The sequence below is a fragment of the Arthrobacter bambusae genome (genome assembly GCF_030812595.1).
Lineage (GTDB): Bacteria > Actinomycetota > Actinomycetes > Actinomycetales > Micrococcaceae > Arthrobacter > Arthrobacter bambusae_B.
Genome location: NZ_JAUSSZ010000003.1, coordinates 1 through 227,305 on the forward strand (window position 1 = coordinate 1; position 227,305 = coordinate 227,305).

Genomic DNA, 227,305 nt, shown 5'->3' on the forward strand with positions numbered 1-227,305 from the left:
ACCCTCGGCTGGAAAACACCCGCGCAAGCCCTCGAACAAATACTGGAAGAATCAGCAGCATAAAGGACGCGTTGCAACCACCACTTGAATCCGCCCCAAACGCCCGCTCACCTATCGGGGCGGCATCTTGGACACCGGGAACTGCTTTTGCGAAGATGACAGAGCGTGGTGATTCAACGGACCGCGCCAAGGCCGTGAAAGCGGCGAAGATCGAAAGGATGAGCATGCGCACTGCACACGTTGGCGCTGCCATGGTTGGCGAGGTGGCCGTATCGGCCTGCTTCGCAGCGCCCTTCGCGTCGGCCATCCCGCTCGGCGGTCGGGGAAACTAACCCACCGCCCCTGCACTCGAAGCACGCAGAGGTGCCTTTGCCGTGCCCTCGGATCGTCAGACGCCCGCGTCCTCTCTCTTCGGAGCCCACTCGAACTGAAAGAACTTCGCCATGCAGAAAATCACCGCCCAACAAATCCGTTCCTCATTCATCAATGCGAGCCGCTCGGAGGCCGCCAAACTCAACCTCCCGAAAAACTTCGATTCCCTCGATTGGGACAACCTCGAATTCCTTGGCTGGCGCGACGAGAAGATGCCGCTGCGGGGTTACCTCGTCCTTCCGAACAATGGTTCCCTCACCGGCGTCATGCTCCGCGCGCCTGAGGGAGGCTCCGGCAAGAAGCGCTCAGTCCTTTGCGAACTGTGCCGCGACGTGTTTTCCAAAGACGATGTATATCTTTGGGTCGCGAAGCGCGCAGGCCAATCGGGCCGCGACGGCAACACTGTGGGGACGTTGATCTGCGCCGAATTCGGCTGCTGTAACAACGTCCGCAAGGAGCCGCCGGTAAACGAAATCAATCCTGACCCGGCCGCCGTCGTTGTTCGCCAAATCGCCGGGCTGCAGTCGCGGACCGCCCAGTTTCTTGGGCGGGTCCTGGGAAAGTAGCCCCTCGCGGGAGAACGCCCGCTCACGTCAGGTGAGCGGGCGTTCCCTGGAAACCCGCCAGAGGTGACCGGGCGACCGGGGAAAACCCGCCAGAGGTGACCGGGCGTCCGGGGAAAACCCGCCAGAGGTGACCGGGCGTCAGGGCTAGCGGAGCACGATGTCCACGGGGTTGGCCTCGGAACGCCATTCGCCGGGCACGCCCGGGCCCCCAATGACGGGAGCCGTGAGCACGCCGGAGCGGTTGGTCCGTTTGTCCCGCAGGATTTCCGTGACCGAACCAAGGTGCCGGGAGAGGTCAATGACGTTTTCGGGCGCGGCGAGCAACAACTGGAAACCGAACTCGTGCAGGGCCTTGATGCCTGCACCGGCGAACTCCTCGGAGGCCAGGACGAACGCCTCGTCCATCATCACCGTTCCGTAGGTCGTGAAACCCTGCTCGGCGATGCCCAATTGGTAGCTCAGGGCCGCTGCCATGATGAACGCCGTGAATCGCTGCCGCTCGCCGCCGGACATCGAGCCGGTGTCCGCGTGCATGTAGACCTCGGTCTTCTTGCCACCCCGCGGGCCCTGGACAGAGCGGTGCTCCTTGCACTGGATGAAGAGATGCCCGCGAACGTCCAGCACCTCGGCTCGCCACCGCCGGTCCTCAGGCGTTTGCGAACCGAGCCGCTTGACCAGGGTTTCCAGCGACTTGTAGCGGTTGGTGAGTTCGACGTCGTCGTCCGCCTCGGGCGTGGAACCGGCACCCGAAGCTGTCCCGGTCGCGCGGGACGGCCGCGTGTGACGCGTCTTCAGCGCGTTCTGGATGGCGTCCTTGAACTGCTTCGCCGTTGCCGGCAGGGTCTGCTTGATGTCTAGTTCCAGGAAGCTGCCCTCGTGGAAATTGACCTCGGACAGGATCCCATTGAGGGGAAGGATGCGGCTCGTGATGGCGCGGCGTTCCTCGTCCAGCAAGTGCAGCAAGGTGCTGAACGACTCGTGCGTGCGCTGGTTGAAGAACTGCCGGAATTCGGCTTCCTGCGCGGGCAGGCCTTCGCTGACGATCTGGTGGTAGCGGGATTCGAACTCCCCCGCGGCGCCGATCGAGGTGCCGTGATCCGCGGAAATGGCGGTGCCCCATTCGCGCACGAATCCTTCGAACATGCGCGTCAGCCTTTCGGCCAACGCCTGCCCGCGGGACTCGGCGGCGTGGAGTTCGGCCAGGAGCTTGCTCCGGACTTCGGCAGCCAGTGCGTCGAGTTCGTGGAGCTCGCTCACCTCGCCGAATGCGCTGAAGTACGGTTCGAGGGCCGTAACAGTAGTGCCCGACGGCGGCGCCTGGTCGAGGCGGTTGCGTGCGGCCTCCAGGAGTGCGTCAGCCGTGGTCATCTGCTGGTCGAGCGTCTTATATTCGCTCTGCAACACCGCCGCCGATCCTGTGGAGGACTGGTGCTTTTCGCGCACCGCCTCGATGTTTGCGCGCAGGGGTTCCAGGTCGGCCTGTGCGGCCAAGGCGTCCTTGAGCCGTTGCTCGATCTTGACGAGCTCCTCCGAGGCGACCGCTGCAGAGACCTGTTCCCAGCCGCGTTCGTCTTCGGCGATGCGGCGCAATGCTTCGAGCTGGCGGGTCATGCCTTGGTGCGAATCCTCGCGGCTTTGGGCGAGTTCCGCGGCCTTCAGAAGCTCGTTTTCGAGCTCGCCCACGCGGGCTGCCACGAGCTCCAGCTTGGACGCATTGTCGAACCCCAGGACGTAGTCCTGCCGGCTCGTGAAGCGATCGTCCTTCTCCACTGTGTGCCGGTTGCGCTTGACCACGCCGCCCAGGCTCAGGCCTTTGTCCAGCTTCGCGAGTTCGTCAGGGTCTTCCACGCAGGGGTAGGCGAAATCGAGGGCGATCCGCTCGCGGATCCACTGGCCGGCATCGGCATTGGCACCCACGGTGAGGATGTCCAACTTAGTCAGCAAATCGCCGTCGGACACGTCCTCCACAGCCAAGGCCCCGCCCGGGAGTGGCTTGGAGACATCCACCGCACGCAGGGCGCCTCGGATGGTGTTGTCGTTCAGGTAGCGCGTGACGGCGGCGAAGTGCTCGCCGGGAACCAGCAGCGTCGTGGCGAGGTTCCGCAGGGCGCGCTCGGCCGCGGGCCGCCACTGTTCCGCACCCTCGGCGAGGTCTATGAGCTCGCCTCCAAAGGGCATGCGGTCCTCCGGAACTCCGGTGGCAGCGGCGATCGCGGCGCGGTTTTCAATGCTCGACGGCGGCAGCAGCGACTTTCGCGTCTTCAGCGAGACGAGTTCCTGCTGAGCTGCGGCGAGTTCACGTTTCTTGGTGGCGTGGCCGTCGAAGGCTTCGAAACGGAGTTCCCGGAGCGCTTCGGAATCGTCCTTGAGCTCGGCGGTACGGCTCGCGGCCTGTTCGTGGGCTTGCTCCCAACCTTCAGCCGTCCACTCAAGGTTGAGTCCGGCGTCGGCCAATGCTTGGTGGGCCGCTTCCTCCACCTGCTGGCGGAGTTTGAGGCCGACCCGGGCATTTTCGAGCGACTGCTCGATCGCCGAAATCGCGTTCCCGCCCTGGTTGTTGTAATCCGCTTCGAGCTGGCGAAGCTCCTTGGCGAGCGCGTCCCGGACGCTTCTCTCCGCGCTGAGCTCCTTGGCCTTCGCCTGGGCAAGGTCCTTGAATCGGGCCAGGGTCTTGGCATGCACCGTGACCGAGAGCTGCTGCTTGTACGCGTCGAACTCCTCGCCGCTGAGCTCCCGGAGCCGGTTTGCCTCCAGCAACGACTGGGCATACTCCTTGTTCATCCCGGGAACGGGAGCGAGCTGATCGCGCTGCTGGCGAACGTCCTCGAGCCGCTGCCTGATGGACATGAGGTTGCTGAATTCCTCGACGACGTCGTCAGCGGCAGTGAGCGTCGCGGGCGCGTCGAGCACCTGGTCGCGGAAGAACGTGTTGACGCTGCCGCCCAACCCCTTGCCGGCCTGGATCACGCGCAACAGCGGAAGCGCCTGATCGGAGTTTATGCCGAGAAGCCGGCGGAAACGCTCCGCGAAGGCCTTATGGACATCGAAGACCTGGGCGTCCGGGAAGATGGTCTCCAATGCACCTTTGGTGAACCGCTTCTCCGCGTTGCCTTCGATCGCTCCGAGATCCAGTGGCTTGTTGTCAATCAGGTAGAACCGGCCGACGCTGGACTCCGTGCCGTTCTTCGGCAGGTCGAAGAGTGCCGATATGGTCACCTTGGTGCCGGCCGCGTTGTCGAACGTCAGCGCGACGGCGGACCACGTGGCACCCGGGCGCTGGAAGGCACTCGCCGAACCGTCGCCCACGGCCTTGTCGCCAACCTTTCCGCGCATGTAGGTAAAGGTAGTTCTCTTGTCCTCCACAGCCCCGCCGGCCCGTTGCGCCGCGGCCTCGTTGGAACGCGGACGGGCATCGAACACTCGGAGCATGGCATCGAACAGAGTCGACTTGCCGACGCCCGAATTACCTGTAAGGAGCGTGCCGTTTCGGTCCACGTGCATCGTGTGGGCGCCGTGGAACGTTCCCCAGTTGACCACCTGGACCAGGGCAAGGCGCATCTGGCCCGGGTTGATGAGCTCGCCGATCGGAAGCATGGTTGCGATGGTCACTTGGCTGCCTCCTGCTCGGTTGTGTCAGTTGTGGTTGCGTTCTTTGTGGTCGCCTTTGCCTCCGCAACCGATGCGGCGGAGGTTGCGTCACCTGACCCGTCGACCACGACGGCGGCATCCGCCTCCTCGCCGTCGGCGTCGTCGGGTGACTCGCCTTCGTCGTCGGTTTCCGTGAGTTCGATGAGGGGTTCCGTGCCCGATTCGTCGGTTGCTACTGCGACCAAAGCTTCGATCTGGGCGGGGATGTCGCCGATGTTTTCGAACGGGAGGGCCAGCGGGAGGGCCTTGGAGATGGCGAAGGTGTCCTCGATGCCCGTGGCCAGGAGCAGTTGCCGGGCCAGGAGCTTGGTGATGGTGCGATTGACGACGTCGGCGTCGCGGAGGGCGTCTTGTTGGCCGGATGGCTGGTAGTGCGCCACCAGTTCGGAGATTTCTTCGCGGGTGATCACGGGGTCAGTCTGGGCTGTGACGTGGCGGTCGAGGAGAAGCCTCAGGCGCAGGAGCACGATGGTTTCCACCCGGCTCAACGCCCGTTGCTGGCGAAGGATGCTCGAGCGTGCGCTTCCTCCAATCGCTTCGGGATCGACGGGTCGGAGCACTGCGATCTTGCGTTCGTGGTCCAGCTGGAGGTTCAGGAAGAGCTCGGAAAGCCTGCTGCGGAGAATCACTTGGTTGTCCAAGAGGGTGGTCCAGAGCTTTTCGTCGCGGCCGCCGTCGACGTATGGTCCTTTAAGCAGCCGCACGAGGGCTTGACGAACCTTCATCGGCAGCACTCCAGTGTCGCCCGGGAACAGCGCCGCGCCATCCACGAACGTGTCGCGTGGCGTGACACGGAACGGATCCGAAGGGACATGTCCGTCCGTGGGCACCTCCCGAGGAGCATGTCCGTCTTCACGCCCGGTCCACGAATGCGCATGTCCATCCAAGGAGGCCTCGGAGTGGACATGATGCGTTATGTCCGCTCCTTGCTCCGAAGAGGGGGCATGCTCGGTGGGGTGGGCGTCAGTCATCGGAATCCTTAGCGTCACTGGGAGTCAGGGTCACGAGCGGCAGGTATGCGGTGCGTGTGCTGCCATCGATTTGTTCGAAGTCGATGTCTTCCCAGGCGGCCCGGTCGAACGCCGCACCGCCATGCAGCGCCTCGGACAGGAGCGCCCGGACGCTGTTGATGTGCCGTTCTTCCTCCGGAAGGTTCCGCCAGGCACCCGCAAGCGTCGAGGCGCCCGCCATGGCAGCGCGAACGACGTCGGGCCTTGCCTTCGCAGAGCGCAGCGAACGCACGCGGTCGGAATCGGTGAAGGCGATGGGGTCGGCGAGCTTGGGAGGCGCAGCGAACTCATCCGGATCGAAGAGCTTGACCATGGCGAGTGATTCGAATCCCGCATTGAACAACACCGGGCCGCGGACCAGGCCCGGACGGTCGCGTTCGTAGGGCATGGAGCGGATGGCCTGTTCGGCTTCGCGCAGGACCTGCCGGAGCCGGACGGACTGCCGGATGTCGTCGCTTTGGATGTAGTTGTTGAGGCTTTCCGAAAGCCGTCCATAGATCCGTTGGATCTGGCTGTGCTGGTTACGCAATTCCGCCACGAGGTTCTTGAGGGTTTCCCTGTCCTCGTGGCTGAGATCGTCCGCGAATTGGCGGCTAAGCACGTCACCGATCGCCGAACGGAAACGCAACTGTTGCTGCGGATCCTCAAGGAACGCCGTGAACGAGCGGAAAGTTCGGCCTTCGGGACTTTGCCGCAACCGTTTGTCCGCCTCCAGGACCTGCGCCATGGTGGCACCCTTGCTGAGCGACTCCTCGATGATCTGGTTGCGCAGCTCGCCTACCAGCTCTTCGATGCGGTCGCGCATCTTCTTGTAGTCGGCAGGCAGGCTGGCCGCAAGGTCCAGAATGTTCCCGGCCGCTTCCACGGCTTCCTCATCGTCCAAAAGCCCGTCGAAGTCGCCGGAACTGATGTCCTCGATCAGTTTCTGGCGCTCCTGGATCTCCTCCGAAAGCGATTCCAGACGGGCGCTTTGGTCCGGGTTCGTCTCGTTGGCGAGCTTTTCGACGTCGCCCAACAGCGTCCCGAGCCGGGAACCGTTGAGGGTGGACCGTTCGCTGGACAGGCTGTCCAGGAATGCCAGGACGCGCGCAGCAGCCTCGGTGATTTCGTAGACGATCTGGCCTGACTGGCTGCGTCGGGTCAGGAACTGCTTCCGGGTCCATTCGTCGGCAAACGCCTTACCGCTGCCCTGGCCGCCCAGCCCGGGATCCTGCCTGCGGAGCTGCTCCAGGAAGGCGTCGACGTCGGCATGGAACTCTTCGAGCGGAAGCTGCGGCTTTGTTCGGGTGAACGATGCTTGGAGCACCGCGATCACCCAGGGCGCCGAGCGAGTGAGGGCCCACGCGGGGCCTTTGGTGAGGAGTTCGAGGTCCCTGAGCCGGGCACTGATGGCATCGGCGGAGGACATTGCTGAGCGGGACACTTACTCTCCTTCAGCTACCGCGGAACCTACTGGCAGCGGAAATCCCGAAAACTGCCCCGTACAAGGTTAACGCAGGGTGCGCCGCAACCCTTCCGTGATCTACCTGCCGGTAGGGTTTCGATCGCATATCAACAGGCCCGGCGCCGGTGTCGTTGCTGGCTGAACCGCCAACGCCGGCCCTAGTGTCGACACCAACGACGCCGACACCGACGTCGGCTTTGGCAGCGTTGCGGAGGGGACCCAATGCAGTTCGACTTGACGACCTTAGACACCAGCACTTACGTCTTCCTGGGGACACTGCTCCTTGGCCTGGTTCTGGCAGCCTTCATCGCGGTAGCCGCAATGGCAACGCTTGCGTTGGTCGGTGCCGGAAGCCTCGCCTGGTACACCGTCAAGAACGTGCTGGGCGGGCTGGTCCACGGCATCAATTTTGCGTGGGACCAGCTTGTCCACCAGGCCGGAAAAGTGGAACTGCCGGTGGAATTCCCATCGCAAACCGCCCCTAGCACAGGTACCTACCCGCGGGTAGCATTGAGGGACAGCTGAAGGGTCCCCCACCCGAGGCGGATCCTGGGCTCGAACCGGCCACAACCGGCAAGAGGAGTCCTGCCATGACCTCCGCCACTGACAACAAGAGCGGCGGCGTCACGGCCGCAGAGGCCCGCGCCGTCGCCGAGGCCGCCCGCGACACCGAGTGGAACCGCCCGAGTTTCGCCAAGGGGTTGTATTTGGGAGATTTCGATCTCGGGCTGATCCACCCTTGGCCACGGGCACGAGCCGAAGACGTCGAGCGCGGCGAAGAGTTCATGGCGAAGCTGGCGGAGTTCTGCGGCACGATATCCGGCCGCGTCATCGAACGCGACGCCAAAATTCCGGACGAATACCTCGCGGGCCTCACCAAATTGGGCGTATTCGGCATGAAGATCCCGCGTGAATACGGCGGTTTGGGCTTGTCTTTGGTCTACTACGGGAGGGCGCTGGCGCTTTTGGGATCAGTGCACCCCAGCCTTGGCGCGCTGCTTTCGGCCCACCAGTCCATCGGCGTCCCGGAGCCGGTCAAAGTCTTCGGCACGCCGGAACAAAAGCAGGAGTACCTGCCGCGGTGCGCGGCAGGCGCCGTCACGGCCTTCCTGCTGACGGAGCCCGACGTCGGCAGCGACCCCGCCCGGATGGGCGCCACCGCAGTGCCAAGCGACGACGGCGAGTCTTACCTTTTGGACGGCGTCAAACTTTGGACCACCAACGGCGTGATCGCCGAACTGGTGGTGGTCATGGCGGTTGTTCCCGCCCACACCGCCCCCGACGGCACGGTGCTCAAGGGCGGAATCACGGCGTTCGTCGTCGAAATGGACTCCCCGGGGATCACCGTGGAGAACCGCAACGCCTTCATGGGCCTGCGCGGCATAGAGAACGGCGTGACACGGTTCCACCAAGTCCGCGTGCCGGCAGCCAACCGGCTGGGCCGGGAAGGCCAAGGGCTCAAGATCGCGCTCACGACCCTCAACACCGGCCGTCTCTCCATCCCCGGGCTGTGCGTGGCGGCGGGCAAGTGGTCGTTGAAGATCGCCCGCGAATGGTCCAATGCCCGCACCCAATGGGGCCGGCCGGTCGGAAAACACGAGGCAGTCGGCAAGAAGATCGCATTCATCGCCGCCACAACCTTTGCCCTTGAGGCTGTCTTTGAACTCTCTGCGGAGATGGCGGATGCTGGCCAGAAGGATGTCCGGATCGAAGCAGCCCTGGCCAAGCTATGGTCCACCGAACTGAGTTGCATCGTGGCTGATGAGTTGGTGCAGATCCGGGGCGGACGGGGCTTTGAAACGGCCGATTCCTTGGAGGCGCGGGGAGAACGGGCAGTGGCCGCGGAGCAGTTGTTGAGGGATATGCGCATCAACCGGATCTTCGAAGGCTCGTCCGAGATCATGCGCCTGCTCATTGCCCGCGAAGCCGTTGATGCTCATCTTTCGGCCGCGGGCGAGCTCGCTTCTGTGGACGCAACCCTGCAGGAGAAGGCGCGTGCCGCCGTCGGCGCCTCAGGTTTCTACGCCAAATGGCTTCCCAAGCTTGTGGCCGGTGCCGGCATGGACCCCCGGGCCTACGGTGAGTTCGGGCGCCTCGCGAAGCAACTGCGGTACGTGGAGCGGGCCTCACGCCGGCTCGCACGGCAGACGTTCTACGGGATGGGCCGCTGGCAGGCAAAGCTTGAATACAAACAAGCGTTCCTCGGCAGGATTGTGGACATCGGAGCCGAGTTGTTTGCCATGGCGGCATGCTGCTCACGAGCCGAGATGCTGCTGCAGACCGCACCGGAGCAAGGCGCGGCGGCGTACGAACTCGCCGAGGCCTACTGCGAGCAGGCGCGGATTCGCGTGGACGGGTACTTCGAGCAATTGTGGCGGAACACCGACGACGTCGATCACGAGCTGTCCGCGAACGTCCTTGCAGGCGATTACGCCTGGCTTGAGGCCGGAATCCTTGACCAGTCCGAAGGAACAGGTCCTTGGATCGCCGATGCCACCCCCGGCGCTTCGTCGAAGGAGAGCCTGCGCCGGAAGTACCGCTGAGCCCCTGCCGAGCGGAGGAGCACGGACAGAACTAGCCGACGTCGCCGTCGACGTAATACCAACGCCGGTCGATCCGCAGGAAGCGGCTGTTTTCGCGCTGGACTCCACGTTCGCCGCCGGAACGGTAGCGTGCCGCGAATTCGACCGACCCTTCGGCGTCCAAGGGGCCGCCCCGGTGCGTCGCCAGGATGTCCAGCCGGCGCCATTCAATGTCCGGGTCCAAGTCCAGCGCGGCCGGCCTGGTGTCCGGGTGCCACGTGCGCAGAAGGTAATCGCTGTCGAGGACCACGAAGGCGGCGTAGCGCGAACGCATGAGCTGTTCTGCCGTGGGGGCGTCGGCGTCTCCGCGGTGGAAGCGTCCACAGCACTCGGCATATTGTTCCCCGGACAAACAAGGGCAAACGCCTTGGCGGATGCGGGCCGGATCGAATGGCATTGGGGCCTATCTGGAAGGGAGGTGAGAGCTAGCTAACAAATCTTGTCACAGGAGATAACAGCTTCGAAACAACCTCGGCGAGCCGGACTTTGGCGGATGATTCCTCCAGATTTCGCCCTTAGGCTAGAAGACATGCCCGCAGGCCTTCGGCGGCGGCGACCACCTCACAACTCTGGCTCGGGGAGGCTACGTGCAAGATCCAACAACACTTGGCCTCAATCTGACCTTTTTTGGAACGCTCGGGGTGGCTTTGCTGATGTCCATCATCCTGGGCCTCCTGATGGTGGTCACCTTGGTGCTGGCCGGCGTCGCGAAACTGCTTTGGATCATCCTGCTCGCCATGGTGGGGATCTTCCCGAAACGCGATGCCGGACCGGTTGTCCACCTGCCCCCGCGGCCCCGGCGAGCGCCCTCACCGCCAGCCGAGTCCGAGGAATCGACTCCGACTGATGACAGGTTGACGGGCACTGGGCCATTTGTTCACCGGAAACCGCGCGTTGGAATCGTTGCGACCACCAGGTTGCTGTGGTCGGCGTCGTGGTCCGCGGTCCGGAACTTCCCTTGGAAGCCGCTGGTAAATCCGCGGAGCTGGCCCAAACCCGCCCAGGTCAAGGCAGGAATAGCAGCCACCGCCACCGCCGTAGCCACTACCCAGGCCAAAGAACACCCCTTTGTTGTTGCAGTGAAGCAGGATCCTCCGGTCCTGAACAGCCAGTGGGCCGCCGCGGTGGCCGAGGCTGACGCCCGCGCCGCAGCACGCGACGCTGAACGGGAGACTGCCGCACCGGTCCGCGAACACCGGGGCGCCTCCCATGGCGGCAAGGCTGTCCCTTCCGGCCGCGTGACCGCCTCTGCCGGGGCCCGCCCCCGAGCCTAGCGTCCGGCTGGCGCCACGCCTCGCGCGGACTATACTCGTTCGCAATCATGACTAGCCTTCCGACTTCCCCGAGCAATGTGCGCATCGACGCTTGGCTCTGGGCCATCCGTGCTTACAAGACCCGTTCCGCGGCAACAACCGCTTGCAGGGCGGGGCACGTGCGAATCAACGGGAACCCGGTCAAGGCCTCGCAGTCCGTGATTATCGGCGATACCATCCGTGTCCGGCAACCGGGCTTCGAGCGCATCCTTGAGGTCCGGAGGCTCATTGCAAAAAGGGTAGGGGCCGAAGCAGCATCCCATTGCTTCGCCAACCACACGCCGGAGCGCCCCGCCGCGCCGGCCCTCGGGCTGCCGCAGCGCGATCGCGGGGCCGGACGGCCCACAAAGAAGGACCGGCGCGATATGCAAAAGCTCAAGGGACGATAGCCCAGCCGCCAAACGGGACGCGACGCCCAAAGCGACGGCGTAAAGTGGCAAGGGACGCCGATTCTGGACGCCGCGCTGCCGAAGGAGAGAACGTGACCATTGACTGGGAAGAAAAAAGGGCCTTGCTACAGGAGCCCAACATTGCTGCCGTGACGCAGCTGTGCGACGAACTCATGGCCAAAAGGCCGGGTTCTTCCGTGCCGTACATCGATCCGGTGCATGACGAGGACGAGTGCCGGATCGTCACCCTCCAGACCAGCCCGGGGCGGGCACCCGCCTCAGGATTCGTGTCGCACTTGAACGATGACGACGCCGCCCGGCGTGCGCAGTTGATCTATGACTCAGCCGACTTGGACGTGCGCTATGTCATGCCGTGGAACTGCTACCCGTGGGTCCGCGACCCCGAACTGCCACCGGCGCTGACCGCACAGGAGAAAACCGACGGGCTCCGGCCCTTCCGCCAGTTCCTCAAGATCAACAAGAGAGTCTCCGCGGTGGTCGCCCACGGCGCGGAGGCCGCCGCCTTCCTGGCGCTCTTTGAGAAGACCTACCACTCGCCGCTCCGGCAGCACGGGATCAAGGTCTACAAGGCCAGCGCGCTCGGTGGACGGGCGTTTGCCCTGTCCGAGGCGAAGCAGCAGGAACTTCTGGCCAAAAACATTGAAACTTACCGCGACGCCATGCAGCGGGCGGGCATCCAACACCTATAGGGCACTCTCGGCCAGTGCCATTACTGGGTGTGAAACGCGGGTTTCAAGGCCGTCCACCACCTAATCGAGCTAATTCCACCACTCAATTTGGGCACATTCTCCACTCAGTGGCCGATTTCGGCCATAGCGTTGTGACATGTGTGAGCCCAGCCGCCTTTTGGTGTGCATCTCCCACCGAAACTGGCTAGCCCGCACCCTTCATCGCCACTAAGCAGTGGCGTTTCGTGTCGCGGGAACTCCTCTTGCAATGCCTCGGGGGCGCATGGGATTCAATGTTGGCAACGCTATGAGTTAGGAGTGGTGGAGTGTTCGAAGAGGAAGCCCGCCGTGCACTGGACCACGTGGCTCGCGGCATTAGCGTACGGATCGTGGGCGGCGCAGGAAGTGGGCGGTCTACCGTCCTGGGGTCGATCGTCGCGCACCTTGAAAAGACAGGGGCAGAGGTGTTCGGGCTCTCCGGCTCACGTCTGTTGCAAGACACCCCGTTCGCGGGAATAGGGGCCCTTGGCTTCGACGCCCGCGCCCGCCAAAACGGGCCGAGGGGAGTGGCTGATGCCTTGGCCGAACGGCTGGCGAGGCGGGGAGCCAAAGCGATAGTCGTAGACGATGTCGATCTGCTGGACAAGGAGTCCCTCGCTGTTATCGACATCGTTCACCAGCGTTCACGCCGACCGCTGGTGACGACGGCAGGCGACTCGCCGCTCTATTCGCGGTCTTCAGTGTTTTCGCCGGCGCGGTGGCCGGAGGCGAAAATCCGCCTGAGTCCGCTTCGCTACGGTCAGGTCAACAAACTCCTGGCCCAGACCCTGGGCTCGCCGCCGGACGTAGACCTGACCACCGCTGTCCTCATGAAGTCGGCAGGAAACCCAAGGCTCGTCGTCAGGATTGCCCAAAGCGCAATATTCAGCAAACTGCTCGTCCTTCGCGAAGGACAGTGGAGCATCGCCGGACACACGCTGTGGAACGAGTACCTCCACAGCACCATCGAGGCGCTCCTCCAAGACCTCAATGCCGACGAACTGACGGCGTTGCACACCATGTCGGTCTTGGGCCCCAGTCCGGTGGAGTCGCTGCTTCCGATGGTCGGACAGGAGAACCTCGACGGGCTTGAAAGGCGCAGGCTGCTAACGGTCACGGAAGACGTCAACAACACCATCTGGGTGGATGTGAGTCCCCCTATCGTGGCGGACTACTTCCGCGACCGTCACACCCTTTCTTCGCACAGGTTGCTGACGGACCGCATAGCCCGGGCAATCGACACTCCGTTCCAACCGCCAAACGATCCGTTGTCGGCACCCCTTGCCGAGTTGATAAAGGACCTCCGGAACGAAGCCGGAAGCGGCACGGCCGCGACGCGGCATTTCCAGGAACAGCTGCGTTTGCTTGAAGAAGCGCATTTCGGGCTGTGGGAGTCGGAACCGACTATGTCCAACGCAGCTGCGTTCCTCAAGTTTTACTGGGGCGGCGCCATCGATCCCTCACGCATCGAAAAGGTCTTCAGCGAAACCCAGTTAGCCGGAGCCGGTTCCGCCGACCGTTTCTTTTTTGCCATGACCCAAGCGCTCTGGGCGATTTCCGCGGGCGATGGACTCCTGGAGGCCACCAGCCTACTCAAGGATCTGGGCGACGCCCATCCCGATTGGAAAGCCGAGGCCGAGGCATTCGCGATTTACCTTGCAGCATCATTTGACCGGATGCCCGCAAATTTGGACCAGGTCTTGTACGGGCTGACGAGCCAACATTCCGAAAGCGGCGTCGTGCCGGTTATTCAATGCGTGCTGGAGCTCTACCGCTTCAACACCCAGGCGGCCTTTTCGGCCCTCGATTCGGCGGACGGCTATGAACTCGCCGTGAGTGTTGAACCGTTCGCCCGTGGGCTTGCCCTGCTCATTGCCGGCCGGTGTGATGAAGCGCTCACATTCTCCCTGGCCCAGCGTGCGGCTGCGCAACGCGGCCTGGACCAATTCCGCTTCGTCGCAAGCAGCTATGTAGCGGTGCTGGCCCTCCTCCAACGGGGCTTGAGCCTTGAAGCGGACTATGTGATGACCAGCGTCTTCGCCTTGGGCAGGCACGGCTTCCTGGTGAGTTTCCTCCATGATGCGATGCTCAGAATTGCCGGCCTTCGCGCATTGTCGTCCTCAGCCGCCAACATCCCTTCACTGGGAACCCAGGCTCGCCAGGAGGTCGCGGATATCGGTCCGTTGCCCGGGACCGGGAAGGCGGTGTACGAGCTCGCTTCCACACAGTATGCCGATTTCGAGGAATTCGATGAGAGGGCCGCCGACCTTCTCAAACAGCAGCTCGATCGCGGCTACATCACGGAAGCCATATATTCCGCACTGTTCATGTTGTCCTTGTTCCCTGGGCAGAGGATCCTCGAAGTAGCGAGGCGGCTCTTCAAGGGGAAATGCGGCTCCCTGCATGACCAACTCCTCGCGATTGCTTCAGCCATCTCCGACGAAGACAGCGAACTGCTGACGATCCTGCTGGACCGATACGAACCAGATGCCGACCTTCACTTGATCGGGACGCTCCTCAACGGGACCGCGAAGCGCTATTCCCTCGAACTTGATCCCGATTGCGCCGCGGCATTCCAACAAGTCGTGTCCGCCTTCAACGTCCGCTTCCAGCCGAGGGGGGAAGACATGGTCCTCGATACCGGCGGGGACCGGCCACAGCCCCTGTCAGCACGCGAGATAGAGATAGCGATTCTGGCCGGCCACCATAGCAACATCGAAATCGGCAGCCGCTTGGGAATCAGCACCCGGACCGTCGAAAACCACATCTCGAGGGCCCTCAAGAAGACCGGGACCTCGTCCCGTATCGGCCTGTACGAAGTGGTTCGCAGCTTGCGGAAGTGAGCCGCGGGGAGCTCTATGTCCCTGTGACGGCGCGGAGGACTTCCCGTGCCGTGTCTTCCCATCGCGGCAGCGCACGGCTGGCTGCCTCGGCTGCTACCCGCCAACTCTCCCGCAGCGCGGGGTCGCCGAGCCATCTCCGGAGGACCGTCTCCAATGAGCCGATTCCCGCGGTGAGATCGACGGCCTCGCCGGCCCCGTGGACTCCGAGCGCTTCGACGGCGCCGGTTCCCTTGCGGACCACTACCGGTATGCCGTGAGCCAGGGACTCCTGGACCACCATGCCGAAGGACTCGGAGTGCGATATCAAGAGACTGACATCCGCGCGGAGCCATTGCGCCTCCAAAGCCTGGCCGGAAAGTTCCCCAGTGAGCTCAACCCGCTGCTCAAGTCCATTTTGGAATATACGCTCCCGCACCGCCGCGGCATACAAAGGGTTTGCGGTGGAGGAGCCCACAAGCGCCGCAGTCCAGGCCAGGTCCTTGATCCGTGCCAGCGCGTCGACAAAGGAGATCTGGTCCTTATTGGGGAGCAGGGCGCCCACCATAACGAAATGCGGTGCCCCCGAGGCCGTCCAGTGCCGTGGGCGTGCTTTGGCTGGGAGATCCACACCGGGGCTTGCCAGATGTACGTTGACCAGGCCCAATCTTCTGGCCGCTTCGGCAGTACCGGAACCAGTGCAGAGAAGACCTGTTGCTGCGTGAAGAGCGCTCTTCTCAAGCGGGTTGTCCCCGGTCGGGGGCATGTGGAGCAACACCCAGACACTGCGCCCCGCAGCGGTTGCGGCCTCGATTTCCGCGGGCGCGCCCATGGCGATCAGGCCATCGACAATGTAGGTGGGCAGATCGACCCCGGCAAGTGCATCGGCAAGACGGCTGCGGCCTCCGGCAGTTCCCGAAGGCCACTCGCCGTCGAGCTTGCAGATCGAAACCCCGGCGCCCTGGGCGCGGAGGGCTTCAGCCAACCTCGCATTGTAGATATTTCCCCCGGAACGGTGGCGCACATTTGCGGGCAAAACCATACGGATCTTGACCAAAAGCTATTCCTCCAACGTGCCGCTTGTTTGGACTCCGGGCTCAAGCCATGGTGTCGACCATATAACCGGCGGCGCTTGCGTGGAAGGCGAACCACGTGTCCGGCACTGCGCATCGGCGGTAGATTGTGGGCATGGGACAGACTTCTTCGGGCCGTCGGGATGTGTTCGCTGACCGGATCTTGGATGTCGCGGAGTTCACCCATGCGCACTGGTTTTTCGGCAACCTCTATGAGGCCATCGTCAAGATTCCGGACCGGGTCGCGGCCTCGGAAGCGAGCCGTGAACTCCCTCGAACACCCTTTGGAGCGGGAAGCCCCGGGCGCTACTACGCACCGATCGCGCCGCTCAGTGCCCCAGCCGCCGTCGCTGCCCTTATTACCGGATGGAAGCATTCCGATAGCAGGCCGTGGCTGATGGTGGCCGCCGCAAGCTCCGCCGCGGGCGCCGCCGCTACGGCGTACCTGCTGCGATCCATCAACCCCAAGCTCTTCTTCAGCCCCCAGCCGCTCGAGGAGACGCGCCGCAAGCCCCTGTTGAAACGGTGGTACAGGGTCCATGCCCTCCGGCTCACAGCCAGCGCCGTCGGCCTCGCCGCCATCCACCAGGCCCGGACGGTCCGCCTGAGAAGCCACGGAACGAGGGCATCGGCAAGCCCCCGCCGCTGAAACCACTACGGCAATTGAGGCAAATGCTGGCGGTTCCTGATCCGCGAGCCGCCGAATTCAACGCCGAGCCTCCCAATCTCCCACGGACCGCGGCCCCGGGACTTTGGCCTGCCCACGGCCACATGGGGAATCCAGCGAGGCGAGCGGAATCCAAGGGCAGGAGAGCTGAGGATGAAATCGTCGATGTTGTCGATAAGCAGTTCATCCAGGAGTTCGTGAAGGGCGTGCACGAGGGAGACCTGGTAGTCGCGTACCGGGCCAGGCACGTCCACTTCCAGTCCACACACTCCGCCGCCGCCAAGGACGATCAGCCTCTCGGCGCTCCCAGGGAAGGCCTCCAGCGCGGGAAGGGCCTTGAGCCACGCAACAGTCTTGAGCAGGGCAGACCCGGCGCTGGTGTTGCCTTTGGTCCAATCGGCCACGTCCCGGCAAAAGTCATCCAGCACACCCAGGTGCAACAGGGTCATATGCAATCCCTGCGGCCTTCGCAAGGCAACCACGTAGCGCGCCAGCTCCTCATAGCTCGAGGGCCCGGCCCCGATCCTGAGGACCGGCACCTCCACCGTGATTCGAGGAACCCACTGCATCGGAGCCTCCTTGGTGTCCGCACGTCCGCGCGAGCCGCGCGGTATCCCTCCACATTGACACCACCCTGTGACCCGTGCCATATTCTAAGGGTGAACCTGTCAGACAGCCGGACAGCCGGACAGGCCGCCATTGGACAACCAGCCGTCAGCCAGAAAGCTGCCGCTGGCCAGCGCACCGCCCCAAGCGGCGCCGTTCCCCGGCCGGCCCAAGCGGCCCGGCCATCAAGCCCCGGGCCCCTCGCCCGCTTCAGTGCAGCGGAAGCCGTGTTCAGCGCCATCCGCCGGGATATTGAAGACGGAACCGTGGAAGTGGGGGGCAAACTCAGCTCTGAAGCCACGCTCGCCGCGGAGTACGGGGTGAGTCGCTCGGTCATCCGTGAGGCGCTCCGCTCCTGCACTGCGCTCGGGCTGACGGTCACCAAGACCGGCAAGGGCACGTTCGTCGTCGCGGACCGGGTAGCCAATGACCTCATACTCGGCCAGTATTCAGCGCGGGACCTCAACGAGGCACGCCCGCATATTGAAGTCCCGGCGGCCGGCCTGGCCGCGGAACGCCGCAGTCCGGAAGAACTTGAACACCTCAAGGAGATCGTCAATTCGATGGCCGCCGAGGCCGACCCTGAGACCTGGGTCAGCCTCGACGCCAGTTTCCATTCTGCCATCGCCCGCGCAAGCGGCAACAAGGTCTTCGAAAGCGTTGTCGCAGACATCCGCGAAGCCCTTGCCCATCAATCCGAAACCTTGAACATGGTGGCCGACCGCCAGCATGTTTCAGACGATGAACACCTCCGCATCGTCGAAGCCATCGAAGCCGGCGACGCCCCCGCCGCCGAAGCCGCCATGGCCGACCATCTCAGCGCCGTCAGCGTTGCGTTGGACACCATCCTCAGCAAATGATCCAGCAACTGAAGGAAGTCATGCCCACCCCGCATGCAACGCGCAACGCTATGCCCGTAACCACCCCGCACCACGTCCCCCTCGCGGAACAGACCCGCGACGGCCTGGTCGAGAGCATCCACTACGGCTCCCTCATCGCCGTCGGGCAGGACGGCGAAACGCTCCTCGAAGCGGGCGAGCCCGACGCCGCGTTCTACCCGCGGTCCTCCCTCAAACCGCTCCAGGCGGTCGCCATGGTCCGCGCGGGACTCAAGCTTCCGGAGAACCTCCTCGCCCTCACCGCCGCAAGCCACTCGGGCGCCGCGATGCACCTCGACGGCGCCGCCCGGATCCTCGAAATGCACGGCCTGGATAAAAGCGCGCTGGAAAACAGCAGCGACCTTCCCTACGGCACCTCCGAGCGCGAAGCATGGCTCCGCGCCGGGGGCACACCCACACAGCTCGCGCAGAACTGTTCCGGCAAGCACGCGTCCATGGCCGCCACCTGCGTCATCAACGGCTGGCCCGTCCAGGGTTACCTGCATCCCGAGCATCCCCTCCAGGTGCTCGTGAAGGACACCATCACCGAACTCACTGGCGAAGACGCCGCCGCCGTCAGCACGGACGGGTGCGGCACCCCGCTCTTCGCCCACAGCCTGCACGGCATGGCCCGGGCCTACGGCCGCTTGGCAGCGGCCGACAGCGCGGAAGCGGAGGGCCAAGTAGCCCACGCCATGCGCGCCTTCCCCGAAATGGTGGCCGGCGAGGGTCGCGATGTCACGGCGATCATGCGTACGGTTCCCGGACTGCTCGCAAAGGACGGCTTCGAAGGCCTCCAGCTCATCGGCCTGCGGAACGGCACCGGCGTCGCCGTCAAGATCTCCGACGGCGGCGACCGCGCCCGCATGCCCGTCACTGTCCGCGTTCTTGAAGCACTGGGGCTCGACGGCGGCCAGCTCGCCACGCTCGCCAGCCCGCCGGTGTTGGGCGGCGGCCACCGTGTTGGCGTGCTGCGTGCCGCGAACTTCCTCGCATCCAACTGATGCAGCCAACAAGTACAGAAACCAAAAGGACAGCAATGACATCTGCCGTGCACTCCACGACAATTCCAGGGTTCCGCTCGGAACACGATCTCCTCGGTGACCGCGACGTTCCCGCAGATGCCTACTGGGGCGTGCATACGCTGCGCGCCATCGAGAACTTCCCCATCACGGGGCAGCCCTTGTCGAGCAACGCCAACCTCGTCAAAGGCCTCGCCGCAGTCAAGCTCGCTGCCGCCCGCACCAACCGCGAACTCGGTCTGTTGGACGACGAACGCGCAGACGCCATTGAGCAGGCCTGCCAGGAAATCCTGGACGGCAAGCTCCACGAGCAGTTCATGGTGGACGTCATCCAAGGCGGGGCCGGGACCAGCTCCAACATGAACGCCAACGAGGTCATCGCCAACCGGGCCCTTGAAATCCTTGGCCACCCCAAGGGCGACTACGCCAAGCTGCACCCGAACGACCACGTCAACCTGAGCCAGTCCACCAACGACGTCTACCCCACCGCGGTCAACCTGGCCACCATTTTCTCGGTCCAGGGCCTCCTCGCAGCGCTTCAGGAACTCCAGGTCGCCTTCGCGGAGAAGGGCGGGGAATTCCGCACGGTGGTCAAAATGGGCCGCACGCAGTTGCAGGACGCCGTACCCATGACACTCGGCCAGGAATTCAGCGGCTACGCCGTGACCGTGGGCGAAGACCGGGCGCGACTTGCCGAGTCCCAGCTACTCATCCACGAGATCAACCTTGGCGCCACCGCCATCGGGACCGGCCTGAACGCCCCCGTTGGATACGCCGCGGCAGCCTGCAGGCACCTGGCCGAGATCACCGGCCTGCCGCTGGTCACCTCGGTGGACCTCATCGAGGCCACCCAGGACGTGGGCGCGTTCGTCCACCTCTCGGGCGTGCTCAAGCGGGTCGCCGTCAAGCTTTCCAAGATTTGCAATGACCTCCGCTTGCTGTCCTCCGGACCGCGTGCGGGACTGGGCGAGATCAACCTCCCGGCTGTGCAGTCGGGCTCGTCCATCATGCCAGGCAAGATCAATCCGGTGATCCCGGAAGTGGTCAGCCAAGTGGCCTACGAAGTCATCGGCAACGATGTCACCGTCACCATGGCAGCCGAAGCGGGACAGCTCCAGCTGAACGCCTTCGAGCCGATTATCGTTCACAGCCTCCACAAGAGCATCTCCCACCTGGAAGCCGCGTGCCGTACACTCACGTCGCGCTGCATCCGGGGCATCACCGCGAACACCGAACGCCTGCGCCTCACGGTAGAGCAGTCGATCGGGCTCGTCACGGCACTCAATCCGCACATCGGCTACGCCTCCGCCACTGCCATCGCCCAGGAAGCGCTGGCAAGCGGCAAGGGCGTCGCCGAGCTCGTTCTCGAACACGGCTTACTGACCTCGGAGCAGCTCGACGAGCTCCTCCGCCCCGAACGCCTGGCCAACCTCAGCAACTAAGCTGAGCCGTGCAGAACGTCCGACGGCTACGGCACCCGCCCGCCGCCGTCGGACCTGAATTCCCGGACGAACAAGCCGGACAGACCGACCGGACGGCGAGATCCGGACCCCCCCCAACAGGACACCCCCTAAGGATTCCCATGACCAATGCACCCATCACGGACCACACAGTCCCGCCACAGGCGCACGCCACTGAAAAGCTCCTCCACGCCGAGGACAAGGGCTATCACAAGAGCCTGAAGCCGCGTCAGATCCAGATGATCGCGATCGGTGGCGCCATCGGCACCGGTCTGTTCCTGGGTGCCGGCGGCCGCCTCAACGCCGCGGGCCCCTCCCTCGTCATCGCGTACGCGGTCTGTGGCTTCTTTGCCTTCCTGATCCTGCGCGCCCTCGGCGAACTCGTGCTGCACCGCCCCTCGTCCGGTTCCTTCGTCTCCTATGCCCGCGAGTTCTTCGGCGAGAAGGCTGCGTTTGTCTCGGGCTGGTTCTACTGGATCAACTGGGCCACCACCACCATTGTGGACACCACCGCCGCGGCCCTGTACATGAACTTCTTCGGCAAATACGTCCCGTGGATCGGTGTCGTCCCGCAATGGGCCTGGGCATTGATCGCACTTCTCGTGGTGCTTGGACTGAACCTGGTCTCGGTCAAGGTCTTCGGCGAGATGGAGTTCTACTTCGCGCTCATCAAGGTGGCCGCGCTGGTGGCCTTCCTGTTCGTCGGAACCTACTTCGTCATCTTCGGTACGCCGGTACCGGGCCAGGAAGTCGGATTCAGCCTCCTCACGGACCACGGCGGCATCTTCCCCAACGGCATCCTGCCCATGATCATCCTCATGCAGGGTGTGCTCTTCGCCTACGCTTCGATCGAGCTCGTGGGCACGGCCGCCGGCGAAACGGAGAACCCCGAGAAGATCATGCCCAAGGCCATCAACTCCGTGGTTTTCCGCATCGCGGTGTTCTACGTCGGCTCTGTAATCTTGCTGGCACTGCTGCTCCCGTACACCTCCTATGTCAAGGGTGTCAGCCCGTTCGTCACGTTCTTCGGACACATCGGCATCCAGGGCGTGGACGTGATCATGAACCTCGTGGTCCTCACCGCGGCGCTGTCCTCCCTGAACGCCGGCCTGTACTCGACGGGCCGCATCCTGCGCTCGATGTCCGTGGCCGGCTCCGCCCCGAAGTTCGCCCAGCGCATGAACAAAGCCGGCGTTCCCTACGGCGGCATCGCCATCACGGCCGGAGTGTCCCTGCTCGGCGTCCCGCTGAACTACCTCGTTCCGTCCGATGCGTTCGAGATCGTCCTCAACGTCGCTTCCGTGGGTATCATCGTCACCTGGGCCACGATCGTCCTGTGCCAGATCCAGCTCAAGCGCTGGGCGGACAAGGGCTGGCTGAAGCGCCCGTCCTTCCGGATGTTCGGCGCTCCGTACACGGGTTACCTCTCGTTGCTGTTCCTTGTGGGAGTGCTCGTGATGGTGTTCATCGACTCTCCGCTCACGATGCTCGTCACGGCGATCGCCTGCGCGCTCATCGTGGCCGGTTGGTACGCGTGCCGCAAGCAGATCCACGAGCTCGCCGCAGCCCGCGACGGCTTCACGGGCAGTTCTCCCGTCATCGCCAACCTCCCGGTTGCCGGTTCGGAAGACAGGATCTAAGCCTTCAAGTGCTAAGTGCCCGACGGCGGCACCTGCGGTTCCGTTCGCGCGGAACCTCAGGTGCCGCCGTCGCGCGTTGCGGCGGTTCTGCCCGCCCCACCCCAGACATCCGATCATTCGCCGCTAGGATGTTGCCATGGCTGTCACAGATGAAGCGATCGGCAAGATCAAGGACATGCTGATCCGCGGCGAACTCAAAGCCGGGGACCGCCTCCCGCCCGAGAAGGAACTGAGCGAACGGCTCGGGCTATCCAGAAGCTCCCTGCGTGAAGCCGTCAAAGCCCTCGAGCTGATCCGGGTGCTGGATGTCCGGCGAGGCGACGGCACCTACGTGACGAGCCTCGACGCCAAGCTGCTCAACGAAGCCGTGGCGTTCGTGGTGGACCTGCACCAGGACCGCTCCATCCTGGAACTCTTTGAGGTCCGACGAATCCTGGAGCCAGCCACCGCCTTCATGGCAACGGGCAAGATCACTCCGATGTCCCTGACGGCCTTGCGCGCAACGATGGACGGAATCGACGAAAACACCGACGTCGAGGAGCTCGTTGCCCACGACCTCGAATTCCATGGCATCATCACCCAGGCCGCCGGCAATGACTATCTCGCAGGCCTCCTTGAGGCCCTCTCCAGCAGCACCGTCCGAGCCCGCATCTGGCGCGGCTTGACGCAGGAAAAAGCGGTTGCGCACACCCTCGCCGAACACAAGGCCATCGCCGATGCGCTGGAACGCGGCGACGCCGAGCTGGTCCGGGCACTCGTCACCGTCCACATCAGCGGCGTTGAGAGCTGGTTGCGCCAGGCGCTCTAGGCTTGTCGCGTCAGCGCGAACTGGCAGGTAATTCCCTCAAAATCGAAATTTGGGGGTATTTTCTGCCAGCTCGCGCGAAAGACCGTACGTCCGCGCCGCCGTGTGCTCGAGGAAGTCTTCGCGCTCCGCCGTGCTCAGTTCAGCCACGAGCTCCAGCAGCACCTCCAGGGTACGTCCGTACGGCGCACCCAATGTACTGACGGGCCAATCCCCGCCGATCATGAGCCGTCCCGGACCGAAGGCCTCCAGCGCCTCGTCCCAGAGCGGACGCAGGCCCGCGGCTGTGTACGGAACGCCGGGCAGATGCAGGCCCGATACCTTGGCCACTGTGTTGGGCAGTTCGGCCAAGGCGCGGAATTGGGAACGCCACACATCCATCGCGGCCGCGTCGGCCAATGGAGGCTTCCCGAGGTGGTCCAGGACGACGGTCAGCTCCGGTAGCGCGCGGGCCAGCCTGACGGCATGCCCAAGGTGCCTTGGAAAGGCATCGGGGACATCGAACACCAGGCCGTACCGAGCCACCATCCGCAAGGAATCCCGGACTGCGGGCAACTCGAGGAAGTTGTCCCGGGGATCGTCATGGATCAGGTGGCGGACGCCGACAAACGCGGGGCTCAGGAGGAACCGCTGCAGTTCCTTCTCAGCGTGGGCGGGCTTCTCGAGCGGGATCCAGCCGACGACGCCGAGCGCCCAGGGATCGCGGTCCGCGACAGCGAGCATGGACTCGGTGTCCGCAACGGTGTCGTCGGCTTGGACAAGCACAACCCCTTCGACGCCGGCCGCTTCCAAGGTTTCCCGGGCCTCTTCCTCGCCGTAGCTGCGGAACAGCCCGCCGTGTTGGGGCCCGAGCCACGCGTACGGTCGCGGTCCGCCAGTGAGGTGCCCGACGGCGGCACACGGCCCGCCGCCGTCGGGCCCCATCCCGCCGCCGGCACCCGGCCCGAGGTCCCACAAGTGCAGGTGCGAATCAATCACCCCGGCACTCCCGCCAAGGCCGCCCACAACTCCTCCGGCACAGGCTCCTTCATCCGCGCGGCGTTGTCGGCGATCTGCTCCGGGCTGCTGGCCCCCGCTGTCACGTTCACCACGGCCGGATGCCGCAAGCTGAACTGGAGTGCCGCCGTCGGGAGCTCCACCCCGAAGTCACGGCACACGCCGGCGAGCGCCCGCGCGCGTTCCACGAGCGCCCTCGGCGCGCGGGCATAGTTGTAGTGCGCGTCCTCGGGGACCTCGGGCCGCGCCAGCAGGCCCGAATTGAACACGCCGACATTGACCACGCCGGTGCGGCGGGAGACGCAGCGGTCCAGGAGCGGAACCTCGGGCTGCTCAAGCAGGGTGTAACGCCCGGCGAGCATCACGAGGTCCAGGTCTGCCGCCTCGACGCATTCAAGCGCGGCCTCCGCCGAGTTCGTCCCGACGCCGATGGCATTCACCACGCCCTCCGCACGGAGCTTCTCCAGTGCCGGCAGCGCTTCGCGGATTCCCTTGGCCAGGTCGTGGACATCCGGATCGTGCAGGTAGGCGATGTCCACGTGGTCCAGGCCGAGGCGTTCGAGCGATTCCTCGATGCTTCGGCGGATCCCTGATTCGGAGAAGTCCCATTGGCGCTTGCTCGTTGCCGGCACGTCGAAGCCTTCATCGTCCGTGGCATCGGCCCCGGCAGGATGCGGCACCAAGAGCCTGCCCACCTTGGTGGACACCGTGAACTCATCGCGGGGCTTTTCCCTGAGCACGGCACCCAACCTGCGCTCAGACAATCCGAGGCCGTAGTGCGGAGCGGTGTCGAAGTAGCGGACCCCGGAGTCCCACGCCGCGTTGACGGTGGCGGTGGCTTGGGCGTCCGGCATGGCACGGTACAGATTGCCGATGCCGGCCGCCCCAAAGCCGAGCTTGCCCAGCTGCCCGGCCCCCGGGAAGCCCGCCACCGTGCCGCTCATGCCAGCTCCCACACGAGCGGGATGCCCGAGTCGTTACCCGAATAGTCGTCCTGGACTTCCAGGAGCTCCGCCATGCGGGCCTGCCAGGGGACATTCGCCGGGTGGTCCGCGAGCGCGCGCCGCATGGCCTGGTAGTCCTCCACCTCGACCAGGTGGAAGAGCTCCTGGCCGCTGCGCCAGATCCGCCAATTGGCGACGCCAGCATCGTTCAGGGCCGCGACAAGCTCCGCGGGGATGCTGGCGTGGGCATCCGCGTACTCCTGTTCCGCACCCTGCTTGAGCCGGGTGTGGAGGGCGATGGTTTCGGCCACGCTACACCCCGGGCTTCAGGAAGAGCTCGACGACGGGAACTGCCACGTCCGGGCGCTGCACGGGCAGTTTCAGGGACAGTGTGCCTGCCGGCTGTCCGCCCTGGGCCGTGTTGATCGCTTCGCGGTCCGGCGAAAGCTCCAGCATGGCGACTTCCGAGGCATCGTTGAGGAGTTGGGCGTATTCGACCTTGCCCGCGAGATCGGGCAGGTGGACGTATTCGAACGGCCAAGCAAACAGGTGCAAGTAGAGGCGGTCTCCCCGGCGCGTGTACCGGGCATCTGCGGGCGCGGTCCAGGAAGCCGGCCCCGCACCATAGATGGCCCGGGAGTGCAGTTTCATCCAGTCCCCGATGCCACGCAAGGACTCCACGGCCCGGGGGTCGAAATTGCCGCGGGCCGTGGGGCCCACGTTCAGGAGCAGGTTTCCATCCTTGGACACGCCGTCAACGAGCATCCGCACTAGGAGGTCCACGGACTTGTAGTCGAGGTTGTCCCGGTCATAGCCCCAGCTTCCGTTCAGCGTCTGGCATGCTTCCCAGGGCACTTCGACGCCGTCCACCACCATCGGCCCTGAGGGCTGGTATTGCTCAGGGGTGGCGAAGTCTCCGGAGATGTCCAGGCGGTCGTTGACGATGATGCCCGGCTGCAGTTCCCGGACCATCTTCAGCAGTTCCACCGAGCCCCACGCCTCGCGGCCTTTCCCGCCCCAGATGTCCTTGTGGTCTTGGCTGGTGTAGGAGAAATCGAAGAAGAGGTAGTCGATGGTGCCGTAGTTGCTCAGCAGCTCCCGGACCTGGCCATGCAGGTATTCGCGGTACCGGGCCATGTCGCGGCCCTCGTTGAGCTTCGCGGCGTCGGGGTTCTCGCGTTCGGGGTGGAAACCGTCGATGGTGAAGTCAGGGTGGTGCCAATCAATGAGTGAGTGGTAGAAACCGACTTTCAGGCCGAATTCCCGCAACGCGTCGACGTACTGGGCCACCAGGTCCTGGCCGCACGGCGTCTTGGTGGACTTGTAGTCGGTCAGCGCGGAATCCCACAGGCAGAAACCCTCGTGGTGCTTCGTGGTCAGCACGACGTACTTCATTCCCGCGTCCTTGGCGGCACGGGCCCACTCGCGCGGATCGTAGAGATCCGGATTGAAATGCTGGAAGTACTTCTCATATTCCTCGGCAGGGATGCGTTCCCGGTTCATGACCCATTCGTGCCGTGCCGGCAGGGCGTAAAGTCCCCAGTGGACGAACATGCCGAACCGGGACTCCGTGAACCAAGGTGCTTGCGCGATCATCAGTAGCTGCTCCTTCAAAGTTATTCTGCAGTTTGTTGTTGGTGTCTTTGCGTGGTTGGTACTAGCGTCCGCCGAGGCCGCTCGTGACGATGCCTTTGACGAGGTGCTTCTGCAGCAGGATCAGCAACAGAAGGGTCGGCGCCATCGAAATTACCGAGGCGGCCATGACGAGGTGCCACTGGTTGCCCTGCTGGCCGAAGAACATCTGCAGCCCCAGCGGGATGGTTCCGAGGTTGTTGACGTCGTTGATCACTACCAAGGGCCACAGGAATGAGTTCCAGTAGCTGATGAAACTGAAGACGGCCAGTACCGCCATGGTGGGCCTGGCCAGCGGAAGCATGACCAGGAGGAAGGTCCGCAGGGTTCCTGCGCCGTCGACCCGTGCGGCGTCGTCGAGCTCCTGCGGCACGCCCAGGAAGAACTGCCGCAAGAGAAAGGCACCGAATGCGGTGAAGGCCCAGGGCACGATGAGCGACTGGAAGGTGTTCACCCAGCCGACTTTCTGCATCATCACGAACATCGGGACGATCAGGACCTCCTGGGGAATCATGAGGGTTGCGAGGAACACCATGAATACCAGGTTCCGTCCCCGCCAGCGCTGCCTTGAGAACGCGTAGCCGGAAAATGCCGAAACCGCCAGGGTCAGCGCTGTTCCTGCGGCCGAGACGAGCAAGCCGTTGCCCATGAACTTCAGGAATGGCATGTAATTCAAGGCCTCCTGGTAGTTCTGCCACCGGAATTCCGAGCCGATCAGCTTCGGCGGAACACTGAAGATCTCAGCGGGCGGCTTGAGGGAGGTCGCGAACATGTAGATCAAGGGGGACAGGAAGAGCAGCGCGATAAGGCAAAGGATCACATAGCCGATAGCGGGCCTGATCTTGGCTGGTTTGCGTGTTACAGGACGTGCCCCGGCAACGGGACGTGCCCGGCTCGTCGTCTCAAGCATCGTAGTGGACCCACTTCCTTTGTCCGAGGAACTGGACGGCCGTCACGCCCAGGATGATGACGAACAGGATCCAGGCCGCCGCCGACGCGAGGCCGAGCTGGTGGAATTGGAAGCCCTGGTTGTAGATGTACAGGACGATGGTGGAGGTGGCTGAGCCGGGCCCGCCCTTGGTGAGGATGAACGGCTGCGCGAAAACCTGGAAGGAGGTTATGAGGGTCATCATGGTGCCGAAGAAGATCGACGGCGAAATGAGCTTGAGCTTGATCCGCCAAAAGATGGTCCAGGCGTTGGCGCCGTCGATCGCTGCCGCCTCGGTGAGGTTCTCCGGGACAGCATCCAAGGCTGCCGAGAACACCAGCATGTTGTAGCCGAATCCTTGCCACACGCTCATCACGACGATGGCCATCATTGCCCAGTGTTCGTCTCCGAGGAAGTTCGGCGCAGAGACGCCGGTTGCGCTTTGCAGGGTACCGTCGATAAAGCCCCCGGGTTGGTACAGCATCCGCCAGACCACGACGTTTGCCACCACCGGGGTGATCGACGGAATGAAGAAGATGACCCGGAAGATGTGCCGGCCCTTGATCCGGGGAGTCAGCCACGCGGCGAGCCCCAGTGAGACAACCAGGTTGAGCGGGACGTACAGGATGACGAACAGGACGGTGTTCCGGACCACCTGGCCAAAAATGGGATCGTTGAAAAGCCGCAGGTAATTTTCGAAGCCGAGGAATTTCGGGGTTCCCAGGAGTGGCCAATTGAAGAGGCTGATCACAAGGGAAACAACGATCGGCAACAGCGTGAAGAACGCCAGGCCGAGCCCGTGCGGCAGGGCAAAAGCGGGTCCCCACATGGTCCGTCGGCCGAGTTGGGCGTCCGGTTCGGCTTTTGCCTTCCCGACGGCGGTGCCGGCGCCTGCCGCCGCTTCAGCAAGAGCCGGCTTGGCGGACTTGAGTAATGTCATTTCTCATTCCTTTGCGAAGAGTGCGGGCCTGCCCGGCGGTTGGTCAGGAACTGCCGGGCATGCACCACACTGATCATCGGGGCAGCTGGGCCGCAATGTCTTTCATGACATCGGCTGCGTTCTGCTGTCCGTTGATGGATTTGACGAGGTACTGATTGAAGAGCTGGCCCAACTGGTCGCTGTTGGTGTTGCTTGGCATGGGCACTGCCGTGGCTTCGGCGGTCTTGAGGGTTTCGGCCACTCCCGGTATTCCGGCGTTGTCAATCCACTTGGCCTGCTGTGCCGTACGCGCGGCGAGCGCACGTCCTGCTGACGCGAGCTCCCCCAGGACCTTCTCGCCGGTCATTTCCTTGAGGGCGGCAAAGGCTTTGTCGGGGGTGGCGCATTGCTTGGAGATTCCCCAGCCGGAACCGGCGCTGAAGGTCTTGCCACCGCCCTGGCCCGCGGGGAGGGTAGTCACGCCGACCTTGAACTTGGCTTTGGCCTTCACGTCCAGCAAAGACCACGGGCCGTCGATGCTCATGGCGGTGTTGCCCGCGAGGAATTCGTTGGAGCTGAATGATGCGTCACCTCCCGGCAACTGCGGGGAGACCTTTTCCTTATTCGTCAGGTCGGAGACCCACTGGAGTCCCTGGGCAAAAGTCGAATCGCCGGCGTCGATCGTACCGTCTTCCTTGAGCACGCGTCCGCCGTTGTAGGCGATGATCTGCGATTCAATGAAGAGGTCGGACGTGGTGGGTGCGATGGCGTGCTTGCCGTTGGTGCTCAGCTTCTTCGCGGCGGCCACGAACTCATCGCTTGTCCAGCCCGCCTTCGGTACCGGCACGCCTGCGGCGTCGAACATGTCCTTGTTGTAGAACATCATGACCGGGCCGACGTCGTAGGGAAGCGCATAGAGATTGTTGTCGGCGCTGAGTCCCTTGATCATGGACGGATCGAAGGCGCCCAGGTCCAGGTTGTTCTTCTTGACCAGGTCGTCGAGGGGCAGCATGCCGTCCTTGAGCTGCGCCGTCCGCAGGCTCTGGACGGCCACCAGGCAGGGTGCCGTGTTCGAGCTGAGCTGCGTGCTCATCTTGGTGAAGTAGTCCTGGAAAGTGGAACCCTGCAAGGTGATCTTCACGTCACCCAGGGTGTTGCTGACCTCGTCGGCAACCTTCTCCCAGTTTTTCTGGTCTTCCGTGCCACCGACCCACATGGCCCAGGTCATGGCGGTCTTGCCATCGGAAGTACTGCCGGAAGAGCTGCCCCCGCAGCCGGTGAGTCCAACCAGGCCGAGTGCCAAGGCACCAGCCACCAACGCTTCTTTGCGCATATCTTTCACCACGTGCTTTCAGTAGGGAATTGGGCTAATACGACGAGTTAGTGATGCGGAGCGGACGGATGGGACACCGTGGCCCAGGCAGGGCCACCGGGAAAGCTGTAATCGGCCAGCGTGTTACCAAGCATTTCGTTTCCGGCCCCTGGCGCGGACGGCGGCCAGTAGCAGCCATCGTGGACGTCCACCGGGGTGGCGAAGTGCTCGTGCAGGTGGTCGACGAATTCGATCATCCTGCCATTCTTGTCGCCGGAAACGGCCACGAAATCGAACATCGACAAGTGCTGGACGGCCTCGCACAGGCCAACCCCGCCGGCATGCGGGCAGACCCGGACGCCGAACTTCGCGGCGAGGAGGAGGATGGCGATGTTCTCGTTCACGCCGGCCACCCTCGCGGCGTCCAGTTGCAGGACCTGGAGTGAACCGGCCTGCAGCATCTGCTTGAACATCACCCGGTTTTGGACGTGCTCACCGGTGGCCACGGGAATTGGAGCGACGCCCCGGGCGATCGCGGCGTGGCCCAGGACATCGTCCGGACTGGTGGGTTCCTCGATCCACGCGATGTCGTAGGGAGCCAGGTGCGACATCCAGTCGATGGCCTCCTGCACGTCCCAACGCTGGTTCGCGTCCACGGCGATCTTGATGTCCGGCCCCACGGCATCGCGGGCCGCTCGGACGCGACGGATATCGTCCTCAAGGGAGGCACCCACCTTGAGCTTGATCTGCCCGAAACCGTCCGCGACCGCTTCCTTGGCCAGGCGCACCAGTTTGTCGTCGCTGTAACCGAGCCATCCCGGCGTCGTCGTGTATGCGGGGTAGCCGTCCGCGAGGAGCGCTGCCGTGCGGGCGGCGCGACCGGGTTCGGACGCACGCAATATTCCGAGCGCGTCCTCCGGAGTGAGCGCGTCGCTGAGGTACCGGAAGTCGACGAGCGACACGATCTCTTCCGGGCTCATCCTGGAGAGCAGCTCCCACAAAGGGAGCCCGGCCCGCTTGCTCTTGAGGTCCCAGAGGGCATTGACGACGGCGCCGATCGCCATGTGCATGACGCCCTTTTCAGGGCCAAGCCAGCGGAGTTGTGAATCGTGGGCCAGGACTTTCCAAGTGCCGCCCATGTCGCTAAGGAGCCCTTCGACGTCGCGGCCGAGGATGAAAGGGCGCAAGGCCTTGATCGCAGTGGTCTCCACTTCGTTGCCACGACCGATCGTGAAGACAAAACCGTGGCCCTCGTGGCCGTCGTTGGCATCCGTGCGGATCACCAAGTACGCCGCCGAATAGTCGGGATCCGGATTCATCGCATCCGATCCGTCCAGGTCCTGCGAGGTGGGAAAGCGGATGTCGAAAGTGTCCACCGCGGTGATGACGCTCATTGTGCTCCTTGCGTTACAGCAGCTCGTTTGCTGGGTTGAGCGTAAACATCGGATGTCTGCATTGTCAATGGGTCACATTTCCGTATTATGGAGAGCAGCAGCACACTAGAGCTCGGATGTTAGCCAGAGCACGGAGGAATACATGAACATGAAATTCGCCCGGCTGGGCACTGCCGGACATGAAAAGCCGGTCGTCATCGCCCAAGACGCCAACGGCACCGAAAAATACTTCAGCCTTGAACCGCTGACGAAGGACATCAACGGAGAGTTCCTCGCCACGGACGGCATCGCGCGCGCCCAAGAAGCCCTCAAAGCAGGCAATTTGCCCGAGATTTCAGCCGAGGGGCTCCGGATCGGTTCGCCCATCGCCCGCCCCGGATCGGTGATCTGCATCGGCCTCAACTACGCCGCGCACGCGGCGGAGTCCGGTGCCACGCCACCTGAATCACCGGTGGTGTTCCTGAAGCCGAGCAACACGGTCAGCGGCCCGTTCGACGCCGCACCCATCCCGCCGTCGTCGGAAAAGTACGACTGGGAGGTGGAACTCGGAATCGTCATCGGCCGCGAAGCGTCATACCTTTCCGGCATGGACGAGGCGGCGGAGTGCATCGCGGGCTACGTCGTCGCCAACGATCTCTCTGAGCGCGACTACCAAATACCCGGCGCGGCGGGCCAATGGACCAAGGGCAAGTCCCTGCCGCAGTCCACTCCCCTGGGCCCGTGGCTGGTTCCGGCGGACCAACTCGACGCCGGCAACCTCGGCCTGCGGACTTGGGTGAACGGCGAAATCCGCCAATCTTCCAATACCTCGGACATGATCTTCGACGTCCGCACCATCGTCCACCACGTCAGCCAGTTCATGGTCCTGGAACCCGGCGATGTCATCCTCACGGGTACTCCGGAAGGCGTGGCACTCTCGGGCCGGTTCCCGTATATACAGCCGGGCGACGTGGTTGAGCTAGAAGTGGACGGCCTCGGCCGGCAGCAGCAGGAGTTCCACCGGGCCCGCACGGGTTCGCTCGCCGCGGCAGCCACGGACAAGGCCGTCCGGTGAGCGCGGAGTTCGAGGGGCTCGTCGCCCTCGTCACCGGCGGGGCGTCCGGCATCGGCGCGGCCATCGCAGACCGCCTTGCCGACGGCGGCGCGAAGGTTGCCGTGCTGGACCTCAACCCATCCGGCACGCCACATTTCGGCGTCGAATGCAACGTGGCCGACGACGCCTCGGTGCGTGCCGCCGTCGACGCCGTCGCCCGGAAGTTTGGCCGCCTCGATGTGGTGGTCAACAATGCGGGGATCGGCGCCCAAGGGGACGTCGCGGCGAACGACGACGACGAATGGCACCGCGTGCTGGACATCAACGTTGTGGGCATCGCCCGCGTCAGCCGCGCCGCCCTGCCGTACTTGCGGGAGTCGCCGGCGGCCGCAATCGTCAACACCTGCTCCATCGCCGCGACCGCGGGGCTGCCGCAGCGGGCATTGTATTCGGCGTCGAAAGGCGCGGTGTTGTCCCTGACGCTTGCCATGGCGGCCGATCATGTCCGCGAAGGGATCCGGGTCAATTGCGTCAACCCGGGCACCGTGGACACCCCGTGGGTGGGCAGGCTGCTTGAATCCGCCGCGGACCCGGCTGCAGAACGCGCCGCGCTCAACGCCCGCCAGCCACACGGCCGCTTGGTGGACGCCGCGGAGGTGGCCGGCGCCGTCGCCTACCTCGCGAGCCCGCTGTCCGGTTCGACGTCGGGCACGTCCCTGGCGATCGACGGCGGCATGCAAGGCTTGCGGCTGCGGCCGGTGGGGTAGGCACGTAACGCAACGCCCCTGCAACCCCGCTCCGCCACCGGTTCGCCTATGCTCAACACCAGGCATTCGATGGCGATCCACCTAGGAGCAGGGCATGAGCAACTGGCGTATCAGGGACTTCCATTCGTCCGACATGGACGGGATCCTGCACCTGTGGGAGTCGCTCAAAGCGGACAACGTGGAGCCGGTCTATGCGCTCTCCGAGGTCCTGGCGTCATGCGAGAAGGACCACGCCGTGGTAGCGGTGCAGGGCGAGCAGGTGGTGGGTGCCGCCGTCGGACGTGCTGCCCATGACCAAGGCTGGATCGTCTTCCTGGCCACCCTGCCCGAATTCCGGGGCCGTGGGATCGGCACTTCGCTGCTGGCCGCCGTCGAGAACCGGATGACGCCGCACGGCCTGAACAAGCTCTCGGCGCTCATGCCCGAATCCGAGACCCGGGTCGAAGCATTCCTGGGCCGGGGCTTCCTGCTCAAGCAAAACCTGCACTACTTCGAGCGGACCATCCCGGTGCAGCGCCAGGAGCTTGAGCCGCTGAGCCAGCTCGGAGGGCGCATCCTCGCCCGCGACTTGTGGGAAAACGTTGCCGGCATGCGCCGCGAAAAGGAGCTGCTGGAACGCCGGCTGGTCCTGCCGCTGGCTCAGGCGGACCTCGCCGACGAGTACGGCGTGGTGCCGCCGCGCGCCGTCGTGCTCTTCGGCCCGCCGGGCACCGGGAAGACGACGTTCGCGAAGGCGATCGCTTCCCGGCTTGAGTGGCCGTTCGTGGAGGTCTTCCCTTCACGCCTGGCCGCCGATCCCAAAGGCTTGGCGGGCGCGCTGCGCGAGACGTTCCTGGAAATCGCCGAGTTGGAGCATGCGGTGGTCTTCATCGACGAGGTGGAAGAGATCGCCGCCCAGCGGTCGGGCGAGCCGCCGTCGCCGTTGCAGGGCGTCACGAACGAGCTCCTCAAGATCATCCCCGCGTTCCGTGAACAGCCCGGCCGCCTGCTGGTGTGCGCGACGAACTTCATCCGCGCCCTGGATTCGGCGTTCCTGCGGCACGGCCGCTTCGACTACGTCATCCCGATCGGCCTGCCCGACGTCCACGCCCGCGAGGCCATGTGGCAGCGCTTCATCCCGGCCAGCGTGGTGGACTCCGTGGATGTGGACTTGCTGGTCTCGCGGACGGAGGGCTTCTCACCCGCGGACATTGAATACGCGGCGCGCAGTGCCTCCCAGCGTGCTTTGGAAAAAGCAGTTTATCCAGCGGAAACTGTCGACGCTTCCTTTCCGGGCGCGGCACCGGCGTCGAACGCCCGGAAGGGGCCCGTCACGCAGGACTATCTCGACGCCATCGCCGATACCCGAACGACAGTCAGCGAGGAGGTCCACCAGGACTTCCTCGAGGACATCGACGTGCTGGGCCGGGTGTAGGAAGCCAACGCGGGGAAGAACCTTGAACCTGTTCCTGACAATCCTGAGTGGAGTAGCCTGGACCACCGTCTACGTCTGCGCGATCCTGGTCGGCTTCCGTGACAAGAGCTACGCAATCCCTGCGGCGGCCCTGGGCCTGAACATCGCGTGGGAAGTCATTTACGCTCTCCACTCGCTCAGCACGAGGCTCTCCGTGCAGGGCGTCATCAACATTGCCTGGGCACTGGCGGACATGGTGATCGTGTACACCTTCCTTCGTTTCGGCAGGCGGGAGCTTCCCGGCTTTGTCACGCGCCCGCTGTTCGTTGGATGGTCGGTTCTCCTGCTCATTGCGTCCTTCATCGTGCAATGGCTCTTCATCGCCGAGTTCGATTGGGATCCCGCCTCAAGGTACGCGGCTTTCCTGCAGAATCTCCTCATGTCCGGCCTGTTCATTGCCATGTTCGCGGCCCGGCGCGGACTGCGCGGCCAATCCATGGTGATCGCCGTGGCGAAATGGATCGGTACCCTAGCGCCGACCATCAGCTTCGGGGTTCTCCAAAACTCGCTGTTCATCCTCGGCATCGGCCTCCTGTGCAGCATCTTCGACCTGAGCTACATCGGCCTGCTGTGGTGGGCCAAGCGGAACCCCGCGACTGTCCGCGGCTAGCCGAATTCGTGGGTGTGGCCCCAAATCGGCGTGCCGGAGCGCAGCTAACGGCCCGCACCCACGATGTCGGCCGGGAGTCCACCGGAACGAACGTACCGATATGCTCTGACCGAGCCTTGATTCACCTCCCAGAGAAGCGGAAAATGAAGAAACCGGCACGAACGTACCGGGTAGGTCTGCGTGCTTGCCCACAAAAGACCCGGAAGGATGGACATGTCCCCCAAGGAATTCACCGAGTCGCTGGGCGCCACGGTTCGCGCGCGCCGCGGATCCCTTAGCCTGAGCCAGTCGGACCTCGCCGACCTCGCGGGCGTCTCGGAGCGGTTCGTGCGTTTCGTGGAGCAGGGGAAGACCACGGTCCAATTGGAACCCCTCCTCGCCGTGCTTGGGACGCTGGGTCTTGAGCTCACGGTGCAGGGCGCGGGCAAGGCAAACAGCCGGTCATGACATTCCACCGCATCGCCGACGTGTACAAGCAGGGCATCCTGGCCGCGCGCATCGAGCGCCATGAAGGCGGCACCAAGTTCAGCTACTTGCCGCGGTACCTCGAATCGGGCCGTCCGGCCGTCGCCACGACGCTCCCGCTGACAACCGAAGCGGTGTTCACCCCGAGCGGCGCCGTTCCTCCCTACTTCACGGGCCTCCTCCCGGAAGGCCGCCGCCTGAACTCCCTGCGCCGTGCGGTCAAGGCCAGCGCCGACGACGAACTCGCCCTCCTCATGGGGGCCGGCGGGGACGCCGTGGGCGATGTCCAGACGGTCCCGCACGGCGAGTCGCCCACGGAGGGAGGCTCCGCCGTCGTGCTTGATTCGAAACTGCCGCTCGATTTCGATGCTTTGCTCGGCGATTCGGGCCTCATCGATCCGGTGGCGTTGGCGGGCGTGCAGGACAAATTATCGGCCGGGATGATTTCGCTCCCCGTGGCGCAAGCGGGTAAGCGCTTCATCCTCAAACTCAATGCCCCGGAATTCCCGTTCGTCGTGGAAAACGAATTCCTGATGTTCCGTTATGCTCGCCGGCTCCGGATCCCGGTGAGTACCGTGCAGTTGGTGCACGACGTCGGAGGGCGGGCCGGGCTGCTGGTGGAGCGTTTCGATCGCCTCACCGGGGCCGATGGCACTGCGCTTCGCCTCGCCGTCGAGGACGGAGCCCAAGTGCTGGGACTCTACCCGGCGGACAAGTACAGCGTGCCGTTCGGCGAGGTTTGCGCGGCTTTGGCGGAGCACTGTTCCGCACCCCTGCCGGCGTTGCGGAACCTGGCCATTCAGCTGGCGTTCGCTTGGCTCAGCGGCAACGGCGACCTCCATGCCAAGAACGTGTCCATGGTGCAGTCACCGCAAGGCGAATACACGATAGCCCCGGTCTACGACATCCCCTCCACAGTGGTCTACGGGGACAAGACCCTGGCGCTTGGCATCGGCGGCAAGAAAAGCGGAATCTCCCGGAAACACTTCCTTGCCTGGGCCGCGAAACTCGGGCTGACTGAGCGGGCAGCGGAGGGAGTCGTGGAACTCGCGCTCAAGGCCTCGGGCCCGCTTATCGCAGAGCTCGACGCCGGCGCCTCACCATTTGGACCGCTGCAGACAAGGGACTGGGTCAAGGAGCTCAGGCATCGGCGAAGGCTGATGAGCGGGTAGTGCAACCAGCAAAACGAAATTCAACTATCGCTTATTGAGAAGCCGTTAACAGGAACCCAATAGTGACATAAGGTGAGGGCACCACACGGTATCTGCGCAGGTCGCAGAGCGGCGGGGCGCAGAAACAACAATTCCATCCGCAGACAAAAGGGAGATTCTCATGTTGCTTTGGATAGCCATCATTATTGCGGTTCTCTGGCTTCTCGGGTTTATCGGCAACATCGGTGGCGGGTTCATTCACCTGCTTTTGGTTATTGCCGTAATCGTCCTGATCTTCCACTTCCTTCGTGGAAGATCGCGCGTATAAGCACAAACCGCATTCCGCCACGCGGGCGCCGGGACAGGGCTGCCGACGGACCAACCGTCGCCGGTCAATGTGGCGCCGGCTCGTGGCGGTACCACAATATTCACAATATTGCAGACGATCAAGGTCGCGTCGTGGTCCTGCGCGATATGCAGGACCACGACGTTTCAACCTTGAATCCCGATTCGGTCACTCTTTATCCGCCGGGGCCAGTTCGGTGACTGCCTTCCGCACGGCGGCGCTCAACTCGAGGTTGCGGCATCCGGCACCGCCCGGTTCCGCCTGCTGCGGCACGTACCCGAAGGCGAGTTCATACACAGGGTCGGCGAACCCCAAAGATGCGCTGGCGCCGTCGTGCCCGAACGCACGGTAGCTGCCGTAAGGCGAGCGGGCATGCGATTTCATGAACACTGTCCCAAAGCAGCTGGTTTCGCCAAACACGCGGTCGATGCCGAACACCTGCTCGGCCGTGACGGCCTGGATGGTCTCTTCGCTGAGGAGGGGCGCGACGGAGGGTCGGTCGCCGTCGGCGGCAAGCCCAGTGAGTGCCGCGGCGTAGACGCGGGCCATGCCTTCGGCGCTGGCGACACCGGCGACCGAACTCAGGCCAGCCGCGCGCACCTCGCGGATATTGGGCAGGTCAAGGATGTCCCCCACTCCAGAATTAGCCGAAAGACCGAAATGGCTGGCTGGATCGATCCACGGCTGGGAGGGGTCTGCGGCCCACCGGAGGGTGGCGTAGCGGGGCTCCTCGGACTCAGGCAGGCCCAGGAAAAAGTGGGCGCCCGTGACCGAGCGGATGCGTTGTTCGTAGATTTCCTGGAGCGTGGACCCGGCGATCCGTCGGCAAAGCTCCTCCATGAAGACGCCGATGGTCAGGGCGTGGTACCCGAAGGCAGTCCCGGGCTTCCAGAGCGGCCGCATCTGCGCGAGCTTGGCGGCGGCCAGCTCGGAGTTGTTGTATTCCTCGAGGGTGAGTCCGCCTTCGATTCCCAAAAGCCCGGCTTGGTGGGAGAGCAGCTGGGCCACGGTGACGGTGGCTTTCCCTTCCGCGCCGAATTCGGGCCAGTACTTGACCACTTCCGCATCGAGGTCCAGGAAGCCATCTTGGACCAGCAGAGCGATGACCAGTCCGGAGACTCCCTTGGAGCAGGAGAAGACCCCGGTGACGGAGTCCGGGCGCCGGTGCGGGCCGCCGCTTACATCCAATACCTTGACGCCCCGGTGGTAAGCCGCGAGCTGGGCCGAATATTCCGGATCTTCACTGAGGAAACGGCCAAAGAGTTCAGCGACCGGTTCGAATCCAGGGGCAATCGTCTGTGCATCCACCCGGACAGCCTAGCCGCGGGCGTCCATTGTCACCACGATCTTGCCCTTGGCGCGCCCCTGCTCCAGCGCAGCGAAAGCGTCGCCGATCTTTTCGAGCGGATAGCTGCTGTCCACAACGGCTTTCAGTTTCTCCTCGGAAACCAGGCGCGAGAGGAATTTGAGGTCCTCGCCGCTGGGATGCATGAAAAGATAACGGTATTTGACGTTCGCTTCCCTGGCGCGGCTCCGGATACCGAAGCTTGCAGCCCAGAACAGTGCGGTCATCCAGACCGGAGCGTCAAGGTCCTTCAAGGCCGTCTGCGGTTCAGGCATCCCGGCGATGCTGACCACTTTCGAGCCGGGCTTGAGGATCTTGAACGTCTGGTCCAGCGTCTCGCCGCCCACCAGGTCCAAGGCGGCGTCGAAGCCGCTGAGCACTTCTGTCAGCTTTTCCTTCGTGTAGTCGACGACGGCGTCGGCCCCGAGCCGCCGCACCAGCTCTTCCCCGCGGGGAGACGCGGTGGTGGTCACCTCTGCGCCAAAGTATTTGGCCAACTGGATGGCAAGGGTTCCTACTCCGCCCGCACCTCCGGAGATGAACAACTTGGTCCCCGGCTTGACCTCCAGCTCGTCGCGCAGTGCCTGCAACGCGGTCAGGCCTGCCAAGGGAAGGCTCGCGGCCTCGGTGTAGCTGAGCGACCTTGGCATGAGCGCAACGAGATCCTCGTGGACCGCGGCATGTTCCGCAAAGGCACCCAGCCTGGCCTTGTCTACGCGGGCAAAAACGCGGTCCCCTGTGGCAAAGCGGGTAACACCAGGGCCTACAGCTTCCACGATCCCGGCCAGTTCGCTTCCGGCCACCAATGGCAGCCTTGGCCGGGTGATCACCCGGACCGCGCCTTCACGCTGTTTGTAGTCCACAGGATTGAGTCCCGCCGCAAAAACCCTGACCAAGACCTCGCCAGGACCGGCAATCGGTTTGGGGACGTTTTGCAGTTCCATTGCGTCGGCGCCGCCGTAGCGGGTCAGCACATAGGCGAGCACTTAGGCCCCTTTCCGGAGGGTCGGTTGCTGAATGCCATTCCATATCCATGGCCCGCGTGGCAAGCGGGCCGGATCAAAGCTACCCAAGGCCTCGCCAAGCTCGCCGGCCGGCAAGCCGAGCGATTGCAGGATCACGTCCCGCACCTCTCCGGCGGCCAGCCCGACCGCGGCAAGTTCCCCCAGCGTCACTGCACCGTCGCGCTTGGCCAGGCGGGCGCCGTAGCGATTCAGCACCAAAGGGACATGGGCGTATTCCGGAATGGGCAACCCCAGCAAGGAAGCCAAATAGGCTTGGCGGGGCGTGGAGGACAGGAGATCGTCTCCACGGACCACTTGGTCCACGCCCTGCTCCGCGTCATCCACCACCACGGCCAAGTTATAGGCAGTGACGCCATCGTTCCGTCGGAGCACGAAGTCATCCACGACGCCCGTGTATGAGCCATGAAGCCTGTCCTCCACGGTCCATTCAGCAGTTTCGGAGCGGAGCCGGATGGCGGCCGGTCGGGAAGCCCGGCGGATCTCAAGCTCCGCCGTCGAAAGGTTCCTGCACGTCCCCGGGTACGCGCCTTGCGGCGAGTGCGGGGCAGACGGCGCGTCCTGGATCTCGCGCCGGGTGCAGAAGCATTCATACGTCAGTCCGGCCTTGGTGAGCCGTTCGATCGCGGCGCCGTACAGCGCGGAACGGGCCGTCTGGCGAACGACGGCGCCGTCCCATGTCACGCCGACGGCTTCCAGGTCCCGGAGCTGCACTGCCTCGGCACCGGCGCGGGCGCGGTCGAGGTCCTCGACACGCAGCAGGAACTGTCGTCCCATGGAACGCGCGAAGAGCCAAGCGAGCATGGCAGTGCGCAGGTTGCCCACGTGGAGTTCGCCAGAGGGGCTCGGGGCAAAGCGGCCAGCGGAAGTCATGGCACAAGACTATGCGCCGCCGGGCGTGCCTGCATGACCAGGGCACAGGCCCGGGGCACTGGGTCCCGGTCACGTGGGACTTTAATTATGGAATTACATACGTTTAGTTTCCAAAGAAAGGACCAACGTTGAGCTCAGCCCGAGTCACGGCGACGGTTTCCTTCTGGAAAGCCGAGGAAGGCTGGGGGGAACTTGTTCTTCCTGACGGGAAGAAATGTTTCGGACATTTCTCGGTCATCCAGCAATCGGGCGGCTACCGGTCCCTCGAAGCCGGCGATACGGTGGAGCTCGAATGGACGGCCGTCGTTCAAGATGAGTACGACTATGTCGCCGTGTGGATTCAGCCTCTCTGAGCACAACCCAGGCAGCACAAGAGCCCCTCAGCTACCGCAACGCGTTCGGTGGCTCAGGGGCTCTTATGGTGATGCCGGCCGCCCTCAATGGCGACGCCGGCGGGTGCGGAAAGACAATGCTGTGAACAAGAGTCATTCAGCGGCTGCGTCCTTGCGGGACGGTGTTTCGGGGTGCCGGGTGGTGTGCCGGAGGGTCCCTAGCCTGCGGGTCCGGCGGTAGCCTTTCCCCTTGTTGCCACCATTTCAACAGGAACCCTGCAGTTGGCGCAACGGACGCAATGGTCACTGGTCAATCTGACTAATTTCCCGTCAGAAGATGGACAGCGAATGGTCACTTTGCCGATTGGACCCCGGGAGGAGTCCTTGCTGCGGGCGCAACTCAGCCGGAGCCGGCCCTGGGCGTCACCTGGCGGGCGTTAGAACTCTTGCCGCCAACTGCGCCTTCACACTGATTTCTGCTGCTTTGAGGGCGTGCTCCTGCGTCATGGCGTTTTCCGTGCGGTCCAGGCAGTCGCGGACAAAAGCCCCGAAAAACGGGTAGCCCACGCGGCCGGTTGCATTGATGTGCTGTTCGCCCTCGTGGTTGACCAGGAACACGTGGCCGCCGCCCTCGTCGGTGCCGATGTTGATGTACTTCCGGAGTTCGATGTAGCCGTCCGTGCCGAGAATGATGGTTCGGCCATCGCCCCACGTGCGCAGGCCATCGGGCGTGAACCAGTCGACCCGCACGAACCCGGTGGTGCCGTTGTCCATCACGATTTGAGCATTCCCAAAGTCCTCGAACTCCGGGTGCTCTGGATGCGCATAATTTGCTACGGAGGCGCTGACAACGTCCGCGTGTGAAGCCCCGGTGAAATAGAGCATCTGTTCGAAGTTGTGGCTACCAATGTCGCAGAGAATGCCGCCGAACTTTTCGCGTTCGTAGAACCAGTCCGGACGCGTATCCAAGCCGCCGATGCGGTGTGGTCCGAGGCCGATTACTTCAAGCACCTTGCCGATGGCGCCGCGCTCAATTAATTGTCCGGCCAGAACCGCGGCCTCAACGTGAATCCGTTCAGAGTAATACACCGCATACTTGCGGCCGGTGCGGGCACAAGCCGCACGGACGGCCTCAAGTTGTTCGAGGGTGGTCAGTGGCGTTTTGTCGGTGAAATAGTCTTTGCCGGCGGCCATCACCCGGAGACCCAGATCCGCCCGTTCGGAGGGTACCGCCGCACCGGCCACCAACCGCACCTCGGGATCCGCGAGCACCTCCGCTTCGCTGGAAGCAGCCCTGACTTGGGGAAACTTTTGCCGGAAGGCCTCAACCTTGGATTGATCGGGGTCAAAGACCCATTTGAGCGTGGCCCCGGCGCCGATCAACCCCTCGCTCATTCCGTAGATGTGGCCGTGGTCCAGACACACCGCCGCGAACACGAATTCGCCTGGCCCGACTACCGGCTGCGGCATAGGAGCAGGTGCATAATTCGCGCCTTCTGATGCAGTCATCACTACCCTCTCTTAGTCGTTGAACGTGCCCGCGGATGCGTGACCCGCTTCTCGTAGAAGTGCGGGTCGCGTTGGACAAGCGTTCCAGCGCGATAGTAGCCCTCGCCGGCGGAAAGCGGCAGGGTCACTCAGGCCGCCCGGCAGCAATTGTGCGGAAGAATGGGGACTGGCTGGTCATTTTGACCAGCCGATCTTCGACGACTAGGCAGAAGGCGGGCCGTCATGCAGGAATTGGACTCAACGGACAAGCGGATCCTTGCCGCGCTTGACGACGATCCCCGGGTTCCGATCATGGTTCTCGCCCAGCGCTTGGGCTTGGCACGCGGAACGGTCCAGTCGCGCCTGGAGCGCATGTCGGCGTCGGGCGCTTTGCGTCCGAACAGCAGCCGGGTACTGCCTTCGGCGCTGGGCCGGGGCGTTGCGGCCGCAGTGAGCGCGGAGTTGGATCAAAGTCGGCTGAACGAAGCGATCGCCGCCTTGCGCGACATTCCCGAAGTGCTCGAATGCCACGCACCGGCCGGCGATACCGACCTCATCATCCGCGTGGTCGCCGCGAGCCCGGACGACCTGTACAGGGTGTCCGAAGAGATCCGGCTCTGTCCGGGCATCGTGCGGACCTCCACCAGCATGTTCCTGCGCGAAGTCATTCCGTACAGGACGACGGGGTTGCTGCGGGCCTGATTTTGGCGCGGCACTGATTTTGGCGGGGCACGCGTGCCGAATGCGCCGTAAGGCAGGAACAGCAGACGCGCCTAGGCAGACTCGCGCAAGTCCGGATGGTGCTCCCAGTACTTCCGGTGGCTCCAGTATGTACAGGTCCACGGTTTCCGGTGCCCGTCCGCCGGGCGGGTCTCCGTTCAGGGGTGCGCCTAGTGTTCCTAGTGTTCCGGGTGTTCCGGGTGTTCCGGGTAGGGGTGGGGCTGTGGAGCGGTAGTTGTGTCCGGTGGGGGTGTGGATTTCCAGGACGTTCCGTGTGCCAGTACCGGACTTTGTTGTCCAGCCGGGGAGTTCTTTGGTGTGGTTGCAGGCTTCGCACAGGCCGGCGCCGTTGTCCAGGCTGGTGGTGCCGCCTTGGTGCCAAGGGATGATGTGGTCGTAGTGCCTGATGGGCGCGTCGCAGTACGGGGTGCGGCAGGTATCGTCGCGGGCCTGGATGAAACGCCGCATCCCGGGCGGGAAGAACCGCGCCCTTGAGTCCGCGGCGAGGAGTTCCCCGGTTCCGGGGGCGGTGAAGAGGCGCCGGAGCCAGACCTTGAACTCCTGCTCCTCTGGCTCGGGCTGGCCGGGGTCGGCGGGCCTGTTTCCGGCCAGGAGGTTCCTGGCCCAGGCGGCGGGGACGGTCCCGTACCCGGTAAGCCGGGCCGGTTCGCTGTCTGCCTGGATGAGGGTGCGGTCGGTCATGACGAGTTGGATCTCGACCCCGGTGATTCCTGCCGGGGTGCCGGTGATGCGTTCGACCAGGGCATCGGCCATGACCTGGCCCCGGGACCGGGCGTCCCCGGTGGTGGCGCGGAGGGTGTCGGCGTGCCGGGACAGGGCCGCGTGCACCGCCACCCCCTGCGCGACGGGAAGCAGGGCGGTCAGGTAGGTCATGGTGTCCGGTGCCGGGCGCAGGCTCACGCACCGCTCCGTCGCCGCACGGGCCGCCCGGTCCGCGACCTGGCGCGGGTCCCGCCGGTACGCGGCCGCCCGTGCCGCGGCGGTGATGGTTTTGTCCCCGGCGCCGTCGAAGGTTCCGGTGTCGGCGGCGAGCTCTTCATCCACCGCGCACCGGTCTTCGGCGGACAGGCAGGCTGTTTCCTTCACCAGCAACGTCGCGCGCCATTCGTTGAGCCGGCCGTTGTCGAGGGCGGTAAGGGTGTGCGGCATTTCGGTGACGAGTGCCTTGGCGAGTCCGAGTAGCCTCGATCCGCAGGACGGGGATTCCCGCCGTGCCAAGGCGATCTGCGCCGCCACCCCGCGGCCGCGCTCTTCCGCCGGGACACCCGCCGCCGCGTCCGCGCCGCGCTGGGCTGCGTCGAATGCCACCGCGATCCTCGCCTGCGCAGCCGCGGCCGCGGACTTCAAATCCTCCAAGCCCCTCAACTGGTCGATCAGCTCGGCACCCGATTCAGCATCCGCGAGCGGATCCGCGCCGCCGTCTTTGTTGCCGTCGGTGCCGGGCCGGATCGCGTTCACGGCGGCAATCAGCTCCGACACACGAACGATCCGGCTCCCCGGCCTCCGGCCATCCATGGTCCTGCCGCCCAAGACATCAGCGCCCGGTACTGCAGCACCCCGGACTGCAGCATCCAGGCCAGCGCCGCCCGAAGGCGCGCCCGTCCCGATCCGCTCAGTTCCCTGATTGCCGTCCATAGAGAAACTCTCCCAGGGACCCCCGACAATATAAGCCCAACGAACCCGCACCCACGAAAAAAACCGCCGGACTTTTCCACACCCGCAAGGGTCGCCCTCCGGCCGGACAGCAGAATCAGGCAATGACTTCCAACGCCCCACCCCTCCGAATGACGCCCGAGCCTAGACCGGCGGTCCCGCGTTCGACTTCAGGTTCTTCATCACCAACGTCGAGTTGAGGCGCTCGACGGCGGGAAGCGCTGAGAGCTGGTCGTCATAGAAGCGCTGGTAGGCCGGGAGATCGGCGGCAATCACGCGGAGGAGGTAGTCCGGCGAGCCGAAGAGCCGCTGGGCCTCGACGATGTTCGGAATTGCCGCCACGCGGTCTTCGAACTCCGACATCGTGGCGCGGTCAGCCTGACGCAGCGTCACGAAGACTATCGCCTCGAATCCCAGGCCAATCGCACCCGGATCGATGTCTGCCCTGTACCCCCGAATGACCCCGGAGGCCTCGAGATCCCGCAGTCTTCGATGGCACGGCGCCACGGTCAGTCCCACCTTCGAGGCCAGCGCAGTGGCGGTCATTCGGCCATCCTCTTTGAGGTAGCGCAAAATAGTTCTATCAATACCGTCAATCACGCAAATATTTTACCCGCATCTCGGCAGGTCTGGCTAAAAACGGGAACACTTATGGGTCGATTTTCCTTAAAGTTCATGGTGTAACCGCCAGCCAGGAGCAACCATGAATCCCCAGCTTTTTGTCGCCTTCGTCATTGTCGCTGTCACCTTGGCGTGCACCCCGGGAGTCGATTGGGCGTATTCGATTGCCGCAGGCCTGCGGCAGCGCAGCTTCGTTCCCGCCGTGGCCGGGCTGTGCAGCGGCTATGTACTGCACACGGCCCTCCTGGTGGCCGGACTCGCAGCCCTCTTGACGGGCGTTCCGGGGCTTCTCGGCTGGCTCACGATCGCCGGCGCAGCCTATTTGCTCTGGCTCGGCGTGAGCACCATGCGCTCATGGCGAGGCGCACGCTTCAGTGCGGATGACGCCGTCGGGCAGTCCCGAAACCAATTGCGCACCTTCCTGCAAGGAATGGGCACAAGCGGCATCAACCCCAAAGGGCTGCTGTTCTTCCTCGCGCTCGTGCCGCAATTCGTGAGCCCGGAGGCGTCGTTGCCGGTGCCTGTGCAGTCCGGTGTACTGGGCCTCACGTTCGTTTTGTTCGCGGGCATCATTTACACGGCCGTGGCATTGGCCTCGCGGAAGCTGCTGCAGTCCCGGCCTTCCGCCGCGCGTGCGGTGACCCTTGCAAGCGGCATCATTATGGTGGCACTCGGCGCCGTCCTGCTCGGCGAGCAGTTGCTTCCGCTTCTCCGCTGAAGCGCCCGCGAACTTGCGGCCCTGCCCTGGCCGCCGGGCTCGTTAGTGGTCCGGTTCGCCGAAGTCCTTGTTCCACATCCGGCGCACCTCGACATCCTTGCGGATGCCATCGACGGCCTCAAGCTCAGTTTCCTTGGACTTGCCGGACTTCCGGCGCACGGCCGCCCGGGGAATCGGCGGCCGCGGGGTGCGCCGCCGCCTGACCTCAAGCATCGAGAGTGCCCGGTCCGTGAGCGCGTCGTTGCGCAAGGCGAGGCTGGTCTTCTTCCTCCGAAGCACCTCCGCGATTGCGGCCTGCGCCGCTTCCCGCTCCCCCAACGCCCGGAGCGACTGTGCCCGAATCAGCAACAACGCCGCCGAGAGGTCGTCCGTGTTGCGGAGCCCCTCAGTCCAGGCGACGACGCCGGCGTGCCGCTCGAGCGCTGCCGCAGCGGTGCAGCGCGCCAAGGCAGTGGGCAACGACGGCGGCAAACTGGCCAGGATGTCCAGCGCCTCCGCGGTCTGGCCCGTCTCCCGGAAGCAATGCGAGAGGGCAAGGAACACGGCTTCCTCGCTGAACAGGACGGGAACGTCAATCCGCTCCGCTACCTCGACCCGCGTGACCACCCTCCGAAGGTAACTTGCGGAAAACTGGCTGGCGGCGTCGTCGATTCGTATGGACAAGCCCCGCTGCAGCAGTTCCGCCGCCCGGAGATACCCGCCGTGCTTGTACACAAGCAGTCCGGCAATCACGTAGCAGAGGCCGGCCCAGCCGGGGTAGGTTCGCGCCAGGTTGATGAGCCGGTCCGGTTCCGTGCTGGTGAAGACGGCGTCGTACACCGATTTGGCCGTCTTGCCTGCCAGCCGTCGGATCCTGGGAGGGTCCCCGGCCACGTCGATCCTGCCAGCTGCCCTTCCTTTCAGGACACCCGCAATGGCACCGCTCAAGCCTTCAGCCAGCCCACTCGCGGATGTGCGGACATGTCCGTTCCGGAACGGCGTGATGTCCCTCGTGTCCCCAAAGATCGCTCCGCGCATTCCCGGAGCTGACGGCTCACTCAAGGGTGCCCTGCCGTCGCAGGAAAGGCGTCGCAGAATTGGGCATCACAAGAACCATGCTAGCCGCGCTTGCCCCTGGTTCTCCCCTCTATTTCCCGGGTTTTCGGGAGTAAGATAACCTCGTCGGCAGGGTTCCGACTCCTTGCCGCGATGCGACCCTCCATTTGAAGGGCCGGATGAATATCGTGATCGGGAGGAGCTATGACTACTGCTTCACACCCCGCGCAGCACCACGCGATGGGGCTGACGCTCCACAACACAGCACTCGTTTTGGGCTGGGTTTTCCTTGCTGTTGGCGTCCTGGGATTCATCCCGGGTATCACCAGCAATTACGGCGCCATGGCCTTCGCAGGGCACGACTCGGGCGCAATGCTACTTGGAATTTTCCAGGTATCCATCCTGCATAACATTGTCCATCTGCTTTTCGGCGCGGCAGGCCTGTACTTCGCGAGGACAGGAAGGATGGCGCGCGGTTACCTCATCGGTGGCGGCGCAATCTACCTCGTCCTTTGGATCTACGGTCTCATCACCATGTCGAACATGGGCGCTGACTTTGTGCCCATGAACGCTGCGGACGACTGGCTGCACCTGGTTCTCGGTGTCGTCATGGTTGGCCTTGGCGTGTGGCTTGGACGCGACGCAAGGGAGGAGTCGAAGGGCCGCGCCATGTAGCGCACCCTGACACTTGCAGCACTCTGCAGTTCCACGACGGCGACCGCCCCTTTACGGGCGGCCGCCGCCTTAGCGTCCTTGGGCCTAGCCGAGGAGCCTGCGTTCGTAGGCGAACGCCACCAACTGAAGCCTTGTGCGCAGCCCGAGCTTGCTGAGCACACTGCGCAGGTGGGATTTCACTGTGGCCTCGGAGACAAACAGGCTCTGCGCCATCTCGGCGTTACCCAAGCCTTTGGCCGCCAGCAGGAACACGTCCCGCTCACGTGGAGACAACTCGTCCAACACGGCGAGGTCCGGCCCGGCCACCGGCACCGTCCTAGCCGCGTGCTGGAAGAGTTCGTGAACGGAACCGGGTGCGATCACCGAGTATCCCGAATACACGGTACGGATGGCGGCCAGCAGGAATTCCGGCTCGGCGCTCTTGAGCAGGTAGCCATTGGCGCCCGCCTGCACGGCTTCAACAACCGCTTGGTCCCTGTTGAAGGTGGTGAGGGCAATGATCTTGGGTCGGTCCACGCCGACCGCATCGGCTTCATCTGTTATGCGCCGCGTGGCCTCGACTCCGTCCAACACAGGCATCCGAAGATCCATCAGCATGACGTCCGGCCACTGCTTGGCCGCGAGCGCCACGGCTTGTTCGCCGTCGTCGGCCTCCCAGGCCATGTCCATGTCCGGCTGGCTCTGCACCAGCATGCGGATGCCGGAGCGGAATAAAGGCTGGTCGTCAACGAGGGCAACCGTGATGGGCGTTTCAGCCACGTCCGGCACTTGCCTGCTCAGGGACCGACGACGGCGACGCGCCCTTGAGAGCCAATGCCGGCTCCCGCTCCGCTTCCTTTCCGGGCGGAACGGCCTCCCGCTCCGAGCCGCCTTCCGGCAGGAGTGGTGCCGGGCGTGAGCCATAAGGGATGAAGACCGTCACACGAAACTGCTCGCCATCTGGCCCGGAGCTGAGCCAGCCACCCGCAAGGTGCGCCCGCTCGCGCATTCCGGGAATGCCGCGCCCCACGCGCTCGGCGGCACCGCCGTCGTGCGTGTCCCCAATCGAAACGGATGGCGGCAATTCCGAGGCAACGTGCATGGTCAGCCCTGGCCCGCTCCAGTCGAAGTGAAGACGCACAGCGGTGCCGCGTCCGCCGTGTTTGAGAGCGTTTGTGAGGCATTCCTGGACAATCCGGAATACTGCGAGTTGCTGACCCGCGCCAAGCTCGACCGGGGTTCCGGTTTCGCTCTGCTCGATTTTGAGGCTTCCCTGACGCATCCGCTCGAGCAAAGGCCCGACGTCGGTGAGCCGAGGCTGCGGGGCTACCAGACCGTCGTCGCGGACTCCCTCGATCACGCGCTGAGCGTCCACTAATGCGTGGCGTGCCGATACCGCGATGTTCTGCAACGCGTCGAGCACCGCCTTGGGTTGGTCTTGGCTGAGATAGCGGGTGCCGTCGGCTTGCGCGGCGATCACAGCGAGCGAGTGCGCCAAGACGTCGTGGAGGTCACGGGCGATCCTAGTGCGCTCCTGCTCGACGACCAGCTCGACCTCGGTTTCCTTGAGGTTTGCTTGGACAAGGACCTTGGCCTTGAAGAGGTTTCGGCGTTCTTCATAAAGGCGCAGAGCGATCCCGACGGCAGCGCAGCTTGCAGCGATGAGGAGAAGAAGTGAGAAGAGTTGCCAGCCGTAGTTGGCCAACGCGTACCGGTCCCCCATGAACAACTGTCTAAACCATCCAATGCCGCCTCCGTATCGCCATGAAAGCATGATGAACGTCATCACACCCGCAAAAACGAAGTTGCTCCCGGCGACAACATATGGCAGACGACCTCGCGCAGTCCACATGGAGAACCCCAAGCCAACGAAGGATCCCAAATAGATGGGCCAATCATCGGAATACGGTTGCGGGATAAAGTACACCAACTGCCCCGTCAGCAGGACGGCCGTGAATCCCAGAGACAGGACGGGCCGCCACGCCGAGACAGCAATGGCGAATGTGGTCAAGATTAGTATCGCGAACCTCGGCAGGATAAACGTCCATGTTTCGGACCAATGGGCAATCCACGGAGCCATTCTTCCCGCTTCCGCCACGCACCACAGCGCGAAGAAAATGACGGCCGCCGCTGGGGCGCCCCATTGCCGTGCAACTTTCAGTGTCTGTTCCATGTCAGCCACCCTATCCACGGCCGGGGACACGTCGACGCCGATTCTGCCCTTCAGCGTCCGATCTCCACCCCGAAGCCAGCAGATTCATCCTCGGAGCCAACGCGAGACATGAACGAGCGTCCGCGAAACGCCGACAGACCTGAGCGAGCGTCCGCCGAAACGCCGACAGACCTGAGCGGGCGTCCGCCGAAAGAGTGCCAAAGGTGACCGAGGGTTTGTCGGAACCAACGCTCGCTCACATAGCCCGGCCAAAACCCCAACGCTCGCTCACCATCGCTGGCATTGGTCCTGCCAAGAACGGCGGAACAAAGAACGACGGCGACCCTCCCCAGCACGGGAGCGTCGCCGTCGTCGGCTATTCGGTCTGAACGCGCGGACTACTCGGCCGCAGCGGCAACCGCCGCCGTGACGGCAGGAGCGACTCGGGGATCGAGTGGGCTGGGCACGATGTAATCGGCGGAGAGTTCACCCTCGGCCAGCGCGGCGATGGCGCGGGCCGCGGCGATCTTCATCGCCGGGGTGATGCGGCGCGCACCGGCGTCCAGTGCCCCACGGAAGATCCCGGGAAAGGCGAGGACGTTGTTGATCTGGTTCGGGAAATCGCTCCGGCCGGTGGCCACGACGGCCGCATACTTGACGGCGACCTCGGGCAGGACTTCCGGGTCCGGGTTGGACAGGGCGAACACGATCGAATCCTCGTTCATGAGCTTCAAGTGCTCCTCGGCCAGCTTTGACGAGGAAACGCCGATGAACACGTCTGCGCCTTGCAGCGCCTCTGCGGGGCCGCCGGAAAGGGCGCGGGGGTTGGTGCGCTGGGCGAACCGGGCCTTGACGCTGCCAGAGTCGGCCACCAAGTCGGAGCGTTCGGCGTTGATAATGCCCTTGGAATCCAAAAGGACGACGTCCTTGACCCCCGCAGTCAGCAGGATTTCGGAGACAGCAATGCCTGCGGCACCCGCACCGGAGACCACGACTTTCAGTCCCTCCAGTTCACGGCCGGTCACCTTCGCGGCGTTCGTCAAGGCTGCGAGAACCACGACGGCGGTACCGTGCTGGTCATCGTGCATCACGGGGCAGTCCAGCGCTTCAATGAGACGTTCTTCGAGTTCGAAGCAGCGGGGCGCGGAGATGTCCTCGAGGTTCACTGCTCCGAAGCTCGGACGCAAACGGACAAGGGTCTCGATGATTTCGTCCACGTTGGTCGTGTTGAGGACCAACGGGATGGAATCGAGATCGCCGAACGCCTTGAACAGCGCCGACTTTCCTTCCATGACAGGCAGGGAGGCGCTGGGTCCGATGTCACCCAAGCCAAGGACCGCAGTGCCGTCGCTGACGACCACCACGAGGCGCTCGGCCCACGTGTGCGTGCGTGCAAGCTCAGGGTTGGCGTGGATCGCGCGGCTCACCTCGGCGACCCCGGGGGTGTAAGCGATGGAAAGGTCCCGCTTGTCCACAAGCGGCACGGTGCTGGAAACCGAAAGCTTGCCGCCTTCGTGGGCGGTGAAGATTTCCTCTTCGCTCAGCACCAGGGCAGTCAGGTTCTGTTCAGGGGTGATGGTCTCGACGGACACGTCGTTGTCTCCTCAGGCTAGCCGTGAACCCACGGCACAATTCGGGCAGGTATTGAGGCTTCGGTGCCGGACCAAGGGTGTCTGGTCCGGGCGGTGAGGCTCCTGCGGATATGGGCTGCTAGCCGCTTGGGTCCTGTCTTGTTAGACAGTGGCCTGATAGGAAGACTAGAGACATCCAGCCATAAACTCATACTTTTGCTCGTATTGGTCTAGACCAATTACGTGGACTTTTAAGGAAAGCTACGCGTCCGCAATCAAATTGCAGGCGTTCTTGAGGTCTTTCTCCGCGTCGAAAAGTGAGATCCGGCGGCAGTTGACGGACTGGACCAGACCACTTATGACGTGGAGCAGAATCCGGGCCCTGCCGGAGTCGCCGATCGCCGCGGCCACCATGTCGGCGGAGAGCGCCTCGATGTCGCGCAAGAGTACGGGGATGTCACCATCGCGGGTGTCCCACGTGCGGGACAGGCAGTGTTCGACGGCGGGTTGCATGACCCGCATGTGGAAGATCTCCATCCCGAGACCGGTGAGTTCCTGGTGGCTGCACCGCGAAGATGCCGGCTTGGAGTCGTTGAGTTCCCGGAGTTGCTGCCGGTACACCGCAAGCATCAGGTGGACCGTGGACGGGAAATAGCGGTAGAGCGTCCCAAGGGGAACGTGGGCCCTGGTGGAGACGTCCGAAAGGCTCACGGTATCGAACTGCCGCTGGGCGAATCCCGCGGCAGTCTTCAGTATCCGGGCGTAGCGCAATAGCTGTCTCGGCGTGGTGGGAGCAGCCGCCATTTGGGGCAACCCCGCGGCCAGATCCAGCGAATACGGTTCCAAGGAGTTCGGTTCGGACATTTCCGGCGTTCTGTTGGTTTGGGCTTCGTTCTGGGAGATTGCGCGGCCCCCCCAAAGACCGAGCGCGTCCTGACAATGATACGGCAGCAACTTGTCAGTTCCCTGAGAGCCGATTCCCGGAGGCTACTGGACGCCCTTGATCTTCACCACGAATACCGCTCCCAGCAAGCCAGTGACAGCGGCGGCCACATACAGCGAGACGTAGCCGCCCCAGAACGCCACAAAAGGGTACGCAATAAGGGGCGCGATCACTTGCGGCAAAGAGTTGGCGACGTTGATAACCCCCAGGTCCCTCCCCCGGTCAAGCGCCGTGGGGAGCACTTGGGTAATAAGGGCAAAGTCGACCGCAAGGTACGCGCCGAAGCCGATGCCGAGCACCACCGCGCCCGCGATGCCCCCGGTCCATGTGGGTTCGAACGCGAGGATCAAAGCGGCTATCGAAATGACGACGGAGGAAGCAATGACCAACGGCTTGCGTTTGCCCATGCGGTCGCTGATGGCACCGCCAACCACGCTGGTGACGATGACCATAACGGCATAGAGGCCTGTGAGGATGAGGACCCCGAGCTCAGGCTTGATGCCCTGCGATTCCTCGAGATGCACGGCGTCCTTGAGGAAGAAGAGCAAGTACAACGTGACCATATGGTTGCCGACATTGACCAGGAACCTTGTCAACCAGGCCCACGCGAAGTCCGGGTATTTGACCGGCGAGATCCAGAATCCCTTGACGAATGTCCACAGCTTGAACGATGGTCGGCTCTCCGCGGGGAGGGGCGCATCGTCGTTCTTGAAAAGATAGAGCACGACGCCGGCCAGCAGCGCAGCCGCGCACACAATGTAGCCGAGGCCGAAGTTTCCCGAAACGACGGAAGCTATCACCGCGCCCGTGAGGATACCTACGGTCTGGCCCATGGCCGCAAGGCCGCCGACAGCGCCGCGTTGAGGCACTGGTACCCGATCCGGAACGGCCGCCGTGATGGCCGCATACGCCCCATTACAACCGGCTTGGACAAGGCACCACAGAATCGTCATGGCGGCCACATTGGGGGCTCCTGCCAGGGCAAGCAATGCCGCGGTGGCCAGGATCGCGCCGAAAATCACCCATGGAACGCGTCGTCCAAGGCGGGACGTAGTACGGTCGCTGAACGCGCCGAAGAGGGGATTCGCGACCATCGACACCGCGGCGCCGCACCCGGTAACAAGCGCAAGGATGGCTTCCTTCTGGCCTTCGTCAAAGTGGATGGCCTGCTGTCCCAGCAAAACCTGGATGGGACCGAAGAACGCGGCGTTGATGCCCACATTGACGAGCACCACTCCGGTGACCCAAAGCGCACGGACACGCTCCACGGGCTCGGCGAGCGCCGTCGTCGGGCCGTCTTGTGTTCCTAGGGGAGCCTGCGGCCCGGGAGAATCCGTCACCGGCCTTTCAGGCAATGAGCCGGGCACCTCGGACAGGCTCATGACCGTACTTCCCTCATGAAGGTGCTCCCCTAGCGTCTGGTCGTATGGATTCAGCCTAGCGCCGAGGGAGCCAGCTCGGCTGTCATGAAGGCGCGCATGTGGACAACTGCCCCGTCCGGACCCGCCGAGGCAAGTCCGCACGGGTTAGGGTAGCTCCAACGGACCGAGGAGGATCAACGATGAACAGCCCAGCGAACCCCGTCAACACCGCCGATCTCTACGACGAGCGCGCCGAGGATGTTGAGTCGATATCACTGCAGTTCCAGGATCTTGGCGGCGCCTCGCACTTCAACGGCCCTGTTCGCACCATCAAATGCTTTGAGGACAACGCCTTGGTGAAGGCCATTCTGGCAACACCCGGCGAAGGCGCCGTGCTGGTGGTGGACGGTTACGGCTCGCTGCGCACAGCCCTCATGGGGGACATGATCGCCGAGAGCGCCGTCGCGAACGGCTGGGCCGGCGTCGTGATCAATGGGGCCATTCGCGATCGCGTGGCGATCGCGAAGCTGCCTTTGGGGGTCAAGGCCCTCGGGAGCAATCCCAAGAAAAGCTCCAAAGTAGGCCGCGGCGAAGTGGACATCCCGCTGGTGATTGACGGGGTGCACATCGAACCCGGCAACCTGATCTACTGCGACCCCGACGGGATTCTCGTCGAGCGGTGACATTTTTCTCTTCCATCGGGTAAGACAGGGAATACAGGAGCCAGTAGGATAGTTACTGAAAGCAACTATCCTGCTTAGTCCCCTTTTCATCCACCCTTGGAGAAGCAATGTCCAACGCCACGCCTGCGCGGGCCGCCGGAGAGGTCCTGACACACCGTCAGACGCTCACCGTCATGGTGGGCCTCATGCTCGGCATGTTCCTGTCCTCGCTGGACCAGACCATTGTGTCCACGTCCATTTACACCATCGCCAACGACCTCGACGGCCTGTCCCTGCAGGCATGGGCGACTACCGCCTACCTCATCACCTCCACGGTGAGCACCCCGCTGTACGGCAAGCTCAGCGACATCTTCGGCCGCCGCCCGCTGTACCTGGCCGCGATCCTGATCTTCCTCGCCGGCTCGCTCTACGCCGGCTCGGTGCACTCCATGACCGAGCTCGCCATCGCCCGCGGCATCCAGGGTATGGGCGCCGGCGGACTGCTGGCCCTTGCACTGACCATCATCGGCGACATCGTTGCCCTGAAGGATCGCGCCAAGTACCAGGGCTACTTCATGTCCGTGTTCGGTGTTTCCTCGGTCCTTGGACCCGTGATCGGCGGCGCTTTCGCCGGCTCCCCGAACATCCTTGGCTTCGACGGCTGGCGCTGGGTCTTCTTCATCAACCTGCCCATCGGCCTTGCCGCACTGGCCGTGGTGTTCCTCTACCTGCACCTGCCCGCGAAGCACGTCAAGCAGAAAATCGACTACTGGGGCGCAGGAGCCATCACGCTGGCAATCGTTCCTTTGCTGCTCGTGGCCGAACAAGGCCGCAGCTGGGGTTGGACCTCCGTCAACGCGTGGATCTGCTACGCGCTTGGCTTCATTGGCATCGTCGCGTTCCTGCTGGTTGAGCGGCGTGCCGGCGACTACGCGCTGATCCCCCTGCGGCTCTTCAGGAACATCACCTTCGGCTTGTCCTCCCTGTTGAACTTCATCATCGGTATCGGCATGTTCGGTGCCATCGCGATGCTCCCGATGTACCTGCAGCTCGTCAAGGGCCTGACCCCCACCGAAGCCGGCCTCATGATGATCACTTTCACCGTGGGCATCCTCTTCGGTTCCATTACAGCGGGGCGGACCATCTCGTCGTCGGGCGTTTTCCGGATCTTCCCGATCCTCGGCACGGCCATCCTGACCGCCGCCGCCATCGTCATGGGCCTTTCCCTCGGAGTGGACACCGGACTTTGGGTTCCCGGCCTGATCGCCGTGTTCTTCGGCATGGGCCTGGGCTTCTGCATGCAGCCGCTCACTTTGGCCATGCAGGTCTCGGTCCCGTCGAAGGACATGGGTGTGGGCACGTCCACCGCGGCGTTCTTCCGTTCCATGGGCGGCGCGGTGGGAACCGCGGTGTTCATCTCCATGCTCTTCAGCCTGGCCGCTGACAAGATCGCCTCGGGCATGAAGGACGCCATGGGCAGCGCCGACTACCTCAAGGTGCTCAAGGATCCTGCGGTCGCCGCGGATCCGGCCAACGCCAAGCTGTACGACTTCTTCAAGCACGGCGCCACGAACGATTCGCTGAACGACACGAGCTGGCTGCACCACGCCAACCCGGTGCTCACACGGCCCATCCTTGAAGGCTTCGCTCAGTCGATCGACACCGTGATGCTGACCGCTGCGGCACTCACCGGCCTCGCGTTCCTCATCACCTTCGCTTTGCCGAACAAGAAACTCACGGACCCGAAGGCTGCTGCGAAAGAAGCCGTCTCCGCGCACTAAGCGCACTCATTCGTCGAACCGCGTCACGGCAGGCAGTCTTTTGGACTGCCTGCCGTTCTCGTTTCCGGTATTCGTGCGGCGGAGTGCCCGACGCCGGCGCAAAAGTCTGCGTGGCGTGACGCTTGCGGCGTGGCTGGCGCGCTGATTGGAAGTCACGCTGGCGGCGTGCCACACTGTGTAGCGCGACTGCACCGGCGTCCCCGTCGGAACAAGCTGCCGAAGACGACCGCGCCGCATGATCCACTACATTTCCGCAAGGGAGAGCCATGTCCGATTCCAGCTCCGACACCCGCTCGGGCGTCCCACGCAAAGTAATCGGCCTGGCCGTTGCCGGGGCGGTGGGCGGATTCCTCTTCGGCTTCGACTCCTCCGTGGTCAACGGCGCCGTGGATGCGATGAAGGACGAATTCGTGCTGAGCGAGGCCGTCACGGGCTTCGCGGTGGCGGTCGCGTTGCTCGGCTGCGCGGCAGGGGCCTACCTGGCGGGCAAGGTCGCGGACCGTTACGGCCGCATCCCCGCAATGAAGCTCGGCGCCGCACTGTTCCTGGTCAGCTCCATCGGGACGGGCCTGGCTTTCGGCATCTGGGACCTGGTTTTCTGGCGGCTGGTGGGCGGACTGGGAATCGGCCTCGCATCGGTGATCGCTCCGGCCTACATCTCCGAGATCTCGCCGCGCCAGGTCCGTGGCAGGCTCGCGTCACTCCAGCAATTGGCGATCACCACAGGCATCTTCGCGGCCTTGCTCTCCGACGCCCTCCTCGCGACGTCCGCAGGCGGCGCCCACCACGCGTTGTGGCTCGGAATTGAGGCCTGGCGCTGGATGTTCATCGCGTGCGCCGTCCCCGCCGCGGTATACGGCCTGATCTCCTTCCGCCTCCCCGAATCTCCGCGCTTCCTTGTCCTCAACGGCAAGGAAGACACAGCGCGCACGATCTTCGACACCTTGATGCCCGGCGACGACACCGAACGCCACATCCGCGAAATCCGCGACTCAATCAAGGAAGACGAACTCTCCACCACGAAGGGCTCGCTCCGCGGCAAGGCATTTGGCCTGCAGCCGGTGGTGTGGATCGGCATCATCCTGTCGGTGTTGCAGCAATTCGTGGGCATCAACGTGATCTTCTACTACTCCACCACCCTGTGGAAGGCGGTCGGTTTCCACGAGCAAGACTCCTTGGCCATCTCAGTGGGAACATCGATCACCAACATCCTCGTCACGCTCGTGGCCATCGCCCTCGTGGACCGCATCGGCCGCCGGCCCATCCTGCTGGCCGGTTCCATCGGTATGGCGGTGTCCCTCGGTGCCATGGCCCTGGCGTTTTCTTCCGCGACCGGAACGGGTTCCGCCGTGTCCTTGGCCGGCGCCTGGGGTCCGGTGGCCCTGGTGGCAGCCAACGTTTTTGTGGTCAGCTTCGGCGCTTCGTGGGGACCATTGGTGTGGGTACTCCTGGGCGAGATCTTCCCCTCGCGCATCCGGGCCCGCGCGCTCGGCCTGGCCGCCGCGGCCCAGTGGATCGCCAACTTCGCCATCACCCTGAGCTTCCCGATCATGGCGGCCGGTTCGCTGCCGCTGACTTACGGCATGTACGCACTGTTCGCGGCGGCGTCGTTCTTCTTTGTCATGTTCAAGGTGCCCGAAACCAACGGCATGTCCCTCGAACAGGCCGAGACCTTGTTCGTCCCGAAGGGGCACATTCCCGCGGAGCTCGTGGTTACGGATCCGAAGTAATCCCCGCCGCCACCCTCGCCTCGCAAGTCCCCACCGGCTCCCGGCCTTCGCAAGCTCAGGCCGGGGCCCTCGCCGGGTGGGGCCCCACGGCCAGGGAACCCTGGCGGCGTGGGCCCAGCCTCGCCCTCCTACACGAGGTGCGGTTCGTGCGACTTCAGGTAGCGGCGGCCGCCGGCGGCAACGAGGATCGCCAACCCGAGGGCAACGGCGGCGGCGAAGAACGGAACCTGCGGGCCGAAGTGCTCCCCCAGCTGTGCCGCGGCAAACGGAGCCAGCGCGCCACCCATCCACCGCACGAAGTTGTAGCCGGCCGACGCCACGGGACGCGGCGAATCGGAGACTTCCATTGCCAGTTCGGTGTAGAGCGTGTTGTTGATACCCAGCAGGGCGCCAGCCACAACGACAAGTACGACGACGGTCGCAACCGAGTGCCCCGCGGCAAGTCCCAGCCCCACGAGGTCCAGCAAAAGGGCCGCCAGAGTGCCGACCAGGACGTTAGTGGTGCCGAAGCGACGCTGCAGCACGGGTGCCACGAAGACCGAGAACACGGCCACGGCCACGCCCCAACCGAAAAACACGGAGCCTATACCGTAGGCGTCCATCCCCAGGATGAACGGGGTGAAGGCCAGGACCGTGAAGAAGCCGTAGTTGTAGAACAGGGCGCTGGCGGCAGTAGTGCGAAGGCCCTTGTGGCCCAAGGCCAGGAGCGGGTCGCGCAAACGGTTCTTCGTGGCCGGAGTCGGGGTCTTGGGCAACAGGGCAAGCAACGCGATGAAGGAAACGGCCATGAGGACCGCGGTGCCGAAGAACGGGGCGCGCCACTGCCAGCCGCCGAGGAGCGCGCCGAGCAACGGGCCGAGCGAAATGCCCAGGCCAAGCGCGGCTTCATACAGGATGATCGCTGTTCCGGTTCCGCCGCTCGCGACGCCGACAATCACGGCAAGCGCGGTGGCCACGAAGAGGGCGTTGCCAAGTCCCCAACCAGCGCGGAAACCGACCAGCTCACCCACGCTTCCGGACATGCCTGACAGCGAGGCAAACACGACGATCAGCGCGAGGCCGATCATAAGCGTCTTTTTGCCGCCGATCCGCGAAGAGACGAAGCCGGTCACAAGCATCGCGACGGCGGTAATCAGGAAGTAGCTCGTGAAGAGCAGGGACACCTGGCTGGGGCTCGCTTGGAGGTTCTTGGCGATGGCGGGCAGGATCGGGTCCACCAGACCGATTCCCATGAAGGCGAAGACGGCGGCAATCGCCGTGGCCCACACAGCTTTCGGCTGTTTGAGGAGCGAGGCTTTCTCGGCCTCGAGGGTTTCTTCCGCTGGCTGCAGTTGGTCTGCGAGCTGGCCTTTCATGGACTGCTCTCCTAATTCCTGGCTTGGTTCTGCAATGAGTTGTTGATCTTGTCGAACACCGGAAGCGCGGCCGCCACGGCATCCCGCTCCGCCTGGCTCAGCGTTCCAAGGATCCCGGCAATGTATTCGTTGCGGCGGCGGTCGGCGTTTTCGACGGCGACGCGTCCTTCCGGGGTTGCCACGACGCGAACGGCACGGGAGTCGTCCGGATCGGCTTCGCGCTGGAGGAGGCCCGCGCGTTCGAGTTTGATGATCTGTTCCGTAGCGCTGGGGACCTTGACCCCAAGGTTCCGGGCGATACCTCCGACGCGGGCATCGCCGTCGAGCGCCATCTTGAGCGCCCCAAGCTGTGCCGCGCTGAGCGGCTCCTCGGAATCGAGGCGGCGCATCACATAGACACTCTGGCGCAGGGCTTCCCGGAAGGATTGGGCGAGCGCGAGGAGCGCGTCATCGGCTTGGTTGGTGTTCATATTTAGGTATCCTAACAGTTAGGCAACCTAAATATCAAGCTTGAACGAACGGCGATCTGCTTTTGAGATCCTTCATGAATTCTGGCTGAAACGTTCAATCACAATTTCCTGAATGGTTCGAGTTAGTTTGGACTAGCAGATTTGTTAGCCACGTCACCATGCGGCGAATCACCCGAAGGATGCAAAAATGTCTGACCAGACGATAACGGGGCAACGCACTGCCTCGAGCAAGGACAGCGAGCCGCACCTGGCTCGCTCACTGAGCAACCGCCACATCCAGTTGCTCGCCATCGGCGGCGCCATCGGCACAGGCCTGTTCATGGGCTCCGGAAAAACGATCTCCGTCGCAGGGCCGTCCGTGATCTTCGTTTACATGATCATCGGCTTCATGCTGTTCTTCGTCATGCGGGCCATGGGCCAGCTCCTACTGTCCAACCTGAACTACAAGTCCTTCAGCGACTTCGCCGGCGACCTCCTTGGTCCATGGGCGGGCTTCTTCACCGGTTGGACCTACTGGTTCTGCTGGGTAGTGACCGGGGTGGCCGATGTCATCGCCATCGCAGGCTACGCCACTGAGCTCTGGCCAGGGGTGCCGCTCTGGATTCCGGGCCTGGCGACCATCGCCATCCTCCTTGCGCTGAACCTCCCCACAGTGAAGGCCTTCGGCGAGACCGAGTTCTGGTTCGCCCTCATCAAGATCATCGCAATCGCCGCTTTGATCATCGTGGGCATCGTGATGATCTCCACCGGATTCACGTCGGACGCCGGAGCCGCGAGCTTTACAAACCTCTGGAGCCACGGGGGCTTCTTCCCCAAGGAATTCATGGGCTTCGTTGCCGGCTTCCAGATCGCCGTCTTCGCCTTCGTGGGGATCGAACTGGTGGGCACCGCCGCGGCCGAGACCAAGAACCCGGAGCACAACCTGCCCCGCGCCATCAACGCCATCCCGGTCCGCGTCATGCTGTTCTACGTCGGCGCACTCATCATCCTGATGTCGGTCATTCCCTGGACGGAGTTCAAGGCCGGGCACAGTCCGTTCATCGCCATGTTCTCCCTGGCCGGCCTGGGCATCGCGGCCACCGTGGTGAACCTCGTGGTCCTGACCTCCGCCATGTCCTCGGCCAACTCCGGTATCTACTCGACGTCGCGCATGGTGTTTGGCCTGGCGAACGACGGCGATGCCCCCAAGTTGTTCAGCCGCCTTTCCAGCCGGAAGGTCCCGCAGAACGCGCTGTTCCTCTCCTGCGTGCTGCTACTTGGCGGCGTCGCACTTCTCTACGCAGGCAAGGACATCGGAGCCGCCTTCGACATGGTCACTACCGTGTCCGCGGTCTGCTTCATGTTCGTCTGGTCCATCATTCTGGCCAGCTACCTCGTCTTCCGGAAGCGCCGGCCCCACCTGCACGAAGCGTCGACCTTCAAGATGCCCGGCGGCATTGTGATGGTGTGGGTGGTCTTCGCCTTCTTCGGTTTCCTGGTCTGGGCACTGACCACGCAACCGGACACCCTCACAGCCCTGCTCGTGACGCCCATCTGGTTCGCCGTCCTCGCCGCGGCCTACGCCGTGGTCCGGAAATCACCGTTGCACCAGGCCCGTGTGACCGAGTGGAAAGCCATGGCCGAAACCGAAACGAACGCCGTCGACGTCGCCGCCCGCTAAAACGCCGGCTCACCTATGGGCTATCGCAACGTGACGCTCGCTCAGCTACAGCGGCGAAAACCGAAACCCTTCTTCATGATGTGAAGAAGGGTTTCGGTTTTGGCCGTCAGATCTGCGCGAGGATCGGCTGAAAGTGCCCCAAAAGTGAGCGAGCGTCTGGAGCCGGAGAACTAAACCTCGGCTTGGCGGGCTTCGATCAGCTTCAGCACCTGCGGGAACAAGGGGTGCGACGGCGGCAGGTCCGTGATGCGCTCAACAGCCCCGGCGGCGTCCATCTCGGAGAGTACCCGGGCGAGTTCCACGGCTTCGTCGTCGGCACCGTCATCGAAGCGAAGGGCGGCGGCCATCGCATCGAGCAAGGCAACGGGAGTGACTCCACGCTCGGCCAGTTCTGCGGCGGGGCCGATGAACCGTTCATGCCGGCCTAACTTCCGGAGCGGAGCACGGCCTACCCGGTTCACCGTGTCCGGCAGGTACGGATTGGTGAAGCGGGACAGGATCTTCTGCACGTATGCTTCCTGCTCAGCTTCGTCGAAGTCGTGCTTGGCGACGAGAAGCTGCTTGGTTTCCTCCAGCACCGCGCGCACCCGGGCCGCAACCGAGGGGTCAGCCATCGCATCGGAGATCTTCTCCAAGCCGGCGGCATAGCCGAAATACGCCGCGGAGGCGTGTCCGGTGTTGACCGTGAACAGCTTCCGTTCGATATACGGACCCAGCTCGTCCACGAAGGTCGCGCCCGGGATCACCGGCGCGTTCCCCGCGAACGGCGTGCGGTCGATGACCCACTCGTAAAAGGTCTCCACGGTGACGTCCAGGCCTTGGCCCGGCGCCTGGTTGGGGACAATCCTGTCCACCGCGGTATTCGCAAACACAGCGGCAGAGGAAAGGTCATCCGAGGCACCGTCCCAAGCGGCTTCCACTTCGGATCGCAGGAGGTCCGTGGCGTTGATCGCGTTCTCGCAGGCCATGACCTGGAGCGGAGCCAACGACGGTGAGCGTTCGGCGATGCCTCGCGCGATCACCGGTGCCACGAACTTGAGGATGTGCGGCCCCACCGCCGTGGTGACGAGGTCCGCCGTCGCGATTTCCTCGACGACGGCGGCCTCTTCGGTGCCCGAATTCAGGGCCCGGAAACCGGACACGGTCTTGACCGCCGCGTTTTCGCCGACCTCGTGGACCTCGTAGGAGGACGCTGCGGCGAGCTGGCTGATCAAGGCATCCGCGACATCGGCGAAGACCACCTCATATCCGGCCTCGTGCAGCAGCAGGCCGACGAATCCCCGTCCGATGTTCCCTGCCCCGAAATGGACTGCCTTCACTATGCGTTGACCTTTCCGAACATATCCAACACTTCCTCCACCGAGGTTGCTTGCTCAAGCTTGGCTACCTGCGCCTTGTCCGTGAAGATCTTCGCGATGGAGGACAGGATGTGGAGATGCTCGTTGTTGATGCCGGCGACGCCGACGACGAACTTGACCTGCTTGCCGCCCCAGTCGATGCCCTGGGGGTAGCGGACGATCGATACAGCGGAGTGCCGGATGTGGTCCTTGGCAGCGTTGGTTCCGTGCGGGATGGCCAGGAAGCTGCCCATGTAGGTGGACACGGATTCCTCGCGCTCATGCATGGCGTGGATGTAGCCCATGTCCACGGAACCGCGGTCCAGCAGGAGCTTTCCGGCCTCATCGATGGCGGAGTCGCGGTCGGTTGCCGTGCCGCTGAGGATCACGCTTTCGGGGAGCAGGACTTCCTTGCCCCCGGCGGCGGTAGGCGCGGTGGACTGCCCGACGGCGGAACCCGCTGCGGTACCGGAAGCGGCGGCTGCGGCGGAAGCGTCTACCGCACCGGCCGCCGTCGTGCCTTCACCGGGACCTTCGTTGCTGCTCTTCACGAGGTCGACGATTTCGTCATAGCGCGGGCTGTTCATGAAGTTGTCAACGGAGACGTGCACCGCGCTGGAGGTGACCGGCCGGGCGCGTTCTGTCAGGTCCTGGTGTGTAACCACGACGTCGTACGTGTCGCTCAGGTTGGCGATGGACGCGTTGGTCACCTTCACCTGGGGGAAGCCGGCCGCCTTGATCTTGTTGCGCAAGACCGTGGCGCCCATGGCACTGGAGCCCATTCCGGCGTCGCATGCGAACACGATGTTCTGGATGGGCTTGGTCAGGACGGCAGTGCCGCCTGAGCCCACCAGGGCCGAAGCTACGGAGCTCTTCTTGCCCTTCATTTCCTCCATCTTGGAGGTGGCTTCGCTAAGGTCGACCTCGTCGCTGTGGTGCGTGGTCCGCAGAATCAATGACGAGACGAGGAACGAGACCGTCGCCGCCAGGATGACCGACAGGATAACGCCCACATAGCTGTCGCGGGATGTCTGGGCAATGACGGCGAAGATGGATCCCGGGGCTGCGGGAGCCACGAGGCCGGAGTTGGTGATTGCAAGGGTCGCGATGCCCGTCATGCCACCAGCCATGGTCCCGAGGATCAACAGCGGACGCATGAGGACATACGGGAAGTAGATCTCGTGGATCCCGCCGAGGAACTGGATGATGAAAGCGCCCGGCGCCGACGCCTTCGCCGCCCCGCGTCCGAAGAACATGTAAGCGAGGAGAAGTCCGGCACCCGGACCGGGGTTGGCTTCAAGCAGGAACAGGATCGACTTGCCCTGCTCCAGCGATTGCTGGATGCCGAGCGGGGTCAGTACGCCGTGGTTGATGGCGTTGTTCAGGAACAGAACCTTCGCGGGTTCGATGAAAATGCTGGTGAGCGGAAGGAGCCCGTTGTGCACCAGGAACTGGACGAAGTTGCCTGCAGCCGTGCTGAAGGACTGCACCACTGGCGAAATGCCGAAGAATCCGAACAGGGCCAAAATGGCGCCCCAAATGCCAGCGGAGAAGTTGTTCACCAGCATTTCGAAGCCCGCGCGGATCTTGCCCTCCCAGATGGAGTCGATCTTCTTCATGGTCCAGCCACCGAGGGGGCCCATGATCATGGCGCCGATGAACATCGGAATGCCGGCACCGACAATCACGCCCATGGTACCGATCGCCCCGACGACGCCACCCCGCGCACCATACACGTTCCGGCCACCGGTGTAGGCGATCAGGAGCGGCAGCAGGTAGGTGATCATGGGGCCGACGAGGCCCACGTTAGGCGTGCCCGCAGCGTCGTTGCCGAAGCCCCCGAGCACGGGGACGGGCAGCCAACCGGTCTTGATGAACAGGGCGGTGATGATGCCCCATGCAATAAAGGCCCCGATGTTGGGCATGATCATGCCTGAGAGGAACGTTCCGAACTTTTGGACACCAACGCGCACGCTGGTGCGCTGTTTCGCAACTGACGCTGTTGCCATTGTGTGAATTCCTAACGTGAGTCCCGCATCAGTGCGGGATCAGTCGATATATACCTCAAGCGGTATTTACCCAAGAGGCACAGCTCTAGGAGCTGCTGCTGGAGATTCGGTGAAGCCATTCAAGGAAAAGCTTCAGTTCCGAACTGGATAGCTGGTCTGAATGCGAGGCTTGGAGGGCCGCATTCAGCGCGATTGCCGCAACAACAACCGACGACTTACCGGAGTCGTCTGATGCGGCGCCACGGGTTGCATCCGTGGACACGGCGAAAATCATGGAATCCCGGGTCATGGTCGAAAGCTCGATGTTCCGGTCTTCCAAGGGGTCGGCAATGAGCATGAGCGTAACTCCAACGTTGGCTGCGAGGATGCTCCTCGCAGCCTCACGCGGCGGTACGTTGATCTGCCCGGCAATTGCAGCCTTGCTCAGCATTTCCTCCAAGAGCGACTCGGCATCAGCCACGATGGACGGTCTGCTCTCGGGACGGATGTTGCCGAACATCACGAGATATAGGTGCGGTTGGGTGAGCCCGAACTTCACGTGGTTGTCCCACATCCGACGGACGTCCTCCAGGGGTTCGCCTGAAGGTGCGAAGTCCCGCTCCCCCGCCACGTACTCCTCGAAGCCGGCTGAAACGACGGCGTCGAAAAGCCCCTCCTTGTCCCCAAAGTGGTGGTAGAGCGTGGGTGCCGTTACACCGGCGAGTTTGGTGATTTGGCGCGTAGAGACCGGTGACCCGTCCGAATTCGCCAGCAACTCGGCAGCTGCGCGAAGCAGCCGAGTTTTTGGCGGAAGCTGGTCATCGAAACTCATAGCCGCTACCCTAGCACCTATAGCAACGCTATATGAAGTGAGTCACAGGAGATTTTTTCGGACCTCGAGGCGCCGCAGCCGGTGGGTCCGATCCGAGAGCAGGAACAGAGGATTTCAGTGCAGAATTTCCAAGGAGTAGGCGTCAGCCCGGGCCGAGTCATTGGCACTATCCGTCAGATGCCCAAACCAGTCAGCGAGCCGCCGTCGGGCGAGCAACTTGCCGCTTCCACCACGGCGGAGGAGGCCGTCGCAGGCCTGAAGGCGGCGGCCCAATCGGTCCACGACGAACTCAAAGCCCGTGCGGACAAGGCCAGCGGAGACGGCAAAGCCGTGCTGGAAGCCACCGCGCTCATGGCCAAGGACACCATGCTCCTGAAATCGGCCACCAAGCTCATCAACAACAACGGCAGCTCCGCCGAACGCGCCATCTGGGAAGCCGGCGCCTCCGTGTCCGAAATGCTCCACAACCTGGGCGGATACATGGCCGAGCGCGCAACAGACGTCCTCGACGTCCGCGCGAGGATCGTCGCCGAACTTCGCGGCGTCCCCGCCCCGGGCATCCCGGCGTCGGACTCTCCGTTCATCCTGGTAGCCGAGGACCTCGCTCCCGCCGACACCGCAACGCTAGACCCCGCGATCGTGACGGCACTGGTCACCTCGGGCGGCGGACCGCAGTCCCATACGGCGATCATCGCTCGCTCGCTGGGCCTGCCCGCTGTTGTCGCGGCCCGCGGAGTTGACGAGATTCCTGACGGCACCGAAGTCTTCGTCGATGGCGCTGCCGGCTCACTCTCCCTCGAACCCACCGAAGAACAGCGCGCGGCCGCCCTCGCATGGGTAGAAAATGCCGCGACCCTGTCGGTTTTTGATGGAAACGGCACGACGGCGGATGGCCACTTGGTGCCTCTCCTCGCCAACGTCGGCGGCGCCAAGGACGCCGCAGCAGCCGCTGCCCTGGGCGCTCAGGGCGTGGGCCTTTTCCGCACCGAATTCTGCTTCCTGGAGCGCGACACCGAACCGACCGTCATTGAACAGGCCGCCGCGTACAGGGGCGTGTTCGACGCCTTCCCGGGCAAGAAAGTGGTGCTCCGGACCCTCGACGCCGGCGCTGACAAGCCTCTTCCCTTCCTCACTGACGCCACCGAACCCAACCCGGCCCTCGGTGTGCGCGGCTACCGCACCGACTTCACCACACCAGGAGTTTTGGAACGCCAGCTTGAGGCCATCGCCATAGCCGCCGACGAAACAGAAGCTGAGGTCTGGGTCATGGCACCCATGATTTCGACGGCGGCCGAGGCTGCCCGCTTCGCGTCGATGTGCGATGCCGCCGGAATCAAGACTCCCGGCGTGATGGTGGAAGTTCCCTCGGCGGCCCTGACCTCGGCGTCGGTCCTGCGACACGTGGGCTTCGCTTCCCTCGGAACCAACGACCTCACCCAGTACGCCATGGCCGCCGACCGGCAACTCGGCCCCCTCGCCGAACTCAACACGCCGTGGCAGCCCGCCGTCCTGCGCCTCGTGCAACTGACGGTGGCGGGCTCGGCCGAGGAGGGCAACGGCAAACCCGTTGGCGTCTGCGGTGAGGCTGCCGCGGACCCCGCCCTCGCCGTCGTGCTCGTTGGCCTGGGCGTATCCACGCTGTCCATGACCGCCCGCTCGCTGGCCGCCGTCGGAACCGTGCTCAAGACGGTGACGTTGGAAGAGGCGCAAGAGCTGGCCCGGCTTGCCCTCAGCGCCCCCGACGCGCTTGACGCCAAGGCCTGGGTCCGCGCCAAACTGCCGATCCTCGAGGAACTCGGACTCTGAGCCTGCCGGTAGTCGGCCCCGCAGTACCGAGTTACATGAACACAAGGAGAAACCATGCCCGAACGCACCGCCACCATCGCCAGCCGCTCCGGACTGCACGCCCGCCCGGCGGCGATTTTTGCTGAAGCCGCGGGGGAATCCCCGGTTGAAGTGACCATCGCGATGGCCGGTTCGCCCACCGATGACGCGCTCGACGCCGCCAGCATCCTTTCGCTCATGACACTCGGTGCGGCTAAGGGCGACGTCGTCGTGCTTCGGGCCGAGGGCGACGGCGCCGACGCTGCCCTGGATTCCTTGGTGACGCTGCTGGAAACGGACCTCGACGCCGAGTAAGTGCCGTCTCCAGCCCGAGGCTCGCTCAGGCGAAGGCTGAGACACCCGTAATCGAGCGTCCGATAATCAACGCTTGGACGGTCTCGGTTCCTTCGTACGTATGGATGCCCTCTATGTCGGCGAAGTGCCGGGCCACGCGGTTGGCCAACAAGATTCCGTTGCCCCCGAGCAGGTCGCGTGCATTCGAGGCGATGCTGCGGGCAGTGCGGGTGCACGTGAACTTCGCAAGGGCCGCCTGCGCTGGAGTGAGCACGCCCTCCTCGTCCAGCTTGGTCATCTGCATGACCATGAGTTGCATGGTGGCGAGCTCGGAGTGCATGCGGGCAAGGCGCTCCTGCACAATCTGCGAAGCAGCAAGCGGGCGGCCGAACTGCCGGCGCTGCGCGGCGTACTGGACCGCAGCTTCATAGCAGGCGGTGGCATGCCCGACGGCGGACCAGGCCACTCCCAGCCTGGTCGCCAGGAGCACCCGGGCCGTGTCCTTGAAGCTCCGGGCACCCGGGAGCACGTTTTCGGCCGGGACGAAGACATCCTCGAGGCGGATATGGGCCTGCCAGATGGCCCGGAGTGAAAGCTTGCCTTCGATGGTCGTGGCGGAGTATCCGGGCGAATCCTGCGGGACAAGGTATCCGTGAACCTGCCCGTCGTCGCCGCGAGCCCAGACGACTGTCAGGCCGCCGATCGAGCCGTTGCCGATCCATTTCTTTTCACCGTTGAGCACGTAACCACCCTCGACGGCGGTCGCAGTCGTCTCGAGTCCTACCGAATCGGAGCCGTGCGCCGGCTCGGTCAAGGCGAAGGCGCCGTATTCCTCGGCTCGGGAGAGGGCGGGAAGCCAGCGCGCCTGCTGCTCCGGGGAACCGCATTCGGCCACGGACCGCAACGCCAAACCGCCCTGGACCGCAACCACCGTACCGATGGACCCGTCCCCGCGGCTTAGTTCCATGGTCACAAGTCCCGCAGCGGTTTTGCTCATCGCAGGGAACCCGTCGATGTTGATTCCGTCGCGCAGCAGGTCGAGTTCACCCAGGCGCTTCACCAGCTGCAGCGGATACTCCGCGCGCTCCCAGTACCCCGCGATGACCGGAAGCACTTCGTCCTGGACAAAGGTCCGCGCACGGTTCCAGTAGGCGCGGTCTTCGCCGCTGACGTCCTTGAAAACTGAGGCCGGATCGGGGTCAAGGGCTTTGTCCAGGACGTATTCGGGCTCCACCGTGCCGGTGGGAAAAACCGCGTCCAGTTCTTCGGAGGTGCTGTCGGACGTCGTCGTCATGGGAATCCTCGCTTTGGGTTGTGCGATCTGCGACTCCCAGCATGCGCTGACACTCAGTTTCATGTCAAGGAACTCAATTTCAAAGATACATTCTGCTGGATCATCCCGCCCTGCTCGCGGACCGGCCCCGAAAACAAGCGGCTTTCGAGGTTGGACACGCGAATGATCCAGCAAAATCTGACGCGCCGCGGAGACGGCTAAGCCAGGGCGTCTCGGACCGCCTGAAGAATCTGCTCGGTGCCCGCTGCCGGATCCAGGACGGCAACCACGACGGCGGGACGATTATGTTCCGGACGAGGCGCACCGGCCGCCTCACTACTCGCCGCGGCGGCCGCTGAAACAGTCGCGAAAGCGTTGGCCAGAGCGCCCAATTCACCCCTGAGCCGGGCGGCCAGCTCTTGGGCCTCGGCTTCGCGCGCATCACGCTCGATGCGTTCGGGACCTTCGATGCGTTCGGCCGCCGCGATTGCCCGAAGCCATTGGCGCAGGACGCTGTTGTGCACCGCAACAACCGATGCAGCGAAGGCCACGGCAGTGACCTCCCGGCTTTGGCCCCCGGGCAGCGCGGAAAGGAGATGGTTCCGAAAGGCCCGCTCATATCGGTGTGTCATCACCAGTTCTCGGTCGCGAAGGGCGGGTACCTGGTGCAGAAGTTCGTAGCGGGCCAGCGAAGTTGTCCGGTTGCCCACATGGTGGCCAAAGACCAAAAGCGCCGCATCCACAACCGCACGTAACGGATCCGCCGTCGCGCCTGCAAGGGACTCTTGGACCCGGGTAAGGATACGGTCGTGATCGGCGAAAACAATGTCCTCTTTGGAACCGAATTTGCGGAAAAACGTGCTCCGGCTAATACCGGCGGCATCGGCGAGGTCGTCCACGGACGTTGCATCGTAGCCTTGCCGCACCAGCAGCTCGATTGCAGCAGCCACGGCGGGGCCTGGATCCGCATTGGCGGGGTAGTTGACCATAGGCGTGAATCTACACGACGGCGTAACCGCACAGCCTTGAGCAAGGCTAGGCTTCTGCCATGGCATTGATAGCTCCCCGCGTGACGCCCGGCTTGCCCTCGGACGATGCCCGAAATTTGGCGCGCTCACTTCAGGGCAGCAACGACATCACCGTTTTCGTAGACGGCACGGTCCACCGCCTGCCGGATGAGGCGAGGGACGCCGTCGTCGACCTCCTTGGCAGGCTGGGCCGAGGAGAATCGGTGACCGTGAGCAGCGTCGAGGAAATGCTCACGACGTCGCAGGCGGCCGAACTCGCCGGAATCTCACACACCTACCTGCGGAACATGACCGACCGCGGCGAAATCCCGGTGGAATACCGTGGCACACACCGGCGCATCAGGCTCGCGGACATCATGGCGTGGCTGGAGACACAAAAGCGGACGGGCGAGACAAGCGGTACGGATGAGCCCGCGGCCCCGCCCTTGATCGGGTCCGCGGGCGCGGACTAGGCTGGCCGGACGACCCAATACTAAGTGTGCTTAGAAAGGGAATGCCATGACGAGCTACGACCCTGAAGACGATCCTCGAACGTTCGGAGCGCCCGACACTGACGAACCGGTGGACACACCGGAGGAGGATAAGGCGAAGGATCCCGGAGCATCGGCAAACCCGGACCCGCTGGAGGGCACGATTACCGGCCTCGAGCCCGGCGGCGGGGTGCCCCAGGGCGAAACGCCGCCCGCAGAGGACCAGATGAGCATGGACCAAGGGCACGAGGAATAGTCCCCATTACTCCAGTGGCAGAATCTCCCCAAGGTCGTAATCGGCCGGCTCTTCCAGTTGGGCGTATGTGCAGCTTTCCGGATCCCGGTCCGGCCGCCAACGCCTGAACTGGGTGGTGTGCCGGAACCGATCGCCTTCCATGTAGTCGTAGGCCACCTCGATCACGAGTTCGGGACGCAGCGGCTCAAAAGACAGGTCCTTTCCGCCGCTCCAACGGCTCACTGCGCCCGGCATCCTGGAACCTGCCCCGGCGGGATCGGCCCAACTGCCCCACGGATGCTCGCTCAGCTCGGCGCGGTAGGGCTCAAGTTCAGCCACCAAGCTCTCGCGGCGCGCCATCGGAAACGACGCCACGACGCCCACGTGTTGCAGGCGCCCTGCACCGTCGTACAGCCCGAGCAGCAGCGACCCGATAACCTTGGCGGTTTTGTGCCAGCGGAAACCTGCCACGACGCAGTCTGCGGTGCGTTCGTGCTTGGTCTTGAACATAGTTCGCTTGCCGGGCTGATAAAGGCCATCGAGGGGCTTCGAAACGACGCCATCGAGCCCCGCGCCTTCGAGAAGGGCGAACCAATCCTGCGCCTTGCCGAGGTCCGTCACAGCCGGAGTGATGAAGACCGGATCCGACGCCGCTTCAAGCGCATCCTCGAGCGTTGCGCGCCGTTCCGCGAAGGGCCGGTCCATCAGGTTGTCCTGCCCCAACGCGAGGATGTCGAAAGCGATCAACGATGCCGGACTCTGCTCAGCGAGCATCCGCACCCGGCTGTCAGCGGGGTGTATCCGCTGCTGGAGTCCTTCGAAGTCCAGCCGGTTCTCCGCAATAAGGACGATCTCCCCGTCGATCACGCACTTTTCCGGAAGGTTCTTCCTTAATGCGTCCACGAGTTCGGGAAAATACCGGGTCATGGGCCGTTCGTTGCGGCTGCCGAGGATGATCTCGTCTCCATCTTTGAAAACGATCGTCCTGAACCCGTCCCATTTGGGCTCGAAATGCCCCACATCGGGAATTGTCGGAACAGCTTTGGAGAGCATGGGCGTGATCGGAGGCATCACTGGCAGGTCCATAGGACCGGTTCTACCAACAGATGACACCTCGAAGCTAGCGCCCGTTATTCAAATGTGACTTTAGACGACCGCTGTTGTAACGTCGAGGGGCGACCCAGTCCCCAGCCGGGCCGCTTCCGAGTTGACGCCGAGCTCTGCCGCAACCCGGAATCCGCTAGATCCGCGGCAGAGACGGGGGACCCAGAGTCTCCGGGCCTCCTTTTCCACAGGCCCTTGGGGTGAAGCCGCCTTGTGCGGCCGGACGGCCTCGTCCGAACCCGACAGCTAACCTCGAAGGCGTTGAGAGGCAATCACCATGTCCCCAACCATGGATCGGCCTCGCCGTGCCCAAGTGGCGCGCGAGGGTACCAAACCAACCGGACGTCGTCGCGCCAAAGACGGCGGAACGTTTATCGCTGTACCGGCAACTGAGTCCTTGAGTTCGACGGCGGAGCCCACGACGGCGGCCCCTTCCGCCACGGCAACCCCGGCGACGGCGGCGCCCACCACGCGGGCGGCCGCACGAGCTGCCGAACGCGCTGCCGAACAGAAGCGAGCTTCCCAAGCCAGCGAAACCGCGGCCATTCCGACAGTGGCTCCTGCAACAGAGGCCCCTGCAACAGTGGCTCCCGCGATACCCGCACCTCCCACCGCCGTGGGTCCAGCGTCCTCTGCGGGTTCCTCGTTCAGCCGTGAACCGCACACCGTCCTCAAGAAGGCCGCCAGCATCAAGACGATGAGCAACCGCATGGCCGTGGTTGCAGGAGCCCTAGGCATCTTGTTGACCGCCGGTTCCCTTGGCCACGCGCTTGAGTTGCCCTTCTTTGGCCAGGAATCCCGCGCCCAAGACACCAGCAGCGCGGACAACCAGGGCGCCACGCCGTCCGGCGCTTCCTCCATGACGGCAAGCATTTCCCCCAGCCCCGCAGCTTCGCCCTCGGCAGCTGCCCCCAGCGCGAAGGCCGGACAGACCGGCGCGGACCCGGCGCAGGTTTCGCCGCAAGGACCCGCCGTCCTCCAGCCGTCGAGCGCACCGGCCCCCTCGATCTCCGTCCGGGTTCCGGCCGCAATCCCGTCAGCACTGCCCCCGAGCCTCACTCCGGCGCCTGTTCCTTCCATTCCGGTGCCGGCACAACCTGCTCCGGCTCCCAGCCCTGTTCCGACCGGGCCGGCGACTTCGGACCCGGCTCCGGATCCCACGGGGCCGGCGTCTCCGACGCCCGCGCCCACCGGTTCCTGGAAGCCGCGGACCCCGGCCAACCCCTCCCCTACACCGCAACCCACCCAACCCGGAGTTGATCTGGGATCGGTCTTGGACACAGCAACCAAGGCCTTGCAGTGAGGATGGGAGAGCATCGAACATTCGCGGTCGAGTGGCACGGGCGCTGCTGCCGGCATACCCGGACGCAGACGATTCAACACCGCCCGGACCGGTGGCGCTGCAGTATTCAGCTGAGGCAGTTCAACAGGTAGGCCAGCGTCACCAATCAGGCCCGGGCAGCCTCCGTTGCCTGCGCCGTCAAATCCGCGGGCGTCCGGCCCAGCGGCGGGCTTTGAGGGTTGCATGGAGTTCGAGCCGGGTGGCGCCATTCAGCGGATCTGCCCCGATGAGCTGGCGGACCCTGGCCAGCCGGTTGTAGATGCTGCTCCGGTGCAAGTGGAGCTTCGCAGCCACGTCCTGCACGGAGCCGTCACTGTCGTAGAGCAGCTCAAGCACGGGAAGCAGCTCGCCGTTGCGGTCCGCGTCCTCGATCGCTTGGAAATGCACCGAGCCTGAATCGTCCCAGCCGCCGGGCGCCTGAAGCCGTTCGAACAACTGGTAGATTCCCGCGGAGCGACTGTCTACGAGCTCGCCGAGCGGAGGATCGACGGCAGCGGCCTGGGCGGCGATCTTCGATTGCCGGTACGCCCGGCCAAGTTGGCGGATGACTGAAAACGGCTCGCTGATGCCCAGAATGACGCGGTCCACCTTCCGGCCTGCGCGCTTGGCGAGTTCCAGCTGATAATGGACCAGGACTTGGGCATGTTCTGCCCTGCCGCCGGTTTCCCGGAATAACAGGACCGAGTGGGTCTCGGTGCCGGCGCTGAAAAGCACGGAATCGACCCCGATGGTGGCCTGCAGCGCGGCGGAACGGTGCGTCAGTGTTGCCGCGATCGGATCCGAGACCCCGCCACTGTCCTCTGCGTCGAGCACGGTAACCAGCTGCCAGGGTCCCCGGCCCTGGATCTCCTTCCATCCCGCGACGGCGGCCACGGCGTTGGACTCGCCCTGGCATGCAGCGAGGAACTCCTGCTCGCGGCGGCGCCGGAACTCCGACTCGGCAGTATTGGAATCGAGCAGCAATCCCGCGAGGAGGTCCAGCTCGTCCCGGACGGCCGGCAACTCGGCGAGGATCGCCGTCGCCGTCTGCTCGTCAAGGTCCTGCTGGACCCAGAGGTATCCGACGCGGAATCCGCGCACCAGCAACGGGACGCAGACGCGTCCCACCATCCCGAGTTCCTCGTTGGCGGGCACGACGACGGGACGCACCGCGGTGGCAATCCCGTGCGAGAGCTGCCATGCACTGACATCCACAGGAACCCGTTTGCTCAAGAGGAAATTCACGCGCACACGGTCGGCGTGGGACTGGTTGGAACTGTAGGCGAGCAGCACGCCGTCGAGGTCTTCCAGGGAGAGCCCGCGGCCAAGCTTTAGTGCGACGTCCTCGACGATTTTCTCCACGTCCTGCTGCATGGAGAAAACACTACTTTGCCTCACGAACATCAGGCGACACCTGCCGCCCTCAGTATCGACAAATGTCGAGCGAGGGACGGCAAAAACCCCGGAATTTCGCGGAACCCCATGACGGCCGTGATCGCCTTTCCTGTCGCCTGGCTCACAGCGGATTTATTCTGGAATCACAGTCCACCGCAGAGAAAAAGGCCGCTGAGGCCTTTCGAACATGGAGCCCTAAATGATCATCGGTGTCCCTAAAGAGATCAAGAACAACGAATTCCGCGTCGCCATCACAGCCGCGGGCGTTCACGAGTTCCGCACCCACGGCCACACCGTACTGGTGGAGCGCGGCGCAGGCCTGGGCTCCGGCATCACCGATGAGGAATACGCAGTCGCCGGCGCGGAGATCGTGGCCGAAGCCGACGACGTCTGGGCACGCGCCGACATGGTCATGAAGGTCAAGGAACCCATCAAGGCCGAATACCACCGTTTCCGCCAGGGCCTGATCCTCTTTACCTACCTGCACCTGGCCGCCGAACCCGAGCTGACCCAGGAACTCATCAACTCCGGCGTCACGGCAATCGCCTACGAAACCGTCCAGGATGGCCGCGCCCTGCCCCTCTTGGCCCCGATGTCCGAGGTTGCCGGCCGCCTGTCGGTCGTCGTCGGCGCTTCCTCACTGATGGCTCCTGCCGGCGGCAAGGGCGTGCTGCTGGGCGGCGTCCCGGGTGTCCGCCCCGCGAAGGTAGTTGTCCTCGGCGCCGGTGTTGCCGGCACCAACGCCGCCGCCATGGCCCTGGGCCTGGGCGCCGATGTCACCATCATGGACATCAACATCAACCGCCTCCGCGAACTCGATGCCCTCTACCAGGGCCGCCTGAAGACGGTCGCTTCGAACGCGTACGAGATCGAGAAGTCCGTGGTCGACGCCGACCTCGTCATCGGGTCCGTGCTGATCCCGGGCGCCAAGGCTCCCAAACTGGTCACCAACGAACTCGTGTCCCGCATGAAGCCCGGATCCGTGCTGGTGGACATCGCCGTGGACCAGGGTGGCTGCTTCGAGGACACGCACCCGACCACGCACCAGGAACCCACGTACAAGGTCCACGACACGATCTTCTACTGCGTCGCCAACATGCCGGGCGCCGTTCCGAACACCTCCACCTACGCACTGACCAACGTCACGCTGCGCTACGCGGTTTCGCTGGCCAACCTGGGCGTCAAGGCCGCATTCGACCGCGACCCGGCCCTCGCCGCCGGCCTCAACATCGCGGCAGGCAAGGTCACCCACCGCTCGGTATCCGAGGCGCACAACCTGCCCCTCGTTGCCGACTGGCACAACCTGGTCTCAGCGTAACGGCTTAGACGAGCTCGACGGCGGGGTGCGGCTTCCACAGGAAGCGGCACCCCGCCGTCGTCGTCTCCTCCGACGCCCGGTCACCTATACCGGCGTTCTTGGCGACGCCCGGTCACCTCTTCTCCGCGAGGGCGTCTGATTAAGGCTTGACCGGGCTGCCCGGGAGCAGATCTGACGGGACCGACTGCGGCAAGGTGATTCCGGGGCTTGGGATCGTCGGCGTCGGGATGGTGACAGGCGCAGGCTTGCCTTTGGCGATGTCCGGCAATCCCTTGCTCGGGTCCGCCTGCGAACCGGCACTATCGGGACCAGGAGTCGCCCGCGGCGTGGACGGCTCGCCGTTAACCGCTGCGTCAGGGCTGGTATGGGCCGGCGTCGGTTGTACCGGCAGGCCGGCGTCGTGGCTCGGGAGCCGGTCCGGCGTCGGGAGTGTTCCCTGCTGCTGCGGCGCGTTCCCACCGGATCCGGGGGCAAACTTTGAGACGACGGATCCCACCGCGGCACCCAAGTGCTCGATCGTGCCGGGGATGCCGCCGTTGGACGCTGCTGCTGCTGTGGCCCCGGCGGCAAGTGACGCTGCCACCGCGAGGGTGGCAATGCCTGCACGGCGCTTACGACGACGGCGGGCGGCCAGTTCATCGAAAGGCTCGGCAGGGCTTTCGGCCGTGTCCGTTTCGACCGTGGGCGCCATCGCCACGCGGGCGGGCGCCATCAAGGCCTGCACAGCCGCCGATGGCTGCGGCCGGGTGCCCGCGAGGGCGCGCAGCTCCAGCAGCTCGGCCCGGATCTCGTACGCTTCGTCGAGGCCGGCCTCAGCAAGCAGACGGTCAATGCCCTGCTCTCCGCGGGATGCGGATTTTTCGCTCATGATGTGCCATTCCTTAGTAGTGCACGTTCTCTCAGTGCACTCAATGCCCTGCGCTGCAATTGCTTCACGGCCCCTTGGGACTTGCCCATGATGTCCGCTGTTTCTTCCACTGACAGGTCCGCCACGACCCGTAGTGCCAGGACCTCCCGGTAGTCGGGGTTGAGGTCGGCCAGTAACTCGGTTACGCCCAGGCCTTCCCCATGCCCGAATGCCTGCTCCTCGGCTGAAGGCGTGCGTCGAGAATCCAGGTCGGATTCGTAGGGCGCGGAATCAGGTGTGCGCTCCCGCTTGCGGTAGTGGTCCACCATTCGGGCGTGCGCTATGGAGAAGAGGAGGCTCTTGGCCCCCTGGAGACCTCCGCGGAGGGATTCCAGTTTGGGATAGAGAGCCAGGAACACGTCCTGGGTCACTGCTTCCGGATCGTCTACGCCGCGGGCGCGTAGGTATCCAAATACCGGTCCGGAGAACTCGTTGTAGGCAGCTGTGAAGAGCAGGGCGGGATCCTGCTCTTCCGCCTGCAAATATTCATCAGCCACAGGGTCAAGCACCCGCGACCCCTCCATCCCACGCAGCGCGGTGGTCATTCCTGGCCTGGGAGATGATCACTGCTGCCGTTTGTTGCATCTTGTTGCGGCGCGGGGCTCCTTGTCACTTCGCCAAGGAGCCCCGCCGTTCAAGCCTAGCCGCCTTGTTACGGGGTGACGGAATCGGACGGCACGTGCACAGGTACGGTCGGCACCTGGGAAGGGACGGCCGGAACAGTGGGGACAGCCGGGACGGACGGCACGGCAGGCGTAGCGGGGACAGCCGGCACAGCAGGCGTAGCGGGCAGTGCGGCGGTTCCGTCAGCGTTGGCGTTGGCGTTGGCGGAAGCGGACCCGTCAGCCTTCAGGCCGACGGCCTTGCCTTCGGTCACCACGGTTGCGCAGTGTGCGTTGACGTTGGCTTCGCCGCCAGCGGCAACAACCAGCGAGGAGTAACCGGGCACCTTGGCGTCGCCCTTCAGGCCACCGTTGAGGAGAGCGGTGCAGAGGCCGAACGCCTCAGGCGAGGTGGCCTTGGCAGAAGCGGCTGCTGCGGTGGCCTTCGACTTTGCGTCGTCGACAGCGTCCGTGGCCTTGGACTTCGCGTCGGCCACGGCGTCCGTGGCCTTGGACGTCGCCATCTGGGACGCGCCAGCCGTCTTGGACAGTGCGGACTCGGCTGCTTTGGACGCTACCGGGGCCGGGGCGCCGAGCAGCTCGTGGGCGCTCTTCTGCAAATCATTGGGGAGTGCTCCGTTGAAGGCTGCGACGCCGGTTCCGCCAACCGCTACAGCTCCGGCGGCAAGGGCGCCGGCGGCGATTTTGCTGGTGGCAAGGACAGTGAACAAGGACATGAGACCTCCGACAAACGTTTTCAGGACTACTCCGGCAGCGGTTTTGTCGCTACTGGATGATCAGCGCGGACGTTGTCCACACTCCCCTTACATCGCTGGCGGTCCCGGCGAGGTTACGCCCGATACAAAAAACTTCAGGCCAGCGCCCTGGCCTGCTCAATCAGCTTGAGTACCTCCACCGGTCCGGCCGGATCCACGGGGAGCGGCAGGGCGGAGGCCACCCCGCCGTCGGCGATCTTCTCCGCAAGGATCCGGTAGAACTCCTGGTAGGCGCCGCGCTCAGTGGGTACCGTGGTCCGCGCGCCATCGACTTCCAGGATGCCGTAGTGCTGCGGATCGTCGACGCCGTAACCGCCATCTGTGGGTAGGCCGCCTGCCAGGATGAACGGCTCCTGGGGATCGATTCCGTACTTCACGAAGCCGCCTTTGCTGCCGAGGATGCGAAAGCGTGGTGCGTGAAGCTGGCTGCTGACGTTCATGGCGATGTGGCTGATCACACCGGTAGCGTGCTTTAGGACCAGGAAGTCGTCGTCATCGGCCAATTCTTGTGGCCGTCGCGCCAGGATTTCTGCATGGATGACTTCGGCGGCCCCGAACATCTGCACAGCCAGGTCCAGCAGGTGGGTTCCCAGGTCGAAAAGCAGCCCACCGCCGTCGTCGGCTGTGGCGCTTGCCTTCCACGCCTTGCTTATTTGGGGCGCCCACCGCTCCATCGAGGCTTCGCAGCGCATGACCTCGCCCAGCTTCCCGTCGTCGAGGAGCTTCTTCACCGTGAGGGCGTCACCGTCCCAGCGGCGGTTCTGGTAGACCGTGAGAACGCGGCCCAGCCTCGCGGCCAGCTCGATCAGCTCCTGCCCCTGCGCGCTAGTCACCGCGAATGGCTTGTCCACGACGACGTCGAGTCCGGCTTCCAGCGCGGCCTTCGCGAACGGGTGATGAGTGGCGGGCGGCGTGCCGAGCACCACGAGGTCCAGCTCGCCTGCGAGCGCCAGGACGTCGTCCGGGCTGTCCACGATCCTCGTGCCCGGATACCGTTCCTGGGCTTTGGCCCTACGGCCCGCGTCCGAAGTAGCGATCACGTCGAGCGAGTACGCGGGGTCGGCCGCGATGAACGGCGCGTGAAAGACGCTGCCGGAAAGGCCAAAGCCGACGACGGCCGTGCGGATCGGTGTGAGGTTCATGCCGCTACGCTACCGGGCCAAGGTATCCCGGTGATGGTTTGTCAGCAGTCTTTCAGGAGGCGCGTGACGAGCTCGCGCCATGATGCCGCGACGCGCGCCGGCGCGACTCCGTGAGCGCGAAGGAAATGGAGAATGCGCTCGGGATCCAAGGTGGCACCGAGGGAAAGAGCAAGAAGCCAAGGATCGCGGTCCAGTCCCGCTTCCCGCAGCAGCATTTCGATATGCCGGTGCCACAACACTACCGGCGGGGCGTCGTGGCGGTTTTGCGGGGAATGTTCCGCGGCGGCACGCGCCAGCTCGCCGTATTCTTCGACATACTTGATGCGCGCTTCGCCGAAGGCAATGAGGCGCTCAAGCGGGGGCGCCCCTGGGCCCAACGGCGGCGGACCGAAAATGAACTCTCGCTGGAATTCCGCTTCGGCGTCGCTCAGGAGGGTCATCATGAGTCCTGCCCGGCTGCCGAATCGGCGGAAAACCGTTCCCTTCCCGACATCGGCCCGGCACGCCAGCATGTCCATGGTGACGGCGTCCACTCCGTGTTCGGCCACGAGATCCCTGGCAGCTTGAAGGAGCCGTTCGCGGTTACGCGCGGCGTCGCTGCGCTCCGGCTGCGTCCCGAAAGGCTGCCCGGGCCGGATGGGGATGAGGCTCACAAAAACATTCTAGCCTCGGGAATATTAAGCGGACCGCAGTCCGTTTAGAATCTACGAAGGCGGTAAAAGCCTCTAAGAACGAACGCCTGCGGCACCGTCCGCGGCCAGACCCAAGGAGTTCCCATGTCCAAGAACACCGTTCTCGCCCTGGTTGGCAGCCTCCGCGCCGATTCCCACAACCGCAAGCTCGCCGAAGCCATCCAGCTCAACGCCCCGGAAGATGTCGACGTACAGATTTACGGCTCCCTCGGCGACATCCCGTTCTACAACGAAGACATCGATGTGGAAGGCCAGGTTCCTGCCGCAGCCGCAGCCTTGCGTGCGGCAGCAGCCGAAGCTGACACTCTCCTGTTTGTCACGCCCGAGCACAACGGCACCCTGACCGCTTCCCTCAAGAACGCCATCGACTGGCTGTCCCGCCCCTACGGCGCCGGCGCCCTCGCAGGCAAGCCGACCGCCGTCGTCGGAACCGCGTTTGGCCAGTTCGGTGGAGTCTGGGCACAGGACGAGGCCCGCAAAGCTGCCGGCATCGCCGGCGCCAAGGTTCTCGAGGACGTCAAGCTTGCCGTTCCGGGTTCCATGATCCGCTTTGCCGAACTTCACCCGAAGGACGACGCCGAGGTTGTTGAGCAGATCAAGGGCATCTTCGAGCCGCTGACCGCCGTCCAGGAAGAAGAAGTAGCAGCCTAGTTCCCAGGCTTGCCCCGCATTGAGAGAATGCTCCCGTCCTGCCGTAAGGCGGGGACGGGAGCATTCTTTGTCGGCAAGCAGCGGGTCACCGCACCGCTACCATTCCGTGACTGAGCTGAGGCCGAACCGTCATGGGCTGGGCGCCCCACACCCGGACGGCCGGCCGTAACGTTGAGGTACAGGCACCAGAGGTGAGCGGGGCTGTCATGGGGGTCAGGCACGGAGTGGAAGGCACGACGACGGCGGTCGCTGCCCTCTGCCTATCGCTCGCGCTCTGCCTGGCTGCCTGCGCTTCCCCGGACGGCGGCAATCCGGCAGGGTCACGCTCGGCGCAAGCGGCCCCACCGGGCACTTTCCAGGCTACCCAGAAGCCCGTAGCAGGGCCGGTCCCGGCACCCCGTCCGGCCGCTCCCCCGTATTTCAACCCACCGACGGCGGCAATTCCGCGGGCGCCAGTGCCCCTCCCAACCACAGCGACTCCGCGCGCACCGGCGCCCCTCCCCACCGCCGGCGGATCGACTGGGACCACTGTGTATTTCGTAGCAATGGGCGACGGCGGCAGCCGGGGTGTCCGGTTCGGCTGCGACGACAGCCTGGTGCCCGTGCAAATCACGGCTCCTTCGGGCAGCGACCCGCTGGCCACGGCAATGGGTCGGCTGCTGGCGTCCGACGACACTGCGTCCCGGGCAGGCTTGTACAACGCGATCTCCGGCTCCGCGCTTCGCTACGTTTCGGGCTATCTCGACGGCACCACCGCCGTCGTAAACCTCAGCGGATCACTTCGCTCCGGAGGCGCATGCGAGCAAACGCGGATCGAAGCCCAGCTGGCGCAGACCGCGGTGGCGGCTACGGGAGCATCCCAGGCCGCAATCTACCTTGACGGGGATACCTTGGCGGACGCCTTGATTTTGCGCCCGGGCGGCCAGTCACTCGAATAGCGCATCCATGTCTGCATAGCTCCGCGTGCCGGCCAGGCCTGACCAGTTTCCGTCCCCAAGGACTTCCTTCGCCAACCTGGAGACCTTTGCGTACGCGGCCCTGGCGGTACTGCCTCCAATGCTGATTCGCCGCACACCGACGTCGTGCAATTCTCCGGGCGACGGCGAGCCCAAGCCCGCCAGCGCATTGAGCGGCACGCTAATCCGCCGGGAAAGTTCGTGCAGGACATGGAGATCCGCCAACCCCGGCACGAATATTCCGTCCGCCCCGGCCAGGCAATAGGCATCCGCACGGCGCAGCGTTTCCTCGTATGCGGTATCGGGGAACTTTCCAGACCAGTACGTGTCCGTGCGCGCATTGATGAAGAGCCTGACGCCTGCGTCCTCGGCCGTCTGCCTGATCAGTGCGATGCGACTGGACTGTTCGGCGATCTCGCTCAGCGGTTGGTCCGCTGAGTCCTCGATATTGATCCCGACGGCGCCCGCGTCCAGCACCGCTCGAATCGTGGCCCGGAGTTCCTCGTCGGTACGCCCGTACCCAGTCTCGATATCCGCCGTCACGGGCAGGCGAGTGGCCTTTGCCATGCGCGACAGGGCGGCCATCGCGAGTTCGCGGGGAAGGTGGTCCCCGTCCCGGTACCCCAGGCTCCAGGAGACCGCCGAGCTGGAGGTTGCTACTGCCGTCGCTCCCGCCTCCTCGACCATCCGCGCCGATGCCGCATCCCACGCGTTCACCAGTACCAGGGGCGCATGCGGTGCGGCATGGAGCTCGTGGAAGCGGAAAGCCTTGGACTCGAGTTCAGGATGCGTCATCATGGCTCTATTCCAGCCTTCCCGTGTCAGGACGTAAAGCGCTTCGCACCGGGAATTCCGAATTTGGGATGAAACATCCGTTGCTCAGTTGGCAACTCCGGGGAGTATCCTGTCACTGTGACCCACGAAACATTGGATGCCGGGCCCGAGTTGCCCGCGGAAGCAATCGACGCAATAGAGCGGGCAGCAACTGCCGCCCACCGCCACGAGGAACTTTTCTCGGAGCGCGCCGCCAACATCAAGCAGTCCGCCGTGCGTGACGTCTTCGACATATCGATGCGGCCAGGCCTCGTGTCCCTGGCCGGCGGGAACCCCTACCTGCAGTCCCTGCCCCTTGAGAAGCTCGGCCAAACCGCCGCCCGCATCATCGCGGAAGAAGGCATGACGGCGCTGCAGTATGGCGGCGGCCAGGGCACCGAGGAGCTACGCACCCAGATTTGCGAGATCATGGCCGCCGAAGGCATCAAGGACGCCCGGCCGGAGAACGTGATTATCACCGCGGGTTCCCAGTCGGCCCAGGACGTGGCCACAAAGGTCTTCTGCAATCCGGGCGATGTCGTCCTCGTCGAGAACCCCACGTACGTGGGCGCACTGAACACCTTCGAGGCTTACCAGGTCCAGGTTGAAACGGTGGACATGGACGAGGACGGACTGGTCCCCGAGCTTCTCGAAGCCAAGATCGCGGAGCTTCACGCCCAGGGGAAGGCCATCAAATTCCTCTACACGATCCCCAACTTCAATAACCCCTCCGGCATCACACTCGCTCCAGCGAGGCGTCAGCGCATCGTCGATATATGCCGCAGCGCGAATATCCTGGTGCTGGAGGACAACCCCTACGGACTCTTGCGCTTTGACGGCCACCCGCTGGAACCCATGCGGGCCGCCAACGAGCACGACGTCATATACATGGGTTCCTTTTCCAAGATCTTTGCCCCGGGATTGCGAATCGGGTGGGCCCTCGTCCCCGATCACTTGCAGCGGCGCTTCTATCTGGCCTCGGAAGCCGTGACCTTGTGCCCTCCCACCCTGAACCAGATGATCATCTCGGCGTATCTTCGGGACTACGACTGGCGCGGGCAGATCGACACCTACCGGGCCCTCTACGAGGAACGCTGCAACGCCCTGCTGGTGGCGTTGCAAGAGCACATGCCGTCCGGCCTCAGCTGGACCAGGCCCGAGGGCGGCTTCTTCGTCTGGGTCACCCTGCCTGAGGGGGTCGACACTTATCCGCTGCTCAAGAAGGCGATCGAGGCCGGGGTCGTGTTCATCCCCGGCGCGGCGTTCACGCACTCCGACGAACCATCCAACAAACTGAGGTTGGCTTTCAGCGCAGTGCCACCGGAGTCCATCGCCGAAGGCGTCCGCCGATTGGCACCGGTTTTGCAAGAAGCCATCGACGTCATCAGCAAAGGAGCAGATATATGAGCGGAATAGTCCTCGTCGGAGTCGACGGCAGCGCAACAGCGCGACGGGCCGCCGATTCGGCAAAGAATTTGGCGACCGCACTGGGAGCGGAACTTCGGGTCATCACAGCTTTTGAAGGCGCCCACGTGGAGGTCGTCGAAAGCGGAGGGGACAAGTGGGTTCTCTCCGACGCCGACGCCGCGGAGAAGGTGGCCGGCAAAGTGGCCGCCGAACTCGCTTCCGACCAGTTGACCACAAGCTATGCGGCCGTCTTCGGCAAGCCCGGTGAGGCCTTGGTCAAGGAAGCCGAACGAGTGGGTGCCGAAGTGATCGTCGTCGGGAACCGTCGTATGCAAGGACTGGCCAGGGTCCTGGGCAGCGTTGCCAACACGGTGGCACACAGCGCGCCGTGCGACGTCTACATCGCCAAGACGGACGAACGCTAGGCCCCCGGAAGACGTTACCGCCCGGGCTGGGCCTTCTCGGTCCGGTGGACCGGGCCGCGTGATCCCCGCCCGGGAACTTTGACGGGGATCACGCGTTGTGGTGGGCGGTCTCACCCCGATTTTGGCCGTTTAGGGCCTTGAGGCCAGGGCGCCTCCGATAAAATTGAGGTGGCCCCCGAGGGCGCGAGCCGCCCATCACCACAACCCGTAGGGGATCCCCTTTGCTTAGTCTTCAGCCGCGCCAACGCGTCGGACACGACATTCTGCTCGCCCGCCACGGCAACCACATCACCTCCATGCGCTTCGACCGGGCAAATGACCGCATCGTGGCACTTCTCGACGACGGCTCAGTAGACAGCGCGCCGAACATGATCTCCCCGCTGCTCCAGATGCCCGAGACGTTCCGCAGCATCCTTCGCTCCGACTGGAAATTGCTGCTTGTAGTTTCTTCCGCCATGCTCGCCGTCGGAGCCCTCGCCCTGGTGCTGTCCTTTGGAATGATCGGCAGCTTGAGCGAGCAGCAACTGCGCGACCTTGCGCTGAGCTACACGTCCTACTAGCCCAGCCAGCCGCTCAGGATCCACCAAAGTCCCGCGATGACCACCCCGCCGAACAACGATCCGGCAATGACCTGGCTCCGGGTGTGGTCCCTCAGGACGACGCGGGACCAGCCGACCGCCGGCACCAGAAGCAGCAGCGGCAGCCACACCGGCCCGAACATGAGGGCAACTATGACTGCGGCCGCGGAAATTGCCGAAGCATGACCGCTGATCTTCCACACGAGGCTGACCGCGGCTAGCACCGCGATGCCGCCAATCAGGGCAAGGATCATCGCGGAGACGCTCGTCGGGGCATGGATGAGGTTGAGAACCACCAGCCCCACCACCACTGACACGAGCGCGAGCATCAGCACGGCCGTACGCTCCCTGCGATCGCTCACGTGGTGGTCGCTGAGCCTTCCGAGCCTCACCATGAGCAGGATGTAGGCCAGCGGCAGCATGCACACAAAGAACGCCGCCAGGACACCGAACCATATCGTCCCCGGGAATCCCGGCTGCACCGCAGGGCTGATGAGCAGCAAGACGGACACGACGACGGGCGGCTGGAAGACTTCAGTCAGGATCCGGGCCACCCGGCGCTCAGTCAAGCAGCAGCGCCGGCTCTTCGAGAATGGCTGCCACATCGGCCATGAAGCGGGCGGAAAGGTCCCCGTCCACCACCCGGTGATCGAATGAACCGCCGAGCGTTGTGATCCAGCGGGGAATGACCTCACCGTCGAGCACCCACGGCTTTTGCTTGATCGTGCCGAACGCGACGATTGCCACCTCGCCGGGGTTGATGATGGGCGTTCCGGTGTCGATGCCCAAGGCGCCGACGTTCGTGATGGTCAGCGAGCCGCCCTGCATCTGCGAAGGCTGGGTCTTGCCCGCGCGTGCCGTACTGGCTAGCTCGTTGAGCGCGAGGGCCAATTCCTTGAGGGAAAGGTCCTGGGCATCCTTGATGTTCGGGACCATGAGCCCTCGCGGCGTTGCCGCAGCGATACCCAGGTTCATGTAGTGCTTGACGTGGATCTCCGCTCCGCCCTTGCCGTCGGCGTTCTCCACCCAGGTCGCGTTAACGCTCGGGTTGCGTGCCGCCGCCCAAATCACGGCCTTCGACAGAATCAACAGGGGCGATATCTTGATCCCCTCAAAGTCCCTGGAGGCCTTGAGCCGCTTGACGAATTCCATCGTGCGGCTGGCATCGACATCAACAAAGATGCTCACATGCGGCGCCGTGAAGGCCGATTCCACCATGGCCTTCGCGGTGGCCTTGCGGACCCCCTTGACCGGGATCCGTTCCACCCGCTGATCCTGTGGTTTCTTGGAGGCGCCCCAGAACTTATCTGCTTGGTCCACCTCGGCGTCGCGCTGGGACTGGTAGCTGACCAGGTCCTCGCGGGTTACCTCGCCGCGGGATCCCGTGGGAACGACGTCGGCAAGGTCAATCCCAAGGTCGCGGGCGATCTTGCGCACGGGAGGCTTGGCCAACACCCGGTTGACGAGGCCGCTGACCGTCGCACCCAGGCCCGTGAGGCCCGGCGCCTGGTTTGCAGCTGCCTGGTTTGCTGCGGCCTGGCTTGCTGACGTGGGCTGGTTTGCGGACGTGGGCTGCTGTGCCGCGCTCGGGGCGGCCGCGGGTGCCGCGCTCGTGGGCTGCTGTGCCGCGCTCGGGGCGGCCGCGAGGACAGCGGTAACGCCTCCCGGACGCTTGCGCGGGCGGCGCTTGACGGCGTCGGCCTTTGGACCTGAGCCGACCAGCGGACCGCCGGCGGGGCCGCCGTCGGGCGTTCCGGCGTCGTCGGGCAACTTGCCGTACATCAGGGTCTCTTCGAGCTGCTCCGCGGCAGGCTCAGCGGACGCTGGCGGCACCCCCGCAGGCGAAGCCGGCGCCGGGGTGGGCCGTTGTTCTTCCGACGCGCTGTCCGAAATGCCGATAATCGGGGTTCCTACTTCAACCGTGATGCCCTCGGCAACGAGCAATTCCGCCACGGTACCGGCGTACGGCGAGGGCAATTCCACGAGGGACTTGGCGGTCTCGATCTCGCAGATGACGTCGTTGATGGCAACGGTGTCGCCCGGCTTGACCTTCCACGAGACGATTTCGGCCTCGGTCAGGCCTTCGCCGACATCCGGCAGGTTGAATTTCTTAACAGTCACTTAGGTCCTCGATCTCGGCTGGCCCGGCCGCTTGGCGGCGGGTGCAATCAGGGGCGGCTAGTAGGCCAGGGAACGGTCCAGGGCTTCGAGCAGCTTGTCGATGTCCGGCAAGTAGTCCTCTTCCACCTTCGCCACGGGATACGGCATGTGGAAACCGCCCACGCGGATCACCGGAGCCTCGAGGTGCAGGAACGCACGCTCGCTGATCCGCGCGGAGATCTCGCCGCCGATCCCGCCGAACGTCGGGGCTTCGTGCGCAACGATCAAGCGGCCGGTTTTCTTGGCCGAAGCGGTGACGGTGTCGAAGTCGATGGGTGAAATCGAGCGAAGGTCGATCACCTCGATGCTGCGCCCGTCCTCTTCCGCCGCCGCTGCGGCGGCCAGGGCGACCGGTACAAGCGGCCCGTAGGCCACGATGGTGGCGTCGGAGCCTTCCCGCAGGACGTGCGCCTGGAACGGGTCCGACGCCGGCCCTGGGGCGTCGGTGTCCACCTCGCCCTTCAGCCAGTAGCGGCGCTTGGGTTCGAAGAAGATGACCGGGTCCGTGCAGTCAACAGCCTGCTGGATCATCCAGTAGGCGTCGTGGGCGTTGGAGGGCGTAATGATCCGCAGCCCGGCGGTGTGCGCAAACAGCGCTTCCGGCGATTCCGAGTGATGTTCGATCGAGCCGATCCCGCCGCCATAGGGAATGCGGATGACCACGGGAACGGTCAGCTTGCCGCCGCTGCGCGAATGCATCTTTGCCAGTTGGGTGGTGATCTGGTTGAACCCAGGGAACACAAAGCCATCGAACTGGATTTCGCAGATAGGACGGTAGCCGCGCAAGGCCAGGCCGATGGCGGTGCCGACGATGCCGGACTCAGCCAGCGGGGTATCCACTACCCGGTCTACGCCGAACTCCCTGACAAGTCCGTCGGTCACGCGATAGACGCCACCCAACGGCCCGATGTCTTCCCCCATGAGCAAGGACTTCGGGTTGTTGGTGAGCGAGGCCCGCAGGCCTTCGTTGATGGCCTTGGCAATCGTCATGGTGGACATCAGTTGCTCGTCCCCTCTTCCTCGTCGCCTTCGAATCCGGCGGAGTATTCCTCGAACCAAGCAAGCTCCTCGGCCACCAGCGGGTGCGGCTCGGCATAGACCCCCGCGAATGACTCGCGGAAGTCCGGGCCCTGCAGACTTTGGGTGGTGCTGCGGACGTGGGCTGCGAGTTTGTCGCCGTCAACCTTGACTTGCTCAAAGAACGCATCGTCGGCCAAGCCCTCGTTGCGGAGATATTTCTCCAGGCGATCCAAGGGATCCTTGCCACGCCACGCCGTTTCCTCAGCCGTTTCGCGGTACTTGGTGGGGTCGTCCGCCGTGGTGTGGGCACCGACGCGATACGTATACGCCTCAATGAGCACCGGCCCGCGGCCCTCGCGCGCATGCTCAAGCGCCCACTCGGTGACCGCATGGACGGCGATGACGTCGTTGCCGTCCACCCGGATGCCCGGGAAGCCGTATCCCTTGGCCCGGTTGAACAAGGGAACCTTGGTTTGGACCTCGGTGGGGACCGAGATGGCCCAGTGGTTGTTCTGGCAGAAGAACACCACGGGAGCGTTGTAGGACGCGGCGAAGACCATGGACTCGTGAACGTCGCCTTCGGAGCTGGCACCGTCGCCGAAGTAGGCCACAACGGCAGCCTTCGGGTCATTGGAACCATTGGCTTCCGCGAGCTTCTGGTCGCGCTGGATTCCCATGGCGTACCCAACGGAATGCAGCGTCTGCGCCGCAAGCACGAGCGTGTAGAGATGGAAGTTGTTTTCGGTGGGATCCCATCCACCATTCGAAATTCCGCGGAAAAGCTTCAGGAGTTCCGCCAGATCCACATCACGAGTCAGCGCAACACCGTGTTCCCGGTATGTGGGGAAGATGTAATCCTGCCGCTGGGTGGCACGGCCGGAGCCGATCTGGGCGGCTTCCTGGCCGGTGAGGGGAACCCAAAGAGCGAGTTCGCCTTGGCGCTGAAGGGCCGTGGCCTCCTGGTCGAAACGGCGCACCTTGGCCATATCGGCGTAGAAGCCCCGGAGCTGCTCAGGATCAAGGCGCTTGGCGTAGTCCGAGAAGACGGGATCTGTCCCTAGCTTGCCGTCCGGCCCCAGCAGCTGGATCATCTCGGCAGCGGGATCGCTTGAAGAGCCTCCCGCGGGAGACTGCTGATCCAGTCCCGTTCCGTTGATCCCGGGGGTGGGCAATTGAGTTGAGCCCATTCCGTCTCCTTGCCTGCCGCAGCCAGATGCTGGAGCAATATTCGCTGATATATGCCGATTCCGGAATGCATTCCGGAATCGGCATATCTTGGCTTTCGTCCCTTACTTTATCCGCAGTAAGGGACACAGGGGCATTTGTTAACCGCTAGGAAGCCTGCGGCGCTTTTGTATAGGACGCACAGAGCTCCAGGAATCGGGTATTGGCCTCGACCTCTCCGATGCTGACCCGCACGCCTTCGTTGCCGAAGGCCCGCACGGACAGCGCCCGTTCGCCTGCCAGTCCGGCAAATTCGGCGCTGCTCTCTCCAAGATTCAGCCACACGAAGTTGCCCTGCGCCTCAGGCACGAACCATCCCAGCTCCCGGAGTCCTGCGGTAACGCGGTCCCGTTCATCGACGAGGCTTTGTACCCTTTCAACAACTTGGTCGAAATTCTCCAAGGAAGTAATGGCAGCGCGTTCGGCAATCTGCGAAACGGCAAACGGCGTTGCAGTGACGCGCAGGTGCTGCGTGAGTTCCGGACCGGAAACGCTGTATCCGACGCGCAGTCCCGCAAGGCCGTGGGCCTTGGAAAAGGTGCGCAGGACCACGACGTTGGGGTACTTGCGGTACAACTTGATACCGTCCACGGCGTTCTCGCTCCTGACGAACTCCTGGTAGGCCTCGTCGATAACAACGACGACGCCCGCCGGAACTGACTGGATGAACCGTTCGGTCTCCTCGGCGGTGAGGATGGGACCCGTGGGATTGTTTGGAGTGCAGAGCAAAATCACCTTGGTGCGGACGGTGACAGCGGCCGCCATGGCCTCGAGATCGTGGCGTCCATCGGAAAGCAATGGAACCTGGACGCTTTCGGCCCCGGCCAGCCCCACGCTGATCGGATAAGCCTCGAACGAGCGCCAGGCATAGATGACCTCGTCAGCCTTGCCGTCGTGGTTCTGTCCGGCAAAGGTGCAAAGGATCTGGTTCAGGGCCCCGAGGCTTCCGGCACCGGTGACGACGTCGTCAGCGGGGATGCCCAGGAAGTCAGCGAGCGCAGTGCGCAGCTTGGTGGACAGCGGGTCCGGGTACCGGTTGATGTCCGACTGATCAGCAATCGCCTCAAGCACAGCGGGAATCGGGGGTAGCGGGTTTTCATTGGACGACAGTTTGTAACTGGTCAGGCCCGCTATCGCTGCAGGCGGCTTGCCTGCAGCATATTTTGGGAGCCTGTCCACAACCGGGCGGGGACGCACGCCCTCCGGTGCGTTGTCAGAAGAATTCATGGCACCAGCCTACTGGCAGGGCTTTGGGCCATGCTGGCGAGCCCTCCGGCTAGCTCCTGCGAAAGCAAGCGCATATGAAAGCATGGGCGTATGGGTTCATTCATTGTGCGTGTCCTGATCAACGGGCTGGCCCTTTGGGTTGCCAGCTGGATTCTGCCCGGCATGGATATTTCCACTTCGGCTACCACCAAGGCAGTAAGCAACGCGGGGGTCACACAAGGCGACGAAACCTTGGGCGTGATTCTTGCCTATCTCTTCATAGGGCTCATTTTCGGCATCGTCAACGCCTTAGTCCGGCCTTTGGTCAAGCTTCTCTCCCTTCCGATCACGATCCTTACCCTCGGCCTGTTCACCATTGTCATCAACGCGGCCATGTTGTCCCTGACGGCGTGGCTCAGCAGCTACACGCCGGTACACCTCACCATCGACCGCTTCTTCTGGACCGCAGTCCTCGCCGCGATCATCATCAGCCTGATCTCCATGGTGGCCAGTTGGATTCCGGGTGGGAGGCGGTAGGGAGCCTTACGCCGGCATCTTCGTCCGCTTTTCTCACCGCCCTCCCCGCGGGGCACGGTGTGCCTCGCGGGTCAGCTTGAACCGGCTGGCCTTGGCTACTCCGCCAACGCCCAGCATTCCGGCCAGCGTGGCTGTCGAGGCGGCCAGTGAAGGATCGGAACTGCGCTGCACCAGCTTTGCCCCTTCCTCGTAGCCCGAGAGCTTGTGCGCCAGCCCGATGCCCGGGTTTTCGCCGGGTTCCAGGATCACCGGGTTCGTCATGGTCACCGTAACCCTGTCCTTGGTGTCCGGATTCGCTTTGCCTTCCGCACCGGGAACCCAGTCATGTTCGTGCTCGAGATGCAGGCTCCCGATGCCCGTTTGCGGCGTGATCCCGCCCACCGGTGATCCGGCCGTCACCACAAAACGGAGGTTATATTCGGCGAGGAACGCTTTGTCCTGTGCCAGGTTCATGGCATGGATACCGCCTTGGCTGTGGCCGACTGCCACCACCGTTTCGCCGGCCGCCGCGCCTGCCTGATGCAATGCCTGACGGATGGCCTTGCTGGTTTCGGTCGAGTTGTATCCCAGCGCTTCGGCGATACCGGCTTCGTCCAAAGGATTTCTGCCTCCCGGCGGATTGCCGGGCTGGGTTCCCGGAATCAACACCACCCACGCCCGTTCTCCCTCCTTATCTACCTGGACCACTTCAATTTCGCCCTCTGAAGCGGCAGCGACGTGACCCAATTCCCGGAGCATTCCTGCGGCCGAAAGGTCCACGCTCTTGGTGGCTGTTTCTCCCTTGCTCACCGAAATAGGGCGCGGCCTGAGGAAGGCGAATGCGGGAATCGCCACGATGGCCCTGACCATGGCACCGGCGTCGCTTGGTCCGGCGATGGCACCTGCGAGGTTGGCCGCTGCCGGCGGCAACCCCATCATCGATGCCAGAATCCGGGAGAGGTCCTGGACGATTCCTTCTGTGACTCCCCGGGCCCCAAGATCCAAACGATTCGGGCCGTTCCCGAGGTCCGGCATTCCCAGGCCCATTCGTAGCCTGATCGCCATGTGTGATTCAGCAAACTCGTATTCACGGTGGCTTGCCCTGACGCCATCACTAATTCGCTGGAGCTGTTCGCGGACCCGTCCAATCTCCCGGCCGCTCTCACCGACCGCGATAATCGCCCTGCTTCCACTCGCGTAGGAGGAGGCCTGATGTGGGAAGAGTGCCACCCTCACCGCTTCAGCCTCCACCTCAATGGCCTGCAGTTGGAGCGCCAGCCCGTCCAGCGCGGCAGCGCCTGCATGGAGTTCTTCGAATTGGAAGTGGATTCCTCCGACGCCACCGCGTATCCGCAGTGTGCCATCCGGCTCGGGTGCCCGGGGGCGGGGAGGTCCGCCCCCGCCGATCGGAGCGACCTCAGCCATCAGAAGCCCGGCAGGGGTTTCAATGCAACATTCCGGGCATGGCGGAGGGTCGCCGCAGCGGCCTCGCGCAAGGCATCGCGCCCTCTGCGAAGGGAGGCAGCCTGCAAAGCCAGCGTGGTCCGGTAGGCGCGGCCGGCGGGCGACTCCCATTGCTCAAGTTGCAACTGCGCCAGTTTGGCAAGAACTGCGTCTGCTTGCTCGGCGCAGGCGCTCATCCTCGATCCGAGCTTCTGGATCTCCCCGGCTCGAGAAATACATTGCTGCGAATCCAGATCCGTTCCCCCGGCCGCCACAAGAATGCTGCTCAAGACCGTGCCTCCTCTGTGTCATCGGATGTTGTGGCACCGACGCTACGTTGAGCTCCGAAGGTGCGGAACCGAGGTGCCCGGCTATGTGGATAACCTGCCGGAAACGTCACTTCGAAGGGGAAGCCGAGGTCTTGTCCACATAGAGAAGGCCGGCTTAATGGCACGAGCCGAGTTCATGAAAGAATTGCCTCATGCCTGAAACCGTCGCCGCCGCTGTAACCCGTACGCCCTCTGGACGCCTGGCTCTCGCCGAGTCGCCGGAGCCGATCGCCTTGGGCCCGCTGGACGGCCGCTATCAGTCCGCCGTCGCTCCCCTGGTCGACTACCTGTCCGAGGCCGCGCTCAACCGGGACCGCGTGGCCGTCGAAGTCGAATGGCTCATCCACCTGACCAGCAACAACGTACTTCCCGGCGCCGCGCCCCTCACCAGCGAACAGCAGGAGAAGCTGCGCGCCATTGTCACCGAGTTCGACGCCGCTTCAGTCGCGGAACTCGCTGAAATCGAAGCCGTCACAGTCCACGACGTCAAGGCGGTTGAGTACTACATCGGCCGCCGCCTCCCGGCGATCGGTATCGAGAACCTGACCGCAATGGTGCACTTCGGCTGCACATCGGAAGACATCAACAACCTTTCCTACGCCTTGGGCGTCAAGGGTGCCGTGGAAGATGTCTGGCTCCCTGCTGCCAGTGCCTTGGTGAAGCAGATCGAGGCGATGGCAGAGGAGAACCGAGCCGTCCCCATGCTTTCCCGCACGCACGGCCAGCCGGCAACTCCCACAACCCTTGGCAAGGAACTGGCAGTCATCGCGCACCGCCTCAGCCGCCAGCTGGACCGCGTTTCCAAGACCCAGTACCTGGGCAAGATCAACGGCGCTACCGGCACTTATGCAGCGCATGTCGCTTCCGTTCCCGGCGCCGATTGGGAGGCCGTAGCCCGGTCCTTCGTTGAGGGCCTGGGACTGACGTGGAATCCGCTGACAACGCAGATCGAAAGCCACGACTGGCAGGCCGAGCTCTATGCCGATGTCGCCCGCTTCAACCGCATTCTGCACAACGTCTGCACGGACATCTGGAGCTACATCTCGATTGGCTACTTCCGGCAGATCCCGGTTGCCGGCGCCACCGGCTCCTCCACTATGCCGCACAAGGTCAACCCGATCCGCTTCGAAAATGCCGAGGCCAACCTGGAAATTTCCAACGGACTGTTGGACACTCTCGGCGCCACACTGGTCACTTCCCGCTGGCAGCGGGACCTCACCGATTCTTCCTCGCAACGCAACATCGGCGTCGCATTCGGGCACTCGCTCCTGGCAATCTCGAATGTTGCCAAGGGGTTGAAAGCACTTGACGTTGCCGAGGAGGTACTGGCAGCCGATCTCGACACCAACTGGGAAGTCCTCGGCGAGGCGATCCAGATGGTCATGCGCGCTGAGGCAATCGCCGGCGTCGAGGGCATGGAGAACCCGTACGAGCGTCTCAAGGACCTCACCCGTGGTCAGCGCGTCGATGCCGTCCGCATGCAGGAGTTCGTCTCGAGCCTGGGCTTGTCGCCCGAAGCCGAAGCACGCCTCCTGGCACTCACTCCGGGCAAGTACACCGGTATCGCGGACCAGTTGGTGGACCACCTGAAGTAAAACGCTGCCCGGCGGAAAGCGCAGGAATCGATCGTCCGGCCGTGCTGCGGAATGAGCGGCGTGTCGGCCCGGCACTTGGGTGCCGGGCCTGATTGGCTGAAATCATGAGGCTCTTGCTTATCCGCCACGGGCAGACCCCGGGAAACGTCTTGGGGCAATTGGACACAGCGTTCCCCGGTCCGGGACTGACTGACCTTGGCGAACGCCAGGCCGCCGCACTCCCGGGGTCTCTCGCCAACGAGGACATAACGGCCATCTATGCATCCACGCTGGTCCGCACCCAGCTGACGGCCGCGCCGCTCGCAAAAGCCCTCGGGCTCGAGGCCACCGTTTTGCACGGCTTGCAGGAGATCGAGGCCGGGGACTTGGAGAAGCGCACCGACCACGAATCGCACCACCGGTACATGAGCACCGTTTTCGCATGGACCGACGGTGAGCTGGACCTTCGCATGCCGGGAGCCGGTGACGGCCACGGGTTCTTCGCCCGCTATGACGCTGCCATTGCCAAGGTCGCAGCGGCGGGCGACGAAACCGCCGTCGTGGTCAGCCATGGTGCCGCTATCCGTTGCTGGGCAGGCCGCCGCGCCATGGATGTTGGCCGCGATTTCGCTGCCGAGCACCAGCTGCAAAACACCGGAATCGTGGTGCTCGAGGGCGAACCGGAGATGGGCTGGCGCCTCCTCCACTGGGACCAAAGCCCCGTAGGCGGACTCGCTCTGGCCGACCGGGCGGCCGAAGATCCCACCGGCGACGCCATCGAATGACGGCTGCTTGGGGCCAACCCCACCACGCCGGTATTTCTCCGGACGCTTACGCGAAGGAAACACTGCGGTAACCCCCGCTTCCTAGGCTTGATTTGCATAACCCCTCCGGCGAAAAGAGGTTCCGATGCAGACCAATCCGCGGCTCAACATCAGGCAGGTCACTTGGGCCAACCCGGTGGGTGCAGACCTCCGCGCTGCGCAGCAAGCGGAACTGGACACCCGCTTCGGCAACTCAGACCACGAGCCCGGACCCGCACCATCGGAAGCCGACACTGCCGTTTTCGTCGTGGCCTACGAAAAGTGTTCCGGCCAGCCCCTGGGCTGTGGAGGGCTGAGGATCCTGGATGCCGAAACCGCGGAAATCAAGCGGCTATATGTTGTCCCGTATGCGAGGGGCTCCGGAGTTGCCAGCTCCATCCTTGCCGCACTGGAAGCTCAGGCACACGCCCACGGTTTCAGCGTGATCACCGCGGAAGCGGGGTCGGCCCAATCGGACGGCCGCAGCTTCTACGAGAGCGCCGGTTTCGCCGCGGTGCCCAACTTCGGCCCCTACGTCGGGGTCAGCCACTCGCGGTGCTACGCCAAGCCGATCGATTCGCGCAGCGCCTCGCACACGGCGATGGCTTAGAGGACACTGCGCTTAGGGACAATGCGCTTCCCGGATCAATCCAGGCTGCGGCCGCCCTGCCCAAGGTGTGCCCGGTTCAGGGATTCGATTTCTTCATCGCTCAGGTCATCGAAGCTCCTGGCCTCGTGTTTATCGCTCCGGGAGAACCGGACGAACATGAGGATGATGAGGGGAAGATCCACGGTCTCAGCGAGGAACCACATCAGGTCTCCCGCGAGTTGCTGGTCGCGCAACGGCGAGGGGAACCAGCCCGGCTGATTGCCCGTGACCGTGGTGGCGCCATCGAGGACTCCCGGACTGAGCCGCATCAAGACTCCCGGCACGGCGTCGGCGAGGAGCTCGATAAATACAAAGATGAATTCGACCACAATGAGCGATCCGGTTCGTCCTGCGCCGTCTTCCATGATCGGCACCGTCATGAGGAGTCCCATGGCCGGCACCAGCAGGGTCAGGATGACATCGGCTGCGGGGTTGGTCCGGAGCACGTAGAAAAACGGTGTCAGGAAGAGTGTGAACATGGCGAGTCCCAGAAGCGCCGCCACGAGCGTGTTGCTGAGCATGCGGACGAGGCGGTGCTGCAGGATCGCTTCCACCCTCGCCGCTCCCACGGGGCCGAGGGTCTTCCTTGCGAGTGTGAGCGGCTTGCCCAAGCCAATCAACAGCGGGACCACAAACAGATAGGACGTCACTTTGAGGGTGAAAGCCCACCGCAGATCGTGGCTGTAGGTTCCCGGGAAGCCAAAGCTCAGTGCCGCGAAACTGCCCAGGCCAAGGACGAAGAAGGCGAACGAATTCCACAAGGGCCAGCGGATACCGCGGCGCTTGGCGGCAATCAACCCCTTGGAATACAGGGCGACTGCGCCAATGAGAATGACCAGGGCGGGCCAATTCATTGACCACGCATCCAACACGGCCTCCAACGGTGGCATGGTCAGTGCTCCACGTCGGAAGGCCGGGCGTTCAACGCCGCTCTACGGTGGGTTTTGTCGATCTTCATCACCGTATCCATGTTACGGAGTCGCGCCAAGCATGGCACGCCGCAGGAGACGCGGGCGCCCGGCCTCAGCTAATCTCGCATTATGGAAAAGGCTGACATCACGTTCCGCACCCGCAAGTGGATACGTCCGGAAGACCTCAACGCCAACGGCACGCTGTTCGGTGGAAGCCTGCTGAAGTGGATCGACGAGGAAGCGGCTATCTACGCCATCCTCCAACTGGGAAACGGCCGCGCCGTGACCAAGTACATCTCCGAAATCAACTTCGTCAGCTCTGCCGTCCAGGGCGACCTGGTGGAGATGGGCCTGACAGCAGTCCGCTTCGGCCGGACGTCACTGACCATGCGCGCGGAGGTACGCAACATGATCACCCGTGACAGCATCCTGACCATCGAGGAAATCGTGTTCGTCAACCTCGGGCACGACGGACGGCCGGAACCGCACGGCTACACGGAAATCACCTATGACCGCGACCGCATCCCCACGCACCACTTGACGCAAACGCTCCAAGAGGACTGAGCGCCCGGCGTCGGGCCCTCCCGACGGAACGGTTCCTGTCGTCCATTGGGCGGCCTGGACTGGCTTCACCTAGGCGTGGCGGATTGCCGGAATTCCCCGGGCGGAACTGGTCAGTGCCGCCACTGATGCCGTGCCGGCGACTGCAAGCACGACGATGACGGGAACGACGCTGCCGAACAAAGCTGCGTCGCCGGCAAGGATCACTGCCGCAATGTCGCACACGCTCATTGTTGCCAGGACCAGTGCGAGCGGCACGGCGAGCAACGCCGGTAGCTGCAGCGTCGAAGCTCCGATCTCCAGACGTTGGAGGCTCACCGCAGCCCCTATGCCCAGGCACCCCAAGAAGGCTGCCAGGCCGACGAGCCACCCGATCAAGACAGCGGACGCGATCGTTGGAGTCTCCGCGACGGCGTTCGACTGGCTCATCAGGACCAGTGCGAGCATGACGGCTGCCTCGATGACCCCCAGGACCACGGCTGGAAGCAGGGGCTTCAGGGCAAACCAGGCCCGTGACCGGGTTACCGGCAGGACCGCCCGGATGAGCAGGAAGATCGCGGCGGCCAGCGCAAGCAGCCAACCGACCGTGAACAGCCCCAGGCCGCAGTACAGCAGAATGCGAACGGTCATGCCCGCACCGGCACCGGGCGGGTCAAGCAGCGCCTTGTTCGCTGCGGGTGCGACCAGAAAACCGGCGCACCACGCGATCCATGTGGTCGAAACACTGGCTAGCAACCTTCGACGGAGTCCGTCCGCTCCGGGGAAGACCGGCCGGACCCATGCCCGGACAGCACCCCACAAAAGATCAGCCGTGGTCCGCGCTGAGCCAGGGAGGCTGTCCACCAACTCGTCGAGCTCATCGCCGTAACGGGCGCGGAACGACGGCGGATACCACCGCAGCACCCGCCGGGCAAAGCGCCTCACGGCTGGGCCGTCCGAAGCCGTGCAAGCCCTTCGCTGGCCAAGTTCCGCATCGCCTTCAGGCGCTCCGCCAAAACGGCCGAACCGCTGGCCGTCAGTTCATAAGGACGTCGGCGGTCCTCACCGGGCAGTGCGCGGATATGGCCCCGTTCTTCCAACCGCGCCAGCGCTCCGTAGAGCGTCCCGGGCCCGAGCGTTACGCCGGCTTGTTCTTCCGTGTCCTGGATGATCGCGTAGCCGTGTTTTGGCCCGCCCGCGAGGCTTGTGAGGATCAGCAGCGCCGGATCGGCCCAGGCCACTTCCGTCTTGTTTCGTGCCATTGCCTACTCCGTTTCATGTACTACGTGAAACGATACAGCGAACGGCGTTTGGAAGCTACCCTCAAGGCCCTTGAAGATGGGCTCACTCCACGGGCGTCCGCTGGAATTCCCCGCTTTTCACGCCCGACGACGGCGCCGCCCGCTGCGTGGCGCGGGTCGCCGTCGTCATTTGGATCCAAAGGTGGGAAGCTTCAGCGGTCGGTGCCCCGAACCCTAGATGGTTGCCTCTTTCTTCGCCGGAGGCGTCCGGCAGCTGAAGAGTTCCTGTAGTCCTGTCTTCCTGGCGATGAGGACCGTCAATGCGCGGGCCGAGGTCGAAATCGGGTCGAAATGTTGGATCGATCGCGCGCCGACGTTCCAGATGCGCTTCACCCCCAGCACCCGGTCATGCTCATCCGTAGCAACCAAGGGCGGAGTTCCCTGTCCTGCCGAGGGCCTGCGTTTCCAGCACAGGCTGACTACCGTCGCGTGCTCCCAGAACTCCACGGCAGTCACGAAGAATTCGCGCCCCTCATCATCCAGGAACAGTCCGGACTGCGGGACGTAAACCGCCCGGAGATCGTATTCCACGGGGCCTGAACGGCGTGCAGCAGGCAGTTGGGTAGTGGCTGCAGCTTGTTGAGGATTGAGATCTGGTTGCGCGACCACGGCATACTCCATTGACATTGCGAACGGCCCCCTTCCCGGCCGCCCCCGAGCGGCCTCGGGATATCCAATGTAGCCCCGTCCGGGGACCTCCGAAAGAGTACCGACTACCTACCTCACTCAGTAGCTCAACGGAGTGCCACTTGGCTCGCCGAGGGGCCCTCCGACGTCGGGACTTGCCGGAATGAACTTCTCCGCGAGGGCTTCGGTGCCTCGGGCGAGGAGCGCGACGTCGGCGCCCACCAGGACGAACGACGCACCGGCGTCCATATAGCTATGGGCCGTGCCTTCGTTGAAAGCGTTGACCCCAGCCGGTTTGCCCGCGGTCTTCGCCGCACTAAGGCAGTGTTCGACGGCGGCGCGCACCCGCGGATGTTCCTGCTGTCCCAGCAGGCCCATGGATGCCGCGAGGTCGGAGGGCCCGAGGAAGATGGCGTCGACGCCGTCGACCGCCAGGATCTCCTCCACGGCGGCGACGGCGGCCTCGGTTTCGATCTGGACCGTGAGGCTGATGGTTTCAGCGGCCCGGGCGAGGTAGTCCGGGATGCGATTCCAGCGTGAGGCGCGCGCCAATGCCGATCCCACGCCCCGAACCCCATGCGGCGGGTAACGGACGGCCGCGACGGCGGCTTTGGCTTCCACGGCGGAGTTGACCATGGGGATGAGCAGGTCCTGGACGCCCAGGTCCAGGTATTGCTTGAGGAGCACCGTGTCGTTGACCGGCGGGCGGACCACGGCCTGGACGGGGTATCCGCGGACGGCCTGCAGCTGGGCGAGGATGGATTCGAGGCCGTTGGGGCTGTGTTCGGCGTCGATCAGGAGCCAGTCCAGCCCGGCCCCGGCGCACAGTTCGGCGATGAGCGGACTGCCGGAACATACCCACATCCCGGCGAGGGGCCGGTCCATGGCGGCCAAGGCTTCGCGGAACGTGCGGTCTGGTTCTACTCGAACCGGCATGTGACAACTCCCAAGGGCCCGTAGTCGGCGTGGACGGTATCGCCTTTGTACACCCACATGGGGCGGGTGAAGGAGCCGGCGAGGATGATTTCCCCGGCCTTCAGCCCGTCACCATGCGGTGCGATCTTGTTAACGAGCCAATGCACTCCGTTGGCCGGGTGGTCCAGGACGCCTGCGGCGACGCCGGTTTCCTCAACGGTCTGGTTCTTGTACAGGATCGCCGATACCCAGCGGAGGTCGACGGCGTCCGGACGGACCGGGCGTCCGCCCACCACCATGGCACCCATGGCCGCGTTGTCCGAGATGGTATCGACGATGGTCCGGCCCTCCATCTCGATCCTGGAATCCAGGATCTCCAAGGCCGGAACCACGTAATCGGTTGCGTTCAGGACATCGAAGATGGTGCAGCCCGGGCCGGACAGGTCCTTCTTGAGCACGAACGCCAGCTCCACCTCCACCCTTGGGTGGGTGTACTGGTCCCACGCAACGGAGCAGCCCGTCTCCAGGACCATGTCGTCGAAGATGGCCCCGTAGTCCGGTTCGGTAATACCGGTGGCGGCCTGCATGGCCTTGGAGGTCAGCCCGATCTTACGGCCCACCATCGTTCGCCCGGCGTCCTCGTTCCGGCGCCGCCACAACTGCTGCACGGCATAGGAGTCCTCCACCGTCATGTCCGGATACCGGGCAGTCAGGCGCGGAACCGGGGTCCGGCTCCGGCCTGCTTCCAGTAATTCATCCGCGATGGTTTCTATCGTCTTCTGGTCAAGCATCTACACACACCCATCTCCACGCACCCATCTCCACACTTCCATCTCCACACTCCGTTCGGGTGTCCTGCGGTCAGCATACGTTGAGGCTGCGCGCCTAGAGCTGTGAGCCGACCTTGAAGCCTTTCATTTCCCCGGCGGGGCCGTCCTCGGGCTGGCGGGTGTAGGAGAAGCCGTCGGCGCCGACGGTGACGGCCATCTCGGACTTTTCCTCGCGTTCGACCACCGGTTGCGGATTGCCGTCCAGGTCCAGGACGAGGGAGGCTTCGGTGTACCAGGACGGGACCACGGGGTTGCCCCACCAGTCGCGGCGCTGGTTGTCGTGCACGTCCCAGGTGACGGTGGGGTTGTCCGGGTCCCCGGTGTAGTAGTCCTGGGTGTAGATCTCGATGCGGTGGCCGTCCGGGTCCAGGATGTACAGGTAGAAGGCGTTGGACACACCATGCCGGCCGGGGCCGCGTTCGATCCGGTCGCTGATGCGCAGGGCGCCCATCTTGTCGCAGATCTGGATGATGTTGTGTTTCTCGTGGGTGGAGAACGCGATGTGGTGCAGGCGGGGTCCGTTGCCGCCGGTCAGCGCGGTGTCGTGCACGGTCTGCTTGCGGTGCATCCACGCGGCGTACGTGACGCCGTCGGAATCCTTGATGTCCTCCGAGACTCGGAAGCCGAGGTCCTCGAGGTACTTCCGGCCGCGGGGAACATCAGGGGTGACCTGGTTGAAGTGGTCGAGGCGGACCAGTTCCCCGGCCGAGTAGAGGTCGTAGCGCTGGGTGAGGCGTTCGACGTGCTCCACGTCGTAGAAGAATTCATAGGGGAAACCCAGCGGATCCTCGACCCGGACGGAGTCGCCCACGCCCTTGGTGAAGCCGTCCTTGCGGCGCTCAACCCGGCAGCCCAACTCGCGGTAGTACGCCTCGGCGGCGTCCACCTCGGCGGGGGACTTGACCCGGTATGCGAACGCGGCGGCCGCGGCGACCGGCCCCTTCCGCAGGACCAGATTGTGGTGGATGAACTCCTCGAAGGAGCGCAGGTAGATGGTGTCCTCGTCCTCCTCGGTCACGTGCAGGCCCAGGAGGTCAACGTAGAACTCACGGGACTTGGCAAGGTCCGTGACCACGAGTTCAAGGTAGGCGCAGCGCACGATGTCCGGGGCCGGGACGGTGGGGGTAGGGACGAAGTTGGTCATGGCGTTCTCTCTTCTTTGAAAGGGCTCTGGCTGGTTCTTAAGCGCCGAACTGTGTCTTATGCACCGAATTTGGGGGTGTGGACGGTGCCGAGGGTGATGTGCACTGCCTGTTGGTCAGTGTAGAAATCGATGGAGCGGTAGCCGCCTTCGTGGCCCAGGCCGGACGCCTTGACGCCGCCGAACGGGGTCCGCAGGTCCCTGACATTGTGGCTGTTCAGCCAGACCATGCCTGCCTCGACGTTTTGTGCGAAGTTGTGGGCCCGGGTCAGGTTCTGGGTCCAGATATAGGCCGCCAGGCCGTATTTGGTGTTGTTCGCCAAGGCGAGGGCTTCGTCGTCGTTCTCGAACGGGGTGATCGCCACCACGGGACCGAAGATTTCCTCCTGGAAGATCCGCGCTTCGGGCGCGACGTCGGCGAACACCGTCGGCGCGATGTAGTTGCTGTTGTTGATCCCTTCAGGGAGGTTTTCAGGCCGGCCGCCCCCGGCGAGCAGGCGGCCTTCGGACTTGCCGATCTCCACATAGGAGGCCACCTTCGCGTAGTGCTCGGGATGGACGAGGGCACCCACTTGGGTCTTGGGATCGTGCGGATCCCCGACGACGATCTTCTTCGCGCGGGCGGCATACTTTTCGCAGAACTCGTCGTAGATCGCGCGCTCGACCAGGATCCGGGAGCCGGCGGTGCAGCGTTCCCCGTTGAGGGAGAAGACCCCGAACAGGGCCGAATCGATCGCGGCGTCCAGGTCGGCGTCGGCGAACACCACGCAGGGCGACTTGCCGCCGAGTTCCATGGACAGGCCCTTGAGGTTGGCCGCCGCATTGCGGAAGATCGTCTGCCCCGTGGTGGTCTCGCCGGTGAAGGAGATCAGGGGCACGTCCGGGTGCGTCACGAGGGCGTCGCCGGCTTCCTCGCCGAGGCCGTTGACCAGGTTGAACACGCCGTCGGGCAGGCCGGCATCCTTGAAGATCTGCGCCCAGAGCGAGGCCGAGAGCGGGGTGAATTCAGCCGGCTTCAGCACCACAGTGTTGCCGGTAGCCAGGGCCGGGGCGAGCTTCCAGGACTCGAGCATGAACGGGGTGTTCCACGGCGTGATCAAACCGGCGACGCCGATCGGCTTGCGGTTCACGTAGTTGATCTGCGAACCCGGGACCTTCATGGCGTCGTCGAACTGGGCCACGATCAGGTCCGCGAAGAAGCGGAAGTTCTCGGCCGCCCGCAGCGCCTGGCCCTTGGCCTGGGTGATCGGCAGGCCGGTGTCGAAGGTTTCGAGCTCCGCTAGGCGCTCCTCCTGGGCTTCGACGGCGTCGGCGATCCTGTTCAGGACGCGGGCACGCTCGCGGGGCTTCATCTTCGGCCACGGACCGTTGACGAAGGCTTCGCGGGCCGCGCCGACGGCGAGGTCGATGTCTTCCTTCTGCCCGGCTGCGGCGGTGGCGTAGTTGCCGTTGGATACCGGGTCCAGGACGTCGAAGGTCTTTCCGCTGACGGAGTCAACGGACTGGCCGTTGATGAAGTGCTGGATGTGGGTGGGAAGGTCCTTCGGGACGTAATGGGCGGTGGTTTCTGGAGCGGTGAACGTCATTGTTTCTCTTCCTTTGCTTTTTGCAACGCGGGGTCACTTACGGCCCATGCGGGGGCGCTTAATGGGCGCTAACTGACTCCGCGTTGCTTTGAGGTAGCGCCAGGTAGGCGTCAAGCGTGGCGCTGCGGTGGCGGCGGGCGGCTTGTTCGATGGTGTCGGCGTCGGCGTTGCTTTCAATGAGCTGAAGCAGCGCCTCGTGCTCCTTGACGGATTCCTGTGCACGCCCGGGAACGAAGCGGAACGTCGAGGCCCTGATGGAGGCGAGCCGGTTCCATCCCCGGTGCACGAGGTCCAGGATGTGCGGATTGGGGCAGTGTTCAAAGAGCACGCTGTGGAAATCCTGGTTCAGCGCGGTGAAGCGGACCGGATCGAAGTGCTCCAGGCAATCACGCATCTCCGCGTTCACTGCGCGGGCCCGGGCGATGGCCACGGAATCGATCAGGGGTGCTGACAACGCCGTGGCCGCTCCCTCGACGATGCTCAGGGTCTGCATCGTGTACAGGTATTCCGTGGGGTCGATCCCGGAGACCGTGGCGCCGACGTTGCGCTCGAATTTCACGAGTCCTTCGGCCTCCAGGCGGCGGATCGCCTCCCGGACCGGAACCACGCTCACACCAAGGTCCTCGGCGATCTTCGCCAGCACCAAACGGTAACCCGGCGTGTAGGTGCCCTCGACGATGCGTGCCTTCACGGCCGCGTACGCCTGCTCGGACTTGCTCCCTACGGCGGCCTCAGTCACTGTGCGATCCTTCCCACTCTGCGTAGCGGGCACGCCATTGAGCGTTCATCGGATACAGGCCGTCCACGCTGTTGCCCTGCTTGACCATTTCGAAGATGAAGGATTCTTCCTTCTCCTGCTCGATGCACTCGTCCACGAGCTCCCCGGCAATGGCCGGCGGGATCACCAGGATGCCGTCCGAGTCGGCCACGATGATGTCCCCGGGCTGGACCGTGGCACCGCCGCAGGCGATGGTGATGTCCGTGTCCCACGGGATGTGCCGGCGGCCCAGGACGGCGGGGTGCGGGTTGGCGAAGTAGGTGGGCATGTCCAGTCCTGCCACAGCGGAATAGTCGCGTACGCCGCCGTCGGTGATGATGGCCGCGGCGCCGCGCATCTGGGCACGCAGCGCCAGGATGTCGCCCACCGTTCCGGTGCCCTTTTCGCCGCGGGCCTCCATGACCAGGATTTCGCCTTCGTTGACGGAGTCGATGGCCCGTTTCTGCGCGTTGAAGCCGCCGCCGTGGGTCGTGAACAGATCCTCGCGATTGGGAACATAGCGCAGGGTCCGGGCCAGGCCCACGACGCGGCGCTCAGGGCGGGTGGACTGCAGTCCGTCGATGCTCACGTTGTTCAGTCCGCGCTTGCGCAACTGGCTGGACAGGGTGGCTGTGGCGACAGACTCAAGCTTCTTCTTCAGTTCCGGCGTAAGGACGGGAACGACGGCGGCGAGGCCGGCCGCTTCGCGTGAACCGTACGCTTCCTCCCGCTGCGCGTCATCGGCCTTGGGCCGGGCACCGAAGTCTGCGAGCGCCGTCGTACCCTCCGTCACCGTGGTGGTGAGACGACCCGAGCTGAAGCCGCCGGCGGTGACTTCAACCTCGATGACGTCGCCGGGCTGGGCGACTGAGGCGCCGGCCGGGGTGCCGCTCAGGATGATGTCGCCGGTTTCCAGGGTGAGGAGTTGGGACAGATCGGCAACGAGCCGCGCGAACGGAAACAGGAGTTCTTCGGTGGTGTCGTCCTGGACGAGTTCACCGTTGTGCCAGGTGCGGATGCGCAGCCCGGAGGGGTCGACGTCGGCGGCGGGGATGAGCGCGGGGCCCACCGGAGTGAAGCCATCGCCGCCCTTGGACCGGAGGTTCGAACCCTTGTCCGCGTACCGGAGGTCGTAGACACCGAGGTCGTTGCTCGCGGTGACCCACTGGACGTGCCCCCAGGCATCCTCGAGGCTCACACGGCGGGCAGGCTTGCCGATCACCAACGCGATCTCGCCCTCGTAACCGAGCAGTTCACAGCCCGCCGGACGCTCCACCGTTGAGCCGCTGAGCGCAAGGGAAGACGAAGGCTTCAGGAAGTACGACGGCTGCTCCGGCGTACGGCCGCGCTGGGCCGCCCGGCTGGGGTAGTTGATGTGCACGGCGATGACCTTGCGGGCCGCGGCCAGGATGTGGTCGGTGACCTGTTCCAAGATTCACTCCTCATCGAGTACGAAATCGTATACGAAAACTATGACCCGGGAATTTCGGGACGTCAACCCCTCTTTCGGCGCCGCCCTTGTGGCCCATGTCACGCCTGCCGTACAGTTGGAATCCAGTTCGAGGTTCAAATAAAGAATATCCAGTTCTATAATTGAACACCCACACAATGAAGTGAGGATAGTCCATGCAGTTCCACCACCACGGATATGTCTCCGGCGACCCGCGAATTCAACCGGCAGCCGGCGTCGGCATCGACCGGCCGGACGAGCTTCCCGACGAGGTCGACGTGCTCATTGTGGGCAGCGGACCTGCCGGCATGCTCGCCGCCGCGCAGTTGTCACAGTTCCCCGGAGTCACAACCCGGATCGTGGAACGCCGCGCCGGGAGGCTCGCGATCGGCCAGGCCGACGGCATCCAGGCCCGGAGCGTCGAGACCTTCCAGGCCTTCGGATTCGCCGAGCGGATCATTGCCGAGGCGTACCGGATCACCGAGATGGCATTCTGGAAGCCCGACCCCTCGGACCCTTCGCGCATCATCCGCACCGCGCGCGCCCTCGACGATCCGACGGGAGAAATCAGCGAATTCCCGCACCTCATCGTCAACCAGGCGCGCGTGCTGGACTACTTCGCGGAGTTCATGGCGAACTCACCTACCCGCATGTCCCCCGACTACGGTTACGAGTTCCGTCGCCTCGAGGTCACCGACCAGGGCGACTACCCCGTCACCGTCACCCTTCTCCACACCGCCGGACCCCACGAAGGCCAGGAGCGCATTGTCCGGGCCAAGTACGTCGTGGGGGCCGATGGCGCCCGGAGCAAAGTCCGGGAGTCGATCGGCTGCACGCTGGCCGGCGACCAAGCCAACCACGCCTGGGGTGTCATGGACGTCCTCGCCGTCACGGACTTCCCGGACATCCGCACGAAGTGCGCCATCCAGTCCGGCACCGGCGGCAGCATCCTCCTGATTCCGCGCGAAGGCGGCCACCTCTTCCGCATGTACGTCGACCTCGGCGAGGTGGACCGGAATGACAACCGTTCCGTGCGCAACACCACCATCGAAGAGATCATCGCCAAAGCCAACGAAATCCTGCATCCGTATACCCTCGATGTGCGCAACGTCGCCTGGCACAGCGTGTACGAAGTAGGCCACCGCCTCACGGACAGGTTCGACGACGTCCTGCCGGAGGAGCGCGGCACCCGCACACCGCGCGTGTTCATTGCCGGCGACGCATGCCACACCCACAGCGCCAAAGCCGGACAGGGAATGAACGTCTCCATGCAGGACGGCTTCAACCTGGCATGGAAGCTCGGACACGTGCTCGAAGGCCGCAGCCCGGAGAGCCTGCTGTCCACGTATTCGGCCGAGCGCCAGGTCATTGCCAAGAACCTCATCGACTTCGACGAAGAGTGGTCCACGCTCATGGCGAAGAAGCCCGAGGACTTTGCTGACCCCACGGAGCTGGAGAACTTCTACGTGAGCACCGCGGAATTCCCCGCCGGCTTCATGACCCAATACGCCCCGTCCGCGCTCATCGCCGAGCCCGCACACCAAAGCCTGGCCACCGGGTTCACGATCGGCAAGCGTTTCAAGTCCGCGCCGGTGGTACGCGTGTGCGATACCAACCCGCTGCAACTCGGCCACCAGGCGAAGGCGGACGGACGGTGGCGCATCTACGTCTTCGCGGACGCAAGCCAGCCCCGGACGGGACAGCAAGCCGCACCGTCGCCCCTCGTCGACTTTGCCGAGTGGATCACGAACTCGCCGGACTCGCCGCTGGCCGCAACGCCGTCGGGCGCTGACCGGGACGCGTGGTTCGACGTGAAGGTGATCTACCAGCAAGAGCACACGAGCGTCGACATCGGGGCGGTGCCGGAGGCTTTCAAGCCGCAAGTGGGACCGTTCAAGCTCACGTACCTTGAAAACGTCTACGGCACCGATCCTTCGGCGGACATCTTCGAACTGCGCGGCCTCGACCGCAACGGCGTCGTGGTGGTGGTGCGTCCGGACCAGTACGTGGCGAACGTCTTGCCCTTGACCGCGACGGCGGAACTCGCCGCATTCTTCGCGCCCCTCCTTCGGTCCGGACGGACCGCGGCAGTGTGAGCTGACCGGAGGGCCTGAGGTGTCCGGGCAACCGGAAGGGTTCATTGTGTCGGTGGCCCGTCGTAGGGTACCGGCATGGACATCATCATGGTTCCCGGATTCTGGTTGGACGCTTCTTCGTGGTCGGAGGTCACGCCGCCGCTCGTTGCTGCGGGACACACGGTCCACCCTCTTACGCTGCCTGGGCTGGAGGCCGTTGACGCCCCGAGGTCCGGGATCGGCCTCAGGGATCACATTGACGCAGTGGTGGCGGCTGTCGACGCCGTCGGCAATCCCGTTGTCCTGGTCGGCCACTCCGGCGGAGGGGCCATCATCCACGGCGCTGTCGACGCCCGCCCGGATCGCGTGGTCCGGGCGGTCTACGTTGACAGCGGGCCGCTTGGCGAGGGCGGCGTGATCAACGACGAATTGCCGGTTGAAGGCGATTCCGTGCCTTTGCCGCCATGGGAGCTTTTCGAAGATGAGGACCTCGTGGACCTCAATGACGAATTGCGGGCCGCCTTCCGCGCACGTGCCATCCCGGAACCAAAGAACGTGGCCACCGACAAACAGCGCTTGCACGATGTCCGGCGGTACGACGTCCCGGCCACCATCATCGCGTGCGAGTTCCCGTCCAGCCTGCTCGGCGAATGGATCGAGTCCGGCCATCCGTTCGTGGCCGAGCTCGCACGCATCAACGACGTCGAATTCATGGATGTGCCCACCGGACACTGGCCCCAGTTCACCAAGCCGTTCGAACTCGGGCAAGCCATTCTCGCTGCGGTTGAGGGGCGGGATAGCCCACTTACCCGTCACCCTTGACAAGTTCCGGGGGTGGAATGAATGATACGAGCCTCACCTGCTTTGTCCCCTTCCCGCGGTCAATAGCTAACTGGTGTCCGGCGTTGTCGAAAGAGCACAGTGACAATAATCGTGTGGGCGTGTTTTTCAGTCGGGTTGCTTGGCTTGCTCATGAACTGGATGAGCGTGATCGGAACGCTGATTGTGCCGCGGCCGCTGCACAGCAACCTCTCACGGGCGACCCATCTGGTCACCGCGAAAATATTCACGATCATTACGAAGCCCGTGGCCACGTACGAAGTGCGCGACCGGATCCTTGCCTGGCAGTCTCCCATGGCGCTGTTCGTCCGCCTGCTGGTTTGGGTGATCGTCTTCGACTTGTCGTTCAGTCTCATGCTTCTTCCATTCGTCGACGGTGACTTCTGGCAAGCCGCAAGCGAGGCCGGCTCCGCAATGTTCACACTCGGCTACGCTGCCCCCTCGAATGTCGGCAACACGGTGTTGGTTTACATAGCCGCGTACACCGGATTGATTGTCATCGCTTTGCAGATCGGCTACCTGCCAACGCTCTATGCGGCTTTCAACAGGCGTGAAGCGGAGGTGACGCTCCTGGTATCGAGGGCGGGCTCGCCCTCCTGGGGACCGGAGCTTCTGGTGCGGACGCGGTTCGGCATGGCCGCTCAAACCAGCACCACGGAACTGAGCGAGCTGTATCGTACGTGGGAGCGGTGGGCGGCGGATGTAGCCGAATCGCACAGCACCTACCTCACGTTGGTATGGTTCCGTTCACCCTCGCCGCAATCGAACTGGCTCAACTCCCTCCTCAGCGTCATGGATGCCGCGGCGCTGCAGCTTTCCTTGAGTCCGGGGTCAGCCCCGAGCACCAGGGCGCGGCTTGTCCTCCGGATGGGTTTCACCTGCATGAATCAAGTGGCGCGGGCAATTGGCATCCCGGTCGAGGAAGACCCCGATCCCGATTCCGAACTCGACGTGAAATTCGAAGACTTTCAAGCGGCTGTGGAACTCATGCGGACCGTCGACTACCCGGTTGAGGTGACAGCGGAACAAGCGTGGCCCCATTTCAGGGGCTGGCGCGTCAACTACGAAAAGGTCGCCTACGCACTTGCCTACGCAATCGACGCGCCGCCATCAATGTGGAGCGGCCCACGACGCTTCGCGTCCGAACCGATCATGCCGTACCGCCCAAAGAACCGCACCTCCAAGGACGTCAAACCGGACGACCCGCAAATACTCGCCCAGAGGAAGACCCAGTAACAGCGAGGTGTGCCAGCGGCAAAGCACGCTCAGGTGGCGAAGCATCAGAGCGAGGTATACCGCGTGAGTCCCACCACTCCGCCGGCGGCAATCAGGGTTCCGCCGAAGGCCATCAAAATTCCAGCCACTGAGACCGTAGGAGCGAGTGCGTGGTCGTCCTGGGCGGGGGTATCGGAGCCAACCCTGGTGGCGGCCGCCGCCGAGGCCCGATTTTGCATCGAGGGGCTCGGGCTGGAAACGGCCGGCGGCGGCACTGCTGCCACGGTTGTGGCGGGTGGAGCGACTTGGGTGGGCGCCGGCTCCCCGATCACCTCCGGCGAAGGTATTGAGGCTGGCACGGAAGGAACCGCGACGCCGGGATTCGGCTGGGGTTGCGGTTGTACCGGCGGGTTGGCCGTCGCGGACGGAGTGGGTTTCCCCGCCGGCCGGGGAGATGGGGAGCTGCCGGGAGAGCACATGCCCACCACCCCAAGGAGGCCTTGAGAACTGCAGTTTGCGGCCAGTGCAGCCTGTGCGGGGGCAAGCGCGATCAGGCACAACGCGAAAGGGAGTGCGACGAGGGCAACTGGAACCTTCCGGCGAGTCATGGCTTCGACTCTACCTACTCCGCGGCAACTTGGGAGGGAGGCGGAGGCATCAAGGTACATTGGACGGAGTCTTCACGGAGATCGGAGAACGGTGGAATCCGCCGTTGGCTCAATCGCCCAGTTGCCCCAGAATCCGGGCCAGCTCGGCTCGGTCCCCTGCGCTGAGCCGGGCAAAGTACTCAGAGGACTTGCCCCGCCGTTCGGCACTGATTTTCGCAAAGAGCTGCTGTCCGGCTGGAGTGGCGGCGACGAGGGTCGCCCGGCGGTCGGTGGGGTCCGGATCACGACGGACGAGGCCTTTGACCTCGAGCTGGTCCACCACTTCCGTGGCCGAACGCGGCGCGATGCGCAGCCGTTCCGCCAGGTCCTTCAGTCGCATAGGCTCCCCCGCCGCCGGGGCATCGCGCCCGGGCTGTTCCGCAGTCGGTGCAGAACCGGTCGATGCAGAACCGGTCGCCACGGAACCGGACGGATGCCGTCGCATGAGCGTCACGAGGGCCCGCCATTGGTGCGGCGTGAGCTCCCAAGGCGACAGTTGCTCGGCCCAGGTCCGGCGCAGCCCTCGGAAAGCAGCATGGAAGAGATCGCCAAGGTCGGCAGGATCAGAGGGCTGTGAATGCATGCCGCCAGTCTAGCAATTTGACCCATAACCACATAGTGAGGTAACCTCTGCATTAGTGGGTGCGATTCCCGCACCCCGCTCGCCACTGGAGGTGGTGCTTATGACGGAGAACATCCTCAGCCGAAATCCCCATCTACCGGGCGCCGGCGCCCGGAATCCCGGCCGCGGTCCAGCCCGCCTCAATCCCGCGGACCGAACCCAGCTGAAACAACATCCCGTCGGTCTCAAGCGGATTGCCGCGCTGTTCACACCGCACAAGATGACCATTGCCGCCGTCGTGCTTCTCATCAGCGCTTCCAGCATCATCGGCCTGGCCCAGCCGTTCCTGGTCCGCCACATCATCGACGTGGCGCTGCCCGGCAGAGATCTGCCACTTCTCGCGTGGCTTGCTGCAGGATTGATCGCCGTGGCAGCCGCAACCGCGCTCATCGGCGTGCTGCAAACCTGGATGACCACGGGCATGGGCCAGAAGATCATGCACACGCTGCGCACGCGCTTGTTCACCCACCTCCAGCAGCAATCACTGGGATTCTTCACCCGGACCCGCAGCGGCGAGGTGCAGTCGCGGTTGAACAACGACATTTCCGGCCTGCAGCAGGTCATCACCTCCACCGCGACCGGCGTTGCCTCAAACCTGACCACGGCCATTGCCACCGCCATCGCCATGGTGGCCATTTCACCCGGGCTCTCGCTCCTGTCCCTGATAGTGATCCCACCGGCCGTCTGGTTCACCCGCCGGGTGGCCCTGCTTCGACGCAACATCACGTCCACGCTGCAGAGCGAGTTGGCCACCATGAACACGCAGGTCGAGGAAGGGCTGTCGGTCTCCGGCGTTCGGCTCTCGAAGACCCTCGGAACCACCAAGCGCGACGCCCACCGCTACATGGAAAGCTCCAAACGGCTGATCGGCCTGGAGATGCGTTCCCAGTTGGCCGGCCGCTGGCGGATGTCGACCATGGGCATCATTTTCTCGGCCATTCCGGCGCTTATTTACCTGGCCGCTGGGCTGCCCGTCGCCAGCGGAGGAATGACCATCGGCACGCTCGTGGCGTTCACCGCGCTGCAATCCGCCATCTTCCGCCCCGTGATGAGCCTGCTGGACCTCGGCGTCCAATGGGTCACCGCGATGGCCTTGTTCAGCCGCATCTTTGAATACCTGGACTTAACTCCCGAGATCACGGCACCGTCCCGGCCCGTCGCCCTGGACCCGTCCGCAATACGCGGCGAGGTCCGCTTCGAGGGCGTCAGTTTCGCGTACGACGGCGGCGCTGACGTTCTGCGCGGCATCGACCTGACGCTTCCTGCCGGCACCAACACCGCAATCGTCGGCCCCACCGGTTCGGGGAAATCGACGCTGGGCTCGCTGGTCCCGCGCCTGCATGACGCCACGGCCGGCCGGATCACCATTGACGGAGTGGACGTCCGCGACATCGTCCCTGAGGAGCTGACGAAGATCGTGGGTGTGGTGTCCCAGGAGACATATTTGATTCACGACACCATCCGGGAAAACCTCCTGCTGGCAGCGCCCGGGGCGGGCGACGCCGTCCTGTGGAACGCGCTGGCCTCGGCGCAAATCGCCGACTTGATCGCAAGCTTGCCCGACGGCCTGGACACCATGGTCGGGGCCCGGGGCCACCGCTTCTCCGGAGGAGAACAGCAGCGCCTGGCGATCGCCCGAACCATCCTGCGCAATCCCAAAGTGCTGGTCCTCGACGAGGCCACGTCCGCCTTGGATAACGCTACCGAAGCGCAGGTCCAGGCCGCGCTCGACCGGCTATCCGTGGGCCGGACGACATTGACCATCGCCCACAGGCTTTCGACAGTGGAAAAAGCGGATCAGCTGGCCGTCCTTGCCGGCGGTGCGATCGTGGAGTTCGGAATACCCGGTGAGCTTCGCGATGGCGGGGGAGCCTTTGCGCGGCTCGTCGAGGCCGGAGGGACTGTGGACTTCGAAGATCCCGCTACGGAAGCCTTGGCCCGGCTCACGGCATGAAACGGTACCCTATCCCCACCTCGGTGATCAGGTGGCGCGGGTTCCCAGGCTCCGGTTCCAGTTTCCGCCGAAGCTGCGCCATGTACACGCGGACGTAATTGGCTTCCTTGGCATACGCCGGACCCCAAACCTCGCTGAGGAGCTGCTGCTGGGTGATCAGCTTCTCGGGGTTCCGTACGAAAAGATCCAGGATTCTCCACTCGGTCGGCGTCAGCCGGACGTCCTTGCCTTCACGCGTCACTCGCCTCATGGCAAGGTCCACTGTGAACGCTTCTGTGACCAGCATGGGCGCTTCTTCGCCTGGATCCGTGGTGCGCCGCAGGATCGCCCGGAGTCGCGCCAAGAGCTCGTCGAGTCCGAACGGCTTGGTGATGTAGTCGTCCGCGCCCGCGTCCAGCGCTTCAACCTTGTCCTCGGAGCCGTGCCGTGCGGAGAGGACCAGGATGGGCACGCTGCTCCACTCACGCAAGCGGGCGATGACGGTGGTTCCGTCGATGTCCGGCAAGCCCAGGTCGAGGATCAAGACGCCCACCGGGTGCTGGGCTGCGGAGCGCAAGGCTGATTCGCCGTCGGACGCGGTGGCCACGGTGTAACCGTGGGCCTGGAGCGTGATCCGCAGGGCCTTGACGATATGGGGATCGTCGTCCACAACCAAGACGTTGCTCATCCCGCCTCCTTGGAGGCGCTGTCCGGGATGCCCGACGGCGGCGTATGGCGGCGCTCCAAAAGAACCGATTGCGCTTCCATGGGAGCTTGCGGCGCCCCGTACGGGAACGCGACGCCCGTGGACAGCGGAAGCCGAATGACCATGGTCAGGCCTCCGCCGGGAGTCTCTTCCGCGGTGAGTGTGCCTCCCATCGCTTCCGTGAATCCCTTGGCCACGGCTAGCCCGAGGCCAACGCCGGTGGTGGAAGGGACGTCGTTGAGCCGCTGGAAGGGCTGGAACATCCTGACCACGCTTTCGGCGGGGACTCCCTGGCCGTGGTCGATGATGCGCAGTTCCCCGGAAGGCCGCCCGTCCAGGGTGGACGAACTGAAGCCTCCCGCGGCTCCCACCAGCACAACATCTGAATCCGGAGCGTACTTGATGGCGTTCTCCACGATGTTTGCGATGACGCGTTCCAGCATCCCGGCGTCGGCGTCGATCTCGGGCATGTTTCCCGGCAGGTCGACCCGCACCCGCCCCGGCGGCACTCCATGAAGTGCCGCCGGAATCACTTCATACCAGCGCACCGGGCGAATAAGGGCGTTCACCGAGTCCGAGGTAATACGGGACATGTCCAGGAGGTTCCCCACGAGGACGTCGAGCCTGTCAGAGCATTCCTCGATGGTTGCCAGCAGTTCCTGTTCCTCCTCGGGCGTGTAATGAACGTCGCTTTGCCGCAAACCGCCCACCGCCAATTTGATTCCGGCCAGAGGAGTCCGCAGGTCGTGGGAGACCGCACGCAGGATGGAAGTGCGCATGGTGTTGCTTTCGGCCAAGCGCGCGATTTCACGCCGGCTCGCCGCCAATTGGCGCCGCTCAAGCTGGGCTGAGAGATGCGCGCCGAAAGCGCTGAGAAGCCTACGGTCGCTGGCTGGGAGGATGCGGCCGGACAGGACCAGCCGGGTTCCTGCGTCGATCTGTTCGGTGTTTTCGCCGCCCTCAGGAGAGAGGTCTGCGACTTCTCCGGCCTTGGCGACGAGGCGCCAGCGGTCGGTTGGTCCGCCAGTGGAAACCGCGCCGGCGGCTTTGAACAATGCCGCCCCGCGCATCTGGAACACGTCCAGTGCCTGCTTCAAGAGCCCTTCCACGGTGTCCTCGGCGCTGGATGCCCCGCGCGTGAGGTCACCGAGGGTCGTAGCCTCGGCGCGGGCACGCGCGGCCTCCTTGGAACGCCTCGCCGAGACGTCCACCACGGCGGCGACAGCGGCCGAGACACCCACGAAAACCAGCAAGGCCAGAATATTTTCGGGGTCACTGATGGTCAGGGTGCCCACGGGCGGAATGGAGAAGAAATTCACCAACAGGCTGCTCCACAGGGCACCGAGCAGGGCTGGCCACAAACCACCCACCAAAGCCACAGCAACCGAACCCGTGAGCTGGACGAGCACGGCCGTCGCAATGCTGTGCGAAGGGCTCGCGGCAAGCAGGAGCTGCAAAATAACCGGAACAACCACCGCCATCGCAAATCCGACGATCACCCTGCTCCGCCCAAGGTCCCGCTGCCGCGGACGGTCGACCCCCCGGCCACCCAAAGGATGGGAAACCATGTGCACGTCGATATCGCCGGAATCACGCACCACCCGGTTGCCGATCCCCCGGCCGGTCAGCCTGGCGACCAGAGACCGACGCCGGGAAATCCCGACGACGATCTGCGTCGCGTTCACGCTCCGGGCGAAGTCCAACAAGGCCTTGGCCGGGTCCTCCCCTGCCACCGTGTGGTAGCTACCGCCCAAATCCCGGACCAACAGGCGCTGGGCTTCCAAGGCTTGCGGAGATTCCGAGGCCACGCCATCGGCCGCACGGACGTGCACGGCGAGCAAGTCGCCACCGTTGACGCGTTTGAGGATCCGGGCGGCCCTGCGGACGAGGACCTCCCCTTCCGGGCCGCCGGTGAGGCCGATGACAATTCGTTCCCGGGCTGGCCAACTCGCATCGATCCCCTGTTCCGAGCGGTACTTTGCCAGTCCCTCGTCCACGCGGTCGGCCAGCCACAGCAATGCCAGTTCACGCAACGCAGTCAGGTTGCCCATCCGGAAATAGTTGGACAACGCGGCGTCGATCTTGTCCGCCGCATAGATCTTGCCGTCGCCCAGCCGTTGCCGAAGCAGCTCCGGTGAGATGTCCACAAGGTGGATCTGGTCGGCCCGCCGCACCACGTCGTCGGGCACTGTTTCCGCCTGGCGGACATCTGTGATGGCACTCACGACGTCACCGAGGGAAGCCAGGTGCTGCACGTTCACGGTGGAGAGGACGTTGATGCCGGCGTCGAGCAGTTCCTCCACGTCCTGCCAGCGCTTCGGGTTGCGGCTTCCGGGGATGTTCGAGTGGGCATATTCATCGACGACGGCGGTGTGCGGCCTGCGCGCCAGAACCGCGTCGATGTCCATCTCCTCGAACGCCGTGTCCCGATACGCGATGCTGCGCGGCGGAATCACTTCCAATCCGTCCATCAAGGCACGGGTGTCGCTGCGTCCATGGTCCATGGCGAAAGCCACCACCACGTCTTCACCACGCCCGCGCAGCCGGTGGGCCTCTGCAAGCATGGCGTAGGTCTTCCCTACTCCCGGGGCTGCCCCGAGGAAAATGCGCAGCGTCGCCCGTGCCATGTGGTCATTCTTTCACTTGTTGAACGCGGCGGTTGCCCGCCGAGCCGGCCGCCCTCATTTAGACGGGATAGCTGTGGACGGCGCCGCTGCGGCGACGTCCAGGTTCAGCTCCGTGACGTTGACGGACGGCTGCCCCAGGAAGGCCTCGAGCCCCGTGACGGTGCGGCGGTCCACCATGGCCTGCACCGCCTCCGGACTCAGCCCGTGAGCCTTGGCCACCCTGGGCACCTGAAGGCGGGCATAGGCTACCGAGATCTGCGGGTCCAGCCCGGAGCCGCTTGCCGTCACGGCGTCGGCGGGGACATCGGATTCCTTAACTCCCTCTTCAGCGGCGATGGCAGCACGGTTGGCTTTGACGGCGTCGAGCAGCTTGGGATCGTTGGGGCCCAGGTTGCTCGCGGTGGACGCGCCCGGGTCCCACTTGGCTGCCGAGGGGCGGGCGTGGAACCACAGGGGGCTCTGGGTGCCGGCACTATCCGCGGAGACCTGGGCAATCAGCGCAGAAGCCGCGGGCCTTCCGGCCGCGTCTTTCACGATGGAGCCATTGGCTTGGAAGGGCACAACCGCCTGGCCGATACCGAAAATCACCAGCGGGTAGATCAACCCGAGGACAACAGTGGCCAGAAGCAGGAACCGCAGGGCCGTTCCAGCTTGACGAAGATAGCCGGGAATGGTGTTCAAGGTGGACTCCTAGCCGATGCCGGGGATGAGGGAAATGAGGAGGTCGATGAGCTTGATCCCGATGAAAGGCGCTATCAGACCGCCCAGGCCGTAGATCGCCAGGTTCCTTGCCAGCGCCTGGTTCGCCGAGACGGCCCGGTACTTGACGCCGCGCAGGGCGAGCGGAACCAGCGCGATGATGATCAAGGCGTTGAAGATGACCGCGGACAGGATGGCCGAGGAAGGCGAAGCGAGGCCCATGATGTTCAAAAGCCCCAGCCCGGGAAAAGCGCCCGTGAAGAGGGCCGGGACGATCGCGAAGTACTTTGCGACGTCGTTCGCCACCGAGAACGTGGTCAGGGCGCCGCGGGTGATGAGCAGCTGTTTGCCGATGCCCACAATGTTGATGAGTTTGGTGGGATCCGAGTCCAGGTCCACCATGTTGGCCGCTTCCTTCGCAGCCGGAGTGCCCGAGTTCATGGCGACACCGACATCCGCCGCAGCGAGTGCGGGGGCATCGTTGGTGCCGTCCCCGGTCATGGCCACCAACCGGCCGTGCGCCTGTTCGTCCTTGATGACAGCGAGTTTGTCTTCCGGAGTTGCCTCGGCGACAAAGTCGTCGACGCCGGACTCCGCAGCGATTGCCTTGGCCGTGATGGGGTTGTCGCCCGTGATCATCACTGTCCGGATGCCCATTCGGCGCAATTCGGCGAAGCGGGCATGCATGCCCGGCTTGACCACATCGGCGAGGTGGATAGTGCCGAGAACGCGGGCACCGCCGTCGTTCGCGACTGCGGCAACCAGCAACGGGGTGCCGCCCTGGGCGGAAATTTCCCGCACCTTGAGTTCCACTTCAGCCGGGGTGTGTCCTCCAGCTTCCGCTACAAAGTTGGCGACGGCGGTTGCGGCGCCCTTGCGGATCTTCCGGCCGTCAAGGTCCAAGCCGCTCATGCGCGTGCTCGCGCTGAACTCGACAACAGCAAAGCCTTCCGAGCCTTTCAAGAGGGCCGCAAGGTCCGGGCCGCCGACGCCCTTTTCCGCCGCGAGATCCACGATCGACCGCCCTTCCGGCGTCTCGTCGGCCAAGCTGGAGAGCCGGGCCGCGTCGATGAGTTCGGTCCGCTCGACGTCGTGGGCCGGGAAGAACTTGACTGCACGGCGATTGCCGTAGGTGATGGTGCCGGTCTTGTCGAGCAGGAGCGTGGTGATGTCTCCCGCGGTCTCCACGGCGCGTCCGGAAGTGGCCAGGACATTGTGTTGCACCAAACGGTCCATGCCTGCGATCCCGATGGCAGGCACGAGCGCCCCGATGGTGGTGGGGATCAGGCAGACCAGCAGCGCCACCAGCACGATCGGCGATGGCGTTGCACCCGGCAGGGAAGCGAACGGTGCCAAACTCATGGTGACTGCAAGGAAGACAATCGTCAGGGAGACAAGGAGGACGTGGAGGGCGATTTCGTTGGGCGTCTTTTGCCGAACAGCGCCTTCGACGAGCTTGATCATCCGGTCGATGAACGTTTCACCCGCCTCAGCCGTAATGCGGACGGCGATGTGGTCCGAAAGGACCTTGGTGCCGCCGGTCACCGAGGAGCGGTCGCCGCCGGATTCGCGAATGACAGGTGCCGACTCGCCGGTGATGGTGGATTCGTCCACGCTCGCCAGGCCTTCGATGATCTCTCCATCGGAGGGGATGACGTCCCCGGCTTCGCAAATCACGACGTCGTTCTTCCGCAGTTCCGTTCCAGGCACCTCTTTGAGGGTGCCATCCTCAAGCCGAAGCCGGGCAACAACACCTTTCCTGCTGGCCCGGAGGCTATCTGCCTGGGCCTTGCCGCGGCCCTCCGCGATGGCTTCCGACAACGTCCCGAAGAGCACCGTCAGCCAAAGCCAGACTGTCACCGAGATGCCGAAAACGGCTGGTTTGAGAATGCAGATGGCCGTGCAGAGAGCCGCCCCCACCAACACTGTGAACATCACCGGAGAGTGGACCATCTGCCGGGGCCCCAGCTTCCTTATCGCGACCGGCAGCGCGGTCCGGATACCGGCAAGGTCAAGCTTGGCCGGCGCCTTGGTGTGGTGTTTATGCTCCCCCGGCGTGCCCAGGGGATTGCCGTCGGCGTAGGTTTGGGCCTCGGTGTCCGCGGCCAGGGCACGGCTGGACTTGGTAGTTGCCATGACAGACTTGGTCATTTCAGGAGTCCTTCTGCGAGGGGGCCCAAGGAAAGGGCCGGGAAGTAGCTCAAGGCGGTCATGATCACCGTCACGCCGAGCAAGAGGGAACCGAAGAGCCAGCCGTGGGTGGGGACGGTTCCGGATGACGCCGGGATCCGGGGTTGTTTTGCGAGGGAACCCGCCAAGGCGAGCACCAGCACGATGGGCAGATAGCGGCCAAGGAGCATGGCGAGGCTCATCATGATGGACAAATATGGACCGGACGTGGTGATACCGCCGAACGCCGAGCCGTTGTTGTTGGCTCCGGAGGTGAAGGCGTAGAGCACTTCGCTGAATTGGTGCGGGCCGGACGCTGGTGCGTTAGCCATGGCGTCCGGCAGCAGGACTGTGATTCCAGCCGTGGCAAGCACCACCACCGGCGTCACCAGGATGTACATCGCGGTGAGCTTCATCTCCCGGGGTCCGATCTTCTTTCCCAGGAACTCAGGAGTGCGGCCCACCATGAGCCCGGCGATGAACACGGAGACAATCGCGAGGATCAGCAGGCCATAGAGCCCTGATCCCGTGCCTCCCGGGGCCACTTCTCCGAGCATCATGTTCACCATGGCGACACCGCCGGCCAGGGGCGGCAGGGAATCGTGGGCGACGTTAATGGCACCCGTGGAAGTCAGCGTGGTGGCAGTGGCAAAAATCGAGCTTTGGGCCGCGCCAAAGCGTTGCTCGAAGCCCTCACCAAGACCTCCCGCAGCGGCGGTCGCTGTTCCTTCGGCGGAGGCAACAGCCCAGCCCATCAGCATGGTGGATGTCAGCCAGAGCGTGCCCATGACACCCACTACCGTGTAACCCTGCCGCTGATCCCCCACCATGCGGCCATAGGCGTACGGCAACGCGGAAGGAATGAGCAGGATCAGGAAGACCTGGAACAGGCTGATGAAGACGTTCGGGTTCTCGAACGGGTGCGCGGAATTGGCGTTGAAATAGCCGCCGCCGTTCGTGCCCAGGATTTTGATTGCTTCCTGGGAGGCTACGGGCCCACCCGGGATGGTCTGGGTGACGCCGGTTGCCTGGTTGAGGACCTCGGTCGACCAAAAATTCTGCACTACCCCGCCGATGACCATGACGATCGCCGCGAGCGCAGCCATGGGCAGCAGTACGCGGAACGAGGTGCGGGCAAGGTCCACCCAGAAGTTCCCCAGCCTGTCCGTCTTGGTTCGCGCGATGCCACGGATCAGGGCGACCACCACCACGATTCCGACGGCGGCGGAGAGGAAGTTCTGCACGGCCAGTAAGCACATCTGCGCGAAAACGCCCATGGTGGCCTCGGGCGTGTACGTTTGCCAGTTGGTGTTCGTGGCAAAGGAAATGGCCGTGTTCATGGCCGTCCAAGGGTCCACGCCGGGGAGGGAATTGTTCCCCGGCAGGACGCCTTGAAGCCGCTGCAGGAGGAACACCACCAGGATGGAGACAGCGGAGAACACCAAGACGCTGCGCAAATAGATGGACCAGCTCTGCTCGGTGCCCGGATCCACCCCGGCCAGGCGGTAAAACCATCGTTCCACGCGGGTGGACTTCTTGCCCTCAAAGACCCGGGCGAGGTACACGCCCAGCGGCTTGTGAACCAAGACCAGCAGCAAGAGCAGGATCGCCACCTGGGTGACGAAAGAGGCAATACTGAAAACCATCCCGGATCACCACTTTTCCGGGTGGATCAAGACGAGCAACAGGTAGCCGAACAAGCACAGGCCCGCAATAAACAAGACCAACCACATCACGGCATCCGCGCTCACCGCCCGTTCACCGGCCCATCGCCATCGACGATTTTGCCCAGAAGACGGGCAATCCACATCACGATCCCCATTGACACCACGAAGATCCCCACAACAGCCACGTCGGCCACTGGAACGTCCTTTCATCCTTGCCCCGTTTGCGGGGCTGATGCCAGTCAACTCCTCGCCCCGCGGCGAAAAGCGGTTCCTGATGGTTCCTTAACACGGCGGGGCCGAATCTTGACGCCTTCTTAACAAGCGCGACTCCCGGAGGGTGGGCTGTGGCTTCCGATCCGTGGACGTTAAGGATTCGTCAAGATCGGCTTCCACCAGCGAAAAGACTTCTTGCCGGTGCTATGTTCAGCAATGATCGCGGAGCTCCGCGTTGCGCGGAAAGGACACCATGACTACCTTGAGCAGGCCGCCGGCCGATCCTTCGGCACCACGGCCAGGAGGCATGTCTTCCTTACGGACATGGCTGCTTTTCGGACTGCAAGACAGCAAGGGGACCCATCAGGGCCCCGGTGCCGTGAGCGATTCACATCTGAAGAAGCACTCGTGGTGGCAGGTCATGTGCCTGACCGGCGTGGACTACTTCTCCAGCCTGGGATACGCGCCTGCCATCGCGGCACTGGCCGCCGGGGTGATTTCCCCGCTGGCCACCCTGGTGCTGGTGGGACTCACCCTGCTCGGTGCCTTACCGGTCTACCGGCGGGTAGCGGGCGAAAGCCACCGCGGCGAGGGATCCATCGCCATGCTGGAGCGGCTGATGCCTCGGTGGAGCGGCAAACTCTTCGTCCTGGTGCTGCTGGGTTTCGCCGCGACTGACTTCATGATCACCATGACCCTGTCCGCCGCCGATGCCACCGCCCACCTGATCCAGAACCCGATCACGCCCGGCTGGCTGCAGGGACAGAACGTCACCGTCACACTGTTCCTCCTCGCATTGCTCGCCGCGGTATTCCTGAGGGGATTCAAAGAAGCCATCGGAGTAGCCGTTGCCCTCGTCATCCTGTACCTGGGCCTGAACGCAGTGCTGGTCGTGGTGACGTTGGCAGAGGTCATCACGCATCCCGTGGCAGTCGGCGATTGGTGGACGGCATTGTCCACCTCGCATGGCAGTCCGCTTGTTGTGGTCGGCATTTCGTTGGTGGTTTTCCCCAAACTGGCGCTGGGCATGTCTGGCTTCGAGACCGGCGTCGCCGTCATGCCGCAGATCAAGGGAGGCCCCGGCGACACCGAGGAAAACCCCGTCACCCGCATCAAAGGCGCCCGGCGCCTGCTCACCTCAGCGGCGGTCATCATGAGTTCTTTCCTGCTTGCCACTAGCTTCATCACAGTGGTGCTGATCCCCGAGCAGGAATTCCAGACCGGCGGACAAGCCAACGGCCGCGCATTGGCCTTCCTCGCACACCAGTACCTGGGTGTGGGGTTCGGTTCCGTCTATGACTTGAGCACCATCACTATCCTTTGGTTCGCCGGCGCTTCTGCCATGGCTGGTCTGCTGAACCTCGTGCCCCGCTACCTGCCCCGCTATGGCATGGCTCCGGAGTGGGCCAAGGCAGTGCGTCCGCTGGTCCTGGTGTTCACCCTGATCGGGTTCCTGATCACTTTTCTCTTCGATGCCGACGTCGATGCCCAGGGCGGCGCCTACGCAACCGGGGTGCTGGTCCTGATGACCTCCGCCGCAGTCGCAGTAACGCTCTCGGCCCGGCGGGCGAGGCAGAGAAAACGCATGGCGGGCTTCGGGATCATCGCAGTCGTGTTCATTTACACGACGATCGCCAACATGTTCGAACGTCCGGAAGGCATCCGCATCGCCGCGATCTTCATCGCGGGCATCATCGTCATCTCCCTCCTGTCGCGCATCATGCGCTCCTTTGAGCTGCACGCCAGCCATGTCCGGCTGGACCGGCAGGCCTTGGAATTCCTCTCCGATGTCCAAGACGGGCCCCTCGCGGTCATTTCCCACGAGCCGCTGCGCATCAGCAGGGAGGCCTACCGGGACAAGCTCAATTCCGCGATCGAAGTCAGCCACCTGCCCTTGGACCAGGAGGCGCTGTTCCTGGAGGTGATCGTCGACGATTCCTCCGACTTCGAAACGGAACTTGAAGTGCGCGGCGTGAACAGGCACGGCTACCGGGTCCTGGAGGTCCACGGGCCCGTAGTGCCGAACACGATCGCTTCGGTGCTCCTTCACATCCGGGACGCGACCGGCCTGATGCCGCACATCTACTTCCGCTGGACCGAGGGAAACCCGGTCATCAACCTCCTCAAGTTCCTCTTCCTCGGCGAAGGGGAGATCGCCCCCGTCACCAGGGAAGTGTTGCGAGAAGCCGAACCCGACGTCACCCGGCGCCCCTGGGTCCACGTCGGCTGAGCACCACGGTAAGGTGCCCAGATCGCTGTCAGGGCACTCCGGGTGCTTCGCCGTTCGCTACCGCTTCGATCCAGTCGACCGTTTCGTCTGAGAAATAGAACCCCGAAGGCCCGCTTTGACCGACATCGGAAGCGATCGGGCCGCCAGCTCGGGTGATCTCGTCGATCATTTCGGGGGGAATTGCATCGCCATTGTTCTCGATCAACCATTTTCGTGTTGACGGCTTCAGCTTCGGCCACCAGTGCTCGATACTCATGGCCGAAGTCTGCCACGCCTGCCGCCAGCACTCGAGCCCTGCCCGTTAAGGGAGTGCTAAATCTGTACCTGCAGGCATATGGAACCCATTAAGATCCGGGGGGACGGCCTGTCGGGTGGTGTGATGAAAGAGAGGAATCCAAGACCAGCGGGGCCTTGGATCGGTCCTCCACAGGAGATGAATCCACTATGAAGCGCACTGCGCTGATCAAGGGAACGGCACCCGACGCCACGGCCCCGCGCACGCGTCCGAAAGACTACGTCGTGGTCGATGACATCGGAGAGTTCACCTACTACCGGTCCGAGGCGGCGATGCTGGAAGACCTTGAGTACCTGGACGAAGCAGCTTGCGTCCTTGACCGGGAAGGCAACGATTGCCGACTCACCCTGGATAAAGACAGGAACCTCTGCCTCGGCCCCTCGTTGGGCCCGGTGGAATTCAGCTGGCTGCGCCAGGCATGGATGAACAACCGGCACCGGAATCTTCCGGCGCATCGTTTGCAGCGCTTCTTCCCGGCAACCCGCGAGGCCCTCGTGGCCGAACTGTTTGAAATCCTCACCCTCGAACGCGCGCGGAATGCCAACGGCACACCATGGGTGCTGCATGTAGGTGAAGAGGAAACGCACCCGGCGACGCTGAGGGACATAGACGGGCTCCTAGCGGGGCTGGATCACCTTGAACAGGCCACGGTGCGCGACCCTTTCGGCCATGAATACCGGCCAGTCCGCCACCAGACCCACCGGCACCTCGCTCCGGGCTCGGGTTCGGTCTACTATGTGGAGGTCAAACCCACGGAGGCACTGAGCTGTTAAGAGAGTGCTGAATCTCCGCCCTGCCGCGGGGTCGGCCTACTCCCCCGTCGGCCACCCCGTGTAGGACTCCGCGAGGTATGCCCGTGCGTGCCGGGACGAAACAACGGAGCGGAGTTCGCCGAGCTGGCGGGCCCGGCTGAAGTCGTCAGCCCCGGGGACGGTGTGCAACATCGACGTCATCCAGTACGAGAAGTGCTGGGCCTTCCAGACCCTCTCCAGGGCGCGGTCGCTGTAGGACTCAAGCAGGCCGCTGGAACCGTTCGAGTAGAAGGACTCAAGGCCTTCGAAAAGCACCTTGACGTCGTGCAGGGCTAAATTGAGTCCCTTGGCACCCGTCGGCGGGACAGTATGGGCGGCGTCGCCGGCGAGGAAGAGGTTCCCATGGCGCATGGGTGTGTGGACGAAGCTGCGGAACGGCAGGACCACCTTTTCCAGGACCGGGCCTTCTTTGAGCTCGAAGCCGTTTCCGTTGACGCGCTTGCGGAATTCGGACCAGATGCGTTCATCGTCCCAATCGGCGACGTTTTCCTTGGGATCGCACTGGAAGTACATCCGCTGGACATGCTCCGTGCGCTGGCTGATGAGGGCGAAGCCGTTCTCCGAGTTGGCGTAGATGAGTTCGTCCGAGCTGCGCGGAGCCTGCGCGAGGATGCCGAACCAGGCAAAGGGGTATTCGTGGAAGTACCACTTGCGGGTGGCCTCCGGGATCTGGATACGGCAGTGGCTGCGGGAACCGTCCGCGCCCACGAGGAAATCGGCCTGGATCTCGAATTCCTGGCCATCGGCGTCGGTGAACCAGACTTTGGGCTTGCCTTCGAGGTCGTGGATGCTGGTGTCCGTGACGCTGTAGCGGACGTCACCGCCGTCGTCCTCTCGCCGCGCGGCGAGATCCAGGAAGACGTCCGTTTGCGGGTAGAGCCACACCGATTCCCCGACGAGTTCCTTGAAATCGATCCGGTGGCTTTCGCCGTTGAACCGCAGTTCGATGCCGTCGTGCCGGTCGCCGTCGCGCAGGACGCGATCCGAGACGCCGCTGTCCACTAGCAGGTTCACGGACCCGTGCTCCAGGATGCCTGCGCGGACGGTTTCGGCGATCTGCTGGCGGCTGCGGACCTCGATCACGGTGGATTCGAGCCCGGACTTGGCCAGCAAGTGGGAGAGCATGAGGCCAGCAGGGCCAGCGCCCATGATGGCCACTTGGGTGGTGATGGTTTTTCGTGCCACTGGTGTCCTCGCTTCATTGCGGAGTTTTGCGGAGATTTGCTGAGCTTCCTTGCGGGACCGCGGCGGGAGCCGCGGGTTCTGCAAACAGTGTGGGCCCCGCCCCATGGCTGAAGTTAGCCGAATTCCGTTGAACGGAAATTAGTCTCGCTGGGTCCCAAGTTGGCGCCCGATACCCCGGGCCGCGGTCTGCAGCGCCGGCACGAGGGCCTGCAGGCGCATTTCCGCCAGCGGAACGACGACGCCGAGCGCGGCGATGGTGCGCCGCTTGCCGTCCATGACCGGCACCGCAATCCCCCATGTATCGGGGTCGACCACACCGGCGAGCTGCGCGAAACCCTGTTGGGCGGTTTCGGCCAACAGATGGCGCACGATGTCGGCCGTCACCTTCCTGTCAGGGTCGCTGAACTGCCTGAGGTACTGCGCCTGTTGCTCGCGGGACTGGTTGGCCATGAGGGCCAGGCCGGCCGAGGAGATGTGGATGGGCATGCGCCCCGCAACCCGGGCCCGGTTGGCCACGGATCCGCGGCGGGAAAGACGCTCGACGAACAACGCCTCCCAGCCGTCGAGCACGGCGAGGTTGACGTTCTGGTTCAGGACCTGCTGGATGTCTTCCATGAACGGACTTGCCGCCTGCCTGAGGGCCAGCGTCGGCGAATTCCGGTTGACGAGTTCCCACAGCCTGATGCCCAGGCGGACGTTGCCCCTGGCACCAAGTTCCAGGAGTCCGTATTCGGCGAGCTGCCGGACCAGGCGGTGGGCGCTGGTGAGGGGCAAGCCGGCGGTTTCCGCGAGTTCGGAAAGTTGTAAGGACGTGGAGCCTTCGGGGAAAGCCTCTATGATCCGGGCGATGCGGTCCACCACGGAATCGCCGGATGCCGAGTTGGCCACTGTGTCTTCACCGCTTCCACAAATTCCATTGAATGGCGGACTTCAGTTTACAGCGACAACGTGGGATCCGCTGTGCCAGCCCTGGTTTCGCGCCGAGCGATCTCCAAGCCGATCGCGTCGTAGTGCGCCAGCACTACCGGAGAGGCAGATGTGCTGGGCTGGTCCAGCAGGCCGAAAGCGAAATCACTGGCAGCTAAAAGTTCTTCATCGGAGCACTTGTCCAGCGGTTGGACTCCCGCCGCGTCGATCGACGCTGCGAATTCACCGCTGATCTCGATGGCTTTCGATCCCACCGGGGGCCCGAGGGGGAGGCTCGCTGGCTTGTCCGTGAATTCCAGTGAGACCACGGATCCGGTGGCGAGGCCAACTTCCGTGGTTCCGCCGTCGATCGCGTTGAGGTCGTTGCGGAGTCCAGCCAAGGCCTGCGATTCGACAATCGCGGCGTGGGAAAAGCCCACTCTGATGTGGGAGGTGACGCCCATTCGCCGAATCCGGCGAACGATGTGAACAAGCGCGGGCCTCGAATCTTGGTTCAGGCTTCCCCGCACGTCGATTTCGACCGAGTCAGTGGAAACATCGAATCTTACGAGGGCGTGCAATCTGCGGTCCATAGGTACTCCAAAAGAGGTGTCTATGGCCGTTAGCTCAACCTTGGGAAGCCTATCCCGTAGAACCCTCGTTGTACACCCTGGCGTTTACCATCAGAGGGCCGGACTCATCCCACCCGGGAGCGGCCCGGCTCCTGGGCCGGCTCTTCGAAGTGGGTGAGGGTGCCCGCTGAGTCAATGGAATCCACCAAGGACTTGGCGATATCGCGCAATTTCACGTTGCGGTTGCTCGAGGTCTCCGTCAGGATCCGGACTGCATCCTCCTGGCTGCAGCGGTTCTGTGCCATGACGATTCCCACGGCGATATCGATGATGGTGCGGGACTCCATCGCCGCCCGGAGGTTCTTTGCACTGTCCGCATGGAGGGCGAACCGGATGGCAAGACGCAATGCCTGCGATACCTCACGGGTGTACCCGCGGGCCCGGTCTGCGGCCCTTTCGTCGAACTTGCGGGGGGCCTCGGAGTACAGGTTGAGTGCCGCCTTGGCCTCTCCTTCGAGGTTGAACGGCAACGACAACACCGATCGCAGGCCGTGCGAGGCGACAGCATTCGCATAGTCAGGACCCCAACGATCCTCCTCGAGGAGATCCGGGACGTGGACTTCCCTTTCCTCTTCGGCTGCCGTCAAGCATGGTCCCTGTGCCAAGGAGTATTGGATCTCATCCACTTTGCGGGCCTCATCACTGCTCCACCCAATCGTGAGGGCCTTCCGCTCGCGCAGGAGCGTGATCCCACAGAGCGCGTCATCGCCGTCGCCTGCCATTTGGTGGGCAGAAAACCGCGCCAGCTCATTGAGGAACTCCTCGAAGTCGGCACTCTCCAGGATCAGGTTCTGGATGCGGTCGATGGTAGTCCAAGTGGAATCTTCAGGAAGCATGGTGCGTTCTCCCGGTAAACATGCTGAATGGGGTATATGGAAATCATAAGTCCCTTAACATAAGGTGCCACAAGGTTGGCGATTGAGAAACGCCTGTCCGAAAACTAGTTCTTCTCTTAAGACACTTCATCCCACAGCGGCCCGGAGCCGGGTCCACGCCGCGGGCGCCACTACCACTGCGACGCCGACGGCGGCCCCGATCACGGTCTCCACGACGCGGTCCCGCAACAAGAGCCCGGGCGGGACGTTGGCCACCAGGAGAGTGGAAATGAGCGCCAGCGGCGTCACGACTATCTGTGCCACAAGATATTGGCGCGCGATGAAGAGCTCAGCCCCGAACTGGCATGCGGCAATCACCAACACCATCTGCCATGGCGCCGGGCCGAGCCACAGGATTCCGGCCAGTACCAGCAAACCGAGCAGGGTCCCGACGATCCTCTGGATTCCCCGTTGCACCCGATGCCGGGTACTGCGCCCCACCAAGGGAACCACTGCCGCCACCATGGCCCAATAGCCGTGTCCGAACCCGAGCCATTGCCCAGCCAAGGTAGCAAGCGTTCCCGCCAGCCCCGCGGCCACGAAGTAGCCCAAGCCTTCCAGCCACGCCGCCCGGATTTCCTGCGGCAACAGCCTTTGCGCCAACGGTCGTTTCCAGGGCGTCCGGTGGCTCGGCACCAGCCGCGCCGACATTCCGATCAGCAACGCCAACACCGCGGTCAAAACGGCGGCGAGCATCCCTTCCCACAGCGGCGGCTGCTGAGGTACCGAGGCGATCGCGGCGAAAGCGAAAATGTGGAACAGGGAACCTGCCGGACGGAGCCGCCATAGTGCCGTCGCCACGGAGCAAAACGCAGCAACCAGCGTAGTACCAAGCGTGAGTATCCACACGTATACGTCCGAGCCCTGTCCAGCCCTGGCGGTCAGGGTGGCCAGCAGGATGATGCCGAGCAGCAACGAACCGGCGCGGAGTTGGCTTCGAAAACGGTGGCTGTGGGGCTCGTTGCGGCCATAGATGTTGGTGAACGCAGCAAAGCTGGCGAAGACCACAAGGTCCAGCCGCCGGAACAACACGAGTGTGATCAAGGGCAGGAAGACGCCCACCGCGCAACGTATAGCCGGGTGATGGTCCTTGTTGCCTGGACCGATCCTGAACATCTCCGCCAGGGCGCTCAATGGGTTGCCTGCCTTTATTTGCTTCTCTTGGGCGCTGTACCGCGCACCTTCTAGTGTCCGACGGCGGCACTGGCATCCGGCCCGATATTACGCCGGGCGCATTCGGGAAGCCCGATCGCCTTCCGTTGAATGACAAAAAGCTGGCCGGGAGTACGACGCTTGCGTGGTTTCGGTTGATAGTCTCATTTCGGTTGTTACCAGCTGGGCCGGGGCTCATTCCGGCCACGTCGCCCGCACCCATTCACCGGAGGAAATTCCATGCTCAAAGGTTTCAAGGACTTCGTTCTTCGTGGAAATATCGTCGAGCTGTCCATCGCCGTCGTCATCGGCACCGCATTCACAGCGCTGGTCACAGCGTTCACCACTAACATCATCAACCCCGTGATCGCCGCCGCGGGCGGAGTCAATGCCCAGGGACTGGGCTTCGCCATTTGGCCCGACAACGCGAAGACGTTCGTCAACATCGGCGCCGTCATCACCGCGTTCGTAACCTTCCTGATCACGGCCGCCGTGGTGTACTTCATCTTCGTGGCGCCCATGAACAAGTTCAACGAACTGACCAAGCGCCGTGCCTCCATCGAAGAGCCCGAGGACAAACCGCTTCCGGCTGACACCGCCCTGCTTGTTGAAATCCGCGACCTCCTGTCCGAGCTCACCGCCGCCAACAAGAGCGACGAGCGCACCCGCTAAGTCCGGACCCTACGGCCGGTTCGGCACGTACGGTCGGTGCTGAGCCGGCCCATCCTGGGTCGCCCAAGATCGTGACGCAGGCGCAATCCACCTGAAACAGGGCTCGGGGACGATAGTGCCATGAAGCCGAACAAGAGGACCGCCGTTACAGTCGAGCTCTCCTGCGAAGTGTGCGGCCAGATGCCCGAGGCTCCGAAGACCCGGGTCACTGCTGCACAAATCGCCGTGATGTTGCCCATCGAACTTCTTGTCCACGCCGCCGTCGTTGAAACGCAATTGCCGTATCCGGCCAAGGTACTGCTCCTGACCGTGACCGCAACGGTCCTCGTCATTTGGGTCGCGGAGCCTTCGGCGGCCAGGATCCTGCGGCGTTGGATCCACGCGCCCGCCCTCCGGCACCGCAGGAAGCTACATTCGGCCCCGGCGCTTTGGCGGGCGAGGACCGTGCTCCGCGACCAGCCGGGTTCCCTTCAACGCATCACCCAATCGCTCGCGCGAACGGACATCAACATCCTCAGCATCCATGTGCACCCCATGGATGGTGCCGTCATGGACGAATTCGTGTTGGCCGCCCCGGGCCACCTCCGCGAGCAAGAACTACTAACAGCGCTCGACGACGGCGGGGGCCGGGACTCCCGCGTGTGGCCTACCACTGCACTCGCCATGGCGGACGGCCAGACCAAGGCCCTCAGCCTGGCTGCGCGGATCGTCGAAAACCCGGACGAACTGCCGCTGGCGGTCGCGGAACTCCTCGCGGCGAAAATCGTCACATCCCAACCTGAGGGTCAGGCCGTCGGGGCGGGCGCCGCCGTCGGGCCTTCCACGACGTTCCTCAAGATCCCCACCGCCTGGCACGGACCGCTCCTGTTCGCCCGTCCGGGCGAGCCGTTCACACCGGCTGAATCAGCACGCGCACACCGGCTTGCCGAGCTTGCGGAAATCCTGGCGCACACGCGCATGAGTGCCCGATCCCGGCCGGCACGGCATGGAGATTTCACGTGAACCCGACACCAATAACCGCGATCCCCGCGGAACTATCTAGGAACAGAGCCCTCGCTTCACAGTGGCTGGATGTTCTCCGCCTGCGGGCCTTTCGGGCCTTGCACGACGTCGAACTGGACCCGCTGATTCTCGTCCAGTGATCGGTACCCACTCGTGGCGATCGCCGAGTAGTGGGCAAAGACGTCCGCCGAACCGTCGTCGGGGGCAATGAAGCCGAAACCCTTTTCGGCGTTGAACCACTTGACAATACCTGTTGCCACGGCCATGTTCCTTCTCTGAATCTGACTGGCCACCGGCTTCAAACCCGATGCCCCCGGACGCATACGTCCGCTTCCTCAAAGCTACGTGGCAGGGTTCAGGGGCGCAAGGATCTCCGGAGCTCGCGTAGCTGCTTTCTTTCCAGGTGCCCGAATCTTGAGGATTTCTTGTCCCTCTGCAGTGCGGGATCTTGAAATTGGGAGGGAAGAGTGGTTGACGAATAGCGTCGTCGGCCGAAAAGGAGCACACCAAGTGGGGTTGTTCCGGCGCCGGTTCGAGGCGGCAGCGCCAAAGATCCAGGTGGACATCCTCGAAGACCACGCACTGCTGCGGGAGAGTCTGGCTTCTTGGCTCGAGGCCAACGCCGCAACGGTGCAGGTGGTGGGCAAGTTCAGCTCCTGGGCCGAGCTCGTCGCCTCGATGGGGCAGTTGTCCGACGTTGTCCTGCTGGACATCCTCCTCGGTGACCGAATCCCGTTCCGCTCCAAAATCCAGGCCATTCTCTCGACCGGATCACAAGTAGTGGTCTGCAGTTCCCTGGCGACCCCACTGGTGATCCGGCAAGCGTTCGACGCCGGCGCCCTGGCCTACATACCCAAGACGGCGGGGGCCGAAGTGCTCGTCACAGCCGTCCTCGCCGCCGCCCGCGGCGAGAAGTTCGTGCTGCCCGAGCTTGCCGGCGTCTTTGACGTCCCCGGCCCGCGGATCCGCCTCACCCCACGCGAACACGAAGCCGTCACGCTGTACCTGGGCGGCTCCGGCGGGACGATGGCCGATGTCGGCGCGAGCCTGGGCATCAGCGCCGACGGCGTGAAGAAGCTCCTCGTCTCCGTTCGCCGCAAGGCCCACGACGGCCCGGAACCCCTCAGCCGGCCTGCCCTCCGGGAACTGCTGATCGCCGACGGCTGGCTGCTACCAGATCAGTGACGGGCAACGCAACGCTGTCGTGGGGGCATGGGAGCGTCTGACCAAAGATCCTTTGAGCAACGACCAGACCTGTCATGGCATAAAAGGCGATCTGGAGTTCGTCACCCACAAAGGGGCAACCCACCGCCGCCGACAGTATGAGCTGTCCCATCGTGCGAGGATCTGGTTCTACGTCCGTGACGGATCCGTGCTCCTCATCGACGTCCGCACCCACCACCCGAACGCCACCAAGTAGCCCACCCCGTGGGCGGACCGGACGGGGAGTCTTATCGTGCTTTCGGTGTCAGTTCCCTTTCCGGGAGGCGCGTGGTGGCGTTCAGCCAGGTCGTGATACGGTCCGGGGGCAGTGGTTTGCTCCAGAAGTAGCCTTGGGCGAGGCGCACGCCCAGGCGGCGCAGTTCGGCGAGTTGATCGCTGGTTTCCACGCCTTCTGCGATGACCTCCAGCTTGAGGCTGTCGGCCATGCCGAGGACGAGCTCTATGATCGTCGCTCCATGGGGGTCGCTTCCGAGTTCCTCAACGAAGGTCCTGTCGATTTTCAGTGTCCGGGCAGAGAGCCATTTGAGATAGCTCAGTGAGGAGTAGCCGGTCCCGAAGTCGTCGATGGACAACCCGACGCCGATGGCGGAGAGCCGCTGCAGGGTTTCCTTGGGCAGATCAGGCTGATCCATCAGTATGGTTTCGGTGATTTCCAGGTTCACCGCCGATGGGTCGATGCCGGAACCGGTGATGGCCGCCTCAACAACCCGGGGGAAATCCCCCGCTACCAGTTGACGTCCTGAAATGTTCACCGCCGCGAAGACCTCCGCGGCGCCCGGGAGCTGCTGCCGCCATTGCTGCACTTGCCGCAGTGACTCCTGGAGCACCCAGGTGCCGATTGGGACGATCAGCCCGGTCTCTTCGGCAATCGGAATGAACGTGTCAGGCATGATCAGGCCGAGTTCGCTATGGTGCCAGCGCAGCAATGCTTCGAAACCGACGGTGGCTTCGGTGGTGAGGTCGATGATCGGCTGGTAGTTCAGGCCTAGCTCCCCGCGGTCCAGGGCAAGCCTCAGATCCGATTCCAGGTCCAGTCGCCCGGTGGCCCGCCCGGTCATTCGCGCGTCGTAAACGGCCGAGGAGTCCCCGCCAGCAGCCTTGGCCCGATACATGGCCGCATCCGCCCCGCGCAGCATTGATTCGGCGGTATCGTCGAGCCTTGCAAAGGCAATGCCGACGCTAAGGTTGAGGTAAATTCGCCGCCCTTCGACTTCGAACGGGTCCTTGGTGCATCCCCTGATCCGTTCGGCCAAGGTCCTCGCTCCGCGCATCAGCAGGTTCGCACACACGACGACGAACTCATCTCCCCCGAACCTGCCCACCGTGTCCCCGTCACGGACCGCCCGGCCGAGCCGTTCCCCGAGGATCGTCAGAATCGTATCGCCGGCTCCATGTCCGATGCCGTCATTGATCAGCTTGAACCGGTCAATGTCCACGAACATCACCACAGGGCTCCCCTGCTGGTCAAGGAGGCCTTGGAGGACGTCGGTGATCAGATACCTGTTCGGCAGGCCGGTCAGCGCATCGTAGCGTGCCTGGTGCTCCAGTATTTGCGCCGCGTTCTTGCGTTCGGTGATGTCCAGGACCGTGTCCAGGAACCGGCGCGATTGCCCGTCCGGACTGTCCAGGCTCCGGATCCGCGAATGCAGCCATCGCTGTTGCCCGTCAGGCCGGATGATCCGATACTCGAAATCCGCCGATTCCAGCCCGTCCTCAAGACTCTTCCACACCTGACGGACTACATCGCGGTCCTCAGGATGCGTCAGCTCGGACAGTGAGCCAAGGGTGGCCCGGTAGCCGGCCGGCAGCCCGAAAATCCTGGCATATTCTTCGGAGTGCCAGATCTCCCCGGTAGCGATGGTATGTTCGATGCTCCCGACGTGCGCCATCTCCTGCGCGGCGAGGAGTCGCTCCCGCTCGGCTGCTGCCTCGCCTTTCAACTGCTGGATCACGGTAACGTCCCGCGCGATGGCAGAGGCTCCGACCTGCGCGCCGTCCTGGTCATACACCGGGGACACCGTCAGTTCAACATCGATCACGGACCCGTCCTTGCACCGCCAACGCGTCTGGAGCCCGGTCACAAATGAACCTTGCCCTATGCGCGTGGCGACTTCATCACCAAAGCCTCCCGCATCACGGATGGCCAGAAAGCGATAACTTTGCCCGACCGCTTCCACGGAACTCCAACCGAGCATCCTAAAAGCGCCCGCGTTCCAGCTGGTGATCTTCCCGGTAAGGTCAGCGCCAATGATGGCATCCCCAGAGGACTCCACCATTGCCGACAGCCGGCGCAGGATCGCCTCGGTGTGCTTCCTGTCAGTGATGTCCTTCGAGATCGCCACGACGGACACGGGCACCGTATGCCGGCCGCGGATCGGGCTGACCGTGGCATGTACCGGGAACTCACGACCCGAACGGTCACGCATCCACAACTCCCCGGACCAGTCCCCGCCATTGGCCACCCGGTGCGCTATCTCACGCCCCGCCGCCCCCCGCTCCCGCATCTCCGGACCCCCGAAAACCCCCAGATCCGTCACCTTCGCACCCAGCACCTCGGCCGAGCCAAACCCATACAAACGCTCAGACGCCCGGTTCCAGTACGTAATCCGCCACTGACCATCCATACCGATCACGGACTGACCAATCTCATCCAGCAGCAACGACTGCATGACCAGATCATCATGAAATTCCCCAGCCAACTGACCCCCGACCCGACGACCGTCCAACACTGTGTCCGAAGTCAATCAGCGAGCTGACCCATCCTGCAAGGGGATCCACCGGACATCAGCGAGAAAAGAAACCGGAAAACGGCTGGGAACGCGGCCTACCCTCCGCATCGACGCGAAAGACACAGCAGCGACGCCTTCCCGACTCTGATTTCCCGCCCATCCCGGTATAGGCGTTCTCCATGCAGGCCATTCTTTCAGGCCACGCATTCATGACTGGAGACCGATGCCTCTCCCCTGCCATCGAACTCCAGCTTTACGGAATCTCCATCATCGGCGTTAAGTGCTAGTTATCTAGCACTTATGTCACCGCGCCGTTCTGTGTGTCGAATCCCGACCAGGCCCACGTCGACTTCGTCAAACCCCACTCAAGCACCCGATGCGACTGAGCTGCCGGGTCACCCGTCGGCCATATCCGCCCGTTTTTCGGCGGATACTACGGATAATGAGGCTCATGCCCCGCCAGGTTGATCATCAACAGCGTCGCGAGGAAATCTCCGCCGCGGTGTGGCAGGTCGTTGCCGCTTCAGGGCTGGAAGGCTTGACCTTGCGCGCCGTCGCGGCCGCGGCGCATTGCACGACCGGTATGGTCGCGCACTATTTCCGGGACAAAAGGGCACTGCTGGCCCACGCCCGGTCACTGATGCACGTCCGCATGGCCGAACGGATCGACGCGATGCCTTCACGAAGCGATGCCCGCGACACCTTGTATGACGTAGCCGAGCAGGCATTGCCGCTGGACGATGAGCGCACCCTGGAAGCAGTCGTCTGGTCCTATTTCCAGCTATCGAACCGCCACGATCCGGAACTACTGCGGGAACACACCCTCAGCCACGCGTCCTGGATCGAACGCCTCACCGCTCTTGCACGAACCACGTACGGGCCCGGCCCCGCAGCCGGGGAGCTGAAACAGCGGATCCGGGCCCTTGTCGTGTGCCTGGACGGGCTCGCCCTGAATGCCATCACGGACCCTGACGCCTACCCGCCGGAGCTCCAACGGAGCATCCTGCACACCCAGCTCGACCTCATCCTGGAAAGGAAACCACACCAGTGACCGTACCCGTCATCACCGCCACCAACGCCCAAGACCCGCGGATCCAGGGCCTTGTCGCCGAACTCGACGCCGACCTTAGCGCCAGATACCCCGACGAACCCTGCACCGGTGGACTGCACGTTCACCCCGGCATCCGCTTCCTCCTCGCTGAAATCGACGGATCGCCGATCGGCTGCTGCGCCATCCAGCCATTGCCCGACGGAGCCGCCGAACTCAAACGCATGTACGTCGCACTACAGGCACGCGGCCGCGGCGTCGCTGCCACCCTGCTCGAGCACGCCGAAAAAACCGCCACGGCCCTCGGCCACGCCGAGATCAGGCTCGAAACAGGGATCCACCAACCCGAAGCGATCGCCCTCTACACCCGCGCCAGCTACACCCCGATCCCGAACTACCCGCCATACCAGGACAAACAACTCAGCCGCTGCTACACCAAACACCTCAACACGACCCCACATCGCTGACACCGAGCCGTATGGCCGCTCAAAACCCGTGACTACCCTCCGCGGTCCAAGAGCCAGGACGAATCCGTGTCCGCGTCCTGGCGCCGTCGCAGTGTCCTCACCAGCAGGATGAATGGCAGCAATATCAGCTGAAGTACTCCGGCAGCGATCAGTAGGGCGACGAGCAAAACGAGGTCCGGAAGGTAAAGGAGGAAAACGCCTGCCATGGAGGCCAGATACCCGAGGATGAACCCGAAGATCGTGGAGGTATCCATGATTGCTCCCAAGAATCGGTCACCCGGTTGTTGGTGACAGATGCATTATTGCCACTCAGTTTCGTGCCCGACTTTTCGTACGGACCCTATGGGGTGGTTTTAGTGACGGGCTCGCCTAGGTCTCAACCTCCGCCGCGACGCAGGGCTCTGATCTCGGACGGAACGGGCCCGCCACCACCTGTGAAGTCGCCACGACCTGTGAGACCGGGCGTTGGTGGGGTCCGGGGCAGATGGCGCGGAAGCGTCCAGAGACGAGGCCGCCTTCGGCGGCCCAGCTCCAGAAGGACGACGACAGTGCTTCCGATGCCCGCCAAAGCACCGCCAAGTATGCGGGAGACCGCCTGAGCCGTGTTCATGGCGGAAATGTCTGGGAACGTGCGGGGCACACCACGGGTACTTTCCCTCGCGCCGTGCTGGTCAGCATTGGTGGACATGATGCCCTGGCTCTTGATCGCTAGCGTTGGTGACTGCATAACTCAGTGGATAAATTTTCCGTCTATCAGCGCAGGGAGGCAAGGGAGAGCTCCCCAATCTAAACTGACACGCTTCCATCCCGTTTTGTCCCAATTTCCTGGCCCTTCCCACATCTCGCTGGCCAACAGGATTGCGACCGGACGGCGTGTCGTCTCTGTCACCTGACCGAAGTACGAAGCGCTGCGCGTTCCGGTGGACTTCAGAACACATTCTGATTAGTGTTGAAGAATGAGCCAAGCGGTAAGTCCCCGAACGACGTTCCAGTCTTCTGAGCTGAGTCGCGCTTCTGCCGATGTCTTCGCCGCGGCCGCCGATCATCCTGTCCAGGTCACCCGTCGCGATGGCGAATCCTTGGTTCTGATGTCCGAGAGCGCGGACAAGGCCCGAGCCTCGCTGCTGGAACTCGCCGCACAGCTGATCGCGGTGACCAGCAGCACGGACGGAAGCCTTGCCAGCCGCATGGGCGACCGCTTTCCATGGATGCTGGCGTTGAGCCCGGACGATCAGGAGCGCTGCGCCGCCGATATTGTCAGGGCGGCACGAGCATCGTTCGCGACCAACCAGCCGCACCTGGCCATCATGGAAGTCAATGCCTGGCGTGAAACTGCAGCCGCGATAGCCGCTGGCCTCGGCAGGGAACCTCTGGAGTGGCTTGATGACGCCGAGACCGTCGAGCGTCCGTAGGGTATGGCCAAAAACGAAAAAGTCGAGCGGCCGACAAAGAAAAGCGATTACGAACTCCGTTTCGCGTCAGCCCAAGCGAAGCGCGGCTGGATCGATCTGAAAGCGACGATCAGGAACCCGTTGGTGGACTCCTGGGAATTTTTGACTCGGACTCCGCTGCTCGAGACGACCACAAATTACCGTTTGCGCGGTGAGCTGGGCGTGGTGTCCAGGGACGGAGCGACTCATGAGCGGTGGCAGCACAAGCCGACCCTCAAAGGTGATGCCCGCATCTGGTTCTATGTTGTGGACCAGGTGGTTTTCCTGAAACAGGTCCATACCAGCCATCCCCATCAGACCAAGACGTAACAGCGCAGCCGGGCGGTCGGAAAGCGTGCCCCCTTGGCCGAATGCTTGCCACTTTAAGGAGTTCGACGGCGGACCTTGTTCCGGAGTATCTGAGCTATGACTACCGCTGCACGTTCCGTGGCGTGCCGGGGGGTTCGCCATGACCCGGACGATTACCCGATGTTCTGGACCGTAAAGGTCAAGGGCCGAGTCTGGGACGGGGAGGATGACGGCGGCGACGGCACGGAGGTGTCCGTCGGGGAGGCCGAGCTGTACATCGTGCCCGACGCCGGGACCATTGACCTGTTCCTGACCCTGGACGCGGTGAACCAGGAGGTGGCAAACGTCGGTGAAATGCTGACGATCAATCGCCCGGACCTGATCGATGACATGAGTCTCGGTGGGGACCTGATGATCCTGTCGTGGCTGAAAGTGGCGCCGAAATTCCGCGGAAACAAACTCGGCCACGTGATCCTGAATGCGATCCTCAGCACGATCGGCAGGTCATCGGTCAAAGTCATTCTGGAAGCCACTCCCGCCCTCACCGACAATGGCCCCATGGAAGGCAGCCCGGAGCACGTTGCCGGGAAGGCCGCACTGCGACGGTACTGGGAAAGGTTCGGCTTCCAGCCCGCCCACGGCGACTACCTGGTCTTCGACGGCCTCGCCGACGACTTGGACTGACCGGGGTGCCCCACTACCCCGCACGGGAGGGGCCTTGATGTTCCGCTGCGACGCCCTGACACTCGATCTCACACATCAAGGGTTGGAGGCAGCCATGGCAGGTCAGCGCATCGGCTACGTGCGCGTCAGGACCTTGGATCAGAACGAGCGGCGCCAGCTCGAAGACCAGGTACTGGACCGGGTGTTCACCGACAAAGCCTCCGGCCGGGATACCGTCCGGCCTCAGCTTGCTGAGCTGCTGCGCTTTGCCCGCGACGGAGACACGGTCGTCGTGCACAGCATGGACCGGCTCGCACGGAACCTCGATGACCTGCGGGCCCTGGTCCAGGGTCTGACCCGGCGAGGGGTGAGGGTGGAGTTCGTTAAAGAGAGCCTGGTATCACCGGCAAGGATTCGTCGATGGTCAACCTGATGCTCTCCGTCATGGGCGCCTTCGCCGAGTTCGAACGAGCCCTGATTCGGGAACGCCAACGCGAAGGCATCGCCGTGGCCAAGCAACGCGGAGCGTACAAGGGACGGAAAAAGACCCTGACCCCGGAACGGGCAGCCGAACTGGTCCAGCGCGCCGGCTTCGGTGTTCCGAAAGTCATCCTTGCCGGCGACTACGGCATCAGCAGGGAAACGGTCTACCAGTACCTGCGCCAAGCCAGCCCGGAGTGATTCCCGTTCCCCGCCCCCCGGCCGTTCTTGGCTGAGTCCCTGGGCAGACCCGGCAAATAGCCGCATCCGCAGGCTCACCCACAGCGCGACGGAACATCCGTTATCGGCTCATGGAAATAAGCTTTGGGGGAGGGGCTCCGGGCCAGCCACGGACTCAAGGCGACCTGTAGTAGAGAGCCGGTGCCGTTCCGCCGCTGCTGCCGCGGCACTGCCCGCCCTGCAGCCCAACGGCCGGACACGTCGGCCAATCAGCTCTCATCGTCCATTGAACCTATGGTGGGGATCGGCCGCGTGACCGGGCGTCCCTCCTGGATCAGCTTCCGCCTGCATAGCTGCCAAGCGACCGCGAGAATCAACAGCCAAACGGCGACGGCGAAAACGGCCGGGCGGGTGTCCTCGGCAACCAGTAGCGCGCTGATCACGAATATGTCGAAGACGATGAGTACCCGCGGCATCGCCACAGAGAACGGCATCTTGAATCGGGAGCGCGCGTGCCACTCCGGACGTATTCGGCGGTAGCGGATGTAGCTGACAGTCACAGTGGAGCGAATCAGGATGCCGAATACTGCACATGCTGTCGCGACGAGTGTGAAAACCCAGATGATGCTGTCACCCGCGTACAACATTGGGATCGCAAGGAGCATGACTGCAAAGTTTACGAGTACCGCGCCTCGCAGGACACCCTTTTGTGCCGGTCGGGCCAGGAAAGCAGGCGCATGTCCATCATGCGCCATGTTGAATAGCATGCGCGCGTTTGAGTAGAGGCCTGAATTTGCGCTCGATGCTGACGAGGTGATCACAACGAGATTGATGATGATCGCGGCGAGGCCGAGCCCGGCGTACAAGAATGTCGTCACGAATGGTGAGACGTCGGGACGGATCTGGTCCCAGGGTGTGACCGACATGATGATCGCAAGCGCGCCTACATAGAAAATGAGGATGCGGGCGACGATCGAATTTATCGCTTTTGGCACGTTCTTGCAGGGATCCTTGGTTTCGGCGGCCGCCATGCCGACCAGTTCGATGCCGTTGAATGCAAAAATGCCCATTTGGAAGCCGGAGATGAAGCCCATGATTCCCATCGGAAACATCCCTCCGTGCTCCCAAAGGTTCGAAAACGACGCGGCCGTGTTTGATTCGGGGTTCCGAAAGCCAGTCAGTATGAGCACGAGGCCCGTGCTGATGAGTGCGAGGATTGCAACGACCTTGATGATCGAAAACCAGAACTCCGTTTCCCCGAAGAATTTGACGGGCTGCAAGTTGAGCGCAGTGAGGACGACTATCGTCACGAGCGCAGGAAGCCACCGGGGGATGTCTGCATTGAAGAAGGACACGTAGCCGACAATGCCGATGATGTCCGCGATGCACGCGACGATCCAAGCGAGCCAGTGCGTCCAGGAGAGCATGAATCCGGCCCAGGGGCCGATCAAGTCCTTTGCGATATCACCATAAGTCTTGTAATTGAGGTTCGACAGAAGGAGTTCGCCCATCGCACGCATCATGAAGAACAGCATGAAGCCGATGATGAGAAAGACGAAGATGACAGCGGGGCCTGACACGCTGATCATCTTTCCGGAGCCCATGAACAGCCCAGTGCCGATTGCGCCGCCGATCGCAATGAGTTGAAGATGGCGGTTGCTAAGGCCACGTTCTAGATGTGGTCCCGCTTGGGTCTTGGCCGAAAATGTGGTGACGTTCTGCATTGCTATTTCCCAACCGTTCGAGCTGATACAGCGTCAACCAGCCACCTGAACGGCGCAGCTTGAAGCGCGGGATCGAGGCCTGCAGCCTCGGGGTGCCATTGGACTCCGAGCAGACGCCGGCCCCTGTCCTCGATCGCCTCGACGAGGCCATCATTGGCGGTCGCAACCGCGTCCAATCCTTCACCGAGGCGACGTATTCCCTGATGGTGTCCCGACGAGACGATGAACGACGTGCTGCCCGAGCACTCGGCGAGCAAAGAGTCGGCCTTGACCTCGACCTGATGCCAAGCCCACGTATCCGTATCGTGAGGGGACGCCAGTTTTCGGTGCTCGACGTCACTCGGAGCGAGATCTTCGTAAAGGGTTCCGCCCCGGACGACGTTGAGTACCTGAGCTCCTCGACAGATGCCTAAGAGGGGCAACCCGCTGTCAACGGCCCGTTCCGCGCATCCGAAGTCGAGCGCGTCTTGTTCGGCATTCAGGTCGTAGACGGAATCGACGTCGGTGCCGCCGTATCGGGCCGGGTCCACATCGCCGCCGCCCGGGAGGACGATTCCGTCGACGGAAGCGGTATCAAAGTCCAGGTCTCGAACTATCAAGACCTTCAACCCTGCTGCTTCGACCAAGCTGACGACGTCATGGAAGACGCGGTTCGCAATTGCGACGCGGTCATCGGTCGACTTAATCGAAAGCCTGGCGGGCATTGCTATAACTCCGCGGATACCAGTCATTATCTTCCTTTTTCGCAGTCCGTCGTTTCTGAAAAGGGGCGGCTCGTCGACATGCCGCAGCGTGTTGCACGTCATTTCACGCCCACTACGCGGGCTTGTCAGCTCATGTACGTGAGGCGCCAGCACGGCCACAACCCGGCCGAACGCGCCGAGTCGCCTCTTTGCGTCCCCCAGCACGCCTCCCGATCCCGCGAACAACGCCCGAGGGGTTGTTCTTCTGGTTATCAGATCGGCTCTCTCACAACCGCCACTATGGGCCCTCACGTTGAGGGCGTGGTTGACTGGCAGTGGACCAGTCGCGTGTGTTGGCTTGGCCGTAGGTACATATAAACTCTAGAGTATAGAAGTCATGACGCACAACACTTGGACTCAATTTCTCGATCAGATCGGCCCTGCCGGTATTTCTGAAGCGATCGTTCGACGCCTAACCGAGCTCATAGCCTCCGGAGAGATTCCCTCCGGCGCACGATTGCCATCAGAACAGGAGCTGGCCGCTCGCTTCGATGTTGCACCCATGACGGTGCGAGCGGCCCTGCAGTCGCTACGGTCGAATGGCCTCGTCGAGACGCGCCGGGGACGACATGCCGGTACCTATGTCCAGTCGGACGTGGTTGCGGCAATATCTGCTGGCGCGGAGCCGAAGCCCACGGCCTACGAATTCGCGGACTTTATCACTTGGCGCATAGCAGTCTCGGGCGAAGCGGTCGCGCGAGCAGCTAAGCGGATTACGTCCGAGCAGATTCCTCGCCTGCACCATCTCCAGGAGATCGCCGACGGCGGGAACCTTACAGATCATGAGTATCGTCTCGCAGATGCGCGGCTCCACCTAGCCCTTGCCGAACTTTCCGATTCCCGGAGACTGCTTGATGCGGAACGGCAGATACAAGCGAGCATGACGGAATGGCTTGGCAATTTAGGCGCCCCCGACTTGGAGTCCTTTCCCGGGGCCGGCCACTCCCAGCTGATTCAAGCCGTCTGCGCTGGTGACAGTGTCCTGGCGCGGGAGCGCTTGCGGGAGCACGCCGTTGTTACCTTGGAGGGCACCAGCAAGCTTGGCTGGTTCAGCATTCGCCACGAAGGTGAAGCGGGCACCAACCGGAGCGCGGCACCAACCCCGTGAGCAACCAAATGCTCCGGGCGGCTCACCGGGAACCCGCACAAGTTGGATCAAAGCTTTGCTCGACGTATTCAGGCGCCCAAGCAGGGGTCCATGCAACGCTCAACCCGGAATCATGCAGGCGACCATAGGGGGAGGGCCTTTTCCGCCCCCTCCCAGCATGGTCGCCGACTAGCGCACTCCTGTCAGTTCCGAAGCACTAGCAGTCCATCAGCGCCGACAGGAGAAGAGACATCTGCGTAAAGTTCTGGACGTCGCTGCTCCAGCAGGGGGAACTGTTTGCGTGTTGCATCGATGAGGTCGAGGTCCAGTGATGCTGCCAGTATCCCTTCTCGGTCAGATGCTGTAGCGATGACAAGGCCCCAGGGGTCTACGACCATTGACCTTCCGACAAACCTTGTCCCGCTTGCTGGTTCTTCGCCGAATTGGCCGGATGCAACGACGAACGCCTGGTTCTCCACGGCCCGGGCACGCAGGAGGAACTCCCAGTGATCCGCTCGTGGCGCGAGGAAGGCTGAACAATTAATCAGGATTATGGCGCCTTTGAGCGCAAGAACCCTGTATGGCTCCGGGAATCGCAAATCAGCGCATATGGTTACTCCGAGTAGCCCGAATGGCGTATCAAAGACAGGCAGTTCTGATCCGGCAGCTACCTTGTCCGACTCGTTTGACGGGTTGGTGATGTCCGTTCTGTTCCCCGCGTCAAAGAGATGGGTTTTGGTGTAGCTGCCAACCGGACCTTTCGGTCCTACCAGGACGGCCGTGTTGGTTGTGAGGCCGTCGACCTCGCGGTAGGTCGAGCCGACGATGTAGCAATCGCTGTCCCTTGCAATGGCTTCGAGTGCATTGTCGACGTATTCGTTGAGCTGGCTGATTTCCTCGGGTTTCTTGTGCTGGCTCAGACCGAGTCCGGTCCAGAGTTCGGGAAGGACGATGAGGTCGGCTTTCGTAGCTGCTTGTTGCACCAGCGACAGTCCGGCGTCAATTGTCTTCTTCGGGTCGAGATCAGACGAAGTTGTCTGGATGACGGCTACTTCAAGGAAGGTCATATGAATCCTTATTTTCCGGTGGTTCCAATGGAGCGCTCCTTTTTCTGAAAAACCAGAAGCACAAGGGCAACGACGGCGGCAAGCCCAGAGGTGTAGATGGCCGGGGACAGCAAGTTTCCGGTGGTGGCAACCAGCCATGTGGCGACCAGGGGTGCGGTGCCGCCGAAAACGATGTAGGCCAGGTTGTAGCCCAGCGCCGAGCCGCTGAACCGCACGTGGGCTGGGAACCGCTCGAGGTACGCTATGCCCACAGGCCCAAAAAAGATGCCCAAAGCGGCTGCCAGCAGCGCTTGCCCCACGATGGCGCCGCCGAGGGTGCCGGTACCGGCAAGCATGTAAGCGGGAATTGCTACCACAGCCGACAAGATTGCGCCAAAAATGAGCACAAGTCCCCGGCCTAACTTGTCTGACCATGCGCCGGCAATCGGCGTTGCAACCGCGGCGATGAGGACGGCGATCGAATTCGAAAGCAGAGCGTCATTGCTTGAAAGCTTCACGGTTGTGGTCAGGAAGGTCACGAAGTAGCCCGTGAGCGTGTAGAAGCCGAGTCCTGCCAGGGCGGCGACGACAAACGTGAACAGCAAGGCCTTACGGTGATGCCGCATGACGGAAACCGCAGGCGCCTTCAGAATTTCGTCCCGGCTTGATGCTTGTTCAAATTCTGGTGATTCATCGACTCGGCGGCGGATGTAAAGGCCGAAGAAGCTGATCAACCCGCCGATCAGGAACGGGATCCTCCAACCCCAATCGCCGTAGGCTGGGGACCCAAGAGTGTTGGTTAGCCCGAGTATGAGCAGAGCGGCAAAGATCGCGGGCAGATTGGCGAAGGTATAACTCAGCCCGACGAAGAATCCCCTGCGCGTTGCGGGAGCGTGCTCGGCAACGAGAGCGTTTGAGCCCATCGCTTCTGCGCCAGCGGAAAGGCCCTGAACGAGCCTGCAGGTCACCAGGAGGATCGGAGCTGCCAAGCCAATGACGGAATATGCCGGCAGCAAGCCAATGCCCACGGTGGCGAGTCCCATGATGAGGATAACCGCCGAAAGCACATTCCGTCGTCCCTTCTTGTCCCCGTGATGGCCGAACAGAATTCCGCCGACCGGTCGCATCACGAAGCCGACGGCGTACACCGCGAAGGTGGAGAGAAGACCTGCCACGGGGTCCTGTGTCGGAAAGAAGAGCTTGGCCAAGACTGTGGCGGTGTACGCGTAAACCACGAAGTCGTACCACTCCACAAACTGACCGACAGCCGCTGAGGAAACGACTCGGCGAAGGCTCCCCGCCTTAGTCGAGTCTTTTTGGTTGCTCGTTGTTGTTGTCATTTTGCCTCCATCGTCAAAACGTTTTGACGATCGTAGGGCTATCTCAAGCGATCGGTCAATAGGTGGCGGGCAGACCAGTTGATGCACAATGGGTGTGTGCCAGAGGAGACCCGACGACAGCCGACCATCAAAGACGTAGCTGCGGCGGCGGGCGTATCGATCAGTACGGTTTCACATGTCTATAGCCGCGCCCGCCCCATATCCGAGCCGACCGCAGCTCGCGTAACCGCGGCTGCGGAGGCGCTGGGCTATATCCCGAACCCTTCTGCGGCATCTCTGCGGGGCGGGCAGGTGGGAATTTTTGGGCTCGTCCTACGCCCGAGAAACGCCGTCCACGGTTCACTCAGCGGCACGGAAACCTTCACACGGTTCTCAGGTGCTGCGGCTGCTGCAACTTTGGCAACGGGGAGGGGCCTCCTGCACGTCCCCAATGTTTTAGCGGAGAAAGCCCGCCGTGTGGCTATGGACGGATGCATCGTCATGGGACCCTACGAGCGTGATGATGTCGTGGCCGCGTTAAAAAAGAGACACGTCCCAGTGGTATGTGCGGATGTTGATCCATCTAATCCGGATGACCCTTGGGCCGTTCACGTGGACTATCGACCTGCCGTGGAACAACTTCTTTCGGCAGCTGCCTCGGGGGGCGCCCAGCGTTTGGCCCTCATCGCTGGAAGCGAGGCGAACAATTGGACGATGTCGACACGGGGGACTATCCAGGAGTGGTGCAGCGCTGCGGGGCTCAGTCTGACGGCACATGACCTTTTCGAGGGTGTTGGAAGCACTGGAGCGGAGGGACTGGCATTCGACCTCTTAGGATCATCGACTCCTCCGGACACCATAGTTGTTTCCTCCACAAGATTCGCCGGAGGTGTGCTCGCCGCGGCCAAACGTCTCAGTATCCGGATTCCGGAGGACCTGCGAGTTTGTGCCTTGACGGATAGTGCATTGACCAGGGACGCGGAACCCTCGATCACGTCTCTGGACCTGTTGCTCGAAGATCAGGCCAAGGCATGTGTGGATCTCCTGATCCGGGCGCTTTCTGAGGGCTCACCACCCCTTCAGCCTGTGATCGTCACTCCACAGGTACGGTGGCGTGCTTCCCTGGGGAGCCCCGGAGAAGGCGCCCCCTAGGGGAGACAAACCACCGGATCCGGCGCCACCGCAGGCTTGAACGACAGGCACGGCAGCCGCTGACCGGGCCAAGTAGACGTCAGATGTCAAATCTCAACGTGCTGGCCTGAGCAGACCTCCTCGCAATCAGGAGCTGGCTGGTTTCCCCGGTTGGAAGACCCGGCCGGTTTGTACGTGGTAGGCGACAGCCGTGCGGGTCTCTTCAATATGCTCCCGCATAATGCGTTCGGCCGCATCAGCGTCCTTCTCCTCAATGGCGTGAACAATCAGGCGGTGTGGGTCATTCATGTACGGCTCGAGCTTGTCGAAGACCGCATTGATCGGCTGGTAAATCTCGGCATGGGCCCTGACCATCGCCTCCTCCAACAAGATGTTCCGGGCCGCTTTTGCTATTCCTACGTGAAACCTGTGGTCTGCAGCCTTGAATTTCGGGATGACCATTCTGCCCGTAGTGCGCTCGTCGACGAGTTCATCCATCTCGGCCAGGCAGCGCTGAAGATTCCTGAGATCCACTGTGGTGCGGCTGCCCGCCGCCAGCCTAACCGTCGCCGCCTCAACTGCAATACGGAAGTCAAAGACCATATTGATATAGGCCATGCGCTCCCCTAAAAGCCTGCGCGCCTCCCGGGACGAGAGCTGGCGATCTTGGATGACCAGACCGCCAGAGCGCCCGTGCTTGGCTTTGACCAAGCCCTCGGCCTCGAGTATCCGCCCGGCCTCCCGCAGAGTCGTCCGGGAGACCGCGAGCTGCTCAGAAAGCTCCCGCTCAGGTGGAAACCGGTCTCCCGGCAGATAATGTCCCAACTGGATAGCCACACGCAGCTGGTCCGCGACCAGCTCACTCGCAGCTGGGGGCTTGGGGATGGCAGGAAGGCGTTCCATGCGTGTGATCTTATCGCCAGTCGCAAGCGTCTGAGGACAGTGGCCAGTTCAAAACACATTGCTGCCCTTGACGATTGGAAGATCCGGATCTACATTTGGGTTACTCAGTGGCCCAAAAGTCGGATAACGAGGTCAACGCGACGAGATGGGCGCCACGCCCTTGGCGGGGCCAATACCCAAAGTTCTCCATCCGTGCTGCGGCGCGAGCTTTACCCAGACTGAGCCGCACCTCGCATAATCCTTTCTGCCGTTGACAGCGGACTCATGCCGCTGCCTTGAACCCCCTTTCTGATTGAGGAATCGATGAAGAAGTTCTACTCTGCTGCCGTCACCGTCGCCGTCGCAGCGCTTGCTCTCACCGCCTGCGGAGGGCCCGCCAGTTCCACAGCCCAGTCCAGCGGCGGCTCGCCCACCTTTGGAGATTGCAAGGTCACTGGCCAGCCGGGCAGCCTTAAACTCAAAACCCAGACACCTGATACCCTCACGGTTGCCACAGTGCTGCCCAACCCCGGGTGGTGGAACGGTACAAACCCGTCCAGCGTCAAAGACGGATTTGAATACTGCATGGCGGCGGACATCGCCTACCGGGCCGGCCTGAAGTCAGTTCAGGTGAAGAACCTCGCCTGGGATCAATACATCTCCGGAACAGCGACAGGTTACGACATCGGATTGGCGGCGACGACCATCACCGACAAGCGTAAGCAGATCCTCGACTTCTCCAAGCCCTACTTCTCGTCCAACCTTGGGGTCGCTACCAAGGCGAACTCGACCCTCTCGGCTGACGACCTCCGTGACGCAAAGATTGGTGTCCTCCAAGGCAACATCGGGGCGCAGTGGGTGGCTGACACCCTTAAACCCTCCAAAACGACCGCCACGTTCCAAAGCCAAGCCGATATGTTCACCGCGTTGAGCGCGGGCCAGGTCGACGCCGCCATCACTGACACCACGCTCGCCCTGACCAGTGTCAAAGCCACCAACGGAGCCCTGACAGTCAAGGGCCAATACAAGCTCGACCAAGGCTATGGCGTGGTGCTGCCTCATGGATCCGAGAACACGTCTGCGGTCGACAAGGTTGTCGGTGAAATGGACAGCGACGGGACCTTGAAGGACCTCTCCGCACAATACCTTAAGCCGATGTTCGGCATCGATCCGAACGAGGTTCCGATCTGGAGCGCCAAGTGACTTCTCTGCTCGCATCAGCCTCTACGACATCACCTAGGTTGAGCCCGCCCCCGAAGAGCGGACCCCTTGCGGTCGCGGCGGTGATCTTCGCCGGGGTGCTCCTCCTGCTTATGGCAGGACTTGGGGCAGCAAGCATGGGGAATTCCACCCCAGGGAGCACGACGTCAGTTATCGGATGGTTGATAAGCACGGTCGGCGTCGTATCTGCAGGCATAGTGTTGTGGATCGCCGCCCGCTCCGTTCGCCGCTCACTGCATGCGGCACGGGACGTTAGGGCGGGCCGTATTCTCGAAGCCCGGACGCCCGCGGCAATGTCCATACAGGACAGCCTGCTCACGTTCGGAATCGGCCTCGCAATCCTCATTGTGCTCGCCGCCGCAATCGCCCTGACGGTCAATGATGGCGTCATACAGAAGACCTTTCTCCGCTGGGACCTGATCGGTGAAAGCGCAAGAGACGTTGTGTCCGCTTTCGGGCTGAACGTCATGATTGCCGTCATCTCCGAAGTCTTCATCCTGGTCTTCGGGCTTATTCTCGCCATCGCCCGGATGATGCCTGGGCGAGCCGGGCGCCCCATACGCGCGATCGCAATCGCCTACATCGACGGGATGAGAGCCGTACCAGCCATCATCATTATCTATCTTGTCGGGTTCGGCTTGCCTCTGCTCAAAATCCCTGTGCTCTCCGACCTTCCACCGGAATGGTTCGCGATCACGGCATTGACATTGTCCTATAGCGCGTATGTGGCGGAAACCTACCGCGCCGGCATTGAGGTGATTCACCCGTCCCAGTGGTCGGCTTCGCGTTCGCTTGGGTTCTCTTATGGGCGGACGCTGCGCTACGTGATCCTTCCCCAGGCAATCCGTGGAGTGATCCCGCCGCTGCTGAGCATGTTCATCGCGCTGCAGAAAGACACCTCGCTGGTAAACGTGATCGGTACCCTGGATGCCTTCAACCAGGCCAAGTTCTACTCCTCGGCCAGCTTCAACCTCTCCTCGGTAACGCTTGTAGCGGTCCTGTTCATCATCATCACCATTCCGCAGACCCGTGTGGTCGACTGGCTACTCAGCCGCAGCGGGTCACATCGGCGCCCGAAGGGCGGAAAATAATGTCGTTTATTGAGCTTTCAAACTTGCATAAAAGCTATGGCGATTTTGCCGTGCTCCAAGGAATAGATCTTTCGGTAGAACGCCACCAGGTGGTAACACTCATTGGCGCTTCGGGTTCGGGAAAGTCCACCCTGCTGCGCTGCATAAATGCCCTTGAGGCAATCGACGGTGGCGAGATCCGTATAGAAGGGGACGTCGTCAGCGGGCCGGGCGTCGATGTAAACCGGCTCCGCCGCACGGTTGGAATGGTCTTCCAGTCCTTTAACCTGTTTCCCCATATGACCGTTTTGGACAACATCGCGCTTGGGCCCATCAAGCTGAGGGGAATACCCGTGTCAGAAGCCCGTGACAGGGCCCGATCACTTCTCGAGAGGGTCAACCTCGGCCATCGGGCAAACTATTACCCCGATCAGCTCTCGGGCGGACAGCAACAAAGGGTCGCCATTGTGCGCACTCTCGCCATGGACCCGAAAGCTGTCCTCTTGGATGAGATAACTTCCGCGCTCGACCCCGAGCTCGTCGCCGAGGTGCTGAACATCGTTCGCGAACTCGCCGCCGATGGAATGACAATGATGCTCGCCACCCATGAAATGCACTTTGCCCGTGAAGTTTCTGATCTCGTGGTCTTTCTAGAGAAGGGCAAACTCCTGGAGCAAGGCCCACCCGACCAGGTTTTCGGTGATCCGACCGAGCCGCGGACGCGAGAATTTCTGCATCAGATCATTGAAGCGGGACGCCTTTAGGCGTTGTCAAGCGCTAACGAGGGACTGGCGGGTTGGTCTGTGGCCCCATCAAGACCATGGACCAACCCGCGGCTTCTTGCCCGCGACACATATGCCACCAAAACGAGACTGCGAAATACCCAAGCCGGGTGAAATCGTTGAATCGTACTTATCGAGTGCGAAGCCTGATGGCTTCAGCAGCGCCAGATCGGGTATTCGTCATCGGTGCCGCATCCCCGAAAGTCATGGCATCTAATGAGATCCGGAATGGACTTGGCTGTGAGACTCCCGCTCAGCGACGAGTTCTAATATTGATGCCCGTTGCCGGGTCGATACCCGTCCTGGGTCCAGGCCAAAAGCGAACCCGGGACCCAGCCTCGGCAACGGTTTTACGGGCTCTTTATTCTGGGCGGCACAGGCTAGTGAAACCGGATCATCCAGGTGTTGCCCAGGCTTCCAGACTGCGTTCGGTATCGAGGACCCGCACTTAGTCAAGCCAGCCGTCAGCAGCGGGGGTGAGTGCAGAAGCCGGCAGGTGGTGCTCCGGACCCGCTAGAGGCTCCATACGCAGGCGGGAGAGTCTCAGATGCGAAATCCGCCATCCTTGACCTGCGCGCACATACTCCTCTTCGTAGTGCCCGAAGCCCCTAAACCCCCACGAGCCTTGTAATCCGAAGTCCTCGTGTTCACGCGAACCCGGCTCCCAGGTTAATTGGTCAAACATGCTCCAGATCCCACGGATTGAGTTATCGGACGTGGCTTCAAGCTCCGGCATAAAACCCTGATGAATTGAAACTACGCCTGCCATGTAGGCCGACACGGCATCCACAAAGGTGTCAACGTCAGCAGGAGAGAAGCTAAAGCCCAAAATTCGGGCATCGCGTGAGAAGAGGGAGCGAAGTCTTTCCCAGCGTTTCAAGTCGATGTATCGAAAATATCGAGCCTTTAACCGACGCACGTCTTCGTAGTCATCGGCCGTTATTCCTGCCCATTTCACTGCCATGGAAGGACTCTATCGATGGGAGCAAGGGTGACGTTTAGGCGATCAGCACAACCGAACTCCGATACCTTGACGAACTGTACCGTGACTGGGCTGTCAGCCGTCTCTACGCTCATATAGCACCCTGATTTTTTCAAGAAATATTCGTTTTCAGGCAAACGCCGCTCCACTACGCGGCGGAAGGAGGGGCCTCCAGATGACGCGCTCGAACAACAGCTCCACCTCCATCTGCAGAACGGGACACCACGCCCCCTGCACTGGGTGGTGGCGACCCCAAGGTCATCCTTTGCCGGTCCGGTATTTGCAGCAAGGTGACATGATGCCGGCCTTTGAAGGATCGCAAACGGTATGGACTCTAGTCGGCGCCGATCTTCCATCCGCCAAAGCTAAAATCCGAGGCTCACGCTCCTGAGCATTTAATGAAGGCATTTTCCTTCGGACTTAGAAAGAAGAAACGGCTATGAAAAGCAGGGTCCTCGTTCAGACAAGGAACGCTTCCCGCAGCCCCGGGGTATCTGGGGAGACGACAGCGTCGGCCTCGTCTAGCGCTGATCGTCAGCAGTAGCGAAGTCGTGCGTTGCTGTGCCACGGTTGCAAGATCATGGCCGTTCCAGGAGCAAAGCATCGCCTTGGCCCCCGCCTCCGCACAGGCTTACTGCGGACCGCCCGGTATTGCGTCGAATGAGTTCGTACACCGCCGAGACGGTGAGCCTGGCCCCTGACGCCCCGATAGGATGCCCGATGGCGATCGCTCCGCCATGAATGTTGATCCGGTTTTCGGGGATGCCGAGCAGCTCACCGGAATGTACCACCACCGAAGCAAAAGCCTCGTTGATCTCGACTACATCCAGTTCCGCAGCCGTCCAGCCCTCGCGCTCCAAAGCAGCGCTGATCGCCTGCGCGGGTTTATCCGGCAGAGACGTATCGGGTCCGGCAATTTGGCCGTGGGACCGCAAGACGGCGAGTGGAAGCCAGCCGTGCCTCTCAGCCACGGCGCGGGTTGTGAGCACAACGGCGGCAGCCCCATCAGACAGTTGTGAGCACAACGGCGGCAGCCCCATCAGACAGTGGAGAAGCGTTGCCTGCTGTAACAGTGCCGTCAGGCGAAAATGCAGACCGCAGCCCGGCAAGCGAAGCTGGTTGCGAATTCGGTCGGACGCCTTCGTCCTGGGCTATCTCTAAGGGTCCCCCTCGGGTGAGTACCTTTACCGGCACGATTTCCTGGTTCCAAATTCCTGACTCCTGGGCTGCGGCGGCGCGCAAATGGGAGCCTGCTGCCGCAGCGTCCTGGGATATGCGCATAATGCCCAGTGCCGAGTTCGCGCGATCAGTCCCAAGCCCCATGGACTGATAGTCGAAAGCGTCTGTTAGACCGTCAAACTCAACTGCGTCCACAAGACTCAGGGCTCCGTAAGCGTGTCCTGCCCGAGTGCCTTGAACGAGGCGGGGTGCTTGGCTCATCGACTCTTGCCCACCGGCAACGACTACGGCAGCTTCGCCAAGTCGAAGCATGCGGGCAGCTTCGATGATCGCTGCGAGTCCCGAGAGGCACACCTTGTTCACGGTCACTGCAGGCGTCCTCAGCGAAATTCCTGCCGCGACGGCGCTCTGACGGGCCGGGTTCTGTCCCGTTCCGGCCTGAAGAACCTGACCCATGATGACGGCATCAACAGTCTCTGGCCTAACGTTTGCCCGCTCGAGGGCGACGGTGATGGCGGCTGCGCCAAGGTCGACTGCTGACAGGAGTGCCAGTTGGCCCAATATGCGGCCCTGAGGTGTGCGGGCGGCACCCACGATCAACTTCTTCTTCCGCACGCACAGGGAGGTCAGAGTTTGTTCTCATTGAAATTGCTCCGGTTTTGGTAATCGAGATGGCTCGGTTACTGCTGTTCGAACCTGGGTATTTGCTCGTCAGATCCGCAGGAGCCGCGTCAGGCCGCCCGGTGGAAAATTGGCGCCAAGAATCATGCAACGATCGATGTCGTCCCAGCTTGCGACCACTCCCCCATCCAGGATCAGCTGAGCTTCCTGTGCCAGTGCACCGCGCAGGCGCAACTGGATCCGGTTCTGGTCAACCTCATGCGGTTCGGGTGGCGGGATCAGGGCTGCCGGCAGAACCTTGCCGTCCTCGTCAAAAAATCCGTGTAGTCCGGCTGCGGCAACCGCCCCCAGTGAGGCCGACCGTGCGAATCGGTCAGGATATGCGCGGTGCAGGGTTTCGCTTATGTGCCGCTGCACAGTGGGTCCGATGTACCCGATAAGCTGCAGTGGCGTCATTGGAAGGCCCCAAGACTCAAGAGAGCGGTCCACAGCGACAGGGTCACCGCCCTTATCAATTTCAGCCAGTATTTCGCTGAAGAGGCGGGTAAGGAGCCGGTTGACGACGAAGCCGGGAGCGTCCGCAACAGGTATGGCGGTCTTGCCCAAGTCCTGGGCAAGATTGCATGCACTGGTGAACGCTGCGTCGGAGGAGAACGCGGTCCGGACCAATTCGACGAGCGGGAGCACGGCAACCGGGTTGAAAAAATGGAAACCAAGCACTCTTTCAGGTTGTTTCAGCCCTCGGGCCATTCCAGTCACCGAAAGCGAGGATGTGTTGGTGAGTAGGAGGGCGTCCGGTGCCACATACTCTTCCAGCTGTTTGAATACACTGCGCTTGACTGCGTGGTCCTCGAAGACAGCCTCTATGACAGCGTCGCAGTTGCGGAAACCAGACAGATCCGTCGTTCCCCGGATCAAACCGGCAATCTCCGCGGCCTCACCCTTTTGAATCCTGCCTCGCCGTTCCTGCGTGTCGAGATGGGCATGGATCCGGTGCATGGCTGCGGAGATGCGTTCGCTGGAAAGATCGCTGAGTAGCACCGGTATGCGTAGCTTGTCCGCGAACAGAAGCCCCAGCTGGGATGCCATAAGGCCCGCGCCAACCACCCCGAAGGTTTCGATGGTGGGGGGTGTCTTCAGAGCAGCCGCTGCGGCCATACGCCCCGCCGTTGGTGAAAAGAAGTTAGACATCTGATCCTGTTTCCGTTCCTACCCGCGGAGGTAGACCGTGGTCGTGCGTGTGAAAAAATCCTTGGCAGCGCCGCCCTGTTCTTTTGGTCCGATGCCGCTCTTCTTTGATCCGCCGAAGGGCACGTGGGGATCTGAACCGGCAGATTCCGAATTGAGGTGCAGGATGCCCACATCTAGGGTTTCGACTGCTTCCAGCGCTGTCGCGAGATCACGGGTGAACAATGCCGCGGATAAGCCGAGCTCGGACTCTTCTGCCAGACGGAATGCCTCCTCAGTGGTCGCGGCCCGGCGGACCGCCAGGACGGGGCCGAAAAGCTCATCTCGCCAGGCGAGGTTGGTGGATCCGGTTTGGCCCGCTGGGAGTTCAAGCACAGTGGGGGCGATGAAGGCGCCCGGAGTGCCGGCAAGAGGATTCTTCGCAGATGTCCCGGCGACGGCGACGGCACCGGCGTCTACCGCTGCGTCGATAGCGCTCGTGATGGACCTGCGCGCCGCTTCGTTGATCACGGGCCCCATCTGTACTTTCGGGTCAACGGGCTCCCCGGTTTGCCAGGTGCCGAGCCGAAGCGTGAGGCGCTCCAAGAATTCGTCGGCGATGGAGTCCGCGAGAATGAGCCGTGAGGTTGCGGTACATTTCTGTCCAGTGGAGCGGAACGCGCCGAAAAGCACCTGCTCCGAGGCTAGATCCAGATCAGCATCGTCCAGGACCACCGCCGCGTTCTTGCCACCCATTTCTCCTTGCATGGGAATTCCCCGGACTGCAGCTTGGGCTGCCAATGCACGTCCTACCCCTGATGAGCCGGTAAAGGACATGGCATCCACGCCTGGGCTTTGGACAAGGGCTGTCCCGAGAGGGCCGGGGCCAATGATCAAATTGAGTACCCCCGCGGGCAGCCCGGCGGCGATGAGGGCTTCGGCAAAGCGCATGGCGAGAAGTGGGACTGTGGAGGCGGGTTTCCACACCACTGCGTTACCGTGCACCAGCGCGGGAGCGATCTTCCATGCCGGGATGGCGATCGGAAAATTAAACGGGGTGACGATGCCGACGACGCCTAGCGGTTTACGCGTTACGAGGATACGTTCCCCTGGCCGGGGCGAAGCGAAATGTTCCCCCGCGGCGCGGTCACCCTCGGCTGCGAAGTAGCGCAGGATCTGAACTGCACGAAGCACCTCTGCCCTTCCCTCGGTCAGGGTCTTGCCTTCTTCACGGGAAAGCTCCAGGCCGAGTAGGTCAGCTTGCGACTCCAGGATTGCGGCCGCCCGAGACAGGACCGCGCCCCGTTCGTGGATCGGCGTGCGGCTCCAGGCCCGCTGTGAGCCGCGCGCCGCCAGAACGGCTTTGTCGAGATCCTCAAGGACGGCAACGCTGCCTTCGGCAACTACCTCCTCCGGGCGGCTGGGATTGACGGAGGTAAGGTGGCCGCCGTTGCCTGGTACCCAGTTTCCGTCGATGAGGAACCTGAGCTGTGCCGTCCCCGCAGCACCGGGGGCGGTGCCTGACGTGTCGGGTGCAACAACGCCGGCACTCACCGAAAGGCTCCTATACCTGTTAGCTTCTGTCCGAGGATGAGGGTGTGAACCTCGTCGGTACCCTCGTACGTACGAACGGATTCCAGGTTGTTCGCGTGGCGAAGGGGCGAGTGTTCGAGGGTTACCCCGTTGCCGCCCAGGATCGTGCGTGCTTCACGGCAGATTTCGATAGCTTCCCGGCAGTTGTTGAGCTTGCCCACGCTGATCTGATGGTTCTGCAGCTGGCCGGCGTCTTTTAGCCGTCCTAGGTGCAGAGCGAGAAGGAAGCCCTTGTTGATCTCCAGCGCCATGTTCACGAGCTTCTGCTGGGTCAACTGGTAACCGGCCAGGGGCCGTTCGAACTGTAGCCGATTCTTGGCGTAGTCCAGGGCATCTTCGAAGGCGTCGCGCGCGGCGCCCATGGTGCCCCAGGCAATGCCGTAACGTGCTTCATTCAGGCAGGTAAAGGGGCCGCGGAGGCCAGTGACATTTGGCAGCACCGCCTCGGCAGGCAGCCGTACGTCGTCCAGGGTGATTTCACATTGGACAGAAGCACGCATTGATAGCTTCGGCTGGATTGGGGTCGCGGTAAAGCCGCGAGTCTGGGTTGGTACGACGAATCCGCGCACGCCGGTCTCTGTCTGGGCCCATATGACTGCCACCTGGGCTACGTTGGCGAGTCCGATCCACCGCTTGGAGCCGGTCAATATCCAGTCCTCGCCGTCGCGGCGGGCAAAAGTGGCCATGGCAGACGGGTCCGATCCGGCAGTGGGTTCCGTGAGGCCAAAGCATCCGATGGCGGTGCCGGCGGCCATCCGGGGAAGCCATTCCTCTTTCTGCTCCTCAGAACCGTGCTTCGAGATTGCCGACATGGCCAGAGAGCCTTGGACGGAAACGAAAGTGCGTATGCCTGAATCACCGGCCTCGAGTTCGGCAGCGGCCAACCCGTAGTCCACTGCGCTTCTGCCGGCGCAGCCGTATCCTTTCAAGTGCATTCCGAGCAGGCCGAGTTTGGCCAGATCAGGAACGATTTCCAGCGGGAACCGGGCCTCTTCATACCAGCTGGCGATGTTCGGTTTGATTTCCTCCCGAACGTAAGTTCGGACCCGCTCGCGCAGGGCGATTTCCTCGTCCGTTAGAAGGGTATCGAAGGAGATCAGGTCCGAGGCCTCGGGCGCGGCAGCGGCCTCGACGTCGGCAGAGCTAGGGGCGAGAGTCATGATGTGGTCCCTCCTGGGCGTAAACGACTTCTGAATGGGCGGCACTTTGAGGGGTGTAGGTAAACGTTTTGCTTTGGGGGTGGCTCCGTAGCCAGTCCAGCACCTCTGCGGTGTGCTCACCGATGGCGGGTGGGGCTTGGGTCCGGGGCGGCAGTCCTGGCGTCCAGGTGATCGGATGGCGGATCTGGCGGCCGGTAACGTTCCCGTCGGCGTCATGGACCTGTATGGTCGGCTCCAGGCCTAATGATTCGGCGTAAGCGATGCCTTCACCTATGCCGGCCACGCGGCCGGCCGGTACTCCCACAGAAACCAGCCGGTCCTGCCATTCCTTCGCTCCGGCATCTGCGAGCCCGGCTTCCAACAGTGTGACAAGCTCCCGCCTATGCCTGACCCGCGCAGAGTTGGTGACAAACCGGGGATCAGCGGCAAGCTCCGGACTGTCGATGGCGCGGCAGAGCCTGGCGAACTGCGAGTCGTTACCAACGGCAACGGCCAGCGGGTCATCACCCGTGGCAAGAAGTTGATAAGGGACGATGGAAGGGTGGTCATTGCCCAGTCGCGTAGGAGTGACACCGGCGCCGAGGTACGCCTGGCCCTGGTTGGCAAGTGCGCCCTGAAGGCTCGATAGAAGATTGACCTCGATCCGCCTGCCGCGACCCGTGGAATTACGCTCGGAAAGGGCCGCGAGGATACCGATCGTGGCGTCTTTCGCGGTCAGTACGTCGACCAAGGCAACGCCCACTTTATAGGCGTCGCCCTGCGGGTCACCGGTAATACTCATCAGTCCGCCGACAGCCTGCACGATGAAGTCGTATCCGGGCAGATCACGACCGCCTTCCGAGCCGAAACCCGAAATTGATGCGTACACCAGCCCACGGTTCTCCTCGGCGAGTGATTCATATCCGAGGCCCAGCTTGGCGAGCCCTCCAGGTTTGAAGTTCTCCACCAGGACATCGGCGCGGCGGGCCAGTTCCCGGGCAAGCTCCAGGTCTTCCGGGTCGGTCAGGTCAAGGGTGACGGATTCCTTATTCCGGTTGACGCTTTCGAAGTACGTCGCACCTGTCTTTGAGGAAGGTGGCGCCCACTGACGGGTGTCATCCCCGGTTCCGGGACGCTCAACCTTGATGACCCTTGCGCCGAGATCAGCCAGGGTCATGGTCGCGAGCGGACCGGCGAGCACGCGGGAGAAATCGGCGACGACTATCCCCTCCAGCGGTGCGCCGGAGTCCGCTCCCGACCTCATAGCTGACCCCGCCAGGTCCGCCTTCCCCGGAAAATCATGACAATACCGACCGAATGGATGCCTCCAGCACCGCAAGGCCCTCCTCAAGGACGTCCGCTTCTATCCCAAGCGGAGGCAGCAGCCGGATGATGTTTCCGTTGGTCCCGCAGGTAAGAGTCAGGACACCATGAGCGTTGGCTGTCTTCGCGGCCGTGGTGGCAAGGTCTTTACGAGGCCCGGCAGCATCGCTGAATTCGATCGCCATCATTGCACCCCTGCCGCGAACGTCTGCGACGCCGTCAAGTTCAACGAGCGGCTCCAAGCGGCGCCTGACTGCGGCTTCGATGGCAGTGGCGTTCTCCAGAAGCTTGCCGTCTTCGAGGAGTTCGAAGACAGCCAGAGCGGCCTCACAGGCTACAGGGTTACCGGCGTAGGTCCCGCCGAGACCACCGGGGTGGACAGCGTTCATCAGTTCGGCGCGGCCGGTAGCGGCCGAAAGCGGCAGTCCGCCGCCAAGAGCTTTCGCGGACAGTGTGATGTCGCCGGCAATACCTTCGTGCTCGGAAGCGAACAGCGTGCCGGTGCGGCCCATTCCGGCCTGGATCTCATCGATAACAAGTACGATGCCGTGACGGGTCGCAATTTCACGGAGGCCCTTCAGGAACCCGGGGGCTTGGACAATGAAGCCGCCCTCGCCCTGAATCGGCTCGATGACCATAGCTGCGAACGTCTCCGCGTCGTGTTCTGCCAGAAGCGCCTCGATCTGTTCCAGTGCCTTCCCCGGTCCGTCAGGAGAGGTGTGTGCGGGCGCCGTCGGTCCGCGGAAAACTGAGCCCGGCAGAGGTCCGAAGTTGAGCCGGTACGGGTTCTCTTTTGCCGTCATCGCCATCGTGAGCTGGGTACGGCCGTGGTATGCCTCGTCGAAAACGAGAATATTCGGACGGCGCGTAGCCGACCGGGCAACCTTAATGGCATTTTCTACAGCCTCCGCGCCGGTGGTGAACAATGCGGTCCGCTTCTCGAAGTCACCGGGGATGTGCTCGTTGAGCCACCGGCAGACGTCAACGAAGGACTCATATTCGGTCACCATGAAGCAGGTGTGTGTGAAGCGCTCAAGCTGGGCGGCGGCACGCTTGGCCACCTTCGGGTTTGCAGCACCAACGCTGGTCACGGCGATGCCTGAGGCGAAATCAATCAGATGGTTTCCGTCCACATCGACGAGCAGCGCATCCTGCGCGTGGTCAATGAACACGGGCAGAGTGATACCAAAAGCGTCGGTGACGTGCTGGCGGCGCTCCACCTCCAGTTCCAGGGAACGCGGGCCCGGAAGCTCGGTGAGCAGACGGCGCGCCGTGGCCTTAACGGCGGCCGGATCGTTGGCCTGGTTTGCGGTGAGTTCTGATGTGACAGTCATTGGTCCTCCTCGTGTGGTGAAGTCCACCATAGGGACAGTTCGATGACGTGTCGTTGTACGATTCGTCCAAGGATTATCTAGGATCAGTCCTAACGTACAAAGGGTGGTCCCTTATGATTTATTTATGATCACCCTCGCAAGGCTTGTTGAGGCTGCAAGGCGGGACTTGGCGCCCTACTGGCCCATTCCACTGCCCCGCGTTGAACTGACGGGCGTGCACGTCTCCGAGTTGGAGGATCCCACAATGTTCCTCTACGGCGGCGAGCTTCTTCTCACTGTCGGGCTGCAGCTCACCGGCCTTGATGGAGATGCGCGCCAAGAGGCGGCTAAAAACTATGTGCAACGCTTGGTGGAGGGCGGCGTAGCTGCTCTGGGTCTAGGGTTGGGCTCAGGACATGCCATGGTGCCGGACGAACTGCGGGCGGCATGCGTGGATGCTGGCCTTCCTCTTCTGACTATTCCCCGCGAGTCCCCGTTCCTGGCAGTGTCGCGTGCATACTGGGAGCTTGTCAGGCAGGGCGGCGAGGCCGAACTCACCGCCCTGTTAGGGCTTCAGGTGGCACTGACGCGGGCCGCCGCGCAGGATGACGCGGAACCGGAGATCGTCCGGGAATTGTCCCGCGCTCTTGGGACTTGGGTCGCATACCTGCCTGAAGGCGACGGCGCCCCGTCATCGGCTGCCAACGGTGCTGAACTCCCGCCGGGACTGCTGGTCGAACTCACACGGGAATCTGCTATTTTACGTAACGCGCGCCGGGGGGCCACCGGCACTATACAACTGGCCTCTGGTGTTGCTTCTCTCTACCCGGTATCTGATGGTCCGGCCGCCTCGGGCTACCTTGCGCTAGGCAGAAGCGGGCAGCTGGCTGCTGCAGAGCGGCACTTGTTCCTTACCGCATCCACGCTCCTGGCGGCCAGAGCAGCCGGGCACCGCAGCGCTGCGGCCGAGCGTCGACGGGCTGAGGGCATGCTCGCAGCGCTGGTCCTGGAAGGACATGATGATGCAGCGCGGCTTCTTGCAAAGCAGATGGGCTCTGACCCGCTACCCGAAACAGCCTTCGTCGCCGTCCTGCCCGATAGCGAACAGCTGGCGTCGCAGCACGCCCTGTCGGGGCTGGTACTTGAGCGTTCCGGTGTGGTCTTTGTTCTTCAGGCCGCGTCGAGCCCTTATCCGACCCTGCCGAAAGGTGTCCGCGGTGCATGGGGTGGACCTATGCCGCTACGGCGCCTTCACGAAATCGGATCGCAGGTGGCTGAGGTCGCCGCTTCAGCACCCGAGGGCCGACTGATACGCGTTGGTCACGGTCTCGATCTGCCGGCAGATGAATGGGTGGACGAGTTGGCCTCCCATCCCTTGCAGCTACTTGAAACGGTCCGCTCCTACCTGGCGCACCGCGGGCAGTGGGAGGCGGCGGGCCGCGAATTGGGAGTGCACCGGAACTCGGTGCGCTACCGAATTGCCCAGGCTAAGGAACTACTGGGAGTTGACCTGGATGACCCCGACGTAGCAGCCCAGCTCTGGCTCGCCCTTAGAGGCCGCTCTCAAGCAACCGGGAACGGCTAAGTCGCACCACCTGCCGACTGACTCGTGGCCGGAAACCACCGGCCACCGGGCGAAGCGGACCCCGATAAAGCCGCTTATCCTGCGCCGTGCGCCGGATGGGGTTTCCCCTAACCGCTGTTACATTCTGCATTCGTCTCTTCTTTGACGATTCGTTCAAAGGAAAGCGCGGATATCGACTTTTTGCACCGTGACGCAGCACTCTCGGCTGCCTAATCTCAATGGACAGTGCACAGCCTTACTGCACCACTGAGAGGACAATCGTGACGATCGAAGATACGAAGTCAGCCGCGAGGCCGGCCACCGGCACCAGGACCATACGCGGGGCTGTACTTGAGGCCCTAGGCGCAGAGCGCCCCTACTCGGACACCCGTCCCATCCATGTCCAGAGCCTCGAACTCGAAGGTCCCGGCAAGGGCGAGATCCTGGTCCGTATCGAGGCAGCCGGCATATGCCATTCCGACCTTTCCGTCGTCAATGGAAACCGGCCACGACCGGTTCCGATGCTGATCGGCCACGAGGCGGCAGGCATCGTGGAGGAGCTGGGCGAAGGCGTCGATGACCTTGCCATTGGGCAGCGTGTTGTGATGACTTTCCTCCCCCGCTGCGGTGAGTGCGCCGGATGCAGGTCCAACGGCAAAACGCCGTGCGAGAAGGGCACCGCTTCCAATACGGAAGGGACGCTGTTGGGCGGAAACCGCCGGCTCTCCCGCGACGGTGAGCCCGTCCACCACCACCTCGGAGTCTCGGCATTCGCCACCCACGCCGTGGTCTCCCGTCGTTCCGTCGTGCCGGTCGGTTCCGATGTCCCTGCGCACATCGCCGCTTTGCTCGGATGTGCCCTACTCACCGGCGGAGGAGCGATCCTCAATGTAGCCAAGCCGGCGCCTTCTGCCCGGGTAGCCATCGTTGGTCTCGGCGGAGTGGGCATGGCAGCCCTTATTACGGCCGTCGGCACCGGAGTTGAACATGTCGTTGGCATCGATACGCTCCCGGCCAAACTGGAAGCGGCCCGCAACCTGGGTGCCGTGGAGGCCATGACCTCCACTGATGCCTTGGAAGGCGGCAAGAAGTTTGATGCCGTGATTGAAGCGGCCGGGCATCCGCGCGCATTGGAGGCCGCTGTCGCTCTGACCAAGCCGGGCGGCATCACCGTCACTGTCGGGTTGCCGGCACCGGGCCAGTCGGTCGCCATAGACCCGCTGACCCTGACAGCGGAGGCCCGATCGATCGTGGGAAGCTACCTCGGTTCGGCGGTTCCGGAACACGACATCCCCATCTACGAACAGCTCTGGCGTTCCGGCAAGTTGGCTGTTGAAGGCTTGGTTTCAGACACCATCCCGCTCGAAGAAATTAATCGCGCGATGGACACGCTCGATGGCGGCCATGCTCTTCGCCAGATCATCACCTTTTCCTGACCATCCACATTCCAGCTTCAAAGAGAGAACATCATGACCTCCACAAATGACCACATCTACAACGCGCTCATCATTGGTGCAGGATTCGGCGGCCTCGGCCAGGGAGCCCAGTTCGTCCAGGAAGGCATCGAGGACTTTGTGATCCTCGAGCGTGGCAACGATGTTGGAGGCGTCTGGCGAGAGAACACCTATCCCGGCGCCGCCTGCGACACGCAGGCCCTTGTGTATTGCTACAGCTACTTCCTCAACCTCAAGGTTTCACGGATGTTTGCCGGCCAGGAGGAACTCCAGGGCTACCTGCGGTCCATGGTTGAGGAATTCGGGCTCGGCAAGCACATCCACTTCGGCCAGAACATCACCGCTACTGACTGGGACCAGGAGCGCCGACTGTGGACCGTGCACACTGCCGACGGTTCACAATTCCTGACCCGTTCCGTGGTGGGTGCCTGGGGCCAGCTGAACGAACCCAACATTCCCAACTTCCCCGGTACTGAGACCTTCGAAGGCGTGGCGTTCCACTCCGCAAAGTGGCGGCACGATCTTGACCTGACCGGCAAGCGCGTTGCTTCCATCGGCTCCGCCGCAACTGCCGTTCAGTACGTGCCCGAGGTCGCCAAGATTGCTTCAAACCTGACTGTATTCCAGCGTTCAGCGAACTACATCCTCCCCCGTGACCAGTACATCTTCAGCGCTGAAGAGAGCGCCCGCTTCCAGGAAGACCCGGACACCTACCGCCAGCTGCGTCAGGAGATCCACGAATTCCGTGAAGCCGGGTTTGAACGCACCCGCCGTCACACAGCAGCCTCCGAGGAAGGGGTCGAACTGGCCCGCCAGCACCTTGAGGCGCAGGTGTCGGACCCCGAGCTGCGGGCCAAGCTTACCCCCGACTACGACTTCGGCTGCAAGCGCATCCTGCGGAGCGACGATTTCTACCCCGCGCTGACCCGCGAGAACGTCGAACTGGTGACAGAAGCAATCACGGAAATCACCCCTCGCGGCCTCCGCACCGCTGATGGAGTCGAGCACGGGTTCGATGTCATCATCTACGCGACCGGGTTCAAGAGCCACGCATTTATGGGATCCATGCGCGTTACTGGGCGCGACGGTATCGGCCTTGCTGAGCGGTGGGGGAACTCACCGGAGGCCTACCTCGGCATCACCGTCGACAACTTCCCGAACCTTTTCCTGGTCTATGGACCCAACACCAACCTCAACCACAACTCGGTGGTGTCCATGCTGGAGGCCCAGCACCGCTACATCGCCCAGGCGGTCAAGTACCTCGCGGCAGATGAATCGCGGGTTCTGGAAGTGGACCGGGAAGTAGTGGAGAAGTTCAACGCACACGTCCAGGAAGAACTTCAGAAGTCGGCGTTCTCCTCCGAATGCTCCTCCTGGTACAAGAACGAGGACGGACGGGTCATCAACAACTGGTCCGGAACCGTCGAGGAATACCGGGGCCACACCCACGACCTCCAGCTTGACGACTACCTGCAGCTGGCCGAATCCGGACCCTCAAAGTGATACAAGCCGACCAGTTCAGCGGGCGCCCGGTAGCGCCCGACGCTGCAGAGGTCCTGCAAAAATTTCGGGCATCAGGCGGGCGTCCGTTTCACTCCTACGCCGTAAAGCAAGTGCGTGAACTCTACGAGAGCGGATGCGCGGCCAATGGACTGAGCGGTAACCCGCTGCCGTCCGTCACAGACTTCAGCGTCCAGGAATTCAAGGTGCGGGTTTATGATCCCCGTACCGTCGGAGGCCCTACCCCTGCCGTGCTGTTTTTCCACGGCGGGGGGTGGGTCATGGGGAGCCTCTCAACACATGACGGTTTATGCCGCCGTCTGGCCTCGCTGACCAACCTGCCGGTCGTGGCCGTGGATTACAGGCTGGCGCCAGAACATCCATACCCTGCTGCGATTGATGACAGCCGCGCTGCGGCTCGGTGGTTGTTCGGAGCGGGCGCTGAGCACGGCCTGGAAGTTACCGAGGCTGTGCTTGTCGGTGACAGTGCGGGAGGCCAGCTGGCTGCCGTCCTGGTCAACGAAAACGCTTCGACGGCAAATCCCGTGCCCATTGCCGCCCAGGTCCTCATTTACCCCATGGTGGATCTGACCATGTCATCGCCCTCCTACGACCGGGTCACGGCCGGCTTTCCCCTCGTAGCTGACACCATTGCCTGGTTCGCAGACCATTACCTTCCGGAAGGAATTGACCGGACTGCACCGGATGTAAGCCCTGCCCTGAACGAGCCGCCTTCAGGACTGCCCCCCACGTATGTCATAACCGTCGACAACGACCCACTGGTTGATGAGGGAGCAGACTACGCCGCAGCCTTGGCAAAAACGGGCACCGAAGTGCAGTATCAGCACCTCACCGGCTACGCCCACGGATTGTTCACCTCCGCGGGCCGAATCCCCCGCGGAGAAGAAACAATCGACCGGGTCGCTGCCTTTATCAGGGACAGCACTATCTAATCGAGAGATGGACTGACGTCGGTCCGGCGCGAACGCGGCCGACCGCCGTCGACCGCTCAGGCTCAGCACTAATCAATCAAGGACGGCGATCGCCTGCCTCCCACTTGGCAGGTTGTCGCCGTCCCTGGGGTCCCGCACCGCCGTCGACGACGCCGACCTCAACGCCGTCGTCGACGGCGGTGCTACCGCCATCACCGGTGGCTCCCCTGCGGCCGGCGGCGCCAGAACCTCCCATCCACGACCAGCGATCTGACCCTCAAGCCAAAGGTTTTTGATGACAACCACTTTTCATATGCACCCCCAGGGAGGGGAGCGCCTGCATGCAGCCACACAGAGTAGGGGTCTGTCTTACTATCCCGCGGATGCCGCGGGTGGGACCTTGGACGGGTGCGAAGAAGGGTGTCATTACTGTCTTGGGCCGGAAACTGACTGACCCACCCACCTCTCGTTTTGGAGGGCGGCAACTACTGGCGCCTTTTAACATATGCAATTCAATGTTTTACCTGCCTGAAACACGGGCGCACGAAGTACGACATCTGACGGGCCGACACTCATATCTGTCCATTAGAAACCCTGTCATCTAGGAATCTGGATCCAGCATCACTCAGAAAACTTAACCCCACAAGCACTTGCGGTTTCATACATCTAAAACTAGAGTTATGAGTGATGCGGATCACGAATGCGATGGTTCCAGTTCCCCTATATACAGATTTCTTTCCTTCAGCGATAGACGGCAGTGCAGCCGTCCTAAGGAGAACCATGTCCAGTAGTTCCAAGAGTGTCGACCACTCTCAGCTAGATGAAGACGCGCAGCATCTCGCGCGTCTTGGCTACACCTACGAAACCGAATTTAAGCGGGAAATGTCGTTCTGGGGGAACGTCTCTCTCGGTTTCACCTACCTCTCTCCGGTCGTTGGCGTCTACACGCTCTTTGCGTCCTCGCTCGGCCTTGGGGGGCCGCCAATGATTTGGTCCTTCCTGATCGTCGGGGTCGGCCAGTTCTTCGTCGCCCTTGTCTTCGGAGAGATCGTGTCGAACTACCCGGTGGCCGGAGGGATATATCCTTGGGCAAGGCGCCTATGGGGCGCAAAGTGGGGATGGATGACGGGCTGGGTTTACCTCATAGCCCTGCTCACCACGATTGCCGGGGTTGCCTACGGGGCCGGCACATTCCTTGACGCCCTCATTGGCATAGATCCCTCAACAACCTCCACTATCGTCTGTGCCATCGTCCTGATTCTCGCGGCCACCGGTATCAACCTCGGGGGAACAAAGCTGCTTAACAAGGTGGCTATGCTCGGGCTCCTTGCCGAGCTCGGGGGCGCTCTTGTCGTCGGACTGTGGCTTCTGGTTGTTGCTCGAAAGCACGACCTCAGCGTCTTGTTCAACTCCTTCGGGGCAGGCGGTGACGGGAGCAACTACTTCTACGCGTTCGCCGCTGCGGCACTGATTGGTATCTACCAGTACTACGGCTTTGAAGCCTGCGGCGATGTTGCCGAGGAAGTACCCAACCCGGGAGTTCGCATTCCCAAAGCCATGCGAATGACTATCTACATTGGCGGTTTCGCGGCGACCTTCGTCTGCCTCTCCCTGATCCTTGCTGTACCGGACTATGCAGCTGTTATTTCCGGACAAAACACGGATCCTGTCGGCACCGTACTTACCGATGCCTTCAGCCCGATCGGCTATCGTGTTGTTCTCGCGGTCGTGCTGATCTCATTCCTCTCCTGCGTCATGAGCCTCCAGGCAGCGGCCAGCCGTCTCAGCTACTCGATGGCCCGGGACAAGATGCTTCCCGCGAGCCGACTCTTGGCAAAGTTCCAGGAATCGCGCCACGTACCCCCGTATTCCCTCCTGCTCGCCTGTGTTGTCCCAGTGCTTGTCATCCTCGGCTCCGCTGTATCACCGGATGCGCTTGTGGTCATCGTCTCCTTCGCAGCATTCGGCATCTACCTGGGGTTCCAGCTGGTCGTTTTTGCCGCATTGCGGGCTCGACTTAATGGATGGAAACCCAGCGGAGCCTTCAAGCTCGGCAAATGGGGAGTCCCGGTAAATATTGCGGCGCTTACCTGGGGCCTGATTGGTATTACCAACATGGTCTGGCCCCGCACACCCGACAGTCCCTGGTACGTGAACTACTTGGTCCTGCTGTCAGCAGTCGTGGTGGTTGGGTCTGGATTTATCTACCTCTTCGCCCGCAAGCCGTACACGCATAGCGATTCTCCGGCTGCGGATGCCATCCCTTCTGCCCGCACTGCCGGGGAATACGAACCAAGCAAGATCGAAAACTACCTCTGAAAGATCATCGTGACTACACCAACTGCTGAAGCGCCATACCTGGACATTTCCGACCCCACCTTCGCAATGCAGTCCGAAGCACTCCGGAACGCACGTGAACAGAGCTGGTACGCGCGAACGAACTACGGAATCGCCGTCCTCCGGTACGAGGAAGTCAGCAAACTCCTTAAGGATCCACGGCTGAAGCAGGGCAGCGCCCAATGGCCCGAACACCACGGCGTCCACAGTGGACTGTTCTACGACTGGTGGACCAAGAATCTCTTGGTGCTCGAAGGCGAAGACCACCACCGCATCCGCAGGCTTCTCAATCCGGCATTCTCGCCGCGACTGCTGAAGTCACTGGTTCCCAAGTTCCAAGCCCTTGCCAATGAACTCGTAGATGAGTTTATCGACAAGGGCGAATGCGAATTCGTCAGCGACTTCGCTGAACCCTACGCCACTCGCGTCCTTACCATCATGTTGGGCATCCCTGAAGCCGAGTGGCCGACCATTGCCCGACTCGCCTCGACCATCGGGCTCGCCCTCGGAGTGACCCTGAAGCAAGACCTTCACAAGGTTGAAGCTGCACTGGACGAACTGTATGAGTACGCTGAGGCCCTCATTGCGGACCGCCAGGCCAGCCCGGGTGACGACTTCGTCAGCCGGCTGGTGCTGGCCAACCGCGACGGCGACAGCCTAAGCGACGCCGAACTCCGCAATGCCCTTGTGCTCCTGATCTTCGGCGGCATGGACACCACGCGAAACCAGCTCGGCCTTGCGATGCAGTCATTCATGCGAAATCCCGAGCAATGGGAACTTCTGGCTGAGCGTCCTGAGCTTGGATCCAAGGCCGTTGAAGAAGTCATGCGGATCAACCCGACGGTTACCTGGGTGACACGTGAAGCCATTGAAGATTTTACCTACGAAGGCCTTGAGGTCTCCAAGGAAACCACGGTCCACCTGTTCACGCAGAGCGCCGGCACAGATCCCCGTGCCTTCCCTGAGCCGGAGATGAACCTGTTGGGCGAGCACGCACCTCACTACGGCTTCGGAGGCGGTGTTCACCACTGCCTCGGGCATTTCGTTGCCCGGTCGGACATGAGCGAAGCCCTTCCGCTCCTGGCGCGACGCCTGCGGAACCCGAGAATCAACGGCGCCGATGAATGGATGCCGGACTCGGGCAACACAGGCCCCATCCGGCTTCCCATCAGCTTTATCAAGGGCGAATAGCCAAACCTGCCTCCAACACGCACATACGAAACAGGAATGACCATGAAAATCTTTGTCGACCGCCAGCTCTGCGAAAACCACGGCCAGTGCGCCATCGCGGCACCGCAGGTATTCCGGATGAACTCCGAAGGCATCCTTGAATATGAGGAAAACGTCAACGACTCTCTGCTTCCCGACGTCGAGGACGCGATGGATGCCTGCCCCGTCCAGGCCATCTTCATCCAAGACCAGTCATGACCCGCAGCATTGTCATCGTAGGCGGCTCAATGGGCGGACTTCGTGCCGCCGAACAGCTCCGGGCAGCCGGGTGGGCCGAAAGCATAACTGTCATCGGCACTGAAACGCACCTGCCATATAACCGGCCACCCCTGTCAAAAGAGCTTCTGGAAAACCCCGGAACCACCGCAGAGGCTTTCGAGGCCGTGAAATTCAGGCACCGCCCTTCGGTCACTGACGTCGAGTGGCGGCTGGGTACGGAGGTCGTCGGTGCCGACCTCCCCAATAACACCCTCACCCTAGACAGCGGTGAGACGTTGACCTACGACGGGCTCGTCATCGCGACAGGTCTTCGGCCCCGCCGACTTCCCTTGCCCGGTCCGCTGCGCGGCCGTCACGTCCTCCGCACGTTGGAAGATGCCGTGGAATTGCACCAGGAGCTACGCCCAGGCACCGAGGTAGCGGTGATTGGGGCCGGTTTCATCGGCTGCGAAACAGCGGCAACCGCGACCAAACGCGGTTGCAGCGTCACACTTCTTGAGGGCACAAGCGGACCAATGCAACGGGCACTCGGTGAAGAACTCAGCGCCGGGATCCGTGATTACCTCGTCCAGCAGGGTGTGACCTACCACGGCCACGCCAAAGTTGCAGGCCTTCTGTCCAATGACGCCACCATTGAGGACGAGAGCAGCTGCACCGGCATCATCCTTGCTGACGGCACCGAAATCACGGCCGATGTCATCATCGAATCGGTCGGGTCCATACCCAATGTCGAATGGCTTGAAGGCAACGACATTGACATCAGTAATGGGGTCCTATGCGACGAACACCTGCGCGTCGTAGGAACCAGGAACGTCGTGGCGGTCGGAGACGTCGCCCGCTTCCCGGATCTGAGAAACGGATGCGGTGCACGGCGGATCGAACACTGGTCCATTCCAGGGGACACAGCGAAAATCGCGGCCAAAGCCCTCATCGCCGACCTTAATGGGGCCGCACTTCCGGAGCCAGCCGTCCCGCTTCCGAGCTTCTGGAGCAACCAGTTCGACCTCAAGATCCAAGGAGTGGGCAGCCCCACCCTGGCTACGAGGATTGTCGAGCTGGAAGGGTCTGCAAAGACCCCGCATGACGGAGTCGTAATGGGCTACTACCAGGACGACGCTCTCGTCGCAGTTGTGAGTGTTGGCCTCCCGGCGGACCGGCAGTTGCACTACAGAAAATTAGTGAACGACCGGCATTCCGAACAGCCGCAGCAAGATACCCAGCTTCAAGCAATCTGACCAAGAACCGAGATCAAAATGACCATCCTTTCCGAACGTCCCGTCCTTGACATAGTCAGCGACCGGAACGCCTTCGCCGCCCATCAGGAAAAAAACCTCAGCACCGCCGTCGTGGAAGAGATCCAGCGCAAGATCACCGAGGCTGGCGTTGAGTACATCTACTACATGCTGCCCACCCTAGGCTCACGAGTGATTGCAAAGGTTGTGCCGGCCAACCACTTCAAGCGCAATCTTGAAAAAGGCATCGCATTCCACCGCACAGCGTTGGCTGATCTACAGACTGACCGGTTCGGCAACCTCATTGGCGGCGGTATTGAGGCCAAGGAATTTGTCGCTCTTCCGGACCCTGAGACGTTCGCGCCCCTGCCGTGGGACACCAGCGTCGCCCGCGTTTTCTGCAGCGCATACGAACCGCCGCATCTCAACGAAGTTGGCGGACGTCCCCTCCCCACTGACTCCCGCAGCCTCCTGAAACGCGCTCATGCCGCATTCACCGAACGCACAGGCATGGAAGTTCGCTCCGGTTGCGAACCGGAAATGACTTGGACTGGTCCTGGCATGGAGGTCATTAAGAAGCCAGGTTCCAGCCCCGCGTACCAGGTGGAGAACCTTGAACGCATGCGCGAGGTCTATAAAAAGCTTGTCACCTACTCCAAGGCTCTCGGTTTGGACATGATTGAGGGTGACTACGAGGATGACGGCCAGCTCGAGCTGAACTGGATGTACGACCGTGTCGAACTTACCGCCGACCGGCTCGTCACCTACCGCCAGGTCTGCAAGCAGGTAGCCCGGGAACTCGGCGTTCACGCGAGTTTCATGCCTAAGCCCTACACCGGTTCCATGGGCAATGGTTGCCACCACAACATCAGCCTTTGGAAAGGCGACTCCAACCTCCTGATCGACGAAGGACGGGTTGAACTGCACCTTAGCGACATTGGCCGCTATGCAGTTGGCGGCATGCTCGAGCACGCTGCGGGATCGATGTCGATCATGGCCTCCACGGTCAACTCCTACAAGAGGTTCTGGGACGCCGGACAGTTCGCGCCAAGCGCCGTGAACTGGGGTCTGGACAGCAGGGCCAGCATGGTGCGCATTTCCTCAAACGGGCGGATGGAGTACCGCCTGCCGGACGCCAGCGTGAACCCATACCTCTCGCACACTCTGTTGATTGCGGCGATCGAAGACGGCATCAACAAGCAAATCAACCCCGGGAACCCCCTTGACGACAAGGTGCGCAACACGGCAGAACCCAAGTTCAAGCCCCTGCCGCTGACTCTCGGTGATGCCATTGACTCGCTCGCCGCCGACCCGTACATTCTGCACTCACTTCCCGAACAGCTCGGGGACATCTACACCCAACTCAAGACCGACGAGTGGGCACGCTATTGCGGCGCCGTCACCGACTGGGACCGCACCATGTACTGGGAGACTCTTCCGTGACCGATCGACTAACACTTGCCTGCATCGACTCCGAGGCCCCTCCCCTGTTCCACGCCAGCCCGGATGGCATCCGTCGCGCTGGATATGAGCCAGAGGCTGCAGAACTCATTGCACGCGAGCTGGGCCGTGAGGTGGACTGGCTCATCACGTCCTGGACCGAGATGATCCCCAAAGTTCAGTCGGGGGAAGCCGACGCCGTCTGGTGCGGGCAGGGAATTACCGCGGAGCGCCAGGCCCAAGTTGACTTCAGTGTCCCGTACGCGATCTTCAACGAGACGGTGCTGGTCCGGGCAGGTGATACTGCCCGGGCTCCGGAAGATCTCGCCGGCTACCGTGTTGCGGCGATTGCCAACAGCACCAATATGGCCTTGGCCGAAACTTTCCCCGGCATCGAAACGGTCTCCTTTGGCGCCAGCGACGATGTTTTCGCTGACATGCTCGATGCCTTGCGAAATGGGACGGTCGACGCAGTAGTGGACGATGACGTTGTCACAGTACCCCTCGGAGCTGATCCGGATTTCGACATCGCCTTCACGGCGCCGACGGGCAATCGATGGGGTGTTGGGGTTGCTAAAGGCAACTCGGAACTGCTGCAGCAGTTGGACCAGGCGCTGGCGACAGTCATAGCCGACGGAAGGCTCGAAGCTATCTGGTCGAGATGGATGCCTGACCTCGGCTTTCCGCTCAACACGCCCCAGGAAGGTCGGTAATGGCAACAGCGCAAGCCGGAACGGCGGCAAGCACCGGAGACGAACAGACCAATGAGCTGAGAAGGCCGCTCATAGGCGTCCCTGGCATGTGGTCGGGTTCGGTCCAGGGCCTGCGGTTTGACGGGATCGCAGTAGCAGTTGAGGTGCTGAGGTCGATTCTGCGGGCAGGTGGCGAGCCTGTGATTCTGTTCCCCAGCGAAGACCAGGGAGACCGCTCCCGCTACGCAGTGCTCGATGGTGTAGTGCTGCCCGGCGGCGCGGATGTATCTCCGGAGCTTTATGGAGAAGTGCCGGCCGACACCACCCAGGTTGCCCATTATGGAGGGCAAGACGCGGCTGAAATTGCTGTCCTCCGGGACTGCATTGACATGGGAATACCCACACTGGCCATCTGCAGGGGTCTGCAACTGTTGAACGTCGCCTGTGAAGGGACCCTCACTCAGCACCTCGATGCTGATGTGATTGACCACGTTAACAGCCTTCATACTGTGGACATCACCGAGGGATCACGGACTGCGGCAGCCATCAGGACACTGACGCCCAAAGTATCGTCGTACCACCATCAAGGGGTGGCGAAACTAGGGCGAGGGCTGAGGATCGTTGGGCGCGCTGATGACGGGGTCATCGAGGCGATAGAGCATGACAGTGCCCCGATCGTTGCCGTCCAATGGCACCCGGAAGACAACGCCGCCACCTTGCCCTCTGACCAGGCACTGTTCGACTGGGTAGTGCAGGAAGCTCGCAGCCGCAAGCTGGGAAAAACAGAACCGAGTGCAGCACAAGAGAAAGTGGACATTCACCCGTGACTAACCGAGACGGCCGCGTCAGGACTTTGGCTCCCATTACGCCAGCTGATGTTATCCCTCAGGGCTTGGCCGAGCTTCCGGGGAACGCGCCAATCATTGCGGTGGTCGTTTCCCTCAACTTCCCTGACATGACCGTCGAGGTTTCTCAGCTTGTCAAGCGCTTCACCAGAACCGCTTTGGAAACCCTGCTAAAGGCGGGGGCCAGAGCGGCCCTGGTGGACAGCAGCGCTACGGACTTGCCGGACCCCAAGCACGTTGCCGACGCCAGCGGGGTTCTCTTCCTCGGTGGCGGGGATGTGGATCCGAGCCTCTACGGAGTCAGCGGCCCTGTTCCGAACCTCTACGGAGTGGAGCGTAGAGCGGACGAGTACTGCATGGAACTGATCGATCAAACGCTGGCCCGTGACGCACCTCTGCTGGCGATCTGCAGGGGCTCGCAGCTACTGAATCTCACCTGCGGGGGAACACTGATTCCGGACTTGGATCCCTACCAACTCCACCGCGGCGGCAAGGGAGAAAGTATGTTCCTTGACGAACCCGTCACTGTCCTGCCGGGAAGCCGGTTGCACAAAATTCTGGGCAGGGAACGAGTCATCGTCCGCTCAGGGCACCATCAGGCCGTCGAGCAAGTGGGGCCCCGCCTGCAGGTAGCCGCAGTAGCGGATGACGGGATCATCGAAGGAACTGAACACAAGGACAACACCTGGGTGGTCGGCGTGCAATGGCACCCGGAGGACTCCGATGGAAATGCCGAGGACAGGGACCGGCTCTTTCAGGCGTTCGTCGATCAGGCCCGCCTCCACAGTGCCCATGCTCAGCGCCACGCCATGGCGAACACGGCCGGTCCTGTGACCAATTAGGAAGTCAGGTACAGGAGATGAAGATCCAACCCCGGAACGTCCAACCCGATTTTGCGCGCGCCAGGCGGGACGCCCTTGACCCGGTCACCCACGAGAAAGCGACCCGAGTTGCCCACAATGACTCGGTCCTGGTCGTTGAGGAGCGCTGCGTCGTTTGGCAGTGCGCGGATGGCCGGAACGAACACTCCTTCCAGATCCCTCACGCGGATATCACTGCCAGCCACGCCCAAAAACTGCCCGCTAACGTACAGGGGCACCGTCAAGGTGAGGATGTACTCGCCCATGCCGAGGTAGTCGACGTACGGCCCGACCAAAGTAACGTGCCCGGTACGGGCAGCGATAGTGAACCAGGGCTGCTGCTCGTAATCGTAAAAGCCGTCAGTATCAGGGACAAGGTCGAACGTGCGCTTGCTGATCGTGCCGGACTCGTCGCGGAGCCACCACTCCAGGACACCCTCAGCCCTGCTCACGCTGGCCACAGCAAAGATTGCACCAGCACCAACAGCGGTCGGATGCCCTTCAAGGAACGAACGCGACACCTCAGGGAGGTCAACCAGATCGCCGTCCATTATTTTGGAGCGCCCGGACATTCGACGAGTAAGCGATTCGCTGATCTTTTCCGCAGCAAATTCAAGGTCTTGGTAGAAGGAATTGAACCATTGGCTCAGATTTTTCGCACATTCCTGCGCACTTGCTTCAATACTCATATTTTATCCCTGCCGTGCCCCGCGTATGTCAGCGTTAGTTTGACATCAATCAAATGATAGACATTCGCACGAATGTGCTCGAGCGCAATGTTCTGCGCCTGCTCCCGATCATCCCGACGCAGCGCCGCCACAATGCTCAAATGGTCCTCGGCGGCACGGTGCTGGTCGAATTCCCTGGTGAGCGGCGCCCAAAGGAGTTCGCCCACCTCCCCTTGCAGTCGGATCTCGGACGTCATGAGTCGTTCGGACTGGGCGGCTACCGCGAGGCCAATGTGAAACCTGCTGTCGGCACGCGTTCTGGCACCCGGGGAATCAGCATTCCTAAGTGCCCCTGCAAGGGACTCAAGCCTGTCCAGGTCCGCGGGATCCGCGCGGTCCGCAGCCAAACGGACCGTGGCCGCAGCAATCGATGCGTGTTCATCCCCTATATCCCGGAGTTCAGCCATCGACAGGGCTGTGAGCCGCTTGCGCAACAAATCCAAAGAAGGACTGGGTGCGCCCACAACAAACGTGCCACCGAAGCGACCTCTCCGCGTCTCCACCACTTTAAGATCCCTCAGCGCCGCCAACGCGTCCCTGAGGGTCGCAACGGCGACACCAAACATGTCGGCCAGTTCGAGTTCGGAAGGCAATTGGTCGCCTTGGCGGATCAGCCCGAGGGAGACCGCCCTGATGATTCGCTGCACGATGGCATCTGCCCTGTCCAGTTCGGGAAGAGGTTGGTAAATCTGCGCACTGAAGTCAACCGGCCTAGCCATTCCAGCGTCCCACCTCCTCCCTCAAACCGACGATGTCCTATTCTAAGCGATTCTATAATCGATCCTCTGCTAAAGGACGGATCCGGGTAGCGTGTCAAAAATAATTTCTTTTGCGAGTTTCACCTAATTAACTAGGTTGTTACAGCTCATCCCATAAAAACCGATTAGTAAGGCAAATTAATGACTGCTTACAAGACCATAAACCCGGCTACCGGGGAAGTCATCCGAGTTTTTCCTGAAGCCACTACAGCGGAGATCAGCGATGCCATCAGCCGCGCACACGAGGAGTTTCTCAAATGGAGGGAAACCCCTGTCGCGAGCCGGTCCAAGATCATTTCAAGGGTTGCTGAGCTGTATCGTGAACGTCAAGACGAACTGGCTCGCATCATCAGCATAGAGATGGGTAAGCCGCTGGCCCAAGCCCGGGGCGAAGTTGCCTTCGTTGCAGACATTTTCGACTACTACGCTGTCGAAGGCCCTGGCTTCATGCAGGATGAGCTTCTCGACGTTAAAGGTGGCGGGGAGGCCGTTGTAAGGTCCGCTCCCGTAGGCGTACTGCTGGGAATCATGCCGTGGAATTACCCGTACTACCAGGTTGCGCGTTTTGCGGCCCCCAACCTGATGCTGGGTAACACCATTCTGCTCAAGCACTCCGCTAACTGCCCGCAGTCCTCTCTGGCGATGGAGAAAATCTTCCACGACGCGGGGCTTCCGGAAGCTGCTTACATCAACGTCTTCGCGCGGCGTGAACACGTGGCGCAGATCATTGGGGACCCGCGCGTACAAGGCATTTCATTGACCGGCAGTGAGGGAGCCGGCGCCGCCGTCGCCGAAGTGGCAGGCCGAAACCTGAAGAAGTATGTGCTGGAACTTGGAGGCAGCGACCCCTTCATCGTGCTCGACACCGATGACATGGATGCCACAGTAAAGGCTGCCGTCAGTGGACGCATGAGTAATGCCGGCCAGGCATGTACCGCGGCAAAGCGTTTTATCGTGGTTGCTGACCTTTACGATGAGTTCGTCCAGAAATTCACTGATGAAATGGCCAACATCCAGCCCGGCGATCCCCTTTCCCCGGACACGAAGTTCGGGCCGATGTCCACGCAGGCAGCAGCAGATGACCTGATCGAGCAGATCCAGGATGCAGTAAACAAGGGAGCAACCTTGAAGACAGGCGGTAAGCACCTTCCAGGGCCTGGTGCTTTTGTTGAGCCGACAGTCTTGGCAGACGTAACGCCGGAAATGCGCGCATTTTCAGAAGAACTCTTTGGACCTGCAGCTGTTGTCTACAAGGTCGCGGACGCTGATGAAGCCGTCGAACTTGCCAACAATTCTCCGTATGGCCTGGGTGGCGCTGTTTTCAGCACCGACGTGGAGAAGGCCAAGTCTGTTGCTGATCGTCTGGAGACTGGCATGGTGTTCATTAATGGGAACACCGACTCCCAGGCGGATCTTCCGTTCGGTGGCGTTAAGCGGTCCGGGGTCGGTCGCGAGCTCGCACGGTACGGCATGAACGAATTTGTGAACAAGAAGCTGATCCGCACGCCCTGAGCAACGTGGACCCGCACTCACAGTGGATGCCTTTAATGAGGTAGAACCACTAAAGACCCGGCCGCGTGAATGGAGATAGTGGGGGTGCCTGATCTCGGGCTCCCCCACTATCGCAGTATTCGCTGTAACAAGTGAAACCCGGAAAGCACATAAATGGTTATGGATGGAGAAAAGCCCGTTACGGGCAGCAGCCGCGTCAAGCGCGGTATGGCCGAGATGCTCAAGGGCGGCGTCATCATGGACGTCGTCAACGCCGAACAGGCCCGCATCGCCGAAGATGCCGGTGCCGTGGCCGTGATCGCCCTCGAGCGCGTACCCGCGGACATTCGCGCCCAGGGCGGCGTGTCCCGCATGTCGGACCCGGACATGATCGACCAGATCATCGCCGCCGTTTCCGTGCCCGTTATGGCCAAGGCCCGGATCGGGCACTTCGTCGAGGCCCAGGTGCTGCAGTCCCTGGGTGTGGACTACATCGACGAGTCCGAGGTCCTGACCCCGGCGGACTACACCCACCACATCGACAAGTGGAACTTCACCGTCCCCTTCTTCGGCGGTGCCACCGACCTCGGTGAAGCCCTGCGCCGCATCAACGAGGGCGCGGCCATGATCCGTTCCAAGGGCGAGGCCGGCACCGGAGATGTCTCCAACGCCACCACCCAACGTAGTCGGGGAAGGGGGCAGCGTCGAGCCGTAACGGCCGCCGTGAGAAACAGGCTCAAGGACTCACGGCCAGGCTCAAGCGGTCGACTCCATGCATCGCATCCGCTGCCCGCACAAGAGCAAGGTGAGAGAAAGCCTGCGGGTAGTTCCCCGCCATCCGCATGCTTGCTGCGTCGTATTCCTCGCTCAGCAAGCCCAGCTCATTCGCAAGTCCGGTGAGTTTGTCCATAAGCGACTTACCATCAGCAAGGCGCCCGGAACGCGCGTACTGCTCTACAAGCCAGAAGGAGCAGGCCAGGAACGGGTGTTCTCCGGGCTCCAACCCGTCAACACCGCTTTCTGTTCGGTAGCGAAGCAGGAGATTGTCCTGGGTGAGTAGCTCCTCCTCCAATCGGGAGACCGTCCCAAGCATGCGCTCGTCATCGTAGGCCAGGAAGCCGACTTGGGGCAGCACCAGTAAGGCGGCGTCAGTTTGTTCCCCACCATATGTTTGGGTAAAAGAGTTGAGAGATCGGCTGAAGCCTTTATCCAGGATCTCTTCCCGAAGCCGCTCACGAAGGCGCTCCCACCGATCAGCATCACCGGATAGGCCGTGCTGGCGCACCGCCCTAATGCCGCAATCAAAGGCTGCCCACATCATGACACGCGAGTGGGTAAAGTACTGAGGCTCACCTCGCATCTCCCAGAGGCCGAAATCCTTGTCCTCGAAGTGCTTCTCGACGAATCCCAACAATTCAAGTTGGAGGGCCCACGAGAAGTGATCCTCCTTTCCTCCGGCGAGACGCAGCCTTTCCAGCGCCACCAAGACCTCGCCGACGACATCTGCTTGGAACTGCGACGCGGCTTCGTTGCCAATCCGAACCGGCTTCGAGTTCGCATAGCCTGGAAGATTCGGTAGCTCTCTTTCGGGTAGGTCTCGTTCTCCCCCGATTCCATACATGATCTGAAGATCCTCGGGGCTACCGGCAAGGGAGCGAAGGAGCCAGTTGCGCCACTGCAACGCCTCCGTTCCGTAATCGTGAGTCAACATCGCTTCCAAGGTAAGGGCTGCATCCCGGAGCCAGCAGAACCTATAGTCCCAATTCCGCGACCCACCAAAGTCCTCTGGCAGGGACGTTGTCGGGGCAGCAACGATACCCCCCGTCTCATGATGGGTGAGTGCGCGCAATACCAATAGGGAGCGCTTTACCGAGCCCCCGTAGGGCCCCTCGTCGCGACAATTGCTCGCCCACCGCGCCCAAAAGCGGACGGCCTCCTCCAGCGCAAGGTCGACGTCGACGGCTGGCGGAAGTGGTCGGTAGGAAGGGAACCACGCCAGTTGAAAGTCGAATGTTTGGCCCTCGGCCACTGCGAAGTTTCCTTCATGTCCGTGAGGGAAGGCAAGCGGTAGCTCATGCCCTCGAAAGGCAAAAGCATCGGGGCCGGCCATGGCCAAGAGAACCGCCGACCCGGTAACGGACGGGTCATGAACACGGCTTACCCAAGGCCGAACCCCCGCATACCCAGGACGGATCACGAGTTCTTGGCGCATTTCTACCGTGCCTGATAGCCCTGATACCCGGCGCAAGAGATAGGAATCATCGATCCCGACCGGCATAAAATCCGTTACTAAGACTCGCCCGGCCTGCGTTTGCCACGTAGTTTGAAGCACGAAGGTTGAATCGACATATTGACGCTCGGTCACTTGCGCAGCCGGTTCACTCGGAGCCAACAGCCACCTGCCATGTTCGCTCCCGCCCAAGAGGCCGCTGAACACGGATGCCGAGTCGAAGCGCGGGAAACACAGCCAGTCGACGCTCCCGGCACGTGAGACAAGCGGTCCGGTGCGGAGATCTGAGAGTAACGCGTAGTCCTCTATGGGGGCGCCCATAGCCCTACTCAACCACAAGTTCCAGCAGGCAGGACAGTGCCCCAACAGTTTTCCGGCCGGCCCGGTGGCTTCCTGCAGGAGCAACGTAAAGTCTTGCGCGTAAGAGCGTTCAAACACATACTTGCAGATGTTATCGACTTACTTGACGGGCATCGTATCTAGCCCGAACTTCCGGGGACTTCAGCAAAAAACACACGCAACCTCTTCCATTTTTAAACATCTAAAACTAGACTAATGAATGAGCGACAGCCGATAATCGGTCGGCTAGTAGCGGACTACTACCAGTTCAAAGGAGAACGAGATGACCCGTGAGGAAGCTTACGCAAAGTGCCCTGTGGATTCGTACGTCGAGCTGTACGGCGGCCAGTGGTTGGTCGTCCCGTTCGCGCCGGTCGATCAGCCGCCGTTTTTTAGCTGCCTTCCTAAAAGTGCCTCTGTTGCTATGGCGGCCGTAGCCGCACTTTAACTGGCGTCCAAAACCCAAATCTAAAAATCAGCGTGGCTCCGCCCCGCAAGATCAATAAGCTGCCAGGTCCCTCCATCCTCGTAACTGGAGGGCCTGGTATTAGAACCCGGTTTCGATCACGGCTCCACCGCAAGGGACATTAAAACGGCCCAGATCAACGAACCGCCCGCACAACTCCGCCAAGATGGCAGCCGAACTGCAGCTGCTGGCGGTGGCACCGATAAGCGGGTGGTGGAGGGTGGACAGCTGACTCGGATGGAAGCCATAGCGGCAGTTTCAAACGAACTTACGCGCCTCGCGCATACAAGGGGATCCCGCATTGCTGAAGCGTCCACTCGGACCACCATCACTTAATCCATGTAGCCAGTAACACTGGCCTTGCACCACTTGAAGGAGCACGATCTTGCAATCGGTTGTTGCTGAGCTTGAAGTCGAGAATTCCACTGATGCCGAGGCTCAGCTAAGCCTCGCACTGGGAAGCGCCATCAGTGCAGCACGATCAGAAAGGAACTGCGGGGTACTGGTTACCCGCCATCAGTACACCAGGTTCACCGTCGCCTTGTCTTCAACAGTGCCGTACGGCGAGACTCGTGAGCTAGACCTGGCCCCCCACAGACAGTAGGTACTTGAAAGGGATCGGAACTCAATATCACGCTCGGATGCGAAGGTTTTAGAGTCCGGCGTGGTGACCGCTTTCGGCGACTGCCGATTGTGGTAGCCGTCAGGAGGAAGCACACCCCCACCTGACGTCAAATGCCTAACGGAAATCCGTCAGATTAGGGTCCAAAACCCCTCTCATTGACCGCTCTCGGCTGGGGTCTTAGGTTTCAAACTGACATCCTGGGGTGGTGGGGTTCGAGCTGCTCCAGGGGACAACGCTGGAGCAGATCGCACGCCTGGTTGCCGGGGACATCTGGAGCGGCTGAGACGGCGACCCGAATGCGGCTCAGCGCCGAGAACAGTGAAACTCCCCGAAACGGTCCAAACTCTGAGGTAGCGATGAGCGGGTGAACGCACAAACCGTTCCGCTGTGCACCGCGGCGGGACGGTCATTCAACTGACAGCCGCGCGCCGCATCCGGTCAGATCTGCCAGCGGCGCCACCAGGGTAGCTGCTCCGGTTCCGGCGTGGGCTCCGGCGCCGGCTCCTCGCCCAGGGCCAGCGCGGCCTCCGCGATGTCGCCCGCGGTGAGCGTAACGACGGCCTCGCGGTCGAGGGCGTCAAGACTCTGCCCCTCATCGCGCGAGAGCCGCAGCGCCTGACGGTTGAGTGCCTGCTCGAACAGCGTCCGGGCAAACCGGGCGTTGCCGGAGTCCTCGCCCGCGTGGAGCCCGGTGAGGATGCGGTGCAGCATCTGGTCCGCACCCGGCTCCAGCGTGTACTCGTGCTGGGCCAGCATCTGGTGGAAGATCGTCTGGAGTTCCTCGACCGAGTAGTCGGGGAACGTGATCTCGCGGGCGAAGCGGGAGCGCAGTCCGGGGTTTGAGAGCAGGAAGGACTCCATCAGCCGCGGGTACCCGGCCACGATCACCACCAGGCGGTGACGGTGGTCCTCCATCCGCTTGAGCAGGACCTCGATCGCCTCGGGGCCGAAGTCCATGCGCCCGTCCTCCGGGGCCAGCGCGTAGGCCTCGTCGATGAACAGGACGCCATCCAGCGCACGCCGGATCACCCGGTCCGTCTTGATGGCAGTCGCGCCGACGTACTGCCCCACCAGACCCGAACGGTCGACCTCGACCAGGTGGCCTTTCTGCAGCAGGCCGACCGCGCGGTACATCTCGGCCAGGAGCCGGGCCACGGTGGTCTTCCCGGTACCCGGGTTTCCGAGGAACACCAGATGCTGCGAGGTGGCCACCTCCGGCAGGCCGTGCGCCTTGCGGCGCGCCTGGACCTGGAGCAGCGCGACGAGGGCCCGCACCTGCTCCTTCACCGTCTCCAGCCCGACCAGCGCATCGAGCTCGGCCTGCACCTCCGACAGGGGCCGGGCCGGCCCTGGCCTCGCACCGAGCAGATCGCCGACCAGCTCGTCCACGCGCTCCGAACCGGGCAGCTTGAGCTGATCGGCCAGATGGACGATTGTTCCCCGCAGGTCGTCGAGCGGATTGCGGTTGCCAGCCATCCACCCATTGTAGTTCGCTACCTCAAGGAGGGGTCCCAGCTTTGTGCACAAGTGTCAGCGGCGACGGTGTGCTCAGCACGTAGACGGCGGCCTCATTGATGCATTCCCCCGCCGGGCCGGCAGCCGCGAACTTGGCCAGCCCGCGGCCTCGCGGCCGACGATGCCAGCAATCAGCAGCCGCCGGACGCGCACCACGGCCTTCCGGGCCTAGAGGAGCCCGACCTTGGTCATCAGCTCGGTGACCTTCTCGCTGTTGAGCTTGGCCGGGTCCACGGATGGTGCCTGGAGATCCTTGAGGGGCACAAGCTTGGAGTTGGCGGGCACATCGGATCCCACGGTGTACTCAAAGGAGTCACCATTCTGGAGGACCTGCTGACCCTCTTTGCCCGTGATGAACTTCAGGAACTCCTGGGCTTGGGCCTGCTTCTTGCTGGCCGCCAGAACGGCGCCGCCGGAGACGCTGACAAACGCACCGGGGTCCTGGTTCTTGAAGTAGTGGAGAGCAACGTTCTTGCTGTTTTCTCCAGTCTGGGCCTGGTCCACAAAAGAGTAGTAGTGGTACAAAACGCCTGCCTCGACCTCGCCCGAGTTCACCGCTGCGAGCACCGGGGTGTCGTCCTTGTAGGACTTGAAGTTGGTCTTGGCCGCCTCCAGCCATTTCTGGGTGGCGTCTTCACCCTTGAGAGCAAGCATCGCGCTGACGATCGCCTGGAAATCAGCTCCGCCTGTGGATGCGCCGATTCGTCCCTTCCATGACGGATCCGCGAGGTCCATCAGGGACTTGGGGAGCTGGTCTGCGTTGAGCTTGTTCTTGTTGTAGGCCAACACGGTGGAGCGGGCCGCGATGCCGGTCCAGTCGTTGGTGGAGGGCCGGTACTGCGACGGGACCTGGTTGAGGGTTGCCTGATCCACGGGTGCGAGCAAACCGGCACTCGCGATACGGACCATGGCCGGTGAGTTTTCGGTGAGGAAGACGTCCGCGGGGGAATTCTTGCCTTCTTCACTGAGCTGGTTGCTCATTTCAAGGTCATCTCCATTGCGGAGCGTAACCTTGATTCCCGTCTCCTTGGTGAAAGCGGCCACCCATGCGCCGGTGAGGTTTTCATGCTGCGCGTTGTACACGACGATTCCGTCGCCGCCGGATGCTGCGCCAGCCGTGGAATTGCCGCTAGGTGCGCCGCTACACGCCGAAAGTGCCAGCAGCGTGGCAGTGGCGGCCGCAAGGGCCGTAGCTGGTTTGATGCCGAATTTCATGGGGGCCTTTCAAGGGTTCCGGCTGGGACCGGAAGGATTGGGGTAGCCCCACCCCCACGCAGAGTTCCCCGACAAGTCCGGGAACAGGAGCGAGATAGGCAAGGCAATCCTTACTGTAATAACAACATGCCCTTGTTGCGTAATTCTGAGCATGCCGGGATCGATTTTTACAACGGGAACGCGGCTCCGCACCTTCGCCGGATGATCGCCGGAGGCAGTGGGACTTAATGGATCAGCCCGGAAACCAGGTTGATCGTGGTGGCCAGGACAACCACCCCGAAAAGGTAGGACAGCAAAGCCTGCCGGAGCGCGATTCCACGGATCTCGGACGTTTGGAGATCAGTGTCGGACACTTGGAACGTCATGCCGATGGTGAAGGCCAGGTACGCGAAATCGACGTAGCACGGTGGACGTTCCTGGTTGAAACCGATGCCGCCGTCGACCCCTTCGTAGTAAAGGTGTGCATACCGCAGGGTGTACAGGGTGTGCACCAGCAAACCTGAGAGCGCCAAAACGACCAGGGCCAGGAGGACGATCAAGTCCCGCTCGCTCCCTTGGACCGAGCCGATCTCCAGAAGCATCACGGCGACAGCCCCCATGCTTGCCACTCCAGCGACGAGGACCAGTACGTTCGCGACGGCCCGGGACGGGTCCTGGCGCGTTGCGTGCAAAGCAGTCTGTTCGGCGTCCATCCGCCCAATGGTCGCCCAGACCATCAGTAGATAAACGCACGAAGCCACACCCCATCCCACGGTCGGCCCTAGCGCCGGGGCTCCAGCCGCGGCCGTGGCAAACCCGGCCGCCACGCCCAAGACCACCATGACCACCAGCCGCGTACTTGCCCGGTAAATGCGGGAACCGTAGGCACGATTCTCCATGCCTCAATCGTCCCACCGCTGCACCCGTAAAGAGCGCGCTGATTCTCCACCTGTTGGCGTAAGGAAACCATTAAGAACGACGACGGGCGCTCGGTTTGGTGGTCTGATGAGGACAAGGACACAAGTCCCATTCGGGCTTTGGGCTGACACTGCGTAGGAGCTGAATCATCGTGAAGCGCACCTCCCTCAACCAAGGAACGGCACACGATACCGAGCTTGCCGGCGCGAGTCCGGGAGACTACGTCGTTGTCGATGAGCTCGGTCATTTCGCTTACTATCCGTCCGCAAACGCCATGCTCGAAGACCTCGAGTACGTTGAGGAAGCAGCCAGCATCCTGGACCGGGGAGGCAACAACTTCCACTTGACGATGGAGGCAGGCCGGAAGCTAAGGCTGGGCTCCTCGTTCGGCCGGGTGGAATTCACGTGGCTCCGCCAGACCTGGATCACCGACCGGCGCCGCGAACCGCAAGCGCATCGATTGCTCCGTCTCTACCCCACAACGCTGGAGGCCCTTCTTGCCGGAATATTTGAAACCCTCACCCTGGAGCTCCCAAGCATCACCTCTAGTACGCCCTGGATAGTGAATATAGGGGGAAAGGAGGTCCGCCCCGCCACGCTCGTGGACGTGGATAGCCTCCTCGCCCAGCTGGACCACCTCGAACGAGTAGTAGTCCGGGACCCTTTCGGACACGACTACCGGCCAATCCGACATGCGAGGCACCGCCTCCACGCACCTGGCGCAGGGGCGATCTACTACGTGGAGATTGAATCCCATGCGGGAGGGGCCGGCCTTGGCCGCAAGCAATCTGAAAGCTTGCCGTGAGTTCCTTAGGCGGGTTACCGCCCGGTAGGCGCATTCTGCGATAGTTGGGAAGGACCGCATCCGGCAACCCGAGCCCGCAGCAAAAACAGAGGAACAACCATGGTGAACGTCCAGACCGAAATACTGATCCGGCGCCCCCGTGACATCGTGGCAAGTTATGCTTCCGACCCGGACAACGCTCCAGCCTGGTACGTGAACATACGATCTGCGCAATGGCAGACTCCGCGACCCTTGACGGTCGGGTCCCGGGTTGCCTTCACCGCACGATTCCTGGGCCGAAATCTGGATTACGTCTACGAATTCACTGAGCTTGTTCCCGGTGAGAAACTCACCATGCGCACAAGCCAAGGTCCTTTCCCGATGCGGACCAGCTACAGCTGGTCCGATGAGAATGGCGCGACCCGCATGATCCTCCGCAACACAGGTGAACCCTCCGGGTTCTCCGCACTTGCAAGCATCTTCATGGCGCCAATGATGCGCAAGGCCATGCGCAAGGACCTGGAGAACCTCAAGAAGATCCTCGAAGCCCGCTAGCCTCGCAAACACTCCCATACCTGCTCTTGCCGGGCCGGTGCGCCCGCCGAGTCCCCGCGGGGTCAGCCGTTGGTGAGGGTGACGTCGTCGAGGTACATCCAGGTGTCGTCGGCGGGGGTGGAGCCGTCGAGGTGGACGTTGAACCAGAGGGTGATGGTCTGGCCTTTGTAGGCGGTGAGGTCGGCGCTGAACTGGGCCCAGGTGCCGTTGTTGTTGCAGAGTTTGAGCAAGCTGGCCAGGGTGGTGCCGCTGGTGGATCGGACCTGGGCTTCCATCCAGTCGTACGGGCAGGCGTTTCCTGTGCAGGGGTCTTCCTGGCTGTGGGGCTGGTACCAGAAGGACAGCGTGGAGGTCCCGGTGGCGGGCACGGTGATGGTCTGGGAGAGGCTGCTGTCGCCCAGGGGCTCGGCACCGGATGCCACGCCCAGCAACGCCGAACCGGTGCCGGTGTGGGCAATCGTGGAGGCCACGGGTGCTTTGACGCCGCCGGTGGTCCAGGAGCTCAGCCCGGACTCGAAGCCGCCGTTGGTGATGGTCGGGCTTGTCGCCCCGGCGGTCGGGGTGGCCGGTGCCGAGGCCGCGGACGCCGGGGAGGTGCCGATGGCGTTGGTGGCGGTGACGGTGAAGGTGTACGCGGTGCCGTTCGTGAGCCCGGTGATGTTCGCCGTGGTCGCGGGCGGGTTCCCTGACACGGTGACCGGCGCGAGCGTCGTGGTGCCGGTGTGCGGGGTCACGGCGTAGGAGGTGATCGCCGAGCCGCCGTTGGCAGGCGCGGTCCAGGACACGGTCGCGGAGGCGTTGCCGGCCGTCGCGCTGACCCCGGTCGGGGCGGCGGGCGCGGTCGCCCCCGCGGTCGGGGTGGCCGGTGCCGAGGCCGCGGATGCCGGGGAGGTGCCGATGGCGTTGGTGGCGGTGACGGTGAAGGTGTACGCGGTTCCGTTCGTGAGCCCCGTGACGTTCGCCGTGGTCGCGGGCGGGTTCCCGGTCACGGTGACCGGCGCGAGCGTCGTGGTGCCGGTGTGCGGGGTCACGGCGTAGGAGGTGATCGCCGAGCCGCCGTTGGCCGGGGCGGTCCAGGACACGGTCGCGGAGGCGTTGCCGGCCGTCGCGCTGACCCCGGTCGGGGCGGCGGGCGCGGTCGGGGTGGTCTGGCTGTTGGTGAGGGTGGCGTCGTCGAGGTACATCCAGGTGTCGTCCGCGGGGCTGGAGCCGTCGAGGTGGACGTTGAACCAGAGCACGATGCTCTGTCCGGCGTAGGCGGACAGGTTCGCGCTGAGCTGGGTCCAGGTGCCGTTGTTGTTGCAGAGCTTGAACACGCTGGCCAGGGTGGTGCCGGTGGTGGATCGGACCTGGGCTTCCATCCAGTCATACCGGCAGGTGGTGCCGGTGCAGGTGTCATCGGCGGTGTGCGGCTGGTACCAGAAGGACAGCGTGGAGGTCCCGGTGGCGGGCACGGTGATGGTCTGGGAGAGGCTGCTGTCGCCCAGGGGCTCGGCACCGGATGCCAGGCCCAGCAACGCCGAACCGGTGCCGGTGTGGGCAATCGTGGAGGCCACGGGTGCTTTGACGCCGCCGGTGGTCCAGGAGCCCAGCCCGGACTCGAAGCCGCCGTTGCTCACGCCGGGAACCGGCGCCGAAGGGGTGACCGGAGCCGAGGCGGCCGAGGGCTGGGACGTCCCGACGGCGTTACTCGCCGTGGCCGTGAACGTATAGGCCGTGCCGTTGCTCAGCCCGGTGACGGTCGCCGTGGTCGAGGGCGGATTTCCGGAAACCGTCACCGGAGCCAAAGCCGTGCCACCGGAAGACGGCGTCACGGTATACGAAGTAAGCGGAGAACCGCCGTTGGCCGGCGCCGTCCACGACACCACAGCGGAAGCGTTCCCCGCCGTCGCCGTCACCCCGGTCGGAGCCGCAGGCACCGTGGGCGCCGTCGGCGTGACTGGAGCCGAGGCCGCAGACGCCGGCGACGTGCCGATCGAGTTCGTGGCGGTGACCGTGAACGTATAGGCCGTGCCGTTCGTGAGCCCGGTGACGTTCGCCGTCGTCGCCGGCGGGTTCCCTGTTACGGTGACCGGCGCAAGGGTCGTCGTCCCGGCGTGCGGAGTGACGGCGTACGAAGTAATCGCCGAACCGCCATTCGCAGGAGCGGTCCAGGAGACGGCTGCGGATCCATTGCCGGCCGTCGCAGTGACCCCTGTCGGAGCTGCAGGGGCCGTGGGCGCCGTCGGCGTGACATCGATCATCGAATAGTCATCCGTGGTGATCGAACCGTTGGCTTGGATGTTCAGTCCATAGCTGATCCCCGAGGCACCGGCCGGAAGGGCAGGCGTGGTCCAGCTTACTTGGGTCCAGTTGCTGCTTGCTGTGTACTGTGGGCTCGCCGTCCAGTAGGTCCAGTAGCCGGTTCCGGTGCGGTAGTAGACCTCGAATTGGGTGATGACGTTGGATTTGTACCACGCACTGAGCGAGTAGATATGGCCGGGAGTGCCTGTCGGTGAGCAACCACCGAGGTCCAAGGCAGGCAGGAGCTTCGCATCCCCGCTCACATAACCGCTCATGGTCAGCAGTTCGGCGTTATTGCCGGTGTGTCCCGGCGAGACCACGGAATACGCGGTCGTATTGGTGCCGTATCCGCCTGCAGCCCAGCATTGCGGGATGCCGTTGGCCAGTGTCTCCAGGCTGGGGTTCTGGATCATGTTTGTTCCCTGCGCGGGTGGCGGCGGGGCTGGGGGGCCGGCGACTGCGGGCTGGACCGCTCCGCCAATCACCTGGTCAACAGTCTTCACGGCCACGTTGCCTGCTGTCTGTTGCTGTGCCAGCCAGGAACTGAATTGACTGAACAGGCTGGGGCTGATGGTAAGCGTCGGATCGGTGCCTGTCGCTATGTGGTGGAAGGTCAGCTGCACCCATCCGCCCCCGGCGGCTTGGGCCTTGGTCACGCTGTCCTCCAGGTTCTGGAGCGTCCAGGTGCTGTCCACTTCCTCCGGCGCCGCGGTGTCGTAAGGATTGGCGGGCGGGATGGATTCTGAAGCCGGCAGTGAAGGATCGTCCTTGCTGTAGAGATCCCCGAGGCCGCGTGCACTGTTGAATCCGCAATTCTTCACCACGGTCTGCACCGCAGCATCCTGGTCAGCAAAGGGATACGCGAAGCTGGTGACTTTGAATCCCATGTTCATCAGGGCGACTCGTCCATTGCATACCTGGCGCGTCACCTCGTCCGTGGGCAGGTTGACCAGATCGGGGTGCGTGACCGTGTGCCCGGCGATCTCATTGCCGTCGGCATAGATCTGCTGCAAGTTCGCCGACGTGACATAGCTCGGCTGATCGATCCATCCCGAGGGGACGAAGAAGGTGCCGTGCAGACCCAAGTTTTTCATGGTCGCTTCGGCAGTCATCTGGTCGGCGTTGCCGTCGTCGAAGGTCAGCGAAATGATTGTGCTGGCCGCCGCATGGGCCGGCAAGGCAAGACCTGTCAGATATGCAAAGACCATCGCGCCGCACGCGCCGACGGCGGCCCAACGGGCCCCGCGACGTTTCTTCACCGTCTCCTTGCGCGTAGAGATGACCACTCCACTCACCGTCCATTCGAACCCGGGGCAACCGTCAGGGATGGGAGTAATCCCCCCTAGACCTTCGGCCGATCATAGGACGTTGAATCCGGGCGCGTCTTGAGTGGGCTCACCCGGATGGGCCGCGGCGATGCCCGGCGACCATGAGTGGGCTCACCCGGATGGGCCGCAAAGACACCTGCGAGGATCCCGGGGTTGGTTAACTAAGCTAAAGAGCCTTGACCGCGCTCAATACCTTCGTCAGGGACTCTTTGGCGTCCCCGAACAGGAGCGTGGTCTGCGGCTCGTACATGAGTTCGTTCTCGATTCCCGCGAACCCCGGCCGCATGGAACGCTTGAGGAATACCACCTGGCGTGCGTCGGCGACCTCGAGGATGGGCATGCCGTAAATCGGCGAGCCTGCAGTGGTCTTCGCGGCCGGATTGACGACGTCGTTCGCGCCGACCACCAGCGCGACGTCCGTTGTCCGGAATTCGGAGTTGATCTCGCCCATTTCCTTGAGCGACTCATAGGGCACATTTGCTTCGGCCAGCAGGACATTCATGTGTCCCGGCATGCGACCGGCCACCGGATGGATCGCGAAATCGACGTCGATGCCCCTCGCCTCAAGTGCAATCGCGAGTTCGGCGGCCGTGTGCTGACCTTGCGCTACCGCGAGCCCGTAACCAGGAACGATGATGACCCTCTGGGCATAGCCGAGAAGCACTGCAACGTCCTCCGGGCTGGAAGAACGGACGGGACGATCGCTTACCGCCGTCGAACCCGCCGTCGACCCTCCCTTGAATGCGCCAAAGAGGATTCCCGCAACGCTGCGGCCCATGGCCGCAGCCATTGCCCTGGTGAGGATGGTGCCTGATGCGCCAACCAGCGTGCCCGCCACCACCAACAGCACATTGCCAAGCACCAGGCCTGAAGCCGCCACGGCCAGGCCGGTGAAGGCATTCAGCAGCGAAATGACAATCGGCACGTCCGCGCCGCCTACGGGCAAAACAAGCAGCACGCCGGCCGTCAGTCCCAGCAACAAGAGCACCAGCGCGAGCACGAAGGATCCGCTGAAGACGACGGCGACGGCGGCACCCACCGCCGCGAGCAGCACCGCTCCCATAAGCGTCGGCAAGCCAGGGAAGACCACCGGGCGCGTGGTCATGAGTTCCTGCAGCTTGGAGAACGTGATGGCAGAACCTGCGAACGAGACCGCTCCGACCAGCAACGTGAACACAATGGCCACGCGCACCCAGCGGTCTTCGGTGTGCGCGAGTTCCAAGAGTGCCACAAGGGCGGCGGCACCACCCCCGACGCCGTTGAACAGCGCCACAAGCTGCGGCATCTGGGTCATCTTGACCTGCCGCGCGACCGGCGCGGCCACACTCGACCCGACCACCATTGCGCCCAGGATCCAGGGAACGTTGTCCATCTTGACCGATACAAAAACCGTGGCGACGGCGAGCGCCGCACCGAATGCACCCACCAGGTTGCCGCGCCGGGCGGTCCGTGGGGAATTGAGTCCCTTGAGCGCGAGGATGAAGCACACGGCAGCAGCCAGGTAGAGGAGTGAAGTCCACACGGGTTCGATGAGGGTCATCGTGTGCCCTTCCTGGCCTCAGGCTTTATCGCCTCGAGTTTATTGGCCGCGGATTTCCCGTCCGCACCCACTTCGCGTTTACGCCCGTGGAACATCTCCAGCATCCGGTCGGTCACCACGAAGCCTCCCACCAGATTGGCGGTGGCGAGGACGACGGCGAGCAAGGCTACCGCGAGGACCCAAGGGTCCGATGCCTGCCCGGCGACGATGATCGCCCCCACCAGGATGATCCCGTGGATGGCGTTGGCCCCGGACATCAACGGGGTATGCAGGGTGCTCGAGACTTTTGAAACCACTTCGAAGCCCACGAAAATCGCCAACACGGTGATGGTGAGCAGGGCGATACCGTCCATCAGGAAACCCCCTCGTTGGCAGGACTTACAGGTTCAGGCTTCTCGGCGGAGAGCGCCGCAAGGGCCTCGGCCGTCGGTCCGTGCCGCACCTCGCCATCGTGCGTCAGGCAGGCGCCGGACACCACCTCGTCGCCGAAGTCGGGGACGACTGCTCCGGCACAAGTCATGAGGGCAAGCAGGTTCGCGACGTTCTTCGCGTAGAGGCGCGAGGCATCGGCGGGCATCGCCGAGGCCGCGTCCTTCATCCCCACCAGCGTGACCGTGCCGTGGCCGTCCGCCGTCGGGACGAGAAGATCCAGGCCCGGCACTGACCCTTCCACGTTGCCGCCGGACTCCGCGGCGAGGTCGACGACCACCGAGCCCGGGCGCATCTGCTGCACCATTTCGCGGCTCACCAGGAGAGGGGCCCGTCGTCCGGGGACCGCCGCCGTCGTGATCAGCACATCTGCCTGGGCCACGTGCGGGGCGAGCAGCTCACGCTGCAGGGCGCCGCGGTCGGCGCTGAGTTCGCGTGCGTAGCCGCCGGACGCTTCCGCCGTCTCCACGTCGAGCTTGATGAAGGTACCGCCCATGGATGCCACTTCGTCCGCCGAGGCGGGCCGGATGTCGTTGGCGGAGACCCGTGCACCCAACCTCTTCGCGGTGCCGATGGCCTGCAGGCCGGCCACGCCCGCACCCAACACCAGCACGCGGGCCGGGGGAATGGTTCCGGCTGCCGTCATATACAGCGGAAAGAAGCGCGGGAGGCGCATTGCGGCCTCGAGCACGCAGCGGTATCCGGCCACGAGTGCCTGGGACGTGAGCGCGTCCATGGACTGTGCGCGGGAAATGCGCGGCACCAGCTCAAGCGCGAAGGAGGTCACGCCCGCCTCGGCGAGCGCGCGGACGGTGGCAAGCTCCGACGACGGCGAGGCCAGGCCCACGGTGACGGCGCCCCGGCGCAGCGCAGCCGCCGTCGCGGGTTCGAGAGGGCGAACGTGCGCGTAGACATCCAGTCGGGCCAGATCCAGGGTGGGGACGATGAGGGCGCCTGCCTCGCGGTAGGCCTCGTCGCTGTAGCCGGCAGCGGTTCCTGCTCCGCTTTCGACGACGACTTCCAGTCCGAGTCCAGCCAACTGCGTGACGGTCTCCGGCGTCGCAGCCACGCGCCGTTCACCGTCCAGGCGTTCCCTCGCTATGCCAAGTTTCACCCGCGCTCCCTTTCCGAGACCTCAAGGTCCCTCTGAACATCGGTGTCCCGAGCCGTCGTTGGCTTGAGTCTATGGCCCACAGGGCCGGCGCGGGAGTAGGGGTGGCGCTCCGGCCTGCGGTCGGAGGGAGCCGGCTCAGCCGTCCGTGCGTTTCCCTCCCGGATTCCGGATGCCAATTGCCGAGACTATGCCCCCGATGATCAGGAGGACGCCGGTCAGGATCACCACCCGGTGAAACGCGTTGACGTCAAGCCTCTCGCCAACCACTACCCCCACAAAGGCGATGCCAAGCAGCCCGGCGACCCGGCTGACTGCGTTGTTTACGGCAGAACCGATGCCGGACTGCTGTTCCGAAATGGAGCCAAGAATGGCAGCAGTCAGTGGCGCTACTGTGGCAGAGAGGCCGACGGCGAACAGGACGATGCCCGGAAACAGCTGCGTCCAGTAACCGACGTGTGTCTCGGCCGAGAGCATGAGGAGGTATCCGCAACCGCCAAGAATGGGGCCGAACGCCATGAACCACCGCGGGCCGAATCGTCCCGCGAGCGATCCGAACCAGGACGAAAGTCCGATGTTCAAAACACTGACAGGTAGCAGGGCCAAGGCAGCCAGCGTGGCCGGGAACCCGGCAACCTGCTGCAGGAAAAGCACAACGATGAACCCGCCGATCGACAGTGCCGCGTAAATGAACGAGGTCGCGATATTCCCGACCCCAAAGTTACGGACACTAAACAATGCCGGCGGCATGAGCGGCTGCTTCGCCGTTTTCTGCCGCCAGATGAATCCGGCGAAGCACACGATTCCGAGGATGAACGGCACGAGAATGAGCGGGCTTGCCCAACCGAAGTGGCCTTGTTCGATCAAGGCGTACACCGGGCCGCCGAGCCCGAGGACACAGAGTACGGCCCCTGGATAATCAATCCGGATGCCTTCCTCCCGCACATCTTTGGCCCGCAAGATGGCGAGCAGGTACATCGTGACGGCAATGGGCAGGACGTTTATCCCGAAGACCCAGCGCCAGCTGAGTGAATCCACCAACACTCCGCCCAACAAGGGGCCGGCGATGAACGCGACCGTTGTGCCCGCCGTCCATTGGCCGATGGCCTTCGCCCGCGCCGGCCCATCGAAGACGGACGTAATGAGGGCCAGGGAACTGGGTACAAGGAGCGCTCCCGCCGCGCCTTGGAGCCCGCGCGCAAGGATGAGCACTGCGGGGTCGGGTGCCATCGCGCACAGCAACGACGTCACGCCGAACCCGAGGAGGCCAACCCGCAGGATCACGATCCGGCCAAGGACATCCGAAAGGGAACCGGCGAGCAGGATCAGTGAACCGAGGGTGATCAGGTAAGCGTCCACCACCCACTGCTGCGTGGCCAGGCCCCCACCCAGCTCACGGGAAATGGCGGGCAGCGCGACGTTGACCACGGTGCTGTCCAGAAACGAGACAAAAGACGCCAGGATGGCGATCCAGAGCACTAGTTTCTGTGCGTTCCCTACCGTCTGCAGATCCACTCTCCCAGTGAACACCAAAGCCCTAGTGCTTGGCAGCGATATCCGACGAAATCAGGCCTGCAGTGCGGAGGATTTCTTGCCGGACCGAGTCGAGGTAGGCCGGGGGGTCCGGCTGCGCGGCGACGTTCTGGGCCTGGAGCGAGACATTGACTGCAGCCACGACCTTGCCCGCGGCGTTGCGGACCGGGGCGGCCACTGACATGAGCCCCAATTCGAGTTCCTGGTCCAACAGGCACCAGCCCTGCCGACGAACGCGATCCAGCTCGGCCACGAGCTGTTCACGGGAGGTGATAGTCCGGGGTGTCAGAGCCTTGAACTCCACCGAGGACAAATATTCGTCCAGCTTCTGCTGCGTCAGGTCGGCCAGGAGTACGCGCCCCATGGACGTGGCGTAGGCCGGGAAGCGGGTGCCTACGGTGATTCCGACCGTCATGATGCGTCGAGTGGAAACGCGGGCCACGTAGAAAATGTCGCTGCCATCCAGTACCGCGGCCGACGTCGACTCCCCCAGCCTCAGCGACAGCTCCTCAAGATGCGGCTGCGCGAGCTGCGGGAGCGACAGGGCGGACAAGTACGAGTAACCCAGCTGGAGCACCATGGCCGTCAGGGCGAAGGTCTTGCCGTCCGTGCGGACATAGCCTAGCTCCACCAGGGTATGAAGGAACCGACGCGCCGTGGCACGCGTCAGATTCGTGCGCGCCGCCACCTCGCTGAGGGTCATGACGGGATTGGCCGCGTCAAAAGCACGGATCACGGACAATCCGCGTGCGAGCGATTGCACGTACTGGTCACTCGCCTGGGGCGCTCCGGCTACTGCTGCGTCGGTCATGGTTACCAATCCTATTGGCGCGAACTGGCAGCACTTGCCCTGTGAATTGCTTTCAGAGGGCACCTGCTGCCAGTTCGCGCTTCCATTTGAGGACCGGCACCAGCGCTTGGAGTTCCTCGAAGGTGCAGCCGAACGTCTCACGCACAGTTACGCCATCGGGCCCTGTCAGGAAGACCGCCTTGTCCGTGTAGACGCGGGTCACGCAGCCCACGCCGGTGAGCGGGTAGCTGCACTGTTCCACAAGCTTGGACGCGCCATCGCGGGTCAGGAGCGTCATCATGACAAAAACGTCCTTGGCGCCGGTGGCCAGGTCCATCGCTCCCCCGACGGCGGGAATCGCGTCCGGTGCGCCGGTGTGCCAGTTGGCGAGGTCGCCTGTGGCAGACACTTGGAAAGCGCCCAGGACGCAGATGTCCAGGTGCCCGCCGCGCATGATCGCGAAGGAATCGGCATGGTGGAAATACGAAGCTCCGGGCAGTTCCGTGACCGGGATCTTGCCAGCATTGATGAGGTCGCCGTCGATCTCCCCGTCCTTGGCCTCCGGGCCCATGCCGAGCATCCCGTTCTCCGTGTGAAGCGTAATGTTCTGCTCCTCCGTGAGGTAGTTCGAGACCAGTGTGGGCTGGCCGATGCCGAGGTTCACGAATGAACCCGGCGCGATGTCCCGCGCCACAAGTGCGGCGAGGTCATTACGGCCCAAGGGAGTTGCTGAGGTCTGGATGCTCATGTCAGGCCACCTTCACGATGCTGTTGACGTAGATTCCGGGAGTCACCACGTTCTCCGGGTCCAAGGCGCCGGTCGGAACGATCTCGGACACCTGGACGATGGTGTGTTTGGCCGCGGCCGCCATGATGGGCCCGAAGTTCCGGGCCGTCTTGCGGTAGACGAGGTTGCCCTTTCCGTCGGCCTTGAGCGCCTTGATGAGCGCGACGTCGGCGTGGATGGGAGTCTCGAAGACCTGGCCACGTCCGTCGATGATGCGGGTTTCCTTGCCCTCGGCGAGCATGGTGCCGTAGCCGGTGGGGGTGAAAAACCCGCCGATGCCGGCCCCGGCAGCGCGGATGCGTTCGGCCAGGTTGCCTTGCGGAACGAGCTCAAGCTCGATTTCCCCGGCCTTGAACTTTGCATCGAAGTGCCAGGAATCCGATTGGCGCGGGAAGGAGCAGATCATCTTGCGGACCCTGCCTTCCTTGATCAACAGCGCGAGCCCCTGGTCGCCCTGGCCGGCGTTGTTGTTCACCACGGTGAGGTCGGTGGCGCCGGAATCGAGCAGCGCGTCGATGAGTTCGAACGGCTGGCCCGCGTTTCCGAAGCCTCCGATCATCACGGTGGAGCCGTCCTTGACGGCGGCAACTGCTTCGCCAACAGTGTCAATGAATTCCAGCATTCCTAGGCCTCTTTCCCGGCTACGCCGGCAGTCACGTTTTCCAGCACTACGGCCAGGCCCTGCCCGACGCCGATGCAGATCGCCGCGACACCCCACCGCTGGCCGGAAGCCTGCAGGCTGCGGGCCAGGGTCCCCAAGATCCGGGTGCCGGAGGCGCCCAGCGGATGTCCCATCGCTATCGCGCCGCCGTGCCGGTTCACGATGGAAGGATCGATCCCCCACGCATCGATACAGGCCAGGGACTGCGCGGCAAAGGCTTCGTTGAGTTCGACGGCGCCCACCTGCTCCCAGCCGATGCCGGCTTTCGCGAGGGCCTTGTTCGCAGCCTCTACCGGGGCGTAGCCGAAGAACTGCGGATCGTTGCCGTGCGCGCCGCGCCCGGCAATGCGGGCCAGCGGATCCAGCCCGAGCAGCCCGGCGGCGGCCTCGGATCCGATCCAGGCCGCGGACGCGCCGTCGGACAGCGGCGAAGCATTTCCCGCGGTGACGGTGCCGCCTGTTGTCTTGCCGGCGGACGCGTCCGAAGATTCAGGCCGGAACACGGTCTTGAGCCCGGCGAGTTTCTCCGCCGTCGAGCCTGCCCGGATGCCTTCATCGCGGACCAGTTCCGTGCCTGGAACCTGGGTCACCAACTGGTCATAGAAACCCTCATCCCAAGCCGCGGCGGCGAGGTTGTGGGAGGCGGCGGCGAATTCGTCCTGCCGTTCCCGCGTGATCCCGTACTTCTCGCGCAACCGCTCGGTGGCCTCGCCCAAGGAGATGGTCCAGTCCTTCGGCATCGCCGGGTTGACCAGGCGCCAGCCCAGGGTGGTGGAAGCCAGGGTCATGTCCCCCGCCGGATACGGCTTGGAAGTCTTGGGCAGCACCCACGGTGCGCGGCTCATGGACTCGGCGCCGCCCACCAGCATCAGCTCGGCGTCGCCCGCGTTGATCTGGCGAGAAGCGATAATCGCGGCATCCAGGGACGAGCCGCACAGGCGGTTGACTGTGGTGCCCGGAATCGACGTCGGAAGCCCCGCCAACAACGTGGCCATGCGGGCGATGTTGCGGTTCTCCTCGCCGGCGCCGTTGGCGTTGCCGAACACCACTTCGTCGATCCGCTCGACATCCAGGGCCGGGGCGCGCTTGACGGATTCACGCACCACGTGGGCCGCGAGGTCGTCCGGCCGTACCCCGGCAAGGCCGGAGCCGAATTTTCCAAAAGGGGTGCGCACGGCGTCGTACACATAGGCCTGGTTCATCATTTCTGGTCCATTTCTGCGAAGACCTGTTGCGCGGTCTTGAATGCTGTGTTGGCGGAGGGAACTCCGCAATAGATGGCGGTCTGCAGCAGGATTTCCTTGACTTCGTCCCTGCTCAGCCCGTTCGTGATGGCCGCACGGATGTGCATGGCCAGTTCTTCCCAGTGCCCGTGCGCCACCATGGCCGTGATGGTGACGGCCGAGCGCATCTGGCGCGTCAGGCCCGGCCGGGTCCAGATCCCGCCCCAGGCGATCCGGGTGATCATGTCCTGGAAGTCCTCGGTGAATTCGTCCTTGTTCGCGTTGGCACGGTCGACGTGCGCGTCGCCGAGCACTTCCCGGCGGACCACCATGCCGGCGTCGTAGATTTCCTGCGACGTAGCGTCCCGCTGGACGGCACCGTGCTTGGGATCAGTGCTCATTTTCCGGCCTCCTTCATGAACGTGCGCATGAGGTCCGCGACGACGGCGGGTGCCTCCGCGGGCGCAAGGTGCCCGACGCCGTCGAGCGCTACGGAAACCGCGCTGCCGCCAGCTGCGTTGAATCCTGAGTTGATGCCCGCGGCAATTTCTTCAGCGAACGACGGCGGCGCGACAGTGTCCTCGACGCCGGCCAGGGCCTGCGTGGGGACGGAGATGCTGGCGAGCTCGGAGCGGACATCGAAACCAGCGAGGGCCTCGCAGCAGAAGGCGTAACTGAAGCGGTCGGCGTCCCGCAAGGAGTGCAGGAGACGGCTGCTGATAACGGGTTGGCGTTCCATGAAACCTGGGGCGAACCAGCGCTGCGCGGAACCCTGGATCATCACCGCCGTGCCCTGCGCGCGGACGGTTTCGGCGCGCTCCAGCCATCCCTCGGGTGTGCCGAGCTTCGCTCCCGTGCATTGCACGGACAGGGACGCGAGCCGTTCTCCGTGCTTGATGGCCAATTGCAGTCCCGTGGCGCCGCCGAGGGAGACACCGGCATAGTGGAACACCACAGGTGCCTTCCCGCTGGGTGTCATCGAATCCACCAGGTCCACCACCGCGTCGGCCAACTCGGCGACGCTGAACGTTTCGGAGGCCGCGGGCGAGACGCCGTGGCCGGGCAGGTCCCAGCCGATGACGTCGAAGTCATCGCCGAGCAGGGCTGCTGTGTCGCTCCACAGCACCGTTGATGTTCCGAGCGATGGCCCCACCACCAGGAGCGGCTTCTCTCCGAGGGTGCGCCGCGGGGACAGCAGCACTGCTTTGATGTTGGGCTTAGCCACGATCGGCTCCCTTCGGGTTGGTGTGGGAATACTCCGGGTAGGCAGCCAGGATGCGGCGGCTGATTTCGGCAGCCTCTCCGACGTAGTTGGCCGGGTCCAGGAGTGCCTTCAGTTCCTCGTCAGACAGCTTGCTGGCCGGGACGGTCTCCCGGAGGAGTTTGGTGTAGATCCGGGCCTGCTCCGCAACGGGTGCCCGGAGCGTCTCGTCCACCACCGCCTGCAGCCGGGCCTTCGCCTCACTCCTGTCTTCGCCCAGGAGCGGAGCGACGGAGGATGCGACGGCTTCGCTGAGGAGCAATGGCCCTGAGATTTCCAGGTTGCGGCGCATCGCTTCGGGGAAGACCCGGAGCCCTTCGGCGAGGTCGCGCAGGTGGGTGGCGGCGCCGAGTGCTAGCCGAAGCAAACCCCGGAGGGCAGGCCATTCGCTGTGCCAGGCGCCGTCCGGGCGTTCGTCGTTGAAGTTCGCGGCGGCAAGGTGCAGTTGCGCGGCCAAACCAGGGGCTTGGAGTGCCGCGCTGCGGACCAGCACGGACAACACCGGGTTCTGCTTGTGCGGCATGGCCGAGGAGACGCCGCGCCCTGAGGCAAGCGGCTCGCCCAGCTCGGCAACCTCGGGCCGGCTGAGGAAGAGCAGGTCAGAGGCGATCTTGCCGAAGGAGTCGGTCAGGGATGCCAAGGCGTCGCCGAGTCCAGTGACGGCGAGGCGGTTCGTGTGCCATGGTGCGGGAGCGGGCCCGAGGTCCAGTTTCCCGGCCAAGGAATCGGCCAGCGCAAAGGGGCTCGACGCCGAACCTTCCGTGAGCGCGGTGCCGGCAGCCAAAGTCCCACCGGCGCCGCCGAACTGCACGGGCAACTCCAAGCCTTCGAGGCGACGGGCGGCGGCGGCCACTGCGTGGAACCACTGCGCAGCCTTGAGCCCGAAGGTGAACGGCAGCGCATGCTGCGTCAGGCTCCTGCCAACGCACAGCGTGTCCGCATGTTGCTCCGCAAGCGCGGCGAGCGCCGTCGTCGTGCCTTTCACTTCAGCGAGAAGAGCGGAAACTACGCGGTGCGCGAGCAGCATCAGCGCCGAGTCCAAGATGTCTTGGCTGGTCAGGGAGGTGTGCACGGCGGCAAGCGCGGCGGCATCCAACCCCCTGACCCGGGCCCGGAGATCGGCCAGCAGCGGAATGACAGGGTTGGCGCCGCCCTGTGCGCGTTCGGCGATGGAAGCGGCGTCGTAGGCCCAGGGTTCCGCGGCCTCGGCGACGACGGCGGCAGAACCGGAGGGCGCGAGGCCCGCCTCTTCGAGCACGGATGCCCACGCGGCCTCGACGTCGAGGATGGCCGCAAGCACCGCACGATCACCCGTCAGCGCCACCACGGCGGGCGACGCCGAAACCGGGCTGAGCAGCCCGAAATCGCCGTCGCCGCTCACTGGGAGGCGCCTTCGACGGACTCGAAATCCAAAAATACGGTCTCGTTCGCGCCTTGCAAGCGCAGGTCCCAAGTGAGGCCGCCATCGGGATCGCGGCGTGCGATCAGGGTGCTGCGGCGCTCGGGATCGAGGGAGCTGAGCAGCGGATCGGCGGCGAGCGCTTCCTCGTTTTCCGGCAAATAGATGCGGGTGAACAGGCGGTTCATGAGGCCACGGGCGAAAACGGCGACGGAAATGAACGGAGCAGCCGCCGGTTTTCCGGGGACGGGAGGCGTGGGACCGGGATTGACGGTGGTGAAGGTGAAGACGCCGGAGTTTCCTACCGCGGCGCGGCCCCAGCCGGTAAAGGTATAGCCGTCGCGCACCAGGGAGCCGGTGCGCTGGACCACGTTGCCTTCGGCGTCGGGCTGCCAGATCTCCAGGATGGCGTCCGGGATGGGCTCGCCGGCGCCGTCGTACACGGTGCCTTGCAGGCGGATGCTTCCTGCGCTGCCCGGAGCAAGGAGCTCGTTGTCCTTCGGGAAGGGGAGCGCATAGCCGTAGAAGGGGCCAACGGTCTGGCCGGGTGTCGGGGTCAACTTGCCCATGTGCTTACTCCTCATCCCCGGCGTCGCCAAAGGCTTCGTTTTCGGTCCAGGTCCGCTTCGACCCGCTCAGGACGATGTCCCAGTTGTAGCCAAGGGCCCATTCGGGGCTCGTCAGTTCGTGGTCGTACCGGGCCACGAGCCTGTCGCGCGCGTCCTGGTCCACGATCGATTGGTAGATGGGGTCCAGCGGGAACAACTGGTCACCCGGGAAGTACATCTGCGTGACGATGCGCTGCGTGAAGTCCGTGCCGAACAGCGAGAAGTGGATGTGTGCCGGCCGCCAGGCGTTGAGGTGGTTCTTCCATGGGTAGGCGCCGGGCTTGATGGTGCTGAAGCGGTAGGAGCCGTCCGGACCGGTGATGCAGCGGCCGACGCCCGTGAAGTTCGGGTCCAGCGGGGCAGGGTGCTGGTCGCGCTTGTGGATGTAGCGGCCGGCTGCGTTTGCCTGCCAGATCTCCACGAGCTGGCCGGCAACCGGGCGTCCGTCGCCGTCGAGCACTTTGCCCTGCACGATAATCCGCTCACCGAGCGGTTCGCCGTTGTGCTGGATGGTGAGGTCCGATTCCAGGGCGTGGACGTCTTGGTGCCCGAACGCCGGCGAGTACAGCTCGATGGTCTCCGGATCCGCGTGGTGCAGGCTCTTGGTGGGGTGCCGCAGGATGCTGCTGCGGTACGGCGCGAAGTCCAGGCGCGGCTGGGTCTCGGGCGCGGCGCCGTCCTTGAGCGCTCGGGCGTATGCGTCGCCGATGGCCTCGATCTCGGCGCTGAGATCCGCTTGGGTTTCGGCGGCGGCGTCCAGCGGCGCGTGCCCGGCATGCGGCTCCGCCGCCGGTACGAGCTCGTCGTCTTGGTAGTGCCCGGCATTTGCGTCTTGCAGCACGGCCGGCTCCTTTCGGGTGGTTGCTTTTCTGGTTTTGCTTGCGCTTTTGCTTAGCGGTTCATGTGGTGGGCGTGAAGCGAGTCGTATTGAACGGCGTGCCGCACGGGGGCGTTGGGGGCGCCGTAGCCGTCGTAATTGCCGCGGCGCTCCACCATTTCGAAGAACACGCTGCCCACCGTGGCGGTGTAGAAGTGGAGGAATTCACCGTTGGCGTCCCTGTCGTAGAGCAGGTTCAGTTCCTTGAGGGTGGCAAGGAAGGCAGGCTCCAGGGCGAAGCGCGCATCCAGGTCCTCGTAGTAGTTGGCCGGGATCCGGAGGAAGTCGAGTCCACGTTCCTGCGCCGCCCGGGCCGTGGCCACGAGGTCGTCCACGGCGAAGGCGATGTGTTCCTGGTAGCTCTTGCGCTCGCCCTGCTGAAGCAGCGGCGCAAGGTTCAGGACCAGGCGAACGGCACGGTCCGAGGTCTGCATGACCTGGGAGCGCACCAGGCCGCTGGGGCTCGGCACCTCCGCGAACGGCTGGGGTTCCAGGGCCAGGGCACTCGTGTAGAAGAGCACGGCTTCGTCGAAGTGCTGCCACGGCTGGGCGAGGTTCACGTGGTCGATCACGGCCCGGGCTCCCCCGGAAGGGTGCTCCAGGCCTTCGCCGAACTCCCGGTGTTGTCCGAATTCAGCAGTCCAGGCCGCCGTGCCGTCAGGATTACCCTGGCATAGGAAGATCTCGGTGGAGTCCGGGGCGGCGATGCCTTGGAATACCTCCTCGTCCGCCTGGACCTTGCGAGGCACCACGGGCGCCCTGAGCTGCTGGGCGCGGGCCGAGGCAATGACGGGAGAGTCGACGTCGAACCCCAGTGCCGCGATGGCAGGTTCACTGTGCGACGGCGCCTGTTCGTTGATGATGACGCGGGCCTGCCCCATGGACCACAGCTGCACGTCCTTGGTCCGGTGCCGGCCGTCGAATTCGAAGCCAAGCTGGCCCAGGAGTCTCTCCAGTTGGCCGGGTTCGTCGGTTTTGACCTCTGCGAAGTTGAATCCGGCGGGCTCGGCCACCTTGGGCAGCGTGGCCAGTTCCATGGGGTAACGACGGCGGCCCGCGGCTTTGGGGAGGGAGTCTCCGCCGGCGCCTCCCGGCATGGGGCCTGCCGGGTTCGCGTCGAGCCATTTGGCACTCTGTTCCTCAAGCCAGATCAGCGAGCGCATCGCGTCGACGGCGGTGCGCTCCACGTCGGATTGGCGGAAGACGTCGTTGAAGACCTCCAGCGAGACCGGACCGGAGTAGCCCGCGCGGGCCACGTGACCCATGAACTTGGCAAGCTCGAACTGTCCTTCTCCCGGGAACACCCGGTAGTGGCGGCTCCAGGACAACACATCCATGGAGAGCTTCGGGGCGTCCGCCACCTGGACGAAGAAGATCTTCTCCGGCTTGATGGCCTCGATGGGCGCGGTGTCCCAGTCCCGGGAGAGGATGTGGAAGGAGTCCAGGCAGGTGCCCAGGTTGGGGTGGTCCACCGCATCCACCAAACGATGGGCATGCTCGTAGTCGTTGACGTATTTGCCCCAGGCCAGGGCCTCGTACGCCACCTTGACGCCGTGGTTACCGGCCAGCTCCGCCAGGCGGGAGAGCTGCTCGACGCGGAGGTCGTCGTCGTCGATCGTCGCGGTCCCCACGTTGGTGCACACCAGGATGGTGTCCATGCCGAGGCGGGACATGAGCCTGAACTTGGCGTCCGCCCGGCGCAGGTTTTCCTGCAGCACGTCTTCGGAGACGCTGTCGAAGTCCCGGAACGGCTGGTACAGGTCCAGGCCGAGCCCGAGGTCGGCGGCCATCTTCCGCACGTCCTCAGGGCTGAGCGGCGAGGTGACCAGGTCCTGTTCGAAGATCTCGATGCCGCCGAAGCCGGCGATGGCACAGGCCTGCATCTTTTCCTTGAGCGTGCCGGAGAGGCAGACGGTAGCGATTCCCGTGCGCATCAGTGCCCCGCCCCGGCGAGTGCCTCGCGGGCCTTCGATGCTTCAAGCTTGGCTTCTTCGGCAGCCACCAGCTCCAGGAAATGCGCCCTCATCCGTTCCGGATCGGCGTCGCGGCCGGTGAAGATACGGAAAGCGTCGGCGGCCTGCCCCACGGCCATTCGTCCGCCGTCGAGCACGCGGCAGCCTTTGGCGCGGGCCTCGAGCACGAGCTGGGTTTCGATCGGCCGGTAAACGATGTCAGCCACCCAGTGCCGGGGTTCCACGAGGGACATGTCCAGCGGCAGGCCCGGATGAGCGGCCATGCCCACCGGGGTGCAGTGCACCAAACCGTCGGCAAGCGCCATGATGTGCGGCAGCTCCGCCGTCGTGCGCGCCGTGACTGTGCTGTCCGGGAACAGGGTGGCGAGCTCCGCCGCCCGTTCCGCGCAGCGCGCGGGGTCCACGTCAACAAGGTCCAGCGCCTTGACCCCCGCAGAGAGAAGGGCATATGCGACGGCGGAGCCGGCACCACCGGCGCCCAGCTGGACGACGCGTTCCAAACCGGCGTCGGGAAGGCCGCTGGCCAAAGCGGAGCCGAAACCGGAGAAGTCCGTGTTGTGGCCGATGAAGCGGCCGTCCTTGATCAGCACGGTGTTCACAGCGCCGAGCCGCCTCGCATCCTCGGAAACCTCGTCCAGGAACGGCAGTACCAGTTGCTTGCATGGATGCGTGATGTTGAGGGCGTTGTAGCCAAGGCGGGAAGCTGCGGTCAGCAAGTCGCCGACGGCGGAGCCGGGCAGGGAGAGTTCCAGCAGGTCGATGGGCCGGTACAGGTAGCGGAGCCCCTGGACGTCGGCCTCCCTCTCATGCATGGGCGGCGTCAGCGAAGGCGAGACGCCTTCACCGATCAGGCCCACCAAGAAGGATTCGGCTCGGTTGCTCATGCTCATTGCTCCTTTGACAACTGCACCCGCGGATTGGCTCCCTCTGGATCCTTTCGGGTCATCCAGGGTGTGCTGCTCCGCCGGGCGGTATGAATCAGACTACACAAAATGTTCATATATTGCACTAGTGTTCTTATCGCGAACAAAAGTGCTGGCCGCTGATGCTCCTAGCGCTGCGGCAGGCGGTCGGCAAGCTCGGACGCCGCACTTTTCAGCAAGGGGACCACCCCAAGCAACTGCTCCACGCTCATCCGGAAAACCGGAACCGCGGTGGCAAGGGAGGCGAAGGCAATGCCCTGGGAATTGAGGACGGGGACGGCGACGGCACGCATGCCCACCTCGTTTTCCTCGTCCATGATCGCGTAGCCCTGACGCCGGACCTTCTCGATTTCCAAGCGAAAGGCGTCGCGGTCTGTGATGGAGAACTCCGTCAGCGGCTCCAACTCGAGCTCCTCGACCAACTGCTGCCGCTCGTCGTCGTCCGCAAACGCAACAAGGGCCTTGCCTACTGCCGTGGTGTGGAGCATTCCCAGGTGCCCGGGATCGCTCGTGACCCGGAACATTTGGGGGCCATCCACCTTGTTGACCGTGAGGTGGTGGTGGCCATCCCGGACCGAAAGGATGGTGGCCTCGCCGGTCCCCTCCGTCACGCGCTGCAGGATGGGCCGCGCGGTTCCGGCAAAGCCGTGATGGTTGGACACCCGCTGCCCGAGCTGGAAGACGCGAAGGCCCAGGTGATAGCGGCGTCCATCGGCCTCGTAGTCCACAAAGCCATCGCGGGTCAGGGATCCGAGCAGGCGGTACGTGGTGCTGAAGGGCAGGTCCGCCTGGCGGGCGAGCTCGGAAGCACTGGCCCCCTTCGGCTCGTTGCCCAGCAATACAAGGAGGCCCAGGGCCTTGCCGATCATGTCGGTCTTTGTGTCTTCCTTCACATCCATAACTAAAGATTGCCACATCGTGAGAGCTATTTCTAGATGATGAGTAAAACTCTTGACAAGTGACTGCGCTCACAGCCATCATTGCTATATCGCACAAGTAGCTCTCACAATGTGGCTGCAGTGTGGGGCCGCTGCCGGACCAACATCGATGTTCCAGGCACGCAAATTTCAGCCAGATGCGACATCGCCGTCACACAAAAGGAACACCATGAGTCACACGATCCCGTCTATGACGCCGGGCACCGCCACGGCCGGAACTCCGAAGAAAGCCGCCCTCGCCAGCTTCCTCGGTAGCGCCGTCGAGTACTACGACTTCTTTATCTTCGGTTCGGCTGCGGCCTTGATTTTCCCGCACGTCTTCTTCCCCAGCGCCGACGCCAACGCAGCCATCATGTCCTTCGCGACGTTCGGCTTCGCGTATGTGGCGCGGCCCGTGGGAGCCATCATCCTGGGGCACTTCGGCGACCGCATCGGCCGCCAGCGCGTGCTGATGTTCACCTTGGTGCTCATGGGCGGCGCGACGTTCATCATTGGCTGCCTTCCAGACTTCGCATCCATCGGCTGGTGGGCTCCGGCACTGCTGGTCTTCGCACGACTTTGCCAAGGCCTCTCTGCCGCCGGCGAGCAGGCCGGCGCCTCGTCCATGACGCTGGAACACGCCCCGGACAACCGCCGCTCCTTCTTTACTTCCTGGACCCTTACCGGAACCCAGGGTGGCCAGATCCTCGCAGCACTGGTGTTCATTCCTGTGGTCGCCCTTCCCGACGAGATCAAGTACGGCATCGGCTGGCGCATCCCGTTCTGGCTCAGCGCCGTGGTAGTCGTGGTAGCGTTCTTCATCCGCCGGACCCTGCATGAGCCGCCGGCATTCGCCGAGGCCAAGAAGAACAACCAGATCGCCAAGCTCCCGGTCGCCGACCTGCTGAAGCTCCACTGGCGCGACGTCCTGCGCGTTGTCTGCTGCGCCTTCATCGCCGCGGTAAGCACGGTCTTCGGAACCCTGGCCATTGCGTACGCCAAGGACGTGGCCCACGTGAACAGCACCATCACCCTGTGGCTGGTGGTAGTCGCCAACATTGTCGCCCTCGGCACCCAGCCTCTCTTCGGCAAGGCAGCTGACCGGATCGGCCGCAAGCCCGTCTTCATCTACGGTGCTGTAGCCAGCGCCATCATGACGCCGGTGTTCCTCCTCAGCCTTGAGGGTGGAAACGTGCCCCTCATGTTCCTGGTCTCCGTGGTGTATTTCTCCCTCGGATACGCCGCCGCAAATGCCGTGTGGCCCTCCTTCTACGGCGAAATGTTCAGCACCAAGGTCCGTTTCTCCGGCTTGGCCATCGGCACGCAGATCGGCTTCCTCATGGCAGGCTTCGCCCCCACGATCGTCACCGCAATGGGCGGCACGAAAGCGGGCGGCTGGGTCCAGATCAGCATCTTCACCGGCGTCATCTGCATCATCGCCGCGGTCTCCGCAATGACGGCCCGGGAATCCTTCAAAACCCCGACGGCGGAGCTCGGGCTGAAGTAACCCATCCATTGCTGCGTAAGTGTCGTTTTGACCCCTCAGAACGACACTTGCGCAGCAATGGATTTTTTCGCGCTCCTAACCCGCGCGAAACTACTACGCAACATTGGCCCGCCACACTGGAAGAGCCGGCAAACGCTGGCAGCTCCAGCCAGGGAGGCCCCCATGTTGAAGGAAGTATCAACCCACCCCACAAGAATCCGCGCACTTGGCCAGTTGCACCGCGGCGACCAGATCGAAGCCCGCCTCTCCGTCGGACCCTCCTACGATGACGTTGTCATCCGCCGGGGCAGCGTCCAGGAAACGGCCCCGGGCATCGGCGTCGTCTGGATCATGGATCAGGTGACCGGCCTGCGCAAGGCCATCAATACCGACGAATGTACCGTTTGGCGAGTGGCCTGACCTGGCCCCGAACCGCTCAGCCGCCCGCCACGGATTGGATGATCAAAACCTCCTGGCCGGCCGCTACCTCCGTATCCAGACCCTTCAGACGCCGGACCTCCTCGCCGTTCACGTAAATATTCACGTAGCGGCGGAGCGAACCGGTTTCGTCCCGGAGTCTCCGGGCCAACACCGGGTACTCCCCGGTCACAGCATCAAGCAGGCTTTCCACGGTCACAGCTCCGTCGGCGGGCGTAGTCAGGTAGGACTGCCCGCCGGCGAGGGGCTGGAGGACGCTGGGCAAAAGCACGGTGATGTCAGGCAAGGTCCGTCCTAAGCCGGCAGGCCGGCTGCCGCGGAGGCAGGCGCCACTTCGGCAGCGACATCGGCTTCGGCAGAGATATCGGCAGAGACAACGCTTGAGACGACGGCCGCCCGTACGCACAAGACATCGGGCAGATGCGAGGCAACTTCGAGGAAGGACTCGCCCTCATCGGCGCTGGCGTAGACCGAACCACCGCGAGTTCCGAAGTACACCCCGGCAGGTTCAGCAGAATCCACCGCGGCCGCGTCACGGAGCACTGCGTTATATTCGTGGTCCGGGAGGCCTACATCCAAGCGCTTCCACGACCCGCCGGCGTCATCCGTGCGGTGCACCGCCAACCGGCCATCCGGTGGAATCCGCTCCCCGTCCGCCTTGATCGGGACTACCCACGCCGTACCTTCCCGGCGGGGATGGGTCAGCATCACGAAGCCGAAATCAGCCGGAAGTCCCTCGGCGATCGAAACCCAGTTCTCGCCGTTGTCATCCGTGCGGTACACGCCGTGGTGGTTCTGCGCATACAACCGGCCTTCGACGGCGGCATCGGCGGCGATCTTGTGTACGCACTGGCCGAACTCGGGATTGGGGTCGGGCATGAAGTAGGCCGAAATTCCCTTGTTGCGGGCCTCCCAGGAGGATCCGCCGTCGAGCGATCGGTAGACGCCCCCGGTGCTCATCGCGATGTGGACGTTCTCCCCGGAAGGGCTGACCACAATCGAGTGGGCGGCAGCGCCGCCGTAGCCGGCTCCCCACTCGCTGCGGTGCGGGTGGTCCCACAGGCCGCGGTTCAACTCGAAGTGCTCGCCGCCGTCGGTGGATTTCCAGACGGAAATCGGTTCGCAACCGGCCCAGACCACCCCTGGCCGGGACGCGGAGTCCGGATAGATCTGCCAGATCCGCTCCAGCGCCGCGTCGGTGTCCTCGGGGAATTTGATGGCGCCTTGTTCGGGTTCGGTCCACGTGGCGCCAAGGTCATCGGAGTGGGCCACAGTAGGACCCCAGTGTTCGGATCGCACACCCACCATGATCCGGGGCCTGTCCCCGCGCGTATCTATCCCGATGCTGGGGATCTCGCTCATGAGGAAGTGCGGGCCGGAGAGGGACCATTCCTTGCGGTCTGTGCTGCGTGCCAGCCACAGTCCTTTTTTGGTCCCGATCGCCAAGACATAACTCTCTGCGGTAGCCATGCACCCCATGCAACCATCCCCGCGCGAGAGCCGCAACGGTTTAATGAACCCGCCTGGGAAACTGCCTTAGTCCACGACGTTTCAGTCCACGAACTCGGACTGAGTCTCGATGAAATCCCAGTCGGCGTCGCTCAAGCCACCGGCTAGCTCCTCGAGACGGGGGCCGCCGGCATCCGCGATGCGTTGCAGAACCTCCGGTGGAAGCTCCGTAGCACGCAGGTTCTCCCGGAGCCACTCCTTGCTCTTGAGGTCTATGTCCAGCCACCACATGAAGATCTCCACGTGGACCACCCCTTCCTTTGCAAGTTAACGCTAGGCCTGCACCGGGTGCGCGACAAGGGGCCGCTGAGCTGCTCGAACACCGGATCCGGCCCGAAATTCAGGGCCAGAAAAAGTAAAGTGAAAGTAGTTATCCAGATTGGTGGCGGAGCGCTGTCGGGGCACGTAAGCTAATTCTCAGCAGGAACCAAAAGAACCTGTTCCAAAGTCCGCTCCGGAGTGAGTATCCCCCAATAACTCACTCCGGAGCTCTTTGTTTAAGCAGTTAACCCCCTCCAGCCCAACGACGCGCTGCCGATTGCGGCGCAATCCCCGGCATGATGGCACTATTGGGTGACGCCCTTCATGCGCATTCCCAGGCTCAAGGGGGCATCTTCCCCCAAGGGACCCCAAGCCAACCGGCTGGCCTCCGCTTCGACCGGATGGTGACTGCTTGCGGTCATATTCATCGACGCCGCGATTGCCTTGTCCATCCGCCTGCCATTGGCCTTCGGACTCCAGCCGTGGGGCGGCATCGATGAAAAAACCGGATTCCCCGCTCTTCTAGCACTGCTGATCGTGCCGCTGGTGGTGCTGCGAACTCTTGGGAAGGCACATCACCCGTGTCATCGACCCCGGGGAACCTCGCGGACGCTCGGGTGGACTGGAAAGCCGCGGAAAGCGGCGACTCCTCGTGGTCACGGGTGGTCACAGTGTGCCGCCACCGGGACGGCCGCCGCGTCTTGATTGATGTTGCCGGAAGGCCGATGCGCGACAGGGAGGGCAGGGACTGCGGATTCGAGGGCAACCTGCCGTGTCTCGAATCCAGAGACAGCACGCTCGCACGCCCAAGCCAACGCCCGCATCCAGGAATTGCTCAATGACGGTTCACTGATAACCGCATTCCAGCCGATCCAGTGCCTGAAAACGGGCAGGGTGGTTGGAGTGGAATCCTTGACAAGGTTCAGCGGGTCCCAGGAGTTGTCCCCGGAGGCGCGTTTCATGGAAGCCGCCTCGATCGGCTTGGACATCGAGCTTGAAATCCTTGCTTTCCGGACCGCGCTGACCACCGCTGCGGGACTCCCACCAGAACTGTATGTCGCCGCGAATCTCTCACCTCGCGCATGCCTTGACCCCCGGCTGGGGGCTGCGATCGTGGAGTCGGCCATCCCTCCACGACGCATCGTTCTTGAGGTCACCGAACGCCACGAGGTCGCCAACTACCAACCGCTGGCGGAAGCACTGGCACCGCTGCGGCGCGCCGGCCTGAGAATCGCGGTCGACGACGCCGGGGCCGGCTTTGCTTCCATGCGCCACATCCTGCAGCTCAAGCCAGACCTTATCAAGCTCGATCGCGAGATCATCGCCGGCATCGACACTGATCCGGCACAGCGGGCCCTCGGAGCTGCCATGGTCGGATTTTCCTCGGAAATCGGAGCTGCACTGGTGGCCGAAGGGATCGAGACCGAGGCCGAGCTGGCCGCCGTCACCAAGCTCGGAATGGCCGCGGCCCAGGGCTACCTCCTCGGCCGCCCCTCGCTCAGGCCGGAGGACTGGGCGAACTGGGGGTAGCGGTGGGTCGGCTCATGGCCCGTTCATAGTCTTCGTCCGGGACAGGACGCATACCCCCTGGGGGTACTTGATTAATACCCCTAGGGGGTATATCTTTGCAGCATGAGCACGATCGATGTGAACCCCACTCCTTTGGAACCCGCGGATTCGAGCACCGTCGAAGTCGAGGATGGCGCACCTTCCCAACACGGACACTCCCCCAACAAGGACTCCTACTTGCGACGTCTCAAGCGGATCGAGGGCCAAGTACGCGGTATTGCGCGCATGGTGGAAGAGGACAAATACTGCATCGATATCCTCACGCAAGTCTCGGCAGCCACGAAGGCGCTGCATGCAGTGAGCCTAGGGCTCGTGGAGGAACACATCGGGCACTGTGTTGTCGGCGCCGCCTCCGAGGCAGATCCCATCGTGCGCGCTGAGCAAATCGACATCAAGGTCAAGGAGGCCGCCGATGCCATCGGGCGCCTGCTGCGGTAACCCCGCAAACACCCACCACACCATTCAACTCACCACCAAGGAGCACGCCATGGGCAACACTGCAACCATCCAGACGAACATCAGCGTTTCGGGCATGACCTGCGGGCACTGCGTTTCGGCAGTCAGCGAGGAAATTGAGTCCTTGGCAGGGGTGGAGAATGTCGAGATCGATCTGAATGCCGGCGGAATCTCCACCGTCACCATCACCTCCACCCAGGAATTGTCGCCGTCGGAAATCGGCGAGGCCGTCGCCGAAGCCGGCTACCTGGTAGTCGCCAACGAGGCCTAGGGGCCAATGTGAGCAATCACGATGTCCTTCGCCAAACGGGCACACGCATCGTCGAACTCGACATCGAGGGTATGACGTGCGCATCCTGCGTGGCCCGCGTAGAGCGGAAACTGGGCAAGCTCGACGGCGTGGAGGCTTCAGTCAACCTCCCCCTCGAATCAGCCCGGGTGACAGTTCCGGACGGCGTCACGGACCAACAAATCGTCGACACCGTGAACGCAACGGGCTACAAGGCCTGGATACGCGATTCGCGGCCCAGCCCGTCCATCACTGAAGACAGCGCGACTGAAGGGGGCGCGACTGAAGGCAGTGCGGAAGAGGGCCTCGAACCTGGGCATGACCACAACGACCATATGCACCACGGTCCAACAGCGTCCAAGTTGCGCCCCAGGCTCTTTGCCGCCGCCATACTGACTGTCCCGGTCTTCGCCATCTCGATGATTCCAGCTTTGCAATTCCCGCAATGGGGCTGGGTGGCCGCCGCACTTTCACTTCCCGTGGTGACATGGGCTGCGTGGCCCTTCCACCGGGCCGCCGCCGTCAATGCCCGGCATTTCGCGTCGACCATGGACACGCTCGTCTCGATCGGGGTCCTGGCTGCATACCTCTATTCCGCGTGGCAGCTCCTTGCCAACCCCATGATGACTGAACACCCCGGCATGGAGTCCATGGGAGGCGTGAGCGGCGGGCTGTACTTCGAGGTTGCGGCCGTGGTCACCACCTTCCTGCTTCTGGGCCGTTTCCTTGAGGCCAACGCCAAAGCGAAAGCGGGCGACGCCCTCAAGGCCCTGCTGAACCTGGGAGCAAAGGACGCAACGGTGCTGCGCGACGGCGTCGAGCACAAGATCCCGGCCGAGCAGCTCGTAGCCGGGGACATCTTCATGGTTCGTCCGGGAGAGAAGATTGCCACTGACGGCGTTGTGACGGGCGGCTCATCCGCCGTGGACGCCTCATTGGTCACCGGTGAATCCGTACCCGTGGAGGTCGGACCGGGAAGCCAGGTCACAGGCGCCACCATCAATACCTCGGGCCGTTTGCTGGTCCGCGCAACCCGGGTCGGTTCCGACACTACGCTCGCTCAGATGGGGCGGTTGGTGAGCCAAGCGCAGACTGGCAAAGCCCCGATTGCACGGCTCGCGGATCGCATCAGCGCCGTCTTCGTTCCGGTCGTGCTGGCCATTGCCGTGGTGACGTTCGTATTCTGGCTTGCCCTGGGCAAGGACCTCAATGCCTCGTTCACGGCGGCTGTGGCGGTGCTCGTGATTGCGTGCCCGTGTGCGCTTGGGCTTGCGACCCCCGTTGGCCTTTTGACCGGGACCGGCCGGGGCGCGCAGCTCGGCATCCTCATCAAAGGTCCACAGGTGCTTGAAGATACCCGCACGGTGGACGCCATCCTGTTGGACAAGACCGGTACCGTCACCAGCGGCAAGCTCGCCGTGGGACACACCCTGGCCTTGAACGGCCACTCCGCAGCGGAGGTTCTCACGCTCGCAGGCGCCGTCGAGGCGGCGTCGGAACACCCTATTGCCCACGCCATTGCCGCTGCAGCCAAGTCCGCGGTGCCCGACGCCGGCCCGCTCCCCGCCGTGAAGGACTTCAGTTCTGCCCCGGGCGGCGGAGTCCGGGGAATGGTTGCGCTGAAGGGCGCAGATGGAACGGTGGTAGCTGGCAGGACCGGCTGGCTGGAAGACAACGGAATCTTCCCAGACGATGCACAGCGCCAGGCGCTGGCCACGGCGGAATCCGGTGGCGCTACCGCCATCTGGGTTGCCATGGACGGGGAGCCCGCTGGAATCGTCACGCTACGGGACACGGTCAAACCCGGGTCGGCTGCAGCCATCGCGAAGCTCAAGGAACTCGGGATCCGCCCCCTGCTCCTGACCGGAGACAATGCCGCCGTCGCCGCCCAAGTCGCCACCGCCGTCGGGATCTCCCCGGAAGACGTATTCGCGGGGGTCCTGCCGGAAGGCAAAGTGGAAGCGGTACGGAAACTCCAGTCCCAGGGCTCTACTGTGGCCATGGCAGGAGACGGAGTCAACGACGCCGCAGCCCTGGCGCAGGCCGACCTTGGCATCGCCATGGGATCCGGCACGGACGTCGCTATCGAGGCCTCGGATCTGACCGTGATGGGCAGCGACCTCGGCCAGCTGGTGCAAGCCATCGAGCTGTCCCGGAAGACGCTCACCACCATCAAGACAAACCTGTTCTGGGCCTTCTTCTACAACGCCATCGGCATCCCCGTGGCAGCCCTTGGCTTGCTCAACCCGATGATCGCCGGCGCGGCCATGGCTGCGAGCTCGGTCCTGGTGGTCGCAAATTCGCTGCGGCTGCGCTCATTTGCGAAGTAGCCCAAGGCCGATCAACTAACGGCCGGCCAGGAGGCTAAGCCTGTCAGGCTGGAAGGCTAGGCCGTTCCGAAACGGACAGCGGCCCGCGCCTTGGCCTTGGCTGCTTCCTCATCGCGATTCCGGGCCGGTGCATGGGTCACGAGGGAATCGAGCAGATGCTGTGTGATGTGCGCGATCTCGTGGACAGCCTCGGCGAAGGCCTCCTCGTTGGCCTTGGACGGCTTCGTCGTTCCGCTGATTTTGCGCACGTACTGCAGGGCTGCGGCTTCCACCTCCGCTGAGGTGGCTCGGGGCTCAAAATTGTGAAGAGTGTGGATGTTGCGGCACATATCAACATGCTAGGCCAGCTTGGCGCCAGCCGGGGAGGCCTAAAACGCACTCTCGGAAGGAACGGGCTCGACGTCGTTCGCGTGGTCAAGCTCGGGGGCCTTGTCTGCGCGCAGCTCATCGATCCGGACCAAGACTACTCCGCACACGATGAGCGCCCCGCCAACGAGCTGGATGGCTCCCGGCAATTCGGCCAGCAGCAACCAGGCCCACACCACAGCGAACAGCACTTCCGTGAGCGAGACGAAAGATGCAACCTTGGAACCGAGGCCTCGTGCTGCCATGATCCCCGTGACGTAGGACAGCACGGTGGACAGGATGACGAGGCCGGCGATCGATACCCAGCACGGCGTGGTCCACGGCCCGAGTTTGGTGTCCGCCGTGGCGAAATTCATGGACACCAGACCGGTCGCGCCGGCAATCCAGATGAGTAATGAACCGGCCATCAGGCCACCTGAGGCAAGCACGATGGGCGGCAGCGTGTCGTTCTGCTTGGCTGTGATGAAGAAGTAGATGACCAGGCAAACGGCCGCGGCCATGCCCCACAGGACGCCGATGAGGTCCACCTTCACGGAACCCGTGAGATCGAGCACCAGGACAAGGCCGCCGAGGGAAAGCAGCGTTCCCATGGCGGTGAGCGCCCGCGGCCGGCGTCGGCTCGCGGCCCACAGCCACAGGACGATCATGGTTGGCGCGAGATATTCGAGCAGGAGGGCGACGCCCACGGACAGCCTGGATACCGCGTTGAAGTAGAACAACTGGCACCCGGCAACACCGATCACGCCGAACAACAGGATGGTGACCCAGTTGTCCTTGAGCTGGTGCCAACGGCCACGGAGCGCGAGCCCCAGGCCCGACGCCATGAAGCCCGCAGCACCAGCCCGGTTTGTTGCAGCTGACACAGCAGCCTCCTGTCAGGAGTAAAATAAGTTACGCTGCTGACACTACCCTCGAGAGATGTAAGGAGTCAAAGTGCTTTTTGCACCTGACACTGAAGTGGCCCTTCGAAGCGCGGTCAATTTGATCAACACGGCCGCCAATGGCACCGAATCGCTCACGGGCGTCGCCGAACTCCAGGCCTTCCTCGACGCGGAAGAATTCACGGGGACCCGCGAAGGAACCGAGTCCGAATTAGTCAGCGTGAAGGGACTGCGGACCCAGCTGGCTTCCCTGTGGACGAGCGATGAGGACGCGGCCGCAAAAGCCGTCAACCAGCTCCTCAGTGCCGCGCACGCGCTCCCCCAATTGGTCAAGCACGATCGTTGGGACTGGCACTTGCACGCCACCACCCCCGAAGCGCCCCTCGCGGAACGCATGGGCACGGAAGCGGCCATGGCACTCGTGGACGTCATCCGCAGCAAGGAAATGGGACGCCTGCGGGTGTGCGCGGCAGACGACTGCGACGCCGTCGTGCTGGACCTAAGCCGCAACCGTTCCAAGCTCTATTGCGATACCGGTAACTGCGCCAACCGAACGCATGTGGCAGCTTACCGGGCCCGGAAGGCCTCGGGTGCGGAGTGAGCTAACAGCCTAGGGGGCGTCGGCGTCGGGCGTTTCGTTCTCGCTGCCCGCCTGGGGGGCGGCAGAACCGCGACCTTGGCCCGGCTTCCTGGAACTCAGGTTGACGCCCGAGCCCTTGCCAAGGTGCTCGGCATTTTCCTTGTAGCTCATGGAAAGCATCGCAGCGAGGACAAGGCTCACAATGAATGCGATGCCGGCGCCGGTGAAGGCAAGGTCAAAGCGCGGAGTACGGGCGCTGCCGCCGGAGGCGAAGATCAGCACGGCGAAGAAGATCACGACGGCCCAGAACGCGGAGAACATCAGCGGTCCCTTCACCGAGGTCCGCATCTTGCGCGGCTCTCCTGGTTTCTGGTCAGCCAAGGTCATTCCTCCAATGTGGGTGTTGGCGCCGTTCGCGCCTTGAGAGTTCTACGCAGGGTAGAACGTACGACTACTAGTTTACGGCCTCAGCGGAGGGGCTTTGCCCATCGTGCCGCAGGCTCAGTCCGGAAAGCAGCCACAGGACTCCCCCGATGATGGCGCCTCCGCCGGCAACACCGAGTAGCGCATGCGCTCCAAGGCCGATGAAGAACGGCAACGCAACTGCGGTTCCGATGCCCACCACGCCGGAAATGATCCAGTCCCGGGCAAGCACATGCCGTCCGCGCTGCCGGAATCCATGGATCAGCTCAAGCACTCCCAGCACCAGCAATCCTCCGAGCGCGCAAACGCCGACCCCCGTGTCTGATTGCGTGATCAAGGCACCCACCCCTGCCAAGCCGACCACGACGGCCGCGGCTGCCGGAACGCTCTGAGCCAGGAACGCGGCGCCCGCGGTGGCGAGCAGGTAAAGCCCGGTAGCCCAGGCCAGGACGTGAACGGAGGGCGAGCCCCAGAAGACGGTCACGGCTCCAAACACCAGCGCAACACCGGCGCGGAGAAGTACGGGCTTCCAGAGGCCGGCTGCTGTGGGCGTGGATGAAGTCGCTGAAGAGGCGGGGAGAGTCACCAGTCCAGTTTAGTGCGAACCCAGGACCATCCATTGGTCGGAGCGTGCCCGCAGCCCCAAAGTGACCCCGCGGGCCGCCATGTAGCCCAGCGCGAACGCGGCCCAGAGCCACACGAGCGCCGCCGCGCCGTCGGGCCTTGTCAGGTGGACTGCCGCCAAAAGCGGCAGGTAGACCGCGAGGTTCACGACGCCGGCAATCGCCAAGTAGGGAGCATCGCCCGCACCGATCAGGACGCCGTCCAGAACGAAGACGTAGCCCGCAAGGGGCTGCCCGACGGCGAGCACCCACAGTGCCGCGGTGAGAGCGGACTGGACGCCTGCGTCGGAGGTGAAGAGGAGGCCGGCCCACGGAGCGGCCACCGCGAGGAGGGCGCCGGTCACGACGCCGAAACCCAAGCCCCAGCGGACCATGGTGCGGGTGAGTTCTCGCGCCCGCGCCGGATGGGAGGCTCCGAGTTCCTTGCCGATGAGTGCCTGCGCGGCAATCGCCAAGGCGTCCAGGGCAAAGGCAAGGAAAGAGAAGATGGTCATAGCCAGCTGGTGTGCCGCCAGGTTCACGGACCCTTGGGAAGTGACCACGAAGACGGTGCCCAGGATAGCCAGGCGCAGGCTGAGGGTGCGGAGCATGAGCCATGAACCCACGGTGGTCATCGTGCGGATTCCGTGCCAGTCCGGGCGCAGTGAAACGCCGTGGCGCCGCGCATTCCGTCCCACCATCACCAGATACACCGCGGCCATGGCCCATTGGGCAATGCTGGTGCCGATGGCCGACCCCGCGACGGACATGTGCAACCCATAGACGAGGGTCCAGTTCAGGCCGATGTTCGCGGCGAAGCCCACCGTTGCGACCACCAAGGGAGTGCGGGTGTCCTGCAGCCCGCGAAGCACGCCGGTGCCGGCGAAGATCAGCAGCATGGCGACGAGTCCCGGCATCGACCAGCGCAAATAGTCGACAGCGTAGCTCCGCACCTCGCCGCTGGCGCCAAGCAACCCGAGCAGCGGCTCAGCCGCGAGGAAGCCGGCCGCCGCCAGGACGGCGCCCAGCAGCAAAGCCAGCCACGTGCCGTCGCGCCCTGCGGCCAGCGCTTTGGCGAGCTTTCCGTCTCCGATGGCCCTCGCCACTGCGGGAGTCGTCGAATATGCCAGAAAGACCATAAGTCCGACGGCGGTGTACAGAAGAGTGGATGCCAGCCCCACGCCCGCCAATTGCGGGACGCCAAGGTGCCCCACTATGGCGGAGTCGGCCAAGAGGAAGAGCGGTTCTGCGATGAGCGCCCCAAAGGCCGGGACAGCCAGGCGCAGGATTTCGCGTGCAGTTGAGCTCGTGGTGGTGCGGGTCACTGTTTGGGGCACTTTCCCAGCCTAGCGGGGCACGCCGACTCTGCCGAAGCCGGTCCGGCCCGTCATAGAGCGCGCCGGGATCCCTGCCGTCGATACACTCACGTCATGAGCGAGCTCCCCTCCCACTCCGTCACCCTGCGGTTCCTTGCCTCCCCCACCGATGTCGGACACAGCGGCTCGGTCGACGCCGGCACGGTCCTTGAGTGGGTGGACAAGGCCGCTTATGCGGCAGCTGTCGGCTGGGCGAAGTCCTATTGCGTCACGGCATACGTGGGCAACATCCATTTCGCCGACCCAGTGAACAGCGGAGACATGGTCGAGGTCGAAGCGACCATCGTCTACACGGGCCGCTCGTCCATGCACATCCGGACCATCGTGTCCTCGGGCGACCCCAAGGGCGGCCCGGCCACGATGCGCAGCCAGTGCCTGGTGATCTTCGTCGCGGTCGGTCCCGACGGCCGCCCGGTTCCGGTTCCGCAGTTCGAGCCTTCGACGCCGCAGGAAATCGAGCAGCGTGACAACGCCCTCGCGCGGATCGCCGTGCGGGAAAAGATCGTCGAAGCCATGAACGCACAGGAATATACCGACGCCGGCACGGCCGAGCGCGTTGTCCTCCGCTTCATGGCAGCTCCCACCGACGTGAACTGGGGCGGGAAGGTCCACGGGGGCATCGTCATGAAGTGGATCGATGAGGCAGCCTACGTCTGCGCTTCCCGCTATTGCGGCAAGGACACCGTGGCCGTGTTCTCCGGCGGCGTGCGCTTCTACCGCCCACTGTTGATCGGCGACGTGGTGGAAGTCGAAGCCCGGCTCGTCTATACAGGCCACAAAGGCATGCATATTGCCGTGCACGTGCGTTCCGGAAATCCGAAGGGCCGTGAGATGAAGCTGACCACCTACTGCCTCACAGTCATGGTGGCGAGGGACGAAACCGGCACGTCCGTTCCGATCCCGCCGTGGGTCCCGGTAACCGACGAGGACCGCCGTCTTCACGCCCACGCCCGCGAGCTGCTGGAGATCCGGGGACGGGCTCCCGGAAACCGGATGCCCGACCATTTGCTCAATGGCGGGTAGGCGTTCCGCGAGGGTCTGGCGCCGCGACGTCCTAGGCCGCGCGGCTTCGGCACGCCATGGGCCAGCTCGTCGTTGCGCGCGAACACTGCGCTAGGCAGGTCGGCACCCTCCAGCAATGCCGTCGCGGCGCCCCCGGCGGCAAGCGTGATCGCTGACGACGACACGACCGTCGACGGCGTTGATTTTCGCAGAAAATGACTCTTCGAACACCGAGTTCATCTCTTGGAGTCGCTTTCGCGGTTGATTCCAAGTTCGATTTCATCCGTGTGTGCTGGTTCGGATCGAACGAACATCTGCAGCTCTTATAGGCCCGAAGGCATATGAAGTCTGCCGCCTTGCCATTTAGACCATCAGCACTCCCGGAAGAACACACGAAGCCGTCAATACGTGTAACGCACGTTTCCCGGTCGAAGTGATCCCATCTCGACATTGATCGGTTGGAATGAGGGTCACAAACGTGCTGGAAGATATGCGCAGATGACCAGCGGCGGCTCTTTGTTGCACTGTCCGATTGTGGCCGTCCAATAGAGGAGGTACTTCCCGTGTCGCAGGATGCATCCAGCATGGGCGTCGAGCTTATTGGACCTTCGGCGCCTACCCTGCTCGATGCTGAGACGCCTGAGTGTGAAGGCCGGAACGTGCTCCGCATTCTTTACGCCTTTATTTCGCAGTAATTGATTGCTTTCGGCAATAGTAATCTTGCTGTTTAAGACTTAATAAGTGTTGTTACCGAGTCGTTACTGGCCTTGGGTTGAATACTGGGAGTATCCTGATAGCTTTCTTTGTGGGGGATATATCTGAACGTTGACATTCCCCCATCTCGCATTCGCATTAATAAATTTGGGGGAATTTGTATGGATCTGAAGAAGACGGTGGCAGGTATCGCGCTCACGGGTGCGCTGTGTTCGGTGGCAGGAACTGCGGTCGCTGGCACCCAGTATCCCGCCGAAGGCGGCACGTGGAACTACGGCTACAACATCGGTATCTATTCCGATTACATGCACGGAAGCCGGTGCCATGGCTCATCGGTTCGGAACGACTGGGGCTACAACAGCAGCATTAATACCGCTGGCGGTTACTGGGCGAACGCTTGGCACTCCGGAAACATCTGGACACACAACTCCTGGTACCACCGGGTCTGCTAACCGGAAGGTATTCCTGCCTGGCTAATGGCCGCCCGGCGGACCTTCCACATTCCGCCGGACGGATTCACACCATTTTGAGGACCCGTCCTAAATGTTAAAGTTACTTGTACGAATTACGTCATTGGGTATAGCCGTGTTCTTGTCGGTGTTGGCAGGAATCTATATATCGGCAGCCGAGGAAGCATTCCCCCGAGGTTCTGAATTTACGGCGAGCCTGGATTTCTCCCGAGTGCAAATGCCCAAAGCCCAAGTCATTTCCGAGTTGGATTCACTGGCGGACGCAACAGGTCTTCACCTGGCCAAAGTCGTTGCAGATCCTGAGGACTTCTTCAATTCACGATCGCTGTACGCCTTCGGCAAGGAAGCGCCGCTGACCGCGCAGGAGCTTGAATGGTTCAAAGCCGGCATGCATGGTCAGCTACGATCCGCGCATGAACTCGGTACCGCCTCCCTGAGCGGCCCCTACGTCTACTCGGGGTCCGAAAGCGCGACGCTGCATCTGACGCAATGGCTGGACACCCACCTTGTGAAGCGCAACATTTCCGCAAAGGACACCGTCGGTGTCCTCCAACAGGCACTGTTGGGCACGGGCGCTTGGCTGACCTTCCTGACGTGTCTGGTCCTCCTCATAACCCTGGTGATCGCGTGGTACGTCCTGCGTGCCAAGGCACGCACACTGAAGGTCTTATGCGGTACCCCCGCCAGCAAGATCGTCCTCGAGGACCTCCTCTCCCTGTTCCGGGTCGTGGCGATCCCCGCGGTCGTCGGCGTCCTTGCAGCCCTTGTCGTCGTTACTGCCCAAGGCAAGGCCTCCTACCTGACGTCCTTCACGCTCACTAGCGCCGCGTTCCTAAGCTGCGCCCTGGCCATGATGGTCCTGTGTGCGCTGCTGGTGAGTGCGTTGACGTGGCCGACCGTGGACGGTATCGCCTCGCGCCAGCCTCCCGAGAAACATTTCCAGCGGATCAGCGAACTACTCAAGGCAGCGACCCTTGTCTTGGTGACTGTGACGCTGCCCGTCGTCGGAGCGTCCATCGCCGAGGCGACGAACCTTTCAAACCAAGGCGCCCAGTGGGAGGTCTTGAAAGACCAGGTCTCACTGCGCGTAGGCGTCCGTTCGGATGCCGAGTTTCAGAGCCGGCAAGCAGAACTGCACAACCTTGCCGACGCCGCTTCCAGCACCGGCAAGCTGACCCTTTCCTACGCCATCAAGCCCGAATACCTTGTCAGACAGGACGAGACCGGGTCGGCCGACCTCGGCGGCTACGACGGAGTGGTCATCGCAAATCCCAACTACCTCAAGGCGATCTCGCCGCTCATCGCTTCTGATCCTTCCACGGGCGACCCGCTCGGGGCGCAAGGTACGAAGGTTTCCTTCGATGAACTCCCGGCAACCCTCAAGGACTATCTGACCAGACAGTTCCCACTGTGGAATCGAGCCGGCGACAACCTCAACGGGCTGGACCAGTCGCTCCAAAACTACCGATACACGGGGCAGCAAGAATTCCCTGCGCTTGCGCCCGTTCTTGGCGAGATGACCCATTTCCGGAACCCTCTCGTCATCGTCGTGGCCGACCCCGCCAAGACTTTCAACAACAGCACCATCGGCGGCTTCCTGACCACGGCGAATCTCACCTTCAACGACGCAGGCTGGGTCCGCGACTACCTCGCCGGACATTCCCTGGGGAGCGCGGTTCTCTCGGTGGACCGCATTTCGGACGCCGCCCTCTACAACAGCCAGCTCCAAAACCAGTCCGCGGGCATGAAGACACTATCCTTCACCCTGGTCCTCCTCGCACTCACCATGAGCACTGCGGTTTCGGCCCTCGTCTACGCCCTCTCCAAAGCCCGGCGCATCTTCGTGCAACGCACTTCAGGCTGGACGTGGCTCAAATCCCTCACCCGCCGCCTGGCGTGGGAGGGCGCGCTGGCCCTGGTGCTGGCAGTCGCCATGTACTTCGCCCTCGGCGCCGGCGCCCGTCCGGACGTTTGGTGGGCCTTGATCGCCGTCCCGCTCTATGTGCTCATCAGTCTCACCATGCATATCAGCTCGGCACGAGGAGTGTTCAGACGGCTCCTTTCCCGGGCAGCCTGACCGCCACCACGACCATTCGAAAGGTTCCCATGGACATCAAAGCAGACAATGTCACCGTCACCATCGAAGGAAAAAAGGTGTTGGACGGACAAAGCGCCCACGGCCTGCCTGGAAAGACTCTGGCGCTGATCGGGCCTAGCGGGTCCGGAAAGACCACCCTTCTCAACGTTCTCGGCCAGCTCCTCCGCGTCGATGGTGGCCGCGTAACCGTCGGCGGGCAAGACGCCACCAAATGGGATGACCGGCGAAGGCGCCGCTTTTGGCAGCAACACGCTGCGTTCGTCTTCCAGGATTACGGGCTCATTGACGAAGAATCAGTCGAATACAACGTCGCCCTCTCCCATCTTTCACTCCTCGGACTTCAGCGGCGCCAGAAAGCCGCCGTCGGGGAGGCGCTCGAACGAGTAGGGCTCACCGGCCGCGGCAAGGAGAAAGTATCAACCCTCAGCGGCGGCGAAAAGCAACGCGTGGGCCTGGCCCGGGCGATGTTCCGCTCCGCCGACATCATTTTCGCCGACGAGCCCACCGCGTCCCTCGACTTGGATAACCGGAACCTCGTCACAGGCTTCCTCCAGCAAGAGGCCGCCCGCGGCGCCGCTGTCGTTATTGCCACCCACGATGAGGCCCTCATGAACGCCTGCGACACAACACTTCGACTAGGACTCGAGCGGAGCTAGAACCCGCCGCCAGTCTCGCCGGCCATATTCGCGAAGCGGGAGTAATGGCCCTGGAAGGCAACCACAATGTCCTTGGTGGGACCGTTACGGTGCTTGGCGATGAGGATGTCGGCCTCGCCGGCGCGCGGGGACTCTTTGTCGTAAACGTCCTCGCGGTGGAGCAGGATAACCATGTCGGCATCCTGCTCGATGGAGCCCGATTCGCGGAGGTCCGAGACCATGGGCCGCTTGTCCTGGCGCTGTTCGGAGCCACGGTTGAGCTGCGAGAGCGCGATCACCGGGACCTGGAGCTCCTTGGCCAACAGCTTGAGGGCACGCGAGAATTCGGAGACTTCCTGCTGGCGGGATTCCACTTTCTTGCCGGAGCTCATGAGCTGCAGGTAATCGAGGATCACCAGTTTGAGGTCGTGCTGCTGCTTCAGCCGGCGGCACTTGGCCCTGATTTCCATGAGGGACATGTTGGGGCTGTCGTCGATGAAAAGTGGTGCATCGTTCATGCGGCCCATGGTGGTGGCGATCTTGGACCACTGCTCGTCCTTGATGGTGCCCTTGCGAAGGTCCTGGAGGCCAATGGTGGCCTCCGCGGAGAGCAAGCGCATCGCGATTTCATTGCGTCCCATTTCCAGGGAGAACATCACGGTGGCGAGGTTGTTCTTGATGGCAGCGGAACGGGCGAAGTCCAGCGCGAAGGTGGACTTACCGACGGCGGGGCGCGCGGCGATGACGATCATCTGGCCCGGGTGCAGGCCATGGGTGAGCTCATCGAGTTCGTAGAACCCGGTGGGGACACCCGTCATGCCCTCTCCACGGTGCCCGGATGCCTCGATCTCGTCAACGGTGGACTCCATGACGTCCTTGAGCGCCACATAGTCTTCCGCAGTGCGGCGCTCGGCCACGGCGTAGATCTCGGCCTGGGCCTGGTTGACGAGGTCTTCAACCTCACCGTCCTGGCCGTAGCCCATCTGGACGATCTTGGTACCGGCGTTGACAAGTCGGCGCAGGACGGCGCGCTCGGCGACGATTTCGGCATAGTAGCCGGCGTTGGCCGCGGTGGGCACGGTTTGGATGAGCTCGTGCAGGTAGGCGGGGCCGCCGATCCTGTTGATCTCGCCGCGTTTGGTCAGCTCGTCGGACACCGTGACGGCGTCGGCAGGCTCGCCGCGGCCGTAGAGGTCGATGATGGACTCATAGATGGTCTCGTGGGCCGGGCGGTAGAAGTCATGGCCGCGGACGATTTCCACGACGTCGGCAATGGCGTCCTTGGAAAGCATCATGCCGCCGAGGACCGATTGCTCAGCGGGAATGTCCTGCGGAGGCCTGCGGCTTGCGTCCGAGGTCCGGCCGCCCTCGATCGAGTCCAAGTGCGTAACTGACAAAGCCGTCCTCCATTGTGTACCGCGGCAGATAACTGTTGCCGGTGGGGCGATGCCCGCTATGGGTTGCTCCGACCGCCGTGCATGCCGGCTGGTCCAAAGTGTTCCGTAGGGCACCGACAATTCTGGTTCGCCCGGATTTCCACAACTTATCCACAGACAAGTCCGTGAGCGCGCTGCTTTTCGACGGCACCAAGGCACCGTCCTCCAGAAACCGGGTTTTCCACGTACCTAAAGCAGGTACTCAGCCACGTTAGCCTTGCTTTTCCGAGGCACCAAGCGGGGCCTGTGGATAAACTGTGGAATACACACCCCTGCTTGTGCACAGTCTGTGCATGACCCTGTGGAAAGACAAATTCTTTCTCCAGAAAATAGCGTCTGAACTGGGCAAACGTTCCTCACGGCATGTGGATCAAAAGTATTTTCTCCAACGCGTCATCCACAGGCCGACACGCGGAATCACCATCCCACCCCTGGCTCGGCGGGCTAAAGAGAGATAAATATGCCGAAATTGTGATACGCCCCACAATTTCTGCCGGAATTTGACAGGCGACTCTCAGAAGCTATGCCGAAGCAGGAATGTGCTGTGGATAACTGCGTTCTGACATAAGCTCTAAGTATGGGTTTCACTGTGGGGGATGTACTGCTGGTCGCAATGCCCGCGGTCATCCTCGTGGCTGTGATTTGGGCCCTGACGGCGGCATTCAAGCCACGCAACTCAGGGTTGTCCGACGCCGAGCGCTATCAACGGGAGCTGGCCGCCCGTTCGGCAGCCCACCAGGCCGCCCAAGTGCAGGCAGCAACCGCGGCCAGGGCCCGGATCGATGCATCCACAAGGCCGAGCCAAAACGCGCAACAGCAGTCCCAGCAGGACAGCCAGGCGCGGGCCGCGCTGAGTGCGCATGTCGTGCCCGGTCCGGGAGCCGGCCAAGCCGGCTACAACGGCCCCATCCTGCCCAACGGGCAGTTGAATCCACAGCTCGCCTTGCAATTGCAGGGCATGGTCCGCAGCGGGCAGAAGATCCAGGCCATCAAACTCCTGCGCCAGCAAACCCACTCGGACTTGTTGACCGCCAAGAACTACATAGATCGGCTTTAGCGCATGTCATCCCTACTCGTTCCGGTCTTGATCCTGGCGGCCGTCGTCGTCGGCGTGCTGGTCATCAGCCGTATGCTCTCGCGCCGCTCCGCGGAACTCCGCGGGACTGCTGCCGCGGGCAAGGCAGCCATGGATCCCGTGGAGCTGGCCCGCGAGGCCGCCGCGAAGCTCAGCGAGGACCAGCACCGCCAGCTGTATTCCCTGATCGCCCAAGGTCAGGCCATGGCGGCAATCAAGCTGTACCTCAGTGCCACGGGAGAGGGCCTGCGCGCCTCCCGGGACGCCGTCGGCGCCCTTGCGGCGCACCCGCAGCCCTTCCGCAAGCCCGAGCCCGCCCCGCAGGACCTCATGCCCGACGACGACGAACCGGAACGCTTCCCCTACCGTTACCGGGCCATCGTCAGCAAGGGCGACGTCACACGCGAAGTCAGCAGCAATATGCTCAATGACGAGATCTACGGACGGATCCGCACCCTGGCCAAGAGCGGCGACGTCGAAGCCGCGGCGTTGGCCCTGACCAAGCATTCCGATATCAGCATGAAGCAGGCCCGGGAGTTCATCGAGCTGCTGGACGACTAGCGCCAGGAACGCGACGGCCTGGCGCTAGCGCCCCGCCGTGATCCCCGCGAGGAGCTGCTCAAAAGGCAGGGATTCCATCGCGTCCGCCTTGCGCTGCGGTTGTTCGCCACTCAGGAGCCGGGCCAACTCGCCCGCCGCCCGGTCCACGCGGACCGAAAGTGGCGACGCGCCGTCGTCGGTGTTACCCCAATCCTGGGGCCCCGCGAAAACGGAGGTCTGGGTTATGCGGGTGCGAAGGTAGGTGAAGAGGGGGCGCATGGCGTAGTCGAGCACCATTTGGTGCCGATCGGTGCCGCCTGTGGCGCCCAGAAGAACTGCCTTGCCATCCAGGGACTTCGGATCCAGAACGTCGATGAAGGACTTGAACAGCCCGCTGTAAGAGGCGCTGAAGACGGGCGTGACGGCGATGATGCCATCAGAATCCTCGACGCCGGCGATCACCTCTGCGAGGCGCGGTGCAGCGTAGCCCGTGACGAAGTTGTTGGCGATATCCACCGCCAGGTCCCGGAGTTCGATAACGTCTACCCGCACCTCGTAGCCGGCATCGCCCAGCTGGCGCTTGGCCGACGCAGCGAGCTGGTCCGCAAGGAGCCTGCTCGACGACGGTACGCCGAGTCCGGCGGAAAGGACGGTTATGCGGCGGGTCTCCATGGCGATCTCCTGTTGCTAGGCGGTTCGATGGCTTCAAACCAGAGTACATGCGTTTGCATCTATACCCCCAAACGGCAGCCCCTCCGCTTTTATTCCCCTGCTACAGCCGCACGGTTCCCTGGATGCACATCACCGAGCTCCCACCCACCCAGGTCTCACCGTCCTCCGCATTGACATGGATGCGCCCCGCCCGGCCCAGGACCGTACCTTGAGCGGCGACGTACTGTTCCGGGGCCCGGCCGCTGCCGATGAGCCACTGGGCCGCTCCCGCGTTGAAGCTTCCCGTCACGGGGTCCTCCACCATGGCGTCGCCGGGAATGAATGTCCGGACTTCGAAATCGACGCCGGTACCCGGTCCGTGGGGACCGATCACACCAACCTTCATATCCCCCAACGCCGCAAGGTCCGGTTCAAGGCCGAGGACCTGCTCGGCCGACTCGAGCAGCACGCCGATCCATTGCGGGCCGTTGACAAGCCACGACGCATCCAAGAGCGCCCTGCGGGGCAGTCGGAGTCCAGCGGCCAACTGATCCATGATTGCCTCCCCGACGGGCCCGAAGCGGGTCAGCGGAGGCGCAGCGAACGCGAGGCGACCACTTGCGAGAAAGGCCTGGTGCGCATGGTTTCAAGGTTCACCGCTGCAGGCTATCACCGGGATGGGCGGGCAAAACAAAGGACCCCCGCCTCCGGAAACCGGTGACGGGGGTCCTTCTAGCTACGTCAAGGATTACTTCCCTGCAACGACCTCAAGGTCGATCACAGCAGAAACGTCCTCGTGCAGGCGGACGTTGGCCTGGTACGAACCAAGGGACTTGATGTGGTTCGGCAGTTCAACGTTGCGCTTGTCGATGGAGCCGAGGCCAGCAGCCTCAACGGCAGCAGCGACATCAGCCGGCTTGACGGTGCCGAAGAGACGACCGGACTCGCCGGCCTTCACTACGAGCTTGACCTTCTTGGAAGAAAGCGCAGAAGCCTGGGCCTGTGCAGCTTCAACCGAAGCGTGGGCACGAGCAGCGCGGGCAGCCTTGATG

General features: G+C 63.4%; 216 protein-coding genes, 5 pseudogenes and 1 riboswitch (1 of these 222 cut by a window edge). Of the genes and pseudogenes, 97 read left to right on the top strand and 124 right to left on the bottom strand.

Annotation, left to right across the window (positions count from 1 at the left end):
- A partial coding sequence (locus J2S96_RS05310) for a hypothetical protein (RefSeq protein WP_306860649.1) occupies positions 1-232 on the bottom strand: 232 nt, incomplete at its 3' end.
- A 211-nt stretch (positions 233-443) separates the two neighbouring features.
- On the opposite strand from J2S96_RS05310, the gene J2S96_RS05315 reads away from it, so the two are divergent.
- Entirely contained in the window at positions 444-938 is a 495-nt protein-coding gene (locus J2S96_RS05315; protein WP_306860651.1) for an FBP domain-containing protein, read from the top strand.
- A gap of 144 nt (positions 939-1,082) precedes the next feature.
- Here J2S96_RS05315 and J2S96_RS05320 read toward each other — a convergent pair whose 3' ends face one another.
- From J2S96_RS05320 to J2S96_RS05330, 3 genes are read right to left on the bottom strand one after another with little or no spacing between them, the layout of a single operon-like run.
- Positions 1,083-4,547 (bottom strand): ATP-binding protein, encoded by a 3,465-nt coding sequence (locus J2S96_RS05320; protein ID WP_306860653.1) that lies wholly within the window; start codon positions 4,545-4,547, stop codon positions 1,083-1,085.
- The gene (locus J2S96_RS05325; RefSeq protein WP_306860655.1) at positions 4,544-5,557 is read right to left on the bottom strand and encodes a DUF4194 domain-containing protein; all 1,014 of its coding nucleotides are present in this window, start codon (positions 5,555-5,557) and stop codon (positions 4,544-4,546) included. Before J2S96_RS05325 ends, J2S96_RS05320 begins: the two co-directional genes overlap by 4 nt.
- On the bottom strand, positions 5,550-7,019 hold the full coding sequence (locus J2S96_RS05330) for a DUF3375 family protein (RefSeq protein ID WP_306860657.1): 1,470 nt from the start codon (positions 7,017-7,019) through the stop codon (positions 5,550-5,552). The genes J2S96_RS05325 and J2S96_RS05330 overlap by 8 nt, the downstream gene beginning before the upstream one ends.
- A gap of 243 nt (positions 7,020-7,262) precedes the next feature.
- Here J2S96_RS05330 and J2S96_RS05335 point away from each other — a divergent pair, with 243 nt between their 5' ends.
- Both J2S96_RS05335 and J2S96_RS05340 read left to right on the top strand, forming a co-directional pair.
- Positions 7,263-7,565, top strand: a complete 303-nt coding sequence (locus J2S96_RS05335; protein ID WP_306860660.1) for a hypothetical protein — start codon at positions 7,263-7,265, stop codon at positions 7,563-7,565.
- 65 nt (positions 7,566-7,630) lie between these two features.
- On the top strand, positions 7,631-9,583 hold the full coding sequence (locus tag J2S96_RS05340; protein WP_306860662.1) for an acyl-CoA dehydrogenase family protein: 1,953 nt from the start codon (positions 7,631-7,633) through the stop codon (positions 9,581-9,583).
- A gap of 31 nt (positions 9,584-9,614) precedes the next feature.
- Here the strand turns inward: J2S96_RS05340 and J2S96_RS05345 are convergent, their stop codons facing one another.
- Positions 9,615-10,019, bottom strand: coding sequence for a YchJ family protein (locus J2S96_RS05345; RefSeq protein ID WP_306860664.1), 405 nt, complete (start codon positions 10,017-10,019; stop codon positions 9,615-9,617).
- 190 nt (positions 10,020-10,209) lie between these two features.
- Here J2S96_RS05345 and J2S96_RS05350 point away from each other — a divergent pair, with 190 nt between their 5' ends.
- From J2S96_RS05350 to J2S96_RS05365, 4 genes are all read left to right on the top strand, one after another.
- On the top strand, positions 10,210-10,896 hold the full coding sequence (locus tag J2S96_RS05350; RefSeq protein ID WP_306860666.1) for a hypothetical protein: 687 nt from the start codon (positions 10,210-10,212) through the stop codon (positions 10,894-10,896).
- Positions 10,897-10,943: 47 nt separating this feature from the next.
- A complete protein-coding gene (locus J2S96_RS05355; RefSeq protein ID WP_306860668.1) occupies positions 10,944-11,324 on the top strand; it encodes an RNA-binding S4 domain-containing protein in 381 nt (126 codons plus the stop codon).
- Between the two features lie 92 nt (positions 11,325-11,416).
- Positions 11,417-12,034, top strand: coding sequence for a uracil-DNA glycosylase (locus J2S96_RS05360; protein ID WP_306860670.1), 618 nt, complete (start codon positions 11,417-11,419; stop codon positions 12,032-12,034).
- Positions 12,035-12,339: 305 nt separating this feature from the next.
- Positions 12,340-14,895: a LuxR C-terminal-related transcriptional regulator gene (locus J2S96_RS05365; RefSeq protein WP_306860672.1), complete on the top strand. Its 2,556-nt coding sequence runs from the start codon at positions 12,340-12,342 to the stop codon at positions 14,893-14,895.
- 13 nt (positions 14,896-14,908) lie between these two features.
- Here the strand turns inward: J2S96_RS05365 and J2S96_RS05370 are convergent, their stop codons facing one another.
- Positions 14,909-15,856 (bottom strand): glycosyltransferase family 4 protein, encoded by a 948-nt coding sequence (locus J2S96_RS05370; protein ID WP_306860674.1) that lies wholly within the window; start codon positions 15,854-15,856, stop codon positions 14,909-14,911.
- A gap of 203 nt (positions 15,857-16,059) precedes the next feature.
- On the opposite strand from J2S96_RS05370, the gene J2S96_RS05375 reads away from it, so the two are divergent.
- Positions 16,060-16,593, top strand: coding sequence for a hypothetical protein (locus J2S96_RS05375; RefSeq protein ID WP_306860676.1), 534 nt, complete (start codon positions 16,060-16,062; stop codon positions 16,591-16,593).
- A 5-nt stretch (positions 16,594-16,598) separates the two neighbouring features.
- Here J2S96_RS05375 and J2S96_RS05380 read toward each other — a convergent pair whose 3' ends face one another.
- A complete protein-coding gene (locus tag J2S96_RS05380; RefSeq protein ID WP_306860678.1) occupies positions 16,599-17,180 on the bottom strand; it encodes a hypothetical protein in 582 nt (193 codons plus the stop codon).
- A gap of 264 nt (positions 17,181-17,444) precedes the next feature.
- Here J2S96_RS05380 and J2S96_RS05385 point away from each other — a divergent pair, with 264 nt between their 5' ends.
- The 5 genes from J2S96_RS05385 to J2S96_RS05405 all read left to right on the top strand — a co-directional run bounded on the left by J2S96_RS05385 (position 17,445) and on the right by J2S96_RS05405 (position 23,025).
- Positions 17,445-18,077: a FadR/GntR family transcriptional regulator gene (locus J2S96_RS05385; protein ID WP_306861288.1), complete on the top strand. Its 633-nt coding sequence runs from the start codon at positions 17,445-17,447 to the stop codon at positions 18,075-18,077.
- 20 nt (positions 18,078-18,097) lie between these two features.
- Entirely contained in the window at positions 18,098-19,099 is a 1,002-nt protein-coding gene (locus J2S96_RS05390) for an asparaginase (RefSeq protein ID WP_370873025.1), read from the top strand.
- A 35-nt stretch (positions 19,100-19,134) separates the two neighbouring features.
- Complete coding sequence (gene aspA, locus J2S96_RS05395) at positions 19,135-20,559, top strand: aspartate ammonia-lyase (RefSeq protein ID WP_306860680.1); 1,425 nt, start codon at positions 19,135-19,137, stop codon at positions 20,557-20,559.
- A gap of 140 nt (positions 20,560-20,699) precedes the next feature.
- Positions 20,700-22,217 carry an amino acid permease gene (locus J2S96_RS05400; protein WP_306860682.1) on the top strand — a complete coding sequence of 506 codons (1,518 nt, stop codon included), beginning with the start codon at positions 20,700-20,702 and terminating at the stop codon, positions 22,215-22,217.
- Between the two features lie 136 nt (positions 22,218-22,353).
- Positions 22,354-23,025, top strand: coding sequence for a FadR/GntR family transcriptional regulator (locus J2S96_RS05405; RefSeq protein ID WP_306860684.1), 672 nt, complete (start codon positions 22,354-22,356; stop codon positions 23,023-23,025).
- 36 nt (positions 23,026-23,061) lie between these two features.
- Here J2S96_RS05405 and J2S96_RS05410 read toward each other — a convergent pair whose 3' ends face one another.
- The 8 genes from J2S96_RS05410 to J2S96_RS05445 all read right to left on the bottom strand — a co-directional run bounded on the left by J2S96_RS05410 (position 23,062) and on the right by J2S96_RS05445 (position 31,147).
- Positions 23,062-24,000, bottom strand: a complete 939-nt coding sequence (locus J2S96_RS05410) for an amidohydrolase family protein (protein WP_306860685.1) — start codon at positions 23,998-24,000, stop codon at positions 23,062-23,064.
- Positions 23,997-24,962, bottom strand: coding sequence for an aldo/keto reductase (locus tag J2S96_RS05415; RefSeq protein ID WP_306860687.1), 966 nt, complete (start codon positions 24,960-24,962; stop codon positions 23,997-23,999). The genes J2S96_RS05410 and J2S96_RS05415 overlap by 4 nt, the downstream gene beginning before the upstream one ends.
- Positions 24,959-25,273 carry an L-rhamnose mutarotase gene (locus J2S96_RS05420; RefSeq protein WP_306860689.1) on the bottom strand — a complete coding sequence of 105 codons (315 nt, stop codon included), beginning with the start codon at positions 25,271-25,273 and terminating at the stop codon, positions 24,959-24,961. The genes J2S96_RS05415 and J2S96_RS05420 overlap by 4 nt, the downstream gene beginning before the upstream one ends.
- 1 nt (position 25,274) lies before the next feature.
- Positions 25,275-26,558, bottom strand: a complete 1,284-nt coding sequence (locus J2S96_RS05425; protein ID WP_306860692.1) for an alpha-L-fucosidase — start codon at positions 26,556-26,558, stop codon at positions 25,275-25,277.
- Positions 26,559-26,619: 61 nt separating this feature from the next.
- Positions 26,620-27,504 (bottom strand): carbohydrate ABC transporter permease, encoded by an 885-nt coding sequence (locus J2S96_RS05430; protein WP_306860694.1) that lies wholly within the window; start codon positions 27,502-27,504, stop codon positions 26,620-26,622.
- Positions 27,497-28,462 (bottom strand): carbohydrate ABC transporter permease, encoded by a 966-nt coding sequence (locus tag J2S96_RS05435; RefSeq protein ID WP_306860696.1) that lies wholly within the window; start codon positions 28,460-28,462, stop codon positions 27,497-27,499. The genes J2S96_RS05430 and J2S96_RS05435 overlap by 8 nt, the downstream gene beginning before the upstream one ends.
- A gap of 73 nt (positions 28,463-28,535) precedes the next feature.
- Positions 28,536-29,774, bottom strand: a complete 1,239-nt coding sequence (locus J2S96_RS05440; RefSeq protein WP_306860698.1) for an ABC transporter substrate-binding protein — start codon at positions 29,772-29,774, stop codon at positions 28,536-28,538.
- Positions 29,775-29,821: 47 nt separating this feature from the next.
- Entirely contained in the window at positions 29,822-31,147 is a 1,326-nt protein-coding gene (locus tag J2S96_RS05445) for an L-fuconate dehydratase (protein WP_306860700.1), read from the bottom strand.
- 142 nt (positions 31,148-31,289) lie between these two features.
- Between J2S96_RS05445 and J2S96_RS05450 the strand changes: the two genes are divergently transcribed.
- The 7 genes from J2S96_RS05450 to J2S96_RS05480 all read left to right on the top strand — a co-directional run bounded on the left by J2S96_RS05450 (position 31,290) and on the right by J2S96_RS05480 (position 36,954).
- Positions 31,290-32,201 carry a fumarylacetoacetate hydrolase family protein gene (locus J2S96_RS05450; RefSeq protein ID WP_306860702.1) on the top strand — a complete coding sequence of 304 codons (912 nt, stop codon included), beginning with the start codon at positions 31,290-31,292 and terminating at the stop codon, positions 32,199-32,201.
- Positions 32,198-32,947 (top strand): SDR family NAD(P)-dependent oxidoreductase, encoded by a 750-nt coding sequence (locus J2S96_RS05455; protein ID WP_306860704.1) that lies wholly within the window; start codon positions 32,198-32,200, stop codon positions 32,945-32,947. The genes J2S96_RS05450 and J2S96_RS05455 overlap by 4 nt, the downstream gene beginning before the upstream one ends.
- A gap of 94 nt (positions 32,948-33,041) precedes the next feature.
- Positions 33,042-34,361: an ATP-binding protein gene (locus J2S96_RS05460; protein ID WP_306860706.1), complete on the top strand. Its 1,320-nt coding sequence runs from the start codon at positions 33,042-33,044 to the stop codon at positions 34,359-34,361.
- A gap of 22 nt (positions 34,362-34,383) precedes the next feature.
- Positions 34,384-35,010, top strand: a complete 627-nt coding sequence (locus tag J2S96_RS05465; RefSeq protein WP_306860708.1) for a transmembrane-type terpene cyclase — start codon at positions 34,384-34,386, stop codon at positions 35,008-35,010.
- A gap of 213 nt (positions 35,011-35,223) precedes the next feature.
- Positions 35,224-35,457 (top strand): helix-turn-helix transcriptional regulator, encoded by a 234-nt coding sequence (locus tag J2S96_RS05470; protein ID WP_306860710.1) that lies wholly within the window; start codon positions 35,224-35,226, stop codon positions 35,455-35,457.
- Positions 35,454-36,647, top strand: coding sequence for a type II toxin-antitoxin system HipA family toxin (locus J2S96_RS05475; RefSeq protein WP_306860712.1), 1,194 nt, complete (start codon positions 35,454-35,456; stop codon positions 36,645-36,647). Before J2S96_RS05470 ends, J2S96_RS05475 begins: the two co-directional genes overlap by 4 nt.
- Before the next feature lie 160 nt (positions 36,648-36,807).
- Positions 36,808-36,954, top strand: coding sequence for a lmo0937 family membrane protein (locus tag J2S96_RS05480; RefSeq protein ID WP_306860714.1), 147 nt, complete (start codon positions 36,808-36,810; stop codon positions 36,952-36,954).
- 186 nt (positions 36,955-37,140) lie between these two features.
- Here J2S96_RS05480 and J2S96_RS05485 read toward each other — a convergent pair whose 3' ends face one another.
- Genes J2S96_RS05485 through gluQRS form a run of 3 tightly spaced genes read right to left on the bottom strand, consistent with a single transcriptional unit; the run spans position 37,141 to position 40,212 of the window.
- Complete coding sequence (locus J2S96_RS05485) at positions 37,141-38,280, bottom strand: serine hydrolase domain-containing protein (protein WP_306860717.1); 1,140 nt, start codon at positions 38,278-38,280, stop codon at positions 37,141-37,143.
- A gap of 9 nt (positions 38,281-38,289) precedes the next feature.
- Positions 38,290-39,303 carry an NADP-dependent oxidoreductase gene (locus J2S96_RS05490; RefSeq protein ID WP_306860719.1) on the bottom strand — a complete coding sequence of 338 codons (1,014 nt, stop codon included), beginning with the start codon at positions 39,301-39,303 and terminating at the stop codon, positions 38,290-38,292.
- A complete protein-coding gene (gene gluQRS, locus J2S96_RS05495; protein ID WP_306860721.1) occupies positions 39,304-40,212 on the bottom strand; it encodes a tRNA glutamyl-Q(34) synthetase GluQRS in 909 nt (302 codons plus the stop codon). It lies immediately after the preceding gene.
- A 128-nt stretch (positions 40,213-40,340) separates the two neighbouring features.
- On the opposite strand from gluQRS, the gene J2S96_RS05500 reads away from it, so the two are divergent.
- Entirely contained in the window at positions 40,341-40,565 is a 225-nt protein-coding gene (locus tag J2S96_RS05500) for a hypothetical protein (RefSeq protein ID WP_306860723.1), read from the top strand.
- Positions 40,566-40,967: 402 nt separating this feature from the next.
- Here the strand turns inward: J2S96_RS05500 and J2S96_RS05505 are convergent, their stop codons facing one another.
- Positions 40,968-42,053 carry a Gfo/Idh/MocA family protein gene (locus tag J2S96_RS05505; protein ID WP_306861292.1) on the bottom strand — a complete coding sequence of 362 codons (1,086 nt, stop codon included), beginning with the start codon at positions 42,051-42,053 and terminating at the stop codon, positions 40,968-40,970.
- Between the two features lie 222 nt (positions 42,054-42,275).
- Between J2S96_RS05505 and J2S96_RS05510 the strand changes: the two genes are divergently transcribed.
- Complete coding sequence (locus tag J2S96_RS05510; protein WP_306861294.1) at positions 42,276-42,734, top strand: Lrp/AsnC family transcriptional regulator; 459 nt, start codon at positions 42,276-42,278, stop codon at positions 42,732-42,734.
- A 222-nt stretch (positions 42,735-42,956) separates the two neighbouring features.
- Here J2S96_RS05510 and J2S96_RS05515 read toward each other — a convergent pair.
- Together J2S96_RS05515 and J2S96_RS05520 are read right to left on the bottom strand one after the other, a co-directional pair.
- Positions 42,957-44,288: pseudogene (locus J2S96_RS05515) on the bottom strand (HNH endonuclease); the annotation flags it as partial.
- A gap of 282 nt (positions 44,289-44,570) precedes the next feature.
- Entirely contained in the window at positions 44,571-45,026 is a 456-nt protein-coding gene (locus tag J2S96_RS05520; RefSeq protein WP_306860725.1) for an Lrp/AsnC family transcriptional regulator, read from the bottom strand.
- A gap of 103 nt (positions 45,027-45,129) precedes the next feature.
- Here J2S96_RS05520 and J2S96_RS05525 point away from each other — a divergent pair, with 103 nt between their 5' ends.
- A complete protein-coding gene (locus J2S96_RS05525; RefSeq protein ID WP_306860727.1) occupies positions 45,130-45,765 on the top strand; it encodes a LysE family translocator in 636 nt (211 codons plus the stop codon).
- Positions 45,766-45,807: 42 nt separating this feature from the next.
- On the opposite strand, the gene J2S96_RS05530 is transcribed toward J2S96_RS05525, so the two are convergent.
- Positions 45,808-46,782 carry a hypothetical protein gene (locus J2S96_RS05530; RefSeq protein WP_306860729.1) on the bottom strand — a complete coding sequence of 325 codons (975 nt, stop codon included), beginning with the start codon at positions 46,780-46,782 and terminating at the stop codon, positions 45,808-45,810.
- A 222-nt stretch (positions 46,783-47,004) separates the two neighbouring features.
- Here J2S96_RS05530 and J2S96_RS05535 point away from each other — a divergent pair, with 222 nt between their 5' ends.
- Positions 47,005-47,475, top strand: a complete 471-nt coding sequence (locus J2S96_RS05535) for a DUF4383 domain-containing protein (protein WP_306860731.1) — start codon at positions 47,005-47,007, stop codon at positions 47,473-47,475.
- Positions 47,476-47,559: 84 nt separating this feature from the next.
- Here J2S96_RS05535 and J2S96_RS05540 read toward each other — a convergent pair whose 3' ends face one another.
- Together J2S96_RS05540 and J2S96_RS05545 are read right to left on the bottom strand one after the other, a co-directional pair.
- A complete protein-coding gene (locus tag J2S96_RS05540; RefSeq protein WP_306860733.1) occupies positions 47,560-48,234 on the bottom strand; it encodes a response regulator in 675 nt (224 codons plus the stop codon).
- A complete protein-coding gene (locus J2S96_RS05545) occupies positions 48,227-49,627 on the bottom strand; it encodes a sensor histidine kinase (protein WP_306860735.1) in 1,401 nt (466 codons plus the stop codon). Before J2S96_RS05545 ends, J2S96_RS05540 begins: the two co-directional genes overlap by 8 nt.
- 203 nt (positions 49,628-49,830) lie before the next feature.
- On the opposite strand from J2S96_RS05545, the gene J2S96_RS05550 reads away from it, so the two are divergent.
- Positions 49,831-49,995: a hypothetical protein gene (locus tag J2S96_RS05550; protein ID WP_306860736.1), complete on the top strand. Its 165-nt coding sequence runs from the start codon at positions 49,831-49,833 to the stop codon at positions 49,993-49,995.
- A 9-nt stretch (positions 49,996-50,004) separates the two neighbouring features.
- On the opposite strand, the gene J2S96_RS05555 is transcribed toward J2S96_RS05550, so the two are convergent.
- The 3 genes from J2S96_RS05555 to J2S96_RS05565 all read right to left on the bottom strand — a co-directional run bounded on the left by J2S96_RS05555 (position 50,005) and on the right by J2S96_RS05565 (position 53,502).
- Positions 50,005-51,198, bottom strand: coding sequence for an NAD(P)-dependent malic enzyme (locus J2S96_RS05555; RefSeq protein WP_306860738.1), 1,194 nt, complete (start codon positions 51,196-51,198; stop codon positions 50,005-50,007).
- A gap of 240 nt (positions 51,199-51,438) precedes the next feature.
- A complete protein-coding gene (locus J2S96_RS05560) occupies positions 51,439-52,041 on the bottom strand; it encodes a TetR/AcrR family transcriptional regulator (RefSeq protein WP_306860740.1) in 603 nt (200 codons plus the stop codon).
- Positions 52,042-52,164: 123 nt separating this feature from the next.
- On the bottom strand, positions 52,165-53,502 hold the full coding sequence (locus tag J2S96_RS05565) for an MFS transporter (protein ID WP_306860742.1): 1,338 nt from the start codon (positions 53,500-53,502) through the stop codon (positions 52,165-52,167).
- Positions 53,503-53,681: 179 nt separating this feature from the next.
- Between J2S96_RS05565 and rraA the strand changes: the two genes are divergently transcribed.
- The 3 genes from rraA (at position 53,682) to J2S96_RS05580 (ending at position 57,654) form a co-directional block, all read left to right on the top strand.
- Positions 53,682-54,164: a ribonuclease E activity regulator RraA gene (gene rraA, locus J2S96_RS05570; RefSeq protein ID WP_306860744.1), complete on the top strand. Its 483-nt coding sequence runs from the start codon at positions 53,682-53,684 to the stop codon at positions 54,162-54,164.
- Between the two features lie 107 nt (positions 54,165-54,271).
- Positions 54,272-55,924, top strand: coding sequence for an MDR family MFS transporter (locus J2S96_RS05575; RefSeq protein ID WP_306860746.1), 1,653 nt, complete (start codon positions 54,272-54,274; stop codon positions 55,922-55,924).
- A gap of 266 nt (positions 55,925-56,190) precedes the next feature.
- The gene (locus tag J2S96_RS05580; RefSeq protein WP_306860748.1) at positions 56,191-57,654 is read left to right on the top strand and encodes a sugar porter family MFS transporter; all 1,464 of its coding nucleotides are present in this window, start codon (positions 56,191-56,193) and stop codon (positions 57,652-57,654) included.
- A 128-nt stretch (positions 57,655-57,782) separates the two neighbouring features.
- Here J2S96_RS05580 and J2S96_RS05585 read toward each other — a convergent pair whose 3' ends face one another.
- Complete coding sequence (locus tag J2S96_RS05585; RefSeq protein ID WP_306860750.1) at positions 57,783-59,009, bottom strand: MFS transporter; 1,227 nt, start codon at positions 59,007-59,009, stop codon at positions 57,783-57,785.
- 11 nt (positions 59,010-59,020) lie between these two features.
- Entirely contained in the window at positions 59,021-59,479 is a 459-nt protein-coding gene (locus J2S96_RS05590) for a MarR family winged helix-turn-helix transcriptional regulator (protein WP_306860752.1), read from the bottom strand.
- Between the two features lie 187 nt (positions 59,480-59,666).
- Here J2S96_RS05590 and J2S96_RS05595 point away from each other — a divergent pair, with 187 nt between their 5' ends.
- Entirely contained in the window at positions 59,667-61,139 is a 1,473-nt protein-coding gene (locus tag J2S96_RS05595; RefSeq protein ID WP_306860753.1) for an amino acid permease, read from the top strand.
- A gap of 170 nt (positions 61,140-61,309) precedes the next feature.
- On the opposite strand, the gene J2S96_RS05600 is transcribed toward J2S96_RS05595, so the two are convergent.
- The 3 genes from J2S96_RS05600 to J2S96_RS05610 all read right to left on the bottom strand — a co-directional run bounded on the left by J2S96_RS05600 (position 61,310) and on the right by J2S96_RS05610 (position 65,296).
- Positions 61,310-62,458, bottom strand: a complete 1,149-nt coding sequence (locus J2S96_RS05600; protein ID WP_306860755.1) for a mannitol-1-phosphate 5-dehydrogenase — start codon at positions 62,456-62,458, stop codon at positions 61,310-61,312.
- A complete protein-coding gene (locus J2S96_RS05605; RefSeq protein ID WP_306860757.1) occupies positions 62,458-64,485 on the bottom strand; it encodes a PTS mannitol transporter subunit IICBA in 2,028 nt (675 codons plus the stop codon). The genes J2S96_RS05600 and J2S96_RS05605 overlap by 1 nt, the downstream gene beginning before the upstream one ends.
- Before the next feature lie 85 nt (positions 64,486-64,570).
- Positions 64,571-65,296: a TetR/AcrR family transcriptional regulator gene (locus tag J2S96_RS05610; protein WP_306860759.1), complete on the bottom strand. Its 726-nt coding sequence runs from the start codon at positions 65,294-65,296 to the stop codon at positions 64,571-64,573.
- A gap of 117 nt (positions 65,297-65,413) precedes the next feature.
- Between J2S96_RS05610 and ptsP the strand changes: the two genes are divergently transcribed.
- Entirely contained in the window at positions 65,414-67,102 is a 1,689-nt protein-coding gene (ptsP, locus tag J2S96_RS05615) for a phosphoenolpyruvate--protein phosphotransferase (protein WP_306860761.1), read from the top strand.
- Between the two features lie 54 nt (positions 67,103-67,156).
- The gene (locus tag J2S96_RS05620) at positions 67,157-67,435 is read left to right on the top strand and encodes an HPr family phosphocarrier protein (protein ID WP_306860762.1); all 279 of its coding nucleotides are present in this window, start codon (positions 67,157-67,159) and stop codon (positions 67,433-67,435) included.
- 25 nt (positions 67,436-67,460) lie between these two features.
- Here J2S96_RS05620 and J2S96_RS05625 read toward each other — a convergent pair whose 3' ends face one another.
- Together J2S96_RS05625 and J2S96_RS05630 are read right to left on the bottom strand one after the other, a co-directional pair.
- Positions 67,461-68,708: an acyl-CoA dehydrogenase family protein gene (locus tag J2S96_RS05625; protein WP_306860764.1), complete on the bottom strand. Its 1,248-nt coding sequence runs from the start codon at positions 68,706-68,708 to the stop codon at positions 67,461-67,463.
- A 197-nt stretch (positions 68,709-68,905) separates the two neighbouring features.
- Positions 68,906-69,676, bottom strand: a complete 771-nt coding sequence (locus tag J2S96_RS05630) for a TetR/AcrR family transcriptional regulator (protein WP_306860766.1) — start codon at positions 69,674-69,676, stop codon at positions 68,906-68,908.
- 59 nt (positions 69,677-69,735) lie between these two features.
- Here J2S96_RS05630 and J2S96_RS05635 point away from each other — a divergent pair, with 59 nt between their 5' ends.
- Together J2S96_RS05635 and J2S96_RS05640 are read left to right on the top strand one after the other, a co-directional pair.
- Positions 69,736-70,167, top strand: coding sequence for a helix-turn-helix domain-containing protein (locus tag J2S96_RS05635; protein ID WP_306860768.1), 432 nt, complete (start codon positions 69,736-69,738; stop codon positions 70,165-70,167).
- A 46-nt stretch (positions 70,168-70,213) separates the two neighbouring features.
- The gene (locus tag J2S96_RS05640; protein ID WP_306860770.1) at positions 70,214-70,441 is read left to right on the top strand and encodes a DUF6480 family protein; all 228 of its coding nucleotides are present in this window, start codon (positions 70,214-70,216) and stop codon (positions 70,439-70,441) included.
- A gap of 6 nt (positions 70,442-70,447) precedes the next feature.
- Here the strand turns inward: J2S96_RS05640 and J2S96_RS05645 are convergent, their stop codons facing one another.
- Positions 70,448-71,506 (bottom strand): ATP-dependent DNA ligase, encoded by a 1,059-nt coding sequence (locus tag J2S96_RS05645; protein WP_306860772.1) that lies wholly within the window; start codon positions 71,504-71,506, stop codon positions 70,448-70,450.
- A 142-nt stretch (positions 71,507-71,648) separates the two neighbouring features.
- A riboswitch (cyclic di-AMP (ydaO/yuaA leader) is annotated at positions 71,649-71,799 on the top strand.
- Positions 71,800-71,801: 2 nt separating this feature from the next.
- Between J2S96_RS05645 and J2S96_RS05650 the strand changes: the two genes are divergently transcribed.
- The gene (locus J2S96_RS05650) at positions 71,802-72,827 is read left to right on the top strand and encodes a hypothetical protein (protein WP_306860774.1); all 1,026 of its coding nucleotides are present in this window, start codon (positions 71,802-71,804) and stop codon (positions 72,825-72,827) included.
- A 177-nt stretch (positions 72,828-73,004) separates the two neighbouring features.
- Here J2S96_RS05650 and J2S96_RS05655 read toward each other — a convergent pair whose 3' ends face one another.
- A complete protein-coding gene (locus tag J2S96_RS05655) occupies positions 73,005-74,219 on the bottom strand; it encodes a PucR family transcriptional regulator (protein WP_306860776.1) in 1,215 nt (404 codons plus the stop codon).
- A 220-nt stretch (positions 74,220-74,439) separates the two neighbouring features.
- Here J2S96_RS05655 and ald point away from each other — a divergent pair, with 220 nt between their 5' ends.
- On the top strand, positions 74,440-75,558 hold the full coding sequence (ald, locus tag J2S96_RS05660) for an alanine dehydrogenase (protein WP_306860779.1): 1,119 nt from the start codon (positions 74,440-74,442) through the stop codon (positions 75,556-75,558).
- 139 nt (positions 75,559-75,697) lie between these two features.
- Here ald and J2S96_RS05665 read toward each other — a convergent pair whose 3' ends face one another.
- The 5 genes from J2S96_RS05665 to J2S96_RS05685 all read right to left on the bottom strand — a co-directional run bounded on the left by J2S96_RS05665 (position 75,698) and on the right by J2S96_RS05685 (position 79,638).
- Positions 75,698-76,426 carry a hypothetical protein gene (locus tag J2S96_RS05665; RefSeq protein WP_306860781.1) on the bottom strand — a complete coding sequence of 243 codons (729 nt, stop codon included), beginning with the start codon at positions 76,424-76,426 and terminating at the stop codon, positions 75,698-75,700.
- The gene (locus tag J2S96_RS05670; protein WP_306860782.1) at positions 76,423-76,974 is read right to left on the bottom strand and encodes an RNA polymerase sigma factor; all 552 of its coding nucleotides are present in this window, start codon (positions 76,972-76,974) and stop codon (positions 76,423-76,425) included. The genes J2S96_RS05665 and J2S96_RS05670 overlap by 4 nt, the downstream gene beginning before the upstream one ends.
- Before the next feature lie 143 nt (positions 76,975-77,117).
- Entirely contained in the window at positions 77,118-77,804 is a 687-nt protein-coding gene (locus J2S96_RS05675) for a hypothetical protein (protein WP_306860784.1), read from the bottom strand.
- 134 nt (positions 77,805-77,938) lie between these two features.
- Entirely contained in the window at positions 77,939-78,985 is a 1,047-nt protein-coding gene (locus J2S96_RS05680; protein ID WP_306860786.1) for a Gfo/Idh/MocA family protein, read from the bottom strand.
- Between the two features lie 41 nt (positions 78,986-79,026).
- Positions 79,027-79,638 (bottom strand): TetR/AcrR family transcriptional regulator, encoded by a 612-nt coding sequence (locus tag J2S96_RS05685; protein ID WP_306860788.1) that lies wholly within the window; start codon positions 79,636-79,638, stop codon positions 79,027-79,029.
- Between the two features lie 123 nt (positions 79,639-79,761).
- On the opposite strand from J2S96_RS05685, the gene J2S96_RS05690 reads away from it, so the two are divergent.
- Together J2S96_RS05690 and J2S96_RS05695 are read left to right on the top strand one after the other, a co-directional pair.
- On the top strand, positions 79,762-80,328 hold the full coding sequence (locus tag J2S96_RS05690) for an NAD(P)H-dependent oxidoreductase (protein WP_306860790.1): 567 nt from the start codon (positions 79,762-79,764) through the stop codon (positions 80,326-80,328).
- 206 nt (positions 80,329-80,534) lie between these two features.
- Positions 80,535-81,266 (top strand): GerMN domain-containing protein, encoded by a 732-nt coding sequence (locus J2S96_RS05695; protein WP_306860792.1) that lies wholly within the window; start codon positions 80,535-80,537, stop codon positions 81,264-81,266.
- Here J2S96_RS05695 and J2S96_RS05700 read toward each other — a convergent pair.
- Entirely contained in the window at positions 81,255-82,082 is an 828-nt protein-coding gene (locus J2S96_RS05700) for an isocitrate lyase/PEP mutase family protein (RefSeq protein ID WP_306860794.1), read from the bottom strand. The genes J2S96_RS05695 and J2S96_RS05700 overlap by 12 nt on opposite strands.
- Positions 82,083-82,196: 114 nt before the next feature.
- Here J2S96_RS05700 and J2S96_RS05705 point away from each other — a divergent pair, with 114 nt between their 5' ends.
- The 3 genes from J2S96_RS05705 (at position 82,197) to J2S96_RS05715 (ending at position 84,489) form a co-directional block, all read left to right on the top strand.
- Positions 82,197-83,504 carry an aminotransferase-like domain-containing protein gene (locus J2S96_RS05705; protein ID WP_306860796.1) on the top strand — a complete coding sequence of 436 codons (1,308 nt, stop codon included), beginning with the start codon at positions 82,197-82,199 and terminating at the stop codon, positions 83,502-83,504.
- Positions 83,501-83,929, top strand: coding sequence for a universal stress protein (locus tag J2S96_RS05710; RefSeq protein ID WP_306860798.1), 429 nt, complete (start codon positions 83,501-83,503; stop codon positions 83,927-83,929). The genes J2S96_RS05705 and J2S96_RS05710 overlap by 4 nt, the downstream gene beginning before the upstream one ends.
- A gap of 221 nt (positions 83,930-84,150) precedes the next feature.
- On the top strand, positions 84,151-84,489 hold the full coding sequence (locus tag J2S96_RS05715; RefSeq protein WP_306860800.1) for a hypothetical protein: 339 nt from the start codon (positions 84,151-84,153) through the stop codon (positions 84,487-84,489).
- Here the strand turns inward: J2S96_RS05715 and J2S96_RS05720 are convergent.
- The 5 genes from J2S96_RS05720 to J2S96_RS05740 form a co-directional block, all read right to left on the bottom strand.
- Complete coding sequence (locus J2S96_RS05720; protein ID WP_370873003.1) at positions 84,486-85,112, bottom strand: phosphatase PAP2 family protein; 627 nt, start codon at positions 85,110-85,112, stop codon at positions 84,486-84,488. The genes J2S96_RS05715 and J2S96_RS05720 overlap by 4 nt on opposite strands.
- Positions 85,069-86,628, bottom strand: a complete 1,560-nt coding sequence (locus J2S96_RS05725) for a dihydrolipoamide acetyltransferase family protein (protein ID WP_306860804.1) — start codon at positions 86,626-86,628, stop codon at positions 85,069-85,071. Before J2S96_RS05725 ends, J2S96_RS05720 begins: the two co-directional genes overlap by 44 nt.
- Before the next feature lie 57 nt (positions 86,629-86,685).
- Positions 86,686-87,666 carry an alpha-ketoacid dehydrogenase subunit beta gene (locus tag J2S96_RS05730; protein ID WP_306860805.1) on the bottom strand — a complete coding sequence of 327 codons (981 nt, stop codon included), beginning with the start codon at positions 87,664-87,666 and terminating at the stop codon, positions 86,686-86,688.
- Positions 87,666-88,874 carry a pyruvate dehydrogenase (acetyl-transferring) E1 component subunit alpha gene (gene pdhA, locus J2S96_RS05735; RefSeq protein ID WP_306860807.1) on the bottom strand — a complete coding sequence of 403 codons (1,209 nt, stop codon included), beginning with the start codon at positions 88,872-88,874 and terminating at the stop codon, positions 87,666-87,668. The genes J2S96_RS05730 and pdhA overlap by 1 nt, the downstream gene beginning before the upstream one ends.
- Before the next feature lie 145 nt (positions 88,875-89,019).
- A complete protein-coding gene (locus J2S96_RS05740) occupies positions 89,020-90,138 on the bottom strand; it encodes a histidinol-phosphate transaminase (protein ID WP_306860809.1) in 1,119 nt (372 codons plus the stop codon).
- Positions 90,139-90,228: 90 nt separating this feature from the next.
- Here J2S96_RS05740 and J2S96_RS05745 point away from each other — a divergent pair, with 90 nt between their 5' ends.
- The gene (locus J2S96_RS05745) at positions 90,229-90,654 is read left to right on the top strand and encodes a phage holin family protein (protein ID WP_306860811.1); all 426 of its coding nucleotides are present in this window, start codon (positions 90,229-90,231) and stop codon (positions 90,652-90,654) included.
- A gap of 33 nt (positions 90,655-90,687) precedes the next feature.
- On the opposite strand, the gene J2S96_RS05750 is transcribed toward J2S96_RS05745, so the two are convergent.
- Positions 90,688-92,058, bottom strand: coding sequence for a hypothetical protein (locus J2S96_RS05750; RefSeq protein WP_306860812.1), 1,371 nt, complete (start codon positions 92,056-92,058; stop codon positions 90,688-90,690).
- Positions 92,058-92,366, bottom strand: a complete 309-nt coding sequence (locus tag J2S96_RS05755) for a hypothetical protein (RefSeq protein ID WP_306860814.1) — start codon at positions 92,364-92,366, stop codon at positions 92,058-92,060. Before J2S96_RS05755 ends, J2S96_RS05750 begins: the two co-directional genes overlap by 1 nt.
- Before the next feature lie 191 nt (positions 92,367-92,557).
- Here J2S96_RS05755 and purB point away from each other — a divergent pair, with 191 nt between their 5' ends.
- From purB to J2S96_RS05770, 3 genes are all read left to right on the top strand, one after another.
- Positions 92,558-94,000: an adenylosuccinate lyase gene (gene purB / locus J2S96_RS05760; RefSeq protein ID WP_306860816.1), complete on the top strand. Its 1,443-nt coding sequence runs from the start codon at positions 92,558-92,560 to the stop codon at positions 93,998-94,000.
- A gap of 104 nt (positions 94,001-94,104) precedes the next feature.
- Positions 94,105-94,764 (top strand): histidine phosphatase family protein, encoded by a 660-nt coding sequence (locus J2S96_RS05765; protein ID WP_306860818.1) that lies wholly within the window; start codon positions 94,105-94,107, stop codon positions 94,762-94,764.
- Between the two features lie 124 nt (positions 94,765-94,888).
- On the top strand, positions 94,889-95,392 hold the full coding sequence (locus J2S96_RS05770; protein ID WP_306860820.1) for a GNAT family N-acetyltransferase: 504 nt from the start codon (positions 94,889-94,891) through the stop codon (positions 95,390-95,392).
- Positions 95,393-95,427: 35 nt separating this feature from the next.
- Here the strand turns inward: J2S96_RS05770 and J2S96_RS05775 are convergent, their stop codons facing one another.
- Positions 95,428-96,321 (bottom strand): cytochrome c oxidase assembly protein, encoded by an 894-nt coding sequence (locus tag J2S96_RS05775; protein ID WP_306860823.1) that lies wholly within the window; start codon positions 96,319-96,321, stop codon positions 95,428-95,430.
- Positions 96,322-96,471: 150 nt separating this feature from the next.
- On the opposite strand from J2S96_RS05775, the gene J2S96_RS05780 reads away from it, so the two are divergent.
- The gene (locus tag J2S96_RS05780) at positions 96,472-96,906 is read left to right on the top strand and encodes an acyl-CoA thioesterase (protein ID WP_306860826.1); all 435 of its coding nucleotides are present in this window, start codon (positions 96,472-96,474) and stop codon (positions 96,904-96,906) included.
- A 69-nt stretch (positions 96,907-96,975) separates the two neighbouring features.
- Here the strand turns inward: J2S96_RS05780 and J2S96_RS05785 are convergent, their stop codons facing one another.
- The 9 genes from J2S96_RS05785 to J2S96_RS05825 form a co-directional block, all read right to left on the bottom strand.
- Positions 96,976-97,827, bottom strand: a complete 852-nt coding sequence (locus tag J2S96_RS05785) for a hypothetical protein (RefSeq protein ID WP_306860828.1) — start codon at positions 97,825-97,827, stop codon at positions 96,976-96,978.
- Positions 97,824-98,144 (bottom strand): PadR family transcriptional regulator, encoded by a 321-nt coding sequence (locus tag J2S96_RS05790; protein ID WP_306860830.1) that lies wholly within the window; start codon positions 98,142-98,144, stop codon positions 97,824-97,826. Before J2S96_RS05790 ends, J2S96_RS05785 begins: the two co-directional genes overlap by 4 nt.
- 213 nt (positions 98,145-98,357) lie before the next feature.
- Complete coding sequence (locus tag J2S96_RS05795) at positions 98,358-98,792, bottom strand: hypothetical protein (RefSeq protein WP_306860832.1); 435 nt, start codon at positions 98,790-98,792, stop codon at positions 98,358-98,360.
- A 117-nt stretch (positions 98,793-98,909) separates the two neighbouring features.
- Entirely contained in the window at positions 98,910-99,746 is an 837-nt protein-coding gene (locus J2S96_RS05800; RefSeq protein ID WP_306860834.1) for an HpcH/HpaI aldolase family protein, read from the bottom strand.
- Positions 99,731-100,516: a 2-oxo-hept-4-ene-1,7-dioate hydratase gene (hpaH, locus tag J2S96_RS05805; protein WP_306860836.1), complete on the bottom strand. Its 786-nt coding sequence runs from the start codon at positions 100,514-100,516 to the stop codon at positions 99,731-99,733. Before hpaH ends, J2S96_RS05800 begins: the two co-directional genes overlap by 16 nt.
- 94 nt (positions 100,517-100,610) lie before the next feature.
- Complete coding sequence (hpaD, locus tag J2S96_RS05810; RefSeq protein WP_306860838.1) at positions 100,611-101,699, bottom strand: 3,4-dihydroxyphenylacetate 2,3-dioxygenase; 1,089 nt, start codon at positions 101,697-101,699, stop codon at positions 100,611-100,613.
- A gap of 56 nt (positions 101,700-101,755) precedes the next feature.
- A complete protein-coding gene (hpaE, locus tag J2S96_RS05815) occupies positions 101,756-103,282 on the bottom strand; it encodes a 5-carboxymethyl-2-hydroxymuconate semialdehyde dehydrogenase (RefSeq protein WP_306860841.1) in 1,527 nt (508 codons plus the stop codon).
- A gap of 58 nt (positions 103,283-103,340) precedes the next feature.
- Complete coding sequence (locus J2S96_RS05820) at positions 103,341-104,021, bottom strand: GntR family transcriptional regulator (RefSeq protein WP_306860843.1); 681 nt, start codon at positions 104,019-104,021, stop codon at positions 103,341-103,343.
- On the bottom strand, positions 104,014-105,471 hold the full coding sequence (locus J2S96_RS05825) for a fumarylacetoacetate hydrolase family protein (protein ID WP_306860845.1): 1,458 nt from the start codon (positions 105,469-105,471) through the stop codon (positions 104,014-104,016). Before J2S96_RS05825 ends, J2S96_RS05820 begins: the two co-directional genes overlap by 8 nt.
- 194 nt (positions 105,472-105,665) lie before the next feature.
- On the opposite strand from J2S96_RS05825, the gene J2S96_RS05830 reads away from it, so the two are divergent.
- The 4 genes from J2S96_RS05830 to J2S96_RS05845 all read left to right on the top strand — a co-directional run bounded on the left by J2S96_RS05830 (position 105,666) and on the right by J2S96_RS05845 (position 110,123).
- Positions 105,666-107,585 (top strand): FAD-binding monooxygenase, encoded by a 1,920-nt coding sequence (locus tag J2S96_RS05830; protein WP_306860847.1) that lies wholly within the window; start codon positions 105,666-105,668, stop codon positions 107,583-107,585.
- A gap of 75 nt (positions 107,586-107,660) precedes the next feature.
- The gene (locus J2S96_RS05835) at positions 107,661-108,386 is read left to right on the top strand and encodes an alpha/beta fold hydrolase (RefSeq protein ID WP_306860849.1); all 726 of its coding nucleotides are present in this window, start codon (positions 107,661-107,663) and stop codon (positions 108,384-108,386) included.
- 150 nt (positions 108,387-108,536) lie between these two features.
- Entirely contained in the window at positions 108,537-109,640 is a 1,104-nt protein-coding gene (locus tag J2S96_RS05840) for a hypothetical protein (protein ID WP_306860851.1), read from the top strand.
- A gap of 63 nt (positions 109,641-109,703) precedes the next feature.
- Positions 109,704-110,123 carry a hypothetical protein gene (locus J2S96_RS05845; protein WP_306860853.1) on the top strand — a complete coding sequence of 140 codons (420 nt, stop codon included), beginning with the start codon at positions 109,704-109,706 and terminating at the stop codon, positions 110,121-110,123.
- A gap of 213 nt (positions 110,124-110,336) precedes the next feature.
- Here J2S96_RS05845 and J2S96_RS05850 read toward each other — a convergent pair whose 3' ends face one another.
- Entirely contained in the window at positions 110,337-110,849 is a 513-nt protein-coding gene (locus J2S96_RS05850) for a MarR family winged helix-turn-helix transcriptional regulator (protein ID WP_306860855.1), read from the bottom strand.
- A 100-nt stretch (positions 110,850-110,949) separates the two neighbouring features.
- Between J2S96_RS05850 and J2S96_RS05855 the strand changes: the two genes are divergently transcribed.
- Positions 110,950-112,842 carry an ABC transporter ATP-binding protein gene (locus tag J2S96_RS05855; protein WP_306860857.1) on the top strand — a complete coding sequence of 631 codons (1,893 nt, stop codon included), beginning with the start codon at positions 110,950-110,952 and terminating at the stop codon, positions 112,840-112,842.
- Here the strand turns inward: J2S96_RS05855 and J2S96_RS05860 are convergent.
- From J2S96_RS05860 to J2S96_RS05885, 6 genes are read right to left on the bottom strand one after another with little or no spacing between them, the layout of a single operon-like run.
- Positions 112,832-113,509, bottom strand: coding sequence for a response regulator (locus tag J2S96_RS05860; RefSeq protein ID WP_306860859.1), 678 nt, complete (start codon positions 113,507-113,509; stop codon positions 112,832-112,834). The genes J2S96_RS05855 and J2S96_RS05860 overlap by 11 nt on opposite strands.
- A complete protein-coding gene (locus J2S96_RS05865; RefSeq protein ID WP_306860861.1) occupies positions 113,506-116,154 on the bottom strand; it encodes an ATP-binding protein in 2,649 nt (882 codons plus the stop codon). The genes J2S96_RS05860 and J2S96_RS05865 overlap by 4 nt, the downstream gene beginning before the upstream one ends.
- A 54-nt stretch (positions 116,155-116,208) precedes the next feature.
- Positions 116,209-116,835 carry a K(+)-transporting ATPase subunit C gene (gene kdpC / locus J2S96_RS05870; protein ID WP_306860863.1) on the bottom strand — a complete coding sequence of 209 codons (627 nt, stop codon included), beginning with the start codon at positions 116,833-116,835 and terminating at the stop codon, positions 116,209-116,211.
- A 9-nt stretch (positions 116,836-116,844) separates the two neighbouring features.
- Complete coding sequence (gene kdpB / locus J2S96_RS05875) at positions 116,845-119,004, bottom strand: potassium-transporting ATPase subunit KdpB (RefSeq protein ID WP_306860864.1); 2,160 nt, start codon at positions 119,002-119,004, stop codon at positions 116,845-116,847.
- Positions 119,001-120,668, bottom strand: coding sequence for a potassium-transporting ATPase subunit KdpA (gene kdpA, locus J2S96_RS05880; RefSeq protein ID WP_306860866.1), 1,668 nt, complete (start codon positions 120,666-120,668; stop codon positions 119,001-119,003). The genes kdpB and kdpA overlap by 4 nt, the downstream gene beginning before the upstream one ends.
- A 6-nt stretch (positions 120,669-120,674) precedes the next feature.
- On the bottom strand, positions 120,675-120,755 hold the full coding sequence (locus J2S96_RS05885; protein WP_306861296.1) for a potassium-transporting ATPase subunit F: 81 nt from the start codon (positions 120,753-120,755) through the stop codon (positions 120,675-120,677).
- 454 nt (positions 120,756-121,209) lie between these two features.
- On the opposite strand from J2S96_RS05885, the gene J2S96_RS05890 reads away from it, so the two are divergent.
- Entirely contained in the window at positions 121,210-123,132 is a 1,923-nt protein-coding gene (locus J2S96_RS05890; protein WP_306860868.1) for an amino acid transporter, read from the top strand.
- 28 nt (positions 123,133-123,160) lie between these two features.
- On the opposite strand, the gene J2S96_RS05895 is transcribed toward J2S96_RS05890, so the two are convergent.
- Positions 123,161-123,388 carry a hypothetical protein gene (locus J2S96_RS05895; RefSeq protein WP_306860870.1) on the bottom strand — a complete coding sequence of 76 codons (228 nt, stop codon included), beginning with the start codon at positions 123,386-123,388 and terminating at the stop codon, positions 123,161-123,163.
- A 188-nt stretch (positions 123,389-123,576) separates the two neighbouring features.
- Here J2S96_RS05895 and J2S96_RS05900 point away from each other — a divergent pair, with 188 nt between their 5' ends.
- Positions 123,577-124,200, top strand: a complete 624-nt coding sequence (locus J2S96_RS05900; protein WP_306860872.1) for a hypothetical protein — start codon at positions 123,577-123,579, stop codon at positions 124,198-124,200.
- A gap of 36 nt (positions 124,201-124,236) precedes the next feature.
- Here the strand turns inward: J2S96_RS05900 and J2S96_RS05905 are convergent, their stop codons facing one another.
- The 5 genes from J2S96_RS05905 to J2S96_RS05925 all read right to left on the bottom strand — a co-directional run bounded on the left by J2S96_RS05905 (position 124,237) and on the right by J2S96_RS05925 (position 128,971).
- Positions 124,237-125,424: a 4-hydroxybenzoate 3-monooxygenase gene (locus tag J2S96_RS05905; RefSeq protein WP_306860874.1), complete on the bottom strand. Its 1,188-nt coding sequence runs from the start codon at positions 125,422-125,424 to the stop codon at positions 124,237-124,239.
- 138 nt (positions 125,425-125,562) lie between these two features.
- On the bottom strand, positions 125,563-126,312 hold the full coding sequence (locus J2S96_RS05910; protein WP_306860876.1) for an IclR family transcriptional regulator: 750 nt from the start codon (positions 126,310-126,312) through the stop codon (positions 125,563-125,565).
- Between the two features lie 47 nt (positions 126,313-126,359).
- Positions 126,360-126,923, bottom strand: coding sequence for a hypothetical protein (locus J2S96_RS05915; protein WP_306860878.1), 564 nt, complete (start codon positions 126,921-126,923; stop codon positions 126,360-126,362).
- A gap of 104 nt (positions 126,924-127,027) precedes the next feature.
- Entirely contained in the window at positions 127,028-127,798 is a 771-nt protein-coding gene (locus tag J2S96_RS05920; RefSeq protein WP_306860880.1) for a GAF and ANTAR domain-containing protein, read from the bottom strand.
- Positions 127,799-127,924: 126 nt separating this feature from the next.
- Positions 127,925-128,971 carry an FUSC family protein gene (locus tag J2S96_RS05925; RefSeq protein ID WP_306860882.1) on the bottom strand — a complete coding sequence of 349 codons (1,047 nt, stop codon included), beginning with the start codon at positions 128,969-128,971 and terminating at the stop codon, positions 127,925-127,927.
- Between the two features lie 258 nt (positions 128,972-129,229).
- Here J2S96_RS05925 and mscL point away from each other — a divergent pair, with 258 nt between their 5' ends.
- Both mscL and J2S96_RS05935 read left to right on the top strand, forming a co-directional pair.
- Entirely contained in the window at positions 129,230-129,661 is a 432-nt protein-coding gene (gene mscL, locus J2S96_RS05930; protein WP_306860884.1) for a large conductance mechanosensitive channel protein MscL, read from the top strand.
- A 120-nt stretch (positions 129,662-129,781) separates the two neighbouring features.
- Positions 129,782-130,663, top strand: coding sequence for an ACT domain-containing protein (locus J2S96_RS05935; protein WP_306860886.1), 882 nt, complete (start codon positions 129,782-129,784; stop codon positions 130,661-130,663).
- Positions 130,664-130,719: 56 nt separating this feature from the next.
- On the opposite strand, the gene J2S96_RS05940 is transcribed toward J2S96_RS05935, so the two are convergent.
- Positions 130,720-130,923 (bottom strand): cold-shock protein, encoded by a 204-nt coding sequence (locus J2S96_RS05940; protein WP_306860887.1) that lies wholly within the window; start codon positions 130,921-130,923, stop codon positions 130,720-130,722.
- Positions 130,924-131,173: 250 nt separating this feature from the next.
- Here J2S96_RS05940 and J2S96_RS05945 point away from each other — a divergent pair, with 250 nt between their 5' ends.
- Together J2S96_RS05945 and J2S96_RS05950 are read left to right on the top strand one after the other, a co-directional pair.
- Positions 131,174-131,848: a response regulator gene (locus J2S96_RS05945; protein WP_306860889.1), complete on the top strand. Its 675-nt coding sequence runs from the start codon at positions 131,174-131,176 to the stop codon at positions 131,846-131,848.
- Positions 131,849-131,900: 52 nt separating this feature from the next.
- The gene (locus tag J2S96_RS05950) at positions 131,901-132,083 is read left to right on the top strand and encodes a hypothetical protein (RefSeq protein ID WP_306860891.1); all 183 of its coding nucleotides are present in this window, start codon (positions 131,901-131,903) and stop codon (positions 132,081-132,083) included.
- Positions 132,084-132,114: 31 nt separating this feature from the next.
- Here the strand turns inward: J2S96_RS05950 and J2S96_RS05955 are convergent, their stop codons facing one another.
- Positions 132,115-134,556 carry a sensor domain-containing protein gene (locus tag J2S96_RS05955; RefSeq protein WP_306860893.1) on the bottom strand — a complete coding sequence of 814 codons (2,442 nt, stop codon included), beginning with the start codon at positions 134,554-134,556 and terminating at the stop codon, positions 132,115-132,117.
- 502 nt (positions 134,557-135,058) lie between these two features.
- On the opposite strand from J2S96_RS05955, the gene J2S96_RS05960 reads away from it, so the two are divergent.
- Positions 135,059-135,667, top strand: coding sequence for a TetR/AcrR family transcriptional regulator (locus J2S96_RS05960; protein WP_306860895.1), 609 nt, complete (start codon positions 135,059-135,061; stop codon positions 135,665-135,667).
- Positions 135,664-136,131 (top strand): GNAT family N-acetyltransferase, encoded by a 468-nt coding sequence (locus tag J2S96_RS05965; protein ID WP_306860897.1) that lies wholly within the window; start codon positions 135,664-135,666, stop codon positions 136,129-136,131. The genes J2S96_RS05960 and J2S96_RS05965 overlap by 4 nt, the downstream gene beginning before the upstream one ends.
- A 32-nt stretch (positions 136,132-136,163) precedes the next feature.
- On the opposite strand, the gene J2S96_RS05970 is transcribed toward J2S96_RS05965, so the two are convergent.
- Complete coding sequence (locus J2S96_RS05970; RefSeq protein WP_306860899.1) at positions 136,164-136,385, bottom strand: hypothetical protein; 222 nt, start codon at positions 136,383-136,385, stop codon at positions 136,164-136,166.
- Positions 136,386-137,087: 702 nt separating this feature from the next.
- On the opposite strand from J2S96_RS05970, the gene J2S96_RS05975 reads away from it, so the two are divergent.
- From J2S96_RS05975 to J2S96_RS05990, 4 genes and pseudogenes are all read left to right on the top strand, one after another.
- The gene (locus J2S96_RS05975; protein WP_306860900.1) at positions 137,088-137,543 is read left to right on the top strand and encodes a prevent-host-death protein; all 456 of its coding nucleotides are present in this window, start codon (positions 137,088-137,090) and stop codon (positions 137,541-137,543) included.
- 3 nt (positions 137,544-137,546) lie between these two features.
- Positions 137,547-137,891: a hypothetical protein gene (locus tag J2S96_RS05980; protein WP_306860902.1), complete on the top strand. Its 345-nt coding sequence runs from the start codon at positions 137,547-137,549 to the stop codon at positions 137,889-137,891.
- Positions 137,892-137,987: 96 nt separating this feature from the next.
- Positions 137,988-138,554 (top strand): hypothetical protein, encoded by a 567-nt coding sequence (locus tag J2S96_RS05985; protein WP_306860904.1) that lies wholly within the window; start codon positions 137,988-137,990, stop codon positions 138,552-138,554.
- Between the two features lie 94 nt (positions 138,555-138,648).
- A pseudogene (locus J2S96_RS05990) lies at positions 138,649-139,214 on the top strand (recombinase family protein).
- 248 nt (positions 139,215-139,462) lie between these two features.
- Here J2S96_RS05990 and J2S96_RS05995 read toward each other — a convergent pair.
- Both J2S96_RS05995 and J2S96_RS06000 read right to left on the bottom strand, forming a co-directional pair.
- A complete protein-coding gene (locus tag J2S96_RS05995; RefSeq protein ID WP_306860906.1) occupies positions 139,463-140,917 on the bottom strand; it encodes an amino acid permease in 1,455 nt (484 codons plus the stop codon).
- A 2-nt stretch (positions 140,918-140,919) separates the two neighbouring features.
- Positions 140,920-141,648, bottom strand: coding sequence for a gamma-glutamyl-gamma-aminobutyrate hydrolase family protein (locus J2S96_RS06000; RefSeq protein WP_306860908.1), 729 nt, complete (start codon positions 141,646-141,648; stop codon positions 140,920-140,922).
- A gap of 349 nt (positions 141,649-141,997) precedes the next feature.
- Here J2S96_RS06000 and J2S96_RS06005 point away from each other — a divergent pair, with 349 nt between their 5' ends.
- Positions 141,998-142,768 (top strand): FadR/GntR family transcriptional regulator, encoded by a 771-nt coding sequence (locus J2S96_RS06005; RefSeq protein ID WP_306860910.1) that lies wholly within the window; start codon positions 141,998-142,000, stop codon positions 142,766-142,768.
- A gap of 182 nt (positions 142,769-142,950) precedes the next feature.
- Here J2S96_RS06005 and J2S96_RS06010 read toward each other — a convergent pair whose 3' ends face one another.
- Positions 142,951-143,814, bottom strand: coding sequence for a carbon-nitrogen hydrolase family protein (locus J2S96_RS06010; protein ID WP_306860911.1), 864 nt, complete (start codon positions 143,812-143,814; stop codon positions 142,951-142,953).
- 8 nt (positions 143,815-143,822) lie between these two features.
- Positions 143,823-145,133: an MFS transporter gene (locus tag J2S96_RS06015; protein ID WP_306860913.1), complete on the bottom strand. Its 1,311-nt coding sequence runs from the start codon at positions 145,131-145,133 to the stop codon at positions 143,823-143,825.
- Between the two features lie 81 nt (positions 145,134-145,214).
- On the opposite strand from J2S96_RS06015, the gene J2S96_RS20165 reads away from it, so the two are divergent.
- A complete protein-coding gene (locus J2S96_RS20165; protein ID WP_370873026.1) occupies positions 145,215-146,264 on the top strand; it encodes a LacI family DNA-binding transcriptional regulator in 1,050 nt (349 codons plus the stop codon).
- Positions 146,265-146,390: 126 nt separating this feature from the next.
- On the opposite strand, the gene J2S96_RS06020 is transcribed toward J2S96_RS20165, so the two are convergent.
- On the bottom strand, positions 146,391-147,146 hold the full coding sequence (locus J2S96_RS06020) for a FadR/GntR family transcriptional regulator (protein WP_306860915.1): 756 nt from the start codon (positions 147,144-147,146) through the stop codon (positions 146,391-146,393).
- Positions 147,147-147,449: 303 nt separating this feature from the next.
- Between J2S96_RS06020 and J2S96_RS06025 the strand changes: the two genes are divergently transcribed.
- The 3 genes from J2S96_RS06025 to J2S96_RS06035 are packed head-to-tail and all read left to right on the top strand — an operon-like array spanning position 147,450 to position 150,180.
- Complete coding sequence (locus J2S96_RS06025; RefSeq protein WP_306860916.1) at positions 147,450-148,328, top strand: ABC transporter substrate-binding protein; 879 nt, start codon at positions 147,450-147,452, stop codon at positions 148,326-148,328.
- Between the two features lie 38 nt (positions 148,329-148,366).
- Positions 148,367-149,437, top strand: a complete 1,071-nt coding sequence (locus J2S96_RS06030) for an amino acid ABC transporter permease (protein ID WP_306860918.1) — start codon at positions 148,367-148,369, stop codon at positions 149,435-149,437.
- Positions 149,437-150,180: an amino acid ABC transporter ATP-binding protein gene (locus J2S96_RS06035; protein WP_306860919.1), complete on the top strand. Its 744-nt coding sequence runs from the start codon at positions 149,437-149,439 to the stop codon at positions 150,178-150,180. The genes J2S96_RS06030 and J2S96_RS06035 overlap by 1 nt, the downstream gene beginning before the upstream one ends.
- Before the next feature lie 466 nt (positions 150,181-150,646).
- On the opposite strand, the gene J2S96_RS06040 is transcribed toward J2S96_RS06035, so the two are convergent.
- The 7 genes and pseudogenes from J2S96_RS06040 to J2S96_RS06070 all read right to left on the bottom strand — a co-directional run bounded on the left by J2S96_RS06040 (position 150,647) and on the right by J2S96_RS06070 (position 159,536).
- Positions 150,647-151,162, bottom strand: coding sequence for a nuclear transport factor 2 family protein (locus J2S96_RS06040; RefSeq protein WP_306860920.1), 516 nt, complete (start codon positions 151,160-151,162; stop codon positions 150,647-150,649).
- Between the two features lie 596 nt (positions 151,163-151,758).
- A pseudogene (locus J2S96_RS06045) lies at positions 151,759-152,980 on the bottom strand (beta-ketoacyl synthase N-terminal-like domain-containing protein).
- A gap of 90 nt (positions 152,981-153,070) precedes the next feature.
- Complete coding sequence (locus J2S96_RS06050) at positions 153,071-154,171, bottom strand: 3-hydroxyacyl-CoA dehydrogenase family protein (RefSeq protein WP_306860921.1); 1,101 nt, start codon at positions 154,169-154,171, stop codon at positions 153,071-153,073.
- An 18-nt stretch (positions 154,172-154,189) separates the two neighbouring features.
- Positions 154,190-155,701 carry an aldehyde dehydrogenase family protein gene (locus J2S96_RS06055; protein WP_306860923.1) on the bottom strand — a complete coding sequence of 504 codons (1,512 nt, stop codon included), beginning with the start codon at positions 155,699-155,701 and terminating at the stop codon, positions 154,190-154,192.
- Positions 155,698-156,900, bottom strand: coding sequence for an acyl-CoA dehydrogenase family protein (locus tag J2S96_RS06060; protein WP_306860926.1), 1,203 nt, complete (start codon positions 156,898-156,900; stop codon positions 155,698-155,700). Before J2S96_RS06060 ends, J2S96_RS06055 begins: the two co-directional genes overlap by 4 nt.
- The gene (locus J2S96_RS06065) at positions 156,884-158,143 is read right to left on the bottom strand and encodes a CaiB/BaiF CoA transferase family protein (RefSeq protein WP_306860928.1); all 1,260 of its coding nucleotides are present in this window, start codon (positions 158,141-158,143) and stop codon (positions 156,884-156,886) included. Before J2S96_RS06065 ends, J2S96_RS06060 begins: the two co-directional genes overlap by 17 nt.
- A 34-nt stretch (positions 158,144-158,177) precedes the next feature.
- Positions 158,178-159,536, bottom strand: coding sequence for an aminotransferase class III-fold pyridoxal phosphate-dependent enzyme (locus tag J2S96_RS06070; RefSeq protein WP_306860929.1), 1,359 nt, complete (start codon positions 159,534-159,536; stop codon positions 158,178-158,180).
- 124 nt (positions 159,537-159,660) lie between these two features.
- On the opposite strand from J2S96_RS06070, the gene J2S96_RS06075 reads away from it, so the two are divergent.
- The 13 genes from J2S96_RS06075 to J2S96_RS06135 all read left to right on the top strand — a co-directional run bounded on the left by J2S96_RS06075 (position 159,661) and on the right by J2S96_RS06135 (position 173,802).
- On the top strand, positions 159,661-161,100 hold the full coding sequence (locus J2S96_RS06075; protein WP_306860931.1) for a PucR family transcriptional regulator: 1,440 nt from the start codon (positions 159,661-159,663) through the stop codon (positions 161,098-161,100).
- 260 nt (positions 161,101-161,360) lie between these two features.
- Positions 161,361-162,515, top strand: a complete 1,155-nt coding sequence (locus tag J2S96_RS06080; protein ID WP_306860933.1) for an alcohol dehydrogenase catalytic domain-containing protein — start codon at positions 161,361-161,363, stop codon at positions 162,513-162,515.
- A 33-nt stretch (positions 162,516-162,548) separates the two neighbouring features.
- Positions 162,549-164,036: a flavin-containing monooxygenase gene (locus J2S96_RS06085; protein ID WP_306860934.1), complete on the top strand. Its 1,488-nt coding sequence runs from the start codon at positions 162,549-162,551 to the stop codon at positions 164,034-164,036.
- Between the two features lie 110 nt (positions 164,037-164,146).
- Complete coding sequence (locus tag J2S96_RS06090) at positions 164,147-164,986, top strand: alpha/beta hydrolase (RefSeq protein ID WP_306860936.1); 840 nt, start codon at positions 164,147-164,149, stop codon at positions 164,984-164,986.
- Positions 164,987-165,098: 112 nt separating this feature from the next.
- Complete coding sequence (locus tag J2S96_RS06095; RefSeq protein ID WP_306860938.1) at positions 165,099-165,239, top strand: hypothetical protein; 141 nt, start codon at positions 165,099-165,101, stop codon at positions 165,237-165,239.
- A 506-nt stretch (positions 165,240-165,745) separates the two neighbouring features.
- Positions 165,746-167,284, top strand: coding sequence for an APC family permease (locus J2S96_RS06100; protein WP_306860940.1), 1,539 nt, complete (start codon positions 165,746-165,748; stop codon positions 167,282-167,284).
- A gap of 9 nt (positions 167,285-167,293) precedes the next feature.
- The gene (locus J2S96_RS06105; RefSeq protein ID WP_306860942.1) at positions 167,294-168,493 is read left to right on the top strand and encodes a cytochrome P450; all 1,200 of its coding nucleotides are present in this window, start codon (positions 167,294-167,296) and stop codon (positions 168,491-168,493) included.
- 42 nt (positions 168,494-168,535) lie between these two features.
- Complete coding sequence (locus tag J2S96_RS06110; protein ID WP_306860943.1) at positions 168,536-168,730, top strand: ferredoxin; 195 nt, start codon at positions 168,536-168,538, stop codon at positions 168,728-168,730.
- Positions 168,727-169,986, top strand: a complete 1,260-nt coding sequence (locus tag J2S96_RS06115) for an NAD(P)/FAD-dependent oxidoreductase (RefSeq protein ID WP_306860945.1) — start codon at positions 168,727-168,729, stop codon at positions 169,984-169,986. Before J2S96_RS06110 ends, J2S96_RS06115 begins: the two co-directional genes overlap by 4 nt.
- 18 nt (positions 169,987-170,004) lie before the next feature.
- Complete coding sequence (locus tag J2S96_RS06120) at positions 170,005-171,426, top strand: glutamine synthetase family protein (RefSeq protein WP_306860947.1); 1,422 nt, start codon at positions 170,005-170,007, stop codon at positions 171,424-171,426.
- Positions 171,423-172,136, top strand: a complete 714-nt coding sequence (locus J2S96_RS06125) for an ABC transporter substrate-binding protein (RefSeq protein ID WP_306860949.1) — start codon at positions 171,423-171,425, stop codon at positions 172,134-172,136. The genes J2S96_RS06120 and J2S96_RS06125 overlap by 4 nt, the downstream gene beginning before the upstream one ends.
- Positions 172,136-172,942 (top strand): gamma-glutamyl-gamma-aminobutyrate hydrolase family protein, encoded by an 807-nt coding sequence (locus J2S96_RS06130; protein WP_306860951.1) that lies wholly within the window; start codon positions 172,136-172,138, stop codon positions 172,940-172,942. The genes J2S96_RS06125 and J2S96_RS06130 overlap by 1 nt, the downstream gene beginning before the upstream one ends.
- Positions 172,939-173,802 (top strand): gamma-glutamyl-gamma-aminobutyrate hydrolase family protein, encoded by an 864-nt coding sequence (locus J2S96_RS06135; RefSeq protein ID WP_306860953.1) that lies wholly within the window; start codon positions 172,939-172,941, stop codon positions 173,800-173,802. Before J2S96_RS06130 ends, J2S96_RS06135 begins: the two co-directional genes overlap by 4 nt.
- Here the strand turns inward: J2S96_RS06135 and J2S96_RS06140 are convergent.
- Entirely contained in the window at positions 173,799-174,509 is a 711-nt protein-coding gene (locus J2S96_RS06140; RefSeq protein WP_306860954.1) for a cache domain-containing protein, read from the bottom strand. The two genes, J2S96_RS06135 and J2S96_RS06140, sit on opposite strands and share 4 nt — an antisense overlap.
- Positions 174,506-175,267, bottom strand: coding sequence for a FadR/GntR family transcriptional regulator (locus J2S96_RS06145; RefSeq protein ID WP_306860956.1), 762 nt, complete (start codon positions 175,265-175,267; stop codon positions 174,506-174,508). The genes J2S96_RS06140 and J2S96_RS06145 overlap by 4 nt, the downstream gene beginning before the upstream one ends.
- 180 nt (positions 175,268-175,447) lie before the next feature.
- Here J2S96_RS06145 and J2S96_RS06150 point away from each other — a divergent pair, with 180 nt between their 5' ends.
- Both J2S96_RS06150 and J2S96_RS06155 read left to right on the top strand, forming a co-directional pair.
- Positions 175,448-176,818, top strand: coding sequence for an NAD-dependent succinate-semialdehyde dehydrogenase (locus J2S96_RS06150; RefSeq protein WP_306860959.1), 1,371 nt, complete (start codon positions 175,448-175,450; stop codon positions 176,816-176,818).
- Positions 176,819-176,977: 159 nt separating this feature from the next.
- Positions 176,978-177,535: pseudogene (locus tag J2S96_RS06155) on the top strand (pyridoxal 5'-phosphate synthase lyase subunit PdxS); the annotation flags it as partial.
- On the opposite strand, the gene J2S96_RS06160 reads toward J2S96_RS06155, so the two are convergent.
- The 4 genes from J2S96_RS06160 to J2S96_RS06175 all read right to left on the bottom strand — a co-directional run bounded on the left by J2S96_RS06160 (position 177,534) and on the right by J2S96_RS06175 (position 184,065).
- On the bottom strand, positions 177,534-179,465 hold the full coding sequence (locus tag J2S96_RS06160) for a glycoside hydrolase family 15 protein (RefSeq protein ID WP_370873010.1): 1,932 nt from the start codon (positions 179,463-179,465) through the stop codon (positions 177,534-177,536). The pseudogene J2S96_RS06155 and the gene J2S96_RS06160 sit on opposite strands and share 2 nt — an antisense overlap.
- A gap of 1,430 nt (positions 179,466-180,895) precedes the next feature.
- Positions 180,896-181,933, bottom strand: a complete 1,038-nt coding sequence (locus tag J2S96_RS06165; protein WP_306860963.1) for an AAA family ATPase — start codon at positions 181,931-181,933, stop codon at positions 180,896-180,898.
- Positions 181,934-182,140: 207 nt separating this feature from the next.
- Complete coding sequence (locus tag J2S96_RS06170) at positions 182,141-183,187, bottom strand: iron ABC transporter substrate-binding protein (RefSeq protein WP_306860965.1); 1,047 nt, start codon at positions 183,185-183,187, stop codon at positions 182,141-182,143.
- Positions 183,188-183,411: 224 nt separating this feature from the next.
- The gene (locus J2S96_RS06175; RefSeq protein WP_306860967.1) at positions 183,412-184,065 is read right to left on the bottom strand and encodes a DUF1345 domain-containing protein; all 654 of its coding nucleotides are present in this window, start codon (positions 184,063-184,065) and stop codon (positions 183,412-183,414) included.
- 170 nt (positions 184,066-184,235) lie between these two features.
- On the opposite strand from J2S96_RS06175, the gene J2S96_RS06180 reads away from it, so the two are divergent.
- Entirely contained in the window at positions 184,236-184,889 is a 654-nt protein-coding gene (locus J2S96_RS06180; RefSeq protein WP_306860968.1) for a hypothetical protein, read from the top strand.
- Between the two features lie 99 nt (positions 184,890-184,988).
- Positions 184,989-185,423: an SRPBCC family protein gene (locus tag J2S96_RS06185; protein WP_306860969.1), complete on the top strand. Its 435-nt coding sequence runs from the start codon at positions 184,989-184,991 to the stop codon at positions 185,421-185,423.
- A gap of 62 nt (positions 185,424-185,485) precedes the next feature.
- On the opposite strand, the gene J2S96_RS06190 is transcribed toward J2S96_RS06185, so the two are convergent.
- The 17 genes from J2S96_RS06190 to J2S96_RS06270 form a co-directional block, all read right to left on the bottom strand.
- A complete protein-coding gene (locus J2S96_RS06190; RefSeq protein WP_306860970.1) occupies positions 185,486-188,965 on the bottom strand; it encodes a fibronectin type III domain-containing protein in 3,480 nt (1,159 codons plus the stop codon).
- A gap of 235 nt (positions 188,966-189,200) precedes the next feature.
- Entirely contained in the window at positions 189,201-190,574 is a 1,374-nt protein-coding gene (locus tag J2S96_RS06195; protein WP_306860971.1) for an NAD(P)(+) transhydrogenase (Re/Si-specific) subunit beta, read from the bottom strand.
- The gene (locus tag J2S96_RS06200; protein ID WP_306860972.1) at positions 190,571-190,927 is read right to left on the bottom strand and encodes an NAD(P) transhydrogenase subunit alpha; all 357 of its coding nucleotides are present in this window, start codon (positions 190,925-190,927) and stop codon (positions 190,571-190,573) included. Before J2S96_RS06200 ends, J2S96_RS06195 begins: the two co-directional genes overlap by 4 nt.
- A complete protein-coding gene (locus J2S96_RS06205; protein ID WP_306860973.1) occupies positions 190,927-192,117 on the bottom strand; it encodes a Re/Si-specific NAD(P)(+) transhydrogenase subunit alpha in 1,191 nt (396 codons plus the stop codon). The genes J2S96_RS06200 and J2S96_RS06205 overlap by 1 nt, the downstream gene beginning before the upstream one ends.
- 135 nt (positions 192,118-192,252) lie before the next feature.
- Positions 192,253-193,629 (bottom strand): MFS transporter, encoded by a 1,377-nt coding sequence (locus J2S96_RS06210; protein ID WP_306860974.1) that lies wholly within the window; start codon positions 193,627-193,629, stop codon positions 192,253-192,255.
- Positions 193,630-193,651: 22 nt separating this feature from the next.
- Positions 193,652-194,458, bottom strand: coding sequence for an IclR family transcriptional regulator domain-containing protein (locus J2S96_RS06215; RefSeq protein WP_306860976.1), 807 nt, complete (start codon positions 194,456-194,458; stop codon positions 193,652-193,654).
- Positions 194,459-194,510: 52 nt separating this feature from the next.
- Entirely contained in the window at positions 194,511-195,185 is a 675-nt protein-coding gene (locus J2S96_RS06220; RefSeq protein WP_306860979.1) for a 3-oxoacid CoA-transferase subunit B, read from the bottom strand.
- Between the two features lies 1 nt (position 195,186).
- Positions 195,187-195,846 (bottom strand): 3-oxoacid CoA-transferase subunit A, encoded by a 660-nt coding sequence (locus tag J2S96_RS06225; RefSeq protein WP_306860980.1) that lies wholly within the window; start codon positions 195,844-195,846, stop codon positions 195,187-195,189.
- A gap of 2 nt (positions 195,847-195,848) precedes the next feature.
- Positions 195,849-197,087, bottom strand: a complete 1,239-nt coding sequence (locus J2S96_RS06230) for a thiolase family protein (protein WP_306861298.1) — start codon at positions 197,085-197,087, stop codon at positions 195,849-195,851.
- A complete protein-coding gene (gene pcaC / locus J2S96_RS06235) occupies positions 197,087-197,509 on the bottom strand; it encodes a 4-carboxymuconolactone decarboxylase (protein WP_306860983.1) in 423 nt (140 codons plus the stop codon). Before pcaC ends, J2S96_RS06230 begins: the two co-directional genes overlap by 1 nt.
- On the bottom strand, positions 197,506-198,333 hold the full coding sequence (locus J2S96_RS06240) for an alpha/beta fold hydrolase (protein ID WP_306860985.1): 828 nt from the start codon (positions 198,331-198,333) through the stop codon (positions 197,506-197,508). The genes pcaC and J2S96_RS06240 overlap by 4 nt, the downstream gene beginning before the upstream one ends.
- Positions 198,326-199,750 (bottom strand): lyase family protein, encoded by a 1,425-nt coding sequence (locus J2S96_RS06245; RefSeq protein ID WP_306860987.1) that lies wholly within the window; start codon positions 199,748-199,750, stop codon positions 198,326-198,328. The genes J2S96_RS06240 and J2S96_RS06245 overlap by 8 nt, the downstream gene beginning before the upstream one ends.
- Positions 199,747-200,337, bottom strand: a complete 591-nt coding sequence (gene pcaG, locus J2S96_RS06250; RefSeq protein WP_306860989.1) for a protocatechuate 3,4-dioxygenase subunit alpha — start codon at positions 200,335-200,337, stop codon at positions 199,747-199,749. Before pcaG ends, J2S96_RS06245 begins: the two co-directional genes overlap by 4 nt.
- A 4-nt stretch (positions 200,338-200,341) precedes the next feature.
- Complete coding sequence (pcaH, locus tag J2S96_RS06255; protein WP_370873028.1) at positions 200,342-201,214, bottom strand: protocatechuate 3,4-dioxygenase subunit beta; 873 nt, start codon at positions 201,212-201,214, stop codon at positions 200,342-200,344.
- 53 nt (positions 201,215-201,267) lie between these two features.
- Positions 201,268-203,187: a bifunctional sugar phosphate isomerase/epimerase/4-hydroxyphenylpyruvate dioxygenase family protein gene (locus J2S96_RS06260; protein ID WP_306860993.1), complete on the bottom strand. Its 1,920-nt coding sequence runs from the start codon at positions 203,185-203,187 to the stop codon at positions 201,268-201,270.
- Entirely contained in the window at positions 203,187-204,110 is a 924-nt protein-coding gene (locus J2S96_RS06265) for a shikimate dehydrogenase (protein WP_306860995.1), read from the bottom strand. Before J2S96_RS06265 ends, J2S96_RS06260 begins: the two co-directional genes overlap by 1 nt.
- Positions 204,111-204,277: 167 nt before the next feature.
- Complete coding sequence (locus J2S96_RS06270) at positions 204,278-205,048, bottom strand: IclR family transcriptional regulator (protein ID WP_306860997.1); 771 nt, start codon at positions 205,046-205,048, stop codon at positions 204,278-204,280.
- Between the two features lie 208 nt (positions 205,049-205,256).
- On the opposite strand from J2S96_RS06270, the gene J2S96_RS06275 reads away from it, so the two are divergent.
- Entirely contained in the window at positions 205,257-206,573 is a 1,317-nt protein-coding gene (locus J2S96_RS06275) for an MFS transporter (RefSeq protein ID WP_306860999.1), read from the top strand.
- A gap of 162 nt (positions 206,574-206,735) precedes the next feature.
- Entirely contained in the window at positions 206,736-206,972 is a 237-nt protein-coding gene (locus J2S96_RS06280) for a hypothetical protein (RefSeq protein ID WP_306861001.1), read from the top strand.
- 16 nt (positions 206,973-206,988) lie between these two features.
- Here the strand turns inward: J2S96_RS06280 and J2S96_RS06285 are convergent, their stop codons facing one another.
- The 5 genes from J2S96_RS06285 to J2S96_RS06305 all read right to left on the bottom strand — a co-directional run bounded on the left by J2S96_RS06285 (position 206,989) and on the right by J2S96_RS06305 (position 209,722).
- Positions 206,989-207,276 carry a MoaD/ThiS family protein gene (locus J2S96_RS06285; protein ID WP_306861003.1) on the bottom strand — a complete coding sequence of 96 codons (288 nt, stop codon included), beginning with the start codon at positions 207,274-207,276 and terminating at the stop codon, positions 206,989-206,991.
- Positions 207,277-207,284: 8 nt separating this feature from the next.
- Positions 207,285-208,469, bottom strand: coding sequence for a WD40/YVTN/BNR-like repeat-containing protein (locus tag J2S96_RS06290; protein WP_306861005.1), 1,185 nt, complete (start codon positions 208,467-208,469; stop codon positions 207,285-207,287).
- A 72-nt stretch (positions 208,470-208,541) separates the two neighbouring features.
- Complete coding sequence (locus tag J2S96_RS06295) at positions 208,542-208,742, bottom strand: hypothetical protein (protein WP_306861007.1); 201 nt, start codon at positions 208,740-208,742, stop codon at positions 208,542-208,544.
- A gap of 323 nt (positions 208,743-209,065) precedes the next feature.
- Positions 209,066-209,212 carry a hypothetical protein gene (locus J2S96_RS06300; RefSeq protein WP_306861009.1) on the bottom strand — a complete coding sequence of 49 codons (147 nt, stop codon included), beginning with the start codon at positions 209,210-209,212 and terminating at the stop codon, positions 209,066-209,068.
- A 204-nt stretch (positions 209,213-209,416) separates the two neighbouring features.
- On the bottom strand, positions 209,417-209,722 hold the full coding sequence (locus tag J2S96_RS06305; protein ID WP_306861319.1) for a hypothetical protein: 306 nt from the start codon (positions 209,720-209,722) through the stop codon (positions 209,417-209,419).
- Between J2S96_RS06305 and J2S96_RS06310 the strand changes: the two genes are divergently transcribed.
- The 4 genes from J2S96_RS06310 to J2S96_RS06325 all read left to right on the top strand — a co-directional run bounded on the left by J2S96_RS06310 (position 209,640) and on the right by J2S96_RS06325 (position 213,404).
- Positions 209,640-210,290: an EAL domain-containing protein gene (locus J2S96_RS06310; protein WP_306861300.1), complete on the top strand. Its 651-nt coding sequence runs from the start codon at positions 209,640-209,642 to the stop codon at positions 210,288-210,290. The genes J2S96_RS06305 and J2S96_RS06310 overlap by 83 nt on opposite strands.
- 102 nt (positions 210,291-210,392) lie before the next feature.
- Positions 210,393-210,767 (top strand): metal-sensitive transcriptional regulator, encoded by a 375-nt coding sequence (locus J2S96_RS06315; RefSeq protein WP_306861011.1) that lies wholly within the window; start codon positions 210,393-210,395, stop codon positions 210,765-210,767.
- Positions 210,768-210,816: 49 nt separating this feature from the next.
- Complete coding sequence (locus J2S96_RS06320; protein WP_306861013.1) at positions 210,817-211,056, top strand: heavy-metal-associated domain-containing protein; 240 nt, start codon at positions 210,817-210,819, stop codon at positions 211,054-211,056.
- A 71-nt stretch (positions 211,057-211,127) separates the two neighbouring features.
- Entirely contained in the window at positions 211,128-213,404 is a 2,277-nt protein-coding gene (locus J2S96_RS06325; protein WP_370873029.1) for a heavy metal translocating P-type ATPase, read from the top strand.
- A 56-nt stretch (positions 213,405-213,460) separates the two neighbouring features.
- Here the strand turns inward: J2S96_RS06325 and J2S96_RS06330 are convergent, their stop codons facing one another.
- A complete protein-coding gene (locus J2S96_RS06330) occupies positions 213,461-213,733 on the bottom strand; it encodes a DUF2277 domain-containing protein (protein ID WP_306861017.1) in 273 nt (90 codons plus the stop codon).
- 39 nt (positions 213,734-213,772) lie between these two features.
- Positions 213,773-214,639 (bottom strand): annotated as a pseudogene (locus tag J2S96_RS06335) (EamA family transporter); the annotation flags it as partial.
- A 64-nt stretch (positions 214,640-214,703) separates the two neighbouring features.
- On the opposite strand from J2S96_RS06335, the gene J2S96_RS06340 reads away from it, so the two are divergent.
- Positions 214,704-215,252, top strand: a complete 549-nt coding sequence (locus tag J2S96_RS06340; RefSeq protein ID WP_306861021.1) for a CGNR zinc finger domain-containing protein — start codon at positions 214,704-214,706, stop codon at positions 215,250-215,252.
- A gap of 9 nt (positions 215,253-215,261) precedes the next feature.
- On the opposite strand, the gene J2S96_RS06345 is transcribed toward J2S96_RS06340, so the two are convergent.
- The 3 genes from J2S96_RS06345 to J2S96_RS06355 all read right to left on the bottom strand — a co-directional run bounded on the left by J2S96_RS06345 (position 215,262) and on the right by J2S96_RS06355 (position 217,593).
- A complete protein-coding gene (locus J2S96_RS06345; RefSeq protein WP_306861023.1) occupies positions 215,262-215,618 on the bottom strand; it encodes a hypothetical protein in 357 nt (118 codons plus the stop codon).
- A 67-nt stretch (positions 215,619-215,685) separates the two neighbouring features.
- Positions 215,686-216,240 carry a hypothetical protein gene (locus tag J2S96_RS06350; RefSeq protein ID WP_306861024.1) on the bottom strand — a complete coding sequence of 185 codons (555 nt, stop codon included), beginning with the start codon at positions 216,238-216,240 and terminating at the stop codon, positions 215,686-215,688.
- Between the two features lie 9 nt (positions 216,241-216,249).
- The gene (locus tag J2S96_RS06355) at positions 216,250-217,593 is read right to left on the bottom strand and encodes an MATE family efflux transporter (RefSeq protein ID WP_306861026.1); all 1,344 of its coding nucleotides are present in this window, start codon (positions 217,591-217,593) and stop codon (positions 216,250-216,252) included.
- Between the two features lie 93 nt (positions 217,594-217,686).
- Here J2S96_RS06355 and J2S96_RS06360 point away from each other — a divergent pair, with 93 nt between their 5' ends.
- The 4 genes from J2S96_RS06360 to J2S96_RS06375 all read left to right on the top strand — a co-directional run bounded on the left by J2S96_RS06360 (position 217,687) and on the right by J2S96_RS06375 (position 222,572).
- Positions 217,687-218,655, top strand: a complete 969-nt coding sequence (locus tag J2S96_RS06360) for an acyl-CoA thioesterase (RefSeq protein ID WP_306861028.1) — start codon at positions 217,687-217,689, stop codon at positions 218,653-218,655.
- Positions 218,656-219,509: 854 nt separating this feature from the next.
- Positions 219,510-219,800: a lactococcin 972 family bacteriocin gene (locus J2S96_RS06365; RefSeq protein WP_306861030.1), complete on the top strand. Its 291-nt coding sequence runs from the start codon at positions 219,510-219,512 to the stop codon at positions 219,798-219,800.
- Between the two features lie 235 nt (positions 219,801-220,035).
- Positions 220,036-221,895 carry a hypothetical protein gene (locus J2S96_RS06370; protein ID WP_306861032.1) on the top strand — a complete coding sequence of 620 codons (1,860 nt, stop codon included), beginning with the start codon at positions 220,036-220,038 and terminating at the stop codon, positions 221,893-221,895.
- A gap of 29 nt (positions 221,896-221,924) precedes the next feature.
- A complete protein-coding gene (locus J2S96_RS06375; protein WP_241707604.1) occupies positions 221,925-222,572 on the top strand; it encodes an ABC transporter ATP-binding protein in 648 nt (215 codons plus the stop codon).
- On the opposite strand, the gene dnaB is transcribed toward J2S96_RS06375, so the two are convergent.
- On the bottom strand, positions 222,569-223,948 hold the full coding sequence (dnaB, locus tag J2S96_RS06380) for a replicative DNA helicase (protein WP_234757853.1): 1,380 nt from the start codon (positions 223,946-223,948) through the stop codon (positions 222,569-222,571). The two genes, J2S96_RS06375 and dnaB, sit on opposite strands and share 4 nt — an antisense overlap.
- Before the next feature lie 616 nt (positions 223,949-224,564).
- Here dnaB and J2S96_RS06385 point away from each other — a divergent pair.
- On the top strand, positions 224,565-225,044 hold the full coding sequence (locus J2S96_RS06385; RefSeq protein ID WP_306861035.1) for a hypothetical protein: 480 nt from the start codon (positions 224,565-224,567) through the stop codon (positions 225,042-225,044).
- A 3-nt stretch (positions 225,045-225,047) separates the two neighbouring features.
- Entirely contained in the window at positions 225,048-225,623 is a 576-nt protein-coding gene (locus tag J2S96_RS06390; protein WP_306861037.1) for a hypothetical protein, read from the top strand.
- A 24-nt stretch (positions 225,624-225,647) separates the two neighbouring features.
- On the opposite strand, the gene J2S96_RS06395 is transcribed toward J2S96_RS06390, so the two are convergent.
- The 3 genes from J2S96_RS06395 to rplI all read right to left on the bottom strand — a co-directional run.
- Positions 225,648-226,274: an FMN reductase gene (locus J2S96_RS06395; RefSeq protein ID WP_306861039.1), complete on the bottom strand. Its 627-nt coding sequence runs from the start codon at positions 226,272-226,274 to the stop codon at positions 225,648-225,650.
- A 100-nt stretch (positions 226,275-226,374) separates the two neighbouring features.
- Positions 226,375-226,809, bottom strand: a complete 435-nt coding sequence (locus J2S96_RS06400; RefSeq protein ID WP_370873014.1) for a PhzF family phenazine biosynthesis protein — start codon at positions 226,807-226,809, stop codon at positions 226,375-226,377.
- 192 nt (positions 226,810-227,001) lie between these two features.
- On the bottom strand, positions 227,002-227,305 hold the 3' portion of the coding sequence (gene rplI, locus J2S96_RS06405; protein ID WP_059388834.1) for a 50S ribosomal protein L9. Its footprint extends 149 nt past the window's final position; 304 of the gene's 453 nt are visible here — the last part of the coding sequence; its start codon lies beyond the right edge, outside the window — the gene reads right to left on this strand; it ends in the stop codon at positions 227,002-227,004.

Bases quoted from the DNA above. Each gene is read 5' to 3' on its own strand.
- J2S96_RS05315 (WP_306860651.1), top strand. From the start codon at position 444: ATGCAGAAAATCACCGCCCAACAAATCCGTTCCTCATTCATCAATGCG.
- J2S96_RS05325 (WP_306860655.1), bottom strand. From the start codon at position 5,557: ATGACTGACGCCCACCCCACCGAGCATGCCCCCTCTTCGGAGCAAGGA.
- J2S96_RS05335 (WP_306860660.1), top strand. From the start codon at position 7,263: ATGCAGTTCGACTTGACGACCTTAGACACCAGCACTTACGTCTTCCTG.
- J2S96_RS05340 (WP_306860662.1), top strand. From the start codon at position 7,631: ATGACCTCCGCCACTGACAACAAGAGCGGCGGCGTCACGGCCGCAGAG.
- J2S96_RS05345 (WP_306860664.1), bottom strand. From the start codon at position 10,019: ATGCCATTCGATCCGGCCCGCATCCGCCAAGGCGTTTGCCCTTGTTTG.
- J2S96_RS05355 (WP_306860668.1), top strand. From the start codon at position 10,944: ATGACTAGCCTTCCGACTTCCCCGAGCAATGTGCGCATCGACGCTTGG.
- J2S96_RS05375 (WP_306860676.1), top strand. From the start codon at position 16,060: ATGGGACAGACTTCTTCGGGCCGTCGGGATGTGTTCGCTGACCGGATC.
- J2S96_RS05380 (WP_306860678.1), bottom strand. From the start codon at position 17,180: ATGCAGTGGGTTCCTCGAATCACGGTGGAGGTGCCGGTCCTCAGGATC.
- J2S96_RS05390 (WP_370873025.1), top strand. From the start codon at position 18,098: ATGCCCACCCCGCATGCAACGCGCAACGCTATGCCCGTAACCACCCCG.
- aspA (WP_306860680.1), top strand. From the start codon at position 19,135: ATGACATCTGCCGTGCACTCCACGACAATTCCAGGGTTCCGCTCGGAA.
- J2S96_RS05400 (WP_306860682.1), top strand. From the start codon at position 20,700: ATGACCAATGCACCCATCACGGACCACACAGTCCCGCCACAGGCGCAC.
- J2S96_RS05405 (WP_306860684.1), top strand. From the start codon at position 22,354: ATGGCTGTCACAGATGAAGCGATCGGCAAGATCAAGGACATGCTGATC.
- J2S96_RS05415 (WP_306860687.1), bottom strand. From the start codon at position 24,962: ATGAGCGGCACGGTGGCGGGCTTCCCGGGGGCCGGGCAGCTGGGCAAG.
- J2S96_RS05425 (WP_306860692.1), bottom strand. From the start codon at position 26,558: ATGATCGCGCAAGCACCTTGGTTCACGGAGTCCCGGTTCGGCATGTTC.
- J2S96_RS05430 (WP_306860694.1), bottom strand. From the start codon at position 27,504: ATGCTTGAGACGACGAGCCGGGCACGTCCCGTTGCCGGGGCACGTCCT.
- J2S96_RS05435 (WP_306860696.1), bottom strand. From the start codon at position 28,462: ATGACATTACTCAAGTCCGCCAAGCCGGCTCTTGCTGAAGCGGCGGCA.
- J2S96_RS05440 (WP_306860698.1), bottom strand. From the start codon at position 29,774: ATGCGCAAAGAAGCGTTGGTGGCTGGTGCCTTGGCACTCGGCCTGGTT.
- J2S96_RS05445 (WP_306860700.1), bottom strand. From the start codon at position 31,147: ATGAGCGTCATCACCGCGGTGGACACTTTCGACATCCGCTTTCCCACC.
- J2S96_RS05450 (WP_306860702.1), top strand. From the start codon at position 31,290: ATGAACATGAAATTCGCCCGGCTGGGCACTGCCGGACATGAAAAGCCG.
- J2S96_RS05460 (WP_306860706.1), top strand. From the start codon at position 33,042: ATGAGCAACTGGCGTATCAGGGACTTCCATTCGTCCGACATGGACGGG.
- J2S96_RS05470 (WP_306860710.1), top strand. From the start codon at position 35,224: ATGTCCCCCAAGGAATTCACCGAGTCGCTGGGCGCCACGGTTCGCGCG.
- J2S96_RS05475 (WP_306860712.1), top strand. From the start codon at position 35,454: ATGACATTCCACCGCATCGCCGACGTGTACAAGCAGGGCATCCTGGCC.
- J2S96_RS05480 (WP_306860714.1), top strand. From the start codon at position 36,808: ATGTTGCTTTGGATAGCCATCATTATTGCGGTTCTCTGGCTTCTCGGG.
- gluQRS (WP_306860721.1), bottom strand. From the start codon at position 40,212: ATGACTTCCGCTGGCCGCTTTGCCCCGAGCCCCTCTGGCGAACTCCAC.
- J2S96_RS05505 (WP_306861292.1), bottom strand. From the start codon at position 42,053: ATGACTGCATCAGAAGGCGCGAATTATGCACCTGCTCCTATGCCGCAG.
- J2S96_RS05510 (WP_306861294.1), top strand. From the start codon at position 42,276: ATGCAGGAATTGGACTCAACGGACAAGCGGATCCTTGCCGCGCTTGAC.
- J2S96_RS05525 (WP_306860727.1), top strand. From the start codon at position 45,130: ATGAATCCCCAGCTTTTTGTCGCCTTCGTCATTGTCGCTGTCACCTTG.
- J2S96_RS05530 (WP_306860729.1), bottom strand. From the start codon at position 46,782: ATGCGCGGAGCGATCTTTGGGGACACGAGGGACATCACGCCGTTCCGG.
- J2S96_RS05535 (WP_306860731.1), top strand. From the start codon at position 47,005: ATGACTACTGCTTCACACCCCGCGCAGCACCACGCGATGGGGCTGACG.
- J2S96_RS05545 (WP_306860735.1), bottom strand. From the start codon at position 49,627: ATGGAACAGACACTGAAAGTTGCACGGCAATGGGGCGCCCCAGCGGCG.
- J2S96_RS05560 (WP_306860740.1), bottom strand. From the start codon at position 52,041: ATGTCCGAACCGAACTCCTTGGAACCGTATTCGCTGGATCTGGCCGCG.
- J2S96_RS05565 (WP_306860742.1), bottom strand. From the start codon at position 53,502: ATGAGCCTGTCCGAGGTGCCCGGCTCATTGCCTGAAAGGCCGGTGACG.
- rraA (WP_306860744.1), top strand. From the start codon at position 53,682: ATGAACAGCCCAGCGAACCCCGTCAACACCGCCGATCTCTACGACGAG.
- J2S96_RS05575 (WP_306860746.1), top strand. From the start codon at position 54,272: ATGTCCAACGCCACGCCTGCGCGGGCCGCCGGAGAGGTCCTGACACAC.
- J2S96_RS05580 (WP_306860748.1), top strand. From the start codon at position 56,191: ATGTCCGATTCCAGCTCCGACACCCGCTCGGGCGTCCCACGCAAAGTA.
- J2S96_RS05585 (WP_306860750.1), bottom strand. From the start codon at position 59,009: ATGAAAGGCCAGCTCGCAGACCAACTGCAGCCAGCGGAAGAAACCCTC.
- J2S96_RS05590 (WP_306860752.1), bottom strand. From the start codon at position 59,479: ATGAACACCAACCAAGCCGATGACGCGCTCCTCGCGCTCGCCCAATCC.
- J2S96_RS05595 (WP_306860753.1), top strand. From the start codon at position 59,667: ATGTCTGACCAGACGATAACGGGGCAACGCACTGCCTCGAGCAAGGAC.
- J2S96_RS05605 (WP_306860757.1), bottom strand. From the start codon at position 64,485: ATGGCAACAGCGTCAGTTGCGAAACAGCGCACCAGCGTGCGCGTTGGT.
- J2S96_RS05610 (WP_306860759.1), bottom strand. From the start codon at position 65,296: ATGAGTTTCGATGACCAGCTTCCGCCAAAAACTCGGCTGCTTCGCGCA.
- J2S96_RS05620 (WP_306860762.1), top strand. From the start codon at position 67,157: ATGCCCGAACGCACCGCCACCATCGCCAGCCGCTCCGGACTGCACGCC.
- J2S96_RS05625 (WP_306860764.1), bottom strand. From the start codon at position 68,708: ATGACGACGACGTCCGACAGCACCTCCGAAGAACTGGACGCGGTTTTT.
- J2S96_RS05630 (WP_306860766.1), bottom strand. From the start codon at position 69,676: ATGGTCAACTACCCCGCCAATGCGGATCCAGGCCCCGCCGTGGCTGCT.
- J2S96_RS05635 (WP_306860768.1), top strand. From the start codon at position 69,736: ATGGCATTGATAGCTCCCCGCGTGACGCCCGGCTTGCCCTCGGACGAT.
- J2S96_RS05640 (WP_306860770.1), top strand. From the start codon at position 70,214: ATGACGAGCTACGACCCTGAAGACGATCCTCGAACGTTCGGAGCGCCC.
- J2S96_RS05645 (WP_306860772.1), bottom strand. From the start codon at position 71,506: ATGGACCTGCCAGTGATGCCTCCGATCACGCCCATGCTCTCCAAAGCT.
- J2S96_RS05650 (WP_306860774.1), top strand. From the start codon at position 71,802: ATGTCCCCAACCATGGATCGGCCTCGCCGTGCCCAAGTGGCGCGCGAG.
- J2S96_RS05655 (WP_306860776.1), bottom strand. From the start codon at position 74,219: ATGCAGCAGGACGTGGAGAAAATCGTCGAGGACGTCGCACTAAAGCTT.
- ald (WP_306860779.1), top strand. From the start codon at position 74,440: ATGATCATCGGTGTCCCTAAAGAGATCAAGAACAACGAATTCCGCGTC.
- J2S96_RS05665 (WP_306860781.1), bottom strand. From the start codon at position 76,426: ATGAGCGAAAAATCCGCATCCCGCGGAGAGCAGGGCATTGACCGTCTG.
- J2S96_RS05675 (WP_306860784.1), bottom strand. From the start codon at position 77,804: ATGTCCTTGTTCACTGTCCTTGCCACCAGCAAAATCGCCGCCGGCGCC.
- J2S96_RS05680 (WP_306860786.1), bottom strand. From the start codon at position 78,985: ATGAACCTCACACCGATCCGCACGGCCGTCGTCGGCTTTGGCCTTTCC.
- J2S96_RS05690 (WP_306860790.1), top strand. From the start codon at position 79,762: ATGTCCAAGAACACCGTTCTCGCCCTGGTTGGCAGCCTCCGCGCCGAT.
- J2S96_RS05695 (WP_306860792.1), top strand. From the start codon at position 80,535: ATGGGGGTCAGGCACGGAGTGGAAGGCACGACGACGGCGGTCGCTGCC.
- J2S96_RS05700 (WP_306860794.1), bottom strand. From the start codon at position 82,082: ATGATGACGCATCCTGAACTCGAGTCCAAGGCTTTCCGCTTCCACGAG.
- J2S96_RS05710 (WP_306860798.1), top strand. From the start codon at position 83,501: ATGAGCGGAATAGTCCTCGTCGGAGTCGACGGCAGCGCAACAGCGCGA.
- J2S96_RS05720 (WP_370873003.1), bottom strand. From the start codon at position 85,112: ATGTGGCAGCCATTCTCGAAGAGCCGGCGCTGCTGCTTGACTGAGCGC.
- J2S96_RS05730 (WP_306860805.1), bottom strand. From the start codon at position 87,666: ATGTCCACCATGACGATTGCCAAGGCCATCAACGAAGGCCTGCGGGCC.
- pdhA (WP_306860807.1), bottom strand. From the start codon at position 88,874: ATGGGCTCAACTCAATTGCCCACCCCCGGGATCAACGGAACGGGACTG.
- J2S96_RS05740 (WP_306860809.1), bottom strand. From the start codon at position 90,138: ATGAATTCTTCTGACAACGCACCGGAGGGCGTGCGTCCCCGCCCGGTT.
- J2S96_RS05745 (WP_306860811.1), top strand. From the start codon at position 90,229: ATGGGTTCATTCATTGTGCGTGTCCTGATCAACGGGCTGGCCCTTTGG.
- J2S96_RS05750 (WP_306860812.1), bottom strand. From the start codon at position 92,058: ATGGCTGAGGTCGCTCCGATCGGCGGGGGCGGACCTCCCCGCCCCCGG.
- purB (WP_306860816.1), top strand. From the start codon at position 92,558: ATGCCTGAAACCGTCGCCGCCGCTGTAACCCGTACGCCCTCTGGACGC.
- J2S96_RS05765 (WP_306860818.1), top strand. From the start codon at position 94,105: ATGAGGCTCTTGCTTATCCGCCACGGGCAGACCCCGGGAAACGTCTTG.
- J2S96_RS05770 (WP_306860820.1), top strand. From the start codon at position 94,889: ATGCAGACCAATCCGCGGCTCAACATCAGGCAGGTCACTTGGGCCAAC.
- J2S96_RS05775 (WP_306860823.1), bottom strand. From the start codon at position 96,321: ATGCCACCGTTGGAGGCCGTGTTGGATGCGTGGTCAATGAATTGGCCC.
- J2S96_RS05780 (WP_306860826.1), top strand. From the start codon at position 96,472: ATGGAAAAGGCTGACATCACGTTCCGCACCCGCAAGTGGATACGTCCG.
- J2S96_RS05790 (WP_306860830.1), bottom strand. From the start codon at position 98,144: ATGGCACGAAACAAGACGGAAGTGGCCTGGGCCGATCCGGCGCTGCTG.
- J2S96_RS05800 (WP_306860834.1), bottom strand. From the start codon at position 99,746: ATGCCGGTTCGAGTAGAACCAGACCGCACGTTCCGCGAAGCCTTGGCC.
- hpaH (WP_306860836.1), bottom strand. From the start codon at position 100,516: ATGCTTGACCAGAAGACGATAGAAACCATCGCGGATGAATTACTGGAA.
- hpaD (WP_306860838.1), bottom strand. From the start codon at position 101,699: ATGACCAACTTCGTCCCTACCCCCACCGTCCCGGCCCCGGACATCGTG.
- hpaE (WP_306860841.1), bottom strand. From the start codon at position 103,282: ATGACGTTCACCGCTCCAGAAACCACCGCCCATTACGTCCCGAAGGAC.
- J2S96_RS05830 (WP_306860847.1), top strand. From the start codon at position 105,666: ATGCAGTTCCACCACCACGGATATGTCTCCGGCGACCCGCGAATTCAA.
- J2S96_RS05835 (WP_306860849.1), top strand. From the start codon at position 107,661: ATGGACATCATCATGGTTCCCGGATTCTGGTTGGACGCTTCTTCGTGG.
- J2S96_RS05840 (WP_306860851.1), top strand. From the start codon at position 108,537: ATGAACTGGATGAGCGTGATCGGAACGCTGATTGTGCCGCGGCCGCTG.
- J2S96_RS05850 (WP_306860855.1), bottom strand. From the start codon at position 110,849: ATGCATTCACAGCCCTCTGATCCTGCCGACCTTGGCGATCTCTTCCAT.
- J2S96_RS05855 (WP_306860857.1), top strand. From the start codon at position 110,950: ATGACGGAGAACATCCTCAGCCGAAATCCCCATCTACCGGGCGCCGGC.
- J2S96_RS05860 (WP_306860859.1), bottom strand. From the start codon at position 113,509: ATGAGCAACGTCTTGGTTGTGGACGACGATCCCCATATCGTCAAGGCC.
- J2S96_RS05865 (WP_306860861.1), bottom strand. From the start codon at position 116,154: ATGGCACGGGCGACGCTGCGCATTTTCCTCGGGGCAGCCCCGGGAGTA.
- kdpB (WP_306860864.1), bottom strand. From the start codon at position 119,004: ATGACCAAGTCTGTCATGGCAACTACCAAGTCCAGCCGTGCCCTGGCC.
- kdpA (WP_306860866.1), bottom strand. From the start codon at position 120,668: ATGGTTTTCAGTATTGCCTCTTTCGTCACCCAGGTGGCGATCCTGCTC.
- J2S96_RS05885 (WP_306861296.1), bottom strand. From the start codon at position 120,755: ATGTGGTTGGTCTTGTTTATTGCGGGCCTGTGCTTGTTCGGCTACCTG.
- J2S96_RS05890 (WP_306860868.1), top strand. From the start codon at position 121,210: ATGTCTTCCTTACGGACATGGCTGCTTTTCGGACTGCAAGACAGCAAG.
- J2S96_RS05895 (WP_306860870.1), bottom strand. From the start codon at position 123,388: ATGAGTATCGAGCACTGGTGGCCGAAGCTGAAGCCGTCAACACGAAAA.
- J2S96_RS05900 (WP_306860872.1), top strand. From the start codon at position 123,577: ATGAAGCGCACTGCGCTGATCAAGGGAACGGCACCCGACGCCACGGCC.
- J2S96_RS05915 (WP_306860878.1), bottom strand. From the start codon at position 126,923: ATGGACCGCAGATTGCACGCCCTCGTAAGATTCGATGTTTCCACTGAC.
- J2S96_RS05920 (WP_306860880.1), bottom strand. From the start codon at position 127,798: ATGCTTCCTGAAGATTCCACTTGGACTACCATCGACCGCATCCAGAAC.
- mscL (WP_306860884.1), top strand. From the start codon at position 129,230: ATGCTCAAAGGTTTCAAGGACTTCGTTCTTCGTGGAAATATCGTCGAG.
- J2S96_RS05935 (WP_306860886.1), top strand. From the start codon at position 129,782: ATGAAGCCGAACAAGAGGACCGCCGTTACAGTCGAGCTCTCCTGCGAA.
- J2S96_RS05955 (WP_306860893.1), bottom strand. From the start codon at position 134,556: ATGCAGTCGTTGCTGCTGGATGAGATTGGTCAGTCCGTGATCGGTATG.
- J2S96_RS05960 (WP_306860895.1), top strand. From the start codon at position 135,059: ATGAGGCTCATGCCCCGCCAGGTTGATCATCAACAGCGTCGCGAGGAA.
- J2S96_RS05970 (WP_306860899.1), bottom strand. From the start codon at position 136,385: ATGGATACCTCCACGATCTTCGGGTTCATCCTCGGGTATCTGGCCTCC.
- J2S96_RS05975 (WP_306860900.1), top strand. From the start codon at position 137,088: ATGAGCCAAGCGGTAAGTCCCCGAACGACGTTCCAGTCTTCTGAGCTG.
- J2S96_RS05980 (WP_306860902.1), top strand. From the start codon at position 137,547: ATGGCCAAAAACGAAAAAGTCGAGCGGCCGACAAAGAAAAGCGATTAC.
- J2S96_RS05985 (WP_306860904.1), top strand. From the start codon at position 137,988: ATGACTACCGCTGCACGTTCCGTGGCGTGCCGGGGGGTTCGCCATGAC.
- J2S96_RS05995 (WP_306860906.1), bottom strand. From the start codon at position 140,917: ATGCAGAACGTCACCACATTTTCGGCCAAGACCCAAGCGGGACCACAT.
- J2S96_RS06000 (WP_306860908.1), bottom strand. From the start codon at position 141,648: ATGACTGGTATCCGCGGAGTTATAGCAATGCCCGCCAGGCTTTCGATT.
- J2S96_RS06005 (WP_306860910.1), top strand. From the start codon at position 141,998: ATGACGCACAACACTTGGACTCAATTTCTCGATCAGATCGGCCCTGCC.
- J2S96_RS06010 (WP_306860911.1), bottom strand. From the start codon at position 143,814: ATGACCTTCCTTGAAGTAGCCGTCATCCAGACAACTTCGTCTGATCTC.
- J2S96_RS06015 (WP_306860913.1), bottom strand. From the start codon at position 145,133: ATGACAACAACAACGAGCAACCAAAAAGACTCGACTAAGGCGGGGAGC.
- J2S96_RS20165 (WP_370873026.1), top strand. From the start codon at position 145,215: ATGCACAATGGGTGTGTGCCAGAGGAGACCCGACGACAGCCGACCATC.
- J2S96_RS06020 (WP_306860915.1), bottom strand. From the start codon at position 147,146: ATGGAACGCCTTCCTGCCATCCCCAAGCCCCCAGCTGCGAGTGAGCTG.
- J2S96_RS06025 (WP_306860916.1), top strand. From the start codon at position 147,450: ATGAAGAAGTTCTACTCTGCTGCCGTCACCGTCGCCGTCGCAGCGCTT.
- J2S96_RS06035 (WP_306860919.1), top strand. From the start codon at position 149,437: ATGTCGTTTATTGAGCTTTCAAACTTGCATAAAAGCTATGGCGATTTT.
- J2S96_RS06040 (WP_306860920.1), bottom strand. From the start codon at position 151,162: ATGGCAGTGAAATGGGCAGGAATAACGGCCGATGACTACGAAGACGTG.
- J2S96_RS06050 (WP_306860921.1), bottom strand. From the start codon at position 154,171: ATGTCTAACTTCTTTTCACCAACGGCGGGGCGTATGGCCGCAGCGGCT.
- J2S96_RS06060 (WP_306860926.1), bottom strand. From the start codon at position 156,900: ATGACTCTCGCCCCTAGCTCTGCCGACGTCGAGGCCGCTGCCGCGCCC.
- J2S96_RS06065 (WP_306860928.1), bottom strand. From the start codon at position 158,143: ATGAGGTCGGGAGCGGACTCCGGCGCACCGCTGGAGGGGATAGTCGTC.
- J2S96_RS06070 (WP_306860929.1), bottom strand. From the start codon at position 159,536: ATGACTGTCACATCAGAACTCACCGCAAACCAGGCCAACGATCCGGCC.
- J2S96_RS06075 (WP_306860931.1), top strand. From the start codon at position 159,661: ATGATCACCCTCGCAAGGCTTGTTGAGGCTGCAAGGCGGGACTTGGCG.
- J2S96_RS06085 (WP_306860934.1), top strand. From the start codon at position 162,549: ATGACCTCCACAAATGACCACATCTACAACGCGCTCATCATTGGTGCA.
- J2S96_RS06100 (WP_306860940.1), top strand. From the start codon at position 165,746: ATGTCCAGTAGTTCCAAGAGTGTCGACCACTCTCAGCTAGATGAAGAC.
- J2S96_RS06110 (WP_306860943.1), top strand. From the start codon at position 168,536: ATGAAAATCTTTGTCGACCGCCAGCTCTGCGAAAACCACGGCCAGTGC.
- J2S96_RS06115 (WP_306860945.1), top strand. From the start codon at position 168,727: ATGACCCGCAGCATTGTCATCGTAGGCGGCTCAATGGGCGGACTTCGT.
- J2S96_RS06120 (WP_306860947.1), top strand. From the start codon at position 170,005: ATGACCATCCTTTCCGAACGTCCCGTCCTTGACATAGTCAGCGACCGG.
- J2S96_RS06130 (WP_306860951.1), top strand. From the start codon at position 172,136: ATGGCAACAGCGCAAGCCGGAACGGCGGCAAGCACCGGAGACGAACAG.
- J2S96_RS06140 (WP_306860954.1), bottom strand. From the start codon at position 174,509: ATGAGTATTGAAGCAAGTGCGCAGGAATGTGCGAAAAATCTGAGCCAA.
- J2S96_RS06145 (WP_306860956.1), bottom strand. From the start codon at position 175,267: ATGGCTAGGCCGGTTGACTTCAGTGCGCAGATTTACCAACCTCTTCCC.
- J2S96_RS06150 (WP_306860959.1), top strand. From the start codon at position 175,448: ATGACTGCTTACAAGACCATAAACCCGGCTACCGGGGAAGTCATCCGA.
- J2S96_RS06165 (WP_306860963.1), bottom strand. From the start codon at position 181,933: ATGGCTGGCAACCGCAATCCGCTCGACGACCTGCGGGGAACAATCGTC.
- J2S96_RS06170 (WP_306860965.1), bottom strand. From the start codon at position 183,187: ATGAAATTCGGCATCAAACCAGCTACGGCCCTTGCGGCCGCCACTGCC.
- J2S96_RS06175 (WP_306860967.1), bottom strand. From the start codon at position 184,065: ATGGAGAATCGTGCCTACGGTTCCCGCATTTACCGGGCAAGTACGCGG.
- J2S96_RS06185 (WP_306860969.1), top strand. From the start codon at position 184,989: ATGGTGAACGTCCAGACCGAAATACTGATCCGGCGCCCCCGTGACATC.
- J2S96_RS06195 (WP_306860971.1), bottom strand. From the start codon at position 190,574: ATGACCCTCATCGAACCCGTGTGGACTTCACTCCTCTACCTGGCTGCT.
- J2S96_RS06200 (WP_306860972.1), bottom strand. From the start codon at position 190,927: ATGGACGGTATCGCCCTGCTCACCATCACCGTGTTGGCGATTTTCGTG.
- J2S96_RS06215 (WP_306860976.1), bottom strand. From the start codon at position 194,458: ATGACCGACGCAGCAGTAGCCGGAGCGCCCCAGGCGAGTGACCAGTAC.
- J2S96_RS06220 (WP_306860979.1), bottom strand. From the start codon at position 195,185: ATGAGCATCCAGACCTCAGCAACTCCCTTGGGCCGTAATGACCTCGCC.
- J2S96_RS06225 (WP_306860980.1), bottom strand. From the start codon at position 195,846: ATGCTGGAATTCATTGACACTGTTGGCGAAGCAGTTGCCGCCGTCAAG.
- J2S96_RS06230 (WP_306861298.1), bottom strand. From the start codon at position 197,087: ATGAACCAGGCCTATGTGTACGACGCCGTGCGCACCCCTTTTGGAAAA.
- pcaC (WP_306860983.1), bottom strand. From the start codon at position 197,509: ATGAGCACTGATCCCAAGCACGGTGCCGTCCAGCGGGACGCTACGTCG.
- pcaG (WP_306860989.1), bottom strand. From the start codon at position 200,337: ATGGGCAAGTTGACCCCGACACCCGGCCAGACCGTTGGCCCCTTCTAC.
- J2S96_RS06260 (WP_306860993.1), bottom strand. From the start codon at position 203,187: ATGCGCACGGGAATCGCTACCGTCTGCCTCTCCGGCACGCTCAAGGAA.
- J2S96_RS06265 (WP_306860995.1), bottom strand. From the start codon at position 204,110: ATGAGCAACCGAGCCGAATCCTTCTTGGTGGGCCTGATCGGTGAAGGC.
- J2S96_RS06270 (WP_306860997.1), bottom strand. From the start codon at position 205,048: ATGGATGTGAAGGAAGACACAAAGACCGACATGATCGGCAAGGCCCTG.
- J2S96_RS06275 (WP_306860999.1), top strand. From the start codon at position 205,257: ATGAGTCACACGATCCCGTCTATGACGCCGGGCACCGCCACGGCCGGA.
- J2S96_RS06280 (WP_306861001.1), top strand. From the start codon at position 206,736: ATGTTGAAGGAAGTATCAACCCACCCCACAAGAATCCGCGCACTTGGC.
- J2S96_RS06290 (WP_306861005.1), bottom strand. From the start codon at position 208,469: ATGGGGTGCATGGCTACCGCAGAGAGTTATGTCTTGGCGATCGGGACC.
- J2S96_RS06300 (WP_306861009.1), bottom strand. From the start codon at position 209,212: ATGGACAAGGCAATCGCGGCGTCGATGAATATGACCGCAAGCAGTCAC.
- J2S96_RS06305 (WP_306861319.1), bottom strand. From the start codon at position 209,722: ATGAAACGCGCCTCCGGGGACAACTCCTGGGACCCGCTGAACCTTGTC.
- J2S96_RS06315 (WP_306861011.1), top strand. From the start codon at position 210,393: ATGAGCACGATCGATGTGAACCCCACTCCTTTGGAACCCGCGGATTCG.
- J2S96_RS06320 (WP_306861013.1), top strand. From the start codon at position 210,817: ATGGGCAACACTGCAACCATCCAGACGAACATCAGCGTTTCGGGCATG.
- J2S96_RS06325 (WP_370873029.1), top strand. From the start codon at position 211,128: ATGACGTGCGCATCCTGCGTGGCCCGCGTAGAGCGGAAACTGGGCAAG.
- J2S96_RS06330 (WP_306861017.1), bottom strand. From the start codon at position 213,733: ATGTGCCGCAACATCCACACTCTTCACAATTTTGAGCCCCGAGCCACC.
- J2S96_RS06345 (WP_306861023.1), bottom strand. From the start codon at position 215,618: ATGACCTTGGCTGACCAGAAACCAGGAGAGCCGCGCAAGATGCGGACC.
- J2S96_RS06360 (WP_306861028.1), top strand. From the start codon at position 217,687: ATGAGCGAGCTCCCCTCCCACTCCGTCACCCTGCGGTTCCTTGCCTCC.
- J2S96_RS06365 (WP_306861030.1), top strand. From the start codon at position 219,510: ATGGATCTGAAGAAGACGGTGGCAGGTATCGCGCTCACGGGTGCGCTG.
- J2S96_RS06370 (WP_306861032.1), top strand. From the start codon at position 220,036: ATGCCCAAAGCCCAAGTCATTTCCGAGTTGGATTCACTGGCGGACGCA.
- J2S96_RS06375 (WP_241707604.1), top strand. From the start codon at position 221,925: ATGGACATCAAAGCAGACAATGTCACCGTCACCATCGAAGGAAAAAAG.
- J2S96_RS06385 (WP_306861035.1), top strand. From the start codon at position 224,565: ATGGGTTTCACTGTGGGGGATGTACTGCTGGTCGCAATGCCCGCGGTC.
- J2S96_RS06390 (WP_306861037.1), top strand. From the start codon at position 225,048: ATGTCATCCCTACTCGTTCCGGTCTTGATCCTGGCGGCCGTCGTCGTC.
- J2S96_RS06395 (WP_306861039.1), bottom strand. From the start codon at position 226,274: ATGGAGACCCGCCGCATAACCGTCCTTTCCGCCGGACTCGGCGTACCG.
- J2S96_RS06400 (WP_370873014.1), bottom strand. From the start codon at position 226,809: ATGGATCAGTTGGCCGCTGGACTCCGACTGCCCCGCAGGGCGCTCTTG.